The 230,686-nt window shown below is 49.6% G+C and carries 189 protein-coding genes (1 of these 189 only partly in view); 93 read left to right on the forward strand and 96 right to left on the reverse strand.

What is annotated here, in order from left to right; genetic code table 11:
* Window positions 1-3: 3 nt before the first annotated feature.
* From ACQUQM_RS11070 to ACQUQM_RS11080, 3 genes are all read right to left on the reverse strand, one after another.
* Window positions 4-534, reverse strand: a complete 531-nt coding sequence (locus tag ACQUQM_RS11070) for a DUF5943 domain-containing protein (protein ID WP_432474558.1) — start codon at window positions 532-534, stop codon at window positions 4-6.
* A gap of 86 nt (window positions 535-620) precedes the next feature.
* Window positions 621-1,598: a dipeptidase gene (locus tag ACQUQM_RS11075; protein WP_432474559.1), complete on the reverse strand. Its 978-nt coding sequence runs from the start codon at window positions 1,596-1,598 to the stop codon at window positions 621-623.
* 394 nt (window positions 1,599-1,992) lie between these two features.
* Window positions 1,993-2,322, reverse strand: coding sequence for a DUF4389 domain-containing protein (locus ACQUQM_RS11080; protein ID WP_432474560.1), 330 nt, complete (start codon window positions 2,320-2,322; stop codon window positions 1,993-1,995).
* Window positions 2,323-2,673: 351 nt separating this feature from the next.
* Here ACQUQM_RS11080 and ACQUQM_RS11085 point away from each other — a divergent pair, with 351 nt between their 5' ends.
* The 3 genes from ACQUQM_RS11085 to ACQUQM_RS11095 all read left to right on the forward strand — a co-directional run bounded on the left by ACQUQM_RS11085 (window position 2,674) and on the right by ACQUQM_RS11095 (window position 5,805).
* Window positions 2,674-3,633 carry a transferrin-binding protein-like solute binding protein gene (locus tag ACQUQM_RS11085; protein WP_432474561.1) on the forward strand — a complete coding sequence of 320 codons (960 nt, stop codon included), beginning with the start codon at window positions 2,674-2,676 and terminating at the stop codon, window positions 3,631-3,633.
* The gene (locus ACQUQM_RS11090; RefSeq protein WP_432474562.1) at window positions 3,608-4,984 is read left to right on the forward strand and encodes a surface lipoprotein assembly modifier; all 1,377 of its coding nucleotides are present in this window, start codon (window positions 3,608-3,610) and stop codon (window positions 4,982-4,984) included. Before ACQUQM_RS11085 ends, ACQUQM_RS11090 begins: the two co-directional genes overlap by 26 nt.
* 167 nt (window positions 4,985-5,151) lie before the next feature.
* Window positions 5,152-5,805: a protein-L-isoaspartate(D-aspartate) O-methyltransferase gene (locus ACQUQM_RS11095; protein ID WP_432474563.1), complete on the forward strand. Its 654-nt coding sequence runs from the start codon at window positions 5,152-5,154 to the stop codon at window positions 5,803-5,805.
* Window positions 5,806-5,835: 30 nt separating this feature from the next.
* On the opposite strand, the gene ACQUQM_RS11100 is transcribed toward ACQUQM_RS11095, so the two are convergent.
* Window positions 5,836-6,861, reverse strand: coding sequence for a helix-turn-helix domain-containing protein (locus ACQUQM_RS11100; RefSeq protein ID WP_432474564.1), 1,026 nt, complete (start codon window positions 6,859-6,861; stop codon window positions 5,836-5,838).
* Between the two features lie 145 nt (window positions 6,862-7,006).
* On the opposite strand from ACQUQM_RS11100, the gene ACQUQM_RS11105 reads away from it, so the two are divergent.
* Window positions 7,007-7,930 carry a DMT family transporter gene (locus ACQUQM_RS11105; RefSeq protein ID WP_432474565.1) on the forward strand — a complete coding sequence of 308 codons (924 nt, stop codon included), beginning with the start codon at window positions 7,007-7,009 and terminating at the stop codon, window positions 7,928-7,930.
* Between the two features lie 64 nt (window positions 7,931-7,994).
* On the opposite strand, the gene ACQUQM_RS11110 is transcribed toward ACQUQM_RS11105, so the two are convergent.
* The gene (locus ACQUQM_RS11110) at window positions 7,995-8,528 is read right to left on the reverse strand and encodes an NADPH-dependent FMN reductase (protein WP_432474566.1); all 534 of its coding nucleotides are present in this window, start codon (window positions 8,526-8,528) and stop codon (window positions 7,995-7,997) included.
* Window positions 8,529-8,713: 185 nt separating this feature from the next.
* Window positions 8,714-9,346: a LysE/ArgO family amino acid transporter gene (locus ACQUQM_RS11115; protein ID WP_432474567.1), complete on the reverse strand. Its 633-nt coding sequence runs from the start codon at window positions 9,344-9,346 to the stop codon at window positions 8,714-8,716.
* Between the two features lie 127 nt (window positions 9,347-9,473).
* On the opposite strand from ACQUQM_RS11115, the gene ACQUQM_RS11120 reads away from it, so the two are divergent.
* Window positions 9,474-10,385: a LysR family transcriptional regulator ArgP gene (locus ACQUQM_RS11120; RefSeq protein ID WP_432474568.1), complete on the forward strand. Its 912-nt coding sequence runs from the start codon at window positions 9,474-9,476 to the stop codon at window positions 10,383-10,385.
* Window positions 10,386-10,477: 92 nt separating this feature from the next.
* Here ACQUQM_RS11120 and ACQUQM_RS11125 read toward each other — a convergent pair whose 3' ends face one another.
* The gene (locus tag ACQUQM_RS11125) at window positions 10,478-11,164 is read right to left on the reverse strand and encodes a DUF3313 family protein (protein WP_432474569.1); all 687 of its coding nucleotides are present in this window, start codon (window positions 11,162-11,164) and stop codon (window positions 10,478-10,480) included.
* Between the two features lie 298 nt (window positions 11,165-11,462).
* Window positions 11,463-11,996: a YcnI family copper-binding membrane protein gene (locus tag ACQUQM_RS11130; protein ID WP_432474570.1), complete on the reverse strand. Its 534-nt coding sequence runs from the start codon at window positions 11,994-11,996 to the stop codon at window positions 11,463-11,465.
* A 282-nt stretch (window positions 11,997-12,278) separates the two neighbouring features.
* On the opposite strand from ACQUQM_RS11130, the gene ACQUQM_RS11135 reads away from it, so the two are divergent.
* Window positions 12,279-13,400: an alcohol dehydrogenase family protein gene (locus tag ACQUQM_RS11135; RefSeq protein ID WP_432474571.1), complete on the forward strand. Its 1,122-nt coding sequence runs from the start codon at window positions 12,279-12,281 to the stop codon at window positions 13,398-13,400.
* 231 nt (window positions 13,401-13,631) lie between these two features.
* On the opposite strand, the gene nhaA (ACQUQM_RS11140) is transcribed toward ACQUQM_RS11135, so the two are convergent.
* From nhaA (ACQUQM_RS11140) to glyA, 13 genes are all read right to left on the reverse strand, one after another.
* Window positions 13,632-14,999 carry a Na+/H+ antiporter NhaA gene (nhaA, locus tag ACQUQM_RS11140; RefSeq protein ID WP_432474572.1) on the reverse strand — a complete coding sequence of 456 codons (1,368 nt, stop codon included), beginning with the start codon at window positions 14,997-14,999 and terminating at the stop codon, window positions 13,632-13,634.
* Window positions 15,000-15,320: 321 nt separating this feature from the next.
* Window positions 15,321-15,626 (reverse strand): helix-turn-helix domain-containing protein, encoded by a 306-nt coding sequence (locus ACQUQM_RS11145; protein ID WP_432474573.1) that lies wholly within the window; start codon window positions 15,624-15,626, stop codon window positions 15,321-15,323.
* Window positions 15,627-15,753: 127 nt separating this feature from the next.
* Window positions 15,754-16,110, reverse strand: coding sequence for an SET domain-containing protein-lysine N-methyltransferase (locus ACQUQM_RS11150; RefSeq protein WP_432474574.1), 357 nt, complete (start codon window positions 16,108-16,110; stop codon window positions 15,754-15,756).
* A gap of 25 nt (window positions 16,111-16,135) precedes the next feature.
* Window positions 16,136-16,996 (reverse strand): ATP-grasp fold amidoligase family protein, encoded by an 861-nt coding sequence (locus ACQUQM_RS11155; protein ID WP_432474575.1) that lies wholly within the window; start codon window positions 16,994-16,996, stop codon window positions 16,136-16,138.
* Window positions 16,997-17,059: 63 nt separating this feature from the next.
* The gene (locus ACQUQM_RS11160; RefSeq protein WP_432474576.1) at window positions 17,060-17,923 is read right to left on the reverse strand and encodes an ATP-grasp fold amidoligase family protein; all 864 of its coding nucleotides are present in this window, start codon (window positions 17,921-17,923) and stop codon (window positions 17,060-17,062) included.
* A 294-nt stretch (window positions 17,924-18,217) separates the two neighbouring features.
* Window positions 18,218-19,366, reverse strand: coding sequence for a GlxA family transcriptional regulator (locus tag ACQUQM_RS11165; protein ID WP_432474577.1), 1,149 nt, complete (start codon window positions 19,364-19,366; stop codon window positions 18,218-18,220).
* 228 nt (window positions 19,367-19,594) lie between these two features.
* Window positions 19,595-20,974 (reverse strand): L-serine ammonia-lyase, encoded by a 1,380-nt coding sequence (locus ACQUQM_RS11170; protein ID WP_432474578.1) that lies wholly within the window; start codon window positions 20,972-20,974, stop codon window positions 19,595-19,597.
* 385 nt (window positions 20,975-21,359) lie between these two features.
* Window positions 21,360-22,232, reverse strand: a complete 873-nt coding sequence (gene purU, locus ACQUQM_RS11175) for a formyltetrahydrofolate deformylase (RefSeq protein ID WP_432474579.1) — start codon at window positions 22,230-22,232, stop codon at window positions 21,360-21,362.
* 113 nt (window positions 22,233-22,345) lie between these two features.
* Window positions 22,346-23,029, reverse strand: a complete 684-nt coding sequence (locus ACQUQM_RS11180; RefSeq protein WP_432474580.1) for a sarcosine oxidase subunit gamma — start codon at window positions 23,027-23,029, stop codon at window positions 22,346-22,348.
* Window positions 23,022-26,039 (reverse strand): sarcosine oxidase subunit alpha, encoded by a 3,018-nt coding sequence (locus tag ACQUQM_RS11185; protein ID WP_432474581.1) that lies wholly within the window; start codon window positions 26,037-26,039, stop codon window positions 23,022-23,024. Before ACQUQM_RS11185 ends, ACQUQM_RS11180 begins: the two co-directional genes overlap by 8 nt.
* Before the next feature lie 13 nt (window positions 26,040-26,052).
* Window positions 26,053-26,337: a sarcosine oxidase subunit delta gene (locus tag ACQUQM_RS11190; RefSeq protein WP_432474582.1), complete on the reverse strand. Its 285-nt coding sequence runs from the start codon at window positions 26,335-26,337 to the stop codon at window positions 26,053-26,055.
* Between the two features lie 15 nt (window positions 26,338-26,352).
* Window positions 26,353-27,606 (reverse strand): sarcosine oxidase subunit beta family protein, encoded by a 1,254-nt coding sequence (locus ACQUQM_RS11195; protein ID WP_432474583.1) that lies wholly within the window; start codon window positions 27,604-27,606, stop codon window positions 26,353-26,355.
* 82 nt (window positions 27,607-27,688) lie between these two features.
* Window positions 27,689-28,951 carry a serine hydroxymethyltransferase gene (gene glyA / locus ACQUQM_RS11200; protein WP_432474584.1) on the reverse strand — a complete coding sequence of 421 codons (1,263 nt, stop codon included), beginning with the start codon at window positions 28,949-28,951 and terminating at the stop codon, window positions 27,689-27,691.
* Between the two features lie 370 nt (window positions 28,952-29,321).
* Between glyA and ACQUQM_RS11205 the strand changes: the two genes are divergently transcribed.
* Window positions 29,322-30,362, forward strand: coding sequence for a GlxA family transcriptional regulator (locus ACQUQM_RS11205; protein ID WP_432474585.1), 1,041 nt, complete (start codon window positions 29,322-29,324; stop codon window positions 30,360-30,362).
* Window positions 30,363-30,566: 204 nt separating this feature from the next.
* Here the strand turns inward: ACQUQM_RS11205 and ACQUQM_RS11210 are convergent, their stop codons facing one another.
* The 4 genes from ACQUQM_RS11210 to ACQUQM_RS11225 all read right to left on the reverse strand — a co-directional run bounded on the left by ACQUQM_RS11210 (window position 30,567) and on the right by ACQUQM_RS11225 (window position 34,644).
* Entirely contained in the window at window positions 30,567-31,454 is an 888-nt protein-coding gene (locus tag ACQUQM_RS11210) for a hypothetical protein (RefSeq protein WP_432474586.1), read from the reverse strand.
* A gap of 996 nt (window positions 31,455-32,450) precedes the next feature.
* A complete protein-coding gene (locus ACQUQM_RS11215) occupies window positions 32,451-32,909 on the reverse strand; it encodes a DUF2846 domain-containing protein (RefSeq protein ID WP_432474587.1) in 459 nt (152 codons plus the stop codon).
* Window positions 32,910-33,080: 171 nt separating this feature from the next.
* The gene (locus ACQUQM_RS11220; RefSeq protein WP_432474588.1) at window positions 33,081-33,356 is read right to left on the reverse strand and encodes a hypothetical protein; all 276 of its coding nucleotides are present in this window, start codon (window positions 33,354-33,356) and stop codon (window positions 33,081-33,083) included.
* A gap of 382 nt (window positions 33,357-33,738) precedes the next feature.
* Window positions 33,739-34,644, reverse strand: coding sequence for a TIGR01212 family radical SAM protein (locus ACQUQM_RS11225; RefSeq protein ID WP_432474589.1), 906 nt, complete (start codon window positions 34,642-34,644; stop codon window positions 33,739-33,741).
* A 496-nt stretch (window positions 34,645-35,140) separates the two neighbouring features.
* Here ACQUQM_RS11225 and ACQUQM_RS11230 point away from each other — a divergent pair, with 496 nt between their 5' ends.
* The 3 genes from ACQUQM_RS11230 to speB all read left to right on the forward strand — a co-directional run bounded on the left by ACQUQM_RS11230 (window position 35,141) and on the right by speB (window position 38,363).
* A complete protein-coding gene (locus ACQUQM_RS11230) occupies window positions 35,141-36,151 on the forward strand; it encodes a TRAP transporter substrate-binding protein (protein WP_432474590.1) in 1,011 nt (336 codons plus the stop codon).
* A gap of 151 nt (window positions 36,152-36,302) precedes the next feature.
* Window positions 36,303-37,241 (forward strand): LysR family transcriptional regulator, encoded by a 939-nt coding sequence (locus ACQUQM_RS11235; protein WP_432474591.1) that lies wholly within the window; start codon window positions 36,303-36,305, stop codon window positions 37,239-37,241.
* 144 nt (window positions 37,242-37,385) lie between these two features.
* On the forward strand, window positions 37,386-38,363 hold the full coding sequence (speB, locus tag ACQUQM_RS11240) for an agmatinase (RefSeq protein WP_432474592.1): 978 nt from the start codon (window positions 37,386-37,388) through the stop codon (window positions 38,361-38,363).
* A 437-nt stretch (window positions 38,364-38,800) separates the two neighbouring features.
* On the opposite strand, the gene ACQUQM_RS11245 is transcribed toward speB, so the two are convergent.
* The 6 genes from ACQUQM_RS11245 to ACQUQM_RS11270 all read right to left on the reverse strand — a co-directional run bounded on the left by ACQUQM_RS11245 (window position 38,801) and on the right by ACQUQM_RS11270 (window position 49,602).
* Window positions 38,801-39,595, reverse strand: a complete 795-nt coding sequence (locus tag ACQUQM_RS11245; protein ID WP_432474593.1) for a glycosyltransferase — start codon at window positions 39,593-39,595, stop codon at window positions 38,801-38,803.
* Window positions 39,596-40,188: 593 nt separating this feature from the next.
* Window positions 40,189-41,250 (reverse strand): calcium-binding protein, encoded by a 1,062-nt coding sequence (locus ACQUQM_RS11250; RefSeq protein WP_432474594.1) that lies wholly within the window; start codon window positions 41,248-41,250, stop codon window positions 40,189-40,191.
* A 1,560-nt stretch (window positions 41,251-42,810) separates the two neighbouring features.
* Window positions 42,811-43,809, reverse strand: a complete 999-nt coding sequence (pta, locus tag ACQUQM_RS11255; RefSeq protein WP_432474595.1) for a phosphate acetyltransferase — start codon at window positions 43,807-43,809, stop codon at window positions 42,811-42,813.
* Between the two features lie 307 nt (window positions 43,810-44,116).
* Window positions 44,117-45,880, reverse strand: coding sequence for a sulfoacetaldehyde acetyltransferase (gene xsc, locus ACQUQM_RS11260; protein ID WP_432474596.1), 1,764 nt, complete (start codon window positions 45,878-45,880; stop codon window positions 44,117-44,119).
* Between the two features lie 412 nt (window positions 45,881-46,292).
* On the reverse strand, window positions 46,293-47,768 hold the full coding sequence (locus ACQUQM_RS11265; protein WP_432474597.1) for a PLP-dependent aminotransferase family protein: 1,476 nt from the start codon (window positions 47,766-47,768) through the stop codon (window positions 46,293-46,295).
* 442 nt (window positions 47,769-48,210) lie between these two features.
* Window positions 48,211-49,602, reverse strand: coding sequence for an aspartate aminotransferase family protein (locus ACQUQM_RS11270; RefSeq protein WP_432474598.1), 1,392 nt, complete (start codon window positions 49,600-49,602; stop codon window positions 48,211-48,213).
* 402 nt (window positions 49,603-50,004) lie between these two features.
* Here ACQUQM_RS11270 and thiS point away from each other — a divergent pair, with 402 nt between their 5' ends.
* The 3 genes from thiS (at window position 50,005) to ACQUQM_RS11285 (ending at window position 53,902) form a co-directional block, all read left to right on the forward strand.
* Window positions 50,005-50,211: a sulfur carrier protein ThiS gene (thiS, locus tag ACQUQM_RS11275; protein ID WP_432474599.1), complete on the forward strand. Its 207-nt coding sequence runs from the start codon at window positions 50,005-50,007 to the stop codon at window positions 50,209-50,211.
* Between the two features lie 103 nt (window positions 50,212-50,314).
* A complete protein-coding gene (locus ACQUQM_RS11280; RefSeq protein ID WP_432474600.1) occupies window positions 50,315-51,112 on the forward strand; it encodes a thiazole synthase in 798 nt (265 codons plus the stop codon).
* Between the two features lie 279 nt (window positions 51,113-51,391).
* Entirely contained in the window at window positions 51,392-53,902 is a 2,511-nt protein-coding gene (locus ACQUQM_RS11285) for an EAL domain-containing protein (protein ID WP_432474601.1), read from the forward strand.
* 53 nt (window positions 53,903-53,955) lie between these two features.
* Here ACQUQM_RS11285 and ACQUQM_RS11290 read toward each other — a convergent pair whose 3' ends face one another.
* A complete protein-coding gene (locus tag ACQUQM_RS11290) occupies window positions 53,956-54,417 on the reverse strand; it encodes an Lrp/AsnC family transcriptional regulator (RefSeq protein ID WP_432474602.1) in 462 nt (153 codons plus the stop codon).
* A gap of 156 nt (window positions 54,418-54,573) precedes the next feature.
* Between ACQUQM_RS11290 and ACQUQM_RS11295 the strand changes: the two genes are divergently transcribed.
* Window positions 54,574-55,518: a DMT family transporter gene (locus tag ACQUQM_RS11295; RefSeq protein WP_432474603.1), complete on the forward strand. Its 945-nt coding sequence runs from the start codon at window positions 54,574-54,576 to the stop codon at window positions 55,516-55,518.
* Here the strand turns inward: ACQUQM_RS11295 and rarD are convergent.
* Window positions 55,515-56,399 (reverse strand): EamA family transporter RarD, encoded by an 885-nt coding sequence (gene rarD / locus ACQUQM_RS11300; protein ID WP_432474604.1) that lies wholly within the window; start codon window positions 56,397-56,399, stop codon window positions 55,515-55,517. The genes ACQUQM_RS11295 and rarD overlap by 4 nt on opposite strands.
* A gap of 443 nt (window positions 56,400-56,842) precedes the next feature.
* On the opposite strand from rarD, the gene ACQUQM_RS11305 reads away from it, so the two are divergent.
* A complete protein-coding gene (locus ACQUQM_RS11305; protein ID WP_432474605.1) occupies window positions 56,843-57,328 on the forward strand; it encodes a group I truncated hemoglobin in 486 nt (161 codons plus the stop codon).
* A 189-nt stretch (window positions 57,329-57,517) separates the two neighbouring features.
* On the opposite strand, the gene ACQUQM_RS11310 is transcribed toward ACQUQM_RS11305, so the two are convergent.
* The 9 genes from ACQUQM_RS11310 to ACQUQM_RS11350 all read right to left on the reverse strand — a co-directional run bounded on the left by ACQUQM_RS11310 (window position 57,518) and on the right by ACQUQM_RS11350 (window position 65,973).
* Window positions 57,518-58,873, reverse strand: coding sequence for a uracil-xanthine permease family protein (locus ACQUQM_RS11310; RefSeq protein WP_432474606.1), 1,356 nt, complete (start codon window positions 58,871-58,873; stop codon window positions 57,518-57,520).
* 242 nt (window positions 58,874-59,115) lie between these two features.
* Window positions 59,116-59,589 (reverse strand): Lrp/AsnC family transcriptional regulator, encoded by a 474-nt coding sequence (locus ACQUQM_RS11315; protein ID WP_432474607.1) that lies wholly within the window; start codon window positions 59,587-59,589, stop codon window positions 59,116-59,118.
* 243 nt (window positions 59,590-59,832) lie between these two features.
* A complete protein-coding gene (locus ACQUQM_RS11320) occupies window positions 59,833-61,083 on the reverse strand; it encodes a cysteine desulfurase-like protein (RefSeq protein WP_432474608.1) in 1,251 nt (416 codons plus the stop codon).
* Window positions 61,084-61,099: 16 nt separating this feature from the next.
* Window positions 61,100-61,729, reverse strand: a complete 630-nt coding sequence (locus tag ACQUQM_RS11325; RefSeq protein ID WP_432474609.1) for a 2OG-Fe dioxygenase family protein — start codon at window positions 61,727-61,729, stop codon at window positions 61,100-61,102.
* Between the two features lie 333 nt (window positions 61,730-62,062).
* Entirely contained in the window at window positions 62,063-62,512 is a 450-nt protein-coding gene (locus tag ACQUQM_RS11330) for a GNAT family N-acetyltransferase (RefSeq protein WP_432474610.1), read from the reverse strand.
* Between the two features lie 10 nt (window positions 62,513-62,522).
* On the reverse strand, window positions 62,523-63,242 hold the full coding sequence (locus tag ACQUQM_RS11335) for a GNAT family N-acetyltransferase (RefSeq protein WP_432474611.1): 720 nt from the start codon (window positions 63,240-63,242) through the stop codon (window positions 62,523-62,525).
* Between the two features lie 380 nt (window positions 63,243-63,622).
* Window positions 63,623-64,339, reverse strand: coding sequence for an aspartate/glutamate racemase family protein (locus ACQUQM_RS11340; RefSeq protein ID WP_432474612.1), 717 nt, complete (start codon window positions 64,337-64,339; stop codon window positions 63,623-63,625).
* A 9-nt stretch (window positions 64,340-64,348) separates the two neighbouring features.
* On the reverse strand, window positions 64,349-65,590 hold the full coding sequence (locus ACQUQM_RS11345) for an NAD(P)/FAD-dependent oxidoreductase (RefSeq protein ID WP_432474613.1): 1,242 nt from the start codon (window positions 65,588-65,590) through the stop codon (window positions 64,349-64,351).
* Between the two features lie 35 nt (window positions 65,591-65,625).
* Window positions 65,626-65,973 (reverse strand): RidA family protein, encoded by a 348-nt coding sequence (locus tag ACQUQM_RS11350; protein ID WP_432474821.1) that lies wholly within the window; start codon window positions 65,971-65,973, stop codon window positions 65,626-65,628.
* A 991-nt stretch (window positions 65,974-66,964) separates the two neighbouring features.
* Between ACQUQM_RS11350 and ACQUQM_RS11355 the strand changes: the two genes are divergently transcribed.
* From ACQUQM_RS11355 to ACQUQM_RS11420, 14 genes are all read left to right on the forward strand, one after another.
* Window positions 66,965-67,429, forward strand: a complete 465-nt coding sequence (locus ACQUQM_RS11355; protein ID WP_432474614.1) for a tripartite tricarboxylate transporter TctB family protein — start codon at window positions 66,965-66,967, stop codon at window positions 67,427-67,429.
* Between the two features lie 14 nt (window positions 67,430-67,443).
* On the forward strand, window positions 67,444-68,964 hold the full coding sequence (locus tag ACQUQM_RS11360) for a tripartite tricarboxylate transporter permease (RefSeq protein ID WP_432474616.1): 1,521 nt from the start codon (window positions 67,444-67,446) through the stop codon (window positions 68,962-68,964).
* A gap of 108 nt (window positions 68,965-69,072) precedes the next feature.
* Window positions 69,073-70,023, forward strand: coding sequence for a Bug family tripartite tricarboxylate transporter substrate binding protein (locus tag ACQUQM_RS11365; protein ID WP_432474617.1), 951 nt, complete (start codon window positions 69,073-69,075; stop codon window positions 70,021-70,023).
* 283 nt (window positions 70,024-70,306) lie between these two features.
* The gene (locus ACQUQM_RS11370) at window positions 70,307-71,239 is read left to right on the forward strand and encodes a LysR family transcriptional regulator (protein WP_432474619.1); all 933 of its coding nucleotides are present in this window, start codon (window positions 70,307-70,309) and stop codon (window positions 71,237-71,239) included.
* Window positions 71,240-71,372: 133 nt separating this feature from the next.
* On the forward strand, window positions 71,373-72,836 hold the full coding sequence (locus tag ACQUQM_RS11375; protein ID WP_432474620.1) for a PLP-dependent aminotransferase family protein: 1,464 nt from the start codon (window positions 71,373-71,375) through the stop codon (window positions 72,834-72,836).
* 288 nt (window positions 72,837-73,124) lie between these two features.
* On the forward strand, window positions 73,125-73,301 hold the full coding sequence (locus ACQUQM_RS11380) for an LPD1 domain-containing protein (protein WP_432474622.1): 177 nt from the start codon (window positions 73,125-73,127) through the stop codon (window positions 73,299-73,301).
* 289 nt (window positions 73,302-73,590) lie between these two features.
* Window positions 73,591-74,286: a rhomboid family intramembrane serine protease gene (locus ACQUQM_RS11385; protein ID WP_432474623.1), complete on the forward strand. Its 696-nt coding sequence runs from the start codon at window positions 73,591-73,593 to the stop codon at window positions 74,284-74,286.
* A gap of 914 nt (window positions 74,287-75,200) precedes the next feature.
* Complete coding sequence (locus ACQUQM_RS11390; RefSeq protein ID WP_432474624.1) at window positions 75,201-75,563, forward strand: hypothetical protein; 363 nt, start codon at window positions 75,201-75,203, stop codon at window positions 75,561-75,563.
* Window positions 75,564-75,579: 16 nt separating this feature from the next.
* Complete coding sequence (locus ACQUQM_RS11395; RefSeq protein WP_432474625.1) at window positions 75,580-76,038, forward strand: PilZ domain-containing protein; 459 nt, start codon at window positions 75,580-75,582, stop codon at window positions 76,036-76,038.
* A 430-nt stretch (window positions 76,039-76,468) separates the two neighbouring features.
* The gene (gene dctP, locus ACQUQM_RS11400) at window positions 76,469-77,488 is read left to right on the forward strand and encodes a TRAP transporter substrate-binding protein DctP (protein ID WP_432474627.1); all 1,020 of its coding nucleotides are present in this window, start codon (window positions 76,469-76,471) and stop codon (window positions 77,486-77,488) included.
* Window positions 77,489-77,602: 114 nt separating this feature from the next.
* Window positions 77,603-78,271 (forward strand): TRAP transporter small permease, encoded by a 669-nt coding sequence (locus ACQUQM_RS11405; RefSeq protein ID WP_432474629.1) that lies wholly within the window; start codon window positions 77,603-77,605, stop codon window positions 78,269-78,271.
* A gap of 3 nt (window positions 78,272-78,274) precedes the next feature.
* Entirely contained in the window at window positions 78,275-79,576 is a 1,302-nt protein-coding gene (locus ACQUQM_RS11410) for a TRAP transporter large permease (RefSeq protein WP_432474631.1), read from the forward strand.
* A 232-nt stretch (window positions 79,577-79,808) separates the two neighbouring features.
* The gene (mmsA, locus tag ACQUQM_RS11415) at window positions 79,809-81,338 is read left to right on the forward strand and encodes a CoA-acylating methylmalonate-semialdehyde dehydrogenase (protein WP_432474632.1); all 1,530 of its coding nucleotides are present in this window, start codon (window positions 79,809-79,811) and stop codon (window positions 81,336-81,338) included.
* Window positions 81,339-81,545: 207 nt separating this feature from the next.
* The gene (locus tag ACQUQM_RS11420; protein WP_432474634.1) at window positions 81,546-82,049 is read left to right on the forward strand and encodes a hypothetical protein; all 504 of its coding nucleotides are present in this window, start codon (window positions 81,546-81,548) and stop codon (window positions 82,047-82,049) included.
* Between the two features lie 181 nt (window positions 82,050-82,230).
* On the opposite strand, the gene ACQUQM_RS11425 is transcribed toward ACQUQM_RS11420, so the two are convergent.
* On the reverse strand, window positions 82,231-82,572 hold the full coding sequence (locus ACQUQM_RS11425; protein WP_432474635.1) for a hypothetical protein: 342 nt from the start codon (window positions 82,570-82,572) through the stop codon (window positions 82,231-82,233).
* A 264-nt stretch (window positions 82,573-82,836) separates the two neighbouring features.
* Between ACQUQM_RS11425 and ACQUQM_RS11430 the strand changes: the two genes are divergently transcribed.
* Entirely contained in the window at window positions 82,837-83,673 is an 837-nt protein-coding gene (locus tag ACQUQM_RS11430) for a hypothetical protein (protein WP_432474637.1), read from the forward strand.
* Between the two features lie 377 nt (window positions 83,674-84,050).
* Here ACQUQM_RS11430 and ACQUQM_RS11435 read toward each other — a convergent pair whose 3' ends face one another.
* Window positions 84,051-84,551, reverse strand: a complete 501-nt coding sequence (locus tag ACQUQM_RS11435; protein ID WP_432474638.1) for a cyclic nucleotide-binding domain-containing protein — start codon at window positions 84,549-84,551, stop codon at window positions 84,051-84,053.
* Between the two features lie 60 nt (window positions 84,552-84,611).
* Entirely contained in the window at window positions 84,612-85,511 is a 900-nt protein-coding gene (gene panC / locus ACQUQM_RS11440) for a pantoate--beta-alanine ligase (RefSeq protein ID WP_432474639.1), read from the reverse strand.
* 1,073 nt (window positions 85,512-86,584) lie between these two features.
* Here panC and ACQUQM_RS11445 point away from each other — a divergent pair.
* From ACQUQM_RS11445 to ACQUQM_RS11465, 5 genes are all read left to right on the forward strand, one after another.
* Window positions 86,585-87,694, forward strand: a complete 1,110-nt coding sequence (locus ACQUQM_RS11445) for an ABC transporter ATP-binding protein (RefSeq protein ID WP_432474640.1) — start codon at window positions 86,585-86,587, stop codon at window positions 87,692-87,694.
* Window positions 87,695-87,764: 70 nt separating this feature from the next.
* Window positions 87,765-88,820, forward strand: coding sequence for an ABC transporter substrate-binding protein (locus ACQUQM_RS11450; RefSeq protein WP_432474641.1), 1,056 nt, complete (start codon window positions 87,765-87,767; stop codon window positions 88,818-88,820).
* A gap of 124 nt (window positions 88,821-88,944) precedes the next feature.
* A complete protein-coding gene (locus ACQUQM_RS11455) occupies window positions 88,945-90,252 on the forward strand; it encodes an ABC transporter permease (protein ID WP_432474643.1) in 1,308 nt (435 codons plus the stop codon).
* Between the two features lie 60 nt (window positions 90,253-90,312).
* A complete protein-coding gene (locus tag ACQUQM_RS11460; protein ID WP_432474644.1) occupies window positions 90,313-91,161 on the forward strand; it encodes an ABC transporter permease in 849 nt (282 codons plus the stop codon).
* A gap of 750 nt (window positions 91,162-91,911) precedes the next feature.
* Window positions 91,912-92,589 carry a hypothetical protein gene (locus ACQUQM_RS11465; RefSeq protein ID WP_432474645.1) on the forward strand — a complete coding sequence of 226 codons (678 nt, stop codon included), beginning with the start codon at window positions 91,912-91,914 and terminating at the stop codon, window positions 92,587-92,589.
* 496 nt (window positions 92,590-93,085) lie between these two features.
* Here the strand turns inward: ACQUQM_RS11465 and ACQUQM_RS11470 are convergent, their stop codons facing one another.
* The 5 genes from ACQUQM_RS11470 to ACQUQM_RS11490 form a co-directional block, all read right to left on the reverse strand.
* Window positions 93,086-93,754 carry a hypothetical protein gene (locus ACQUQM_RS11470; protein WP_432474647.1) on the reverse strand — a complete coding sequence of 223 codons (669 nt, stop codon included), beginning with the start codon at window positions 93,752-93,754 and terminating at the stop codon, window positions 93,086-93,088.
* Window positions 93,755-93,832: 78 nt separating this feature from the next.
* Entirely contained in the window at window positions 93,833-94,027 is a 195-nt protein-coding gene (locus ACQUQM_RS11475; RefSeq protein WP_432474648.1) for a hypothetical protein, read from the reverse strand.
* A gap of 716 nt (window positions 94,028-94,743) precedes the next feature.
* Window positions 94,744-96,021, reverse strand: coding sequence for an NAD(P)/FAD-dependent oxidoreductase (locus tag ACQUQM_RS11480; protein WP_432474649.1), 1,278 nt, complete (start codon window positions 96,019-96,021; stop codon window positions 94,744-94,746).
* The gene (nhaC, locus tag ACQUQM_RS11485) at window positions 96,021-97,511 is read right to left on the reverse strand and encodes a Na+/H+ antiporter NhaC (protein WP_432474822.1); all 1,491 of its coding nucleotides are present in this window, start codon (window positions 97,509-97,511) and stop codon (window positions 96,021-96,023) included. Before nhaC ends, ACQUQM_RS11480 begins: the two co-directional genes overlap by 1 nt.
* 101 nt (window positions 97,512-97,612) lie before the next feature.
* Entirely contained in the window at window positions 97,613-98,572 is a 960-nt protein-coding gene (locus tag ACQUQM_RS11490) for an ornithine cyclodeaminase family protein (RefSeq protein ID WP_432474651.1), read from the reverse strand.
* A 135-nt stretch (window positions 98,573-98,707) separates the two neighbouring features.
* Here ACQUQM_RS11490 and ACQUQM_RS11495 point away from each other — a divergent pair, with 135 nt between their 5' ends.
* Entirely contained in the window at window positions 98,708-99,502 is a 795-nt protein-coding gene (locus ACQUQM_RS11495; RefSeq protein ID WP_432474652.1) for an AraC family transcriptional regulator, read from the forward strand.
* Between the two features lie 164 nt (window positions 99,503-99,666).
* Here the strand turns inward: ACQUQM_RS11495 and ACQUQM_RS11500 are convergent, their stop codons facing one another.
* The 4 genes from ACQUQM_RS11500 to ACQUQM_RS11515 form a co-directional block, all read right to left on the reverse strand.
* Window positions 99,667-101,319: an electron transfer flavoprotein-ubiquinone oxidoreductase gene (locus tag ACQUQM_RS11500; protein WP_432474653.1), complete on the reverse strand. Its 1,653-nt coding sequence runs from the start codon at window positions 101,317-101,319 to the stop codon at window positions 99,667-99,669.
* Between the two features lie 185 nt (window positions 101,320-101,504).
* Window positions 101,505-103,262: an acyl-CoA dehydrogenase gene (locus ACQUQM_RS11505; RefSeq protein ID WP_432474654.1), complete on the reverse strand. Its 1,758-nt coding sequence runs from the start codon at window positions 103,260-103,262 to the stop codon at window positions 101,505-101,507.
* Between the two features lie 51 nt (window positions 103,263-103,313).
* The gene (locus ACQUQM_RS11510) at window positions 103,314-104,243 is read right to left on the reverse strand and encodes an electron transfer flavoprotein subunit alpha/FixB family protein (RefSeq protein WP_432474655.1); all 930 of its coding nucleotides are present in this window, start codon (window positions 104,241-104,243) and stop codon (window positions 103,314-103,316) included.
* A gap of 18 nt (window positions 104,244-104,261) precedes the next feature.
* A complete protein-coding gene (locus ACQUQM_RS11515; protein WP_432474656.1) occupies window positions 104,262-105,020 on the reverse strand; it encodes an electron transfer flavoprotein subunit beta/FixA family protein in 759 nt (252 codons plus the stop codon).
* Window positions 105,021-105,305: 285 nt separating this feature from the next.
* Here ACQUQM_RS11515 and ACQUQM_RS11520 point away from each other — a divergent pair, with 285 nt between their 5' ends.
* Window positions 105,306-106,316: an AraC family transcriptional regulator gene (locus tag ACQUQM_RS11520; protein WP_432474657.1), complete on the forward strand. Its 1,011-nt coding sequence runs from the start codon at window positions 105,306-105,308 to the stop codon at window positions 106,314-106,316.
* A 379-nt stretch (window positions 106,317-106,695) separates the two neighbouring features.
* Here ACQUQM_RS11520 and fadB read toward each other — a convergent pair whose 3' ends face one another.
* The 3 genes from fadB to ACQUQM_RS11535 all read right to left on the reverse strand — a co-directional run bounded on the left by fadB (window position 106,696) and on the right by ACQUQM_RS11535 (window position 110,864).
* Window positions 106,696-108,837, reverse strand: coding sequence for a fatty acid oxidation complex subunit alpha FadB (fadB, locus tag ACQUQM_RS11525; protein WP_432474658.1), 2,142 nt, complete (start codon window positions 108,835-108,837; stop codon window positions 106,696-106,698).
* A gap of 177 nt (window positions 108,838-109,014) precedes the next feature.
* Window positions 109,015-110,199: a beta-ketothiolase BktB gene (bktB, locus tag ACQUQM_RS11530; protein WP_432474660.1), complete on the reverse strand. Its 1,185-nt coding sequence runs from the start codon at window positions 110,197-110,199 to the stop codon at window positions 109,015-109,017.
* A 170-nt stretch (window positions 110,200-110,369) separates the two neighbouring features.
* The gene (locus ACQUQM_RS11535) at window positions 110,370-110,864 is read right to left on the reverse strand and encodes a Crp/Fnr family transcriptional regulator (RefSeq protein ID WP_432474662.1); all 495 of its coding nucleotides are present in this window, start codon (window positions 110,862-110,864) and stop codon (window positions 110,370-110,372) included.
* 504 nt (window positions 110,865-111,368) lie between these two features.
* Between ACQUQM_RS11535 and ACQUQM_RS11540 the strand changes: the two genes are divergently transcribed.
* A complete protein-coding gene (locus ACQUQM_RS11540; protein ID WP_432474663.1) occupies window positions 111,369-111,776 on the forward strand; it encodes a hypothetical protein in 408 nt (135 codons plus the stop codon).
* Between the two features lie 362 nt (window positions 111,777-112,138).
* Here the strand turns inward: ACQUQM_RS11540 and ACQUQM_RS11545 are convergent, their stop codons facing one another.
* The 5 genes from ACQUQM_RS11545 to ACQUQM_RS11565 all read right to left on the reverse strand — a co-directional run bounded on the left by ACQUQM_RS11545 (window position 112,139) and on the right by ACQUQM_RS11565 (window position 120,613).
* Window positions 112,139-113,779, reverse strand: a complete 1,641-nt coding sequence (locus tag ACQUQM_RS11545) for a fatty acid--CoA ligase (RefSeq protein ID WP_432474664.1) — start codon at window positions 113,777-113,779, stop codon at window positions 112,139-112,141.
* A gap of 167 nt (window positions 113,780-113,946) precedes the next feature.
* Window positions 113,947-116,337 carry an efflux RND transporter permease subunit gene (locus ACQUQM_RS11550; protein ID WP_432474665.1) on the reverse strand — a complete coding sequence of 797 codons (2,391 nt, stop codon included), beginning with the start codon at window positions 116,335-116,337 and terminating at the stop codon, window positions 113,947-113,949.
* Window positions 116,330-117,364 (reverse strand): WD40/YVTN/BNR-like repeat-containing protein, encoded by a 1,035-nt coding sequence (locus ACQUQM_RS11555; protein WP_432474666.1) that lies wholly within the window; start codon window positions 117,362-117,364, stop codon window positions 116,330-116,332. Before ACQUQM_RS11555 ends, ACQUQM_RS11550 begins: the two co-directional genes overlap by 8 nt.
* A gap of 131 nt (window positions 117,365-117,495) precedes the next feature.
* Window positions 117,496-118,866, reverse strand: coding sequence for a DUF1329 domain-containing protein (locus ACQUQM_RS11560; protein WP_432474667.1), 1,371 nt, complete (start codon window positions 118,864-118,866; stop codon window positions 117,496-117,498).
* A 160-nt stretch (window positions 118,867-119,026) separates the two neighbouring features.
* Window positions 119,027-120,613, reverse strand: a complete 1,587-nt coding sequence (locus tag ACQUQM_RS11565; protein ID WP_432474668.1) for a DUF1302 domain-containing protein — start codon at window positions 120,611-120,613, stop codon at window positions 119,027-119,029.
* A 543-nt stretch (window positions 120,614-121,156) separates the two neighbouring features.
* Here ACQUQM_RS11565 and ACQUQM_RS11570 point away from each other — a divergent pair.
* From ACQUQM_RS11570 to ACQUQM_RS11640, 15 genes are all read left to right on the forward strand, one after another.
* Window positions 121,157-122,545 carry a diaminopimelate decarboxylase family protein gene (locus ACQUQM_RS11570; RefSeq protein ID WP_432474670.1) on the forward strand — a complete coding sequence of 463 codons (1,389 nt, stop codon included), beginning with the start codon at window positions 121,157-121,159 and terminating at the stop codon, window positions 122,543-122,545.
* Between the two features lie 22 nt (window positions 122,546-122,567).
* The gene (locus ACQUQM_RS11575) at window positions 122,568-125,270 is read left to right on the forward strand and encodes a LuxR C-terminal-related transcriptional regulator (protein WP_432474671.1); all 2,703 of its coding nucleotides are present in this window, start codon (window positions 122,568-122,570) and stop codon (window positions 125,268-125,270) included.
* 235 nt (window positions 125,271-125,505) lie between these two features.
* Entirely contained in the window at window positions 125,506-126,660 is a 1,155-nt protein-coding gene (locus ACQUQM_RS11580) for an iron-containing alcohol dehydrogenase (protein WP_432474673.1), read from the forward strand.
* Window positions 126,661-126,716: 56 nt separating this feature from the next.
* On the forward strand, window positions 126,717-127,151 hold the full coding sequence (locus ACQUQM_RS11585; protein ID WP_432474674.1) for an acyl-CoA thioesterase: 435 nt from the start codon (window positions 126,717-126,719) through the stop codon (window positions 127,149-127,151).
* Window positions 127,152-127,219: 68 nt separating this feature from the next.
* Window positions 127,220-127,972 carry an ABC transporter ATP-binding protein gene (locus tag ACQUQM_RS11590; protein WP_432474675.1) on the forward strand — a complete coding sequence of 251 codons (753 nt, stop codon included), beginning with the start codon at window positions 127,220-127,222 and terminating at the stop codon, window positions 127,970-127,972.
* Window positions 127,969-128,691: an ABC transporter ATP-binding protein gene (locus ACQUQM_RS11595; protein ID WP_432474676.1), complete on the forward strand. Its 723-nt coding sequence runs from the start codon at window positions 127,969-127,971 to the stop codon at window positions 128,689-128,691. Before ACQUQM_RS11590 ends, ACQUQM_RS11595 begins: the two co-directional genes overlap by 4 nt.
* Window positions 128,692-128,750: 59 nt before the next feature.
* Window positions 128,751-129,980 (forward strand): ABC transporter substrate-binding protein, encoded by a 1,230-nt coding sequence (locus tag ACQUQM_RS11600; RefSeq protein WP_432474677.1) that lies wholly within the window; start codon window positions 128,751-128,753, stop codon window positions 129,978-129,980.
* A gap of 138 nt (window positions 129,981-130,118) precedes the next feature.
* Window positions 130,119-131,006 (forward strand): branched-chain amino acid ABC transporter permease, encoded by an 888-nt coding sequence (locus ACQUQM_RS11605; RefSeq protein WP_432474679.1) that lies wholly within the window; start codon window positions 130,119-130,121, stop codon window positions 131,004-131,006.
* Between the two features lie 2 nt (window positions 131,007-131,008).
* A complete protein-coding gene (locus ACQUQM_RS11610; RefSeq protein WP_432474681.1) occupies window positions 131,009-131,974 on the forward strand; it encodes a branched-chain amino acid ABC transporter permease in 966 nt (321 codons plus the stop codon).
* A 327-nt stretch (window positions 131,975-132,301) separates the two neighbouring features.
* A complete protein-coding gene (locus tag ACQUQM_RS11615; protein ID WP_432474682.1) occupies window positions 132,302-132,511 on the forward strand; it encodes a hypothetical protein in 210 nt (69 codons plus the stop codon).
* A 103-nt stretch (window positions 132,512-132,614) separates the two neighbouring features.
* Entirely contained in the window at window positions 132,615-134,396 is a 1,782-nt protein-coding gene (locus tag ACQUQM_RS11620) for a PHA/PHB synthase family protein (RefSeq protein WP_432474683.1), read from the forward strand.
* A gap of 300 nt (window positions 134,397-134,696) precedes the next feature.
* A complete protein-coding gene (locus ACQUQM_RS11625) occupies window positions 134,697-136,502 on the forward strand; it encodes an acyl-CoA dehydrogenase (protein WP_432474684.1) in 1,806 nt (601 codons plus the stop codon).
* Window positions 136,503-136,537: 35 nt separating this feature from the next.
* Window positions 136,538-138,673 (forward strand): 3-hydroxyacyl-CoA dehydrogenase NAD-binding domain-containing protein, encoded by a 2,136-nt coding sequence (locus ACQUQM_RS11630; protein ID WP_432474685.1) that lies wholly within the window; start codon window positions 136,538-136,540, stop codon window positions 138,671-138,673.
* Complete coding sequence (locus ACQUQM_RS11635) at window positions 138,673-139,446, forward strand: SDR family NAD(P)-dependent oxidoreductase (RefSeq protein ID WP_432474687.1); 774 nt, start codon at window positions 138,673-138,675, stop codon at window positions 139,444-139,446. Before ACQUQM_RS11630 ends, ACQUQM_RS11635 begins: the two co-directional genes overlap by 1 nt.
* A gap of 140 nt (window positions 139,447-139,586) precedes the next feature.
* Window positions 139,587-140,597, forward strand: a complete 1,011-nt coding sequence (locus ACQUQM_RS11640; RefSeq protein WP_432474689.1) for an AraC family transcriptional regulator — start codon at window positions 139,587-139,589, stop codon at window positions 140,595-140,597.
* Between the two features lie 185 nt (window positions 140,598-140,782).
* Here the strand turns inward: ACQUQM_RS11640 and ACQUQM_RS11645 are convergent, their stop codons facing one another.
* Window positions 140,783-141,190 carry a hypothetical protein gene (locus ACQUQM_RS11645; RefSeq protein WP_432474690.1) on the reverse strand — a complete coding sequence of 136 codons (408 nt, stop codon included), beginning with the start codon at window positions 141,188-141,190 and terminating at the stop codon, window positions 140,783-140,785.
* A 341-nt stretch (window positions 141,191-141,531) separates the two neighbouring features.
* On the opposite strand from ACQUQM_RS11645, the gene ACQUQM_RS11650 reads away from it, so the two are divergent.
* On the forward strand, window positions 141,532-143,034 hold the full coding sequence (locus tag ACQUQM_RS11650; protein ID WP_432474692.1) for an aldehyde dehydrogenase family protein: 1,503 nt from the start codon (window positions 141,532-141,534) through the stop codon (window positions 143,032-143,034).
* 29 nt (window positions 143,035-143,063) lie between these two features.
* Window positions 143,064-143,741 carry an AroM family protein gene (locus ACQUQM_RS11655; RefSeq protein ID WP_432474694.1) on the forward strand — a complete coding sequence of 226 codons (678 nt, stop codon included), beginning with the start codon at window positions 143,064-143,066 and terminating at the stop codon, window positions 143,739-143,741.
* 90 nt (window positions 143,742-143,831) lie between these two features.
* On the opposite strand, the gene ACQUQM_RS11660 is transcribed toward ACQUQM_RS11655, so the two are convergent.
* Complete coding sequence (locus tag ACQUQM_RS11660; protein WP_432474696.1) at window positions 143,832-144,932, reverse strand: zinc-dependent alcohol dehydrogenase; 1,101 nt, start codon at window positions 144,930-144,932, stop codon at window positions 143,832-143,834.
* 203 nt (window positions 144,933-145,135) lie between these two features.
* Between ACQUQM_RS11660 and ACQUQM_RS11665 the strand changes: the two genes are divergently transcribed.
* Window positions 145,136-146,113, forward strand: coding sequence for an AraC family transcriptional regulator ligand-binding domain-containing protein (locus ACQUQM_RS11665; RefSeq protein WP_432474697.1), 978 nt, complete (start codon window positions 145,136-145,138; stop codon window positions 146,111-146,113).
* A gap of 66 nt (window positions 146,114-146,179) precedes the next feature.
* Here ACQUQM_RS11665 and ACQUQM_RS11670 read toward each other — a convergent pair whose 3' ends face one another.
* The 8 genes from ACQUQM_RS11670 to ACQUQM_RS11705 all read right to left on the reverse strand — a co-directional run bounded on the left by ACQUQM_RS11670 (window position 146,180) and on the right by ACQUQM_RS11705 (window position 155,517).
* Window positions 146,180-147,541, reverse strand: a complete 1,362-nt coding sequence (locus ACQUQM_RS11670; protein WP_432474698.1) for a Na+/H+ antiporter NhaC family protein — start codon at window positions 147,539-147,541, stop codon at window positions 146,180-146,182.
* Between the two features lie 366 nt (window positions 147,542-147,907).
* Window positions 147,908-148,657 carry an SDR family NAD(P)-dependent oxidoreductase gene (locus ACQUQM_RS11675; protein ID WP_432474699.1) on the reverse strand — a complete coding sequence of 250 codons (750 nt, stop codon included), beginning with the start codon at window positions 148,655-148,657 and terminating at the stop codon, window positions 147,908-147,910.
* Between the two features lie 23 nt (window positions 148,658-148,680).
* Window positions 148,681-149,871 carry an MFS transporter gene (locus tag ACQUQM_RS11680; RefSeq protein WP_432474700.1) on the reverse strand — a complete coding sequence of 397 codons (1,191 nt, stop codon included), beginning with the start codon at window positions 149,869-149,871 and terminating at the stop codon, window positions 148,681-148,683.
* 124 nt (window positions 149,872-149,995) lie between these two features.
* Window positions 149,996-151,069, reverse strand: coding sequence for an arginase family protein (locus ACQUQM_RS11685; RefSeq protein ID WP_432474701.1), 1,074 nt, complete (start codon window positions 151,067-151,069; stop codon window positions 149,996-149,998).
* Between the two features lie 17 nt (window positions 151,070-151,086).
* A complete protein-coding gene (locus ACQUQM_RS11690) occupies window positions 151,087-151,854 on the reverse strand; it encodes an SDR family NAD(P)-dependent oxidoreductase (protein ID WP_432474702.1) in 768 nt (255 codons plus the stop codon).
* Window positions 151,855-151,882: 28 nt separating this feature from the next.
* On the reverse strand, window positions 151,883-152,683 hold the full coding sequence (locus ACQUQM_RS11695; protein ID WP_432474703.1) for an SDR family NAD(P)-dependent oxidoreductase: 801 nt from the start codon (window positions 152,681-152,683) through the stop codon (window positions 151,883-151,885).
* A gap of 45 nt (window positions 152,684-152,728) precedes the next feature.
* Entirely contained in the window at window positions 152,729-154,057 is a 1,329-nt protein-coding gene (locus ACQUQM_RS11700; RefSeq protein ID WP_432474704.1) for a pyridoxal phosphate-dependent decarboxylase family protein, read from the reverse strand.
* 65 nt (window positions 154,058-154,122) lie between these two features.
* Window positions 154,123-155,517, reverse strand: coding sequence for an aminotransferase (locus tag ACQUQM_RS11705; RefSeq protein ID WP_432474705.1), 1,395 nt, complete (start codon window positions 155,515-155,517; stop codon window positions 154,123-154,125).
* Window positions 155,518-155,706: 189 nt separating this feature from the next.
* Here ACQUQM_RS11705 and ACQUQM_RS11710 point away from each other — a divergent pair, with 189 nt between their 5' ends.
* A complete protein-coding gene (locus ACQUQM_RS11710; protein WP_432474707.1) occupies window positions 155,707-156,591 on the forward strand; it encodes a helix-turn-helix transcriptional regulator in 885 nt (294 codons plus the stop codon).
* Between the two features lie 54 nt (window positions 156,592-156,645).
* On the opposite strand, the gene ACQUQM_RS11715 is transcribed toward ACQUQM_RS11710, so the two are convergent.
* Window positions 156,646-157,803, reverse strand: coding sequence for an Ldh family oxidoreductase (locus tag ACQUQM_RS11715; RefSeq protein ID WP_432474708.1), 1,158 nt, complete (start codon window positions 157,801-157,803; stop codon window positions 156,646-156,648).
* 25 nt (window positions 157,804-157,828) lie between these two features.
* Window positions 157,829-159,067 (reverse strand): MFS transporter, encoded by a 1,239-nt coding sequence (locus tag ACQUQM_RS11720; RefSeq protein ID WP_432474709.1) that lies wholly within the window; start codon window positions 159,065-159,067, stop codon window positions 157,829-157,831.
* Between the two features lie 159 nt (window positions 159,068-159,226).
* Here ACQUQM_RS11720 and pdxH point away from each other — a divergent pair, with 159 nt between their 5' ends.
* Together pdxH and ACQUQM_RS11730 are read left to right on the forward strand one after the other, a co-directional pair.
* Complete coding sequence (pdxH, locus tag ACQUQM_RS11725) at window positions 159,227-159,862, forward strand: pyridoxamine 5'-phosphate oxidase (RefSeq protein WP_432474710.1); 636 nt, start codon at window positions 159,227-159,229, stop codon at window positions 159,860-159,862.
* Window positions 159,863-159,932: 70 nt separating this feature from the next.
* Entirely contained in the window at window positions 159,933-161,177 is a 1,245-nt protein-coding gene (locus ACQUQM_RS11730) for a M20 family metallo-hydrolase (protein ID WP_432474711.1), read from the forward strand.
* A gap of 96 nt (window positions 161,178-161,273) precedes the next feature.
* Here the strand turns inward: ACQUQM_RS11730 and ACQUQM_RS11735 are convergent, their stop codons facing one another.
* On the reverse strand, window positions 161,274-162,302 hold the full coding sequence (locus ACQUQM_RS11735; protein ID WP_432474712.1) for an MBL fold metallo-hydrolase: 1,029 nt from the start codon (window positions 162,300-162,302) through the stop codon (window positions 161,274-161,276).
* 529 nt (window positions 162,303-162,831) lie between these two features.
* Here ACQUQM_RS11735 and ilvC point away from each other — a divergent pair.
* Entirely contained in the window at window positions 162,832-164,307 is a 1,476-nt protein-coding gene (gene ilvC / locus ACQUQM_RS11740; protein ID WP_432474713.1) for a ketol-acid reductoisomerase, read from the forward strand.
* Between the two features lie 192 nt (window positions 164,308-164,499).
* The gene (modF, locus tag ACQUQM_RS11745; protein WP_432474714.1) at window positions 164,500-165,918 is read left to right on the forward strand and encodes a molybdate ABC transporter ATP-binding protein ModF; all 1,419 of its coding nucleotides are present in this window, start codon (window positions 164,500-164,502) and stop codon (window positions 165,916-165,918) included.
* A gap of 496 nt (window positions 165,919-166,414) precedes the next feature.
* Here modF and ACQUQM_RS11750 read toward each other — a convergent pair whose 3' ends face one another.
* The 4 genes from ACQUQM_RS11750 to ACQUQM_RS11765 form a co-directional block, all read right to left on the reverse strand.
* On the reverse strand, window positions 166,415-169,831 hold the full coding sequence (locus ACQUQM_RS11750; protein WP_432474716.1) for an EAL domain-containing protein: 3,417 nt from the start codon (window positions 169,829-169,831) through the stop codon (window positions 166,415-166,417).
* Window positions 169,828-170,865, reverse strand: coding sequence for an ABC transporter substrate-binding protein (locus ACQUQM_RS11755; RefSeq protein WP_432474718.1), 1,038 nt, complete (start codon window positions 170,863-170,865; stop codon window positions 169,828-169,830). The genes ACQUQM_RS11750 and ACQUQM_RS11755 overlap by 4 nt, the downstream gene beginning before the upstream one ends.
* Before the next feature lie 496 nt (window positions 170,866-171,361).
* On the reverse strand, window positions 171,362-172,417 hold the full coding sequence (locus ACQUQM_RS11760; RefSeq protein ID WP_432474720.1) for a TRAP transporter substrate-binding protein: 1,056 nt from the start codon (window positions 172,415-172,417) through the stop codon (window positions 171,362-171,364).
* A 120-nt stretch (window positions 172,418-172,537) separates the two neighbouring features.
* On the reverse strand, window positions 172,538-173,500 hold the full coding sequence (locus tag ACQUQM_RS11765) for an MBL fold metallo-hydrolase (protein WP_432474721.1): 963 nt from the start codon (window positions 173,498-173,500) through the stop codon (window positions 172,538-172,540).
* Window positions 173,501-173,651: 151 nt separating this feature from the next.
* Here ACQUQM_RS11765 and ACQUQM_RS11770 point away from each other — a divergent pair, with 151 nt between their 5' ends.
* Window positions 173,652-174,485, forward strand: a complete 834-nt coding sequence (locus ACQUQM_RS11770) for an IclR family transcriptional regulator domain-containing protein (RefSeq protein WP_432474823.1) — start codon at window positions 173,652-173,654, stop codon at window positions 174,483-174,485.
* 475 nt (window positions 174,486-174,960) lie between these two features.
* On the opposite strand, the gene ACQUQM_RS11775 is transcribed toward ACQUQM_RS11770, so the two are convergent.
* Both ACQUQM_RS11775 and ACQUQM_RS11780 read right to left on the reverse strand, forming a co-directional pair.
* Window positions 174,961-177,180, reverse strand: a complete 2,220-nt coding sequence (locus ACQUQM_RS11775) for an EAL domain-containing protein (RefSeq protein ID WP_432474723.1) — start codon at window positions 177,178-177,180, stop codon at window positions 174,961-174,963.
* A gap of 11 nt (window positions 177,181-177,191) precedes the next feature.
* On the reverse strand, window positions 177,192-178,124 hold the full coding sequence (locus ACQUQM_RS11780; protein WP_432474725.1) for a 6-bladed beta-propeller: 933 nt from the start codon (window positions 178,122-178,124) through the stop codon (window positions 177,192-177,194).
* A gap of 591 nt (window positions 178,125-178,715) precedes the next feature.
* Here ACQUQM_RS11780 and ACQUQM_RS11785 point away from each other — a divergent pair.
* Complete coding sequence (locus tag ACQUQM_RS11785) at window positions 178,716-179,231, forward strand: tyrosine-type recombinase/integrase (protein WP_432474727.1); 516 nt, start codon at window positions 178,716-178,718, stop codon at window positions 179,229-179,231.
* A 410-nt stretch (window positions 179,232-179,641) separates the two neighbouring features.
* The gene (locus ACQUQM_RS11790; RefSeq protein WP_432474729.1) at window positions 179,642-181,054 is read left to right on the forward strand and encodes an aldehyde dehydrogenase family protein; all 1,413 of its coding nucleotides are present in this window, start codon (window positions 179,642-179,644) and stop codon (window positions 181,052-181,054) included.
* A 56-nt stretch (window positions 181,055-181,110) separates the two neighbouring features.
* Here the strand turns inward: ACQUQM_RS11790 and ACQUQM_RS11795 are convergent, their stop codons facing one another.
* Complete coding sequence (locus ACQUQM_RS11795; protein WP_432474731.1) at window positions 181,111-181,734, reverse strand: TetR/AcrR family transcriptional regulator; 624 nt, start codon at window positions 181,732-181,734, stop codon at window positions 181,111-181,113.
* Window positions 181,735-181,906: 172 nt separating this feature from the next.
* On the opposite strand from ACQUQM_RS11795, the gene ACQUQM_RS11800 reads away from it, so the two are divergent.
* The 9 genes from ACQUQM_RS11800 to ACQUQM_RS11840 all read left to right on the forward strand — a co-directional run bounded on the left by ACQUQM_RS11800 (window position 181,907) and on the right by ACQUQM_RS11840 (window position 191,783).
* Window positions 181,907-183,421: a DUF1302 domain-containing protein gene (locus tag ACQUQM_RS11800; protein WP_432474733.1), complete on the forward strand. Its 1,515-nt coding sequence runs from the start codon at window positions 181,907-181,909 to the stop codon at window positions 183,419-183,421.
* Between the two features lie 10 nt (window positions 183,422-183,431).
* On the forward strand, window positions 183,432-184,802 hold the full coding sequence (locus ACQUQM_RS11805) for a DUF1329 domain-containing protein (protein WP_432474734.1): 1,371 nt from the start codon (window positions 183,432-183,434) through the stop codon (window positions 184,800-184,802).
* A gap of 73 nt (window positions 184,803-184,875) precedes the next feature.
* A complete protein-coding gene (locus ACQUQM_RS11810; RefSeq protein WP_432474735.1) occupies window positions 184,876-186,309 on the forward strand; it encodes an FAD-dependent oxidoreductase in 1,434 nt (477 codons plus the stop codon).
* Window positions 186,310-186,327: 18 nt separating this feature from the next.
* Entirely contained in the window at window positions 186,328-186,711 is a 384-nt protein-coding gene (locus ACQUQM_RS11815) for a c-type cytochrome (protein ID WP_432474737.1), read from the forward strand.
* The gene (locus ACQUQM_RS11820; protein ID WP_432474738.1) at window positions 186,708-187,163 is read left to right on the forward strand and encodes a hypothetical protein; all 456 of its coding nucleotides are present in this window, start codon (window positions 186,708-186,710) and stop codon (window positions 187,161-187,163) included. Before ACQUQM_RS11815 ends, ACQUQM_RS11820 begins: the two co-directional genes overlap by 4 nt.
* Before the next feature lie 14 nt (window positions 187,164-187,177).
* Window positions 187,178-188,158: a YCF48-related protein gene (locus tag ACQUQM_RS11825; protein ID WP_432474739.1), complete on the forward strand. Its 981-nt coding sequence runs from the start codon at window positions 187,178-187,180 to the stop codon at window positions 188,156-188,158.
* Window positions 188,155-190,509: an efflux RND transporter permease subunit gene (locus ACQUQM_RS11830; protein WP_432474741.1), complete on the forward strand. Its 2,355-nt coding sequence runs from the start codon at window positions 188,155-188,157 to the stop codon at window positions 190,507-190,509. Before ACQUQM_RS11825 ends, ACQUQM_RS11830 begins: the two co-directional genes overlap by 4 nt.
* 329 nt (window positions 190,510-190,838) lie before the next feature.
* The gene (locus ACQUQM_RS11835) at window positions 190,839-191,111 is read left to right on the forward strand and encodes a hypothetical protein (RefSeq protein ID WP_432474742.1); all 273 of its coding nucleotides are present in this window, start codon (window positions 190,839-190,841) and stop codon (window positions 191,109-191,111) included.
* A 414-nt stretch (window positions 191,112-191,525) separates the two neighbouring features.
* Entirely contained in the window at window positions 191,526-191,783 is a 258-nt protein-coding gene (locus ACQUQM_RS11840) for a DUF6868 family protein (protein WP_432474743.1), read from the forward strand.
* Between the two features lie 238 nt (window positions 191,784-192,021).
* Here the strand turns inward: ACQUQM_RS11840 and ACQUQM_RS11845 are convergent, their stop codons facing one another.
* Entirely contained in the window at window positions 192,022-192,951 is a 930-nt protein-coding gene (locus tag ACQUQM_RS11845) for a LysR family transcriptional regulator (RefSeq protein WP_432474744.1), read from the reverse strand.
* Window positions 192,952-193,088: 137 nt separating this feature from the next.
* On the opposite strand from ACQUQM_RS11845, the gene ACQUQM_RS11850 reads away from it, so the two are divergent.
* The 4 genes from ACQUQM_RS11850 (at window position 193,089) to nhaA (ACQUQM_RS11865) (ending at window position 196,274) form a co-directional block, all read left to right on the forward strand.
* Window positions 193,089-193,301: a hypothetical protein gene (locus tag ACQUQM_RS11850; RefSeq protein ID WP_432474745.1), complete on the forward strand. Its 213-nt coding sequence runs from the start codon at window positions 193,089-193,091 to the stop codon at window positions 193,299-193,301.
* On the forward strand, window positions 193,301-194,233 hold the full coding sequence (locus ACQUQM_RS11855) for a sodium-dependent bicarbonate transport family permease (protein WP_432474746.1): 933 nt from the start codon (window positions 193,301-193,303) through the stop codon (window positions 194,231-194,233). Before ACQUQM_RS11850 ends, ACQUQM_RS11855 begins: the two co-directional genes overlap by 1 nt.
* A 68-nt stretch (window positions 194,234-194,301) precedes the next feature.
* Window positions 194,302-194,706, forward strand: coding sequence for a hypothetical protein (locus tag ACQUQM_RS11860; RefSeq protein WP_432474747.1), 405 nt, complete (start codon window positions 194,302-194,304; stop codon window positions 194,704-194,706).
* A gap of 191 nt (window positions 194,707-194,897) precedes the next feature.
* Window positions 194,898-196,274: a Na+/H+ antiporter NhaA gene (nhaA, locus tag ACQUQM_RS11865; protein WP_432474748.1), complete on the forward strand. Its 1,377-nt coding sequence runs from the start codon at window positions 194,898-194,900 to the stop codon at window positions 196,272-196,274.
* Between the two features lie 144 nt (window positions 196,275-196,418).
* Here nhaA (ACQUQM_RS11865) and ACQUQM_RS11870 read toward each other — a convergent pair whose 3' ends face one another.
* Window positions 196,419-197,180, reverse strand: a complete 762-nt coding sequence (locus ACQUQM_RS11870) for an ABC transporter permease (protein WP_432474749.1) — start codon at window positions 197,178-197,180, stop codon at window positions 196,419-196,421.
* A 1-nt stretch (window position 197,181) separates the two neighbouring features.
* Complete coding sequence (locus tag ACQUQM_RS11875) at window positions 197,182-198,108, reverse strand: ABC transporter ATP-binding protein (RefSeq protein ID WP_432474750.1); 927 nt, start codon at window positions 198,106-198,108, stop codon at window positions 197,182-197,184.
* 629 nt (window positions 198,109-198,737) lie between these two features.
* Between ACQUQM_RS11875 and ACQUQM_RS11880 the strand changes: the two genes are divergently transcribed.
* Together ACQUQM_RS11880 and ACQUQM_RS11885 are read left to right on the forward strand one after the other, a co-directional pair.
* Window positions 198,738-199,385 (forward strand): TetR/AcrR family transcriptional regulator, encoded by a 648-nt coding sequence (locus ACQUQM_RS11880; RefSeq protein ID WP_432474751.1) that lies wholly within the window; start codon window positions 198,738-198,740, stop codon window positions 199,383-199,385.
* A gap of 496 nt (window positions 199,386-199,881) precedes the next feature.
* Entirely contained in the window at window positions 199,882-201,171 is a 1,290-nt protein-coding gene (locus tag ACQUQM_RS11885; protein WP_432474752.1) for a hypothetical protein, read from the forward strand.
* Window positions 201,172-201,361: 190 nt separating this feature from the next.
* Here ACQUQM_RS11885 and ACQUQM_RS11890 read toward each other — a convergent pair whose 3' ends face one another.
* Both ACQUQM_RS11890 and ACQUQM_RS11895 read right to left on the reverse strand, forming a co-directional pair.
* Window positions 201,362-202,012: a cupin domain-containing protein gene (locus tag ACQUQM_RS11890; RefSeq protein WP_432474753.1), complete on the reverse strand. Its 651-nt coding sequence runs from the start codon at window positions 202,010-202,012 to the stop codon at window positions 201,362-201,364.
* An 18-nt stretch (window positions 202,013-202,030) separates the two neighbouring features.
* The gene (locus ACQUQM_RS11895; RefSeq protein WP_432474754.1) at window positions 202,031-202,804 is read right to left on the reverse strand and encodes an SDR family NAD(P)-dependent oxidoreductase; all 774 of its coding nucleotides are present in this window, start codon (window positions 202,802-202,804) and stop codon (window positions 202,031-202,033) included.
* Between the two features lie 105 nt (window positions 202,805-202,909).
* On the opposite strand from ACQUQM_RS11895, the gene ACQUQM_RS11900 reads away from it, so the two are divergent.
* Entirely contained in the window at window positions 202,910-203,257 is a 348-nt protein-coding gene (locus tag ACQUQM_RS11900) for a winged helix-turn-helix transcriptional regulator (protein WP_432474755.1), read from the forward strand.
* A 42-nt stretch (window positions 203,258-203,299) separates the two neighbouring features.
* Here ACQUQM_RS11900 and glcF read toward each other — a convergent pair whose 3' ends face one another.
* Genes glcF through ACQUQM_RS11915 form a run of 3 tightly spaced genes read right to left on the reverse strand, consistent with a single transcriptional unit; the run spans window position 203,300 to window position 207,037 of the window.
* Complete coding sequence (gene glcF / locus ACQUQM_RS11905; protein ID WP_432474756.1) at window positions 203,300-204,523, reverse strand: glycolate oxidase subunit GlcF; 1,224 nt, start codon at window positions 204,521-204,523, stop codon at window positions 203,300-203,302.
* 11 nt (window positions 204,524-204,534) lie between these two features.
* Complete coding sequence (gene glcE, locus ACQUQM_RS11910; RefSeq protein WP_432474757.1) at window positions 204,535-205,593, reverse strand: glycolate oxidase subunit GlcE; 1,059 nt, start codon at window positions 205,591-205,593, stop codon at window positions 204,535-204,537.
* Window positions 205,586-207,037, reverse strand: a complete 1,452-nt coding sequence (locus tag ACQUQM_RS11915; protein WP_432474758.1) for an FAD-linked oxidase C-terminal domain-containing protein — start codon at window positions 207,035-207,037, stop codon at window positions 205,586-205,588. The genes glcE and ACQUQM_RS11915 overlap by 8 nt, the downstream gene beginning before the upstream one ends.
* Before the next feature lie 326 nt (window positions 207,038-207,363).
* Between ACQUQM_RS11915 and ACQUQM_RS11920 the strand changes: the two genes are divergently transcribed.
* Window positions 207,364-208,101, forward strand: a complete 738-nt coding sequence (locus ACQUQM_RS11920) for an FCD domain-containing protein (protein WP_432474759.1) — start codon at window positions 207,364-207,366, stop codon at window positions 208,099-208,101.
* Between the two features lie 104 nt (window positions 208,102-208,205).
* Window positions 208,206-208,394 carry a hypothetical protein gene (locus tag ACQUQM_RS11925; RefSeq protein ID WP_432474760.1) on the forward strand — a complete coding sequence of 63 codons (189 nt, stop codon included), beginning with the start codon at window positions 208,206-208,208 and terminating at the stop codon, window positions 208,392-208,394.
* Between the two features lie 431 nt (window positions 208,395-208,825).
* Here the strand turns inward: ACQUQM_RS11925 and ACQUQM_RS11930 are convergent, their stop codons facing one another.
* The 4 genes from ACQUQM_RS11930 to ACQUQM_RS11945 form a co-directional block, all read right to left on the reverse strand.
* Window positions 208,826-209,758 carry a porin gene (locus ACQUQM_RS11930; protein ID WP_432474761.1) on the reverse strand — a complete coding sequence of 311 codons (933 nt, stop codon included), beginning with the start codon at window positions 209,756-209,758 and terminating at the stop codon, window positions 208,826-208,828.
* A gap of 247 nt (window positions 209,759-210,005) precedes the next feature.
* A complete protein-coding gene (locus tag ACQUQM_RS11935; protein WP_432474762.1) occupies window positions 210,006-211,547 on the reverse strand; it encodes a tripartite tricarboxylate transporter permease in 1,542 nt (513 codons plus the stop codon).
* Between the two features lie 4 nt (window positions 211,548-211,551).
* Window positions 211,552-212,025, reverse strand: coding sequence for a tripartite tricarboxylate transporter TctB family protein (locus tag ACQUQM_RS11940; protein ID WP_432474763.1), 474 nt, complete (start codon window positions 212,023-212,025; stop codon window positions 211,552-211,554).
* A gap of 315 nt (window positions 212,026-212,340) precedes the next feature.
* Complete coding sequence (locus tag ACQUQM_RS11945; protein ID WP_432474764.1) at window positions 212,341-213,330, reverse strand: tripartite tricarboxylate transporter substrate binding protein; 990 nt, start codon at window positions 213,328-213,330, stop codon at window positions 212,341-212,343.
* 192 nt (window positions 213,331-213,522) lie between these two features.
* Here ACQUQM_RS11945 and ACQUQM_RS11950 point away from each other — a divergent pair, with 192 nt between their 5' ends.
* Complete coding sequence (locus ACQUQM_RS11950; protein WP_432474765.1) at window positions 213,523-215,124, forward strand: ATP-binding protein; 1,602 nt, start codon at window positions 213,523-213,525, stop codon at window positions 215,122-215,124.
* A gap of 91 nt (window positions 215,125-215,215) precedes the next feature.
* Complete coding sequence (locus ACQUQM_RS11955; RefSeq protein ID WP_432474766.1) at window positions 215,216-215,905, forward strand: response regulator; 690 nt, start codon at window positions 215,216-215,218, stop codon at window positions 215,903-215,905.
* A gap of 35 nt (window positions 215,906-215,940) precedes the next feature.
* Here ACQUQM_RS11955 and ACQUQM_RS11960 read toward each other — a convergent pair whose 3' ends face one another.
* Both ACQUQM_RS11960 and ACQUQM_RS11965 read right to left on the reverse strand, forming a co-directional pair.
* Window positions 215,941-218,685, reverse strand: coding sequence for a LuxR C-terminal-related transcriptional regulator (locus tag ACQUQM_RS11960; RefSeq protein ID WP_432474767.1), 2,745 nt, complete (start codon window positions 218,683-218,685; stop codon window positions 215,941-215,943).
* Window positions 218,686-218,924: 239 nt separating this feature from the next.
* Window positions 218,925-219,929: an AraC family transcriptional regulator gene (locus ACQUQM_RS11965; RefSeq protein WP_432474768.1), complete on the reverse strand. Its 1,005-nt coding sequence runs from the start codon at window positions 219,927-219,929 to the stop codon at window positions 218,925-218,927.
* 190 nt (window positions 219,930-220,119) lie between these two features.
* On the opposite strand from ACQUQM_RS11965, the gene ACQUQM_RS11970 reads away from it, so the two are divergent.
* From ACQUQM_RS11970 to ACQUQM_RS12010, 9 genes are all read left to right on the forward strand, one after another.
* A complete protein-coding gene (locus tag ACQUQM_RS11970) occupies window positions 220,120-220,893 on the forward strand; it encodes an enoyl-CoA hydratase (protein ID WP_432474769.1) in 774 nt (257 codons plus the stop codon).
* 88 nt (window positions 220,894-220,981) lie between these two features.
* Window positions 220,982-222,169 carry an acetyl-CoA C-acyltransferase gene (locus ACQUQM_RS11975; protein ID WP_432474770.1) on the forward strand — a complete coding sequence of 396 codons (1,188 nt, stop codon included), beginning with the start codon at window positions 220,982-220,984 and terminating at the stop codon, window positions 222,167-222,169.
* Between the two features lie 107 nt (window positions 222,170-222,276).
* Window positions 222,277-223,434 carry an acyl-CoA dehydrogenase family protein gene (locus ACQUQM_RS11980; protein ID WP_432474771.1) on the forward strand — a complete coding sequence of 386 codons (1,158 nt, stop codon included), beginning with the start codon at window positions 222,277-222,279 and terminating at the stop codon, window positions 223,432-223,434.
* A gap of 34 nt (window positions 223,435-223,468) precedes the next feature.
* Window positions 223,469-224,236 (forward strand): 3-hydroxyacyl-CoA dehydrogenase, encoded by a 768-nt coding sequence (locus tag ACQUQM_RS11985; RefSeq protein ID WP_432474772.1) that lies wholly within the window; start codon window positions 223,469-223,471, stop codon window positions 224,234-224,236.
* A 136-nt stretch (window positions 224,237-224,372) separates the two neighbouring features.
* Window positions 224,373-226,016 carry an AMP-binding protein gene (locus tag ACQUQM_RS11990; RefSeq protein WP_432474773.1) on the forward strand — a complete coding sequence of 548 codons (1,644 nt, stop codon included), beginning with the start codon at window positions 224,373-224,375 and terminating at the stop codon, window positions 226,014-226,016.
* A 151-nt stretch (window positions 226,017-226,167) separates the two neighbouring features.
* Complete coding sequence (locus tag ACQUQM_RS11995; RefSeq protein WP_432474774.1) at window positions 226,168-227,343, forward strand: CaiB/BaiF CoA transferase family protein; 1,176 nt, start codon at window positions 226,168-226,170, stop codon at window positions 227,341-227,343.
* Window positions 227,344-227,615: 272 nt separating this feature from the next.
* On the forward strand, window positions 227,616-228,470 hold the full coding sequence (locus ACQUQM_RS12000) for an SDR family oxidoreductase (protein WP_432474775.1): 855 nt from the start codon (window positions 227,616-227,618) through the stop codon (window positions 228,468-228,470).
* Window positions 228,471-228,615: 145 nt separating this feature from the next.
* Window positions 228,616-229,104 carry a cupin domain-containing protein gene (locus ACQUQM_RS12005; RefSeq protein ID WP_432474776.1) on the forward strand — a complete coding sequence of 163 codons (489 nt, stop codon included), beginning with the start codon at window positions 228,616-228,618 and terminating at the stop codon, window positions 229,102-229,104.
* Between the two features lie 311 nt (window positions 229,105-229,415).
* Window positions 229,416-230,686, forward strand: the 5' portion of a protein-coding gene (locus ACQUQM_RS12010; RefSeq protein ID WP_432474777.1) for an acyl-CoA dehydrogenase family protein. 1 nt of this gene lie beyond the right edge of the window; only the first 1,271 of its 1,272 coding nucleotides appear in the window; its start codon is at window positions 229,416-229,418; its stop codon straddles the right edge of the window (only 2 of its three bases are visible, at window positions 230,685-230,686).

Here is a 230,686-nt window from a genome sequence, read left to right on the forward strand (position 1 = left end):
TACTTACAATGGTGTTACTTCGAAGTAACCCACATCGCAGCCATCTTCAGCGCCACACTGGGTCTGCTCAGCCTTAGTCCGGACTTCGTAGCCCAGGCTTTCAGCGATCTGATCCATTGCGCCAGCGAACCAGCCGGTAAACATGTAGTCGACCTTACGATTCACTTTGCCGTACTGGTAAACGAAGGCAGAGTTTTCCAGGCGTACTTTGGCGGTACCCGCTTCCAGATCCAGTTCTTCAGTAACGAAGAAACCCCAGCCGCGCTGCGACAGACGCTTCATATAGTGGTGCCATACTTCAGCGCCGGAGAAACCGTGCTCGGCAGCTTCTTTTTCACACCAGTAATGAGCTGATTTATAACCCGCCTTGTACAGGATATCGGCATAACGCTCAGCACCGATCTCTTCCTCGATACCCATGTGGTTGTTTACAAAGAAGTGACGCGGCACGTACAACATTGGCAGTGCGTCGGTAGTCCATACTCCGGTTTCATCATTTACTTCGATTGGCATTTCTGGCGCATGTACACCCATAGTTCTCTACCTCAAAATCTTTTTATTTTTCAATTACTGCTAAATTCAAAATCAACCATTTTCCTAACGTTACGAGGGCTGTAGCTTTACTCGCCCCAAACGTCTTTCAATAGGTCTACCCAGTTATCACCCATAATCTTGCGCACCTGGCTCTCAGAGAACCCATCGCGCAGCAATGCTTCAGTCAGGTTCGGGAACTCACCTACAGTACGGATACCCAGTGGGTTAATGATCTCGCCGAAGCGGGTCAGGCGACGGGCATAGCCCTTATCGTGAGTCAGGTATTCGAAGAAATCGTGACCGTGGCCCTGAGTAAAGTCAGTGCCGATACCAATCGCGTCTTCGCCAACGATGTTGTAGACATAACGGATCGCTTCAACGTAATCGTCGACAGTCGCATTAACACCGGCACGCAGGAATGGAGTAAACATAGTTACGCCAACGAAGCCGCCGTTATCAGCGATATATTTAAGCTCTTCATCAGAGCGGTTACGTGGGTGCTCTTTCAGACCAGAAGGCAGGCAATGCGAGTAGGCTACCCGCTTGTTTGATTCGTCGATCACTTCCCTGGCAGTATTAGGGCCAACATGAGACAGGTCGCACAACATGCCATGCTTGTTCATCTCGGCAACGATTTCACGACCAAAACCGGACAGGCCGCCATCGCGCTCGTAGCAGCCGGTGCCAACCAGGTTCTGGGTGTTGTAGCACATTTGTACAATACCCACGCCCAGATCCTTGAATATTTTCACGTAGCCGATCTGATCTTCAAAGGCATTCGCATTCTGGAAGCCCATCATCACACCGGTCTTACCTTCATGCTTAGCACGGAAGATATCCTCGGTGGTACGCACCTTCATCAGCAAGTCACTGCTCTCTTCGATCAGCTCATTCATCTCAACGATGTTGCGCACAGTACCTTCAAAGTTTTCCCAGAAAGCGACCGTGCAGTTGGCTGCGGTCAGACCACCCTTAGCCATATCTTCAAATAGGGCGCGCTCCCACTTGGCGCAGATCAGACCATCAATAACGATGGAGTCGTTGTGCAGTTCAGCTGCGTTCATTCTTATTATCCTTCTGTATTAACTCTTATCAGGCCCGTTTAAAATCTCACGGCCGGGCAATAGGGAAAGCTCCAAGGGAGTTTCCCAGCGTTAAGTTCAGTGTAAGTTTTCGGTAAAACGGACAAGAGGCTGGAAACGACCCACTCGATACCAAAAGCGACGGAGTTGGCACCAGAGTCTGAATTTGTGGAGGTTGGCGTGGGATTTCAGGGGCTGGAATTTAGGGGATTATCGGGTAAAAGTGGCTAGAGCGCCGCTTCGCGGCTCGCTAGAACGCGGCTTTGCCGCTGCTAGTGGCTAGAAAAAGCGTAAAAGCCTTCTTAACCTTGTTCGGATGAGATTCTGATTTTCGGCTTCGTAAGATATGCCGGGGCTTTACTGAGTAACGACTATTTCAGTCGTTATCATCGTTCTGTTCCGGGGTTCCTTTTGGCCAGGGCGCGAACGGGTATGGGTGGGTTTCGCTATTGAAGGTCAGAAAGCTCAAAATTTGGTAAACATAGGTGCTCAGGCTCTGACCGAAGGTGAGCAGCCTATCGTTAGGTTTTTTGAAGACCAACAGCACAATAAACTGGAACACGACTACCGCCACCAGTACCACTTCGGCGACACTGTACAAGATTGTGAATAACACCATATACAGTAACCGCCACCAGATACTGCGTTCTTCAGGACTGTTTTTTTCAGCATCGTTTGTTACGGCGGTTTCGTTATTGTTTTCCATAATATTCCTAACCACGTCAATTCCCATTGCCTGAATACTAGAACAGTCCGGGGAAAAAGGAATTATTTCGTAAAACTATCAGCACTACAAAGCACCTTAGACTGTGTTTTTTTCTATTCAGGCCGTGGATTTTCTCTTAAAACGATCGGAAACTCCGCCTACAGTGACCCATACCTTGGCAAATGCCGCCCTTTCAATATCCGGATATCGTTACTAACCTTTTCTTAAGTGCTGATCGCATTACTCCCAGAACGTGAACGGAAGTTTGTTTCGTTGTAGTCACCCCGGGCAAACCAAGTGGTACGGTGAGCGAGTACAATAAACCTGGGACTTCCGGTAAGGACTGGAGTTATGAAGTATAGGAATTTCAGTGCGATTATATTCTCACTTGGCGCCAGCCTGCTACTGGCTGCCTGCGGTGGTGGCGGTAAAGGCTTTGTAAAACCTACGCTAAACTTCTCTTCATTTAGCGACATAAAGGCAAACCAGGAAGTTATTGCTGATGGGATTTCCCAAACAGCAACAGAGACTAAAGATGCATCAACTGGTGAAGTAACAAGTATCTCCCCGGCCACACAAGACACCGATAATACGAATTTAACATTTGATTATGACGCTTCACGGGCGCTAAGTGCATTAACCCTCGAATCAGCGGAAGCAAACCTGTCATGGAGTGAAGCCAGTGGCGACATTTTTTTTATCCCTGATGTAAGTTTGTTTCTCTCTAATAGCGCGTTGTTTGTATCTAATCCGGACAGTACACAAACCTTTGTAATCGCTAATCCGGATGACACATCGCTTAGCTGGAACTATCAAACCTTTGGCGTCTGGCAGGATATTTCGGTTTCAGATACTACTATTACGACCCAGAGGGGAGTTGTCTCTGTAGGCAGAGCATCGCCTGCTTTCGGTATACCGACAGAAGACGGTGCGACTTATGAAGGCCTGGCCTCAGGTTTCTATACAGACGCTGATGGAAAACTGCTCCTTTTTGATTCCGCTTTAACGGCCGAAGCAAACTTCGCCGCAAGAAGTATAAGTTTTACTACCTCTGGTACTACAGCGATCAATGATAATCCGGTTGGTATTACTTCAAGAGATGATCTGAATCTAACCGGTAATCTGTTTTATAACGCCGGCAGCAATCAATTCACAGGCACGTTAACAAACAATGGATCATTGAGCGGCACAGCCACAGGTCGCTTCTATGGTTCTAATGCTGAAGAGATCGGAGGAACTTTTGATCTTAATGGTAGTGGTTTAGAAAGCATGCTGGGTGGCTTCGGTGCCAAAGAAATACCATTACCCTGATCGACTTCTGCGCGATACCCACTACCCTGGAGTAACAACGCAGAGTACTCTCTCTGACAACGCCCTCGCTATGCTCACCGTTTTGTTCATATCCGTCATACTGACCTGCCCCACTATTGTAATAGCAAGTGGGCAAACTACTCGTGAACAGATAGGTATCGCCACTCAGCTGTTTGAGACCGGTCGTTTTTCAGAGGCCGCCACAATAATCCGGACACTCAGGGAAAAACCTGAGCCACCGAACCAGATTATTTTCTTATCCGGCGCTCTGTATTATCAGGAGGGCAACTATAACTCAGCTGCAGCAGAGTTCAGGCAGCTGCTGATTTCCGATCCTTCTTTATTACGGCCACGTCTTGAGTTGGCTCGGGCCTTATACAAAGCAAGAGACTATCAAGCTGCCAGCTATCATTTTGAACAGGCTCTCGCAGCTCCCTTGCCAGAAAAGGTAAGCTGGAATGTCCGGAATTTCCTGAGAGATATACGCGAACGCAGTATGAGGTTTAGCTTTTCCTTAGACCTGATATCCGATAGCAATCCCACTCACTCTACCTCCTCTGAGGTGATTAATATTGCCGGCTTTAAATATCGCTTAAATGAAAATGCCAAAGCCAGAAAATCATGGGGGGTAGCCTTCACCGGCGATGCTAAATGGCCGGTTCCATCTGATCCGACGATATATGGCCGAGCCAGATTAGAGGCAAGTAAGTTTCAGGACAACAGGCTGAACTGGTCCTATTTGCAACTGATGGGCGGTAAACATTTTCGATTTATAAACCACACCTTCACTGCCGAAGCAGGTGGTCACACGAGTAGCTACGGTGACAAATCTTTATACGATGGACTGGCTTTAGCTGTTTCTGATCATCATAAACTCAGCGCTAACACTGATTGGGTGATCCGATATGACCTCAAACAGCTGAACTACTCAGACTATACATATCTGACCAGCTTACATCACAGCATTGCTGTCCACTGGCTATATGCTGATACGCCTGTGAGCCGCTGGCAGCTGGGTCTTGGCATGATAAACCATGATGCGGATGAACAATCCTATTCATTCACATCGCCTGTATTATCAGGAAGATACCTTTATGAATGGCCAGGGGGGCTTATTACAGGGATCAGTCTGGAATACTCTGATCTTAGCTACGATGGTATTGATCCGTTTTTTGCTATCAAACGCCACGATAAAGAGAAACTGATTGAGTTAGAACTAGTCAATCGAAACTGGCAATGGCAGGGCCTTGCCATGCGCTTCATTGCCGGAGTTATTTCACATGATTCCAACCTGGATCTCTACCGGTTCCGACGAGAGTATATACGCCTTGGTCTGACAAAGGAGTTTTAGCCGCTCATTCAGGAAATGATGAACATTTCCCTCCCCATAACAACGATTGTCTTCCGCTCACTGAGCGGCCTTCATATATAGCTATTCTGTAACTTGCTTCTCTGGCCTATCATTAAAGATGCTGAAGCACTGCAATATACAATTGGAGATCCAATCGAGGCATACCGATGCGACAGATGATAGAAGATATCGAATTGGAGGTCCGCTACACGGCCGAAATGATCGGTCGCCACACGCTTTCAGATAGCGTTATTGATGCGATGCGGCGGGTTCCACGCCATGTTTTTGTTGATCCCGCCCTGCTGGATCAAGCCTATGACAACAACCCTTTGCCGATCGGTTATGGGCAAACCATTTCGCAACCTTATATGGTCGCGGTGATGACCGACCTGCTGGAACCGCAGTCCCATCAAAAAGTTCTGGAAGTCGGCTGCGGCAGTGGTTATCAGGCCGCAGTGCTGTCACTACTCGTAAAGCAGGTCATCAGTCTGGAGATTATCTCTCCCCTGGCCGACAGTGCTCGCCGACTACTGAAAGAACAGGGCTACCACAATGTGCAGGTGATCCAGGCCGATGGTCACTTTGGCTGGGCAGATCAGGCACCTTATGACGGCATCATCGTCACCGCCGCTCCGGAAGAGATCCCACAACCCCTGATCGACCAGCTGGCACCGGGGGGCCATCTGATCATCCCGGTTGGCTTTCACGGAATAGGCCAGCAACTGTTGGATATTTATAAAGCTAAAGATGGCTCGGTTAGTACCAAGAAACGATTACCCGTTCGCTTCGTGCCCCTGACCGGAGGCGATCAAGCCTACTGACGAACGATTGCAGAAAATTCATAAGCCAGGTTAACGTATAGCCTTACGGTACTGTGCCGGCGTCACACCGACATGTTGTTTAAAGATTCGTCCGAAATGACTCTGATTACTGAAACCACACTTTAGCCCGATACTTGCCAGCGAGAGGCGCTCTTCATTAGCTGAGGGCTCGTCATTAGCTGAGGGCTCTTCATTAGCAGAGGGCTCTTTATTAGCTAAGGGCTCTTTATTTGCTGAAGGTGCTGCCAACAACTGCTTCGCATGCGCGATCCGTAATTGTGTCAGGTACTGGTGCGGGGTACAGGCCATACTGATACGGAACATCCGGTTAAAGTGGAACGGACTCAATTGCGCCACCAGCGCCAGTTCCTCAAGCGAAATCGCATTCGCGATATTGCACCGCATGTATTCGATGATCCGATCACGTACCGCACGGGTCAGCCCTCCACGAAACAGCTCCGGAGCAGAGCCCAGGCGAACATAGTGCTTGAGCAGGTGTAACAACATCGCCTCACTGCTCTGTTGCAGCGCCAGACGATCACTGCTGTCCTGCCATTGTGATGCTAATACCTGACGGTGCAGCATCTGAACCAGCTGCGGATCACTGGCGTAGGTCAGGTCTGGCAACTCGATACAGCGAGGATCGAGATCAAGCGCGGTGAGTGCCAGCTGACGTAAAGCATCATCGCTAAAATAGAGATGCACGAACTCCAGATGGCTATCGATCTCCCACCGCGAGTCATGTCCCACCGGAAACAAACACACACTGCCCGGTTCACCCTTTAGCTGCGGCAGGTCACTGCGTCGAATCTGCGATCCACCGCCCTGCAGGTAAATACTGAGGGTATGATGATTGAGGTTCTGATAACTAACCCGATCCCAATCGTTAGCCCAATGGGCGAAACTCACCCCGCCGGGTAATTCACAAAGATTACGCCGCACCGCATTGGAGGCAGACAATGTATCGTCCACCCGGCTCGAAGGCAGCTGTATGCGTTGCTCTGCTGACAAGTCCGGATGCCGGGGAGCATGTTGTAAGGAGGTTTGACAATTCATTCGACTAGTCTAGCATCGCCGGGCTGCGCAGCGCCTGCATAAAAATTCATCTCCGGTTGAGTCAACCGCAAGATCAGAACAAAAACGCAAGATCGTGATATCTCCGCCACAGCGGCAACCGTAATATATGCCTCAGGAGAACATTATGAACGCATTTTTATATCTGAATACTGTACTGATCTGGGGCACCACCTGGATCGCTATCCACTGGCAACTGGGCGATGTTCCGGTATTGGCTTCGGTCTTTTACCGCTTTGCCATCGCCGCCTCGTTGCTATTACCACTGCTTTACCTGAGCAGGAAGGTACAAGCCACCAGCCGGAACGATCACGGCTTTATGATATTGCAGGGCATGTGCCTGTTTTCTATGAACTTTGTCTGCTTCTATACCGCAGGACTCACTATATCCAGTGGTTTGCTGTCGGTGATATTTTCCTCCGCTACACTGTTCAACGCCTTCAATAGCCGTCTTTTCTGGGGCGAGCGCCCTACTCCCGTGGTATTTATCGCAGGGGTTATCGGAGTCTTCGGGCTGGGCCTGATGTTCTGGCCGGAGCTTAGTCAGCCGGAACCGGGCCGCAACGACGCCGGACTGGCTGACCTCAAAGGCATTGGACTGGGCATGCTGGGCACTTATCTATTCTCACTCGGCAATATGATCTCTCTGCGCCACAGTAAAAATGGCCTGAAGCCTCTGACCAGTAACGCCTATGCAATGATTTACGGCACCCTGTTTCTTGCAGCATTACTGGCGATAACCGGCACCCCTCTGATGTGGGACAACAGCCCGCGCTATCTAGGTAGCCTGTTCTACCTGGCGATTGTCGGCACCATCATCGGCTTTACCGCCTACCTCTCTTTAGTAGGCCGCATCGGGGCTAACAAAGCGGCTTACGCCACGGTGATGTTCCCGGTGGTCGCGCTGAGTCTGTCTACGGTATTCGAAGGCTATCAATGGAGTCTGAGCAGTATTACCGGCCTGATATTAGTGCTATCAGGTAACGCACTGATTCTGGGAGTCCGCATGCCCGGCTGGCGCCTGCTGCAAACGGCAACCGGCAAGGGATAAAGAGCCCATTCTGCCGATTGATGAAATCTAAAAAACCGCCCTGGACTACCCGGAGGTGGCTTTTCTACTTCAAATGATTCAGATGACTGACAGCATCCTTGAGTTGCTCATTGAGTTCAGGATGCTTGAGCAACTGTTTGTCTGAATCAAAATTGTCATAGAAACTCGGGATAGACAGGCTGGCTTTAACAACACCATCAAAATATGGCGCTGAATTGACTGCGGCGGCTAACACAGTGGCGCCGCCCATAGAGCCTGGCGAGGTAGACAGAAGCACCATCGGCTTCTTTTGAAACACTTTAGGCTCGATCCGGGAACACCAGTCAAATATGTTTTTATAGGCAACGGAATAGGAACCGTTATGCTCGGCAAAAGAGATAATGATGCCGTCACTTTCGCCGATCTTGGCCAGGAAGTCTTTGGCCAACCGTGGGTGGCCTATCTCCTCTTCTTTATCCTGACTATACAGAGGCAGTTCATAGTCATTCAGATCCAGCACTTCAACATCGGCTTTATTTAACAAATCAGCTGCATATTCCACCAGCTGTTTATTAATCGATGCTTTGTGATTACTTCCGGCAAACGCAATAATCTTCATAATAATCCCCGGCAACGCTTATAGATCAACAAAAAATAATTCAACAGAAACAATTATAGTAGCCCATCAATACCAACTCTGATTCAGAGGGGGTTTATGCTTTTTCTAGCCACTAGCAGGAAGGCCAACCTTCCATTCTAGCAGCGGCGAAGCCGCGTTCTAGCGAGCCGAACTTGTTCGGCGGTCTAGCTTAAACCGTCCGCTATAAGCAACCCCGCCAGTGTCCACATCATCACACAAACTAAACCATCGAGAATCCGCCAGGCGATCGGCTTGCGAAACAATGGTGCCAACCAGCGGGCTCCGAGGCTCAGGCTGAAGAACCAGATAAACGAAAACAGTGCCGCCCCCGCGCCAAACCAGTAACGCCCCTCCTCCGGATAACGTCCACCGATACTGCCCAGCAGGATCACGGTATCGAGATACACATGGGGGTTAAGCAGACTCAGCGCCAGGGTCGTCAGTAACGCCGATCGCAGTGATTTCAAACCTCCCCTTTTGATATCAAGGGTTTCAGATTTCAACGCTGAACGTAGCGCGTTAGCACCGTACCATAGAAGAAACAGTGCCCCACCCCAGGTAACCAGCATTAATAACAGTGGCGATTCACTGATCAATACCCCCATACCGGCTATACCCAGAGTGATCAAAATCGCATCAAGCATTCCACACAGGCCCGCAATCGGCCAGTGATACTCACGACGCACGCCCTGACTAAGCACGAAAGCATTTTGTGAACCGATAGCGATGATCAGTCCGGCGCTGGTTGCTAACCCGGTAAAAAATGGTGCAGGTAACGAAAGCAGGCTGGAGATCATCGTTATTACTCATCAATTGGTTCAGGTGACCGAGCTTAAGCAATCGCTTTTAGTTAGTAAAACTAATAATATTTAACTTACATTAAAATAATTAATATCACTCAATAGCCAAGTAATTACAAAGCTGATGATCGATTACCGTCAACTACAGGCCTTCGCTACTGTTATCGAAGAGCAAAGTTTTGATAAAGCGGCGCGCCGGTTATACCTGACCCAGTCTGCAGTATCGCAACGGGTTAAACAGCTGGAAGAATCCGTCGGCCAGTTGCTGATCATTCGCAGCCAGCCACTGCATGCGACAGCAGCTGGACAGAAACTGTTGCGCCATTACCGCCAGATCAATCTGCTTCAAAATGAGCTGATCGCATCACTCGGCGAAGCCAAAGCAAAAGGCTTTAGTAAATTGGCGATCGGTCTCAATGCCGACACCCTGGCAACCTGGTTTCTCGATGCACTGGAGCCACTGCTCAGGGAGAATAATGTATTGCTGGAGCTGCGCGTAGATGATCAGGACCAGACTCACAACTTCTTGCGTCAGGGCGAGGTCATCGGCTGTATCAGCGCCAGCGATCAGCCGATGCAAGGCGGCAGATGTACGCCTCTGGGCTTTACCCACTACCGGGCACTGGCCAGCGCCGATTATATGCAGCAATACTTTTCTGCTGGCATCGATAAAGAAGCCCTGCTACGTGCGCCTGCTGTTGAATTTAATCAAAAAGACGAACTACAGGATCGCTATCTTCAGACCTTTTTCAGCTTCGATGACAACGACGATTACCCCTGCCATCGGGTTCCTTCCACCGAAAGCTTTATGGACCTGATCGCCCGTGGTTATGCCTGGGGCATGGTCCCGGATGAGCAAAGTAAGAGATTGAGAGACACCGGTAAGTTACAGGAAGTAGCGCCCGGTAAAGTCATTAAAGTGCCGCTGTACTGGCATTCCTGGAATCTGACAACGGATATAAGTCAGCAGTTAACTGATTGCCTGGTGAACTACTGCCGTCAACATCTTGAGGTTATACCGGACATAAATATTTAATTTTTTGCAGGGGGCATAAGCGGATGTTTTGTGGATTTTATCATTGCTTTCCGGTGCTACTGTTTCAATACCGGCAGAAAAACTTTCACAGACTAGCGATGCTTGCCAAGGCCTTTTCTGAACCTGGCGGACCAATTATCGAGCACAACCTTAATGGCTTCGAACGAACGCTGCTCAGCCGCCAGTCCAGGCTCCTGCTCACTCTGCTGATCGATAAGCGCAAACAGACGCTCACCACTTACCGCATCGTATATTTCTAACTCTAAAACCGCCGTTATAATGTGCACCGCCTTTGCTGCAGCCATTTCCGGTGTATCGTTAAGATCTGACAACAATACTTCAACAGGTATCTGCCCTCCTTCCAGCTGCATCTCATTACTCTGGCGGACGCCAGAAAGCGCAGCACGAATCACAGCCACACCTGCTGCCGGACTATCAACCAGCCGATACTCCGGAGCCAGTGAAGTTTCCAGGCTTACTCGAAAGTAGTCTGTTACTGTCTTGACCTTATCCGGTGAAATAGCGTTGTGCTGTTCATCCCGCGCATACAAAACCTGAATCGGCAGCAACAAGAAATTATTGTATGCCGCAATATCCTGAAAGCTGACGCCGGGTTTAAGCCAGTACTGCGCATTTTTGATCTCCGGATGGGGCACAAACTCATCATAACTCGTCAGAAAGCGCCTCTCATCGGCAACCACGCCATACGGTAGCAGCAACAGCCCCAGCAACAGATAAGGCAGACAACCTGAATACTTCAGCATCTGGCCGCTATTCATCGTAATCACCTCACATTACCTGGCTCATATATATGCTTAGTTTAGGCAATGGTTTAAATTTCACCCTTTCTTTCGCACCCTGAAGAATTGACAAGCCGAGTGTCTCGTTGGTGCATGGCGCAATGGCTAAATGAGCTGACCGATAAAAATTTTGTCGCAACGATACCGTTCAGGCTAAAAAGGCTCGAAGTCACGTGTTTTAACGCCACTTCGAGCCTTTATTAACGAGTCTATTTTAACAAGGCTAGCCTGAGTCTATTTTTCTGGACTCTATATCTTTGGCTCTGTTTAAGGCTCCTTAGTGATTGTGATGTTTCTCGGTCAGTTGCAGGACAGGAGCAGGAGACTTCAGGTCATGGCTGTCCTGGCCCTCTTCAGGAATCTCAGTCCATCTGTTCTCACCATCCGGACACTCCTGAATTGTATTTACATAGAGCGTCTGCCCAGGTTCACCGGCCAGTTTTGCACTGAACACAAATTCATCGAAGAAGTCATCCGATAAATTGCCACCGCTCCAGATGATTTCACGTACATCCTCGGTGACGGTTTTGCCATAGTAATCGAAAGGCTCATCCAGCGTTTTCTTAACCGTTTCCAATGTCCATCCGGCTTTGGGCATAGGCTTGGCTTTTCGTATCTCCAGCGGCAGAAGGATTCTGACGGTTTGCGTAGGGCTTCCTTTACAGCCATGGCCAATCTTCATCACACCTTTATAATGACTATCGACGGCGGCCGACTGTGTTTCCAGAGAGGCATGAGCGACAGCAGCGGTTGAAAATCCACAGCTGATAGCCGCAGCTGCCAGCAATACAACGGGGAGTAATGGTTTCATCAAGTTAATCCTTAAAAAATAATGCAATTGTGACGTATTACCAAATAGCCGAGATGAGCCAATCACCGCACTCTCTATCATTAGATGAGAGACGCGACTGATCACCCAGTATGAATATTTTAACGAATTGACTGACTATCGGCGTGAGACCAATTGTCGCACTATGAACGATGAGCAATCCGGCTTGCCTGAGTGCGCTAGAGACCTTAGGATGAAATCTCCCAGGCTTAACTTTCCAGGCATACGCAACGGGCATGTCACAGCCCCCAGGAATAAGGAAATATGGCTAGTAGTTTAATGAAAGCGATAGTCACAACCGGCAATGGCGGATACGAAAAGCTGGTCTATAAAGATATCGCTATTCCTGAAATCATGCCGGGTGAAGTGTTGATAAAAGTGCTGGCCGCAGGTGTTAATAACACTGAGATAAATACCCGCCTTGGCTGGTATTCCTCATCGGTCAGTCAATCTACCAATGAAACCTCTGATAACGCTTCTGATGAAACTTCAGATAAAACTCTAAATAACAGTTCAGCCCTTCAGAGCACCGATGGTGGCTGGAACAAACAGACGCCGTTCCCATTTATTCAAGGTACCGACTGCTGTGGACAGGTCGTTAGTACCGCCACAGATGTAGACAGTAATCTCATAGGTAAACGCGTACTGATCCGTCCTTGTATCCGTGAGCAGGGTTTTAACTCATTGGATAACATCTGGATAGGGTCTGATTTTGATGGGGCTTTCGCTCAATATGTGAAAGTCCGTGCAAGCGAAGTATTTCCCATTACCTGTGACTGGACTGATGCTGAGCTGGGTACGATTCCCTGCGCCTACGGAACGTCCGAAAATATGTTGCACAGAGCCAGACTGAAGGCGGGTGAAACGGTTCTTATCACTGGTGCTTCCGGTGGTGTAGGTTCTGCGACGGTACAGCTGGCCAAACGCAGAGGTGCGAGGGTTATTGCTATTGCTGGCGAAGAGAAGCATGCTGCTGTAGCTGAAATCGGTGCCGATAAGCTATTAGGCCGGTCCGCGGATCTGTTGGCAGAGCTGGGAGAGCAATCCGTCGATGTAGTAGTGGATAACGTCGCTGGAAGCCAGTTTCCGGCCATGCTCAAAGTATTGAAGCGCGGCGGCAGGTTCGTTTCATCAGGCGCTATTGCAGGGCCCATTGTCGATCTTGATATGCGTGATATGTACTTAAAAGATATAACACTGATCGGAACCACTGCGTGGGATGAGCCGGTATTCCCAAACCTCGTGAGATACATAGAACAGGGGGAGATCTGGCCGGTGCTGGCTAAGACCTTCCCTCTGGCTTCCATCGCGGAAGCACAAAAGGAATTTCTCGAGAAAAAACATGTGGGTAAGTTTGTGCTTATTCCTCCGCCAGTCAATTCCTGATTAATCACTTAAGTAACAGCAGAATAAAGAAACCACACAGGGCTTATCCCAGTGTCTGATGAATTATTACCACAACAAAACAGAGGAAATTTAAGGCCGAACGCTGGATTCAAGCAATAAGCGCCGTAGCAAACTCTGAGCGTTCCAGGGAGCTAAAGCACTGCCCCCGTTAAATCTGAGTTCCAATAACGGTAGCTCGTATGAATGATAAATTATGCACGGATAATATTATCAGGATTCCGATTTCCTACTGTTCTCAAAGGTAAAATACAGCCAGAGAAAACCCGAAAGCCCGGCTATGATTGATGCTAGCAGTACCCCGGTTTTAGCCATCAGCAGATCCTGAGCATGATGAGCAAAGCCAAGTTCCGCAATAAATATCGACATGGTAAAGCCGATCCCCCCCATCAATCCAACGCCGACAATGTGCCTGAAGTTCAATCCATTCGGGAGAGAGGTTAAACCAAGCCTGACGGCAACCCAGGAAAAACCAGCAATACCGATCAGTTTTCCGACAACCAAACCTGCTGCTATACCCATCGAGACCGGGTGAGTGACAGTATCACCAAAAGTTGACCAATCGATAGGAATACCTGCATTGGCCAGGGAAAAAATAGGGATGACAACATAGGCAGATGGTATGTGCATCTTGCGTTCCAGAATCTGAGCAGGCGCCTGTACCCGCTGTATACCCTCTCCTAAGGCTCGAACCAGAGATCGCAGTTCATCATTCTTAACGATGTTCTTTTCAAGTCGATAGGCCCGTTTAATCTGCCTAAGCATCACATTAACCTGCGATAAAAAGCGATCAGGATCATATTTCGGGCGCATGGGAATAGTGAAGGCCAGAAAGATCCCGGCGAGAGTTGCATGGACACCACTCTTCAACATTGCGACCCAGAGCACCACACCCAGCAGGATATAAGGTAAAGGACGGCGAACTCCCCCGAGATTCAATGATATCAATAGCAACAACAAGGTAGCTGCAATAGCCAAGGCATAGAAATTCAGTGTTTCGGTATAAAATAGCGCTATTACTAAGACTGCACCCAGATCATCTACAATCGCAAGGGCCACGAGGAATGTAAGCAGGTTTTTGGGTACCCGATTTCCCAGCAGTGCCAGGGTACCCAGAGCAAAGGCAATATCGGTTGCCATCGGCACACCCCAGCCATCAAAAGTGTGCCCCTGCGGGTTGATGCTTATGTAGATAAGAACAGGTACCAGCATGCCACCTGCGGCCGCGATTATCGGAAGTAGCGCCTGTTTAGGGTCGACAAGCTCCCCCACCAGAATTTCACGTTTAAGCTCCAATCCGATGACGAAGAAAAACACAGCCATCAAACCATCATTGATCCAGTGATGCAGCGATTTGGATAGCTGGAATCCTTCCATGCCTATCGTAAGCGGCTTCTCCAATAAGTGGTGATAAGCGTCACTCCATTCGCTGTTGGCAACATAGAGCGCCACAATTGCACACAGCATAAGCAGAATGCCACTGGTAGTCTGGCGGCGAATAAAGTCTTCAAGGGGCGTTAACACCCTCTCAAAAGCCTTTTCCCATGGCGCGACGTGCTCTTTTCCAATCCTTTTTTTCATCTTCAGACCCTAAAGAAGAACAGTAAAAGTCCTATCAGGTTCTCTGCCATCACATTGGCCAGGTCAGGCTTTAGTTAGAATATCAACGTGTACGCAAATCCTTTGCTAGCTTTCCAGTATATATTGAACCCGGCAATTTCACCTGACTGACGCAAGAAACTACCTCATCAGGAAGTCTTGCCGTTGAGGCTACGGGTGAATTTTCAAACAGACAGGTTGATGCCGAGGAGGTGAGACCTCACAGGATTAAGCTGCTTTAAACAGCGCCTTTAAATAGCCGCATCTATAAGTTAACACTCTAACAAAAGTGAGTGTCAGGTATCAGCCCTTATCCTTCAGATTAACCGAACCAAAGGTTGATTCCGTTTTAGCTTCACTGAAAGCACCGGCTGACAGCGATCCCTTAGGATTAACCACCGGTTTAAGTTTAGGTTTAGCCTTAACTGCAACCTTGGAGCCACCGCCATCCACAACCTGGTTTTTAGCGCCACGCTCTTCACTCGGTGGCAGCCCCATCTGTTCGCGATAACATTTACTGAAATGTGGCGTTGAGACGAAACCGCAGGCCGCAGCGATATCGATAATCGGCATGCTGCTCTGCTTAAGCAACTGACGGGGACTAAGCAATCTTAGCTTGAGGCAATACTTAGAGGGAGAGTACTATAGGTCTGAAAGTTTTAATTATGACAAACTATTCAACCAGATAGACCGATTTCCATCGGCCCCGGAGACCCTAACCTCCCTTATTATATTGCTATTTTTCAATGCGGACCTGGCATTTATCTGAAGCGCAGCTACAGTCAAAAGGCGCAACGATTTTCCGCTCAGTTTCCATATAGTTAAATGTCACTTCGTCATTCGGAGCAATAGTACCGCGCGCAAAAATTACTTTCCTATCCTGATCAACATAGCAGTTTGGATCGCAGCTATGATTTATATATCGACCAACCGGATGGTATATATGTATACCGCCTAGATCAATCGACATATAGTCTGGTTCTGCCTGTTCTTCAGATCCTGATAGATCAATAACAACATCTCCAGGAGAAAAGGCTTTTACTGTTCTGAGCCGTTTAAATGATTCAAAACTATCATCTATAAAAAAATCCATATCTCTATCCATAAATAAAATCAATTCATTGTGGAATACAATTAAGATCCATCAATTTTCCATATTCAAAATCTAATGATCGAGGTTTCCACTGAGTCATCCCGTTCTCCGGCGTGAAAGTAAGTTCACCAAAATAGACAACACCATCGACATTGTACAAATCAACACGAATGTGAGGGTAGTCTTTACTCAGTGCTTCAGACATAGCCACCATACTGTTAAAATTATCTGGCTTTTTGAAGCGATTTTCAGGGCGGGGAACATCATTAAAAAAATCAACTGGATGTTTTTCCCATTGCGTATTGTAATAGTCTCTTATATGTCGTCCTTCAAACTTTCCCTCTTCAACAGAGAGAAAAGCTACCAGCCCATTAAAGCAATAGAACTTGTAGTCTTTAATGGGTCCCTGATCTTCTTTTAGCAGTTGCTCAGCTATGATTTTCGTCGGCATTTTACTATAGTGAAACTCACCATTTCTATAACCGTACTTATCATTCATCCTTTCTTTTACTTCTGAAAGAAACCGTTCAATATTGAAAGTATTTTTATCATCCACGATCCAGCAGTACCGTGGACCTGATCCATTATTAATTTTAAAAACAAACTGATCAGGCAACATTTCCCAATCAATATCTTCAGGTCTATCCCAATCACCATATAGCTTTATCAAACAATCAGAAAACCCCGCCTCTTTAATATACTCTCGGACTAGATATTTATCTGCACGTTCAATAACACGCCGATCATTGACATTATGATTCAACTTGAGCCATTGTATTTTTTCACAATAGGTTTGAGGATCATTAAGATTAAGTGGATAGCCAAGCTCCCTTTTAAAGTTTCTCTTTATTCTACGACGCGCATTAAAAACATCAAAAATTTTCATCCCCCCCCCAAAAAAACATTTAATAGATAATCATCTCACATATGAAGCACGGCGGTTGCAACGTTAATGGGAGATATTATGAATATCCATAAGCTTTCCAAATTTCAAATCCAGTGATTGCGGCTTCCATTGGGTTAAACCGTCCGTAGATGTATAAGTAAGCTCGCCAAAATAGATCTTTCCATCGGCATTGTATAAATCCACACGAACATGGGGATAGCCCTTACTCAGGGTCTCCGCCATAATGACCATATTGTGCAAGGTATCGGGTCTTTCGAAGGGTTTCTCCGGACGGGAGACATCGCCATAAAACTCAACCGGGGATCTTTCCCATTCAGTGTTGTAATATTCCCTCACATGATCATCCAGAAACCGTCCCTGCTGGACAGAGATGAATCCAATCTGGCCATGAAAGCAGTAAAACTTATACTCAGTTACAGGTTTTTCTATATCACCAAGGTACGCTTCGGCAATAATCTTGACCGGCATTTGCCCATAGTGAAACTCACCTTTTTTATAGCCATATTTATGCTGCATTCTCTCTTTTACTTCAGTTAAAAAACCATCCTTATCAAACTCAGACTTCTTCTCTACAAGCCACATATAGCCTGTTCCAGAGCCATTATTTAACTTTAAAACAAGTTTATCGGGTAAATCGTCCCAATCTATATCCTCAGGCCTATCCCAACATCCGTATAGCGTTACCAGATATTCAGCAAACCCCTGTTCTTCAATAAACTTTCTGACTAAATACTTATCCGCCCGTTCAATAATACGTTGATCATTGGCATTGTGATTCAACTTAAGCCATTGTATTTTTTCGCAATAAGTTTGAGGGTTTTTAAGATTAGGGGAATAGCCAAGCTCTCTTTTAAAATTCCTTTTAATTCGTCGCCGTGCATTAAAAAAATCAAGAAAACCAACCATACTCCCTCCGAGAACAGAACCCTAACAAAAACCTGAATATGCAATACTCATAATTCATTAATGCTAGAAATTACTGAATTCTACAATAGATGCTCTTAACCTGTACACCGTCACCTCCCCCTCAGATGGGATATAGTTCTCCTAAAAAACTCTTAGAAATCAGGAAACCTGCAAATAACTCCTGACGGCACTTATCACCCCCGTTGGCGGCTGGCTTACAGGAAAGCTCACAATCAGGTAAGATCCTTGCAGCAGGAGCAACGGGCAGATCGGTACTCGGTCAGGGGACAGAAATCAGCCCTTATCCTTCAGATTAACCGAACCAAAGGTTGATTCCGTTTTAGCTTCACTGAAAGCACCGGCTGACAGCGATCCCTTAGGATTAACCACCGGTTTAAGTTTAGGTTTAGCCTTAACTGCAACCTTAGAGCCATCGCCATCCACAACCTGGTTTTTAGCGCCACGCTCTTCACTCGGTGGCAGCCCCATCTGTTCGCGATAACATTTACTGAAATGTGGCGTTGAGACGAAACCGCAGGCCGCAGCGATATCGATAATCGGCATGGTGCTCTGCTTCAGCAGCTGGCGGGCACGGAGCAGGCGTAACTTGAGGTAATACTTGGAGGGTGAGCATTCCAGGTATTTCTGGAACAGGCGTTCTAGTTGACGACGGGACAGGCCAACATAGTGGGCCAGCTCGTCCATCTCGATCACTTCTTCGATATTCGCTTCCATCAGTGCCACCACTTCCACCAGTTTCGGCTGAGTAGTGCCTAACACATGGCGCAGTGGCACTTTCTGCTGATCACTTTCATCACGGATACGCTCACAGATGAACATCTCTGAGATCGCCGCTGAAAGCTGGTAGCCATGCTCTTGTTTGATCATATTGAGCATCATATCCAGCGGCACAGTGCCTCCGGTACAGGTCATACGCGTGCGGTCGATACTAAACAGACGATTAGAACAGTTCACTTTAGGGAATGCTTCCTGCAATGATGCCAGATACTCCCAGTGGGTACTGCAATCATAACCGTTCATCAACCCGGCATCGGCCAGCAGATAAGCGCCTGTACAAACACCACCCAACTTACAACCTTTACGGTCCATCTCCTGCAGCCAGCTGATATGACGCTTGTTGTACGCCTTAATGACATTGACGCCACCCGCCACAATCACCGTATCCAGGTTCAGGTTGCCATACATACTGGCGTCCGGGGTGATCTTAATTCCATCGCTGGCACTGATCGGCTCGCCATCCTCGGTCAGGGTATACCAGGCATAGAGCTCTTCACCGCTGAGCTGATTTGCCATGCGCAGGGCCTCAACCGCTGATGCAAGGGAGATCATGGTGAAATTATTCAGCAACAGAAAGCCGATCGTCCGGGCTTTACCCCGATTTGAATCAGAAGAGGTGGTACGTTTGATGTTTGAATCAGTCATAAACAAACCTGTGCCCGAACCGCATCTCTGACGAAACCATACGAGCTTATTATTTTCTATGGCCGTTAAAAGACTAAGTAAACGCTACGTAAACACTACTGAATCAAACGGTTATCTTAGTAAAACAGCCATATTCTGAAAATGGACATTAACCGAATACACTATAGCTGAAAAGCAAAAATGCCATTGGCTTTACAACCAATGGCATTTTCTTGATCTTATCAGGAATTAACACTCAATTGCGTTAACCGCCAAACCTCCGCGAGAAGTTTCCTTGTACTTATCATGCATATCACGACCGGTATCCGACATGGTCTTGATTACCTTATCCAGTGAGATAAAGTGATCACCATCGCCACGCAAAGACATCTGTGTGGCATTGATCGCCTTCACTGCTGCAATCGCATTACGCTCAATACAAGGCACCTGAACCAGGCCGCCAACAGGGTCACAGGTCAGACCCAGATTATGTTCCAGACCGATCTCGGCTGCGTTTTCAACCTGCTCCGGGGTTCCACCCAGCACTTCACACAGTCCTGCAGCCGCCATGGCACAGGCCGAGCCGACCTCACCCTGACAGCCTACTTCAGCGCCAGAGATCGAAGCGTTTTTCTTACACAGAGCACCAATCGCAGCCGCTGCCAGCAGGAAATCAACCACGCACTCCTCAGTAGCCTTAGCAGTGAACTCCGTGTAGTACATCAGTACTGCCGGAATGATACCCGCCGCGCCGTTGGTCGGTGCCGTGACCATCCGCCCGCCACCGGCGTTTTCTTCATTCACCGCCAGCGCATAAAGGTTGATCCAGTCCATCGCGCCCATCGTTGAGCTGATGACATTCGGTTTAGTGGAGCGGATCAGGGATTTGTGCAGGCTCATCGCCCGACGTTTGACCTTCAAACCACCGGGTAAGATACCCTCTTTATGCAGGCCGGTGGCGATACACTCTTTCATCGCCGCCCAGATCCCCATCAGACCGTCGCGAATCTCCTGCTCGCTGCGCCAGACCTTTTCGTTTTCCATCATCAGCTGGCTGACGGTGAAGTTATTGGCTTCGCAGAGTTCCAGCAGTTCTACCGCATTATTGAAGTCATAAGGCAGTTCAACCTGAGGGACCAGATGAGCATCGGCTGTGGCTTCGCTTTCATCGATAACAAAACCGCCACCGATGGAGTAATAAGTATTTTCGTACAACAGTTTGTCATCTGCGCCAAAGGCTGCCAGACGCATCGCATTCGGATGGTATGAAAGGTTCTCTTCCAGCAGGTTCATATCCCGATCCCAGATAAACTCGATCGGATACTGGCCCAGCAGGTTCAGGCTGTTGCACTCTTTCAATGTTGCCACGGCGGGCAAAATCATCTCAGGATCAATACTGTGAGGGCGCTCCCCCATCAGGCCGACAACCACTGAATTGTCGGTGCCATGACCAATACCGGTGGCACTCAGAGAACCGTATAGGTCGACCTGTATCCGCACTACATCAGCCGCCATCGCTTGCTGATCTAACATTGCTGCGAATTCTGCAGCGGCGACCATCGGACCGACGGTATGGGAACTTGATGGGCCTACGCCTACCTTAAAAAGATCAAAAACACTGATAGACATAAAGCCTCCACCGCGCAATCTGAGCGCAGGTTATTATTGTAATTAAGAGTTCGATTATGGGTGTCGGGAAGCAGCACCGCGTGCCGGTTTACGACCTGTACTTTTCTTAAAGCGCGAGAACTTAAATAAGAGCATGTAAAGGAAAGGGTTGAGGCCGACCCGTGTGAGTTCGGCAGTTATGACTTTCTTGGGGAGAACCCATAACCGCCTGGCCGACCTCAAAAAAGGTAACTGAAAACCAGTTATTAAAACCTTAAGCATTAGCATTGAGCAGTAATAATGTTAAATCGCCGCGAGGTACCCGAAGGGGTATGCCTGCGCGCCCCCGCAACTGCTACTTTTCTTTGTGGGAGCGACACCCCGTCGCGATCTGTGCAATAGTGTATTAGCTGCTAAATACTACTGTGCGGGAACCATTCAAAAACACCCGCTTTTCGATGTGATAGCGAATCGCATTGAACAAGGTAACCCGCTCCACATCCTGGCCTTTAGAGACCAGATCTTCCGGGTAATATGCATGGTCAACAGTCTGGATACCCTGGCTGATAATCGGGCCTTCATCCAGATCATTGTTTACATAGTGAGCAGTCGCACCCACCATCTTCACGCCTTTTTCCCAGGCCTGGTGGTAAGGACGTGCGCCCTTGAAGCCTGGCAGCAGCGAGTGATGGATATTGATCGCTTTACCATTTAACTGTTCGCACAACCATGGCGACAGTACCTGCATGTAACGCGCCAGTACCACCAGCTCGATATCGTATTGCTCTAACAGCTTAACGATCTCAGCTTCCTGATATGGTTTCGTCTCAGCGCTGATCGGCAGGTGGTGATACGGAATACCGTGCCACTCAGCCAGATGCTCAAGGTCAGGGTGGTTAGAGATAATCACTGGTACTTCTATATTCAGCTGACCGGTACGATGACGGTACAACAGATCGTTCAGACAGTGATCGTATTTGGATACCAGAATCGCCACCCGCGGACGATGTTCAGGCTCGGTCAGCTGCCACTCCATATCGAATTCAGCAGCGCGAGGGCCAAAGTCAGCATCGAACTGTTCGGCACTGAAATTCTCATCTTGCGGTTGAAACTCGATACGGATAAAGAAACTTTTTGATTCGCTATCATCAAAAGAGTGAATCTCTTCCACATAGTTTCCAGCTTCCGCCATATAACGGGTTACCACATCAACAGTACCCAGAACACTCGGACAACTGGCGGTAAATATCCATGGCTTGGAATGGTTAGTAGAGTTCATAAGAGTTCTCCTGACAATAGGACGCCATAAACGGCCTGGTGAAAGGCAGTTAAAGGCAAATTTAGAGATAAAAACCGGTCTGCGGTTGCAGACCGGTTATTTGAGGGGCTAAATCAGGCTTCGATTACCAGACCGAATTCACGGCTGGCATCCTGCAGCCAGAGCCAGACGTAGTCAGAGAAGCTGCGACGAATCACTAATTCGAAGCGCTGCTCACCGGTACGACGGATAATCGCAGTGCTCTTAGCGAACACAGTGGATACCACCTTGCCGACCGGGAACTGCTTAGAATGCAGATCCACCGGAGTGCACTTCTTCAGCAGCTCAACAACATTAGCGCCGGACAGTTCCAGCACGGTGGAACCACCGCTGCTGTTAACCAGCGAGTAGTGACCGCCCATCTCGTCGCGGAACTTAGATTCCACGTCGAAGGCCTCAAGACCCGGTACCAGAATCAACCATTCATCAGGAGACATCCAGCGGATTGAATAGTCACCGTTCTCCGCAGAGGTCAGAGGCTGCAGTGGCAGTGCCACGCCCAGTACACGCTCAGCTGCAGCCAGCTGATCAACGCTTTCCGGATTACAGCGCAGAGTCAGATGACCCAGCAGCTTGTGCTCACGCAGGTGAATACCACCCTGCTTCGGGCCTACCTTTGCCAGGCTTTCCAGATCCGCATGGTGCAGCGGAGACTGGCCCTGAATCTCAGGATTGGTTTTCAGATCAGGTACCTGATCCATTACCGCAGCCTTAGTTGCTGCTATTTCTGCTGGTGTCATTACATTCAAATCAGACATTTTGACGCTCCCCTTTCGGATCCAGGAAGATCGGGCTGCAAATTTCAGCTTCAATCACAGTGCCATCGGCCAGTGGGTAGAAAACAGTTTCACCCATCTTATCCAGGCCACCTTTAATAAAGCCCATGGCGATAGAATGACCCAGGTTAGCACTCCAGTAGCTGGAGGTAACATGGCCTTCCATCGGCATCGGAATCGGTGCCTTAGGATCCAGTACCGCCTGAGCTCCCTCAGGAATCACAGCCTTAGGATCTTTAGTCTTCAGACCGACTAACTGCTTACGGTTTTCACGGACGCAGTCTGCACGGTTCATACCACGCTTACCGATGTAGCTGAACGGCTTCTGGTTAGAAACACACCAGCCCATACCCAGATCGTAAGGATGAACCGAACCATCGGTATCCTGACCTGCGATAATGAAACCTTTCTCAGCCCGCAGGATGTGCATGGTTTCAGTACCGTACGGTGTCAGGTTGTACTTAGCACCCGCCTCGAACAACTTCTCCCATACATGGGTACCGTAGTTAGCTTGTACGTTAATCTCGAAAGACAACTCACCGGTGAAAGAGATCCGGAAGACACGGGCTGGAACCCCGGCTACCTTCATCTGCTTCCAATCCATGAACTTGAAGTTATCGTTGCTCAGATCGTAATCGGTCAGTTCAGCCAACAGCTTACGGCTGTTAGGACCGGAGATAGTCAGGGTAGACCAGTGATCGGTAACCGTATTGAAGTAAACTTCCAGCTCAGGCCATTCGGTCTGATGATACAGTTCCAGCCATTCCAGAACCCGTGCTGCGCCGCCGGTAGTAGTGGTCATCACGAAGTGGTTATCGCCCAGGCAGGCAGATACACCATCGTCGAATACCATACCGTCTTCGCCACACATCAGGCCGTAACGACACTTACCAACCGGCAGTTTCGCCCATGCGTTGCTGTAAACACGACCGAGGAATTCACGGGCATCTTTACCCTGAACGTCGATCTTACCCAGGGTAGATGCATCCAGAATACCAACGCTGTCACGTACCGCCAGACACTCACGGTCCAGGGACTGCTGCATAGTCTCATTGCCTTGCGGGAAGTACCATGGACGCTTCCACTGGCCAACATCCTCAAACTTAGCACCGTGCTCAACGTGCCACATGTGCATCGCAGAGTAACGCTCAGGATCGAACAGCGCGCCGCAGTTACGGCCAGCGATCGCACCGAAAGAGATCGGCGTGTAGTTCGGACGGAAGATAGTAGTACCGGTCTCAGGAATAGTCTTGTTCAGCGCCTTCGCGGCAACCGCCATACCGTTGATGTTACCCAGCTTGCCCTGGTCAGTACCAAAGCCCATCGCAGTGTAACGCTTAACGTGCTCGATAGACTCGAAGCCTTCACGACACGCCAGCTCGATACCCGCGGCCGTTACGTCTGTCTGATAATCGACAAACTGCTTCGGCGCCTGGGAAGTCGGCTTCAGGTGCGGGATGTGGAACAGGGTCATCGGTGCGCCCTCTTTCACTTCCTCAGCTTTTGGCAGAGCCACTTCAGCAGCACTCAGACCTACTTCAGCGACAGCTTTCAGACCTGCATTCAGACCTTCAAACAGCGCGGTGCCGGTGTTGTAGCTACCGTTAATACCACCGGCAGTCAGCTGCTTCTGAACAGTCGGACCCGGTACGAAGCCAACAATCTCGTCATTCCAGATCGGACGGCTGCCAGTATGACTGGACAGGTGAATAACCGGGCTCCAGCCACCGGAAGTCGCAACTGTATCAGCGCTCAGCTTAGTTACAGAGCCGGTTACTTTACCGCCGTCTGCGCTGATCGGTGCAACAGATACACCGGAAACACGCTTCTTACCCTGAACATCGATTACCGCAGAACCGGTGATGACATTCAGACCACGGGAACGCGCCGCATCGACACGATCACCAGCAGGATTCGCACGGGTATCAACCACAGCAACTACTTTACGGCCGGCATCATGCCAGTCCAGTGCCGCCTGATAGCCGTAATCGTTAGTGGTAGTGACCACCAGCTCAGTACCCGGTACTACACCGTAACGGTTGATGTAAGTAGAAACTGCGTTGCTTACCATGCAGCCCGGTACATCGTTGTTGCCATAAACCAATGGACGCTCATGTGCACCAGTGGCCAGTACAACCCACTTAGCCCTAACCCGGTGCAAACGCTGACGAGCCTGATTAACCGGCGCGATATCGGCCAGGTGATCAGTACAACGCTCATGAATAGTAACGAAGTTATGATCGTGGTAACCGTTTACAGTAGAACGTGGCAGCAGCATGACATCGTCGTAGCCGCGCAGCTCTTCTGTAACAGTCTTGGCCCACTCAGAGGCAGGCTTGCCGTCCAGGGTCTCTTTAGAGCTCAGCAGGCTGCCACCGAATTCACTCTGCTCATCAGCAAGAATGACACGGGCGCCACTGCGCGCTGCAGTCAGTGCAGCAGCCAGACCGGCAGGACCGGCACCGACTACCAATACGTCACAGTGCTGGTTAATGTTGTCGTAAGTATCCGGATCATTTTCCAGAGGTGAACGACCCAGGCCTGCAGCCTTACGGATAATAGTCTCATAGGTATCCCACAGAGCCTTCGGGAACATGAAGGTCTTGTAGTAGAAACCAGGAGGCATCATCTGGCCACCGACCTTGCCCAGCACGGACATAACGTCGGTATCAACATTCGGCCAGCCGTTAGTCGCCTGGCTCACCAGACCGTTAAACAGTTCCTGTTGCGTAGCACGCACGTTAGGTACCTGAGTCGCCTCAGTTGCACCCAGCTGCAGTACCGCATTCGGCTCTTCAGCACCAGACGCGACGATACCGCGCGGACGGCTGTATTTGAAACTACGGCTAACGACATCGATGCCGTTTGCCAACATTGCAGATGCCAGAGTGTCACCCTGAAAACCAGTGAACTGCTTACCGTTATAGGTAAAGGTCAATGGCTTGGAACGGTCGATGCGACCTCCGCTCTGGAGGCGGTTTTGTTGTGTCATTGTTCCGCTCCTCTTACTCAGCGACTACAGATGGCTGCTCGCCGATCTTGTAGACTTCTTTAATTTCGTAGGTCTGGGTGTCGCGGGTAATGTTAAAAAACTTGCGACAGCCGGCTGCATGAACCCAAAGTTCGTGGTGAATGCCACGTGGGTTTTTACGGAAGAACATATACTCGCCCCACTCCTTATCGGAACAGGCTTCAGGGTCCAGTGGACGGGCGATGTGCGCCTGACCTGATGCGTGAAACTCTTCTTCTTCACGATATTCCGCACAATGCGGGCAATAGATATGAAACATTTTAATCAGCCCCTGTTAGTGTGCTACGCCAGCAGCGCCGTGCTCATCGATCAGCGCGCCGTCGTGGAATCGGAACATAGAGAATGGCTCGGCCAGCGGGTGCATTTCACCCTTCGCCAGAGAAGCCGCAAAGACATTACCAGCGCCCGGAGTGGCCTTGAAACCACCGGTACCCCAACCACAGTTGAAGAACAGGTTCTCAACCGGAGTCTTACTGATAATCGGACAAGCATCCGGACAAGTATCCACGATGCCGCCCCACTGACGGTTCATACGTACCCGGCTGAAGATCGGGAACAGCTCCACGATCGCCTGTACAGTATGTTCGATAGTCGGGTATGAGCCGCGCTGACCGTAACCGGTGTAACCGTCGATACCAGCACCGATTACCAGGTCGCCCTTATCGGACTGGCTGACGTAACCGTGTACGTGGTTAGACATAACAACCGTATCCAGGATCGGCTTGATCGGCTCAGATACCAGTGCCTGCAGCGGGTGAGATTCCAGCGGCAGTTCGAAACCGGCCTTCTTCGCCATCACACCGGAGTTACCAGCAACAACACAACCAACACGATCGGCTTTAATATCGCCGTAACGGTCAGTTTTAACGCCGATGATAGCGCCATCTTCGATGATCATGTCGGTCACTTCGGTCTGTTGAATCAGATCAACACCGAAAGAGTCCGCTCCGCGGGCAAAGCCCCAGGCTACCGCATCGTGACGGGCAACACCGCCGCGTGGCTGCCAGGAAGCACCCATAATCGGGAAACGGCTGTTTTCAGAGCAATCCATGTGCGGCACGATCTCTTTGATCGACTGCGGATCCAGTACTTCACCGTCGATACCGTTGAGGCGGTTCGCGTTAACACGACGCTCGATATCACGCATATCCTGCAGGGTGTGACCCAGGTTCAGTACGCCACGCTGGGAGAACATAACGTTGTAGTTCAGGTCCTGTGACAGGCCTTCCCACAACTTCATCGCATGCTCATACAGATGAGCAGACTCATCCCACAGATAGTTAGAACGTACGATCGTCGTGTTACGGGCAGTGTTACCGCCACCCAGGTAACCTTTTTCGATTACCGCTACGTTAGTTACACCGTGCTCTTTAGCCAGGTAGTAAGCCGTTGCCAGACCGTGACCGCCGCCACCGATAATGATGACATCGTATTTCTTCTTCGGCGTAGGGTTACGCCAGGTGCGCTGCCAGTTCTCATGATGCGTGAGACTGTGCTTGAGCAGTCCAAAACCTGAATAACGCTGCATAACATCAGCTCCTGTTTCAGTCGCGGCCAGCTCTGTTCTAAAGTCAGAGCAGACCGCTTATGTTCAATAGTTAACGGTTGGCTTACTTATAAACCGGATAGTCAGCGCACAGCGCCTTAACCTGTTCTTTCACTTCTGCGATCTTAACTTCCAGCGCTTCCGGCTGGTTCAGTACGTCCAGCAGGTCAGCGATCCAGCCTGCCAGCGTGCGGCAATGTGCTTCTTTGAAACCGCGGGTGGTAATAACCGGTGAACCGATACGCAGACCAGAAGTTACGAACGGAGATTGTGGATCGCCCGGTACAGCGTTCTTGTTCACAGTGATGTTGGCGCGACCCAGGGCAGCATCAGCATCTTTACCGGTCAGACCCTGCTTGATCAGGCTCAGCAGGAACAGGTGATTTTTAGTACCGCCGGAAACGATCTCAAAACCGCGCTCGATCAGTACTTCAGCCATCGCATTGGCGTTCTTAACAACCTGCGCCTGGTACTCTTTAAATTCAGGATCCAGCGCTTCTTTGAACGCTACCGCCTTAGCTGCGATTACGTGCATCAGAGGACCGCCCTGACCGCCTGGGAATACAGCAGAGTTCAGTTTCTTCTCCAGCTCGTTATCGCGGGAGATGATCAGACCGCCACGTGGACCACGCAGTGTCTTGTGCGTTGTAGTAGTAACAACATCAGCGAAAGGCACCGGGTTCGGATACAGGCCAGCAGCAACCAGACCGGCAACGTGTGCCATATCAACGAACAGGTAAGCACCCACTTTGTCAGCGATCTCGCGGAAACGCGCCCAGTCAACAATCTGGGAGTAAGCAGAGAAACCGGCAACGATCATCTTCGGCTTGTGTTCAACCGCCAGACGCTCAACTTCGTCGTAATCGATCTCGCCGGTCGCTTCATTCAGTCCGTACTGAACAGCGTTGTAGATCTTGCCGGAGAAGTTTACGTGGGAACCGTGAGTCAGGTGACCACCGTGCGCCAGGCTCATGCCCAGAACAGTATCGCCCGGTGCACACAATGCCATGTAAACAGCAGCGTTAGCCTGAGAACCAGAGTGTGGCTGCACGTTCGCGTAAGTCGCACCGAACAACTCTTTAGCACGGTCCAGAGCCAGCTGCTCAACCACGTCAACGTATTCACAACCACCGTAGTAACGCTTTTCAGGATAACCTTCAGCATACTTGTTGGTCAGGGCAGTACCCTGAGCTTCCATTACGCGCGGGCTGGTGTAGTTCTCAGAAGCGATCAGCTCGATATGCTCTTCCTGACGCACTTCTTCTTTACCGATAGCGGCCCACAATACGTCATCATATCCCTGAATCTGGTCATCTTTACTAAACATCTATACCTCCACACCCTGCCCACAAGGCGAGTAACAAAATTGGTTTCTAATTATTTTTCCCTGCCTCACTAACGCGGTAACAACTGCATCAGGAAGGCTGGTCGGGAGGTAATCGCGTTGCTGGGTTACCCAAGAGAAATGCTTAATAACTCCCATAACAGCGATATTAGCCCCTCTCGGGATTGGCGCTATGCTCGAACACGCCTCGGGAGTGTCCATTTACGACAGTCAGGTAAATGCAAAAAAATGTGTCGTAGTGATGCAATAAAGTGATGAATACTCATAGAATTGAGAGTATAAACAGTGCCCGCAAAGTCGAGCAGCCGCCTTGCCGCAGCCTAGCCATTAAAAACACAATGAGAATGAAGTGATGAGTGACTCTTCCAAAAAACGTGATTTCAGCTCAGTGATGCGCAGCACCAACAGCGCCTACCTGCCCGGCGATGAAGCGCCGGAAAAGCCGGTTAAGGTTGGCTTCGTGCTGCTGGAACACTTCTCGATGATGGCCTTCACCGCGGCGGTCGATGCACTGGTCACCGCAAATCTGGTAAGAACAGCGCCACTGTTTGAACACATCATTATGGGTGTCGATTCACGCATGGCGATGAGCGACCTTGGCATTGAGATCGCCACCAACACTACGCTGGAACACTTCACCATCGAGCACCGCGGTACAGTCGATATCCTGATCGTCTGCGGTGGTTTTCGCTGCTCGCTGGAAGAAAACCCAACTCTGACCACTATGCTCAAAGCCGCTGACAAGCAGGGGCTTATTGTCGGCGGACTGTGGAATGGCACCGTCGCACTGGCCTATGCCGGCCTGCTGGATAACCAGGAATGCTCAGTGCATCCCGACAATCACGCTTTCGTCCGGGAAAAATTCCCCCGGGTGCAGGTTTCCGACAACGCCCTTATTCTCAATCCACTGCGCGCCACCTGTGCTGGGCCTGTTAGCGCTTTGGAAATGATGCTAAAACTGATCGAGCAGAGCTATGGCCAGAACATTGTCCGGGCTATCCGCGAGATCCTCAGCTGCGATCAGGTCGCCGAAAGCGGCGGCACCATGAACCTGCAAACTGGCGACGACCCCACCTTCCCCGAAACCCTGCGCAACCTGCTCGCGCTGATGCGCAGTAATATAGAAGAACCACTGACACTGGAAGAACTCGCCTCGCACACCAGCATCTCCCGCCGCCAGATGGAACGCCTGTACCAGACCCATCTGGAAACCAGCCCGTCGCGCTATTACCTTGAGCTGCGTATCACCCACGCACGGCGGTTGTTGCTGCAGAGCAATGAGACCATTACCAACATTGCGCTGGCCAGCGGGTTTGTCAGTACCAGTCATTTCAGTAACTGTTTTAAGGACTATTTTGGGGTATCGCCGTCGACGGCAAGGGCTAAGAAGTAAGAACCGTAGCTCGTTGCTCGAACGCAGCAACCTGCTTGCTCGTGGCTCGAAAGGGCCTTCTTAATTGGGTGTGGATGTAGGGCTGAGGTTGGTGGCTTTGTAAGGATGATTTTAGGGGCCAGGAATTAACTTTACTCTGACCCCATTTATCTACCGACCCCATTTATCTACCATTTATCTGAAATAGCTATCCCATTCCAACCCTCATCCACCACTGTATTTAATATATATCTCGTCCACCTTCCCATCGATGTATCCTTGTGCAGGTTCTGAAGGACAAACAGAAAGATCTACAGCAGCCTGCACCCACATGGATGATTGAGGTGCATATCGCTCATTGTGAACACTCGAAATTGACACTTCTGCGCCATTGTAAGTAAATATAAAACTGGCGCTGGACTCATCCCATTCCATTGTAACGTCCACATACTCTTTTGCAGAAGCAAAAGGAAAAACGACGCCATCCGACCACTCTACAGTTTGACAATCAGGGTCACCGCATTCAAAAACCACAGCATCTACGCGCATCCCCTCCGCTGTAAAACTGGCTCTTTTTCTAAGACCGATCCAAGCCATGACCTCTCCAGTCAAATCACCTGGAACAGAACTCGAGTTAATATTGTAAAAACCAGTAATGATTCGCAGCCTGGCAGAATCTCTACCATAACAACTAACAACATCGACATCATTGAAGCCAATTCGACCACCAACCCCAACAACCTCGCTTCTATCCTGAAGCGCTAAACCTAATCTTGTACGTGTTGCACCTACCCCGTCACCAGACATAACACCATGAGTTCTATTAACCAAATCAAGAGTCCCATCAGCACTAAGACCTCGCGGTTTCTCTCCCCCTATGGGATTTGGTACTACCATACGTAACAATTCATAACTGCTCCAATCTTGATATTCACCAACTGGTGGATCAATCCAGTAATGGTTAAAAGACTGCTTTCCATCCCAGAATTCAGCATTAATGGTTCGATCGGAAAAGTCGTCATAAAGACTCCACCCATCTGGTGGCGCAGCTACAACCGTGCTACTGAGCAAAACGGCAGGTATAAACAACAGTAAATGTCTTAAGAATTGCATGATGTTCCTCCACTATAGCGCTACCCCTTCGGTCCAGAACAACATCACGGTCATGCTAAAATACTTAGCTCAGAGAACTATCGCTTTAACCATTTTCCGGACGACTTAGTAAGTAAGCCTTTTCAATTGTGTACACCCCCATCACAATAACCGTAGTTAGCCAATGGTTATTCGCCAGTATGATTAATGCCGAGCCCTAAAAAAACAGACTTCTCCTGACCCTAATCAATTTAATGGTGTCACTGCTATTTCACTTCCAGATATGGAACGAAGAGAGTAACGAGGGGACAGGCATACCTCAACAACACATAGCAATCACTCGCACAGGTACCAGCCCACTGCCAGGAACTAAAACTCTGAGAAAAGCTTTGAAAAAGCTACTTCATTCTCGTCCGCTGAAAATGAGTAAACTCATTTGATCAGTTGCACAGCATTTTGTTGCTTGTGGCTACGCATTTCCTTTGTCCTGATAGCGCCTTATCGTGGGGTGCTAGGCAATTGATCTGAAACGGGTATTGCTCATTTTGGTTTGTTGTTTTCTGATGAGAAACGCGGTTCCTACAGCCGACCCTTCTTACGTAGTAAGGAGTAGGCAAACTGGATCAGTAGAAAAGAAGGCTTTTAGGTTTTTTCTAGCTACCAGCAAGTGACGAAGTCACGTCTAGCGAGCTGAACTTATTCAGCGGTTTAGCCACTGAGCGAAGCGACCTGTAGGAGGGGCGCCCTCGCCGCGATTATCGCCGCGAGGCGCGCCTCCTACAAAACCAATCCCCTCTTACGTAGCAAATAACAGTCGAACCTGTACTACTCAATAAGAACGCTTTTAGGCTTTTTCTAGCTACTAGCAAGCAGCGTAGCTGCGTTCTAGCGAGTCGAACTTGTTCGACGGTTCTAGCCACTGAGCGAAGCGCGTTTTTCTAGCCACTAGCAGCAAAGCTGGCTTTGCGATCTAGCGAGCGACGCAGTCGCGTTCTAGCTACTGCGCGAAGCGCTATTTTATTTACTACAAATACCCTTCATCGCCAGGTCTAATTTTGCAACGGCTTGTTTGCCGGTGTTTTCATCGACAAGTTCGACATTTGCTCCACCGACAAAAGCACCCATCTTGATGTACTGGTTCACGAAATAATTTTTACCACTCTCTGTTTTAACCAGAAGGTCATTGGGTGAAAACTCAGATTCTGTTGATATCTGATGCTCTTCACCACCCGTCACTTCTTCGTAGAAGAATATTTTCGGTGCCGTTTCGCCAATGCATTTACCATCAACCCAGACATCCTTTTTTAACGCGGCCCCAAAAACACTGTCTCTATAGATATACAATCCAGAATGTCCTTCAGTTGGCGGGTTAAACTGCTTTGCCAAAGCGGCTTTTTCTGGGGTATCCATAGGAACAGAGGCGCAACCAGACAACAGTGACGCTGCCACGGCAGTAGCTATAAATATTTTTTTCATTACCTTCCCTCATCTGATTTATGAGCTTCACATGCTCTATTGGTTTTTCTTTGCACTACTGCTGATTGCGCCCTGCCATAGTTGACCATGCTTGCATGGCAGGCCTGCTTTGCGGGTTATCAATCAGCTGTCCGGTATAAAATTCAGAGAAAAGCTTAGGAAAAAGCTACTTCATTCTCGTCCGCTGAAAATGAGTAAACTCATTTGATCAGTTGCGCAGCCTTTTGTTGCTTGAGGCTGCGCGTATCCTTTGTCTTGATAGTGCCTTAAAGCGGGTTGGCAAACAATTGATCTGAAACGGGTATTGCTCATTTTGGTTTGTTGTTTTTCCTTGGCATTGATTTTTACCGAAGGTCCGGTTTCGCCTTGTTGGCGAGTCAAGGTCTTTGCGCGGGCAAAGACCTTAACAATCCAAAGCCGCCCCTGCTGTTTGGTTGGCTGCGCCAACTCCCCTGCGCGTTTCGCTTACAAATGGGTGCGAAGAGAACTCGGCCAAAAAGCAGCCTCAAACATTCTTCGCACTGATCCATTTGTAACCTGCAATACCCAAAGGGCACGATGTGCTCGGCTGCACAGAAGGGGAAGTATTTCCGTGCCAAGCGTACCTTACGCATTAATTTGTGAGGGCTAAGATGAAATATTCCTGTGGGAGGGGCGCCCTCGCCCCGATTATCGCCGCGAGGTGCGCCTCCTACAAAACCAGATCTTTCTTACGTAGCTGGAGGTAGTTGAACTGAATAATCCGATAAGAACGCTTTTTGTTTTTTCGAGCCACGAGCAAGCAGCTTGCTGCGTTCGAGCAACGAGCTACGCTCTCTTTTTCTAGCCACTAAGCGCTGCGCTTGCTGCCCTGCCCTCCACTTTCAACAAGCTTCTGAGCAATCTGGTTGAGCACCGGCCAGCGGTCATTACACCATTCCGGGGCCAGTAGTGTGGGTTTGCGGGCGGTGGCGGAGACCCGATGGAAGACCACGTCCCAGGGGGTCTGCTGAATCATCCTGGCGGCAACTTCAACGTAGTCATGCTGGGCAATGGCCTGTATCTCATTGTTCTTCCACTGCCGGGCCATCTGGCTGCCCCTGACGATATGCAGAGGATGCAGTTTAAGCCCTTCACAGCCCACATCTAGCACTCTTTCCAACGTAATCAGGCTGTCGGCAGGTGCTTCACCGGGCAAGCCGATAATCAGGTGGGTACAGATTTTCAGGCCGCGTAGATGCGCCCGCTTTACGGCATCGACATAAGCATCAAAGTGGTGCCCACGGTTGATCAGATCCAGGGTTTTATCAAATGAGGATTGCAGGCCCAGCTCCAGCCAGACTTCGTATCCCTGCTGCTGATAGTTCGCCAGTAGATCGAGGGTGGCATCGGGTACGCAATCTGGTCGTGTACCGACACAGATGCCAACAATATCAGTTGTCGTCAGGGCTTCTTCATAAAGCCGGCGCAGCTCTTCGACTTCTGCATAGGTATTGGTATAGGTCTGGAAATAGGCCAGGTAGCGTTTTGCCCGCATACCGGGTTTACTGTTTTCCAGCTGCTCACGGATGCTTAGCTGAGAACCGGTTTTACCATTGAATGAGGCATTATTGCAGAAGGTACAGCCTCCAAGACCCGATGTGCCATCACGGTTGGGACAGGTGAAAGATGCGTTGATCGTCAGCTTGTGGACCTTTTCGCCAAAGCGTGATTTCAGATCCCGTCCCAGACCATTGATATGTTCGTAAAGTTGCATGCTCTGTCTTCACCTTAAATCCGCGCTTCTTATCTACGCTAAAAAGTGAGACATCATATGCATCTGGCAATAATTCGCGTTGATATTAATCAGAAAGGCCAAATCTGGCTTAGGGAGGATTGCTGATAGGAGCGGAGCATTGGCTGAAATGTTGGGTTACGCTTCGCTAACCCAACCTACAGTTCTGCACAGAAGGGGAATAAATCCGTGCCAGACCCATCTTACTGAGTGTAAAGTTGTCTTTATCAAAGTGATTTTAAAAGAACGCTTTTGTTTTTTCGAGCTACGAGCAAGCAGCTCGCTGCGTTCGAGCCACGAGCTACGCTCTCTTTTCTAGCCACTGCTCCTTTATTGTTTCCCAAAGTTACAACTAAACAGCAGAAAGTTTGCATTTAATCACTCGAAAATTTGGCGCAGGATGATTTCAGACTTGTCATACAGGGCGGCTATTCCGCTACAGGTCTCTGGTGATAAACAAAATTACTCTGAGGTTGATATGAAGTATAAAAATAATAATGCCATAGCGTTATCCCTGACCACAGCACTACTGCTCGGCAGCAGCAGCGGTTTCGCTGCGACAACCTGGAAAATTGCCGGCGGTGATTCTGAAGGTAGCTCACAGCATGCATTTGGCCTGAAGTTTGTTGAGCAACTGGAAGCCAATACAAACGGCCAATTCAGTGGTCAGCTGTTCATGAGTAGTCAGTTGGGAAGCGAGCAGGATACTGTTGTTGAAGCTGGCCTTGGCACTCTGGACTTTTCGATTCTGGCGATTAATAACGTAACGCCATTCTCCCCTACCGTCGGCGTTTTTACCCTGCCTTATGTTATTCAAAGCCTCGAAGAAGCCGAGCTGCTGACCCAGGGCGAAGTCGGTGCCGAGCTGGTTGAAAATACAGTGAACGATGCCGGTGTGCGGATTGTTGGCTGGGCTTATACCGGATTCCGGGTACTGACAAACTCCAAGCAACCGATTGAAACCTTAGAAGATCTGCAGCAGGTCATTGTTCGGGTGCCGAAGAATGAGATTATGATCGATACCTATAAAGCCTGGGGAGGTAATCCGACCCCTATGGCCTGGTCGGAAACCTTCACAGCATTGCAACAGGGTGTCGTTGATGGCCAGGACAATCCCTATGTGACTGTCGACGCGATGAAATTCGATACGGTGCAGAAGTATGTGACAAATATTCGCTATATCTTCTCCATTGAGCCTCTGATCATGAGTGAAAGCGTTTATCAGGAACAAACACCTGAAACTCAGCAGGCAATTATTGAAGCGGGAAAAGTCGCCACCAAACATAGCGCAGAGTTCCTCACCGCTAATGAGGCACGGATCAAACAGCAACTCGTCGAGAAAGGCATGGTGATTAGCGATCCGGCAAACGGCGAGAAAGAATGGATAGAAAAAGCTACCACCGCAGTATGGCCGAAACACTATGACAGTATTGGTGGTAAGGACAAACTGAATCGCATCCTTCGCCTGCTCGGTCGTAACGAGGTTTGATCTGACTAATAGTTTAATCTGACTAAAAGCTTAACCGGTTAAAAAGGTTTAACCCGACTAAATAACCATTTCTGAGTTGCCTTGCAGGCTATGCCTGCAGGGCTTTTTTGGGTTAATCTGAGATGTATTCATTAACAATGATACCCAGCTTATGAAACGATCCAGCCTGTCAGGTCAAATTGCAGATGTCGACCTGAAACTACTGCGTATCTTTAAAACAGTCGTGGAATGCGGCGGTTTTTCAGCTGCTGAAGTCGAACTTAACATCGGCCGTTCAGCTATCAGCCGACAGATGTCCGATCTGGAAACCCGACTGGATATGCACCTGTGCCAACGGGGACGTTCCGGATTTCAGCTGACTGATCATGGCAAACTTGTCTATGAAGCCACCCAGGAGCTGTTAGTTGATCTGGAAAAATTCCGGGCTAACGTTAATGCCGTTCACAGCCGCCTGATTGGCGAACTGACACTGGGACTTACCGACAATATGCTCACCGATCCCAACTCGCCGGTGGTTGAGATATTGGGGGCATTCCACCAGCAGGAACCCGAGGTCAAAATTAATCTGCAGGTTGCCGCGCCGAATGAGGTCGAGCGGGCCATTATCGAAGGACGATTCAATATCGGCATAGTACCTCAGCATCATGATCTGCCGGGGTTGGAATACTATGACCTGTACTACGAAACATCACTGTTCTACTGTGGCCACAATCACCCCCTGTTCAGCGTTCCAACCGATCAGATCAACATCGATACTATCAGTCAGCATGATTTTATTGCCCCGGGTTACACCCATTCAGTCATGCTCAGAGAACAATTCCCACAGCTGAAGGCCAGCGCCACCTCATATCAGGTGGAAGGCATTGCCACCCTGATTCTCAGCGGCCAGTATGTCGGTTTTTTGCCTAAGCACTACGCAGCCCTTTGGAGTGACAAGCAGTTAATGCGGGCGCTGCTGCCCGATACCCTCAATTATAAAGTACCGTTTAAAGTCATTGTACGACGGGATTCCCGCCCCAACATGCTACGTCAGGCATTGCTCAAAGCCTTTAAAGAATTTGCTGCCGTCGGTACAAAAGACTCTCGTTAAAGGCGGGCCTATTGTTAAAGTCAGGCGGCCCGTAGTATTCATATTAGTTTCTAATTTGAGCAACTTTACCTGCGACATTTGCCATTTATTGCACAGACTTCAACTCATAAAGTAGACCTTTACTTAATGAGTTGAGGAACCAAAATGTCTGATCAACAAGAGCTTAGCTTCAGCCCTCTGGCTTCTGAAACCGTCCCCCGTTACGCCGGCATTGCAACCTTTATGCGCCTGCCCCATTACAGCATCGCTCAAGCTCCCCAGGCGGACATAGGTCTGTACGGTATTCCCTGGGACGGTGGTACAACCAACCGCGCCGGTGCTCGTCACGGTCCGCGACAGATCCGTGACGCTTCAGCCCTGATGCGCAAGGTACACCCGGTACTTAAGCTGAGTCCTTTTAAACTGGCTAACTGTGCCGACTTCGGTGACGCACCGGTCAACCCTTTACAGATAGAGCCCACCCTCGACATGATCGAACAGTTTGTCTCTGAGATGGTTGAACAGAATATTGTTCCGCTCGGGGCCGGTGGTGATCATCTGGTCAGCTTACCGGTACTGCGTGCGCTGGCAAAAAAGCACGGCCCTTTAGGCATGGTTCATTTCGATGCGCATACTGATACCTGGGATAAATATTTTGGTGATTGTAAGTATACCCATGGCACCCCATTTCGCCGCGCCATCGAAGAAGGGATCCTTGATCCAAAGCGGATTGTTCAGATCGGTATACGGGGCGGACTCTATAGCGAAAGCGACGATGACTGGGGCCTGGAACAGGGTATTCGGGTTATGCGTATGGAAGAGTTTACCGAACTGGGTGTAAACAAAGCGCTGCAAGTTGCCCGTGACGTGGTTGGGGATCAGGCTACCTATATCAGTTTTGATGTCGACTGCCTCGATCCGGTCTTCGCCCCGGGTACCGGCACCCCTGAAATAGGCGGTCTGACTACTGTAGAAGCGCAACAGATGGTGCGCGGCCTGCGCGGACTAAACCTTATTGGCGCAGACCTGGTAGAAGTCTCCCCGCCATTTGATCCAAGCGGTGCAACCGCTCTGGTGGGCGCAACCCTGATGTGGGAAATGTTGTGCCTTCTGGCCGAGAAAGTCGACCAGAAAAGGCTGTAAATAACGCCACAGTTAAATTTGCCTCTGCTATCAAACCAGCATCCTGCAGCGTTCAGGCAACGGCCTTTTCGCCTGCTCTGCCGTTTACAAAGCGTCCTGTGAGTGGGGCACTGGCATGCCCCTTAGAGTACCTCGCTACGAGACGCCCCCCCCCTTCTTACATAGTGGGGAGGAGCCGAACTGAATAACCCGATAAGAACGCTTTTAAGACTTTTTCTAGCGACTAGCTGGAGGGCTTGCCCTCCGTTCTAGCTAGCGGCGAAGCCGCGATCTAGCCACTGATCGAAACAGTTAATGGCTGGACAGGCATACTTTGATGCAAATTTATCAGGATATCAGGTCAGAGCACTGGCATGGAAAGGACATATATGTCCCTTAGTAAATTCAGCTACAACATGCTGTAAACCATGGTCTTTCTGGGCAGGCACAACGGTAAGTCACACCACATCATATCTTCGTTTCAGCTGCTCAATGAGCGAATTAAAGGAAAACGTATCATCCTTGCCTAACCCATCCCGACGCAGCATCTCGTTCCACAGATGAACTGCATATGTTCCAGAAAAGAGATCAGCCGAATCGGCAAAGGTATCATCAAAAATACTTTGCCAGCATGAACAGGTCACCGGATAAAACGCAATGAATGGCATCGCCTGATCCATCATCCCATGGTACTTTAGGGCATTGCTCAAACCACCCGGGCCGGTTTCCCCCCAAACCAGATCTCCCCTTTGATTGCCCTTGAGATACTTTCTGCGGCGCTTTCTCCAGACCGTCTTGCGGTTATCATAAGGCAATAGTTGGTTAGGATTACGGCATACAGCCTCCATATGCTTCATAAGCGAGTGGCCGGCTGGAAAACCGATCACTGCATTATTGACCCGCTGATTCTCCTCATAGCCGAAAACCACCGGCCGTTCAAAATCAAAGGGGCGTAAACACACTACATCCGTATCAATCCAATAACCACCACGCTCAAGTAGCAGCTTATAGCGAAACCAATTAGCAAAAGCAGCATATGACTTACGATTTTTATAAACAAAAATCTCACTCTCAGGGAGTATCTCACCCGCATCAGCCAGCACTACACCATCTGGTACATTATCTACCGGCCCATACGTATAAAGCGTCACATTATGGCCATTTACCACAAAAGATTTCAGGGAGAGGTGTTCCAGGATTGATAGTTTCTCACCTATCCATAAGGCTTGAAATTCAGACTTAACACTTAACATCTTTAATGCCCTTAAGCAGGTCTTGGCTCGACAAACGAAGTGGGAAAGGCGGCTAACAAAGTTGGACAAGCGTATCTTATATCACACATGCGATATCGCCTAAAAACCCATCAACTTTTTCTTGAAAATGAATTGTCTGAGGTCGAACTGACTATCTATCTGAAAGTAATTAAAAAAAATGGGGTCACTTCACAAAGGCGCGTTATTTTTCTACTTCACTCGCTTACATCATAAGCACACAGTTGACTACTCACCAAAACCTATAAAGAAGGCTTTTATGCTTTTTCTAGCTAGCAGGAAGGCTTACCCTCCGTTCTAGCTACTCGCAGAGCGATGATCTAGCATCTGCTTTTTAGCTTATTCTAGCCACTGAGCGAGGCGATCTGTAGGAGGGGTGCCCTCGCCGCGATTATCGCCGCGAGGGCGCGCCTCCTACAAAACCAATCCTCTCTTACGTAGCAAATAACAATCGACCCGGTAATACTCAAAAAGAACGCTTTTAAGGCTTTTTCTAGCTAGTAGCAAGCAGCGTAGCTGCGTTCTAGCGAGTCGAACTTGTTCTACGGTTCTAGCAACTAAGCGAAGCGCGTCAGCTATGTCCAGTAGCTTGTGGTTAATGTCGTTTCCCAGGTAGCTGAGTCAATCGCTGGATCCAGCGCAGAACCGACACCGGAGGGCACATCAAAACTTGCCATAGCAATGACCAGTGCATCGATATTGGCTTTATCGATGCTCAGGCCGCTATCCAGATTGATCGTTTCTACTTTAAACCTGTCGTCAACAAACCAGTCCAGGACTTTTACCTGATCGTCCGAATCGACAATGTTTATGACTAAGTGAGTGCCTTTTTTAGAAAACCAGAGCTGGCTGGCCTGGGACAGATCATCAAATATCAGAGTATCGGTATCTGTGTTCCCGGTCAGCCCGACATCGCGTACCAGATCCTGACCGCCCCCTGCTTTGAAATAGTATGTGTCTGAGCCTGTGGAACCTTTCAGGTGATCATTGCCAACATCGCCCCAGATCAGATCGTCACCAAAGCCGCCATCAACAAGATCGTCACCATTACCACCGTGGAGTTCATCATTGTCAAAGCCACCCCGGACGTTGTCGTTTCCATCCCCGGCATAGACTAAGTCATCACCATTACCTGCGATGATTCTGTCATCACCGGCACCCGCTTCAACATAATCGTTATCTTTGCCCGCGTTTATCCAGTCTTCGCCGTCACCACCATAAATAGTGTCATTTCCGCCTCCGGTCCAGATGGTGTCGTTGCCAACACCTGCGTCAACATAGTCATCGCCGGTGCCGCCGCCTATCCGATCGTTGCCGTCACCACCGCTGAGGGTGTCGTCACCGCTCGAACCAAAAACCCGATCATCACCTTCCCCTCCAACAACAGTGTCGTCTCCGGGGCCGCCGTTTAACAGATCATCTCCGGCATCACCATAGAGCTGATCGTTGTCATTACCGCCGTTTAAGTGGTCATTGCCATCACCACCATGGAGGGAATCGTCATTATCACCGGCATTGATCCGATCATTGCCGCCCTCGCCGTGTAGGCTGTCATCACCTTCGCCGCCTTGCAGCGTTTCAGGCTCTGCTGTACCGATAAGGGTATCATCCCCCGGCGTTCCTTTTATTTCAGTCATAGTTGCTCCCTGCATCTTTTCAAACAAGCGTTTATATTAGTGTGCCCTTATGTAAATGCAAGCACTATCGCTTTCCCAATATGGGACTGGAATATGGCGTAACCAGGGGGTGTAGAGATAGTTTTTTGGGACTTTCAAAAGGCTATGTAACGGGACATATATGGACGCCCCGGCACTGATCAGCATACCGGCACAACTACGATTAAAGACTCTTGCGTTGTAAGTCCGGTTAAAGACTCTTCTCATATCCAGCAATAACCACTAGTCAGTGGTTGTTGTCTGCGTTCTTAGTTTTTTCATAGGGAACTAAGAACATCCGCTTATTACCCCAATAGATAATCAGCCCTAAAACAAGATAACTGACAATTGCCGGAGCCAACCATCCCATATGCCCGAAGTAGAGTAGCAGTGTAAAAACTAAGGAGATGGTTGCTATGAATATACTAAGCGCTTGCCTCTTTTTTGTGTCTGTATCCGGTGTGAACAGACCCTCGCAATGGGGGCAAACTCGATAGTTAGCAAAGAACCCCGGATGGGGCAGCTTCCTCATACAAATCTCATGGCGACAATGGGGGCATGTGAGCACGGAATGAGACTCCTGACATTTTAATACAGAGATGCTGCGCATCGCTCAGCGCCAATCTGTAATTATTACCAATCATCGTATCAGGGGATGGGTGTTTATCAAGATTAGCTGGCAGGTGCTATATTCAGAAGGCTTTTTGCTTTTGATTTTTCTAGCCACTAGAAAGCGCGCAGAGGGTTCTAGTCACTGCAACATACCGCTTTGGAGTCTGCCTGACGGCTTGTTGGGCTTCGCTTCGCTCAAACCAACCTACAATTCTTACTAAGTGCAGAGTTTGCCCTGGCAGGCTCTATATTCAGAAGGCTTTTTGCTTTTGATTTTTCTAGCCACTAGCAAGCGCGCAGCGCGTTCTAGCCAGCCGCGAAGCGGCGATCCAGCCACTATTACTTACCGCTTTGGGGTCGGCCTGACGGCTTGTTGGGCTTCGCTTCGCTCAAACCAACCTACAATTCTTACTAAGTGCAGAGTTTGCCCTGGCAGGCTCTATATTCAGAAGGCTTTTTGCTTTTGATTTTTCTAGCCACTAGCAAGCGCGCAGCGCGTTCTAGCCAGCCGCGAAGCGGCGATCCAGCCACTATTACTTACCGCTTTGGGGTCGGCCTGACGGCTTGTTGGGCTTCGCTTCGCTCAAACCAACCTACAATTCTTACTAAGTGCAGAGTTTGCCCTGGCAGCTCTATATTCAGAAGGCTTTTTGCTTTTGATTTTTCTAGCCACTAGCAAGCGACGAAGTCGCATTCTAGTTAGTAAAGCACCGCAGCGCTCAGTTTACCATTCGTAGGAGGGACGCCCTCGTCCCGAGAATATACATAGTGCCAAATCAATCGCCACGAAGGCGTGGCTCCCACAAGTCTGAGTATTCACGCTTTTTCTAGCCACTAGCGAGTTGCGAAGCGACGTTCTAGCTAGCAAAGCTTGCTTTGCGATCTAGCGAGGGACGCATAGCGCCCCGGTCTGCTTTATCAGCGGTGCCGTTAAAGCGTTTGAGACTGTACTACGGTAATAGCGATTACATTCACCACATCGTTGGCACTGCAGCCGCGAGACAGGTCGTTGGCGGGTTTTTTCAGGCCTTGCAGAATCGGTCCAATAGCATCGGCCTTGCCGATCCGTTCGGCCAGCTTGTAGCCGATATTGCCCGCTTCAAGATTCGGGAACACCAGCACGTTAGCTTTACCCTGAGTGGCTGATTCTGCCACTTTACGTTCGGCAATTTCAGCTACGATAGCGGCATCAAGCTGGACGTCGCCATCGATCGCCAGATCCGGCATATGTTGCTTGACGATCTCGGTTGCTTCAACAACTTTATCCACCGCCGCATGGCTGGCACTACCGCTGGTAGAGAATGACAGCATAGCGACTCTTGGCTCTTCTTCAAGCAGAGTTCTGGCGCTGTTGGAAGCCGACATCGCAATCTGGGCCAGCTGCTCTTTATTCGGATCGATGACCAGACCGCAATCAGAGAAGATCACGCCACCTTTGAGTTCATGGAACGGTTCGCACAGCATCATCAGGAAGAAGCTGGAGATCATGCTGGCATTCTCTGCCATACCGATAATCTGGATAGCCGCGCGTACTGTATCGCCAGTGGTATACACCGCACCGCAGACTGAGCCATCAGCATCATCCAGATGCACCATCATCTGCGCATAATGCAGCGGATCCTGCATCAGCTCTACGGCCTTTTCCGGGGTCATGCCTTTGGCTTTGCGCAGCTCATAAAAGGCATCAGCGTAACGCTGTGCAGCATCGGAAGCGGTCGGATCTAATAGCGCGATAGCTTTAAGATCCAGCCCCAGCTCGACAGCTTTAGCTTCGATACTAGCAGCATTACCCAGCAAGGTAACATCGGCAATGCCCCGCGCAGTGGCAGTGACTGCGGCTTCAATAATACGGGGGTCTTCACCTTCAGCCAGAACGACTCGACGTGGATCTTCACTGGCGCGTTTGAAAATATTATTCAGGGCCTTCATGGTGATTCCTTTTTATTATTATCCGGGGCTGGATCTGGTGTGATTGGTATTGTTCAGTCAGCCTTTGAATAAGGCACTAAACAGTCGGATCAAACCGGATAAATGGGGTCCGGTAATAAAAGGCCTACCACTCGCTGGGAGAGTAGTATTGATCAGACTGTCAGTACCTTATTCAAAAGCCTCTGGTGCATAAAAACTGCTATTTCAGTGCTCTCTCACTACTATTTCGGGAAAAAAACCGAGAGCCGGATGGCCCTCGGTTTTCATATGCTCTTTATTCAGAGCATCTCTTTGTTACTAATGTCGCTTACTGGAAGTCTTTGTACTTATCCAGGTGACGAACTGGTCGGGACAGTGCGTCGCGGCGGAACGGATCGCCCAGCTCACGGGTACACATAATCTCAATTACAGTTGTCTTACGGTTTTCCATCTGATCGTTCAGCGCTGCTTTCAGAGCCGGACCAACATCTTCCAGCTTGTCTACAACTACGCCCTGCGCACCCATAGAACGTGCGATATCAGCAAAGCTAGGGTTTTCCAGCTCGCCGGCAACGAAACGACGGTTGTAGAAATCAACCTGGTTCTTCTTCTCAGCACCCCACTGACGGTTGTGGAATACGATCGAAGTCACAGGGATATCTTCACGTACGCAGGTCATGATCTCCATCATAGACATACCCCATGCGCCGTCACCAGCGTAAGAGATGCCCGGACGCTCTGGCGCAGCAACTTTAGCACCGATCATAGTAGGCAGTGCGTAACCACAGTTACCGAATGCCATCGCTGCGAAGAAAGAACGTGGACGTTCGAAACGCAGGTAGCTGTTAGAAACAGAGTTGATGTTACCGATATCAGTAGACACCATTACATCAGCAGGCATTGCTTTTTCAAGCTCACGCAGAACCTGACGTGGGTGCAGGTAGCTACCCTCTTCACCATTCTGCTGGTCGATCATCTCCATGGAGTAATCGTCGCGCTCGTGGATCCACTCGTCCAGTTCCTTCTCCCAAGACGCTTTCTCAGCTGCAACTTCAGCTTCACGCGCGGCACGGTTTTCCAGACACTTGGCAGGCTGGCCTTCCATCAGACCCATGATCGCTTTAGCTGCTGCTTTAGCATCGCCACAGATAGCAACGTCAACTTTCTTAACCAGACCCAGCATCTTAGGGTTGCAATCAACCTGGATGATCTTAGCGTTCTTCGGCCAGTAATCCAGACCGTGCTGTGGCAGTGTACCGAATGGTCCCAGACGGGTACCCAACGCCAGTACAACGTCAGCCTTAGCGATCAGTTTCATCGCTGCTTTAGAACCCTGGTAACCCAGAGGACCACACCAGTTAGGGTGAGATGCAGGGAATGAGTCGTTGTGCAGATAGCTGTTTACAACTGGCAGACCCAGCTGCTCAGAGATAGCAATTGCTTCGTCGAAAGCATCGCCGATTACAACACCACCACCGGAGATCATTACCGGGAATTCAGCGTTTGCCAGCAATTCAGCAGCCGCTTTCAGTGATTCTTCACCACCGGCAGCGCGCTCGATGCGGATCGGTGCAGGAATTTCACAATCGATATCGCCGTAGAACAAGTCACGTGGAATGTTCAGCTGAGTCGGGCCGTTTTCCAGCATAGCACGGTCAAAGCAGCGAGCCGTGTATTCAGCCATACGGGTGTTGTTGGTAACAGTTACCTGATACTTGGTAATTGTTTCGAAGAATGGCAGCTGTTGAGCTTCCTGGAAGCCACCCAGCCATTGTGTGTTAGTACCGGTCTCAGGCGTGATACATACAACCGGAGAGTGTGCCCAGTAAGCTGCAGCAATTGCAGTTACGAAGTTAGTGATACCAGGACCGTTCTGCGCAATACAAACACCGTGACGACCGGAAACACGAGAGTAACCGTCAGCCATGTGGCCGCCGCCTTGCTCGTGAACAACAGGGATCAGGCGGATGCCTGCAGGAGTGAAGATGTCCATCGCGTCCATAAACGCTGAACCCATGATACCGAAGCAGTCGGTTACACCGTTTGCAACGAGGGTTTCCACCATCGCTTCACTAGGAGTCATACGAGCCATATTTGAATTCCTTATTATTGTAATCGGGGTGGCAAAACCACCGCCAGAACCAGTTAATCGATTAAGCGCTGTAAGGCCTTAGGAACCTGCACCTTAAAGCAACGGTAACTTCCGTCCCGGTGGCATATGCAAAAAAAGCATTGCGTAAACGGATAACGTGCTTACAGATTAGGAGGGTGGCCCCAAACTCAGTAGAACCAGTTTTGAGGTATGCGTTGAGCCAGACAGAGAAAAGAGAGAAAATAGATATAAAACAAGTAGTTAGCATATGGAACCAGTTTCTGATCTGCGTCTAATCCAGATAATAAAAAGCGCTTCAGGATGTTGCAAATAATTGTGGGAGGCGCGCCTCGCGCCGATAAACTAACTCATCGCGGCGGGGCGCCGCTCCCACAAGCACTCAGCAGCTGATTCAGACCATCGAATGGATCAGTTCAGCCAGCCTTTTAATACCCGGCTCGATCCGATCGGTAGAGATAGAGGAGTAACCTAAGCGGAAATAGTTCTTCGGCGCAGGCTCTTCAAGGAAGTGCACGGTCCCCGACTCGATCAGGATGCTCTCCTCCTTCGCTAGCTTCTGCAGTTCATCTGCATCCAAACCTTCCGGACCTTTAACCCAATAACATGAACCACCAAAGGTTGGCAGGTTATGGGATTCAGGCAGGTACTTAGTCAGCGCCTCATCCATTGCCCGCCAGCGGGTCTGATAGTTGCGGGTAATATTCATAATCAGGGAATCGTGATAACCCCGCTCCAGAAACAGCGCTACTGAGCGCTGGTTGTTAGCCGCCGGATGGCGCACCATCAACCGTCGTAAAGCTCTTGCTTCGCGAATCAGCTCAGCCGGTCCGACCAGATACCCAAGTCGCAAACCCGGCGCCAGAGTCTTAGACAAGCTACCGATATAGATAACCCGGTCATTCTTATCCAGGCTTTTGAGCGCCGGAATCGGGTTTGACTTAAAGTTAGTTTCACTTTCATAGTCGTCTTCAATGATCAGGAAATCTTCCTCATCGGCACGGCGCAGCAGTTCATAGCGCCGCTCGATCGGCATCGTCACCGTGGTCGGGCACTGATGGCTCGGCGTGGTATATACCAGATCGCAACCTTTCAGCTGATCGTCCACCAGCATGCCGTCCTGGTCCACCGAAATAGGTTTAATCTGCGACGGATTAAGGCTGGCGATGTTGCGGATATCCACATAGCCTGGATTTTCCAGGCCGATAGTACTCTGATGATCCAGCAGTAACTTGGCGATCATATAGAGCGATTGCTGAGCTCCCACGGTAACCAGAATCTGATCTGCAGAAGCCCATACACCACGGCGCGGCAACAGTCGGGTGCGGATCTGCTCCACCAGCAAGGGGTCATCATTATCAACCCGGTCTGCTGCCCAGTCACTGATCGCGGGACCGCTCACCGCATCTCGGCAGCACTCGCGCCAGTTCACTGTTGGAAACAATGAGGCATCAAACTGACCGTAGATAAACGGATAAGTGTATTTCTGCCAGTCCCGTGGTTTAACTATATTGGTCTGGTCGCTGGGTCTGAGTTTGAAGCGTTTCTCCCAATCGGGAGGACAGGTTGCCTCAAACCCATCATCAGCACCCTGCGGCACTTCGGCCTTTACCTGGCCATTAAGAATATCCGGATTAACATAGTAACCACTGCGTTCTTTTGCGATCAGATAACCATCATCCAGCAAGTGCTCATAGGCAAGCACTACAGTATTACGGGCAACATTGAGTTGTTGAGAAAGCTTACGGCTGGAAGGTAACGGGCTATCTTGCGGTATATTCCCGTTGAGGATAGCCGAGGCTATCTGTTCCCGCAGCTGTTGCTGCAGGCTTCCGCCCTGCCCCGGGGTCAAATGAAAAAGCTGAAACATTGGCTCTGCCCTTAATCAGTAACGCATTGGTCTGAACCGGCAAACACAATTTAACCCTCATTGATCAGTTGATTCCCAGCAGCTGACAATGATTGATCGGGTTAAATACGGCGGTCATTGCGTTTTTAGTATAGTTAATCAGCGCTGTTTTTCAGCGAATAGATCTCTCTATGTTGTTGTTTTTATTTGAGAGACTCGTATATATATAGGAAAACAGGCTTTCCCTCCACCGAATACAACAGATATTTAATAACTGTTCTGACAAGAATAGTTATCAGCTCACTGCAACCCGGCCATATAACTCGTTTGTTGCAATGATTAATTTGAGGTAACAAAAATACCGGGATTACCACTGCCCGGTGGAGGCAGGCGGTAGTAATCCCGGTAGACGGACTTGCTAACAGACTGGCTGTTTATAAGTCAGACAATACCAATGGCAGTATTAAGCGTTTGGTGCCAGCTCAGCCAGCGCGTTATCAATCGCATCAACAATCTTGTCGATATCTGCCTGAGTAGCAATCAGTGCAGGAGCCAGACAGATAGTGTTGTTGAGCTCCTTAAACGAGCGGTTGGTACGTCCGATGATCACACCGTTTTGCATACAGTGAGCACCGATAGCCATACCCAGGCTCTCATCAACAGGCTCTTTAGTGGTACGGTCTTTAACCATTTCGAAGCCGGCAAACAGACCTTTACCACGTACATCACCGATTACATCGTACTTTTCCATCAGCCCGTTCAGACGACCCTTCAGGTATTCACCTTGTTGAGTAACGTTCTCCAGCAGATTCTCATCTTCGATGATCTGCATATTAACCAGAGCAGCAGCGGGACCCGCAGTACAACCACCGAAGGTGGAGATGTCACGGAAGTAATCCATGCGCGGATCTTCAGGCTCTTTGAACAGATCAAATACTGCTTCAGTAGTAACAGTACAAGAGATTGCCGCGTAGCCAGATGCAACACCTTTAGCCATAGTAACCATGTCTGGCTTGATGCCGTAGTGCTGGTAACCGAACCACTTACCGGTACGACCCAGACCACAGACTACTTCGTCGATGTGCAGCAGGATGTCATACTTCTTACAGATCTCCTGAACACGATCCCAGTAACCCTGAGGTGGCTCAATCACACCACCACCGGCTACGATAGGTTCAAGACACAGCGCACCGACTGTTTCAGGACCTTCTGCCAGAATTACCTTCTCAATCTGATCTGCTGCCCAGACACCATAGTTTTCAGCGTCAGAACCTTCCTGCGCACGGTATTCGCTGTTATGTGGCACTTCAACAAAACCAGGTGTGAAAGGTCCGTACTGGTTCTTACGCTCGAACTGACCCGTAGCACTCAGTGCAGTAATAGTCGTACCGTGGTAATCACGCTCGCGGAACAGAATCTTGTGCTTCACGCCGCCATACTTCTTCTCGGCGATCTGACGTACCATTTTGAACGCTTTCTCATTCGCTTCAGAACCGGAGTTAGAGTAGTAAACACGGCTCATACCCGGCATTTTTTCGATCAGTTTTTCAGCAAACTGCGCTGCTGGAACGTTACCGGCAGTTTGAGCAAAGTAGTTCATAGTGACCAGCTGATCACGTACCGCATCAGCGATTTCAGTACGACCATAGCCAACATTTACTGTCCATACTGCGCCGGATACTGCATCCAGGTATTCATTACCTTTGGCATCCCATACCCGCATGCCCTCACCCTTTACGATAACCATAGGATCACTTTCTTCATATGGTTTGTGCTGGGAAAGGTGATGCCAAACGTGTTTACGGTCGTTTCCAACAATCTCTTTAGCATCAAATTCGTTAGCGTTGTAAGTCATGCTTACCTCCTCTGAGGGTACTTTTATTTTTATGCAGAGGTGGGAGCTAAACTCCCTCTTCCGGCTTACTAAACTTTGTCCGATACCTTTACAGTCCAAAGGCATCGTTAACGTATGAAGGCAAAAACAGTTTTATCCTGCAGCCCGTCCATGACTCATAAGCTACTTGGCAACAGTAAAAACCAGTTAGAACCAGATACCAGCGATATATGATGCCAGCAACAACTGCGGGGCTTTCAGCCAGGTTAACAAATTCATATCGCCACCTTCACCGGATTGAAAAAGCTGGACTCACAAGCACCGGGAATCTGGTCCTTAAAGGCAGAGGCGATGTTTCCCAGTATGAGCAGAATCAAAATAATAAAGTGGCTGAACCCTTTTCGGCCCGATCTATGAGGTTCTATGATGATTCGACTAACCGTTAACGGCGAAAAGATGCAGCTAATCACTGCAGACAACCTGCAACAGCTTCTGGAAACATTGCGTATGAGCGAAAAACGCATCGCAGTAGAAGTAAACCAGGAGATCATTCCCCGCAGTCAGCATGCCGTGACCCGGCTACGTGAGGGTGATCGGGTCGAGATCGTACGTGCAGTCGGAGGCGGTTAGATCGACTGTCGGTCAGATCAGCTACAGCCAAATCGGCTGTCGGTTAATTGGGTGGCCACATTCCAAACAAAAACCAAATCTATCAAGAACTTAGGAGACAAGCATGACATCCGATATCGTTCTCAATGACCCTCTTATCGTAGGCGAGCGCAGCTTCAATTCCCGCCTGATGGTCGGCACCGGTAAATATAAGGACCTGAGCGAAACCGGCGCGGCAATCCGCGCCAGTGGTGCCGAAATTGTCACGGTTGCCCTGCGTCGGACCAATATCGGTCAGAATCCGGGCGAGCCGAATCTGTTGGATGTCGTGCCACCGGACGAGTTCTGCATCCTGCCGAATACAGCCTTCTGCTATACCGCAGAAGAAGCGGTACGCACCTGCCGCCTGGCACGGGAACTGCTCGATGGCCACAACCTGTGCAAACTTGAAGTACTGGGTGATGACAAGACTTTGTACCCCAATGTCACCGAAACCCTTGCGGCCGCAGAGACCCTGATAAACGATGGCTTTCAGGTGATGGTTTACACCAGTGATGATCCTTTGATTGCAAAGCGCCTTGAAGAGATGGGCTGCGTTGCAGTGATGCCTTTAGGGGCGCCAATCGGCTCGGGTCTTGGCCTGCAGAATACCCATAACATCCGCCTGATTCTGGAAAACGCTAATGTACCCATCATTGTCGATGCAGGCGTGGGGACTCCATCAGATGCAACCCTTGCGATGGAGCTGGGCTGCGAAGGCGTGCTGATGAACAGTGCCATCGCCCATGCCCAAAATCCGGTGCTGATGGCCCAGGCGATGCGTAAAGCGGTTGAGTGTGGTCGCGAAGGCTATCTAGCCGGCCGAATGCCGCGTAAAGCTTACGCCAGCGCGTCATCTCCGATGGAAGGGGTGATCGGTTAAGTCAGCTCCCTATATCCACAGATCTATCCGCCCTGCAAATCCAGACAGGGCAAACAATGTGTCAGATCATCTTCCTTACATGATCTGGCACAACTCTTAACGACATAGCTTGCTGTAGTATTCGAACAATTTATTCAGATCCAATTTCTAAATGATTTTGTTTTAATAATACTGAAACAATTCCACCATTTTGGGTATCGGGCCGCTTCTACCGTTTCAAAAGAACGTGCTAATATCCGCCAAATTTTCAAACTCACGCAACCTAATCAAGATCGGATAATGTCTCAGCTTCCCAACCTGAAAAATGATCTGCTTACACGCCATATAGCCCGGACAGATCTGATTACCTGTTCTCCTCAATCCAGCGCGGAACAAGCGATCCGCCTGATGGCTAAACACCGTATTGGCAGCATCATCGTCTGTGACAAAAACCTGCCGATCGGCATAGTGACACGAGCAGATGTAATTAGTCTGGTACAACAGGACAGAGACATCTCAACCACTGAGCTGCAGCATTTTATGTCCAGCCCGGTAACCACCATCGACTATGATGTACCGATCGACGAAGCCAGCGCCTTACTGGTTGAACAGCAGTTAAGGCATCTGGTCGTGGTTGATGAGTTCGGAATCCTGTTTGGAATCCTGTCTGAAAACGATGTCGTCAATAGTCAGGGCATGGAGTACGACCTTTTCCTGCGCACGGTCGCCGATGTTGCGAATAAAACACCGCTGAAATTATCGCTTGATCTGACCCTGAAAGATGCCATCAAAGCACTGCAGAACTCTAAACAATCAGCGCTTCTGGTCACCCGGCAGGAACAAGCTTTCGGTATTCTCACCGCTAAAGATGTCATCGCAATGCTGGCCCGGGGCCTGATTGATACCCGGCTGGGTGACTGTTGCAGCAACAGCCTTATAGCCGTCAGGCAAAATAGCAGCCTATACAGCGCACGAAAAATATTCCGCCAGCATGGTTTCCACCATCTGGCTGTGAAGGATGCCAGCGGCGCCATTACCGGCCTGCTTTCCTATAATGATATTCTGCGCAGCGCTGAATTGGATTATGTGCGGCAGCTACGGGAATTGCTCGAGGAACGGGATCAGGCACTGGAGCTATCACTGCATAATCTAAAACTGGCCCAGCAGGTGATCGATACTTCGATGGAAGCGATCGTCATAACCGATAAACATGCCCGGATCCAGCGGGTAAATCCGGCATTTACTGAGATTACCGGCTATAAGAGATCCGATGTCCTGGGCAGGAATCCTAATATACTTAGCTCCGGTCGGCATAACGCTGAATTCTATACAACTATGTGGCATAGCCTGATCCAGAACGATTTCTGGCAGGGCGAGATCTGGAATAAACGCAAAGACGGCACAATTTTCCCTGAATGGCTTAGCATCACAGCCATCAAAGATGATAACGGCGACATCAGCCAATACGCTTCAATCTTCTCCGACCTCACCGAGATAAAGAAATCAGAAGCCCGCATCAAACGCCTGGCTTACTTCGATGAGCTGACCCGCCTGCCCAATCGCAAACTGTTTAATGATCGGCTTCATCTTGCGCTTAGCTATGCCAAAGAACATGACCATCAGGTGGCTCTGGCCTACATCGACCTGGACTACTTTCAGCGCATCAACGACCTCTATGGTCACGATACAGGCGACCAGGTACTGCAGGAGATTGGCCGGCGTATAGAAGAGCAAATGGATGAAGGCGACACCGTCGCACGGTTTGGTGGCGATGAGTTCAACCTGATTCTTACCGATATCAATGGTAATCAGGCCATAAGCGCGCTCCTCAGCCGATTGCAAAACGCCGTTAATCAACCGATCCTGATTAAAGGGGTGCAGATTAAGGCCACTATCAGCATCGGGGTCAGCTTTTTCCCCGGTGATGCGGACAACGCAGAAGAGCTGCTGCAATGTGCCGATTCGGCAGTGCACCAGGCAAAAGACTTTGGCCGCGACAGCTTCCGGTTCTTCTCTTCGGAGCAGCACCGGCAGATCCAGTCTCGCTACCAGATGGGAAATGATCTGCAGCAAGCACTTGTGAATAATGAATTTGAGCTTTATTACCAGCCTAAAGTCTGTGCTCATACCCGTCTGACCCAGGGTGCCGAAGCACTGCTGCGCTGGAAACACCCCACGCTTGGCTTTGTTTCCCCTGCCGAATTTATTCCACTGGCTGAAGATATTGGCCTGATCGAGAAAATTGGCAACTTTGTGCTCTATGAAGCGACTCGCCAGGGGGCAGAATGGTTCCGGCAAGGCATAGAACTCCCTATCGCGATCAATGTATCAGCTAAGCAGATGCTGGACCGCAATATTGCCCATCGGATTATCAATCAGCTTAAAAATGAAGGCCTGCCGCTCCATCTGTTCTCGATTGAATTAACGGAAACCAGCTTTTTGCACTGCCTGGAAGAAACCCAGGCAACCATCAGCACATTGCGTGCGGCAGGTATCGAAGTGGCGATCGATGACTTTGGTACCGGCTATTCCAGTCTCAGTTATATACGCAACATGGCGTTGGATGTGCTCAAGATCGACCGTAGCTTCCTGATCAATATCGATAACAGCGACGTTGACCGCAAAATTGTGGCATCAATTATCCAGATGAGTCAGGTAATGGGCCTGAAGGTGGTTGCCGAAGGGATAGAGACAGAAGTCCAGTTCGAACTGTTGCGTGAGCTGAACTGCGATCTGATTCAGGGTTACCTGATGGCCCGGCCAATGCCTGCTGCCGAGTTCCATGACTGGCACCTAGGTCAGCAGGGCTAGCAACTCCTGATTGTTTTACCTCACATCCTACTGTGAGGGCGAATTGAAATTAGTCATAACTTCAGCGGTAGTGGTGCCCCTCTTTTCACCGAACGAAGGGCAAAATTACTTTCTATCTCCCGCACCATATCCAGACTTTGCAGCTGCCGAACCAGCAGATCGTAATCCTCAAGATCCCGGGTCACTACTTCCAGCAGATAATCAGCGGAACCGGAAACAGTACTGGCGCTAACCACCGCAGTCATCTCCTGAACCGCCTGTTCGAATCCGTTGACCGAGTCGGAACTGTGATCCTGCAGTTTGATCTGCACAAACACGGTCATCCCCATGCCAATATGCTGACGGTTGAGCAGCGGACGATAGCCTTCTATCACTTTTTCATCCTCCAGCCGGCGTAAACGACGCAAGCAAGGGGAAGGTGACAGGGCAACTTGCTCAGCGATCTCGGCATTGCTCAGTCGGCCATCCTGTTGTAGCAAAGAAAGGATTTTCAGATCGGTCTCATCAATTTTCATTTACTGGCACTTTATTCCAAAAACCTAACAGTAATTAAAACTATCAGCTAATTTCTTATTAAAATCAATATAACATAACAACTTTTCACTTTTACTTTTCTTCCATAATAAGCCCCTGCTAAACACCACAACCGGTTTCAACAGGAAGCTCTTCAAATGCACAACTATCGCGGCGAACCGACAATCAATCTGGCAGGCATTGCAGCCATGCTGGTTACTATTATTATCTGGGTCGGTTTCCTGCTCTCACTAAGGGCAGAAACACAATCTTCGCTAACGCCGACCGACCTGGGCCTGATGCGATTTGCCATACCTGCCCTGATCTTCCTGCCCTGGTTGATCACTGGATGGCAGCGCATCTGTCGGGTTCAGTTTCGCTACCTGCTGATGATAGCAATCGGTGGTCTGCCTTTTTTCTATCTGGTATCACTGGGCAGTCAGTTTGCCCCGGCAGCCCACGCCGGAGCCCTGGTTCCTGGTACCGCACCATTGTTTGTCACCGGTCTTGCAGTGCTGGTATTTAAAGAACCACTGCCGCGTAACAGACTGTTCGGGCTGGGCGCTATAGTACTGGGCATTATGGTGCTACTGGCTAACGGCCTGTTTAACCCTGACTCGGGTTACTGGCGGGGTCATCTGGCTTTTCTGGCTGCCAGCCTGGTCTGGGCAATCTACACCCTTGGTTTGCGGGTGGCAGGTATCAACGCTCTGCAGGCGACGGCCCTGCTCTGCTGTAGCGCCTGCGTTGGTCTGCTTATATCGCTACTGGCAGGATGGGGGAAAAGCACAATGGTGGACAGCAACTGGCAGGCACTATGGCCCTTCCTGCTGACTCAGGGCATCGGTGCGGGTGTCATCGGCGGGGTAACTTACGGCATCGCTATAGGTAAACTCGGTGCGGAAAAAACAGCGGCTCTGGGCTCCCTGACGCCTGCGTTTGCGACCGTTGCCGCAGTACCGTTACTCGGTGAAGCGTTCAGTGCCAGTACTTTAGCCGGTGTGAGTATTATAATGATTGGTGTAATCCTGGCCAGCGGCATCAAATGGCAACGCGCAGAAGCGAAACAAGGTTCCATCACTGACTTAAAAACTAATAGCTAAGATACTGTACGAGAACGTCTGAGACTATCTGCAGCAAACACAATAAAGCCGACCCAAACTAACGCAAAGGTAATTAGACGCTCGGCATCAATGGCTTCCTTAAACACGAAAACAGCCAGCAGAAAGTACAGCGTGGGTTCAATATATTGCATGACCGCTATCGTCGTCAGGCTCTTCATCCGGGCGACACCGAAGGCGAATAACCCCAGTGGCAGAATAGTCATCGGGGCGGTCAGCATCAGCAACATACGAACGTCCCCCTCATCCGCCGCATAGTGGGTATTGCCGCCCATACCGATCAGGTAAAACAAGGCAAACGGAATCATCAGAATAACCTCCGCACTCAGCCCATTCAGGGTATCGATCCTTACCTGCTTCTTAATCAGGCCATAGCAGCCAAACGACACCGCGATACCAATGGTCAACCAGGGAAAAGCATCAAGGTTCAGGCAAGCGTAGATAAAACCGCCAAGGCAAAACAGTAACGCTACCAACTGATAAGGCGTTAACTTCTCTTTCAGGTAAAACACCCCGATCAGGATGCTGATCAATGGCGTCAGAAAGAATGCAAGGCTGACCATCAGCACCTGCCCATGGGTCACACCCCAGGTGTTCAGATACCAGCTAATTGATATACAACCGGTCGACAGAAACAACCAGAAGAAGGTCTTTGGCTCCAGCAGCAGCTTAAACACCCGGCAAGGGGTAACAGTCACCCACAATAAAAGCGCCATCATCGGCACCGACCATAGCACCCGGTGGGCAAAGATCTCCAGCGCCTCAACGCCCCGCAGATGCTGATAAAAAAGAGGCATTAAGCCCCACACAAAATAGGCCGAAGTCGTCCAGAAAAGACCACCCTGGCTGTTGCTTTGTTGCATACAGAAAACCAGAAAACCCAATCGAAAGTAGAAGCAGGAAGCGGCATTATCCGGAGATTGACACAGGGATCAATTCAAGTTTTTTTAATTAACTATCAAAACGGCTTATATACCCTTATCGGGGGATGGGGCAGTAGCTAGACCGCCGCTTCGCGACTAGCTAGAACGGAAGGCAGGCATTCCTGCTAGTGGCTAGAAAAAGCGTTCTTAACAGGCACCGATCAGACGTTAAATACAGCCCTTCGTAGATGGTAGGTTGGTCTGAGCGGAGCGATGCCCAACAATTCATTCTAAACATTATTTCTGCTCTCTACTCGGATCTGAATGGGTAAATATAAGAACAAACCTGCCAGGTATAGCCAGGCTGCAGGCTGGCAGAAGTCCGGTGAATGACTACGATGTAGAAGCAAGTTGTCAAAGTACAATATGAAGAGGAGGTCAAAATGGCTATTCACAGCTTGAACCTCATTACTAAGATCGTTGTTACAGGAATCCTGATTTTCGGATTCAACACAACATTCGCACAAAGCAGTTCCGAAGCAGAGCAACCATCTCTGTACGATCGTTTAGGTGGTCTTGCCCCTATTACCGTCGTAGTCAGTGATTTTCTTGATGCCTTAGTGCCAGACGCGACCCTCAATGCAAACCCAGCCATTGATGCCGCACGCAAGCGTGTCCCTACACCTTATTTGAAATACCGGGTATCCGCTCTGGTTTGTCAGGTTTCTGGCGGACCATGCCAATACCAGGGCCGGGCCATGAAAGAGTCGCATACTCATCTCAACATTACAGAGACAGAGTGGGCGCGAATGGTGACCATTTTCAGGGAAGTTCTGGCAAAGAATAATGTTCCGGAAAAGGAAGGTCAGGAGCTTATTGATATCATTGCTTCAACGAAAGCCGATATTGTCGCTTCTGCTGCAGAATGAAGGGACTGGTAATAGAACAGGTTCAACTCATAGCTTTATCCTGCTTTAACGGCCACCTTACAAAGCACTGACCGTGATATTTATAAAGCAGGATGAAGTGCCTTGCGGGTATTGCAGAGCATAAAAAATTAGCTGCCAGGATCCGATTTCTACAAACCAGACCCCTTTCCCGGCATTCAGTGAAATCACTTATTCATCCAGCTCTTCAGGCAGAGCCAGATTGAGGATGATTGCAATTGCTGCTGCAGGGAGAAGACCGGATGTTAATAATATTTTCAGAGTTGCAGGAAGGTGCTGCAGGGCATCCGGGACCATTTGAAGGCCAAGACCTATGGACAGGGCCACCGCAAAGATCACCATGTTACGACGATTCCAGATAACGCTCGAAAGCATATTGATACCGGCAGCAGCCACCATACCAAACATGACAATTACCCCCCCGCCAAGAACTTCAATCGGAATAGTGGAAATAAAAGCTCCAACCTTAGGAACAAAGCCACAAATGATCAGGAAAATTGCTCCGATAGTCACTACGTGCCGGCTCATTACACCCGTCATGGAAATGAGCCCCACATTCTGACTGAAAGAGGTATTGGGTAAGCTGCCAAAAATTCCTGCAATGGCGGTTCCCAATCCGTCTGCAAATGTTGCCCCGCTGATTTCCTTATCGGTTGCTTCACGCCCGGCACCGCCTTTGGTAATACCAGAAACATCACCTACAGTTTCAATCGCAGAGATGACTGCCATAAAACAGAAACCGAGAATAGCCGCAGTATTTGCTTCAAAGCCCCATTTGAAGGGCACAGGCGCCATAAACAGATCGGCCTGGTGAATATTACTGAAATCGACTTCACCCATAATCAACGCAACGATATAGCCAACAAAAAGCCCGATAAGAATGGCCGCGACTGACACTATCCCTTTACAGAAAAATTTAACGCCAATCGTGACGAGGATTACGATTAATGCCATAGACCAGCTTTTCAGACTGCCAAACTCAGGTGTGCCTATAGCAGGTACCCCGCCGGCCGCATATTGAATACCCACCTTAACCAGCGCAAGGCCGATCATCAGTACGATAAGGCCGGTAACCAACGGTGGCAAAGCAAAGCGAATGCGGCCAATAAAGGTACCTATCAAGAAGTGAAAACACCCTCCTATAACAACCCCACCCATCAATGCACCAAGGGTCGTAATTCCCTGCCCTGCTACCAGCGGAATCATAATGGGAAGAAAGGCAAAGCTTGTGCCTTGTACAATAGGTAACCGAGCTCCCACAGGCCCCATGCCGATGGTCTGGAATAACGTTGATATGCCGGCAAAAAGAATCGACATCTGAATCATATAAATGAGATTAAAAAAATCGGGGGAGTTTGAACCAAAGCCAAAACCAGCTGCTCCGGCCACAATGATTGCAGGTGTCACATTACTGGTAAACATCGCCAGAACATGCTGAATCCCCAACGGGATTGCCTGAGCAAGCGGCGGGGTGTAATCAGGATTTTTAAGTTGTTCGACGCTTCCTAATGCTGAATTTCGCCTCATACCGCACCATAATATTTACACTTATTATCTGAAATCACGCTCTAAGTGGAACAACATGCTTCCCTATCGGCCGATTCTATTAATGTCTTTGATTATAGTCTCTGGAGAGACGAACGATTTGAACATGATATTCAGGCGCACTCCTTGCCCACCAGGAAGATGCAGAACGCTCTACCTGCCATCTGGTATCTCACAGTAGCGGGCCTGCTAACTGCAGATTACAGGAACGTTAAGGACCGGTATCAGAGATCATCCAGCGGTAACTGGGTGGTGTTTTTAACCTCGGTCATAGTGATATTGCTTTGTGCTTCCTGAATATGGGGGAGCTGCAGCAGTCGACGGCGCAGAAACTGCTCGTAGGACTCAATATCTTTAGTCACGACTCGCAAGGTGTAATCCATGCCACCGGATATAGTCCAGCACTCGAGCACTTCAGGAAAGCTGACAATGGCGGCTTCGAATTCATTAAGCATATTCCAGCCGTGGGCGGAGAGTTTGATATTCACAAACACCACGATACTCAGCCCCAGCTTCTGCCGGTCCAGTAGCGCTACCCGGTTTTTGATATAACCCTCTTCCTGCAAGCGGTTAATCCGTCGCCAACAGGGGGATTGTGACAAGCCAACCCGATCGGCCAGCTCAGTGGCAGACAAGTTAGCATCCCGTTGCAATAACTGCAGTATTTTACGATCGATATTATCCAATGATTGCGTCATATTAAAAATTGTTTGCTAAGAGTTAACGAAATATTAGCAGCTTTATGCGTTACAGATTAGGGAGCCGAGGTAATCGACAGGCAAAAAAACGGCCTGATAAACAGGCCGGTAAACAGGAGCGAACTACTTTCTTGGCTTTTACAAAGCCGTCTTAAAACTCGGTTCAGAGCATAAAGCCTTAAAACCAAGCCTTAAAACCAAGCCTTAAAACCAAGCCTTAAAACCAAGCCTTAAAGCCAAACCTTAAACCTGGGCCAGAAACTGATCCAGAACGGTAAAGAAACGGTCAATTTCAGATGCGCTGTTATAGTGCATACAGCCCACCCGAACCACGCCGCCGATATCCGTTAATCCCAACTGGTCGTACAGACCCTGAGCGTAAAAATTGCCATCCCAGATGCAGATATGCTGTTGCCCGAAAAACTCAGATACAGCCCGCGGTTCTATGTTATCGATACGAAAAGCAAAGGTTGGGGTGCGCTCTGCCAAACGAGAGGCATCCGCAATGCCAAACAATTTAATGTTGGTATAACTGTTAAGCCTGTCCAGAAACAGTTTACTCAGTTTCTGTTCGTGTAAAGTAATCTGCTGGTAGCTGGCTACCAACTGCTCGCGCCGATCAACAGTAACCTCTGACGATAATGAAGCCAGATAATCAATCGCGGCGATAAAACCCGCCAATGCTTCGTAGTTCTGAGTACCGGTTTCCCAGCGATTAGGATTAACATCTTTTGCCGGCGCTACTTTATAAGGCTGCAGCCGGGCCAGTACTTCCGCCTTGCCATACATCACCCCCAGGTGCGGGCCAAAGTACTTATACGCAGAACTGACCAGCAGATCGCAGCCCAGAGCCTGAACATCAATCAGCTGGTGTGGAGCGTAATGCACCGCATCGATATAGGTCAGCGCCTGACTGTGCTGTTTAACCAGCGCAATCACCTTCGGCATATCAACAACTGAACCAGTAGTGTTAGATGCATAGGTGCAGGCAACAAGACGGGTTTTATGGTTCAGCAGCGAGGCCAGATGATCATAATCAAGGCTGCAATCAGCTTCGTTTACCCGCACCTGATGGACGATAACGCCCTTCTCTTCTGCCGCCAGAACCCAGGGTGATACATTCGAATAGTGATCCAGTGCGGTGACAATAATCTCGTCTCCGGCTTGCCACTCTCTGGCGATAGCACGGCTCATAGTGAACGTCAGCGTGGTAGCGTTAGCACCAAACAGGATCTCGTTACTGTCTGCTGCATTGTAAAAGTCTGCCGCTGCCTGACGTGCATCCGCCATCAGCTCAACAGTTTTATGGCTGGAGAAGTATGCGCCACCCAGATTGGCGTTATAGCGGCCCAGATAAGCGACCATTGCATCAAGTACCGACTGGCTGACCTGTGCCCCACCCGGGCCATCGAAGAAGACAGGTGCAACCGCACCGATTTCCTGCTGCAAAGCCGGGAACTGGCTGCGAATCTGGTTAAGATCAAAATTGTTCATTTTCAGCTCTCTCAGCTCAGGCAGTCAGTACAAAAACGTCCATGTGGGCATTCGCATCGTTGGCCGCTTCCAGAGCGGCTGCGCTGTGCCAGAAACGCTGATCGTTCAGCACCACAAATTCACCTTTATCAAAGGTATGGCTGACAAACGGCGCGGCTTCTTTTTCTGTGTGAACTCGGATTTCACCACCCTTAATATTGCTACGCTCTATGACAAACACCGCCAGACTCTCAAAGCCATCCTGATGCACACCTTCAGGGGCTGCTTCAGTCAGCGCTTCGCTGTTAGCAAGAATGCGCATCTGATGTACTTCAATAGGCTTATCATCGCTGATACCGGCAATCTCTTTGAAGTTGATAAACATCTCTTTGAAGGCATCGCTATTGATCACCTGCTCTTCGATCTCCGGATACACCCGCTCCACATCACCCTGAAACAGGTTGATATCGCCACTTTGAACAAAAGCTTTTGTCGGCAGTTGAGACAGATCGCCCTGCTGAAAATTGAAGTGCGAGTATCGGCGCAAACGAAAAGCACCATCCAGATAGGGGCTGGGAGGTAACGCTTTAAAAGAGGCTGCCAGGTTAATTACGCTTTGTTCTGTCAGCTGTCCCAGCTCCAGTAGAAAATCCTGTGATTGAGTCATACCCGATACCTCTGCTCATTAATCTCGTAGTGGTGCGCTTAACGGCCCTGTCGATACACAGGGCCAGCGAACTTAATGAACATTATTCTAGCGAGGAAGCGCGGGTTAAATTTCGCTTTGTTAATCTTGATTTATATCAAAGTCGGAAAATTTATCTATTAATTGACAAATTAATAGTAAATTTATGCATACATCCATGTAATAACTCCTCGCATATTTCACATAAGTCATTACAGCCTGTAATCAGGAGCCTGAAGCACCACAGTCCTCAGGATTACAATCGGATCGAACATCGGCTGATACTCAATTAACTAATATTCAGTCGATTTATGTTCAATCGACATTCAGCTGGTAGGTCTGCCACTGGGTTTTCTCCGCCAACCGATCATAGACCGCCCGGCCACGGTAGTTATTCTCCGCTGTGATCCAGCGAACAAACGGCCAGTTCTGGTCCTGCGCTTCCTGTTTCAGCCGCTTAAACAACTGATCCACTACGCCATTACCCCGAAACTCCGGGCTGATATATAGATCATCAAGAAATCCAACCTGGGCACCTCGCAATGGTGATGGCATCTCGCGGTAATGCATCAGACCAACACCATTACCGTTCTCATTTTTAGCAATCAGGGCAAAAAATTGCTGGTTCGGATCGAAGATCCAGCCCCAGATCCGATCCAGAATCTGTCCATCCATCGGCATACCGTAAAAATCGGCATAGCCGTGATAAAGCTGCTGCCACTGCTCCCGGTCTTTCGGGTTAAGTGCAGAAACGGTGATAATCATATTGCTCTCCTTATTTAAAACAATCTTGCAGGCTGCGTTTCTGCTGTCCTTCTGCATCAAAGTTTTCCGGGTCCAACCAGCTTTGAAAAGCCCGTTTCTGCCGCGACCATTCACTATCAATAACAGAGAACCAGGCGGTGTCCCGATTTCGGCCTTTATAGATAGTGGCCTGCCGAAATACGCCTTCGAAGCTGAAGCCAAAGCGCAGGGCTGCCCGCTTCGAGGGTTCATTACAGTTATCACACTTCCATTCGTAACGGCGATACCCCAGTTCATCGAATACCCGTTGCATCATCAGGAACATCGCTTCGGTCGCCAGAGGCGTGCGTTGTAACAGGGGTGAAAAATGGATGTGGCCCACTTCGATTACACCTGCCACAGGTTCAATCCGCAGATAACTGGCCATACCAACCGCTTCACTAGTTCGACGCTCCACCACCGTATAGAACAGGGGATCATCACCACAGCTGCTCTCCTGTAACCAGTGCTTGAACTGCTCCTGTGAGTCAAACGGGCCATAAGGAAGATAGGTCCAGTTTCGCCCCTCCCTGTCTTCACTGAATGCCGCAAACAACTGTGCAGCATGAACCTCGGGTACCAACGGTTCCAAATTGCAAAAGCGTCCGGTCATAGTGGTTCGCATTGGCCGGGGACATGCAGTCCAGTTATCCAGGTCCTTGCCTACCGCCTGGCCCAGGTTATTTTTCGGTATAGTTTCTATCTGCGTCATAACCATCTCTCTTTACTCGCTTCCCAGACAACGGTTTCCTGTTCGATTTAGTTATAGAGTAATTCACTAAATGGGCCGCATGGAGACCCACTTTATGACATTAGATAGGACCCACTTTAATTCAGCTACGATTATTAAACAGGCGACGTGAAAACAGTCTGACAGATACTAAAGAGACAGTACGAGATTGAATTTTGGCGGTTTTACAAACAGGACAAATAGCAGATATCAAAAAAAAGCAGATACAGTCCTATCCGGGAACCGGTAAACAGGACCATATCTGCTAAAGAAGAGCGGAGAGGTTTTCCGTAATAAACCCCTGCTCAGGAGTCAGGCCGTGAAGCCCTGTGCATAAAAACAGTTGAGTTGTTGGGCAGCTCTTACGCGATCTTTCGATCTGCTGCGGCGGTAACCATCCGGGTAAGGCTTGATAGATCAAATACCGGCAGGCCAAACGTCTGTTGCAGTTGCGGTGCAAAATGAGACAGGTCTGTACATTCCAGAACAACAGCCCCGACTTCAGGGTTATTTTCCAGCATCGTAGCTATCACTCCTGTCAGTTCCTGTTCAAACAGATCCATATCCAGGTCATCGTGATTACCCTTCAGAATCACATCAAAGAACTGGGACTGATCCTGCATACCAGCAACCACCATAGGTTCATCAGCAATACCTACACCGGACAGATGATCCTGAGTCAGTGCTTCTGAGTTCGCGACCACTACGCCGACTTTCTGATCAGATTTCAGCATGCGAGATACTAAAGGCACCTGAATCAGGCTGGACATAAAGACCGGGATATCCACGGCATCAGCCAGCGCCTTCTGGTGCAGCGCCAGAAAACCACAGCTACCGGTGATCGCTTTTACGCCTTCACGCTCAAGTTCCTGAGCAGCTTCGATAAAAGGCTTCAGCAATTCAGGGTCCCGCTCACGGATCAAACGATCAATCGTTGCGCCCTGTACCGTTTTATACAGGATCGGGAAATCAAAGCTGGCCGGATGCTTAATATGGCCATCCGGTTTCGGAAAATAGGATTCCAGCGAGATAACACCCAGCGGAACCCCACAAATGTTGATACCACCTTTAATAATCATATTATTACCTTAACTAAATCGTTCCGGTGCAAACGGGGTCAGGTCAACCGACGTTTTCTCATCACTGATAGTTTCTTTAATTAACTGTCCGGTTACCGCGCCAAATGTCAGACCCAGATGACCATGGCCAAATGCCACACTGATCTGCGGATACTTGTTCAGGCTGCCAATTACCGGCAATGAATCCGGGGTTGATGGCCGGCTTCCTACCCAGGTAGATTTGATCTCAGGCTCCAGCCCCAGCATTACCTTAGCGTGTTGTAGCATAACGTTGGCCCGCTGCTGATTCAGTGGCGCATCGGCATCGGCAAATTCTGCAGTGCCCGCCAGCCTTACACCGTCAGACATCGGGGTCAGGAACACCGCTTTATCCAGCCACCCCACCGGGCGATTCAGTTGCTTACCATCGGTATCCAGAGTCAGGTGGTAACCCCGTTCACTGACCAGGGGGAAATTACAGCCCAGCGGTTTAAGTAACTGCTTGGAAGCAACACCGGCGCATAGCACCAGGTTATCAAAATGCATGGAAGTGTCGCTCAGACGCAGGGTTACCCCTTTACCACTGGCGATGATCTCCTGTACCTCATCCTGCACAATCATGCCGCCATTAGCAGCAAAGTGGCCGGCATAGCGTTGGCTGATGGCAACCGGGCTCACGGTAAACCGAGTATTCGGATAGAACACTCCGCCAGCATGAAAAGCCGCAAGCTCCGGCTCCAACTCGGTTACTTCACCGGCACTTAGAAACTCCAGGTTCACACCCTGCTGAATTCGCTCAGCCATATCACCAGTCTTTGCCTCTGCAATACTCTGTTCAGAATCAAACAGTGCCAGACAACCATTGGCTTTCACCAGATCCTCCGATCCGGCCAATTGCAACAGCTTATGATCGGCCGCTGGCGCTAACCGTTGCAGGGAAGTCAGGGCTCTACATCCCTTCTCATAGTTAGCCCGGAAGCAGGATTTAAAGAACCCCCAACCGTAAGGCACCAGATTCGGCAGATAACTACCCTGCATCGACAACGGGCTGGTTCTGTCCAATAACATCCCCGGCATCTTGCGCATCATGGCAAACTTGGTGAAAGGCAACCGTGCATAATCAGCAAATAGTCCTGCATTACCGAAAGAAGTGCCCATACCAGGATCATCCCGATCAATCAGGGTCACCCGGTAACCGGCCTGCTGCAGGTTAAGCGCAGTTGACAGGCCAACCACACCGGCACCGACGATTGCAATATGTTTGTTTTCCATAGTCGCTAAGTGGATAAGCTCCACACCTCAAAAAGTTAAGCTTTGGCTGCTACTATCTGAATCTCTACCAGCAGCTCAGGACGCGCCAGACGGGACTCTACACAGGCGCGTACCGGTGCATTTTCACTATCAACCCAGGCATCCCATACTTCGTTCATCCGGGCAAACTGACCGATATCTGAAACCCATATATTGGCACTCAGAAGATGACTCTTATCACTACCGGCATCAGCCAGCAGAGCGTCGATCTGGTTCAGAACCTGACGGGTCTGACCTGCCATATCATCAGTTGGATCTTTAGCCACCTGACCGGCAGTCCAGACCAGGCCGGCATAACTTACCAGCTGACTCATACGCTGATTGGAATGTTGGCGTTGGATCATTTCATACTCACTTATCATCAGTTTTTCTTCGGCAGGCTACCTGAATCGATCCAACGGGTCTGAATACCCTTATATGCATCTGATGCACATAGCGGCTTTCTATTCTCTTATTGCGAAAAGCCTTAAGAAGCCAACACTCAGCTAACCGAACAGCCGGGGTTAATTGGCAATATCCCGAGGCATACATCATTCCGACGTCGTCAATGGAGAACATAAAAGGAGGGATCAAAGTGCGGGGCAATAACTGTAGGTTGATATAACCAACTGTCAGAGACAATGCAGAGATCGAGGTTCACCTTTTATTTTTATATTCAGCCTGTTTCATTAAATGATTCAGATCAGAGCCTTGATGCAACTATTATTTGCTGCGAAAAATATAATCACAAATCGTATTTTTTTAAGATGTCATCAGTTTTTCTTATATACAGTTCTGATTCACAACACTGACCCATACAACAACGCAATCGCATCTGACATAAGTGAAAGCATCCAGACCCGGACGCCGACCGGATCGGTCTATCTGAATAACCTGTATTGTTACAAGCTCAGCAAAAGCTCTGTCGCGAAATCAGATCGGCAAGGAACCGCTTTTTCACATCTTTCCTGAAGCAGAGATCGGCTTGCAAAAACCTCTGCTCTGCAAGAATGACTATTAATCTCTGCTCCCTCCCCCGGAAATGAAATATGCGCAAGCTGAAGCTGGGTATTTTCAACAATACTTAAAGGATGGGTATCTGACTTAGCCGCTGCATTTTTCCCTGGCGTTTATTCCTGACACAGGAATGGTACGTACAATCAAATAACATAAGACAAACTTATATAATCAGAGATTTTTTCGAATTGTATCTATATTCAGTTTATTTACACTGAATAAATCAGCGGCCTATAGCGCTACTCGCTCAATTGCTTTCACAACACGGGCAACTCATTGAGCAACCGTACAAACGGTCAGCACAGGTCGAATAAAAATAAGAAACAATGTGGTAGTACTATGGACAGAAGAAAAATAGACGTCGTCTTGTCGACGTTCCTGATCATCATCTCGGTGATCATCCTAACCAATGACAATCTTGCAGAGGGTGGTGCAGAAAGCGATCTGGGCATTATGTTTCTGCCTCGTGTCGTAGCTGGCTTTATGATGATCTTCGCTGCGACTATCGCTTTCCAGTCGTTCAGCAAACTGTCTAAAGGTGCCGAGCTTGAAGGGCCGGAACTGGTCATCACTAACGGTTACTCCGGCATCTTCATCTATATCGGTATCTTTGTAGCCTACTGGCTCGCCGTACCGCATCTCGGTTTCATGGTAACCACACCATTTATTATGCTCGGCGTTGCTGTGCTGCTGGGTGGCCGTAACTGGATACCGCTCATTGCTATGTCTGTTATCACCCCGGTGCTGATCTATTACGGATCCCGGGAGTTCTTGCGGGTTTACCTGCCAACCTGGACTCTATAAGGGGAGATATTCAGATGTTTGACAATATTCTTAGCGGTTTCTCGGCAATCCTGGCAGTAGGCCCAATTCTGGGCATTATTGCTGGCGTATTCATCGGTATTACCTTCGGTGCCATCCCTGGTATTTCCTGCATCATGGCGATCGCGATTATACTGCCGATGACCTTTTATGTTGATCCGATCATCGGTATCACCATGCTGCTGGCCGTATATAAAGCCGGTATCTACGGTGGCTCGATCTCTGCGATCCTGATTAACACACCGGGGGCGGCGGCATCGTTCCTGACTGCTCAGGACGGCCATGCGCTGACCAAGGCGGGTAAAGCAGGTAAAGCCCTCGATATCTCTCTGTTCTCCTCTGTATCCGGTGAGATGCTGGCAACTATGGTACTGATCCTGGTGGCAGCGCCGATCTCTGCGATCTCACTGCAGGCGGGTCCGATCGAGAAGGTATTCCTGCTGCTGTTCGCCTTTACTGTTATCGGCTCTATGGCGGGTGAATCCATTCCTCGCGGTCTGCTGTCCTGCTGTCTGGGTATGCTGTTTGCGATGGTAGGAATGGACTCCATTACCGGTTCCTCCCGTTTCACTTTTGGTATCACCGAACTGATGGGCGGCTTTACCTTCACACCGATGCTGATCGGTATCCTGGTAATGCCGGAGGTAATCAATGTGATCCGGCGCCGCAGGGTACCGCACCATGAACTGGCGATCACGCACTCACCGAATCCGGCTGATAACCGCATCAGCTTTAAAGAGTTCAAACAAGTATTCCGCACCATCCTGAAATCCAGCGGTATCGGTACCTTTGTCGGTGCTCTGCCAGGCCTGGGTTCCAGTACTGCAGCGTTTATCGCCTACGGTGAAGCAAAACGTACCGCCAGGAAACCTGACGAGTACGGCAAAGGCTCTGTAGAAGGCATCGCCGCCGCGGAATCCGCTAACAACGCGGTATGTGGCTCCAGCATGATCCCGATGCTGACTCTGAGTATTCCGGGTGACGACGTTGCTGCGCTACTAATGGGTGCATTCCTGATCCATGGTCTGACGCCGGGCCCGATGATCTTTTTCGAGCACACTGAAACCATCTACGCGATATTTGCAGGCTTCCTGATCACCGATCTGTTTCTGCTGGTAATAGCCCGCGCAGGCTTCAAGTTCTTCGTAAAGATGGCTTCCCTGCGTCGTTATTACATTTTCCCATGTGTGACTGTGTTTGCGTTCACCGGCGCCTTCACTGCAGGTCAGAACATGGACGACATCCTGGTGCTGATCGCCTTCACTGTTATGGGCTACAGCATGCGAATGGTTGGATTGAACCCGGCGGTATTCATCATCGGCTTCATTCTGACGCCGTTCCTGGAGCAGAACCTGGATCAGGCATTTGCCATCGTTGGCACTGAGTATCACCTGTTCTTTGCTTCTCCGTTCTCATGGGTGTTTATAGCTCTATCCGCATTCTTTGTCTTCTCAAGCATGCGTATGAAACGAAAAGCTTCAAAAGTCCCAGCTCCGGTACAAGAGAAAGCCGCCTGAGCAGAAAACATAAATCCCTTCACGGGATGTGACGTATTCCTCTGAGAAAGGTCATATGTCCTGTGAAGACTGCTAAACGTAAATAAAAATAAGTCGAAGGAAGTAAGTATGAAAAGCCCTAAAAAAACCCTGCTATCTATCGCTACCGCAGTCACCATGACATTCGCAGCTGGAGCTGCACTGGCAGAATATCCGGAGAAACCGATCCAGGTGATCGTACCTTGGGGCGCTGGCGGTGACTCTGATCTGACCACCCGTATCTGGGCCGATGCAGTCGAGAAAGAGCTGGGTGTGCCAGTGGTTGTCATCAACAAGACCGGTGGCGGCGGCGTCGTTGGTACCTCATTTGTAGCTCGCGCTAAAAACGACGGTTACACGCTGATCAACGCGGGTGTAAGTAACATGCTGGTGACTCCGAACTTCAGCAACACTCCATACAACTTTGAAACCTTCACCCCGGTTGTAAAATACACCTCTGTTCCGCTGGCTATAGTCGTAGCCAAAGACAGCCCTTATAAAACATTTGAAGACTTTATCGCTGGTGCGAAGAGTAACAGAGTGACCCAGGGCTCTTGGGGGGCATCTTCTTCCGGCACCATCATGGCGAACATTATTGCCAACCAGGCCGGTTACACACCGAAATACGTACACGCTAAAGGTGCTGCGGCTTCCATGGTTTCCGTGGTAGGTGGTCACATCGATTCTGCAGTATCCTTCCCACCTGCGTTTGGTCCTCACGTAAAGGCTGATCGTGCACGAGCTCTGGTTATCAACCAGAAAATGGATGCCTTCCCTGGCGTTCCAACCTTTGCCGATCACGGCATCAAAGGTAGCTTTGGCGGTTGGTCTGGTGTCTTCGCACCAAAAGGTGTGCCTCAGGACGTCGTAGACAAACTAACTGCAGTTACCGCTAAGGTAATGAAGGATCCTAAGGTACTGGAAGCATACGATAACATTGGCGCCCTTGTGGACTTCCGCCATGGTCCTGAGTGGGTTGCAGACCTGAAAGGAACCTACAAAATCTACACAGACGAAGCAGCGCGCGTTAGCAAGAAGTAACAGCGCTTCATGCTCCTCAACGGCGCCCGGCTCTACTATCGCATCCGGGTTGTCGTTGAGCCTTTGGTTATACTCCCCCTCGCCACTTCACTTCCCCTGATCCGTCGTTTATTGTTGCTTCAATTCAGACCTTCTCGCGTGCATTGATCGATGCGCTCTGACGCGACGAATGCGCTATGTTCCAGACGGTCGTTGCTATATGCGGTGTTTCCACATATAACATAAGCTATCGCTTAACTCTCCAAGCCATTCATCAGAAAAATTAATATTCACAGGCAGAGTAATGAACCTCAAACAGATGGAAGCCTTTCGTGCGGTAATGCTCACTGGTTCGGTTTCCCAGGCCGCCAAACAGTTATTCAGAACCCAGCCTGCGGTAAGTATGATGATCAGCTCGCTGGAAGAGGAAATTGGTTTTCAGCTTTTTGAACGGCATAAGAAACGCCTCTACCCGACGCCGGAAGCGGACTACCTGTACAAAGAGATCGAAGGGATCTTTAACCGCATCCAGGACGTTAGCCAGACAATCCAGGATATCCAGAATAAACAGTACGGTTTCCTGCGCATTGGCTGCATGCCAGGCCCTTCCTCCTTTTTTATGCCCGAGCTATTAGCCGATTTCCTGGAAGAACATCCTAAGGTGCAGGCCTCGTTACAGACCCGTACCTCGGACCTGGTAGCGGAGTGGGTGGCATCTAAACAGTATGACCTGGGTCTGGCAGAGGTTACCCAGCACCAGTCCCAGCTGGCCGAAGAAGACCGCTTCACACTGCCCTGTTTTGTTGCGATACCGGCTGATAATCCACTGGCACAGCATGAAGTCCTGAACACTGAGCTACTTGATGATGAGCCGATGATCACGCTGCATCCGGACCATATGATCTTCCATGATCTGTTAAAGCAGTTTGAAGCTTCCGGTCACCGGATGAATGTTCGCTTGCAGACCCGCTTCTATCTTCCCGCGCTGACCTTTGTCGAGCGAGGGCTGGGGGTATGCATAATGGATCCGATCTCAATTACCAGCTATCAAAGCTATGCCAGCACGGGCAAAGTCGTATTCCGCCGTTTCGACCCGGAAGTTTTTCTACGAATCGGTATTTTTTATCCTGACAATTCACCCCGTTCGATGATCACTAATGCATTCAGCGAACAGCTGCGTAACCGTCTTATCGAAATCCGGGATAATCCCGATGCCTTTCTGGGCTGGGGTTTATAATCCCAGAGCTGGCACCAGCTAGTACCAGATGCTGGAACTAACCTTGTTTCGCTGGTACCAGTACTCTCAGGGTAATAAAAAATAGAATGCCTGAAGTCTGTACTTATGCAGTTACGGACCGGAAGGAGAAAAAATGCTCCACCACCTGTTTCACCTATCACCGAATAGCGATTGCAGCCTGCAACAGCAAATTCGGGAGCAGATCAGCAAGGCGATTATCGATGGCCATATCCCACCAGAGATCCCTCTACCATCAACACGAAAGTTGGCGGATATGCTGAGCGTGTCCCGAAATACAGTAATACTGGCTTACGAACACCTGATGGACGATGGCTACCTGGTATCCCGGGAACGGGCCGGTTTCTATGTTAACGATGAGATTCTGAAAAGCAGCGTTAAAGAGCAGACTCAGGTTGAAATTAAAGCGGGTAACAAGCCAGACTGGGACAACTGTCTGAAAATGCACCCGGCCAAACATAAACTGAACAAGCTTAATCGCTGGCAGGATTATCCCTACCCATTTATCTATGGTCAGCTCGATCCGAAGATGTTCCCCACCAACCACTGGCGCGAATGCTGTAAAGAATCGGTATCCGTACAGGCGATCAGCGAATGGGCCGGCGACCGATACGATGATGATGACTCACTGCTGATCGAACAGATCCATTCCCGGGTCCTGCCACGACGCGGCGTCTGGGCTGATCCTGAAGAGATTCTTATTACTGTAGGCGCCCAGCATGCCCTGTATATGATCCTGCGCCTGCTGCTGAATAAAGATTCGACCTTCGGTCTGGAAGACCCAGGCTACCCGGACCTGATTCAGATGGCCCACTATACCGGAGCGCAGATCAGTCCCTTAAAGGTTGATAACGAAGGGCTTCAGGTCGGTGACCAACTACGAGACTGCAACCTGATTTTTACCACCCCCAGCCATCAGTTCCCGACCACGGTCACTATGCCAATGGAACGTCGGCAAGCACTTCTGGAACAGGCTTCAAACGATGATTTCCTGATTATCGAAGATGATTATGAATGTGAAACCACTTTCGCTAAGAACCCTACACCGGCGCTGAAGAGCCTGGATAAAAACGACCGGGTTATCTACCTTGGCAGTCTGTCAAAAACTCTGTCACCGGGATTACGTCTCGGTTACATGGTGGGGCCAAAAGAACTGATCCGGGAGATCCGCGAGTTTCGCCGGATGATGATGCGCCATCCACCAATGAACAACCAGCGGGCGGTCGGACTGTTCCTCGCCCGCGGCTATCATGATTCGTTGATACGTAACCTGGTTCAGGCCTACGAAGAGCGCTGGAAAGAGGTCGGCGATGCCCTGCAGGAATACCTGCCAGAATCGGCAGAACCTCCAGTATTTGGCGGTTCATCCTACTGGGTAAAAGGCCCTGACAACCTCGATGCCAGAGAGTTAAAGCGACTCGCACTGGAAAAAGGTGTAGTCATTGAGTCCGGCGATATCTACTTCAATAGCGAAAATCCACCGTTGAACTACTTCCGGCTGGGCTATTCTTCGATCGCTACAGAACGAATCCGACCCGGGATCGAAAGACTCGCTGAATTAATCCGACAATTAACATAGTTAATTGCGGATTATTCAGCTCAAGTGGCTAGATCGCGGCTTCGCCGCTAGCTGGAACGGAAGGCAAGCCTTCCTGCTAGTGGCTAGAAAAGTCAAAACCTAAAACCAACCAATCGTCCTTCCCTGTGATTGCTAACTTGAGAAACAATAAAGACTGATAAATTTAACGAGTGTGTTGCAACGACCCACTGAACCCACAGCCAAATCCGGACTTTTAGGGGGCGCTAATATAGCATTGCTCCTGCCAACCCTCAGTTCCAATAGCGTACGCTGAATGTTTACCTATCCGTGCAAGTCGATAAAACACTGGGCCGTGTTTACTACAGCCAACCGGAAGAAATTTGTGCACGGGCATTTGAAGCATTTATTCAAAACGCGGGCATCAGTAACAACTTTTTAGTGTCCGGGACGATGGCAACAGCAGAAGCGCTAAAAGGGCTGTATCCGATGGGGGAAGCCACGTGAGCGTATTAATGTCGCTTTTACGGATTACTTTTCCTGTTTAGGTATCCCATTAATAAAGGGAAGTAGACAGCCTGAATAGGCTAGCGACTAGAGGGTTGGTTTAGCAAGGCGGCAGTTACTGCATCGCTTCGTGGCTGTAGAGGCGTGTCTCTCTGGTATCTCAACTGCCCGCATAAGCACGCCGCTGATTTTGAAATAACGGCTTGTTAAGATATCCTGAAAGGCCACCACTGAAACGATACAGGGCACCTTCATGCAAACCGATTAGCCGCATCAGGATATGGCAGATATGAGCAATAACACCTCGCTCCAACGCAGTATTATTATTGCCGGCACCTTTGTCGTCTTAATCTGGTGGATCAAGCTGTGTGAGGTGCTGTTTGGTTGGAGCCTATCTCAGTTGGGCGTTTACCCTCAGGCACCCAGCGGACTCATCGGTATTGTCACTGGGCCGCTTATCCATAGTTCATGGCCACATTTGATAGCCAATACCCTCCCCATCCTGCTGCTGGGTAGCATCCTTATTTACGGTTACCCCAAGTCGCGTTGGTGGGCCCTATCTATTATTTGGCTATTATCGGGTGTAGGAGTGTGGCTGTTTGGTCGCGAGAATTACCACTTAGGTGCCAGTGGCTTAGCCCACGGCATGTTTTTTTTCCTGTTTATCAGCGGCATTTTACGGCGAGACAAACGCTCCATTGCGCTATTGATGATTGCCTTTTTTATGTATGGCAGTATGTTGCTGACCATCCTTCCCCGAGAGCCGGGAATCTCCTATGAATACCATCTGTTTGGAGCCCTCGGAGGCGTACTCAGTGCCATAGGCTTTCGCCACTGGGACCCCAAGCCGCCACGTAAAATTTATTCTTGGGAGCGTCAACCTGATGAAGGCGACGCGTTATCCGATGAGGAAGATCCCATCATAGGTGATCAATGGAAAACCGGGGGTGACAGGGCTTCTGAAGATCAGCAACATAACGACTAGAACTCCACTCTACTGAATCCCTTTTAGTCGTTGACCGGATGACACTTCAATATCGGTAAATACCCCTAAACCCATTTGATGGTAGCCGTTAACTCACAGAGCTTCGTCATCTTGTGCTGACTCGCCTCCAGCCTACGCTTCATATGATGTTCTTGTTCATCAGCTCGCAGTTTTGCGTTCCGGTTTCCTCCAGACCAAACCTCGCGGTCAAACCCTTGCCGTTCGCTAGTAGTTAACATCTAATGACGATACAAATCGCTATGGATGGTGACCTTACTACAGAGGACTTTCACCTCATTAGTTCATGCCCATGCTGGGCGTACACCAGGCCAGTCAGCAGGACCGCCAACTCGCCGCTTCGCCCTGTTTCGTAGGCCTCTGCTGGCGGCGTTATGCTGATTCGTGAGTGTCTGCTTTGTATTGTGATCTCAATGGGTCGTCGCAACACATGCATTAAATCTATCAGCCGGGGTCTCATAAGCCAAAGCCACTTTCTTGATAACTACCTTACGAAGCTAAAATATTTCAACTACATTCTGTAGTGATCTACGAATACCGAACATTAAAAATTTACCTGTTCGGCTACCTTAAGACGGCTCCTGTTATTGTGTAGGGGAAATATTCCTGCTGCCGCATCATCACACGCTAAATTACTCCCTATCCTCATTTTGGGGAGCATCAGAAGGTGGAATTAACTAAAGCTTACTACTGTTGATTATGAGGCTGATACTAAGTAGATATTTATTACCGTACTTAGGTTTGCCTTCAGGATATCTAGTCGAAGAATGACAGCTTCAGCTCTGATGCTATTCCGGGACAATTCCAGGTTAGAAGCAACAGAAGAGAATATTCACATCACTCTTAGCGCCAACGATAGTCATTGGATTTTTCGGCAGATGATATGGAGTAATTCTATGAAAGACAGGCGTAAGCTTCCTCGTAAGTTAGTCAAACTCTGTATCGTGATCCGTCATCCAACGCTTGGCCAAATTGTTGGCCATGCCAGAAACATGTCTGAGAGTGGTGTTTTCCTTGATGTATACCAACCGGGTGTTTTTGAATGTGGCCAGATTGTGGGCGCTAACATTATCGATTGCGGTGGTATAGATATCGACCCATTGCTTTCTATGGAAGTTGTACGGGTTGAGCTAAGCGGTATCGCATTGAAATTTGTCGAAGTCAGTGAGGAAATTGTACAGCTGAAAGCATTATCCGCTTGTTGCATTGAATCACGACGCCAATTAAACGAATTATCGCCAGCAGATGGTGACACATAATAAAGGACTAGAGACTATGGCATCCGACAGAGACACTTTCGATTCACACTCAGAAATTATAGAGACGCCAGCGAGTCAATTTGTTGAGTCCACTACTCTGATCGACCTTCGGAGAAAACCCAGGTATGACACCCATCTACCGGCAGAAGCCGTTGCGATAAGTGGTGAAAAAGTGCTTGGCATCATAACCAACATTTCCCAATCCGGACTGCGGCTGGAGGGGATCCGCCAGATGGTGAAGACTTTAATCCCCTACTTCAATTACTGGGATAAACATTTACCTGTCACATTCGGGGTCAATTTCACAATTCCCATATCTTCCTGTCACTCCAAGGAAGTACGGATTAAGTGCCGCGCCGTCTATACCAAGCAGACAACAGAGGACATATATCAAATAGGCGTTCAATTTGTCGCGTTCGATGAAGGTAGCTGTGCATTAGATGATTATTTAACAGACAGAGCCACACATGGCTGATACCTCAAGGTTGAATCAACAGCTCTGCTAAAGTCCCTTACTTGATTACCACCTTACGCAGCATAAATATTTCCGACACGCTCATAGTTTAAAAAGAAGGTTCCTTCTAGCCACTAGCAGGAAGGCTTGCCTTCCGTTCTAACGAGCCGCGAAGCGGCGGTCTAGCCACTTGTCTACAACTACTTCATAAACAAAATTTTGTAATCACCTCCCCAAAGCCCCTGTTCTACGGCCCCTACAGCCTGGTTCTATATTTCAGATTGGCGTTGGGTCTATCTGATATTCAACAACCAAATTTATATTAAAAGCGTCCTACAAAACGATGCAGAGACTTTCGGATCGCCTCTGCTGAGTTCGGGGGTTTCAGGAGTTAACTCCAGCATCCCGTACCGGACCTGTACAAAAAAAATAACAATTAACCGAGGTTACGATGAATTTAACAACCCGCGCCAAAACCATTCTCTCCACCTGTGTGCTGTCCGCTACACTGGCACTGCCTACCATTCAAACAGCACAGGCTGCTGAAGAACTGATGCTGGCACACGCATATCCCTCAGACCATATTTTCCACCTGACTTCCACCACATTTATGGATGAGCTGAAGAAGAGTGGCGCTGATATCGAGGTCGATTACCATCCCGGTGGCTCGCTGGGTGACTGGGCTTCCCTGTTTGAGCAGAGCATGGAAGGTGTAGTGCCGATGACGATGAGCTTTGGCGCTTCAGAATACGATCCGCGCCTGGATCTGTCCTGGTTGAGCTACGTGGTAGACGACTGGAAGCAAGCTCGCGAGGTTTATGGCCCCAACGGCAAAATGACCGGTGTCTATAACGAGATCCTGAATGATCTTGACCTGGCGGTTCTGGGCGTCATTCCAACAGGTTTTGGCTCCATCGCCATGCGTAAAGGGATCGAAGAAGTACCGACCAGCTTCCCGCAGGATGGCCAGGGTATCAAAATGCGCGTACCGGCAATTCCGATCGGTATCGAACGCTATAAGAGTTTTGGTTTCACCCCGGTACCTATGCCATTCTCCGAGCTCTATACCGCACTTCAGTTAGGCACCATCGATGCCCGTGGCACAGCGCCTTCGGTTGAAATCTGGCAGATGCGCGATGTTATCGAAAGCTACATCCTGACCAAGGACTATTTCGAGCACGCTTTCTGGGTAGTCAACAAGTCCTGGCTAGAAGACCTGCCAGAGCAGGAGCGTACTAAACTGCTCGCTGCAGCAGATACCACCATGGCTAAAATCTGGGATGAGGCACAGGCGATTGATGAAGGCTTCCTGAACAAAGTACGCGGCGCTGGTGTCAAGGTAGTCGAGCTGAGCCCTGAAGACATGGCCAAAGCGAAGGAGATCCTGTACTCCAAAGAATGGCCATATATGGAAGGCATCGTAGGGCCTGAAATCATGACCATGATGCGCAATATCGCAGGCATCAACTGATCCTGACCGGTCTTAACCTTCCGGTATCTCCCGCTCTCTGCGCAATATGATCTAGCTCATAAGCCAGAGAGCATGGGTGATACCTCCCCGGCCACTCTTTTCAGGATCAGAATCATGCAACAAGAAAAAATCTCTGAACCCTTAAAATCCGTGGGTGAGGCCAAGATCTACGACTACGATCCTGATCTCAGTGCACACCCAATTCCAGCCCATCTGCACGCGATTCCAGAGCAGCCCGAAACCCGGACAGACAATCTTCTGATCCGCTTTGAGCGCCTGCTGAACTGGGTGTTCCGCATAATGATGGTGCTTGCAGGCATGGGCCTGGCGTTACTGACGTTCTCTCAGGTGATTATGCGTTATGTCCTGGAATCACCTTTCACCGGTATCGAAGAAGCATCCATACTACTTGCCGTATGGGTCTATTTCCTGGGCATGGGTTACGCCACTCGTGAACGTGAACACATCCACGGCGGCATCGTCAGCCTGGTGGTGAAAGATCCCTACAAGGTAGGTGTGATCCGCTTTATCGGCTCCATCACCTGCATGTTTGCGGCTATTCTGTTCGGCTACTTCGCCTGCAAATATGCACTGAAAGAGATCGACAAAGGTCGTGTCAGCGTCAACCTGCGCTGGCCCAGAGGTATCTGGAGCGCCAGCATGATCGTCGGCTTTGCCATGATGGTGGGCTACTTCCTGCTAGAAACAATCAATGAATTCCGCGATTTGCGCAGCCAATCCCGTAGTTACAAGTCTCGCAAACGTGATACTCAGGAGGTGTAAACGATGACGTTATTTCTTATTTCGATGCTTATTATCATCGCCCTGATTCTGATAGAAATACCTGTGGCGTTTGCCTTTGGCATCGGTGCCGTGCTGTTTGCGTTCACCACCGGTAACAATATCTCGTTCCTGATTCCGCACGGTTTTAAAACTGCCAGTGGTTTCGCCCTGCTTGCACTACCGTTGTTTATATTCGCAGGCTTGTTGATGGCCGAAGGTGGCATTTCTGAGCGCCTGTTAAATTTCGTTAACTCCATCGTGGGCCGAATCAAAGGCGGCCTGGGTGCGGTAACCGTACTGACCTGCGCTTTATTTGGAGCGATCTCCGGCAGCTCCTCTGCAGCTATCGCAGCAGTTGGTCAGATTATGATTCCACGCATGGTGCGTGAGGGTTATCCGGAAGGTCATGCTACCGCATTGGTCGCGTGTTCCTCGGTACTGGCACTGCTGATTCCGCCGAGCATACCGATGATTGTGTTTTCCATCACCGGTGGTTTATCAGTTGGCGCAGCTTTCCTGTCCACTATCGTTCCGGGCATCATGCTGACCATATTGTACTGCGCGCTGAACATCTGGTTCCTGCGTAACGATAACAACATTAAGGTAGAAAAATCGCTGCCATTTAAACAGGCTGCTAAGGGAGTAGTAAAAAGTGGTTACAATGCGGCCTTCGCCCTGCTTATGCCACTGATCATTCTAGGTGCTATCTACAGCGGTATCGCTACCCCAACGGAAGCCGCGGCAATTGCCGTAATCTATGCGATTCCGGTGGGTATGTTTATCTACAAGGGTATGTCCCTGCAGAGCCTGAGCGCGGTGACCGTACGTGCAGTCACAATGACCGGATCCATCATGGCAGTGCTGTTCTTCCTGTTCATCATGAGTCGCGCGATGATCCTGGAGCAGGTTCCACGTGATCTTGCACTGGCCCTGTTAGAGATCTCAGATAACAAGTACGTCCTGCTACTGCTGATCAACCTGCTGTTGCTATTGATTGGCATGATCGTCGATGACATCTCCGGCAGCGTGCTGGCAGCGATTATCTTCCTGCCTATCATCAACGAACTGGGCATCGATCCGATCCACTTTGCCGCAGTTGTGGGTGTTAACTTAGGCTTAGGTAACGTTTCACCACCCTGTGCGCCGATGCTCTATATGGCCGGCGGAGTGGGCAAGTTGTCATTGGACCGCTACATCACCCCTACGTTGAAATTTCTCTGCCTCGGCCACCTGCCGATGGTATTCCTGGTGACGTTTGTACCGGAACTGTCACTTTTTCTGCCGAAACTGTTGATGGGCTATTAGAGGCAAGACGTCGCGAGCACTTTACATCTGCGACCTTTCAGCCCCTTGAAAACAGGGGCTTTTTTTAATCTTTTATAAGCACCGATCATCTGCTGGTTCGCTGTTCTATTCAGTAAGCTGCGTTGGAACTACAAAATGACAACCCGTGGATCTACGGCTGTTGTTAGCAGCAGATTTATATTGATCCTATGCGAAAGCAATCTCAATCAACCCGATAAACTGGACCTTACAAATGACCTCATATATCAAAATAAAAAACCATATCAACGGTCAGTGGCTGGACGAAAGCAACGGCCAGTACGAACCATTGAAAAACCCTTCCACCGGTTCAGTTATTGGTGAAGTGCCAATATCTTCTGAAGAAACCTCACGTCAGGCAACAGCGGCTGCTGCCGAAGCCTTCCCGGCCTGGAGTGCTACACCGCTGCCGAAGCGGATGAACTACATCTTCGATATGCAGCAGGCGATGAAAGATAACCTGGAGATGCTGGCGGAAGCGATCGCTATCGACCAGGCTAAGCATATCGCTGAAGCCCGCGGTGAAGTGGGCCGGGTTATCGAGATCCTGCAGATGGCCTGCTCTATTCCGGCCACCATTCAGGGTGAAACGGTGCAAGGCATCGCTAACAACATCAACGGCCGCCTGATCAAGGCACCACTGGGCGTATTCTGCGGTGTTGCTCCGTTCAACTTCCCGGCACTGGTATTCGGCTGGTTTATCCCGTTCGCTATCGGTACCGGCAACACCTTCGTCTACAAGCCATCTACCGAATCACCACTGTTTATGCAGAAGATGATGCAACTGCTTGTCGACATCGGCCTGCCGGACGGCGTCGTTAACATCGTCCACGGTGACCGTGAAACCGTAGAAGCCTGGTACGAAGATGACAATGTTGCCGGTGTTTGTCTGGTCGGTTCTACCCCAACAGCCAAGGCTATCGCTGAAGGTTGTGGCCGCGGCGGTAAGAAGACCATGTTACTTGGCGGCGCCAAGAACTTCCTGGTAGCGATGGAAGATGCGCCGATGGACCTGATGATCGAGAACATTCTGATGTCCGGCTACGGTTCTGCTGGCCAGCGTTGTCTTGCGGTATCCAACATCGCTGTAGTGTCTGAGATCTACGATGAGTTTGTTGAGCGCCTGCTGGAAGCGTCTAAAAATATCACCGTCGGTGATGCTATGAACCCTGATGTATTTATGGGCCCGGTAATCTCTGCCAAAGCCAAAGAGCGTATCCAAAACTATATCGAAATTGGCCAGAACGAGGGTGCTACCCTGGCACTCGATGGTCGAAATCCAGATGTTGCCGATGCAAACAAAGACGGTTACTTCGTTGGCCCTACCGTATTCACCGACGTCACGCCATGTATGCAGATCGCCCGCGAGGAGATCTTCGGCCCGGTACTGAGCGTCATGAAAGTCGGCTGCATCAACGGTGCCCTGCGCATGATCAAGAATCATGAGATGGGTAACGGTGCGGTAATCTTTACCCAGAACAGCTACTACACCGAGAAGTTCATCAACGAAGCGGACGTAGGTATGGTAGGTGTAAACGTCGGTATCTGTGCGCCACACCCTTACCTGCCGTTCGGTGGTATCAAAGGCTCGCTGGTTGGTAACAACAAGGTACAGGGTAAAGACGCAGTCGACTTCTTCACCCAGAGCAAAGTTGCGACCGTCAGAGTTGTTGATCCTAAAGCGGGGAATGCGACTCCAGCAGCGACGGCTGACTCCAGTGTACGTAGCTGTGTAGCAAGCTAAAGCCAAATCGCGAATTAAAGCGGTAGATGGAAAATAAAAGGCTGATGTGTGTGCATCAGCCTTTTTTATTTCTGAGAGATACTTGGCACACAACGGACTTTCTAGCGAGCCTGTTTGAACTTCCGCTAACGACACAGAGCAGTCATTAAAGAATTGAGCTAAGCTTGACTGGCTCATACCCAAGGCGGTTACTCAGGTCTTTATGAAATGAAATATTTTCTCATTATTTTAGCTCTCCTCTCGAATAGCTCATTTGCAGGAGATATTTGCGATTTTGATTGCAAGTATCAGCGTTCAAGTCCAAAGACGATTGTTGATGATGGCAATATTTGTAGTCCAATTGAAAGAAATAAGTTTAAAGAATTTACTCGAAACTTAAAGGAAATCTACGGCACAACCCTTAAGGATTCATATTTCGAGATCGAGTGTAATGGTAAGGATTTACTGGGAATGATAGTGGATTCGCCAGCTGGATCGTACATGGCTTCATTGCACATGCAAAAGTATTTTGAAAAAGATGAAAAAATTCCAGAAATGTTCAGTCATATACTGCTGAATAAAGTAAATACCCGCAATATACTTGATCGGATTGAAATTGAGCTTGATACTGCAAGAAGAAATGACGATCTGAGAGGCTCAATTGTTGAAAAACGTCTTCTGAAAATGAAAACCAAATACACTGCCTACCTCAAAAAGTACCCTGTAGATTAGACCCGTTAGCCTTTCTCTATATGGTGTTGTTCATTTCCAGGGTAAGAAGAACAATGTCAGCTCTTGGCACAAAGCCGCCCCAGTCGATTGATCCAGCTCGACTCAGGGCGAGTTAGGTCGCTTATCGACACTAAGCGGACACTCTGGGATCAGTGACAACAGCCGCTTGTTAAAACTCACACTACTTGCTAACAATAAGTTTAACCTCTTCGGAACCTAATCTCTCAACAGACACTTTGAAACCCTTACCCCAGGTTGAGATCATAAATGCGAACATCGCAAAGAGCGTCTCATCTTCATGCATATTATGCTTTGATAGCAACGCTGCCACTATTTTCTCTGTAAGCTTTACATCGCTTTTATAGTTTTCTTTAAGGTCATCATAGGCAATCTTCAATTGCCTATATGTTTCTCGTTTGAGTAAAAATACAACCCTCCCAAACTTACGAATATACCCAAGATATACATGTGGCTGAACTTCAACGTCTGATTCTGGAACAATATATACATGTGATCTATCCATGAATGCCTCAGAATTTTTAACATTTTAATAGTGAGACCGTGCGAGCTTGGCTACCTTGCAAGCTAAGCATCACACTGTGATGCAGGATAGACTGCATAATGGCTGATTACCAAAACAGGAGTCCGCTGTTGGCACAAAGCGGACGAGCAGGTTAGTGTTACTATGGATGAATATAGGGCATTTCAAATTAATTCTAAACTTTCGGTCAAGGATATGTGCGGCCTCTTGGTTTAGCATCAATATCATCTTTTAAGGGGATCCATAATGAAAAGAGTATTACTTGGCACATTTTGTTCGATTTTAGCCGTTGGGGTTGAGGCCTCCGAACCGACTTTTGATGCAGATCTTAGTTTGTGGGGCGGATATTTTGACTATGAAGAAGATCATGTTGATGTAAGCCAAAAGCACGATAGCGTATACGGGATTGGTGCAGACCTGAGTACAGATCGCAGTAAAAAACTGTATGGGACGTTGAGCTTTGATTATGAGCATACGACATCTAAAACAGATGACAATGATCAGACCATTAGCTATACGCAACTGGCTTATATCCAACACATAGGATTAGCGGATCATAGCTGGGCAATCAATCCGTACCTTGGTTACGGTGTTAGCAAGGATAATGGTGATAACGATGATGATACTATGCCCTATCGGTTTGCTGGGCTCGGTATTACTAAAACGATTGATAAGTTTGAGATTAACGGACAATTGGGGATGGTCGATTCTGATGACAATTATGGCGAAGCCATTGAAAATGGAGTTTATGGCGGCTTAAGTGTTAATTATCAGCTGAATGATCAAGTTGCGCTGACAGGGCGTATGTTTGGCCTGAAAGGGGATCGTGATGATGACCCTACAGCTGCTGAAGCATTTGATGTGGCGGCCGGTGTAGAATATTCCCCATCGGTTCATCCCGTCACGTTCTGGGCAAATTATGATTACAGTAGCTATAACCCAGATGAATCCGATACGCCTAATATTAGTGAGGTACGCATTGGCTTGACCTACCACTTTGGGAATAAAGAAGGTATAACAAGTCGTCGCTACCTTCCTAATATAGGTCGATGGATGTCTCTATATATGAACGAAATAGAGTAGTAAGTTTCTATCCATTAAAAGCCCTGCTTGCGACACTGGTGGGGCTTTTTAAATTATACCCTGTCACCCCTAACTAGTATGTGAAAATACTATCAACAGACATGTCTGGTTCTGGCACATAGCAGCCCATTACAGACATCGTAAGTTATGCCTGCTTTCGGGAGTGTGAGTGGATGCTGAAGTCACCTTCGGGTCGATAAGAGTCTAACTGTGTTATTCAAATGAGCCTCCATTTGGAGGAATCAGATGGCTGAGAGTTATCCCTGAAAAATCGAGCCCAATGCCTCTTCTATAATTCCCCTATTAGCCCGGCCATCTTACAAGGCTCCTCCGGATCACCCGCTAATGATCCGGTAATGAATACTAACCTATGCAGTCTAGCCACCGCTTTCATTCACCCGGGTTCGCAGGTCGGCGCAGAGGGAGTCAAGATCGATAATCTCCCGACTCATCTCCCGGGTCATATTGATCATGAAAATAACAAAGTCTTCGGAGAAATTCTGACATACCTGATGAAACAGGTCGGCAGTGATACATAACACGTAGCCCTGGATTTCAGTCACCGCATCGCCACGCCTTTCATGCAGTCCGATCATACTGGCAAAGCCAAGTTGCTCACCCTCGGAATAGCTTCGCAGATAAACCCGCTCAACACCATTAAAGCGGTAGTAGCTTAATCGCCCTTCAAGCACGATATAAAAATCACCCGAGCTCTGACCCTGTTGAAATAGTTTTTCGCCCGGCAGGCTGTACCCCAGCTCTCCATTATCCAGAAGGAAGCTGATGCAATCGTTACTCAGTGCGCCAAACAGTGACAGCGAACGACATCTGCTGAGGGGAAAGCGCTCCGATACCTGTCGTGCAGTCAGTATATCCATCTCAGAGTTTCCTTTCTGCGCTGTCTTCAGCTTCTGTTATCCGACTTAGAGCCAGCGGCTTCACACAAGGTCCGCCTGCTGATTAAAGGGCTGAAAATCAGAATACAGGTCGCACAGATCAAAAGCGATATTGTCGATCAAACGCGTGCCATTCAGATTGGCTGCTGCCAAAATAGTGATATTCTGATCATCCGGCTGCACCGGCAACAGGCTCTGCTGCTGACAGATATGAAAATAATCCGGTACAAAGCCCAGCGTTGCCAGCTTCTGACTGGCCTCTGATTCCAATCTTAGATAGTCCTGAGAACCGCTCTGTAGCTGCCTGCAAACATCAAGTAACACCTGATACAGGGATGCTGCAATCTGTAGTTCTTCCTCACTCAGATAGTTATTCCTTGAACTCAGCGCCAACCCGGAAGCTGCTCTTTTAGTAGCAACGCCGGTAATGCGGACCGGAATAGAGAGATCATTAATCACCTGTCTGACGATGGTCAGCTGCTGCCGGTCCTTTTCACCGAAGTACGCTATATCCGGTTGCACCATACAGAGCAGTTTCACAATAACTGTCGCCACCCCTTTGAAAAACTGAGGACGGCTGATACCACAATGTAACTGAGACAGCTCTGGCATATCTACAATAGTGGCAATACCTTTACCATCCGGATACATCTCTCTCACGGAGGGAGAGAACAGTATGTCGCAGCCGTGGCTGGCTAACAGAGCCTTATCATCTTCCAGTGTCCGGGGGTAGGTATCCAGATCCTCATTAATGCCAAACTGTAGAGGGTTCACGAAAATACTGACGACCACCACATCACACTCTTTACGTGCAGCTTCAACCAGGCTGATATGGCCATCATGAAGATTGCCCATGGTCGGTACAAAACCGATCTTTAACCCGCCAGCCCGGGCTTTATTTAAGCGACTACGGAGATCATCTGTTAAATTGAGCGCTTGCATCTGAATACACCTGACAAAATCATCAAAAGGTAAGCATATAGCTAAGCCGTTTTAATCAAAGTACCAACGTTATTACACTTAAAATACCAGCTATGCCGGCTGGCCTATGAAATGCAAAAAGAGATAAAAGGCAGGTCATACAGGGCCAGCCAAGGGCTACCAGCCTTCAGGCTGTGGAAAGATATTCAGAACAAAACCACTTTTAACCGGAGAAAGTACTGCCCCCCCCCTGCCAGGCACAATAACCATTGCTGGAATGCCACTGCGCGGCGGCGTTAGAACGTCACGAAAGCGTGGCTGCCAGGGCTAGAAAAATCTAAAGTCAAAAACTTGAAAACCATCAAAATGGTGGTTTTCATTGTTTCTCTATGGCCAGATACTCAGTTTACTTACACCATTAACTGATAGCCTTCAGTTAAGTCTTTGCTTAAGTATTCCGCCCGTCGTACTTAAATCCAGCTCCTTATATCAAGGAGTTACACCGGGTAATCCGGACTAAAATAGCTGAACGATCAACTTATCTAACTTTTTTTTAGACCTTTCCATTATCAATAATTGAATTCTTATAGCTTTATTTTGAGGCATCCATCGAAGCCCTTTTTACTGCATCTGCAGTGTTGCAATAAAAAGATAAAAAACCACATAAAACAATGTAGTACATGAAACGCACCAAGTTAGTAATTGTCTTCAAAGTTGTCGCAAAGGCCCACGACAAGAGCATTTCAGGCTGGATCTAAAAAATGGGTCAGAGTTGGGTCTATAGCTTTTTTCCAGCCCGGCTCTATATTCGATCACACGCCTTTTGCAAATAAACCCTGCACAGGCCGCAGCGAAAAAACAGTGACTACAATAAAAAAGAGAGAGCTCACTATGACAAATACACCCCTTGTTACACATCCCCCCACACCTGCCCTAGTACAATCAGACCTCTTCGGTTATTGACAAAAATTCACATATAACGCTTCAATAGACTTCTTCTGCTTCGGTTAAACCTGATCCTAAGTCTCTGAAAAATTGGCTTTTACCGGGAAATATCGACGCACAGAACAGATCCAGTGTGAGGTTACGATTCAATGTTAGCAGGCAGTGAAAGTAATACCGATGATCAGTACGTCCAATTCGTTAACGTAAAGAAAAGCTATGACCAGAAAAATCTGGTGGTCAAAAACTTCAATCTTGACGCTAAAAAAGGCGAATTTGTTACGCTCTTAGGCCCCTCCGGCTCAGGTAAAACAACCTGTCTGATGATGCTGGCCGGATTCGAGGATGTCACCAGCGGCAGCATTTTGATTGACGGGCAACCGGTCACCAATATCGCCCCTTACCACCGCAATATCGGTATGGTATTTCAGCACTACGCACTGTTCCCCCACATGACCATCGGCGAAAACCTCGCTTACCCACTGAAAGTGCGCAAGATACCCGCCGACGAGGTGAAACGCCGGGTCAAAGAATCCCTGGCACTGGTCGAGCTTGCCGATTTCTCTAAACGCTATCCCGGCCAGCTCTCCGGCGGTCAGAAACAGCGTGTTGCCCTGGCCCGCTCACTGATCTTCGAGCCAAGTATCGTATTAATGGACGAACCTCTGGGCGCACTGGATAAGAACCTGCGGGAACAGATGCAGTTTGAGATAAAACGTTTGCACGAAGACCTTGGCTTTACCGCTATCTACGTTACCCACGATCAGACCGAAGCGCTGACGATGTCCGACCGCATCGCAGTCTTTAACGATGGCATCGTCGAACAGTGCGCGGCTCCAGAAATGCTTTACGAACAGCCGACAAATTCTTTTGTTGCTAACTTTATCGGTGAAAACAACTGTATTCCGGGTACGGTCACTAAGGTCGAGAATGGCCGGGCTGAGATCCTTCTGGCCGACGGAACACGTGCAACAACGGGTAATCCCAATTGTCCTCCATCAGGTGACCCCTGCATGCTGACAATTCGACCAGAAAATCTGTTTATCGCTAACGGTCAGCCTCTGGCCAACAGTATCGATGCCGAATTCACTACCCGGCTCTATGTCGGTGACTCTATCCGCTACTTCTTCAAACTGGACGGCGGAACAGAACTGATGGTGAAAACACTGAATGATAATCAGGCCCCCGTGATAGAGCACGGCGCTCGTACCCAGTTGACCTGGGACGTAACAGGCGGACTCGCCCTCGATCGTCAGGCCTGAGCCAGTAAACAATAAGGAACACAAAAAACCGTAACACCGCAGTAATAAAAAACGTAAGAGGAAAATAATAATGAAAGCACTCAAGCGATTCGGCGCGGCTCTCGCGCTTTGTACGGCGGCTTCGCCGGTCATGGCCGATCAGTTCACCGCCGTATCCTTCGGTGGCGCCTATGGAGCGGCACAACAGAAGCACATGCTCGATCCCTATATGGAGAAAACCGGGCATAAGATTTTATTCGAAAACTATTCCGGTGGTATCGCTGAAATTAAAGCCCAGGTCGAGAGTGGCAACATCCTCTGGGACGTTGTCGATATTGAAGTAATCGATCTGGAGCGGGCCTGTTCAGAAGGCCTGTTGGAAGTATTCCCGCATGATACTTTGCCACCCGGTGATGATGGCGTTGCAGCCAGTGAAGACTTTTCTCCACAAGCGTTATCAAACGAGTGTGGCGTAGGAAACATCGTCTGGACCGTTCTTTACGCATACAACAACGAAACAGTTAAGGGCGGCCAGCCAGGCACCATTAATGACTTCTTCGATACCACAAAATTCCCTGGCAAGCGGGCTCTGCGTAAACGCCCTCAGGTAAATATGGAATGGGCGCTGATCGCCGACGGCGTACCAAAGGCTGAAATTTACGATGTACTGTCAACCGATGCCGGCCAGAAACGTGCTTTCGCCAAGCTGGAAAGCATCAAAGGCGATCTGGTCTGGTTCGATAGCTGGTCTCAGGCGCCACAACTGCTGAACGATGGTGGTGCGGTGATGGTGCAGTCGGCTAATGGTCGTATCTTTGATGCGATTCAAAGCGACAAAAAACCGTTCGAAATGGTCTGGGATGGGCACATCTATGACCTGGATGTCTGGGCGATTGTTAAAGGCTCAAAAAACAAGGCGCTGGCGGAAGACTTTATCCGCTTCGCGACCAGTTCAAAGCCTGAAAGTGGCATGCAGGAAGTGGCATACGGTCCGACCCGTAACTCTTCTTACGCTTATGTAGATAAAGCCGTTATTCCTAAACTGCCTTCTGCTCACCTCGACGAAGGTCTGCAGGCCTCCGGCGAGTTCTGGGCTGACTACGGTGAGTCTCTGGGTGAGAAATTCAACGAATGGCTACTTAAATAAGCAGCCTGAGTTAACAGCTTTGATCTAATCTGATCCTCTGTCGGCTTATCCGTCGGCAGAGGTATCAGCCCCGACCTTTTCTCCGGCTTCACGCCACGGAATAATCAAAATAAGGGCTGTACTTATGCCTCAAGCCGAGCTGAACGCAGACCAGACCACGACCTCCACTAGTGGCAGGTTCGATGAGCAGGACTCAAGATCAGGTCTCACGTCTGAAGAGATGTCGCAGAGCCGAAAGATGCAGCGACGGCGTAAATTCATCGCCTTTGCCTTTGTCACTCCACTGATACTATTTGTGCTGATCGCCTTTATTGCGCCGATCGGAACAATGCTCTACCGCAGTGTTTATCACCCGACGGTCGCGCAACTGATTCCGGATACCCTGGCTGCACTGTCCGGCTGGGACGAAACAGGAGACAAACTTCCCGACGACGATGTACTGAATACTTTTACCGTTGAGCTTCGGCAACTGGCCGTAGATCGCCGCTCTGGGAAGCTCGCTGAAGAGATTAACCGGGCACTACCGGGCAGTTCCAGCGTCATTAAATCGAGCGCGCGTAAACTGAAAAAGCTCGATACCGAATTCCTTGCCAGCGAAGGCGCAGCCAAACTGCTGAGCCTCAAGCCACAATGGCAGGATGTTAAGATCTGGCGCGAGATGAAAAAATCCGGCGCAGTGTTCACCGACGGTTTCTACCTGACCGCACTGGACCTGATGCGCAGCCCCGAGGGCGCTATCGTTCCCCGGGATACCCAGATCTATATCAAGCTATACCTGAAAAGTCTGAAGATCGCCCTGATCATCACCCTGCTAACGGCGATAATCAGCTTTCCGCTATCCTATTACCTGGCCACCGCACCGGCAAAAACTGCAAACACGCTAATGGTTTTTGTACTACTGCCGTTCTGGACTTCTCTATTGGTCAGAACCACCTCATGGATCGCCCTGCTACAAACCAATGGCGTGGTAAACAGTTTCCTGAAATCTATTTATGTCATAACCGAACCCATCGAGATGCTCTATACCCAGTTCTCTACGGTGATTGCGATGACCCATATCCTGTTGCCATTCATGATTCTGCCACTGTATAGCGTGATGAAAGGCATAGATCCCAGTTACCTTCGCGCAGCAATGTCACTGGGCGCAAAACCGATTCCCGCCTTTATCCGCATCTATATGCCGATGACAATACCGGGGCTTAGCGCAGGTGCCTTGCTGGTGTTCATCATCTCTATCGGTTACTACATTACACCGGCGCTGGTAGGTGGCACCGAGGGTCAGATGGTCAGTAACATCATCGCCTTCCATATGCAGTCTTCCAATAACTGGGAACTGGCAGCGGCGCTTGGTTCCCTGCTGCTGGGACTGATTCTTGCTCTTTACTGGATCTACGACCGTCTGGTCGGGGTCAGCAACATCAAGCTGGGGTGACACTATGACATTCAATGCATATTTCACACAGAATTCGCAGCTTAGAGATGGAGCTGAATTATGAAATTTCCTAAGTACTACACTTTTTGGCAAAAAGTAGGGATGCACGGGCTGCGCCTGACCGCCTGGGGAGTACTGGCATTTCTGATGATTCCGATACTGGTAATCATACCTCTGTCATTCAATGCCGAGCCCTACTTTACCTTTACACCGGGTATGCTGGCCTTCGACGCCGATGCCTACTCGCTGAAATGGTATGAAGAGATAATCAACGACGATAAATGGATGCTGGCGATCAAGAACAGCTTCTTTATCGGCTTCTTTGCCACGGTGATCGCTACCGTGCTCGGCACCCTGGCTGCCATCGGCCTGTCCAACCCGGTAATGCCGTTCCAGCGCGCGATTATGGCAATGCTGCTGTCGCCAATGATTGTGCCGCTGATTATCACCGCTGCCGGTATGTATTTCTTCTATACCCAACTGGGCCTGTCAGGCAGTTACCTCGGCGTAATACTCGCCCATGCGGCATTGGGCACCCCCTTCGTAATCATTACCGTCAATGCGGCCCTGTCCGGGTTTGATTTTTCATTGATGCGGGCCTCTCTGGGACTGGGCGCAACCCCCAGCTACACATTCTTCAACGTGATCATGCCGCTGATCCGCCCCGGGGTAATATCCGGCGCCCTGTTCGCCTTCGTCACCTCGTTTGATGAAGTGGTAGTAATACTGTTCCTGGCAGGCCCTGAGCAGCGCACTATTCCTCGGCAGATGTTCTCGGGACTGCGCGAGCAGATCAACCCGACCATCCTCGCCGTTGCTGTACTGCTGGTCATCATATCGATGCTGCTGTTGCTGACTATCGAGTACCTGCGGGCGCGGGGGGAAAAGATTAGGACAGGCGAAGTATAAAAGCAGCGGCTAGAACGCCGCTGCGCGGCTCGCTAGAACATCACGCAAGCGTGACTGCTAGTGGCTAGAAAAATCTAAAATCAAAATCAAAATCAAAATCAAAATCAAAAATATGAAAACCGCCGGAAGGCGGTTTTTTATTTTGCTCTGGTCCTATTTATACAGCCCCTATTTATAAGCGGGTATCTGGAGCGAAGGGTGTACTGTGCAGGGGAAGGTGATCGAGTTCATAATTTTTGAAGATTATCTGCTTTTCAGCGGCCTTATAACCTGGATAGGAAAAAGATCATCAGTTACACATCACTATCCAAGAATAAGAAATTAGCTGTATTAAATATACTCAATAGATGTCGCGCCTAAGGTACAAAATATCAATAGTTGTAAGGCATTGTTTACAGTGCTGATTATATTAATAAACCCTGCATTGCAAAATAGTGCTATTAGTTTGCAAATAAATCCTAATTGTAAACTTGAGTTAACACTAACTTGTAGCTACGTGTAATCGCTATACGTAATTGACTTTTTGGTTAATGAGTTTCGACGCCGTGCTTCCAGTACTTGGGTTGATAGAAGAACACATACTTTATCTGAGACGGGGTGTAACGGGGGGGCTTTAAAATTGGGGGGGTGGGGATTGTATCTACAAGCAAGATGCTTGTTGTTCATTTTGCTAATGCATCCTCAGTATGTAGTTGGATGAATATAACCTATTGGTCGTTTTTCTATATATTCAAATAATAGGTATACAAAATGAAAGGGTTTAAACAAAGCGTTGTATCCATGGCCGTCGCAGGCTTACTATGCTCACCGGCAATCTACGCTGACAATAGCGCTTCAGCATTCACTGAGGACGGAACAGCTGTAATTGGGGCTGCAGCGGCAGTAGCAGGTCTGGTCGATGCCGATGGCTATACTAAAGTGCTGTCAACAACTCTGAAAAATTCAGGGACTCCAAAGGATCTGGTAATCGGTCTTTCTTTCGAAACCCAGCTATTTACCATGACCATGGTTCAGAGCAAGGGTGGCAATAAGAGCACCTCTACTGCAGACGCCATGATCGAGATGTATGTGACAGTAGACGGTGTAGAAGCTGCGCCTGGCAATGTTGTCTTTGACAAGCGCTACCAGGAGCTCTGGGCCAAACTGGGCGGCGTTATGGATTGCGCAGACTCAAATGATGACGGCATCATATCCTTCGATGAATGTACTCTGACCGAAGAAGAGATCGGCCTGATTCTCGATACTACCGCAGCTCACACCTTCAATTTCCTTTCATACGATATAGGATCAGGCTCTCATACCATTGAAGCCTGGGCTAGGTTGAGCAAAGGAGGCAGTGTTGTAGGCTCTGGTGATACAGGAGCCAGTGCGTCACTCGGCAAGGGAACTCTGAGTGTCTGGGAGGTCCATGGCTCTATAGCTAATTAGGCACACAGGTAAATACGGTTTTGGTCAAAACGCAAACGCTTAGACAAAACCAAAAGGGGCGGAGCTATCTTGTATCAATATGACTTAGTCTCTTTACTGTATTCGCCAATGCTTGCTCTGTATTAAAAGAGTTCAATAAAAAAAACCGCCAACAGGCGGTTTTTTTTGCACCGCGGGAATGCTTTTTCAGCCACGATCAGGAAAGTTTGTTTCAGCTCTGGTGAGCTGCAAAGCTGCTATCTATCTCTCCTGACTGAGTTTTAAATATATCCCCAGACCAATCAGCAGGCCTACTGCTGCCATCAACATCCAAACGGCATTGAGTACCTGGCCACCGTTATTGGCTAATAGCGACTTAAACATAAGCAGTAGTGATTCGATAGACACCGCGATGATGATGGCGGACATGAACCGGGTAATGGTGCGCCGCGAAGTATCGTGGTGATGAATATCCTTATTGGCCAGTACTTCCTCTTCCAGAATAGTCTTTCCCAGATCAAAAATCTGCCAAGCCTAAGGTAACAAGGATAACGATACTAAAGGCACCGGTGGTTATATCTTTTTTAAAATCGAATACCTGTATAAACGACTCTGCACCAGCGTAAAGCAGGAGCATCGAAACGACGATGAGCAAGCCACCGATCACGCCATAAACAGCCTGAAATATGGGATGGATTCTGGCTCGGGCCTGATCGCCTTTGAGGTAGGAAATAAGCCGCTGCAGGTTGTAGTTCAGTACCAGGTAGCCTTGTTCTCCGCCTTTATCATCAGTAATAACCTGCACACTGGATATCGCTAGCTGGAAGGTAGCACTTGATAGGTATGGATCGGTAACACTTACCTTGTTTTCACTCTGACGCGCGGCAACCATATAAGGGCGATGGTTTCTATCCTGCCCCTTACCAGGCTCGCGGCGCTTGCGGTAACTGACATCAGGGCTGCAAACAGTGTCCATCAACTGTACACCGTTGCAATCAAGGCTATATATCAGCTCTACAAACGGATAATGCTTGCAGAGCCTTTGAATCGCATCCACCTGATCATCCCGATTATGCATAAGCTTAAAATCGGCAATGCTGGTCATCATTGATTCCATAAGACTCTTAATCGCTTTTTCGTACTGGTGATAATGCTCAATCAGCCGCAAGTGATTATGTACGTTCATTACTACATCCCAAACAATGTATTTAAGGGTATGGCCTATAAAGCAGCATTTAAAACGCTGTTTTAAGCGGAGCAAAAGCTAGTTTGAAGAAAGCACAAAGCAGAACCTTTCAAGATCATCCAGATCATCCAGATCATCCAGTTTTGATGCAGGAACTCTGGATTTTCGATGCTGATAAAGGCTTTTTTCTTTAAGTTTTGTTTGGGAGGTGTTCTGTTCTTTTACTTCTACTACGGATTCAAGTGCCCTCTGGACGGAAGGGATCAGTTTCATTTCGATAACTCCAAATGTGAAATTTATTTTTATATTGGAGGTAAAACAATACCGCACACCCTATAGGCTTTTTCCCCTCAAAATAAGAATATATGGACAAATTGGATATTTTTCACAGATTAAAAAAGCGATCAAACACCAATAATCATAAATTAACAGGAAATTAGACCACGCCCGCATCGTTATATTTGAACAGGTCTGAAAGGATTGAGGTTTGCATAGAGAGAGCGTGCTATTTGATAGCTACGGCGGATTTTCACAACGCTAAGCAGTGCTATGCACTGCTCATGGGAAAGTATTTAAACGTAGCATCTGGAGAATGAGGTGATTATGACTCCCATCCAACGTCAACTTTTTAAAGAAGTACGCATGAGCGAGCAGAGGTTTAAATTTGGACTATACCCCTGCTATTCAGCATGCAGGAGAAGCTCATGCCCTACGACCTTATCTATCATTTGGTAAGGCACTTTATACTTAGATCCTTCGAATTTAATTACTGCATAGTCGAAACATAATTGTATTACCGTGCAATTAACAATTTTATCGCCATCAAGCACCCGTACAATATTGTAGTTACGTAAGATAACAGCCATTAGCCCCCTCCTCTATTCTACAAGTTTCTCACACCTACTTGTTTTATCAGCCATTTTGACTACTTATTGCCTCACGTATGAAAGCGCTCTTTCTTCAAAGAGGCACTGTATTGCTACAGTTGACTAGAACCTATCCACTCGAAATGGCTCACAATCGGAGGCATGCGAACTCCCCGTCATCAGACTAACCACAAGTTCTGCGCTGATTGCCGCCTGAGTCAGCCCCAGATGTTGATTACCAAAAGCAAATAACAGCTGGGAATGACATGGATGCCTGTCAATCACGGGAAGTGAGTCAGGCAGAGTGGGTCGATACCCCATCCACTCGCTAACCGGTATTGTCGGATCATTCAATCGTGATAGCAGTTTTCGACTGTGGTGATAGAGCGAATCAAAGCGCCGTTTAACAGGCTTAAGTTTTAAACCACCCAGCTCAGTCATGCCAACCACTCGCAGCCCAGAATCAAGGGGGCTCATCACAAAGCGGCGTTCTGCAGATCCTATTGGGTGATTCAGCCTGATATCCTTTGCATCAATGGTAAGATGGTATCCCCGCTCCGCTTCCAGTGGCACTTTTAAACCAACGCCCTTTAATAGCTGCTTACTCCATGCACCGGCACAAATAATAGCGCGATCGAACTCAAGTAACTCCGTCTCAGTTTGAATTGATATGCCCTTATCTTCAGGTATTAAGTTATTAACACCTTGCTGAATAAACACTCCTCCACGCGCCAGAAAGGCTGACAAAAGAATCTTACACAGCTGATAAGGCTCTCTCACACGGAAGGCTTCAGGAAAGAACAGGGCGTGGCTAAGATTTTCTGCCAGCTCGGGCTCCAGCTGCTCTAATCTCTTGCCTTGTACCAGCTCGGTTTTAACTCCCCATTGCGCCATATAAGCGGCATGCGTCTTGGCATCCTCAAGCTTATCAGCCGATTCCCAAACAAGCAGGTAACCCGAATTCACCAACTGCTCTGTAGCACCGATATCTGTCAGGCAGCGTTTCCAGGCAGGAACCGACGCCTGATTCAGCTGATGTAGTGCTTTACGGCCATAATCAACTGTATCCGGACGGGCAGCCCATACAAAACGAACCAGCCAGGGCAGGATACGATGCATATAAGAGAGAGGCAGCGACAGCGGTCCATGCGGATTAATCCACATAGAAAGAGCTGCTCGTAACGTTTTGGGGGTGGATAATGGATCAACCAGTTCGGTTGCCAAATACCCCGCATTACCAAAAGATGCGCCTAGCCCAGGCTCATCCCGGTCTATCAGTGTTACCTGAAAACCACTTCGCTGTGCTTCAAGAGCGGTACAAAGACCAACAACCCCGGCGCCAACGACAGCAACCGTTTTTGGTAAAGAGTCAGTTGTGTTATCAGAACCGGGGGGTTGCATCAGGCGACTCCTTCAGCTTTTTGCTCTACACCAACACCTTCGCTTCGTGGACCTGATTCCATTGCGGACTCTGATACCTCAGCACGCCTGGAGAACCATCCGGTTTGCGCGTAAAAGATGCCTATTACAGGAGATAACCAGCAGGCAAATGCCAGTGGAATGTACAGTAATGCACTATAGTCACCGGAAGTTACGGTTAAGCCCAGGGTGCCCATTACGAAAGCACCACCAGCATTCCAGGGGATTAAGGGTGATACTAATGTACCGCCCTCTTCGATCGCACGAGACAGGTTCAGGCGACTATAACCTAGCTTGTCATATTCCGGACCATACATACGACCAGGCAGTGCTATGGAAAGATATACATCACCAGACACAGCATTGGTTGCTACAGATGTAAGGATAGCGCTAGTCTGTAGACCCCGGAAGCCTTTAGTCATGCTAAGTATCGCCCTCACAACCGCTTCCAGACAACGAGTACGCTCCAGGGCACCACCAAATGCCAGGGCAAACATCATCAGGGTAACAACCCAGGTCATTGAGGAAACTCCGCCCCGGTTCAATAAGCTATCCAAAGATGCAGTACCAGTACTGATTTTGAAACCACTGTGTGCAAAGGTAAGTACTTCATTCAAGTTATAACCATAATTAAATACCGCAACCACCGCGCCAAGAATAAAGCCGATAAATAGCGCCGGAATAGGTGATATTTTGAAAAATGCCAACGCCATCACAACCAATAGAGGTATCAGAGGTAAGAACCCCAGATCAAAATGAGTATTCAGCCCCTCTTTGAATAGTGCGATCTGTTCTAATTGCGAAGCGTCTGTCGTAGTCTGGCCACCAACAAACAGATAGATGATAAAAGCGATAATCATCGCCGGAATAGTCGTGGGCATCATATTGCGAATATGGTCGAACACATTAGATTCAGTAACTGCCGCAGCCAGGTTGGTCGTATCGGATAACGGGGATATCTTATCGCCAAAGAATGCACCGGAGACCACTGCGCCAGCCGTCCAATAAACGGGAATGCCGAACGCAGCACCGATCCCTATCAGAGCCAAACCAACGGTACCGACTGTCGTCCAACTTGTACCGATAGAGAGTGAGACCACTGAGCACAACAACATTGATGCCGCCAGGAACCAGGCAGGATCGATTAACTCCAGTCCATAATAGATCAGTAACGGCACAGTACCGCTGGCGATCCAGGTACTCACCAACATCCCCACTACAATCAATGTAGCGATCGAAGGCATTGCTACATGCAGTACATGAAATGCACCCGATTCAATATCTTTCCACCGATAGCCCTGTGACCAGCCAACCAGCGCTGTAATGGCAAAACCAATTGCCAATGCGATATGCGGCGTGAAATCGTCATAGTAAAAAATCTGAATGCCCAGTAATCCAATAGTGAGGACAATGGGAATCAACGCTACTCCAAGACTGGGAATAGCGTTGTTAGCTGAGCTGCTTTGTTTCATCATAAAACTCCGGAAGACGCAATACGCCTCATAGTTATTGTTATTTTCTGGGATAAAAAAAGGGGCTTCACTGATGGTAAAGCCCCAAAGGAGGGCCTAGCCTAGACCCGGTTTAATCGTTGATAAGCCAGAATTGCTGCTGCCAGGTCTTCTCTGGAATCGCCAACAGATTTAAAAATAGTCACAGCGCTGCGGGCATCCTTCAGGGCCGAGCGGCCAGCATGTTTACCACTACACAGTTCGGAAAACTCAGCAACAAGACTGTCTTCAGTGATAGCGCCTTCCCTGATAGGGATGATCAGATCTCCGGTTTCACTCAATGCTCCGGCACGGACATCCACAAACACAGCACCACGTTGCATAGCTGCGTTATCAGTTTCTCGCATGGCTGGTGTAAAGCTCCCCACCAGATCCAGATGTGCTCCGGGCTTTAACCAGTCCCCCAGAATCAAGGGGGCCGTTGCCATCGTTGCGCAGCTGATGATATCTGCCTGTCGGGCCGCCTCTTCAAGTTTATCCGGAGCGCAGGCTTCGGCATTGATATCTTCAGCCTGAAGCTCTGCAACCAGTACCTTCGCGGCCTCTTCGTTACGATCCCATACCCGGACAGTTTTGATCTGCCGGACACTCATATGCGCGGGTATCAACCGACGCCCCATACGGCCAGCACCAACCATCAGCAATTCGCTGGCATCACCACGGGATAAAAAATTGGAAGCCAGTGCTGAAGCGGCGGCAGTACGACGAGCAGTTAGTTCATTACCATCCAGCTGCGCCAACGGCTGACCCGTTTTACCACAGCTCAACATATAGTGGCTGCTCAGCCCGGGAATATTGCGGGCATTGTTGCCCGGGAATACATTAACCTGCTTCACGCCAATATATTCACCTTCTAACCAGGCAGGCATCAGTAACAAGGTTGCCTCAGGATCCTTCGGTACATTGATGCTGTGATGATGGCGAACAGGTGAACAGACATCGCGGGTGAAGATCTCATTCAGGGCCGCGATCAGAGCATCCCAGGGTAAGGCTTCCTGGACTTGAATGGCATTCAGTTGCATAACAGATTCTCTTATTGTTAGTCTTGCTAGCAATGGTAACGATAAGCAAAAACGTATATTTGACTGAACCTATGAAGTTATTGACTGAGACTACTAAAGTGATCGAAACGCCCTATTCAGGAGACATTTTTCTCTATGCATAGCAGTCAGGCACGGCGTAACCTGATCGCACGTCAGAGCGGTGAGCATTGCCACAAATATTCCCAGATACTTATTGGTTGGCAGGGGGAGATGGAGTGTGAATTTCGCAAAGGGGGAAGCCAGTTAAAGAAGGGTACCGTTGCCATAGTTCCTGATAAGGCAGAGCATCTTTTTAGCGGTTTGAGTGATAACAGTGAGCTGCTGGTGATCGATGTCGCCCCCGTAGACCCATACATTCAGGCACTGGAGCAGGCGTGCAACACCTCTTTCAGAGAAACACTGTTTCAACAAGCGGAATTTATTTCCCTGAATCCTGAGATGTTGCCGCTATTAGACTTTGCAGCAGGGCAACTGCTTAATGGTAAAGAGCAAACTGATCCACAGGTGAATTGCCAGCTGATATCCCTTTTTCTGACCCAGATATGTCAAGTCTATTCACCAGATTTAACCAGGCAGGTGGTGAATAAACGACTGGATGCTGCACGACTGAACGACATTATTGACCGGCGCCTGGCAGAGCCGCCAGATAACTCAGAACTGGCAAATAGATTGCATCTCAGTGAGAGTCACTTTTACTGTCTGTGTCAGCGCCAGTTTGGTATGACTCCGCAGCAATATGTGATGAATCGCCGGATGCAGCGAGCACAATTTCTGCTGCTTAACAGCAAAATGCCTTTAGCTGTCTTAGCCGCAGAATTAGGCTTCGCGGATGCATCCAGCTTTTCACGTGCTTACAAAAATCATTACCAGGAAACACCAGGCAGAGCCCGCCGGGCAATAAGAGCCTAACCAACTTGAGCGTGTTTCGGTAATAAAAAACCGCCTGCAGGCGGTTTTTATGTTTTTGACTTTAGCTTTTTCTAGCCACTAGCAGGAAAGCTTGCTTTCCGTTCTAGCGAGCCGCGAAGCGGCGTTCTAGCCACTGATTACCCGAACATAATCGACTGCGTCGATTACATGTTCGGGTAATTCGGCCCACCGCCACCTTCCGGGGTTACCCAGGTGATGTTCTGTGCAGGGTCTTTGATATCACAGGTCTTACAGTGCACGCAGTTCTGCGAGTTGATCTGGAACTGTTTATCACCGTTTTCATCTTCGATCACTTCATACACCCCGGCCGGGCAGTAACGCTGTGCCGGTTCGTCGAACTTTGGCAGGTTCTGCGCCAGAGGTATTGAGCTGTCGGTCAGTTTGAGATGACAGAGCTGGTTTTCTTCATGATTGGTATTCGACAGGAATACGGAAGAAGGCTTATCGAAGCTCAGCACTCCATCCGGTTTCGGGTAGCTGATCGCGGTGCATTCGCTGGCCGCTTTCATCTGCGCGTAATCCGGCTGATTGTCATGGATAGTGAATGGCAGGCTGAACAGGTTCTGATCGATAAAGTTCAGCGCGCCGCCAACTACCGTACCGTACTTATGCAGTGCCGGACCGAAGTTACGGCTGCTGTACAGCTCATCATAAACCCATGAACTCTTGAAGTTCTCAGCGTAAGCGGTGAGATCGTTACCACCTTCATCACCACCTTGTTGAATTGCGGTGAACAGGGTTTCAGCGGCGATCATGCCTGACTTCATCGCAGTGTGGGTGCCCTTGATCTTGGAGAAGTTCAGGGTACCGGCATCACAGCCAAGCAGCAGTGCGCCGGGCATAGTCATCTTCGGCAGAGCATTAAAGCCGCCTTTAGTGATGGCACGAGCACCGTAAGAGACCCGCTTGCCACCTTCCAGATACTCTGCCAGTAACGGATGATGCTTCATGCGCTGGAACTCGTCGAACGGGCTCAGGTGTGGGTTATCGTAATTAAGATCGGTGATCAGACCGACCACGACCTGATTATCTTCCGCGTGGTAGAGGAAGAAACCACCGCTGGCACCGCCTTCGGTGAGCGGCCAGCCAGCACCGTGCAGCACCAGACCCGGCTGATGTTTAGCAGGGTCGATGTCCCACAGCTCTTTAATACCGATGCCGTAATGCTGGGCATCTTTGCCTGCATCCAGCTGGTATTTAGCGATCAGCTCTTTACCCAGATGACCTCGGCAGCCTTCGGTAAAGAGGGTGTACTTGGCCAGCAGGTCCATGCCCGGCATGTAGGTATCTTTCTGGTTGCCTTCTTCATCCAGGCCCATATCGCCGGTGCCGATACCGGCCACCTGACCGTCGTCACCGTAGATGATGTGGGAGGCCGGGAAGCCCGGGAATACTTCAACGCCAAGCTGCTCGGCCTGCTCTGCCAGCCAGCGGCACAGGTTGCCGACACTGGCGATATAGTTGCCATGGTTGTGCATGGTCTTCGGCACCAGGAAGTTCGGGATCTTGCTGCCCTTCTGGTCGTTCTTAAGCAGGAAGATCTGATCTTCGGTGACCTCTGTTTTCAGCGGCGCGCCTTGCTCTTTCCAGTCCGGGAACAGCTCATTCAGGGCGCGGGGTTCAACCACCGCACCGGAGAGGATATGGGCACCGACTTCGGAGCCTTTTTCCACCACGCAGACGGTCAGCTCTGTGCCTGCCTCATTGGCTTGTTGCATCAGCCTGCACGCTGTCGAAAGTCCGGCCGGACCTGCACCTACGATTACAACATCAAATTCCATCGATTCACGCTGCATCAAATCTCTCCTTATCGCTGAGCATTTATAACTATTTTCTTATAACTCAGTTCTTATACTTATGCTCTTAAACCGGCTCTTAAACCAGCTCTTAAAATCGGCTCTTATAATCCGCCACTTACAATAAGAGCCCGATAACGGGCTCTTATAATCAGACGCTTATCAAAGAACCTGCCTTCAGGTTTTTACAGCTGTTCTTCATCCAGCAGCATAATACTATCGCTACCGGCCTGAATTGATGCCAGTAAGGATTGCGTACGGGGTACCTGATGTTCGCAGAAGAACTGCGCAGTTGCCAGCTTAGTGTTAAGGAAATCTGTATCAGTATCACCGGCATCCAGCTTAGCTTTAGCCTGTAATGCACTCTTCGCCATCAGCCAGCCACCACAGAGATAACCAAACAGCATCATAAAGCTGACGCTGGCACTGCCAGGCGCAGCCGGATCCTGTTTGTTATCCAGCAACCACTGACGTGCTGCAATGCCGTTATCCAGTGCGGTACGACACTGCTGTGCTGCTAGCGCAAACTGACCACCCAGCGCTTCAAAACGGCCGATATCTTCAGCGATCTCTTCCAGTAACAGCGCCAGTGATTCCCCCTGGTTAGCCAGGGTTTTACGCCCTACCAGGTCAAGCCCCTGAATACCGGTAGTACCTTCATAGATAGTCAGGATACGCGCGTCGCGATAGAACTGAGCTGCTCCGGTCTCTTCGATAAAGCCCATACCACCATGGATCTGAACACCCAGGTAGGTCAGTTCCTGGGCCAGTTCAGTCACCCAACCTTTTACGATCGGAGTCAGCAGTTCAACCCGGGCACTGTTACCGCGATCAATCTCGGCTGATGCCACCAGGCAAAGCGCACGCATCGCTTCGGTTGATGACTTCATCTGCATAAGCATCCGACGTACGTCCGGGAACTTAATGATGGAGAAACGACTGCCATCTTTATTGGACCCCTGAATCCGGTCCTTAGCATACTGCAGAGCATGCTGATAAGACGCCTCAGATACTGCCAGTCCCTGCAGACCAACGCCCTGGCGGGCATGGTTCATCATAGTGAACATGTAAGCCAGACCTTTGTTGGCCTCACCAACCAGATAACCAACAGCGCCACCATTATCACCAAAGCTCATGACACAGGTCGGGCTGCCGTGGATACCCAACTTATGCTCCAGAGACACAGAATAGGCATCGTTGCGCTGCGCCGGCTCACCGTTTTCATCAAGCAGGAACTTAGGCACAACAAACAGGGAGATACCTTTTACACCCGCCGGAGCATCCGGCAGACGCGCCAGTACCAGATGAACGATATTATCGGTCATCTGATGGTCACCCCAGGTGATAAAGATCTTCTGACCGGTAATCAGGTAATGATCATCCTGGGGAATCGCTTTAGTCTTAACCGCCGCCAGATCGGTACCCGCATCCGGCTCGGTGAGGTTCATAGTTCCGGTCCACTCACCGCTGACCATTTTCGGCAAATAAGCCTGCTTCAGCTGGTCGCTGCCGTGATGGGCGATCGATTCGATTGCGCCCTGCCCCAGCAATGGACACAGCGCGAACGCCAGGTTAGCGGACTGCCAGATCTCATTCACCGCAGTACCCAGAACATTCGGCAGGTTCTGGCCACCAAACTCTTCGGCACCGGTCAGGGATGACCAGCCACCTTCCATATATTCACGGTAGGCATCAGCAAAACCTTCGGTTTCCTTTACGCCGGGTTCACCGCCGATATCAGCCAGAGATGGATGGTTCAGATCGCCCACTTTATTCAGGGGGGCGAGTACGCCGCTGCCCAGTTTTCCAGCTTCAGTCAGAATAACTGAAGCCAGCTCAGCATTAACCTCATCCTGGCCAGTGGCTTCGCACAGCTGGTCAAACTGCACCAGCTCATTCAGGACAAACTCAGCGTCGCGCTGCGGGTGAATATATTCGCTCATAATAAAACTCTTCCGTTATTCTCAGACCTGTTTTCTCAGACCTTTTATTTTTCAGATCTGACCTGTCAGTTCAGGCACAGCATCAAACAGATCAGCAACTAAACCATAGTCTGCAACCTGGAAAATTGGCGCTTCTTCATCTTTGTTGATAGCCACGATCACTTTGGAGTCTTTCATACCCGCAAGGTGCTGGATTGCACCGGAGATGCCGACAGCAATATATAGATCCGGAGCTACAACCTTACCGGTCTGTCCAACCTGCATATCGTTAGGAACAAACCCGGCATCAACCGCGGCACGGGATGCGCCTACTGCAGCACCCAGCTTATCGGCCATCGAATACAGCAGCTCAAAGTTGTCGCCGTTACCCATACCGCGGCCACCGGAAACGATAACCGAAGCGGCGGTCAGCTCAGGACGGTCAGATATAGCCAGCTCTTCACCGACAAAACGTGAGCTACCGGCGTCGCAGGCTTCACTGATCACTTCTACAGGGGCGGAGCCACCTTCATTCGCAACACCGTCAAACGCAGTACCGCGGATCGTTAACAGCTTGATAGAATCGTCGGTCTTAACCGTCGCAATAGCGTTACCGGCATAGATCGGACGCTGGAAAGTATCGGCAGATTCAACCGCGATCACATCAGACAGCTGGTTCACATTTAACAGTGCAGCGACGCGGGGCAGATAGTTCTTACCGCTGGTCGTCGCCGGTGCCAGAATATGGCTGTGACCACTAACCAGGGCTGTAATCAGCTTGGCTATATTCTCCGCCAGCTGATGTTCATAAGCAGCGTTATCCGCATACAGTACTTTTGTCACGGCAGGGATATTCGCCGCAGCGTCTGCAACAGCCTGACAGTTGTGCCCCGCTACCAACAGTTCAATATCACCACCGACCTGCTGTGCAGCAGCCAGGGTATTCAGGGTTACCGGCTTCAGCGCCTGGTTATCGTGTTCTGCAATTACTAAAATTGTCATTTTAAAACTCCCCTTAAATTACCCGTTTGCCAGAACTTTTGCTTCGTTCTTCAGTTTATCTACCAGTTGTGCGACCGACTCAACCTTAATACCAGCCTGACGTTCGGCCGGTGGATTAACGCTAATCAGTGTAATGTTGTTGCTCACAGCTACACCCAGATCGTCCGGTGTTTTCACATCCAGCGGCTTACGCTTGGCCTTCATGATGTTAGGCAGTGAAGCATAGCGTGGCTCATTCAGGCGCAGATCGGTGGTAATCACCGCCGGCATATCCAGTTCCAGGGTCTGCAGGCCACCGTCGATCTCACGGGTCACCTGGACCTTGTCACCGTTCACTTTTACTTCAGAGGCAAAGGTTGCCTGTGGCTGATCCAGCAGTGCCGCCAGCATCTGGCCGGTCTGATTGTTATCGGAATCGATCGACTGCTTACCCATGATGACCAGCTGTGGTTGTTCTTCCAGTACGACAGCCTTGAGCAACTTTGCGGCAGACAGCGCATCAGGAGATGTGTCAGTTTCGATCTGGATACCACGATCTGCACCCAGCGCCAGTGCGGTACGGATCTGCTCCTGACAGGCTTTATCGCCGATAGAGACCACCACAACCTCAGTAGCAACTCCAGCCTCTTTCAGGCGTACCGCTTCTTCAACAGCTATCTCGCAGAATGGGTTCATCGCCATCTTTACATTGGCCAGATCAACATCACTATTGTCGGCCTTGACCCGAACTTTTACGTTGTAATCAATAACACGTTTTACCGGAACTAATATTTTCATCTCTGTCTCACTCTGCTTTAGCGCTGGCTACTTATTATTTACCGGCCCGGCGTACAACATTGTTGCGGGCCTTGATGATTTTAAGAGGCGGATCTAAAAAAACCGTAAAACCATACCTCTAAAATATGCTTCACAGTCTGGCCTGCATTGGCCACAGCATCAATACCAAAAAAAGCCTAACAATTGACATAAAAGGTCATAAATACTAGTTTAATCAGTACGCAGTCCATTCCAACCGGGATCTACACTGCATTAAAGGACAAAAACCTACTTACAGATGCCACTATGAGCCATAACCATCATTCAATTTCTATCCATTTTGCCCAGGCTGTTATCGACGCGGCATTACTGCAGGGCTTAAGCGAGCAAACCTTGCTTGATGACTGCGGCATATCTAAAGGTTTACTGAGTAATCCCGATGTCCGGATTACTCCGATGCAGCTGAGCAAGCTGATGCAATCGGTATGGATTAATGCGGATGATGAGTATCTCTGTTTGGGCAGTCATCCATCCCGCCATGGGGTATTCAGCCTGATGGCCAAGCAGGTTCTGCCCAGTGGTAACCTGCGGCAGGTCTATCGACGCGGGGTGAAGTTCTACAACTTAGTTGCTGAGGCAACCGAGTTAAGGTTTGAAGAAGACAGTGAGCATGCCCGTTTCTACCTGAAGCTAACCGAGCCTGGGCTGGACCCCGATCATGTACTGAGTGACTTCCTGTTACTGCTCTGGCACCGTTTTCCCAGCTGGCTGATCGGTCAGAAGATCCCCCTGACAAAAATATGTTTTACCCATTCAAAGCCTGCGCACTTTGAAGAGTACCGCCTGATGTTTCCCTGCGAAGCGTTTTACAACCAGCCGGAAAGCTATTTCGAGTTTGATCGCAGCATTCTCAATGTACCGGTGGTGCAGACCCAACAAAACCTGAGTGCCTACCTGCGTCGCTGTCCATTGGATTGGTTCAAACGCCAGTCTTACTACCCGGTCTATACCCGCAAAGTCATGGATTACCTGGAAGTAACAGAGAATATGGCTGAAACCAGTATGGAGGGGATAGCCAACCAGATTCATACCACTACCCGCACCCTGCGTCGCAAGCTGTTAGAAGAAGGCACCAGCTTTCAGGAGCTGAAAGACAGCGTGCGTCGTGATGAAGCGATCCATTTCCTCAGCCAGCCGGATATTCCCATCTCACAGATAGCCCGTATGCTTGGCTTTACCGAAGCAGCAGCATTTACCCGGGCGTTTAAGCACTGGACCGGCATCTCCCCCAGTATGTATCGAAAATCGAAAGAATAGCCTGACAGTTTTCAATTAATAGTCTTGTCCCATTTTGTTCAAAGTATGACTTCATGCGTTATGGCCTTTCTCCTGAACAAGGCCCACAATAGAACCATCTTGAACAACCTTTTCGGTTGCTTCCTGATCGCTTTGTTGTATACGTCCTGAGGCGCTTGGCATTTATCCCTTGCCAGCTGCAGTCGCACTATCTGCATAGCCTCTTCTTGCTTATGCCGGCCTATAGTATGACTTTAAGTCTTACTAAAGCCGGCTTTTTTTTGCCCATAATTTCCCCCCTGGCGCTTACAAAACTTTAAGCAAGACAACAAAAAGGTAGCCGAAGCTACCTTTATTTTTCGGGCTATTCTGCCCGGTCAACCATTACATCTCTGTCCGATTATGCAAAATATCTGATCCCGGAATTTTGACGAGAAACGAAATCTTCAGGTAACTGGTACAGTCCTCCATGCTGCTGGTGCTGCTGCACTCTCTGCGCAAACTCATCCAGCCCAACAGTATCGATATAACGAAGCGGACCACCCCGGAATCGAGGGAAACCAAGTCCAAGAATCAGGCCCATATCCACTTCAGCAGCCGTTCCGACAATACCATCTTCCAGGCAACGCGCCGCTTCAAGACAGAGTGGAATCATCATCCGGTCGATGATCTCCTGATCAGTCACCTCAACGGATTGATTCACCCGCGTAGCAATCAGCTCATTGGCCAGGCCAGATGCCTCTTTAAAGCGTCGACCAGTTTCATCGACACCGTATTGATAGAACCCCTTACCGTTCTTCTGACCCAGGCAGTCTGCCGCCAGCAACGCCTCAACAATGGTTTCACCATCGTGGCCCATGCGCTCAGGGAATCCCTGCTGCATCACCTCATCGGCATGCACCATGGTATCGATTCCAACCACATCCGCCAGGTAAGCTGGCCCCATTGGCCAGCCAAACTGCTCCATCACCCGGTCAATACGCTGGAAGTCAACGCCATCGAGTAACAGGCGATTAAAGCCGTTAAAGTAAGGAAACAGAATCCGGTTAACCAGAAAGCCCGGGCAATCATTAACCACGATAGGGGTTTTACCCATCGCAGCCGCATAGGCAACCGTTGTGGCGATTGTCTCATCGCTGGTCTTACTGCCCCTGATAACCTCAACCAGGGGCATCAGATGAACCGGATTGAAAAAGTGCATACCGCAGAACTGCTCTGGTCGCTGCACGCTTTCTGCCAGCAGATCGATCGAGATAGTCGACGTGTTGGAGGCCAGTACTGCTTGCTCCGAAACCTGCTGTTCCACATCCGCCAGAACCGCCGCTTTAACCTTCGGGTTTTCAACAACGGCTTCGACCACCAGGTCGACAGTAGCGAAGTCGTTATAATTCAAGGTTGGCTTGATTGAGTCGAGAATCCGGGTTTTACCGGCCTCATCCAGACGACCTTTTTCAATCTGTTTATCCAGCAATTTAGTCGCCGTCTTGCTGCCCAGTTGTAACGCATCATCATTGATATCTTTCATGATAATGGCAGTACCGGTAGAGGCTGACTGATAGGCAACACCACCACCCATAATACCGGCACCCAGTACTGCGCTTTGCTGCACTGGCCGGGCTTGTTTCAACCAGGATTTGGCTTGTTTCTTCAGCATCTGATCATTGAGGAACAGACCGATCAGACTCATTGCCGCATCGCTCTTAGCCAGCTTAACGAAGCTTGCGGTCTCTACCGCCAATGCCGCCTCGAACGGCAAAGAGATATGCTTGCTGACCGTCTCAAGGATGGTTGTCGCGGCAGGATAATCAGGGTTCAGTTTTCGGGCATAGCTTTGCTGCAGTTGTTGCAGTTCTTCAGCCAGCGCATCTGAGTCTCTGCGCTGTTGCTGCTTACGGGCACTATTTTCGGTGTAACAGATATCACCGTTCACAGCCTGCTTTAATAGCTCTAGCGATTCCTCACGTAGCGTATCGGCACTGGCAACCCGATCCACCGCGCCTGAAGCCTGCGCTACTGACGCTTTCTGCGGTCGTCCGGCAAGGGTCCAGGCCACCGCATCTTTGATACCGATCAGGCGACTCAGGCGAACCGTTCCGCCCCAGCCAGGACACAATCCCAGGTTAACTTCAGGTAATCCAACTTTTGCATTATCTGCCAACACCCGGAAATCAGCTGCCAGGGCCAGCTCAAAGCCGCCCCCCAGCGCCATCCCATTGATTGCAGCCACACTAGGGTAAGGTAGATTTTCCAGCTCACAGAACAGATCGTTAGTCTTGCTAACCCAACCTGTCAGCTGCTCATCCGACATACTGAAGCTTTCAACAAACTCGGTAATATCCGCACCAACCACAAATGCTGACTTGGGGCTGCTGATCAGTAACCCTTTAACCTCGGGGCTATCTTTTAAAACCGCGACCGATTCACTCAACTCAGTAAGGGTCTGATCATTTAACTTATTGACCGATGAACCTTTAAGATCAAGTTGTAGTTCAACTAAACCCGAATCGAGTTTTACAAGGCTAATAGCCTGACCTTGATACATATGAATACCTTTCTTCCTTTAGCCATTGCAACAGGCATAAGCAAGCCACAGCTTTATCATAGACAAAGCAGGCTAAATATCAGTTACAACAGAAAATAGTGGGGGATCACCCGCAACCGGAACTAGTGGAGATAACTACCCTTAGGGAAGGGATATCCGGTTGCAGGTGATATTTTATTAAGCGCGTTCAAACAGTGCCGCGATACCCTGGCCACCGCCAATACAAAGACTGACAACAGCATAACGACCGTTCACCCGGGCCAGCTCATGCAACGCTTTAACGGTTATAACAGCGCCGGTTGCTCCGATAGGATGGCCCAGGGAGATACCACTGCCGTTTGGATTGAGTCGGTCGCGGGGCAGATCCAGCTCCTGAGCAACAGCAGCAGCCTGTGCCGCAAAGGCTTCGTTTACTTCATAGACATCGATATCATTTACTGAAAGATTATTACGTTCCAGAATCTGTTTAATCGCCGGTACCGGACCGATACCCATAATCTTCGGATCAACACCTACGACTGAGTAGTCCACCAGACGGGCCATCACCTGCAGACCTTCCGCTTCGGCTTTTTCCCGGTCCATCATAACGATTGCAGCAGCAGCATCATTCAAACCAGAGGCGTTGCCTGCGGTTACCGTACCGCCCTTCTTAAATACCGGCCGCAGGGCTGCCATCTCTTCAACGGTGCAGTCCATACGAACATGCTCATCGGTATCAAACAGTTTCACCCCTTTGCGGCTTTTCAGCTCGACCGGCATGATCTGCTCTTTGAAATAACCCTGCTCTATCGCATTCTGAGCCCGGTTATGGCTCAGCGCCGCCAGCTCATCCTGCTGCTCACGGCTGATGCCGTATTTCTCAGCAACATTTTCTGCAGTGATACCCATATGGATATGATTAAACGGACAATGCAGTGCAGCAACCATCGGATCAACCATCTGACCATCGCCCATACGCTGGCCAAATCGTGCGGTTGGCAGATGATAAGGCGCGCGACTCATCGATTCAGCACCACCAGCAACAACCGTGTCACAGACACCCAGCTCGATCTGCTGAGCAGCAGTGATCACCGCCTGCAGGCCACTGCCACAAAGACGGTTCAGTGTCAGTGCAGGGGTTTCTTCCGGCAAACCGCCATTAATTGCAGCGACGCGGCCCAGATACATATCGGCAGGCTCGGAATGGATAACGTTACCAAAAACGCTGTTACCCACAGTTTCCGGTGCGATACCCGCACGCTTTACCGCTTCGGCTACCAGAGCGCCCGCCAGCTCAGTCGGCTTATGACCTTTCAGACTTCCACCGTAACCACCGATTGCGGTACGTACACCACTAACAACTACAACTTCGCGCTTTTGCATAAAATTCTCTCTGAGTAAGGCAGCTACTATCAGCCTGGCAACTTCACTTTCATGGCAACCGATCGGGCAACACCATGACCTATGCCATTAAGTTTCTACACAAAGAGGCTAATCGACAATGATAAAAGGAGCTTAACTATTAACATAAAAGGACATACTTCAGATATAAACTAACCTTTAGGTGACCACCCGGTACTTTTCCCAATGACCTCCTCCAGCTGGGCAATTTCTCTTGAGAGCTCACGCGCCAGATTAATCATAAACAGACCAAAGTCATCAGAAAATTCGATATGCATATCAAAGAACTGAGCGCTGCTTATTTTAACTACCAACGTTCTGACATGCGCCACTTCAGTGCCTGAATACGGGATCATTGCCAGCATCGCATCAAAACCTATCTGCTCGCCATTAATAAAATGTCTGGTCAGAATATCCTGCCCTGAAAAGTGCTTATAAAAAGCAATATCCCCTTTCAGGACAACCGTAAATCCTGTCACTTCCATACCGTACTGGCAAAGCACTTCGCCCTGTTCTAACTGTAAAATCTGGCCATTTTCCAACAGGCTTATTATTGCTTTATCGGACAATGCGCCAAACGTTGAAAGGTTGTGAAACCAGCTCATACCCAGCGACTCGATCAACTCCTCTGCATCGACCTCTACCATAGCGAAAACCTTCCCGGAGCAATAGCAACGCTCCTGTTATGACAACCTATCAACACTATAGATAAGTATCTGGATAACAGCTCAGCATGTTAAGCGAGTTAAATTACTCCAAAGTAAAAAGGGAGCCGATGGCAAGCTATTACGCTTTCGTGTTGCGCTGACTCATTGAATCCACAAACCAAAGCAGACATATCACCATGGCGGCTTAGACTTCAGCTAACGGCACAAAGCGACCTGATCGTTGAGCAACTACTTCTGGGTCTGTTTGGCCGCTACTGACACACAACAGCCAATGATAATCAGCTAGCTTCAGCCTCACCTTCAATCCATATTTATCCATAGCAGATATCCGGGCCAGGACTATCTGAGCTTCAGCTATCGACAGGATACGGCCAGAAACTGTCTTGGGGTTATTTGTCTGCTGATAAAATACTGTGAAAAGTTATTTTCTTTTCTTCAGGACTTTTCCTACTCTTATCTGTACAGAGGGAGTAGGTATAAAGCATGATTAAACTGTTGTTTCTATTAATGTTACCAATGTTGACGTTTGCATCAATAAGCGAGCAGGCCTACGAATTTAATGCTGCCAAACAATTAGCAGTTGAGCATGAGAGTAGCGAGATCTCGGGTTGCTACTTTGCTTGTGAGTTTGATCCTCACTTTGGGGTAAACTTTGAAAGCGTCATGGCGGAATGCTTCGATACCACAGCAGTACCTCAAGTAAAGTCATTTGAGGTCATAGTAGTAATTGGTAAAAACGGTGTTATTGGCTCATCATGGCTTGAGCCGAATACAAACATTGGGCAATGCTTATCGAGCGCACTGGAAGGCTCCCAGTTTCCTAACCCTCCTTTTTCTCCTTTTTATGCAAGTATTGTCATGCATATTTCAGGTTCATTAACAGGAAATTAAGCGCTGCTTTACAGCTAAGATGACCACAATTGCAGTGGCAGCGTGGTGAAGATAACGACCAAACAGCAATTCAGAGAGACTGAGCCACTGCATAGGTCGCTTTTTGTCGACAGGAGCCGCAAGCTGAAGCTGGGATAGGTAAATATTCAGCGTCCGCTATTGGAACTGAGGGGTGGCAGGAGTAATGCTATATTAGCGCTATCTAAAAGTCCGGATTTGGCGCAAGCAGATATTTCTCAACCGCAAAAAAAAGAGCCGCAGGTTAAAAATCTACGGCTCTTTTTATTTGCAACTTAAAGCGACACCAAAGCGTAATAGCTTGAGCCGATAGCTCCCTTTCCTTATACCTGAATAACTTTGCCCTAACTCAGCTGCGTGCGGATCACTTTCTTGTTGATCTTACCGACGCTGGTTTTCGGTATCTCTGTCACGACACTGATCTGCTGCGGAATTGCCCACTTGTTTATCTGGCCACTCTCAACAAACTGCAACAGGTGAGTTTGAATCACTGTCGCTTCGATCTCCTCGCCAGCGATCGGAACAATCAGGGCAAATGGACGCTCGCCCCACTTCTCATCAGGAATACCAACGACCGCTACTTCAGCCACCAGCTCATGCTGGCTGATCAGGTTTTCCAGCTCCAGTGAAGATATCCACTCGCCACCAGTCTTAATCACATCCTTAATCCGGTCCTTGATTTCTAATACGCCATCGTTATCGATCGACGCAACATCACCGGTATGCAACCAGCCGTTTTCCCACAGTTCAGCACCTTTCTCCGGCTCTTTGTAATAGCCCTGGGTTAACCATGGCGTACGTACCACAATCTCACCCATAGCTTCGCCATCATGCACTACATCATTACCATTGGGATCAACAATACGAAGGTCCACCAGACCGATAGGCACTCCGGTTTTTATCCGCTGCGACATCTGCTCACTCATATCCAGCTCGCGCTCGGATTGCTGCAGGAAGGTTGTACTCAGTAGTGGGCAGGTTTCTGACATGCCGTACCCGGTGTGGAACAGGATTCCCTTATCAGCCATCTGCTGAGCCAGCGCAAGGGTCGGCGCGCTACCACCGGTCAGTAGCTTCCACCCGGTCATGTCGGTGTTATCCGCTTCCTCGCAGTTGAGGATCATCTGCAACACTGTCGGTACACCGTGGGAGAAGGTAACTCCCTCTTCCCGGTACAGCTTAACTAACTTGTTCGGTTCATAGCGGCCCGGATAGACCTGTTTCACACCCAGCATAGTGGCTATATAAGGCACGCCCCAGGCATGAACGTGGAACATCGGCGTCATCGGCATATACACATCATCTGAGCGCAGCAGTGGCTGGCCCTCATATAAGCCCAGCGTCGCAGCTCCGTTCAACGTATGCAGTACCAATTGCCGGTGGGTAAAGTACACCCCTTTCGGGTTGCCGGTAGTACCGGTGGTATAGAACGTCGTCGCGACGGAGTTCTCGTCGAAGTCCGGAAAGTCGTATTCAGAGTCAGCGGCCTGTACTAGTGCTTCATACTCGCCCAGGGTATTCAGCGAGGTCGGCACAGGCTGCGCATCATCGGTCAGCTGAATATAGCCACGCACTGTAGGTAGTTGTTCAGCCAGCTGCTCGGCAATAACCACAAAATCATCGTGCACCAGCACCAGATCGTCTTCGGCATGGTCCATGGTATAACCGATCTGGTCGGTACTGAGACGAATATTTACGTGGTGCAGAACGGCACCGATCATCGGTACCGCGAAATACGCTTCAAGATAACGATGACTGTCCCAGTCCATCACCGCCACGGTATCCCCGGCTTTCACACCGGCATTGCTCAGCACGTTAGCCAGTTTACAGATCCGCTGATAGAGCGTGCGGTAGTCATATCGAATCACATCACCGTACACAATCTCCTGATTAGGCTCATAACGTTTACCCGAAAGCAGCAGGCTTTTGATCAGCAACTGGTATTTGTAGGCATTTTCAGCCGGTTCAATTATTTTTGTTTGCATTGTTATTACCTTTTTACAGCGCAGCAAGCCACCAGCTTCCCCCCGGTATGGTATGGGATAGCAAAATTCTATGGGAGAAAGCAGCTGGCGGATTAATTATCTGATTCTGTTTCAGGTCTGCTAATCAGCAGACCTGAAACTTTCATTACATAGTTTGGGAGCGGGATTCAGGTTGTCGATATTGTCTGAGGAGTACTTGCCTCAGACCTAGATTCAAGCTCGGACTTCACCTGTTTACCCAGTAAGAAGTGAGTCAGCGCTGGCAACAGGGTTAAGGCACCCACCATGTTCAGCAGGAACATAAAGGTCAGCAGGATTCCCATATCCGCCTGAAACTTAATCGGCGACAGAATCCAGGTTGCAACACCGATAGCCAGAGTCACACCGGTGAAAGACACCGCCTTGCCGGTCGTTTTCAGTGCTTCCAGATAGGCCAGTCGCAACGGGTGCCCCATTTCCAGATAGGAGTGCAGTCGACTGTAAATATAGATACCGTAATCGACACCGATACCAACTCCCAACGCAATAACCGGCAGTGTTGCCACTTTGACTCCGATACCAAGTACCGCCATCAGTCCCTGACAAAGCAATGAAGTCAGTGCCAAAGGCAACAGGATACAGATCACGGCTTTAATGGAACGGAATGTCATCAGACACATCAGCGCCACAATTCCGTACACGTAGGCCAGGATTTCGTACTGCGCACTATCGATAACCTCATTGGTCGCCGCCTCATATGCAGCATTACCATCACCCAGACGGAAGCGGATATCAGCGTCGTCATTTGCAGCAGCAAAAGCCCGCACAACTGCGACCACATTACTCAGGGTCTCCTGCCGGTGATCGGTCAGTTCCAGATTCAGCTGCTGCTGGTTACAACTGGTACTGACACCCGTTGAGGTAAATCCAGAGTAAGCAATTGCCCGGCTGAGTACCTTTTCATCCCGTGGCAGGGACATCATTTTCAGGTTGCCCTCATTACCCAGGTAGCGGTTCAGTTTGGCCCGTGTCGCCGGGGACGAAACCGACTTCACCCCTGGTGTATTTTCCAGTTGCCAGCCCAGACTGTCGGTCAGGTCGATCGCTTTAAAGGTTTCGCACAACCCTTCAGGGGTGCCGACAAAGACCGTCATAAGGTCGGTACTGGTAGTGAAATTCCCAGTGATATAGTTGTTGTCCAGGTTATAGCGGGAATCAGCACGCAGCTCCGGCGCACCTTTATCCAGATCACCGATTTTAAGCCCCTGGCTGTACCATGCACCAACACCTGCCAGCAGCAAGGCTACAACGACAGCAATGCGGGCCAGACGCGGTTCAGCAAAATGAGAAAGGCTGTCCCAGAGTACAGTCTTATGCTCCAGTTTATGCTGTGCATGATCGACACAGCTCTGTGTAACACCCACGTAGGACATCAGCACCGGCAACAGCAGCAGATTGGTAAGGATAACCAAAGCGACACCGACACTGGCAACCAGCGCCAGGTCTTTAATGCCACCTATATCAATAACAAACAAAGTGGCAAAGCCGATACCATCACTGATCAGTGCGACCAAACCGGCTTTATGCAGATGATGGAAAGTGACCCGGGCAGCGTTCAGCCTCGGCTCACCTTTCGCCGTTTCATGGGCTATGCCATTGATCACCTGCACGCCATGGCTTACCGCGATAGCAAATACAAGAAATGGCACCAGTACCGAAAACACACCCAGACCGTAGCCCATCATGTTTAAGATACCCAACTGCCAGATCACCGCCACGACGGAACACAGCAGCGGTATTAAAGTGGACTTGATACAGCGCGAATAGTTAAACAGTAATACCGCTGTAATGACAAAAGCAGCCAGGAAGAACAATACGATCTTGCCGAAGCCATCGACCAGATCCGCAACCTTCTTTACATCACCTATCACATGCAGACTAAGGTCTTCGTTCTGATACTTCTGACGCACCTGCTCTAATCGTTCAGAAAACTCATTGAAATCAATTGGCTGCCGGGTTGACGGACTAATAGGCAAGACTTCAAAATCGATCATGCTGGCTTTGAAGTCATTGGCAACATAACTACCCACCAGACCGGCACGGTAGACATTAGTCCTGATCAGGTCCATCGACTCAGGCGAGTCATTAAAGGTAGCATTATCAATTACCGGTCCACTGCCGTATCCCTCAGGAGTGATAGCAAACCACAGCATACCCGGCGCCCACAGGGAATTAACACTGCCGGTATCTACGCCATCCAGCAGAGACAGCTCATCGCTGATCTTCTGCAGAGTGACCAGGTGTTCGTAGTCGAAAATAGTGCCCTCTTTACGGGCCACTGCGACACGAATAACACTACCGCCCCCAGCAGTTTCAGAACCCAGGAACTGCCTGGCATTAACAACAAACTCATGGCTACCCGGGATCAATCGTTCAAGACGGGTATCGGGCCGTACAAATGATGCCTGCCAACCCAGATAAACCGTTGCCAGCAGACTAAATAAAATAATGATAAAACGGTAACGGAAAATCGCATTCGTTAACGCTGAAAACTTAAGCGTGCCGTTGTTATTAATCATGTTGAGTTACCTCCTCAACTGTCAGGAGCTGTATTCCACCCAAACCAACCAGCACCAGTCTCTCATCACCAACCAGCGCCACACTGCTCAGGGGCAGGCCGTTATCACGCTGGAGCTTTCTTACGGTCGACAAATCCGGTGATATATTAATCATCACACCATCTGCACCAACAACCAGAATTGATCCATCCGGCAGCAGTGTGCCAGTAGATAATCCAGCCTCTGTATGGCTATCAAGCTCCTTCCAGCTTTCGCCGCTATCAGCACTGACAAAAAGTTTACCGCCAACACCGGTCAGTACTATACGGTCCTCCCCTTGTTCGTCCCGCGCGACTAACACGCCATGGAAAGAACCATCGTGATCAGTCTGCATCGGCAAAAACCTTTCGCCGCCATCGACAGAACGGAACAATAAGCCGGCCTCAGAAGCCACATAGATCACCCCGGGTACCGGCGAACTCATCGCTAGCAGATGCCATTCATCCAGGTTATCTGCATGCTCCTGCCAGTTTTCCCAGGTCTGGCCTCCATTTTCGGTGTGATAGAGCTTATTAAAGACACCGATAGCAAAGCCCTGGTTGGGATTTTTAAAATAAACATCCAGTAACGGGCCCCGCATATCAGCATCACGGGCATCGAACTGTTTCTGCCAGCTTTTACCACCATCATCCGTGTGCAGGATCACAGCATCTTCACCAACCGCCCAGCCCTGCTGATCATCAATAAAACTCACGGCGTTAAGCTGTGAACGAACCGGTACTGCCGCCTGAGTCCAGTTAGCACCCAGATCATCGGAATACAGGATATGGCCGCGCTCTCCGACAGCAACCAAGCGCTTACCCGCATGCACGACATCAAGTAACAGTGATTGCGCGGCAGAAGCCATTGGCACAGCAGCACTATCCAGAGGATCTTTATAGTCAGCATATGCGCTGTTATAACTGGCGAAGGTAGTAAAAGTAGCCGCAAATATCATTACTACAAAACCGTTAAACCATTGACTGCGGACTCTGTGTATTGTCTTCATAGAAAAACCTTCACGCATTGAATAGCCTGAATCAGCATGCATCCGTGCAAAAAAAGTGATAGCAAAAAGTAGAACAGAGGGCAGGCCCGGGAAGGGGGCCGGGCCTGCCCCTTAACAAACGTCAGCTGAACTTAACGACCGCGGCGACGTAGCGCACTGGCAGTATAGTAAGATGACTTAGGTGGCTGACCGGAAAAGTCAGTGCCTTTACGGCCTTTACCCAATGACGTAAACGCGAGGTAATAGCCGTTTTTCTTCAGATCCACATGGACATAACTACCACCACCGGTCAGCGGCATCTCTGAAGCAACCACAGGATAACCAAAGCCGACACGCCACAGGTTGCCGTTACCGTCATACTTGTCAGTCACCATTACATTCCAGGTATCTTCATCGATATAGAAGCGACGCTTGGCATAGATATGACGCTGACCCTGCTTAACCGTCGCTTCAACTACCCAGACACGGTGCAGCTCGTAACGCAGCAGATCGGCATTGATGAAGCCCGGCGTCAGTGCTGACTTCAGATCATGGCGCGGTGAGTTAACTTCGTTGTTGTTGTAAGGGATATACATCTCCTGCTTACCGATCAACTTAAAGTCGTAACGTTCCGGGGAACCACTGAACAGCTCATAGTCATCAAACACGTTCAGTGCGCGGTCCGGTGTATCAAAGCCCAGGTTAGGTGCCCGACGCACACGTCGCTCACCCGGATCATAGGTCCATGCTTTACGTGGGTTATCTGCAAAGTTGATATTATCCATCGCCAGGATACCTTCACCGGCATCCCGCGAAGGGCTGGACATGGTAGAGGAATACTTCCACAGCACCCCTTCATTACGATCCGCATCTGACACTTTCGGATCATGGAAGGTATGGTGAATATCGATCTTGAAATCGTAATCCAGACGAGAACCGTTGGTATAGACAAGGTTTTCACCGGCTGAGGCTTCACGGTAGACACCGTTATAACGCAGCAGATGATTCCAGATCACCTCATAGCCATTTTGCGGAATTGGAAACGGAATAGCCGCCCATACGCCTTCAACCGCATCGCCACCACGGGTCAGTTTAGCCGTGGTCGCATCCTTCGCGACATTATCGTAAAACGACTGAGGATAAGCCGCTGTCCGACGTGTCGGATAGACATTCATTTTGAATTCTTGCGGATAAGCCTTCAGCATCGCCTTTGCAGCTTCCGGAAGCTTGTCCTTATATTGATCCATATTAGCGGCAGTAATAGTGAACTGTGCCTTATCTTCAGCATATGGATTCGGGCGATGATTATCCTTATTCGGCCAGCCCGGCAGTACTTCAGACAGACCACCGGTCCACTCAGGAATAGAACCATCAGCATTACCGGCACGCTCGGCGCCGACCGGTGTCAGGTCAGCCTGCAAGCGTTTTACCTGGTCTGCGCTAATCTCTGCAAGTGCAGATCCTGCACTCATCGTAAGTGCGACAGACAGAGCGGCGCTTAAATATGTTTTTTTATACAACATCGAGAAAATCCTCTTATTATTTTAAGAATAGCTGACGCTGCCACATACCCCTGCTGTAACTGCCGGAAGGGTTTCAGCAGACAAAGGGGGAGTGTCAGCTGAGGGATAGCCCTCAGCTAAAACAGCAATTTATTCAGTAATTCTTTTGCTTAAGCTCGACTTAGAACTTGTAGTTGACGGACATGTTGAAAACATCCTGTGTATCGTAGTGGGAGTTATCCTGACTAACCCATGAATATCCGGCGCTCGCTTCCCACTCATTGCCAATTGCGGCGGTCAGAGTAGTAGAGCCCAGCAGGCGATCCTCGGCAAAGTTGCCCCAGAAGTGAGAGTTACCATCAATGTCATACTGCAGGAAAACCGCCAGTGAAAGATCAACACCCGGGCGTACAGCCTGCCAGGTTCCGGTCCATTCTGCGGCAACGCCGTAAGCAAGGTCATCCGGCGTAAGCAGCTCTTTAGTGATAGAGCTGTTTGCTTGTAAGTTAGAAAGGTCACCATCAATGTAGTCTGCACCAAACTGAACCAGGGCTACCTGAGAATCAATACCCAGTGCTAAAGGCCCGCCGAGCCAGATACCATGAACAGAAGCGCTCCAGGTGTCGTGTTCCTCGGTGTTAGTCACAGTCGCATTTGTAAATGCGGCAGGTGAAGTCATATCCTGGAACAGTGGACGGTTTGGACGATAAGCCAATTCACCATTCACTGACCAGCTACCCAGGGTTGTTGCAATACTGGCACCGAACATATCCAGATCATTCATCCAGGTCTGGGAAAGGCCGGTAGCAGAAGTAACAAAAGGGGTACCTGTAAACTTCACAACAGGGAAAGTATCGTTGTAGCGTGAGTAATAAAGACCAACCTCGGCATCATCCCCCAACATAGTACGACCGGAGATACCCCACTGACCAGAATCATCGGCTTCCAGATCAGGTTCACGAATAGGTAAGGTAATAATCGGATCTACTTCATTACCACCGCGAAAAAAGGCATCATCGCCATAGAAAGTACCACGTGGTGGAAACTCTGTACGTTCCCAATCGGTTTGCACATAAGCCTCAATTGAAGATGAGTCACCTACCCCCATCTGCGCATAAATACTGTTAACCCCGATATAAGCCTCTTTCAGCTCAGAACCTGGTGTCACTAACTTATTAATATTTAAAGGCACCTGGGTTGCGACGCCATCAAGGAAGAACAGACCTTCGCCCCAGTTGATTACCTGCTTACCGACCCGAACTTCCAGAGGGTTTTCTCCGACATCGAAGGAGCCATAGGCATAAGCATCCAGTACATCGAGGCTGCTGCCTGCGTAATCCTTAGCGCTTTCACTCCAGGGCGCCGAATTACCATCCAGGTCAACCGAATCATCATCCATAATCTCAGTGTCATACTGATAAGACGCAGACCCAACAAAACCATAATTGCGCCAGCCCAGGTCCAACTCGGCAGTACCTTTAAAAACATTGGAGATCAAATCACCTGCGTCAGGTACTCGGGCATCGGACAGGTAGTTAGGTGTTGTGTAAGCTCCTGCCAGGTTATTAGCTGTATCTAACGCACCAGCATCCGCATCAGTAGCCCTGATGGAAGCAGCATAACCCAGCGTCATATCCAGATTACCGGACAGCTCACTGTCCTCCCCAAAATCCAGCTCAATCGCATGAACATTGGCTGCTACCATCAATGGCAGAATAGCCAGAGCAAACCGGGATAAATTAGTCTGCCTTTCGTTATTTTTTCTCATCGTTTTTACCGTGCCTTAATTTATTTTTATTAGATAAGCTGAATACAGAAAAACTTCCGCCTATTGAATCAAACCAGACCAAAACATTTAAATGGTTTAATTATTCGCTGCTAACTTATCTATAAAGCGTAGCTGCAAAGCTGCCCGAAACAACAATCACAAACTGACATCTTCAACGACAACTTGTGTGCAACAGGACAAAACACATTTATTTGCCATGCATTCCGAACACTCTTTAAAACTAGACAAAAACATTGAATCCTAGAATACCCCCTATAGGTTAACGGCTACCTGTAATGGCCTCTGAACATAAGACTGACCTCTCAACAGGCAGAGACTGTGCAGGAAATTCTCATTAAATTTATGGCCTTACGACATCCAATACCCTTTGTGGGTATTCAACAGCCTGCCTCCTTAGGGTAAAACTTTTCTTATCCTGTATTCCTTTCGATGACCAGCAAAGTTAGTCCGGGAATCTTTTCAGGAAGCCAATTCATTTCAAACTGGTGCATCAACACAAAGCACTGCGCCGAGAGAGATCAGATGACAATTAAAAATAACAATAATATGAATAGCACCCTCAGCATTCGTAACAACCATCTCTATATCGAGGGCTGCGATACTGTCGAGCTGGCAGCCCGATTTGGTACACCATTGTTTGTCCTGTCTGAGACCCATCTGCGAAATAATCTGCGCGAGTACAAAAGAGCGTTTCAGGCTCACTGGCCCGAAGGCGAGGTTCGGGTAATGCCCGCCATTAAAGCGAATCCCACCATCGCAGTACGTAGAATCCTCACCGAAGAAGGTGCTGGTTGCGATGTCTTCGGACCCGGCGAACTGGAATGCGCACTACGCGGTGGTGTGCCCCCGGAGATGATCTCTGTTAACGGTTCGATCAAAGACCGCTCGATTATCAGAAAAGCGATCAGCATAGGTGCACGCATTGTGCTCGACAGCCCGCAGGAGCTGGAGATCTGTAACCAGGTCGGCGAGGAACTCAACAAAACTGCGCGGGTTATGTTGCGCCTCAAACCCTACCTTGGCGATCTTGAAGAGAAGTCAGACTTCCTGCCTCAGCAAGAGATCAGAGAACTCACCCAGACCATTAAATATGGTATTCCCACCTCGGAAGTATTACCAATGGGCCCCCGTGCAATGGCGCTGCCCTTTGTTGAACCTGTCGGTGTGCATATACATATGGGACGACACAGCAAAAAGCTGAGCGTATGGGGACAGCTTATCGACAGCTATGTCGGGCTGATTAAACAACTCAGTGAATTAATGAATGGCTGGATTCCGCAGGAGGTCGACTTCGGCGGTGGTTTTGCTTCACCACAGGACAAAGAAACCCGGGTTGCGGTTACGGATTATCCAACGCCAACACTGGATCAATACGCCGAACTTATCACCAGCCGCTTTCGCAGTGCCATGCAACGCCACGGCATGACCACTGAAGGCATCATGATCGAGGTAGAGCCCGGCCGGGGACTGCACAATGAGACGATGCTTCACCTGACCCAGGTACATAACATCAAACGGGAAAGCATCAACATTGAGCATCAGTGGGCGGAGGTCGACACCTCTGAAGTGTTCCTCGGCATTATGGGGGTCAACCCCACCCCGCCGTTCGATTACGTGGTAGCCAACAAAGCCGACCAGCCGGATGACTCCTGTTTCGATATTGTTGGCGTCACCTGTAATGCCGAATGGCTGTACCAACAAGTTCCAGTGCCCGAACTGGAAGCAGGCGATATTGTCGCCATGCTTAATACTGGCGCCTATATTGAACCTATGGCTACCAATTTTAATGCGTTGCCCCGTCCAGGCATGATCGTGGTCTGCGCTGATCAGGCCGATCTGATTAAGCGCCACGAAACGCTTGACGATGTCTTCGCCCGCCACCTGGTGCCAGAACGACTTAAGAACTCATGAAGATTAATCGGAACACGCTGCAATGATGCATCAAATACCGGTGATTCTAAGCAAACTGACTGCACCCGAAATTTCACCTGATCCGGTGGCGCGTCCCCGACTTATTGAGCTGCTCACACAGGCAGTCCAAGCAAGCCTGACGTTGGTAACAGCCCCCGCCGGCTATGGCAAAACCAGCCTGCTGGAACAGTTCTCCCACCAGGCAGAATACCCTATTGCCTGGTACCGGCTAGACTCAAAGGACAACAATCCTGAGCGATTCCTGGCTCATTTAGCAACCGCTTTTCGGCAGGCAGAAGTGATTAGTGATGCGTCCCTGAACTGCTGCCTTGATGCTATGACTTCAGATTTCGATCAGGCATGGGCTCTGCTGCTCAATCAGCTACAACAAAAAAAATCACCATTCGGTCTGGTTCTGGATAATGGTGGCAACATAAAGTCAGATAAATTGCGACAACTAACGCAACAACTGGTGCAGCTTGCCCCCTCGCAATGCCATATCTTCATCGCCGGACGCCGCAAACCCGGCCTGGCCCTCACCCGCTATCTAGCCGCGGGAAAACTACTGGAAATTGAAACCAGTGACCTGACCTTTACGGCTGGCGAAACCCAAATACTGTTAACACAACACGAGATCAAAGCCAGCGCCAGTGAAATATACCGGCTTAACTCTCGCACCGAAGGCTGGATAACCGGCATTCAGCTGTGGCTGACAGCCTGGCGAAAAATTTCAGCTAAAGATCAAGCCACCCTTGAAGCTCCTGGTGTGACATCGCTGGCCTACAGGTATATTGCAGATTACTTCAAGGAAGAAGTACTTCACCCCCTCAGCCGCCCGGTTCAGCACTTCCTGCAGAATACCTGCATAGTCAATTCGATTATCGAACCCCTGGCCATGGAACTTAGCGGTCAACCCAAAACCCACCAGTTAATCCAGCGCTTATTGAAAGATAACCTCTTCATTCAGGCAAAAGAACGACCTGAGGGATGTTATCGTTACCACCCCTTGTTTCAGCAAACGCTGTATCACCAGAGTAAAACCAGCCGCCCCGAACAAACCACCGAGCTGCACCGCAAAGCAGCCGAATGGCTGCTACGCCAGGGACACTATGCCGAAGGAATTCAGCAGTATGGACTCTGCCATGATCTGTCAAGCTTGCTGGCCGTCATTGAAAAGCATACTTTCGATCTGTTACGCGAAGGCGAAGTCAACGAAATCGTCAGCTTTCTGGCAAACGTACCAGACGCACTGAGTGCCGACCATCTGACACTGGCGGTAACAGAAGCATCAGTGGTCATTGTCAGTAATGATGTTATCCGCGCTAAAACCTGTATTAATCATCTGCAAAAGATAATCACCCAACTCCCACCCCGAACTGACAGCACACGGATCAGGCAAACCATTAACTTTATCCGCAGCCGACTAGCTTATCTGGGCGGTAATCTGGCCCATGGTATCAGGATCTGTAACCAGGCTTTTAAACCACAATCGAAAACCAATGCAGCCCTGTCAGTAATCAGGTTCAACCGGGCCAGCTGCTACTTTTCACTGGGGCAGCTGCATAACGCTGAACGAGATGCACAACAGGCGCATAGAGAATTACAAAAGTTTGGCCTGACCGGATTCACCAACAGCCTCAGTTTTTTACTCGGCCAGATCGAACTCGCCCAAGGCCATATCTCACAAGCTGAGCAACGCTATCGACAACTTCAGCCGCACAACAATAACGAGACGGCGCCGCATAATTTTTATGACATATTCAGCAACCTGGGGCTCGGCATCGTACATATCGAAAAGAATCAACTGACAACCGCCGGACACTATCTCAATCAGGCAGCAGATATTGCCCTGAAATTTCAACCCTCAGCCGCACTACCCTGGGTATTTTTTTATATCGGTATGCTGCATTGCGCTGAAGATGACCTTGATCACGCTGCAGACGTCTGGGATGAAGCATTACGCATCGCTTCCAGTCATAAGCTCTATAACATCTATCGTTTATGCAATGCCTACAGGACCCGCCTTGCAATACGGCGCAATGAACCTGAAATCTGCCGACAATGGTTAAACCAGTCAGATCGCTGGCTAAGCTTAGATGACGAATCAACTCTCCCCGAAGAAAGACTGACTTATGGCTGGCTGCAACGTCAGCAAGGAAACTGGGATGAAGCCTCACACTGCTGCGACAGGCTGATTGACGAACTGCAGCAGCAAAATAATACTCTGTTGTTGATTGATACCTTACTGTTGCAGGCCAGCCTGCACCATGACGAGGGACACACTGAGCTGGCTATTGAAGCCCTTAACAAAGGGCTCGAATTGTCGATCGGTAGTGGTTCTGCACGCCTGTTTCTGTTCGAAGGCCAGGCACTGAACGACCTGTTCCGACTCGGTTTATCCGGGAAGGCACTGCTGGAACAAGGTCTTACTACGACACTTATCCATCCCGATTTTGTGGAACAGCAGTTACTGTCTTTAAGCAAAAAACAAAGCGGCAGCAACCTGCCCCGCAGCATTCAACTCCCCTTTGAGCAGATCACAAAACGGGAGATGGAAGTGTTGCTGTTAATCACCCAGGGTCAAAGCAATCAGGAAATTGCCGACTCTCTGTTTGTAGGTATCAGCACAGTGAAAACCCACATCAATAATATTTTCAAGAAACTCGATGTTAGTAGCCGCAAACATGCCATTGAAAAAACACAGGCCTTACAACTGCTGAACTAGAAAAAACAGATCCAGCAGGCAGACAGGCCAGCAGGCACTAACTCCGATATTAATCAGGTACAAACAGCCAAACCTCCATCCTGCAACGGTTTACCGACACCCTCCCCCCCTCCTGATAAATTTACCCACCCTAAATTCCACCCCGGGGTGGATGCCTTACACCACCCCTCTTGCTTAGAGTAATTCCGGTCAGCTGCGCAAAAATTATTACCTCAGCAAACCAGGAATAGAGCCCATGACTAAGTTTGTTTTTCATACCTGCAAAAGCCTCATCCATGGTGCAGGCTCCATTCGCCAGGCTGCGGATTACCTACTCGAACAAAATGTAACAAGAGTCCTGATTGTTACTGACCCGGGTATTATCCGGCTGAACCTCATCGCCCCTTTGCTTGAGAGTCTGAAAACTGCAGATATCACCTATTCTGTATTCAATGATGTACAGGCCGATCCCAATGAAAGCATCGTTATGTCAGCAGTGATGCTTGCTAAAACCCAGTCGGTCGAGGCCGTTATCGGCTTTGGCGGCGGCAGTTCCATGGATGTAGCTAAACTAGCAGCCCTGCTGACACATTCCGACCAATCGCTGCAACAGATTTACGGCGTTGATAATGCGCAAGGCCAACGCCTTCCGTTGATTCAGATACCCACGACCGCGGGCACCGGTTCCGAGGTGACACCTATCGCAATTGTGACAACCATCAACAACGAGAAAAAAGGCGTCGTTTCTCCGATTCTGATAGCCGATCAGGTACTACTCGACCCGGAACTGACCTTAGGCCTGCCACCTGAAATAACCGCGGCCACCGGCATCGATGCCATGGTACATGCCATCGAAGCCTTCACCAGTAAGCTGAAGAAAAACCCCATCTCCGACTTTATGGCCAGGGAAGCCTTGCGTTTACTCGCGGCCAATATCCGGACCGCCGTTCAACACGGGAATGATGTTGAAGCCAGAGAAAAAATGCTGCTCGGTTCGATGCTGGCCGGGCAGGCCTTTGCCAATGCTCCTGTCGCTGCCGTACACGCCCTGGCCTACCCGCTGGGTGGACATTTTCACATCCCCCATGGATTAAGTAATTCACTGATATTACCCCATGTAATGCGCTTTAACGCAGCAGTAAGCAGCTCCGAATATGCCGAGTTGGCCCCCTTCATTACTCCATCCCTTGCCGGTGATAACGAGAGGGTAATTACCAGCCAGCTGATCGATTCGCTGCAAGCATTGATCCGGGACCTGGGCTTACCCACAAGGTTGCGGGATGTGGGAATTGCCGGGGATCAACTGCAATTCCTGGCTCAGGACGCAATGAAGCAACAACGATTGCTGATGAACAATCCACGAGAGATAGCCTTCGAGGATGCCCTGACTATCTATCAGGCCGCGTATTGAGTGCCTGATAAGGCGCCCCTCCCGACTAGAAGCAAAGAAAAGGAAAGGAAAGATACATGGACACAAAACACAACGAGCGACGGGAAAACTATCGCTATTTTCATGCAATAGCTACCCGCTGGATGGATAACGATGTCTACGGCCACGTAAACAATGTCACCTATTACTCCTACTTCGATACCGCAACCAACGCCTATCTGATTGAAGAAGGCGGACTGGATATCAGCAACAGTCCGGTAATCGGCGTGATTGTTAACTCAGGCTGCAACTACAAAAGTTCGATCGCTTTTCCCCAGCCACTGGAAGCAGGGCTGCGGGTAGATCGCCTGGGTAACAGCTCGGTTCAGTACGGGGTCGCCATCTTTGCCGAGGGACAGGACCAGGCAAGTGCTTTCGGCCACTTTGTACACGTCTTTGTTGATCGCACCACCAACAAGCCGGTACCGATACCCGAGAAGATCAGAACAGCCCTTGCCCGGCTCACTGATTAATTCAGCAAACTCCCTTTTCACCATATTCAGTGACTTCATTAACAACAATAACAACACGAGCACCAACCATGGAAAGAGACTATATTCTCGAAACACAAAACCTCAGTAAGGATTTCAAAGGATTCAGCGCCGTCAACGATGTCAATCTACGCGTTGAGAGAGGCACTATCCACGCGCTGATTGGTCCGAACGGGGCAGGTAAAACCACCTGTTTTAATCTTCTTACCAAGTTCCTCCCCCCTACGCGAGGCAGCATTCAATACAACGGCCAGGACATCACCACACTCAGCGCCACCCAGATCGCCAATCACGGCATGGTGCGGTCCTTCCAGATATCCGCTGTCTTCCCCCATTTAACTGTGTTGGAAAACGTACGAATTGCGTTACAGCAAAAGCTTGGCACCTCCTTTCATTTCTGGAAATCCGACCAGAGCCTGAACAGATTAAATAACCGCGCGATGGAGTTACTGGACTCAGTCGGCCTTGCGCCATGGGCAGATAACATCACCGTAGAGATGCCTTATGGCCGCAAACGGGCACTTGAACTGGCCACCACTCTGGCACTGGAACCGGAACTACTGCTGCTGGATGAACCAACCCAGGGTATGGGGCATGAGGACGTCAGCAAAGTTACAGCACTCATCAAGCAGGTTTCGATTGGACGTACCGTGCTGATGGTCGAGCACAATCTCAATGTTGTATCCGACCTGTCCGATCAGATCACCGTCCTTGCACAGGGTTCTGTTCTGGCAGAGGGCAGCTACCAGGAGATATCCAACGATCCTGAAGTGATGACAGCCTATATGGGGAAAGCCGCATGACCAGCGCTCATAAACCTGACCACGAATTACTGCGGATGTCAGATCTGCACGCTTTCTATGGTGAATCTCACATCCTTCACGGAATTGACCTGAAAGTGAATAAAGGCGAATTGATTACACTGCTTGGCCGCAACGGTTCCGGTCGTACCACTACCCTGCGCGCCATCATGAACATGGTAGGTAAACGCAGTGGCTCAATCATGATTAACGGCCATGAAACCATCGAACATGCAACGCATCAGATTTCCCACCTGGGTTTAGGTTATTGCCCGGAAGAGAGAGGGATTTTCGCCAGTCTGAACGTAGAAGAGAACCTCTTGTTACCACCCACCGTCAGAAGCGGCGGCATGACAGTAGAGGCTATCTACCAGATGTTTCCCAATCTGGAGCTGCGTAAGCATAGCCAGGGCAGCCAGCTATCCGGAGGAGAGCAACAGATGCTGGCCCTTGCCAGAATCCTGCGTACCGGTGCCAATTTGTTACTGCTTGATGAGATCACCGAAGGCCTGGCACCGGTAATTGTGCAAAAGCTGGGCGAAGTCGTCACTGAACTCAAGCAACAGGGTCTCACCATCATTCTGGTAGAACAGAATTTTCACTTTGCCGCTCCACTAGCAGATCGCCACTACATCATGGAACACGGAAAAATCGTAACTGAAATAGATCGGGATGAGATTGAAGACAAGCGTGAAATTCTGAACACCTACCTGGGTGTTTAGTGAAGTATCTGGCTTCACAGTCAACCAAGAATAATAAGAACCAATACAAGGAACACAGAATGAAACTAATAAAGAACATTATCAGCTGTACTTTGATGACTGCATTAGCAGCAACCACACAAGCGGGACAAATCTCAGATGATGCTATCAAGGTTGGCTTCCTGTCGGATATGAGCGGCCCTTACAGCGCTTCCAGCGGCCCGGGGGCATTGGAAGCTGCCAAGATGGCCATCGACGATATGGGCGGTATGATTCATGGAAAGCCTATTACCCTGGTGCATGCCGATGACCAGAATAAACCAGACATCGGCTCGAGCAAGGCGCGTGAGTGGATTGATACTGATAATGTTGATGTTATTTCCGGATCAGTCGCCTCTTCTGTGACACTGGCCGTCACCAAAGTGGTAGAAGCCAATAACAAAATCATTCTGGTATCCAGTTCCGCCTCTTCAAGTATTACTAATGAGTTCTGCTCGCCTAACAGCGTTCATTGGGTCTACGATACTTACGCATTAGCGCACGGTACCGGCAAGGCGGTGGTGGAAGAAGGTCTGGACAGCTGGTATTTCCTGACTGCCGACTACGCTTTCGGGCATTCCCTTGAGCAAGACGTAGCCTCAGTAGTGGAGGAGAATGGTGGTCAGGTACTCGGCGCTATCCGCCATCCATTTCCTACCAGTGACTTTTCTTCCTTTATCTTACAGGCACAAGCCTCAGGAGCCCGGGTAATTGGTTTAGCCAACGCTGGCACAGATACCATCAACGCTTTGAAAGCCGCGCATGAATTTGGCGTAGTGCAAAATGGCCAGCAGCTGGCAGGCCTTCTGATTACGCTAACAGATATTCACGCACTGGGTATGGAGGTCTCCCAGGGCCTGAACCTGACAACCGGTTTCTATTGGAACCGTACTCCGGAAACCCGCGCCTGGTCAGAACGCTTTTTTGAACGTACAGGCAAGATGCCAACTCAGCAGCAAGCTGGTGTTTACTCCAGCCTGATGCATTACTTTAAAGCCGTTGAAGCAGTTGCTACAGATGATACTGAAGCAGTTATGTCTCAAATGAAAAACACACCAGTCAATGACTTCCTAGCCACAAATGGCAAGATTCGCAAGGACGGACGCATGGTACACGATATGTACCTGGCTCAGGTAAAGAAGCCCGCCGAATCCAGCAGTGAGTGGGACCTATACAAGATCCTGCGCACCATCCCCGCAGACCAGGCTTTTCGCCCGCTTTCAGAGAGTAAGTGCCGACTGATCAAGGGCCAGAACTTATCAGCCAACTGATAATACTCAGGATTGCCGGGCTATCCGGCAATCCTCATGTCTTTCATTCCAGATACAACACGATAAATCACGGGGAGGAACTCTCTCCCCTACAACTACGATTATCGAAACAGATTTTCATAACAAAGGACATTAAGGATGACGGAATTGTTAGGTATTCCTGTCCAGGCTCTATTTGGCCAATTACTGCTTGGTTTAATCAACGGCTCATTCTACGCTTTACTAAGTTTAGGGCTGGCGATCATTTTTGGACTGTTAAACATCATCAACTTCACCCATGGCGCGCAATACATGCTTGGCGCCTTTGTCGCGTGGTTCGCACTTCAGTGGCTTGGATTAAATTACTGGGTAGCCCTGGTGATCGCCCCTCTGGTGGTAGGATTGGTGGGAATATTGCTCGAATACACCATGCTAAGGCGTCTCTATAAAGAGGACCATCTGTACGGATTATTATTGACCTTCGGCCTGGCCATGATGTTTGAAGGGAGCTTTGTACACTGGTTTGGCGTATCCGGTCAGCCCTATGCCACACCTGAACTTCTGCAGGGAGGTTTAAATCTGGGCTTTATGTACCTGCCCATTTACCGCGCCTGGATCATTATCGCCTCTCTGGCTCTCTGTTTCGGTACCTGGTACCTGATCGAGCGCACCAAACTGGGTTCTTATCTTCGGGCCGGGACTGAAAACCCTCAGCTTATGCAAGCCTTTGGCATTAACGTACCGGTGCTCGTAACACTTACTTACGGCTACGGTGTAGCCCTGGCAGCTTTTGCCGGAGTACTTGCTGCCCCCATCTATCAGGTCAGCCCGGTCATGGGATCAAACCTGCTGATTATCGTTTTCGCGATTGTCGTCATCGGTGGCATGGGATCAATCATGGGCGCCATCCTGACAAGCCTGGCAATGGGATTGATTGAAGGCCTCACCAAGGTCTTCTATCCCGAAGCATCGAGTACCGTAATTTTCCTCATAATGATTATTGTTCTGCTGGCCCGTCCAGCCGGACTCTTTGGCAAGGAGACTTAATTATGTCTGCCATACAAAGCGTCAGCAAAGTAAAAACCTGGAGCAGAGTTTACAAGCCTGGCTACGGCCTGCTCTTGGTGCTAGCACTTATAGCACCTCTGGCTATCTATCCTGTATTCCTGATGAAAGTATTGTGCTTTGCCCTGTTTGCCTGCGCCTTCAATCTGATTCTGGGCTATGTAGGATTATTATCATTTGGCCACGCCGCGTTTCTCGCCACGGGCGGTTATGTCACCGGTTATTTACTCTCAACCTACTCACTAACACCAGAAATCGGCATCCTTGCCGGGACTGCTGCAGCAACTGCAATAGGAGCCATTTTTGGTATTCTGGCGATCAGACGACAGGGTATCTATTTTGCGATGATTACTCTGGCACTGTCACAGATGCTGTTTTTTCTCTTCCTGCAAGCCCCATTCACCGGCGGCGAGGACGGGCTTCAGGGCGTACCCCGTGGCTATCTGTTTGGATTGTTTGACTTAGATAATAATCTATCAATGTACTACTTTGTACTGGCAGTGTTCGTGGCAGGATTTACCCTTATCCATCGCACTATCCACTCCCCTTTCGGCCAGATTTTAAAGGCAATACGTGAAAATGAGCCAAGAGCTATCTCGCTGGGATATGACGTTAAGAAATACAAACTGCTAGCCTTTGTCATATCTGCTGGAGTGGCTGGACTGGCTGGCGCCACCAAAACATTGGTATTCCAGCTTGCCTCCCTGACTGATGCACATTGGCATATGTCCGGCGAGGTTGTGCTGATGACCCTGCTGGGGGGCATGGGAACTATCTTCGGACCGGTCGTAGGCGCCGCTACAGTTGTGACATTGCAAAACCATCTGGCTTCAGGTCCCTTGGGGACATGGGTACCGGTTATCCTGGGATTAATTTTTGTTATATGCGTTCTGGTATTTCGTAGCGGGATCGTAGGTCAGTTGCAAAAATTGATTAAGGAGAATTTTTAACATCAGGTATTAATACCTGCTTTCTGCCGGAACCAGTTTATCCATGATAGCTTCAGGGCTGTAATTAAACCTGGCGAGGAGTTATCTCCTCGCCTCTCAGGAAGCTCTCTCAAGATATGAACCAAGACATCCAGAGGGGGTTAGGTTGCAACTGCGCACCACAAGCCTCCACCCACCCCCTTAAATATCCACCTGACAATCCACCCCAGGGTTGAATTATCAGCGCCCCAGGCTTGCTAAAAATAAGGCATTGAAACAGCACCGTAAATGGATACCAACCTCCCGGCCTGACAATCAGGGAGCTCAACACCTTATGGGAGATTAGCTATGACCGATTTCGATCGTCACCCACAGTTGGAAAGCATGCTAGATGAAGCAGTTCAAAGCAAAGACTCAAAGCAAAACATCTTGCTTATATCTCAGGTTCTGAGCTACATCCAGAAGAACAATCTCACATTGATTGAGACAAATATGAGCCTGGCTACTGCCAGCGCAGTACTGAATCAGATAGGCAACACCGAAAAAAGTATGAGTTAAAACAGCAGAACCGGACATCTTCAGGCTCACCTTCAAACTCTTAACTACTCCCTAACCCTGAACGCCATGCAAACATTCATTTCGAATGAAGGAAGAATTAGTCATGCTTACCGGCAACGATCTGTTCGATTTTTATCCTGCTATCAATGATGAGAGTCAAACGTCCGAGCAAACCAACAACACCCTGAACGGAACTGATAATAATGACGCTATTATCCGTATTATGTTGCAGAAGATGTTTGGTGGTGTGCCACCTGAGCATATTATGAAGTCGTTTAGTGAGTGGCTTCATTGCTTAAGTGCTGATACAGATAAGCTTAAGGCACTGGAAACAAAGTTTCGTACTGACATGACAGAATTCATGATATACGCCCAGGATACCTCCAGCCCCGATCCACTGCGTCAACGGCGCCAGTTTTCAGGCAAAGAATGGCAGCAATGGCCTTATAACATCTCCTCACAGTGGTATTTGATGCTGGATGAATGGCGGCAAACGCTATTCACAGATATTAAAGATCTGAGCGATGAAAGTGAGAGCCTGGTTAATTTCATGTCATCTCAGCTCTATACCAGCCTGTCACCCTATAACTACCCCCATACCAATCCAGAAACCCTGGCCCGCACAATGGCGGAAAAGGGCGAAAACTTGCACCGCGGAATGAAGATTGCTCAGGAAGACAGGCAGAACGAGCGGGAAAACAAACCTCAGATTTCAAAGCAGCACCGCCCGGGTAAAGAGGTCGCGGTTACCCCGGGAAAAGTCATCTACCGCAATCGACTGATAGAACTGATCCAGTATGAGCCCCAGACCCGGGATGTTTCTAAAAACCCTGTACTTATCGTACCGGCCTGGATCATGAAATATTACATCCTCGATCTTTCGCCACACAACTCGATGATCAAATATCTGGTTGATCAGGGCCATACTGTATTCGCCATAAGCTGGCTTAATCCTACTAAAGAGGATCGGGACATCGGTATGGATGACTATCTGGATCTTGGCTTGATGAAAGCGCTGGATGCCGTAACCACCATAGTACCTGATAACAAAGTTCAAGCGGTTGGCTATTGCATTGGGGGAACCCTTTTATCAATCGGTGCAGCAGCAATGGCCAGGGATGGCGATGACCGTCTGCAAAGCATCACGCTACTTGCAGCCCAGACCGATTTTACCGAAGCCGGCGAAATGCGTCTGTTTATCAACGACAAGCTGCTTCAGGCATTAGACGAAACGATGGCAAACACCGGTTATCTTGACAGCAAGCAGATGGGTGCCTCTTTCATGGCACTGCGCGCAGAAGATCTTATCTGGAGCCCAATGGTGCAAAAGTATCTGCATGGTGAGCGTCCGTCAATGAATGACCTGATGTCGTGGAACTCAGACGGTACACGTATGCCCTACCGTATGCACTCCGAATACCTGCGACGGTTGTATCTAAACAACGATCTCGCAATGGGCCGCCTCCAGGTACAGGATGCTCCGATTGATCTCGCCGATATCCAGGTTCCGATGTTTGTTGTCGGGACAGTAACGGATCACGTTGCGCCATGGCAGTCCGTATTTAAAATCGATCAATCAGCCAGCAATACAGAGGTGACCTTTCTCCTGACCACAGGCGGTCACAACGCCGGGATCGTCAGTGGCCCAAGTCATCCACGACGCAGTTACCAAATGCTGACCCGCCACAACGGTCAGGAACCATTAAACCCCGATACCTGGATTGAGCAAGCCCCAGACTTCGAAGGCTCCTGGTGGCCAGCCTGGGAGCATTGGCTAATGGCGCATAGCGAAGAGAAAAAAACAGCAACCAAAAACCTTGGCGCACCAGGCAAAGGCTATGAGGCACTCTGCGATGCACCTGGTACCTATGTACTCCAGTACTAAGGCTGCCCTGGATATATTCATCAATGATCGGCTCTTACGAAGCCACTGCAATAGCCATTAAGGCGCGCCGGCCTCTGATCAACAGGGGCTTGTCGCACTCTTCTAACGCCGCCAGTTAACCGGCAACAACAATCAACAATCCTGGGGAGGTATGAGATACAGCATCATTTATCTCAACCCCTAACGCAGATTCCACCCATAAATCCACCTATGGATGGACGCTCTTGACCAGCCATTTTAATACAACATATGTAACGGAATCTGGTGCGGATACCAGCCCCCAATTTTGAGGAACAAGCCATGTCAGAACAATTATTAAACGAACAGGATATCGAGTTTCAACTGTACGAAGTACTGGATACCGAAGCCCTGCTCCAACGACCTCAGTATCAAGAACATAACCGCGAAGTATTCGATGCCACCCTGGACACAGCACGTAAGGTGGCAGAGAAGTACTTTGCACCCATGAATCAAAAGGGGGATACCCATGAGCCCACCTTTGATGGTGAGAAAGTAGAGCTGATCCCGGAAACCAAGGCTGCCTGGGACGCATTCGCCGAGGCCGGTTTTCTGGCCGCCCAGCACAGCTTTGAAGATGGCGGCATGCAATTACCGGAAGTTGTGTTGCGCAGCAGTATGGCTTATTTCAACGCGGCTAATATCGCCACAACAGGCTATCCGTTCCTCAGTATCGGCACGGCTAACCTGATCAAATCCTTTGCCAGTCAGTCACTGCAAGACCAGTTCCTCCCACCGATGATGGAAGGACGCTTCAGTGGCACCATGGCCCTGACTGAGCCGGGCCAGGGGTCAGCCCTGGCCGATATAAAGACAGTCGCCGAACCTACCGATGCAGGCCACTACCTGATTAAAGGCAGCAAGATGTTTATCTCCGGCGGCGACCATGAACTGACCGACAACATCGTGCATATGGTACTCGCCAAGATCAAGGGCGCACCGACTGGGGTAAAGGGTATATCCCTGTTTGTCTGCCCCAAATTCCTGCTTAACGAGGATGGATCCATCGGTGAACGAAACGATGTTTCACTGGCCGGTCTCCTACACAAGATGGGCTACAGAAACACCACCTCCACAGCACTCAATTTCGGTGAAAAAGGCGGTGCGATTGGCTATCTGGTCGGCGAGCCGCACAAGGGGCTGCAGTACATGTTCCAGATGATGAACGAGGCACGTATCGGTGTCGGCCTGGGCGCAGCAGCGCTGGGCTACCAGGGCTTCAACCTCTCACTTAGCTATGCACGGGAACGCCCGCAAGGTCGCCTGGCCACAAACAAAGATCCGCAAAGCAAGCAGGTCAATATCGTCGAGCATGCAGATGTTCGCCGCATGCTACTGGCCCAGAAGGCCTATTCAGAAGGTGCACTATCACTCTGCCTATTCGCCAGCAGCCTGTTTGAAGATCAGCATACGGCTGAAACTGAAGCAGAACGACTACGCGCAGCAACCTTGCTGGACCTGCTCACTCCCATGGTTAAGTCCTGGCCCTCAAAATACGCTTTAAAAGCGAACGAATTAGCCATTCAGGTACTGGGAGGCTCTGGTTATACGCGGGAGTACCCGGTAGAGCAGTACTACCGCGACAACCGTCTCAACCCTATCCACGAGGGAACTGAAGCGATTCACGGTCTGGACCTGTTGGGTCGCAAAGTCTTCATGAAGCAGATGGCCGGTTACAACCTGTTCCGCGACGAGGTAATGGCAACCCTGAATGAAGCCAAAGATCTGGAGCAAACCCGCAGCCTGGTAAAGGGATTGGCAGACGCTATTACGACCCTGAACGAGGTCACCACCTCTCTGCGCGAACAGTTGAATGAAAATCTGGACCGGGGACTGGCCAACGCCACGGTCTATCTGGACCTGTTCGGTCGGATTGTAGCCAGCTGGATCTGGCTACGTCAGGCAATCGCTGCAGCCACAGGCCTGCAATCGGAGCACATCAGCGAACAAAAACGCAACTTTTATCACGGCAAACTGCAAGCAGCCCGTTACTACATCGAGTGGGAACTGCCCGCTATCGAGCCACAGGCAGAGTTACTCAAAGGGGGCAATTCTGTCTGCTTCGACATGCAGGACAACTGGTTCTGAGAAACTGCCCAATTAGCACAAACGGAAAACATACAATGACCGAACAAGTACGATACGAACTACGCGGCAATATCGCGATCATTACGCTGAACAACCCACCGGTGAACTCTCTGGGCCTGACACTGCGTAGCTCTATTCAAGCGGAATATCAGCAGGCGCTGGCAGATGAAAAAGTAGAAGCGATTATACTGACCTCCCCCGCATTATTCAGCGCCGGAGCAGATATCACAGAATTCGGTACAGACCTGCCCTGGCAGGAGCCGAGCCTACCCCAGCTTTGCAACATGATAGATGAATCAGCAAAGCTGACCGTTGCGGCAATCAACAAGATAGCCCTCGGTGGCGGCCTGGAGCTGGCTCTGGCGTGCGATTACCGTATTGCATCCCCCAGCACTAAGCTGGGTCTGCCCGAAGTTAATCTGGGCTTGTTGCCAGGCGCCGGCGGCACCCAACGCTTACCGCGACTAACAACGCCTGAAATCGCCTTGCAGATGATTACCAGCGGTAAACCTATTACCGCCCAGCAAGCCGGTCAATCAGGACTGGTCGATCAGGTTGTCGAAGCCAAGGGGGATTTATTAGGCGCTGCTATCCGTTATACCCGATCGCTTATCGCTGACCAAGAACAACTTCGTCCTTGTGCCGGAATGACTGTAGACACCACTGATCTGTCGGAAAATTTCTTTACTGAGTTCAGAGCTTCCATTGCGCGTAAAAGCCGTGGTTATTTCGCCCCGGAACAGTGTATTCAGGCGGTGGAAAGTGCTTGTTCACTACCTCTGGCAGAAGGTCTGGAAAAAGAACATGAGCTGTTCAATGCCTGTATGGATACGCCCCAGGCGCGTGCCCAGCAACACCTGTTCTTTGCTGAACGTGAAGCCACCAGAATTCCCGGCGTAGACCCTGATACCGTGCCACGTTCAATCAACAAAGTCGCGGTGATTGGAGCTGGCACCATGGGTGGCGGTATCGCCATGAACTTCGTCAATGCGGGCATCCCGGTAACACTGCTTGAAGTGAGGGAAGAGTCCCTGCAACGGGGTCTGGATCTGGTACGCAAAAATTATGAGATCTCCGCGCAAAAAGGTCGGATCTCCTCCGAGCAGGTCGAACAACGGATGGAATTGTTGCAGGGGACCCTCAATTATGACGACCTTGCGGACGTAGACCTGGTGATTGAAGCGGTGTTTGAAAGCATGGAGATCAAACATCAGGTATTCAAAAAGCTGGATGAGGTCTGCAAGCCGGGCGCCATTCTCGCTACCAACACCTCCACCCTGGATATAAATGAGATCGCCAGCATCACCCAACGCCCGCAGGACGTAATCGGCCTGCATTTTTTCAGTCCTGCTAATGTGATGCGCTTGCTTGAGATTGTTCGCGGCGACAGCACCGCAGCGGACGTCATTGTCACCACCCTGAAGATGGCAAGGACCATAGGCAAAGTTCCCGTTGTCGTGGGAGTCTGCTTCGGCTTTGTTGGAAACCGCATGCTGGAACCCTATGCCCGGGAAGCACATCGTCTGGTTCTGGAAGGCGCAAGCCCGGCACAGATCGACGGCGTCATGAACCAGTTTGGCCTGGCCATGGGCGTTCTATCCATGTACGACCTGGCAGGTATCGATGTCGGTTACCTGATACGCAATACCCGCCGTGACGCCATAGCCCACGATCCTTCTTATAATAAAATCGCCGACAAACTCTATGAGCTTGGGCGTTACGGCCAGAAAACCGGACGCGGCTTCTACATCTATCAGGGGCGTGATAAGCAGGAAGATGACGAAGTAGTGCAACTCGCCGCACAATTGGCCAGTGAGCTGGGTATTGAACGCAGAGATATTTCCGATCAAGAGATCTTCGAGCGCTGCATCTACAGTCTGGTTAACGAAGGTGCGGAGATTCTGAGTGAAGGCATTGCTTACCGCTCCGGCGACTGCGATATCGTCTGGGTCAACGGCTACGGCTTCCCGGCCTGGCGCGGTGGTCCAATGCAGTTCGCCGACGAAACCGGGCTCGACAAAGTACTTGCCGGTATCCAGAAGTACCAAAAACAGCTGGGTAGCTATGGCGAGATGTGGTTCAAACCCTCTCCACTCCTGGTCGATCTTGTTTCCCGGGGTAATACCTTTGCAACCTGCCAGCTAAAACCCTCTCAACCGGAGCACTCATAATGAATACAGAACTTTTTTCGCTTAAAGGTAAAACCGCTCTGATCACTGGCGCGTCCAGTGGACTGGGCCAGCATTTTGCCCGGCTAATGGCCGGAGCCGGAGCCACTGTTATCATCAGCGCCCGGCGTGCCGATCGGTTGCAAACCCTTGCTGCTGAGATTGAGTCTGCCGGGGGCAAAGCCTTACCCGTCGTAATGGATGTGACTGACAGCACCAGTATTAAAGCGGCTTTTGATACAGCGGAAGCCCAGTTGGGCGGCATCGATATTCTGGTTAATAATGCCGGCATCGGCGATCCCCGCGACTTTCTGGATATGAGCGAAGAAGCCTGGGATTTTATGATGGATACGAATCTGAAATCGGTCTGGCGCCTGACACAAGAGGCATCTCAGCGGCTGATTAAAGCGGGAAAAGGCGGCAGTATTATTAATATTGCTTCCATCCTGGGTTTACGCGTCGCCCCCAAACTCAGCCATTACGCCACGGCTAAAGCCGGCGTCATCCAGCTGACCAAAGCGCTTGGACTTGAGCTCGCACGCCACAACATAAGAGTTAATGCTATTGCGCCGGGCTATATCCAGACCGAAATGAATGATCAGTTCTTCACCAGCGAACAGGGAAAAAGCTACATCAAACAAAAAATGCCAATGCGCCGACTGGGCCAGCTGGAGGAACTGGAAGGCCCCCTGCTATTACTTGCAAGCGAGGCAGGATCCTTTATGACCGGTTCGGTTATAACAGTGGATGGCGGGCAGGTAGTTAACCCGCTCTAAGGCGACACTCGCCCTCCGCTCAAAATGGTTTGCTGGGAACTCCCTGCAAACCGTTCTGTTAAGGCAACCAGACTCAGTCAGAGTAAACAACCTCAATCTGAGCAAATGGCTGCCATACCAAAAGATCTGCTGGTTTCCTTATGAGCAAAGAATGTAATTCCATCACTGCCCGTTCAGTTCAGGCACTCATCAAAGGCTGCCTGAACAGAGGCGTGGATTATCGACTTATCCTGCAAGCCCTGGATATTGACGAAGCACTGCTGATAACACCGCAGGCCAGAGTCACCCCGATACAGTTTGCACAACTAATCAAAGCCGTTATTACTGCGAGTAACGACGAGTTTCTGAACATGGCCAGCCATCCCTCGAAATCGGGTGTCTTTTCGCTGATGGCCAACCATGTCATTGACAGTCCTGATCTGCGTACAGCGCTGGATCAGAGTTGCCATTTTTACAGTCTGGTCAGTAAAGCGATCAACCTGCGGCTAACTGAAAAAGATAACACCGCCCGGTTTAGCCTTGAATTGGCCACAACTGAATCAGATGCTGATTTTCTGCTCAGAGAGTACCTGTTATTCGTATGGCTGCGTTTTACCAACTGGTTGATAGGTAAGCCGATACCTATTGACTGTATTGGCCTCGATTACCCGCAACAAGCCGGCCCGGGTGAAAGCTATTTACCTTTTCCCGGTCCCGTTAAATTCAATCAGGCAACGAATCATCTGGAATTCCCGGCAGCATTTCTGGATCAGCCCATCGTACAAACGCCCGAGACATTAAGGCCTTTTATCAAACGCGCACCACTGATCTGGTTTGATAAAGAAAGCTTTCATCTTACATACAGCAGAAAAGTGGTCGATCTGCTGAGAGCGAATAGTAATTTCAATAAAACACAAATGAATCTGATCGCCAGCCAGCTGCATATGACCAGTCGCACATTAAGGCGAAAGCTGGCAGAGGAAGGTACCAGTTTCCAAACTATTAAACATCAGATACGCTATGAAGCCGCTATCCAGCTTTTAAATCAGAACACTCAGCCTCTGGTTCATATCTCAACCCAACTGGGGTTCAGTGAACCTTCCTCATTCACCCGCGCGTTCATTAACTGGACCGGAGTTGCACCCGGCATATATCGCAATCAGGCCTGCTAAACTCACTTATTACCCGTTTTTATCGAACATGTAGGGTGGTGAAGCAAGAGCCTCACCTAGCTTTACAGAACCAAAAATTGGGAATATTTAATCGATGCCCAGTAGTTCACAAACTTCCCTCTGCATATCTCAACAGCTGAGATATTATGCTTTACCGCCAGAGGCTGTGTTGTACCTAGGTACAATTATCTGACTACCTTGTTGGTTGAATGACAGTAATCCAATGCCGAAATCTCGTTAATCCTTACTGTGACAGTGCAGTTCAACTGCCCTATCGAATAGCTAAACTCTGCTTCCAACAGTGCCATAACTTTATCGCCAAGCTCGACTTTCAGGCGCTTATCCAGGGTCGAAGTTGAGGTGATAGTCAGTTGAATAAATGCATTTTCTTCATCTCCATCGCCGATATAATAGCGGTCATAAATAACCGCCCGGCTCTGAATCTCTTCGATTAAAAACCGGTTATTCTCAGCCAGAAGCAGATGCAGGGAGTTAAACAAAACCCTATTATCAAAAGCCTCGCTGACATTATGTGAATATTCCAGAAGACAGTCGAGCCTTTGAGTCCCAGCTTGCTTACTCGCGGATAACATCACCTGTTTCCTGCTTATCAATAAACATAAAAAATCATCATCCAATCTATGCCTAAATAGTAGTCTATGGATATCCCCCTACTTCTCCATAACAGTACCAAGCCGGCTTGCCCCACTCATGTTTCAAGACACACAACAGTCTTACGAACAAAGATGAATATCACGTTCCCGTACCCTGTACGTGGTAACTCAATCCTCAGGGCTCCATGCTTAAATAGTTATTCGTCACTGTCTGGTTTTGCCCAGTATTCATGCATACCAGCAACAGCAATTCCGCAGACCAGATAAGTAGCTACACAACTATCAACGTCGTTTGACCCAAAATAAAAAGGCAGATAATTATGGATGCGAATGTTCGCGCTCTGATTGATCAGTTCGGTGTTACCAACGAAACACTGCGCTTCCTTGAGCAACCAAAACGTATGTTTATCGATGGTCAGTTCATCGATGGCAATCATCAGATGGCCCGGGTAGAAGATCCGTCGACCGGCGGTCAGCTGGCAGAGATCCCTTTAGGCACTGCTGATGACGTCGATGTCGCTGTCGCGGCAGCAAAACATGCGATGAAGCGCGGCGAATGGTCTAAGTTCACACCCCGTGATCGTGAGCAGGTACTGCGCCGTATCGCCGAGCTGATCCGCAAGAACGCCCAGACTCTGGCCGAGATCGAAAGTCTGGACAGCGGTAAAGCGATCACCGGCTGCAAAAACGTCGATATCAATGTCGGCGCTAACACCTTTGAATACTTCGCAGGCTGGGCCACCAAGATTCAGGGTGCCACCCGCGAAACCTCTTTTCCGATTGAGTGCGTAACTTATACCCGTAAAGAACCGGTTGGCGTGGTCGGTGCTATCGTGCCCTGGAACTGGCCATTTGCCATGGCGGTCTGGAAGCTGGCTGCACCCTTAGCGGTGGGCTGTTCAGTGGTACTTAAGCCTGCAGAGCTGACATCCCTGTCGATGCTCTACCTGATGGAGCTTTGCGTTGAAGCAGGCCTGCCAAGGGGCGCGATCAATATCGTCACTGGTAAAGGGTCTGTGGTGGGTAATCACATGGTCGCCCATCCGGATGTGGCGAAGGTATCCTTCACCGGTTCCACCCCGGTAGGCAAAATGGTCGGCGCTGCGGCGGTGAATAATGTCGCTCACATGACGCTGGAGCTTGGCGGAAAATCGCCAATGGTCGCGTTCGAAGATGCTGATATCGACGCCGTAGCACGAGCGACTTTAAACAGCGTTTATTTCAATGCGGGTCAGGTCTGTTCTGCAGGTTCCCGTCTTTATGTGCACCGCTCCCGCTATGATGAGGCAGTAGAAAAAGTTAAAGCGATTGCTGAAAGCATTAAGCTTGCGCCAAGCCTTGATCCAACCGGCGTTATGGGGCCTGTGATCTCTGCCGGTCAACGCAATAGCATCATGGGTTATATTGACCAGGGTATTACGCAGGGTGCTAAGCTGATAACAGGCGGCAGCCCACTGGACGGTGCTGGCCACTTTATTCAGCCAACGCTGTTCGCCGATTGCACTAACGATATGACTATCGTACAGGAAGAGATTTTCGGTCCGGTGCTGGTGATGGCGCCATTCGACACTGAAGAGGAAGCGATGACTCTGGCCAACGACAGCATTTTCGGCCTGGCGGCAAGCATATGGACTCAGGATCTGTCCCGCGCACACCGCCTGATACCGCAGATGGATGCGGGCAGTGTATGGGTAAACATCCACGATCCGGGTGATCCGGCTATGCCTTTCGGCGGTTTCAAGCAGTCCGGTATTGGCAATGACCTGGGCCCTGAACAGCTGGAGCACTTCCTGGAAACCAAGGGCGTCTGGATCAAGGTCTGAACGGAACAACGTGACAGGAGAGACTCTGTATGAATAAAGTAGAAGTCGTTCTGTACTCCCGTTATTCCGGGGAGATTGCAGAGTTTGTACGTCAGCATCTTGAAACAGATGCCGAGTACAACATTTCTGGCGCACTCGATGGCCTGAGTGACACCCAGCTGCGCGAAATGGCAGCAGATCCTATCGCAACAGGTGTACCGGTAGAGCTCAGTGATGGCGAATGGTTATATATCGATCATAAGCAGATCGATCAGCGCGCCAGGAGCGTGATTGAAACCCTCAAAGCTGATGGCACAGATACGGTTATGATGTGCTGTACCTTGCCCTGGCACTCCCTCGAAACGCTACCCGGTGTGATATGCCCCAACCGGGTAATGGAAGCAAACGCTGTCGCGTTGCTTCCCAGGGGAGCGGCCCTCGGTGTTGTACTGCCTGACAGTAACACTGCCGTAGAGGAGATAAAGCACTGGCAGGCACTGGATGTTCCAGTGCTCAACACGACTATCTCGCCGCATGAAAACAGCCTTGATGAACTCACTGCAGCCTGTGTGAAATTGGTTGAACAAGGGGCGGAACTGATCGTTCTGGACTGCCTTGCCTTCACCCGCGATCATTGGCAACAGGTAAGAAAGGCCACCGGTAAGCCGATACTGCTGCCGATGTCTGTGATGGGAAAATTACTGGATGAGGCCTACGGACAGGTTTAAGCACCATAATCCATCTTACTGGCGAGCTCCCCAAACCGGGTTGCTCGCCATCTTTTTATGGGTGATCACTCTCCCGGAATAAAATGCAGCCTATTCCCCCGGTATAAAATGCACTTTTCCGATAAACTCCTCTGAACTTCCCCGGTTATTGAGCAACTCAAATGCCTCTGCAGCTTTCGACATCGGGAAGGTATGGGTCACCAGCTGATCCACTTTTGACTGCATCCAGGGATCACACAAAGTACGCAGAATATCCTCACGATGATTAAAGTTCACATCAAAGTGCGCGGTGATATGTTTATGCCCCCAGCACAGACCGGATTCAGTATTCAGATCCCACTTCAGCTCGGGCCCTTCATGAGCCGCATAGCCCAACAGAATCAGCGTGCCATAGTGGCGCAGACCATCCAGGCATTTCTGCTGGTAATAGGGATAACCGGAGCACTCAAAGGCAAAATCCACACCTCGACCATGGGGCGTAAGGGCTTGTACCTGCTCCAGCCAGTCCGGATCTTCAGGATTAACAAAATGGTCTGCTTCGGCGATCTCCATTGCGGCTTGCATCCGTTTCTCGTCACGCCCCAGCACGATCACTTTCGCACCACGGTATTTGAGGTTAACGATGGTCGCCAGGCCGATAAAACCAACACCGCCGACTAAGCAGACATGCTCTTTGGTAATGTTATATTCCCGCACCGGCGAATAGGTACAGCCGATCAGGCAATTAGCTGCCGAAGCATATTTGTCGTCCAGCTCATCGGGAATAGGCGTAAGCATGTTTACCGGTACCAGGCGGTACTCACAGAAACCGTTGCCGCCTGATGCCGCCTGGTTAAACTCTTCAACTTCAGGTGGCAGTTTCAGATTAATACAGTGCGTGGCGCCCAGGCCATTTTCACAGACCCAGCACTTGCCACAGGCCCACCCCTGAAACACCACAACCCGGTCACCCACCTGCCAGTCGGTTACACCCGGCCCCAGTTCATGGATCACCCCAACACCTTCATGACCAGCATGGGTTGGCGACTCATGAAACTCGTAGAAGCCGGTTTTATGAATGCGATGCTCAATACAGTTTGGCGCAACTGTCTGCCGTACCACTACAAAGCCCGCTTCAGGGTGCGGCATCGGCAGCTCAACAACTTCCGCTTTGCCCTGTTCAATCTTCAGCACCCGGTTCTTTTCACACATAAGCTTTCTCCTGAAAGTTAGTAATTACTTATTGTTAAGAGAAATATTAATCGACAGATGGCGGTCCATAAATTACATTTAAGACATGCCAATTTATATTTAAGACATACGAATCATTACTTATGAATGCCTCAGATCCACCTCTCTTCACAGGGGAAACAAACACTGTTGTTCACCGCTTTTTAAACAGAATTCAGCAAACTGTGGATGCAATTAAGCCAGTACTTTTTAATCAGGCACTGGCGTCTCTGGAGTTATCGCGGGACGATCTGGAACAGAAGCAGCTGCACTTCAGAGATTTAGATAAATTGCTGCTGCGATTAAGACAACTTGGTATGCCTGACATCACCCTTCGCTATTACAGGCAGATACAGTTATCAGACTTTGGCCTGGCCGGTTATGCAGTCGCATCCAGTCGGAATCTGAAGGATGCGGTGGAGCGTTCAATCCGATTCCAGCAGCTGACCACTGACCGTTTTTTAATTCATCAGCAACTGGAACAACAGGGGCAGCGATTAGTTCTGACGCCCGTCGTGGCACAGGATCACCTGCATGAGCGTATCGATATCGGTGAAGAGTTCATCTCAGGTTACTGGCGTATGCTTGAGCTGCTTCTTGGTGATTCAGTCAACCTGGCGCATGTAAGTTTAGAGCTGGATTTTGCCAAACCCGACTACTGGCCCAGAGGTAGTGCTAACTTTCCATGTCAGCTGGAATTTAAACGGAACCGATGCGCCGTTTCTTTCCCGACTGAATGGTTGCACTTTCCCCTGCGAACAGCCGCCGGAGAGGTTGCTGAACTGTGTGAGAGGCAATGCGAGAAACTGCTGAAGGCTCATCAACCGGATAACATAGTAGCGAGGGTACAGCGTGCATTGATATACGGATTGAAAGTCAGTGCTTCACTGGAAGAAGTCTCCGACTGGCTACATATACCGGCCCGCACCCTGCGTGCCCGAATCTATCGGGAAAATACCAGTTTCAGGCAGATCGCCTTAGATCTGAGGATGCGACTAGCCCACCAATACCTGACATCGACGTCAATGCAGGTGAAAGAGATCGCCTATCTACTGGGATACTCACAACCTGCTACATTTCATACCGCTTTTTGCCGTTACTACGGACAAAGCCCTGGCAATTATCGGAGTACAATCATATCCAGCCTCAGCAAGCAGGTTTAAATTAAGCAGAAATAAAAAAGCCCGTAGCTATACGCTACGGGCTCTTCGATGATTCAGGAGTCTCAATCACGCAGCAAAGAAGAACATCACACTGGCAACTGCCGCTGCCAGCATAGCGTATGGCAATTGCGTCAATGCATGCTGCATCGGCGTACAACCACTGCCCTGAGCGGATAGTACGGTGGAGTCGCCATAGAAGCAGGCGTGGCTACCAAAGGCCGCAGCTGACATCAAAGCACCGATAACCAGTGGCAGATGGGCATCCATAGCGATCGCCAAAGGCATTACGATAGGTAATGCAACAGCCAGCATGCCCCAGAATGAACCCGTTGCAAAAGCGATCAGTGCCATCACCAGAAAGACCACCATCGGCAATAATTCGGGTGTCATCATCGGTTTAACCGTGTCGATCACATACATGGTCAGACCCAGAGAATCGTTTACATCCTTAAGCATAAAGCCCGCGACAACGGTTCCCAGCGGTACCATCATCGACTTAAAGCCTTCCATTCCGGTATCGAAGATCTCGTTAAAGCTCATCAGACGCTGTGACATGTAAAGTACGACCGTAATCGCCAACGCAACAACCACACCGCGCAGGATATCGACATCGAAATACCAGGTGAAAAAGATCAGAGCCATGATAGGTACAAAGAAATTGTACAGTGCTGGCTTAGTACGGGCCGAACTCAGACTTTCGCCAGGCGCAACAGTCAGATCAAGTTCCACAACGCCGGGAGGAACCACCTCACCACCTCGAGCTCGCATTTCAGCCGCTTTCATAGACCCCATCAGCGGGAACTTTCCGAATGCCACCAGTGGGACAATTATCGCCGCCACCCAGGCATAGAACATATAAGGAATAGCATCGATATAAACACTCAGGCCCTCGCCTTTCCCTGCCACGCCGTTATCTTCCAGCAGGCCTGCAAAAAAGATAGCCCAGGTGGAAAATGGAACCAACACGCAGATCGGTGCCGCAGTTGAATCGACAATGTAGGCCAGCATCTCACGAGATACTTTAAATTTGTCTGTGACTTTCTTCATTGATGAACTGATCGCCAGAGCATTCAGGTAATCATCAATAAAAATAATCAGGCCAAGGATCCAGGTGACCACCAGGCTGCTACGACGTGACTTAACAAAGTGCGCCATATAGTCACTGAAAGAGACCGCACTACCGGTTTTGATCAGTAACGCAATCAGACTACCAAAGAAACCACAGACCAGGATGATCCAGCCAATAGTGTCATCACGCATTGTCGCCAGAGCGACATTGGCAAAACCCGATACCAGCTCAGCAGGAGAGATCATCAGTAGCCCGACCACTACACCGGCGAGCAGGGATTCGATCGTGCGTTTAGTTACGAGGGCAACAATCAAAACCACCAGGGTGGGAAAAATTGCATAAGCGCCATAAGCTTCCATATCAATATCTCCCGTTATTTACTGTTTAAATCAGATTTATTAACCGTTACCAAAGACGGTTCTGAAAACAGCAAAGGAGTACTGTTTAAAAAACAACTCACGCACCTTAAAACTTCATTTATTTTATCAATCACTATCTCGTCCTTATTATTATCTATTAGCAATAATAAAAGACTAAACAAACAAACAACCAATAAGAATAACCACTAAGGGTTAACAAAAAACTTCACTAGCAATAAATAAAAACACAGACACCAGAAAAACACAGCAATAACAATATTGCCGTGCATTTTATTTCCCAGACAAAACACCAAACAAACTCAATATAAATTTATATTAAAATAAAAATAACAATAACAATAACAATTAACTTAGTACTTTATCCATTGTTTTATAGGTCATACCCGCAACCCATCCACCATCGACCCGGATCTCACTTCCGGTGATATAACGGCTCTCGTCTGCAGCCAGAAAATGATAAACCCCGACAATGTCATCAGTATTGGCTGGGCGCTCTAATGCTGTTGCCTGCACGCTGATGCGAGCTTCCGGTCCATCTACCGACTCCATCGGCGTCAGCACTGTACCCGGACTCACCGCATTGACCCTGATACCCCGGCTGCCTAACTGCAGCGAAGCGGTTCGGGTCATCGCCAGCACGCCACTCTTGGAAACTGAATAAGAGGTATATTCCGGCATCGTAATATGTGCGGCTGCCGATCCAGTGTTGATAATACTACCGCCATCATTCATATAACGTGGCGCGTATTTAAGACCCAGGTAAACACCTTTTACATTTACATTAAATACTTTCTCGAGTATCGAAAGGTCAGCGTCTTCAAAGCGCCCTTCGGGTAACGCGATGCCGGCATTATTAATCACCACATCCAGCTTACCGCCGCTTTCAGCTGCTCTCTCCAGCGCCACGCTCAACTCAGTTTCATCAGATACATCCGCCGTAAACAGTTCGGCGTCAGTTTCAGTAAGCGCATCACTGCCATGCAGATCTACCGCAATCACACAGGCACCTTCGGCAAGAAAGTGCTTCACCAAAGCCAGGCCAATTCCACTAGCGCCGCCGGTAATCAAAACCCGCTTTCCTTTCACCTCAAACATAAGCAACGACTCCTTTACCAAACTTAAGCGTTACGCAGCGCAACGGAAGTTATTTTGCTTCCGAATTTAACCAGCAACATCATGAAACCAAGCAACCCCATGACAATTGCGGCAATGGTAAAGATGAACAACTGGCCATAGCCCTGACCATTGATGAGCATACCGGCCAGAGCCGGGCCGATAATGGCACCCAGTGACAGGAAAGATGAAATAAGAACCGACAGGTTACCTTTCAGATCAAGGCTGACCACGATCCCCATCTGATAGGCAAGGCCATAGTTCCAGACCGCAGAAAGAACAAAGGTCGAGATCGCGAACAGCAATGCATCAAAGCTCGTGCTGTATATAAATATCACCGCGGTCAGCAACAGCGTTGAAAATACCAGCGGCAGTAATCTGCCAAAACGATCACCCAGCAGTGCTGCAGCAAATGCGCCAATACCGCCGCCAATCAAACCGAAAGAGAGCGCCTTTCCGATATTAATAGCATCGATACCATTACTGCTGGCGATACGCTCGACGAAAGCCCAGAGCCCTGACAGGCCGGCAAAATAGATCATCAGTGCCAGTAGCGCTATCCACACCGGCCAGACCTTTACCTTTTCACTCGAACTGCCCCTAGTCGACTCAGGCGTACGCCGACCTCGGCTTGGTAGCCAGAAAGAAGCGATCCCCAGCAGCGCCATAACGCCTGCAACAGTCAGCATTAAACCTTGAAAGCCCCAACGCTCGGTGATGTACATAGGTAACATAAACAGCAGTGCGGCACCTATCGCCTGTTCGGCAAACAATTTAACTCCGAAATAACGATCCGGGTCACGGCTGTCAGACAGAATACATACCGCCAGCCCAAACAGGGTTCCGGCACCGATACCAGAAAGCGCCATCATCGCCAGCAGCAGTTCGTATTCAGTGATAAAAGCTGAGGCAGCAAGGCCTCCGGAAAGGAACACAAAGCCCATCAGACTAATATGCTGCCAATTAAAGCGTCGTATCCAGAATACGGCACTCAGACATACCAATAGAAAACCAACAAAATAACTGGAGGCGATCAGACCCGCCTGTTCTTCGTTCAGTTGCAGATACTCTGCAGCACCGCCAAGTAAAATTGGCAATATAAGAAAGATGGCCGCGCCGGCGGCAGAAATTATCGATACCGCAGCGATGCTGCCGGGAGCATTAATATCCTGCGACGCGTGAGAAGAGACCGTCATAAGATCAACCTGTGTAATTATTATTGTCGGGCTGTTTTGAATAGCTTTTAATGATTTTTAAAATTCAGCGGGGCTCTAAAACACCCCGCTTTCTTTCAGTTGTTCAAACGTTATGTCAGTACAATTACAGCCAATTGGTCGGACGGGTACGTCCGGTTTGTGCTTCCCGGCTATCGGCCAGCAGACAAAGCAATTCAAAATAGATCGCTGCCGCCAGGTGACCTGACTTACCATCGGGATCGCGGTTTGGATTGTATTCCACCAGATCGGCGCCGATGATATTCAGACCGCGGGCACCCTGGATGATATCCCGCGCCTGACGCGGCGTCAGACCAAAAGGTTCCGGCCCGGTTGTACCCATCATGTAGTTACTGTCCAGGCCATCGACGTCGAATGAGAAATAGGTTTTCTCCTGACCGACAATTTCCCTCGCCTTATCGATGACATATTGCGTGCCCTTTTCAAACACCTCGTCTGCGCTGATTACGGTCATCCCGCTGTCGTGGGCGAACTCCCACAGGAAGTTTGCTCGCCCCCGTACACCGATCTGTACGGTACGTTCCGGATCAACATAGCCATTGAGTACCGCCTGTCGGAAGATAGAGCCATCGTTTACCGCATCGCCGCCCCAGGCAGCCATCGTGTCGGAGTGGGCATCGATATGGATCACCCCGAAAGCTTCATCACCATGGGCCTCAGATAGTCCTTTCAAAGCGCCAAACGCAGTGGTGTGCTCACCTCCACAGTTCAGAGTGTAGAGGCCCGCATCACCCAGTTCCCGGAACACTTTATAGATATCATCAACACGGGCTTGCAGATCGGTTGAAGACCAGTCCACATCACCGTAATCAATCACCGAACACTGCTGAAAAGGGATCTTGCCGGTAACGTCATTAATAGGGCCATAGTTACGGCTCCATTCCCGTATCGCTTTTGGTCCATGACGGGTACCTGCAAGACCGATCGCCCCCAGATCCAGCGGCGAACCGACCATCGCGATATCCACCTGATCCAGGTTATCGCGGCGATGCGGCGCCTGAAAGAACCCCGGATGGGCGAGAAAGCCTGTGGTATCAAGGCTATAGCCCTGGGCTGCAGCATGCTCAAAGAAGCTTGCTACACTGCTGTTCTTAAATTCGAAGGCGGCACGATCCAGTTCATGGTATTTAGCCAGCCTTTCTTTACTCATCTTAGCCATCGTATCTTGTCTCCGGATTAGCTGCCCAGTTTGTCCCATACACGCTGATTCAGACCTGCTGACCAGCCACCACACAGGTTTAAAGCCTGCCCATTAATAAAGCCGCAATCGTCTGCCGCCAGAAAATGGATCATTGCTGCTACCTCTTCCGGCTCACAGATCCGCTCCAGTGGCACCAGAACCTTTTCCATCTGTAGCAGAGCGTCTCCGCCATCCTCATGGGCCATCGGCGTGTTAACCGACGTTGGACAGACACAATTGACCCGGATCTTACGTTCAGACAACTCCAGTGCAGCAGTCTGGGTCATGCCCACAACAGAAAACTTAGACGCACCGTAGGAACCGAGATCGATAAATCCGGTTTTCCCTGCATAAGATGCTGTATTAATCAGGCTGCCACCTTCATTCATCAGGCTGGCAGCATGCTTAATACCGTAAAAAGCGCCCAGGGTATTAACATCAAAGCAGCGCTGAAAGTCTTCAGCCGTTGCATCTTTCAGTTGTCGATAGTTGGCGAAGATACCGGCGTTATTCACCAGGATATCAAGTCGGCCAAATCGCTCTACCGTAGTCTCCAATAGGTGTTTAACCTGCTGTTCGTCAGTAACATCGGTAGGCACCGAAATACCTCCGACCTCTGCTGCCAGCTCAGGGCAATCTCTCAGGTCACCAATGACTACTCTTGCGCCAGCCCGTGCAAAACGCTGTGCAACTGCTTTACCTATTCCCGAGCCACCACCGGTGACTACGGCAACCTTGCCCCGCAAGGAAAAAAAAGAATCCATAACCGGCTTCCTCTAAAAATTATTTCTATCAGATACCCGGCGACATGCCGCCCGCTACCGGCATTGTGACACCGGTCATATAACTTGCAGCAGGGCTTGCCAGGTAAGCAACGGCATCACCGACAACAGAAGGTTCAGCCGAATACCCCATCGGGATACTGGCATCTTCATGCTGCTGCGCTTCTTCAACACTGATGCCATGTTCAGCGGCAATAAATTCCAGTGTTTGCTTATGCATCTGAGTCACAATAGAACCCGGACACACCGCATTGCAGCGAATGTTCTGTTTGGCATAGTTCACAGCAAGCTGCTTGGTCAGGCCGATAGCCGCAAATTTACTGGCGGTATAACAGGCAGGGATCGCTTCTATAGCGCCCAGGCCAGCCAGTGATGCAATATTGATAATGCTGCCGCCGCCCTGTGCTTGCATAGCCGGGATTACGGCCTGACAAAAATCGGCCATACCCTTAACATTCACCTGTAGGCTCAGGTTCCAGTCCTGGTCAGTCAGCTCAGTGAAATCAGGCGATCCCACGCCAACGCCAGCGTTGTTCACCAGAATATCGATCCGGCCATAATGATCCAGCACCCGCTGAACGCAGTTTTCAATCTGGGTCTTATCCATCACATCGACAGCCACAGCCATCGCATCGACACCCAGACCTGAAAGCTGGGTGACTGCGCTATCCATATCTGCCGCTGCCTGCTGCAGGTCGGTAACAACAACATTAGCGCCCTGTTCGGCCAGTTTCACAGCGATCGCCCGACCAATGCCTTTGGCATGACCGGCACCGGTTACGATGGCAACTTTGTGAGCAAGTGGTTTCATAATAATCTCTTCAACAGTTTGCTGGAGTGCAGATCAGAGGCGCCCTCAGGCGTCCTCTTGCTGCTCCATATATTCAACACAGTCGAGCAACCACTTTGGCGCTGTACCGGTATCGCCAACGCCACCGTAACTCAGCAGGCCTTCAGTATTCAGTTCTCCCGAACGGATCGCCGCAACCACCTCGTCAAGATCCTGCAGGAACTTGTTCAGCAGATCCTCTTCCATCGGGTCAATCGTCAGATGAATCGCCGGTGGCTCATTAACACCGAGCAATACCCAGTTACGTTCGGTCATACCGCCAACCACGAGTTCAATACTGAGATCACCCTCCGCCTGAATCATCAGCAACGGTCCATGGGTTTTCCAACAGCTCAGCCCTTCGATCGCTTCAACTTTCGCCATAATCGAGTTCTTCACATGCAGGATCTTGCGGGCATTTTCCATATACCCTTCTTCCCCCATGTAATTCATGATTGCCCAGGCCGCTGCGGTTGCTGCCAGGGGACGACTGCCAACGAAGGACTGTGAGACATACAGTCCACAAGGCCAGTCAGTAATTGGTACATAGTGGTATTGCTGCTCTTCCTTGGAACGCCACAGCACAGTGGAACAGGGCTTGGCCGCATAACCGTATTTGTGCAGATCGGCAGAAATAGTGGAGACACCCGGCACCCGGAAATCATAAAGTGGAATATCACAGCCAACTTTACGCAGGAACGGCAGAACGTAACCTCCGACACAGGCATCCACGTGGAACCACAGATCATGCTCCAGTGCCAACTGACCAAGTTCTTCCACCGGATCAACCAGACCGTAAGGCCAGCTCGGAGCTGACGCCGCGATACCGATAGTGTTTGGACCGATAGCCGCTTTCATCGCTGCAACATCGGCCAGCAGATCTTCACCCACCGGCACCCGAACTACTTTGATATCCAGAAAGTGCGCACCCTTGGAAAAGGTGGAATGAATAGAATATGGCGCGACTATTTCCGGTTGTGTGATATGCGGCTTGGTAAGCTTGGCTTTCTCACGCATCGCGTGCAGCGCACAGAAGATACTTTCTGTACCGCCGGAGGTGATGTTACAGCGTGACTCTTCGCCACCGTGCATAATCTCAACACACATATCCATGACATCATTTTCCAACCTGGCCGCACCGGCCTGCTGGAAACTGAAGAGCGCATTCTGGGAGAAGAATTTCAGGTAAGCCTGCTCGACTACGTTCTGAATATCCTGTCCGCCCTTAAGCGAGTTACTGCTCAACTTTCCTTCGGAATCAGGCGTCATATCCTGTTTCAACTGATCCAGCTGCGCCAGAACCTGCTCAGAGCTGGTACGTTGTTTAGGAAATACGGAGGGTTTTATTTTTTTCATTGTCTGTTTCCTGAGAGAAATTCATACCACCAGCTTCGAGCTATCGAGGCCGGTGGCAAAAAACATTACACAAGGCCTGCTACACGGAACTCAGCGGCGACTTCTTCAATACTCTCGTACAGAGCAGTAATAATTTCATCGCACTGCTCTTTAGTCAGTGTCAGCGGTGGTGAGATAACAATCAGGTTACCGATCGGACGTACTACCACGCCACGATTCATACAACGCTTGAATACCCGCATTGCCGATTCAGCATCCGGGGCGAAACCCTCTTTGCTGTTGCGGTCAGCAACCAGCTCAATACCGATCATGAAATGACTGCCCCGAACATCACCGACTATCGGAAGATCTTGTAATGTCTGCGCTTTCTCATAAAAGTATGGACCAAGTTCCTGCACATGCTCGCAGATAGCTTCACGCTCCATAATTTCGATGTTTTTCAGTGCCGCAGCACAGGCAACCGGGTGGCCGGAATAGGTATAACCCAGAGACAGTACGCCACCTTCACACTGCGGCTTGCTGATAACGTCATAGATCTTGTCGCTCAGCAATGTCGCACCCAGCGGCTGATAGCCGGATGTCAGGCCTTTTGCGATACAGATAATATCCGGCACCACATCAAACACCGCTTCTGAAGCAAACATATGGCCCAGGCGACCAAACGCTGTGACCACCTCATCGGCGATATACAGCATGTCGTACTTCTTACAAATATCGTACATGCGCTTGTGATAACCCTGTGGTGCTACCAGCACACCACCGGCGCCCATAATCGGCTCGGCAATAAAGGCCGCTACATTGTCTGCACCCAATTGCAGAATCCGGTTTTCAAATTCAGCGACCAGGAAATCACAGAACTGCTCTTCGTCCATGCCCACAGGACGACGGTACATATTGGCGGCCGATACATGATGGATCATGTTATCGATGCCATCGAAGCTGTTCTTGGTCGCGTGTATTCCGGTCAGGCTGGCAGCCAGATACGTTGATCCGTGATAACCATCAACCCGGGAGATGATCTTCTTCTTGTTATGCTGGCCCAGCATATTGAAGTAGTAGTGAACCAGGCGAATAGCCGTATCGTTCGCAACCGAGCCACCACAACCGTAAAACACATGGTTCAGGTCACCGGGCGCCAGCGCCGCCAGTTTCGCAGCCAGCTCAGATGCCGGAGCGTTAGTGGTGTGGCCAAACGGATTGTAATAATCCATCTGCATCACCTGCTGGGAAATTGCTTCTGCCATCTCACGACGGCCGTGGCCGATATTTACACACCACAGGCCGGCGATACCGTCCAGCATACGGTTGCCTTCGGTATCAGAAACATAGGCGCCTTCAGCATTAACGATGATCTGGCTGCCTTCCTGTTTGAAGGTAGAAAAATCGGTATAAGGATGGATAAAGTGATCTTTGTCCATCTGCCAAAGTTGCTTTGCATCGAGTTCTACTTGCATTGACATTGGATACTCCTAACATGTTCATATAAGCACAGACAAAAACCTGACTAGCTTGTAGGTTCATATAATCATGTTCACAGAAGGCTGAGTAGTTACCCTAAGTGGGTAACGTTAATTCCGGAGAACCCTGTAAAATTCATCAACGTGCAGTAAATGGGCGCAAACTGAATTGTTGAGCACGAGGTAAAACCGATGACAAATACGCTACTGACCACTCAGGCCTGGTATGATCTGCTGGCTAAACTTGTCGCTCAGATCGATGACAGTAAGTTCCCTCACCTGCTGGCAAAGGCATGTCAGGAGGTATCTCATTACAACAGCACACTGATCACCGCATACCCGAAAGGTCGGCGACCGGTACACATCTATAACAACCTGCCGCCGGAACAGATCAACCTGACACTGACACCTTATTTCGCCGGTGCCTATCTGCTGGATCCGTTTTATGCCCTGTGTCAGAACCAGAGCCCTAATGGTATCTATCGCCTGAAAGACCTGGCCCCGGATCACTTTTACCAGAGTGAATATTTCCGCAGTTACTATGCAGGCACACAGTTAAGCGACGAGGCTGGATTACTGATCGGAGTTAATCCGGATCTATATATTCTGGTCTCTTTAGGCCAGCGGGAAAGCGAAGAGCAACAGGAAAAAGTACAGTTCAACAGCCTGCAGACAATTAATGCCCTGCTGGTATCCCTGTGTAAGAAATTCTGGCGCGACGGCGGCACCGGAATGGAGATGATCTATGGTGAAGCCGATGAGGATCAACCGCTGTACGGCGCATCACTGGATAAAACATTTATAAATTTTGGTCGGGAATTTCTCAGCGAACGCGAGTGTGAAGTGGTGCGTCTGATTCTAAAGGGCCACTCCAGCAAATCGATCGCGCGGGTACTGGATATCAGCCCGGATACCGTGAAAGTGCACCGCAAGCGGTTCCACGCAAAACTGGAAGTCACATCCCAGGCGGAGCTTTTCTCGCTGTTTCTTCAGGCGATGGCGCTGGCCCCCATCGGTAGCGATGAGGACCCTTTGAGCTTCTATTTTGCAGAAAATCCGCGCCAGACTATTTATTAGCTACAAGGCTGTTTATTAGCTACAAGGCTTTCTTTTTAGCTACATGGCTGTCTTTTAACTGACAGAAGGATCTGCCGCTTCAAACTCAGCCCGCAACTGAGCCTCTGACAGGCCATAACGGCTGGCTATGGTATCAAAGAACGGCTCCCAGTGGTTGGTCAGAACCTCAATCTGATCATCCCCCTGCTGCAGGCTCTTATAACCTGATTCACCCGGTACACGGACACTGTGTCCAGGCCGCGGTTTACACCCTTTTATCTGATCAACATACGCATCGGAGCGCTGCTTCATCGCATCTATCGAGCCAAATACAGCCGGATTAATACACATAAAGTAGCTGCCGCCCACACTGGTACCCACCTCTTTCTCACCGGCAGCCGCCTGTTCAAAATCATCGATAGTCGGTAACTGCGTCGAGGGTACGCCCAGCGGATTAACAATGGCGGTCATCATCTCATTCCACATATTCAAAGCGTACACACGTGGCGTCTCAATCTGCCCGGCACAGGTATAGTCCCAGAGCCGCCCATAGCCTTCGATCGGCTTGGCATAGGGGCGGGCATCATCGGTCGTCTCTCCGGTTTCCGGGTCAATACACCACTTACCTTTCATCGGCTTTTGCTGCAGCACCGATTCAGCTATATCAGCATCATAGAACTCGCCAAACTTGATCGATGTCCACACCGGTGGCTGCTCTCCGCTGGGGGCGATCGAATCAAATGGCGGACAGGATAGCTGGTTTTCCATGCCGCCAAACGGCGCTGCCAGCGGTACCGTATTATTAGAAGCCATCGCCATCATGTTCTGCTCATAAGCCTTATAGACATAGGCTGAAAAGCTGCCAGCATCGTAGTGATTGCCGCCATAGACAATAGCGATACCACTGGTACGGGCCTTTTCGATCGCCAGATCCGCCATCACATTCAGAGCGTAATAACCTGAAGAGCGCTTACCATCAACGACCGCCCAGGCAGGGCCTTCACTGACTACTTCCGGTACGGCCTTGATATCAAGCCCACCACCGATCAGGCAAAGGTCGATACACTCATAGACCCCCAACCCCTGATTCAGTTTACCCTGACGATGCCCGAAGCCTATCGCAGTCGCGACATAATCCGCATGTGTTTCACTGGCACCCGCAGCCATCCATACTCGTTTAATCGCGTATTCCAGGAAGTGAATACTTTCTGTACGTGTTTCAGTTGCACTCATTATCTATTTCCTCAGATGCCTTTTTTCAAACACTCTGTTTTGTAGTGCCAGAACGATTGTCAGACTGGCTGTCAGACAGTTGACTATCATGCTTTTCATCGTCCGAAACATAACCAAGTTCCAGGCGCTTTAAACGCACCTCCACCCACAGGCAAAGTATTGCACCGACACTCAGTGACAGCACAATAAACAGATAGCCCGTTTCCGCCCCGTAGGATTCCAGAATAAAACCGAATACGCCGGGACCGATGGCAGCGCCCAGCGCCAGGGCCGATGAAATTAACGAAGATAAACGGCCACTGATATCAGCATCACTGATCAGGCCAAAAATGTAAGCCAGTGAAAAATAGTAAGCTGCAGGCAATACCGCCATCAGCAACGCAAATTTCAATACTGAAAGTTGCCCCAGCAACAGAACAAGGGATGCAATGGTAATAATGGCACCCACCAGGATAGGCACTATCCGCCCACCTCGATCACCAAGCCAGGCAGCTATAGCCGGGCCTACCGCTGAAGATACCAGCCCCAGGGCAAGCAAGCCTCCGACGGCAACCGGATCAATCGCATCATGGGCCAGCCGCTCCATAAAGGCCCAGAGCCCGGCAAATCCTGCAAAATAGATCAACAGGGCCAGCAGGCCGATGAAGATCCAGCCCCTTCCTGGCGCCGCTGAACGGTCGGTTTGCTGAGTAATCCGGCCTTTTGCCGGCACCCTGCTACCGGGTACAGCAAGCAGAGCGATTATCGCGGCCAGGGAAATAAGAAACCCCTGCAGACCAAAATACTGAACCACCAGTATCGGCAGGGAAAACATAAGCAACGCGGGTATCAGTTGTTCCGGAATCAGCTTGATAGCAAAACGTCGATCTTTATCCGTCATATCACCGATTAATGTCACGCTCAGAGCATAAACAACGGCGGCGCCCAGGCCCGATATCGATATCCCGATCAGAACCCCCTGATAAGAATCACTCAGGAAAGCACTGAGCAGGAGACCTGCAACAACAAGAATCGAACCAACCGTTGCCAGCTGTTGCCAGCTAAACCTGCGGATCCAGATAACCGAGGTAAGCGTAACAAGAAAGTAAGCGCCAAAATAAGAGCTGGCTACCAGTCCGGTTGCCGCTTCATCCAGGCTAAGGTGCTCAGCGATAATTCCCAGTAGTAATGGCAGTATGGCGAAAATCTTCACCCCGATAGTGCCAAGCGCACAAGCCCCCAGCAAACTGGTATGGCTATCGATTTTTTTCTGATGCTGTTTCATTATTATTTTCTCTCTGCAGTGCATCTTTCAGTATGGGATAGCCCATCTGAATTGTCTTTCAATCCTACCCAGCGTCCCTCCACACCCCAATACCCTCTAATGGTTAATAACCACTAGGTGGTATTTCCAGCACCGCGCTTAAAAGCGATAACAGTAACCATGAAATTGAATCACTTACGGCAAAACTATCAGGGCTGTCTGCAGCGGTCAGAACTCTGCAGCGATCCTTACCAGCAGTTTGAAGCCTGGTTCGGGGACGCAAGCACAGCCAACCTTCAAGAACCCAACGCGATGAGCCTGGCGACAGTCGATAGCGACGGTCGCCCCTCCTTGCGCAACGTGCTGCTGAAACACTTTGATGATCAGGGCTTTGTATTCTTTACCAATCTGAAAAGTAACAAAGCCCGGCAGATCGAAGAGAACCCCAATGTTTCCCTGCTGTTTTCATGGCTTGGGTTGGAGCGCCAGGTAATCGTGTCCGGCAAAGCGGTGCTACTGCCCAGGGCTGACACCCTGCGGTATTTCCTGCAACGCCCCCGCAACAGTCAGCTGGGTGCATGGGTCTCACATCAAAGCAAAGTGATCGGCTCACGCGAACTGCTGGAGCAGAAATTCACTCAACTAAAACAGGCCTTCGCCAGCGGCGAAATACCCGCACCAAAATTCTGGGGCGGGTTTCGCGTAGAACCAGGCCACGTCGAATTCTGGCAAGGCGGCGCGAACCGTCTGCATGACCGTTTTCAGTACCAACTGGACAGTAATCAACAGTGGCAGATCGAACGGCTTTCACCCTGATCACTGCCATAGATGGACCCACTGGCATACCCAGTGCTTCAAGATAAGATTCAAAACAGGACAATTAAACATGATAAAAACAGATGCGATGCCGGCAATAAACAGCAAACGTCTATGGCAGCGTTTACAACAGATGGGTGAACTCGGTGGCACAGTAAATGGCGGTTGTAACCGGCAAGCCCTGACCGATGAAGACAAAGCCGGTCGCGACCTCTTTGTTTCCTGGTGTGAACAAGCCGGATGTACGATTACGGTAGATAGTATGGGCAATATTTTTGCGCGGCGAGCGGGGCGTAACAATGAGCTACCACCGGTTATCACCGGCAGTCATCTGGATACTCAGCCAACTGGCGGTAAGTTTGACGGTGTCTACGGGGTACTGGCAGGCGTTGAGGTACTGGAAACGCTGCAGGAAAATAGCATAGAAACCGAGCACCCGATCGAGGTCGTCGTCTGGACCAACGAAGAAGGTGCACGCTTCTCCCCTGCGATGATCGGCTCAGGCGTCTGGGCAGGTGTATTCTCCGAGGAATATGGCCATAGCCGCTGCGACAAAGAGGGTAAAACCATCGGTGATGAACTGAACCGCATTGGTTACAAAGGCGCAGCACCTGCTACGGCAAAACCGGTTAAAGCCGCATTTGAACTGCATATCGAGCAAGGCCCGATTCTGGAACAGGAAGATAAACAGATCGGTATCGTATCCGGCGTACAGGGAATGCGCTGGTATGACCTGACCATTGAAGGCCAGCCCTGCCATGCAGGTCCGTCACCGATGACTGTTCGCAGAGACCCCTTCATGGCGCTGGCGCCTATTCTGGAACGCCTGTACCAACTTGCTGAGCAGAATGGCCCCTGGGCCCGGGTAACTTTCGGCGATATAACTGCCCAGCCTGGTGCACGCAACACCGTACCGGAGCGTGTCATCATGGCAGTCGACCTGCGCCATCCCAACCAGCAGGTGCTGCAGGAGATGGATCTGGAATTTCGCCGTATCGTCGAAGAGGAATCCGCTAAGAAAAAAGTTAACAGCACCGTCCGTGATGAGTGGGACTCGCCAGCGGTCAGCTTTAATGAGGACTGTATTACTGCGGTCAGAGATGCGGTTAATGAACTTGGCTATTCCAATATGGAACTGTTCAGCGGTGCTGGCCATGATGCGGTTTATGTCAGCCAGGTGGCACCCACCAGCATGATATTTATCCCTTGTGAAAAGGGTATCTCGCATAACGAAGCGGAAAACGCTGATCCGGCAGATATCGGAGCCGGTTGCAATGTCCTGTTGCGGGCTATGCTGGCGTCTGCGAACAGTTAAAAGCGGATCTTCAAAACATCAGGCTACTGCTTTAAATAGCAGGAATGTCTCAGATGGGGGGTCTTCAGAGTTGGCCCCCCTTCAGCTCAGAACCGTTTACCGAGTGAAACGAAGACAACCATCACTACCCTCTTCGCGCCGGATACGCTGTTCGGCCAGCAGGTAATGCAGATGCGCCAGGCATTCTCCGCCAGCCAGCAACTGATCAAACAACGACAGTTTACGGCGATAGATCACTGCAACCAGTTGCATCACTGTCTGAGGCTCGGTGCAGGCCTGCTCAATTCTGGTCAACATATCCCGGTGTTCCAGGTCCAGTTCAGACAGGCGCTGCCTGAGCCCGTGAAAAGGGTATTCATGAGCGGGTAAGACAAGGGTTTGTTCAGGTAACTCTTTCATACGTTCAAGTGAGTGCAGCCAGCTTAATAGCGGATTACCTTCAGGATTATCCACCCGCACGCTGACATTAGAGCTTATTCGGGGCAGCACCTGATCTCCTGAAATCAGTACTCCTAACGCCTCGCAATAGAGGGAGGCATGGGCCACAGAATGCCCTTCCGATACGATCACCCGCCACTGCCGGTTACCGATCTCCAGCTTCATTCCATCCTGAATCTCATACTGATCGACGGGCAGAGGCTGCACCAGTGTTGCAATGCTGCTACTGAGATCTACCACCCCGGCAGACTGCTCGCTACTCATCCCCATCCGGTGCAGAAAACGGCTCTTTTCAGCACGCAGCTGCGCAACGGAATCCTCACTCGCATGAAAATACTCCTGCCCGGTTTGTAATTCGCCGGCGGTAATCCAGAGCGGCACATTCCAGCGTCGGCATAACCAGCCTGCAGCGCCGATATGATCTATATGGGCATGGGTCACTATGACTTTCTTGATCGGCTTGCCATTTAAAAACTCAGTGGCCACCCGCTCCCACACGTCCTGACTATCGGTGTTGCCAAGACCGCAATCAACCACCACCCAGCCATCTATATCATCAAGCAGATAGAGGTTCATATGGTCCAGATCGAAAGGCAACGGCATACGCAGCCATAACACCCCCGGAGCAACTTCAGTCACATCACCATTAGCAGGAATACTATAATCCGCAGCCACGACAGAGTTCATGGGTAATACCTCGGTTAATGCGATTCAATTAAACGTCCGATCAACCAGTTTGAATCCTGCAACCCGGTCGGGCAATATCGGTTACAGTCAATTTTTTGCTCTATTCGGACATTAGTAAAGGAATATAAACGGCATATCCTCCCATGCACTCAGCAATCAATTGCTGGAAACGACTCGACACAACCAGGCAACAGCTCCTCCATCTATTATCGCCATTACCAGAGTGACGAGCTTGTGCATCTCACGCTGCACCTTTCATTGCATCTTGCGTTGCGTAAAACGCAATACAGTAATGAATATATATCAATATACGCAAGACAACATTTTCTATAGAGTAGCGCTATTAAATTTCAGCGGCCAGTCAGTATAACTATCTGTATAATGCTGCCCAGCTCTGAACTATAGCCATGCAAACCTGCAGTGACAGCTCGCTCAAACAGGGGTCTCAAACAGGTTGGCGTTGGCAACAACCCTAAATTTTTAGTCACTGCCGGTTTGGCAGTAACTCATTTAAACGGAACTATCAGATATGCCTAATAATTACTTCAATACCCTGCCGCTGCGTGAGCAGCTTGAGCAACTGGCTAAATGCCGTTTCATGGACATTTCTGAGTTTCCAGACGGCGTAGAAGCGCTGAAAGGTAAGAAGATCGTTGTTATCGGTTGTGGCGCACAGGGCCTGGCACAGGGTATGAACCTGCGTGACAGCGGTTGTGATGTTTCCTACACACTGCGTGCTGCTGCCATTGAAGAGAAGCGTCAGTCCTGGAAGAGCGCTACCGAAAACGGTTTCGTTGTTGGTACTTACGAAGAGCTGATCCCTACTGCTGACGTAGTTCTGAACCTGACACCTGATAAGCAGCACACGCCTGTTGTTAACGCTGTTATGCCACTGATGAAGCAAGGCGCTTGCCTGTCTTACTCTCACGGTTTCAACATCGTTGAAGAAGGTATGAAGATCCGTGAAGACCTGACTGTAATCATGGTTGCACCTAAGTGCCCTGGTTCAGAAGTTCGTAACGAATACGTGCGTGGTTTCGGTGTTCCTACCCTGATCGCTGTTCACGAAGACAACGATCCTAAGGGCGAAGGTCTGGCACTGGCTAAGGCATACGCTGTTGGTACCGGCGGTCACAAAGCGGGCGTTCTGATGTCCTCTTTCATCGCTGAAGTTAAGTCCGACCTGATGGGCGAGCAGACTATCCTGTGCGGTATGCTGCAGACTGGTTCTCTGCTGTGCTTCGACAAGATGGTTGAAGAAGGTATCGACGCTGGTTACGCATCTAAGCTGATTCAGTTCGGTTGGGAAACTGTAACTGAAGCTCTGAAATACGGCGGCGTAACCAACATGCTGGATCGCCTGTCTAACCCGGCTAAGATCAAGGCATACGATCTGTCTGAAGAGCTGAAAGTTATCATGCGTCCGCTGTACAACAAGCACCAGGACGACATCATCGATGGCACCTTCTCCCGCACTATGATGGAAGACTGGGCTAACGACGACGTTAACCTGCTGGGCTGGCGTGCAGAAACTGCTGAAACAGCATTCGAAAAGACTCCGGCTGGCGATGTTGAGATCTCCGAGCAGGAATACTTCGATAACGGTATCCTGATGGTTGCTATGGTTAAAGCGGGTGTTGAACTGGCATTCGAAACTATGACTGCTGCTGGCATCATCGCTGATTCTGCATACTACGAGTCTCTGCACGAAACTCCGCTGATCGCTAACACTATCGCACGTAAGAAGCTGTACGAGATGAACGCGACTATCTCTGATACTGCTGAATACGGTTGCTACCTGTACAACCACGCTTGTCTGCCTCTGCTGGCTGACTTCATGAAGGACATCAAGACCGACGTTATCGGTAAGGGTCTGGACCTGGAAGACACTGGCGTAGACAACGCTCGCCTGATCGAAGTGAACGCAGCACTGCGCGCACACCCGGTTGAAGCGATCGGTACTACCCTGCGTGGCCACATGGCTGACATGAAGAAGATCGTTTGATAACGATTCTTACTTCTTGAAAAGAGGCCGGGCTTAATCGCCTGGCCTTTTTTTTAAGGCTCATTTTAAGAGCTTATTTATCAGGCCTGTTTTATAAGCACTTATATTAGTACTTTGATATTTACTTATAAAACACGCTTAGCCGCACCCCCTTATTACACGCTGACACCGGATACCGGACACCTGACGCCTATGAATATTCGCCTGGACAATCTGACCGTAAACTTTGACGATCGCTTTCAACTGGATGAGATCAACTGGCAGCTGGACGACAGCCAGCACTGGGTTGTCACCGGTGCCAACGGTTCGGGTAAGTCCGCTCTGGCTGCAGTGCTGGCGGGAGCCGGCGAACAGATCTCAGGCAGCATCGACGGTGTGCCTGCGAAAGTAGGTCTGGTCTCTTTTGAAGCCCAGGCAGAACTGATTGAAGCTGAGCTGAAAAAAGATGACGCCGACATTATGGACGTTATCGCCGAAGGCACCCCGGTACACGAAATTCTCAACCCCGGTGACAGCAACCAACAGCTGATCGATGAGCTGGTCGAAAAGTTTCAGCTGCAACCGCTGGTCGACCGGGCTTTTCGTAAGCTATCCACCGGCGAATCCCGCAAGGTAATGCTGATCCGCGCACTGGCCAGCGAGCCTGACCTGCTGGTGCTGGACGAGCCGTTTGACGGTCTGGATGCCCACACCCTGGAGATGCTGCAGCAGTATCTGGCTACATTAGTAGAGACCGTACCTATGGTGATGGTACTGAACCGCTTTGATGAGTTCCCGGACTTCATCACCCACATAGCCTACGTTGACAATGGCCGACTGCAACACCAGATCGATCGCAGTGATGAAACCGCATACAACGAGCTGTATAAACTACTACACCTGAAAACCACCGATCTTGCGGTACCCGCCGCCGATCCTGAGAATGACATTCCGCGTCTGGATTCAAGCCAACCGCTGGTGCGACTCAACGCTATCAACATCACCTACGATGGCCACAAGATCATCGACTCGCTGGACTGGACCATCGAGCGCAACCAGCACTGGCAGCTGAGCGGCCCCAACGGCAGCGGTAAAACCGGCCTGCTCTCGCTGATCACCGGTGACCATCCCCAGTGTTATGTTAACGATATCTTCGTATTCGGTTTCCAGCGCGGCAGCGGCGAAAGCATCTGGCAGATCAAGCAGTTTATCGGTTATGTCTCCACCGCCCTGCAGTGGGAATACAAAGTCGGTACCGGCCTGCGCAATGTCATTATCTCCGGTTTCTACGACAGCATCGGCCTGTACACCAAAGCCACCGATAAGCAGAAGCAGATCGCCGACGAGTGGCTGGCTCTGTTAGGCATGAGCGACCGTGCCGATACCCCGTTCAATAAACTCTCCTACGGTGACCAGCGCCTGCTGCTGATCGCCCGCGCGATGGTTAAACATCCTCCCCTGTTGATTCTGGATGAGCCATGTCTGGGTCTGGATGATATGAACCGCCAGTTGGTCCTGGCCCTGATCGAAAAGATCTGTGCCGGTAGTGAGACGTCGGTGCTTTATGTAAACCACCATCCCGAAGATCAAATTAAAGGGATTGAAAATTATTTAGCTTTGGAAAAGCGCTAAATAATAGAACGCATCGCGCGCGATGCTGCCAGACCGCCGAACAAGTTCGGCTAGCTAGAACGTCACTTCGTGACTCGCTAGTGGCTAGAAAAAGCCTTAAAAGCAGACCGTATCGCTGCGCGATACTCGCTAGTCCAGGAGGCTCTGCCTCCTTAGCTAGTTGCTAGACGTGACTGCGTCACTTGCTAGAAAAAGCGAAAAAACCCTCTTTTCACTATATGTTACCCCCCCCCCCCCCCTAATAAGTACTCCGTAAGCTTGGATTGACACGGAGTCGACATTTACGTTTAAGCCACGGGGTGCTTCCGCATCCATCCAATCACCGAAAGCGGTCATAGCCCTCAGCTTCAGAGTTGGGTCACTTTGTGCCAAAAGCGACCAAACGACCTTATTGATACAGTGAGTAATCCAGCATGCTAGCTTTACGGATAAAACAGACCCTTTCCATCACAACTGGTAACTTTCAGATAATACCGCGGCTACTACAATTGATTGGCTAACCTTCAATGAGATCAGGGGATAAACCGTTGAATTCGCGTTTTTTTAATTCCCAATGACGATTCTGTTTAAACATGCACTCAATTTCTGTTGCCGGCACAGGCCTTGAGAAATAATATCCCTGACCATAGTTACACCCCAGATTCTTTAGAAAGCGATACTGCTCAACCGTTTCAATGCCCTCAGCCAGGGAGTATAGCTTCAGATTCCGTGCCATTTGCACCGTTGCGGTTACGATGGCTATATCGTCCTCATCATCAGGAATACCGTCAACAAACGATTTGTCGATTTTAAGCTTATTGAAAGGCAGATGCTTCAGACGATCAAGTGATGAATAACCGGTACCAAAATCATCCAGCGAGATCTTGATTTCGTTTTCGTCGAAATGCTCTAGTGTTTCCGCCATTCGCTCAGGCTCGATAATCATCGCGCTTTCGGTCACTTCGATCTCAAGCATATTCCTCGATATACCCGTCTCATTTATAATGTTCAGTATCTGATGAGCAATGTCTCCGTGCCACATTTGTCGCGCTGACAGATTAATCGCTACCGTCAATGAAATCCCCTTGTCAGCCCATTCGCGAAGCTGGCGACAGGCTTCCCGTACCACCCAGTCACCGATAGGCAGGATCAATCCGGTATCTTCTGCCACCGGCAAGAAATCTGCAGGAGATACTAAATGGCCTTCTTCCTGCTCCCAGCGGATCAGGGCTTCCACTCCAACCAATCGGCCGTTATCCAAGTCAATGAGAGGCTGATAATGGAGCCGGAACTCCTGCTGCTCAATTGCCTTGTGCAACTTCGTTGCCAGCGACATTTTCTTTTGCTGGCGTTCCGATAGTTCTTTGCAGAAGTATTGATAGTTATTACGACCCAGCTCCTTTGCCCGGTACATTGCATGGTCTGCATACTGAATCAACTGTGCTGCATCATCCGTGTCTCCTGGAAGCAGGCTGATGCCAATACTCGCCGAAACATAGGCCTCCTGCCCCTGCACTCGGAAGGGTTCTTGCAGCCCATCCAGAATTCGTTGTGCAACGGTAGCCGCAAGCTGTTCAAAATCGGTCTTAACTATCTGTTCGCCGTATTTTGCCAGCAGCACAATAAACTCGTCTCCCCCCTGTCGCGCTATTATGTCGGCATCTCGTGTGGCACTTTTCATCCGCTCTGCCGCTTGACGGAGCAATTCATCACCTGCGGCATGACCGAGCGTGTCGTTAACAAGTTTGAACTCATCCAGGTCGATGAACAGGACAGCCACCGCGCCCCCCTGGTGGCGAAGTTGGTTGATGGTCTGGCTCAGCGACTGCATAATCGTTGAACGGTTAGGCAGATCGGTCAGTGCATCATGAGAGGCCTGATAGGCAATCAGTTGCTCAGCCTGCTGATGTTTTTGTCGTGTCCGCAGCGCCGTAACCCCATAAGCGAGGTCATCGGCTAGCTCCTGCAGCAATTCCACTTCATCCGGCTGAAAGGTATTTGCCTGCGTACTATAGATTGCCAGCGCACCAAACGCCTCTTCCTCCCGCATAAGAGGGAACACGATCACAGATTTGTAGCCACGTTCGGCAGCCTGTTTACGCCAGTGAAGGCTGCCTGGCGCGCTGCTTATGTCCATTTCAATACACGCTGCGCCGGTCCGGATCGCCGTAGCCTCCGGGCAGCTTATCATTTCATCAACTCGCAGACATCGCTGCAGTGAATCGATGTAACCTTGCTCCTTACCCGCCCAGGCTACCGGGAGTATGACGCCTGCATCATCTGGCCGCCGCAGTCCCACCCAGGCAAACCGATAACCGGTCTGTTCTACTATGTTGTGACACACCCCTTCAAGCAGTCGTTGCTCATCATCAGACCGTACCAGAAGAATATTACTGGCATGGATGGCACCTAAAGCCCGGCTGGTCCGACGCAATTTTTCTTCATGCTCCTTGCGCTGACTGATATCTATGGCTACGGAGACAATACTATGCTTTTTTCCCTCGGAATCGCACATTATCGTACCGGAAAATAGAACCGGTATTTTGCGACCATCCTTACTAGAATAAAATTTCTCAACGTTGCTGACATAGCCGTTCCTGGAAAGGAGACCCGTTGGACTTTTTTCCAGTAAAGCAGCTTCTTCTTCCGCTAGAATGAAGTGAATGGATTGGCCGATCAGCTCTTTTTCTTCATAGCCCAACAGGTCGAGGGCAGCCTGATTCACAGATTCAATGACTGTATCAGGGGTCATGATGATCAGGGTGCCGGGCATTGTCTTCAGGATATTGTCAACGTAATCCCTCGAAACCGTCGTCCTCTGCAGTGCCTCGGTCATCCTGTTGAATGAAGAAGCCAGCTCCCCGACCTCATCTTTTGTGGTTACATCGGCCTGTACTGTCAGTTTGCCACCCGAAACTTCCTCTACCGTTTCAGTCAGCCTTTCCACCGGTCGGGCAAGCAGTCTGCCGAGGTAATAGAGGACACTTATCATAACCATCATTACAACCACTGCGACGGCGGCGACATGTCTTGCCATCCGGTTAACGGGCGCCAGCGCCTTTTCAAGGGGGACCTCCAGCAGCAGACTCCAGTCGCTCCCCTTATAGCCGAAATAGCCGTTCTGCAAGGAAGATACTGCGAGCACAGCCCCGCGCCCGTCATGCGAGCCGCTCTCAAAAGATGTACTCCCGGAAACGCCACTTTCAGACGCTTTTTGTGCCAGCTTAAGTCCGGCGCGATTGAGTTTAAAGATATCATCTGTATGGGCTTTTGGAGCGGCTATGGTCATGCCCTCGCTGTTAATGAGCCGCGCAACGACCGGCGGGGCTATATCATCCAGTGCCTGAAGGACCACGGGCCAGGCAAAGTGGCCGAGAACCACACCGTTAATAGAACTCTTGCCCCACTCACTTCTAATCGGCGCAGCAAACATGACAGTGGGTCTGTCGATTATACTGGACAACACAAGGTCAGAATAATCTGTCCGGCCCTTAAGTGCATTATGATAGGTGGTGCTGCTCGCCGGATATTCATCTATATGTTTTCCAACGCTCTCTTTATCTGTCGAGGTGATGATTGTGCCTTCAGTGTCAATCATCATTAACAGGTCCCAGGGCCCGCTAAGTCGGGCATGTTCTTCCAACTCGCTGAAGGACCTGTTTGAGATTTCCTGTTTTTCCTCTTTTACCTCTGCCTGAGGCTCCAGAAGCAGTTGCAACACATCGTCTTCGGCGATTATCTGGATATCCCGGTAAGCGGTATAGAGGGCCCGGTCAATTGCCTGCATCTGATGCTTAGCAATTTCCAGATGGTTTTTGGCAATGTTTTTCTGAAGTACAGTTCTGGCGAAATAAAAAGTGCTGAAAACCAGCGCAGGCACGGCAATAAGTGACACCACCGCAACCGATAGCGTGATCTTTGTTGCAAATTTCATAGCGCGTTCTGCTGCAACGAATTCGTGAGAGCCCGTATGAAGGTAGCATCAATAAATGCCGTGCTGTCCAGCTGTTTATTTATCGTACCTTGCTCCATAAGAAAGTTATTTGCCTGTCGGGCTGCACCGTGCAGCGATTCAAACCCTGCGCCGTAAGAGAAGGAGGTAAGGTTTTCCCGGAGATCCAGAGTTCGGTCTAACCTAGCAAACGCCTGAACCTCAGCCGGAGAGACATCGTAGATCCCGGCGATAATACCGAACGCCTCGTCCGGATTTTCTTTGATAAATTGCGTCGTCTTGTGCCATACGTTGACATAGGCCTGGACATCACCGGGCCTCTCGTCAATAAAGCTGCGATGGAAAACATTAACAGCGGGGGACAGACCTGGAATTTCAGAGGTATCAAAGAGCTTTCGGCCATTCCGCTGTTCTATCGCTTCAGACACAATAGGCTCCCATGTAACAATAGCATCCAGCTTCCCGTTGCCGAATTCCTCTGCCGCTTTCTCGCCAGCGACTTTTACTTTAGTCACATCACCAGGCGTTAATCCATGCCGTCTTATTACAATATCCAGTATGTATTCCAGATAAGTTCCCCTATCAACACCGATGGTTTTCCCTTTCAAGTCCTCTATTGTTGCAATAGCTGGCCTTGCTACAATGGCATCTATGCCGGCAGAGTAGTCGCTGTTAGTGACCACAACCAGATCTGATCCTGCGGCGTTAAACTGCATAAGGTCAAACAGGATGAATGTATTTGAGTCTATTTTTCCATCAACTGTATCCTGCAGGGAGCTCCAATAGTCGGGGTTAGAATCGACAAGCTCAACGTTCAGGCCGGCCGCTTCAAACCAGCCTTTTTTATCGGCGATCTCTATCCAAAACTCCCCCGGCCAGTAATAGCGTGCGACCGACATTGGAAGGCCGGTTGTCTTCGGCCCATCCTCCACCTCCGATGCGGACTGCCACCATAAAAGGCCGACGAAAATTAATGAGAGCAAAATAACAGGGACGACAATAAGCTTTTTAAACATTTCGCTATATTCCTTTTTTGCTCGCGATAACCAGGCCTTAAAATGACACCCCGCCTCAAACAAACACTTCCGCTATATGTTCATGATCTCGGTTTAAGGCTACGACGGTTCCTTTGAGCTGTTTGTGAGGGGGGGGGCGTAGTTCAAGGCCCCGCACTTATTATCTGAATTCCCGACTGCATAGCCTCCTACTGTATCGAAAGCACTTATCCAGCGAGACGACTTATGTTTCATGTTAGGAATTTAAGCGTGATCCAACGGTGTAATCTATTCTCGTTCAGCAGCAGGGCTTGCGAGAGGCATGTGAAAGAGTATAAGAGCGCTACCTGTGATACCTGATGAAGGAGTAATCTCTGCATAATCCAGCCCATCCATAGCTATTTTTCTAAAGGCTACGTAGCTATCAGATATTAAGCAAACAGGCGCTCACCAATTTGAGTAATAACTGTAATTTAGATTAGTTTGAGTCTATACCCTTAGGTCTAATCTTATTAGATTATTGTCGATAAGAGCGAGTCAACTTTCTTAACTCTTCCAGGGCTCTTTGAGCATCTACCCCCCGGTCATTAACTGACTCGATCCAGGCTTGATCCATTCCTTGAGTAATACGGGTAAACTCGCGGGAAATGAGGTCGCTGTCTTTCACGTCTATAATCTTTGCACCCGCTTCCCGGGCTGCCGTATATCCTTCTATATCAGCGATCTCCCATGCATTACCCGCTAATGCTGATAGCTTTTCTCCGGAAATATTCAAAATAGCATCGCGATCTATTTGGCTCAGCGAATTAAGAAAGCCGGGGCTGATAAACATGCTAAAACTGCCAAGATACATGCCACCCTCCAGCTTGATAATATGTTTAGCCAGGTCATGCAGGCGCAGGCTTTTCTGTACCGAAAACGGAATGAATACTCCGTCAATCAAACCTTGTTCCATCATTTCATACACTTTGTTTGCGGGCGCGGTAACTGGAGTCACCTCCAATCGTTTAGCGAGTTCACTTTGTATTCCCCCTCCAATTCGAATTTTCTTACCTTTAAGGTCCGCCAACGAGTCGATAGCTTTCACCGTATGTATTTGCGCGGGGCCATGTGTAAAGAGCGCAACCAGCACCAAACCATCGTGTTCATCGGCTTTGGTAAGATACTGCTGATGAATACGCCAATGGGCGACCGATGCGGCTTCCGCATCGACACCATACATTGGAAGTTCAACAATCGAAGTGAGTTTAAAGCGTCCCGGCACATATCCGTGAAAGCTCCAGCTAGCATCGGCGACACCGTCTTCGACCAGTTCAAACATTGATTTCGGGTGACCCAAGCCATATTCCAGCCTGATCTTCACCCTCCCCTCGGTCGCTTCCTCTATCCATTTACCATAAGTTGGCCAGACAACACTGTTTTGAAGATGAGCAGGGGGTAGCCAGGTCGCAACATGCATAATTGTCTCAGCCGACACCATGAATGAAAGGGAAAGGGAAATGGCTGCTATGATGCCTGCAACCTTCCGAGCTGAAAATCGTAAAGGGCGTCTACTGAAAACTGTTCGATTCATAGGAGCATTGCTGCAGGACCATAGGGGTTACCGACATTATTTACGGTTAATACCTTCATCAAAGCCGGTAACCCTTTCCATTTCAAGGAGGATGTCAGATTAAGACTGGATTTGTTCGGGTTATTTAACTTCTAACAAGTCTTCACCAACCACTATCTCGCCCTGGTAATGCTTTCTGACACCCTCAATCCATAATTCGGGTTTATCAAATGCAGGCAGCCCAGTAGGGACGAAATGACTCAGCACCAGTTTTTTAACACCCGCTTCAGCGGCCACCTGGCCAACTTCTTCAGTCGGTGTATGGGCCTCTATAATATGTCGGGTAAGTGCTTTGTTACCGGGATCAATACGGTTAACGATCGCATCCACGCCATGAACGCTTACCACCTCATGAACCAAGACATCTGCACCTTTTGCGGCCCTGATCAGGTTATCGCTACGCGCTGTGTCTCCGGAAAAAACAATTGAGCGGTTGGCTGTATCAAATCGAAAACCATATGACGGTTTTGCTGCACCATGAGGTACTTCAAAAGCGGTGACAGTTACATTTTCATCCTTGTATATAACACCGTCTTTCTGGATATTATGCGCGCGAATCAGGTCACTCAGTGGCACCCTGTTCTCGTCACTAATTCTCAGATTAATCTCCCACGCCATGTACTTCATGTAATCACTTGTCATCTGCTTAAGTGGTGGAGGTCCGAAGGTATCAACCGGTTTCTTAAGGCCGCTTAACCAGGAGCGAAGTAACAACGTACCGTAATCCGCATTATGATCCGTATGATTATGTGTGATGAATACTGCACGCAGCTTTTTAGCCGAGACGCCAGCCAAAGCCATTTGCCGGGCCACTCCATTGCCTGCATCGATAATGTATACGCTGCCATTTACGATCAGGGCGTTGGCGGGTTGCGCCCTGGCTTTCTTAATTGAAGGCCCTCCTGCGGTACCCAGCAATATCAGTCGGGTTTCAGAGTCTGCTGTGGTCGCTGCATTGATGTGGTTACTTAGCACCCCGAAAGACAGCAAAGCCATCAGGCTCATCCAAACATACCGTTGTTTAAAGCTATAAATCATTTTCATCTACCCGATTCTTATTTTTAAAGTTTATGTTTCAAATAGGAGTAACAACGATATTGAAAATGGATTTAGTGAAACAGCCCCTTGTTTCACCAGGTGAAACGATACAAACTACCTGACACACGCAATATGTTGGGAGGCTACCTTGGCAGAAGTGAAGACGATACGTGCGCTTTCCCGTGGGCTTGAAGTGCTTGAGTGTCTCGGAAAGAACAACAGTACTTCCCTCAACGAGCTGCATCTGACAACAAAACTTTCTAAAGCAACCCTGCTCAGAATTTTGCTGACCCTTGAAAATAAAGGTTGGGTGTATCGAAGCTTAGGCGACAGCAATTACCGTATCAGCGTAAACAGTCCAATGTTTGGGTCGATTACCGGCGGGGAAAACGAACTAATAGAACTCGCGGCCCCAATTCTGCGTGAGTTGAGCAACCTGGTAGGCTGGCCCTCAGATTTAGCGATAAGGGATGATGTGAACATGAAAATCATCGACTCAACTCGTCGCCAAAGCCCCTTGTCAATTAATAAAGATGTTGTCGGGTTTTGCCCGCATATGCTTTGGTCTGCGTTAGGCCGCGCTTACCTGGCTTTCTGTCCGGATGATGAGCGTATGAGCATTTTAACTGCCCTAAAAGATTCTAAGGAAAGTTTCGATCAGGTATCCGGGGACGATAATTGGGTGATTCATCAACTGAATGACACCCGTACACGTGGCTATGCCGTACGTGAAACTGGCTACTGGGGCCATATCGTTGACTATCCATCGAATGTCGATGCAATCGCATTACCGGTTATATCCGGAGCTAAGGTGCGATGTTGTATCAGTGTTGCATGGGTAGCTGGTGCAATAACGGAACAGCAGGTTGAAACAACCCTCTTTCCTGCATTACAGTCAGCCGCAGAGGAAATAGCTAATGTTTTAAAAGCAGACCGCGTCGCGCGGGATGCTGCCAGACCGGCTGGCTCCGCCTGCCTAGCTCGTCGCTAGAACGTCACTGCGTCACTTGCTAGAAAAAGCGAAAATGCCTTCTTTTCACTATATGTCAGACCTCCAAATAGCACTCCGTAGGGCTCGATTCACGTTCGAGTCACTCGCCGCTTTCGCACCCATCTCAACCCCTAAATCGGGCATATACCTCAGCTTCAGAGTTGGGTAGCTATGTGCCAAATCCGAACTTTCAGGGGCCGCTAATATAACATTTACCTGCCAACCCTCAGCTCAAATAGCGGACGTTGAATGTTTACCTATCCGACTTCATCTTACGGTTCCAGTTAACAAGCAGCAGACGGTGTTGATTTGTTAACGTCAGTCTCACCTTCAAGCCACATTTATCCATATTTAAACATCAGGGTCGAGGCTATCTGACCTCCAGCTCTCGGTAGGACACAGCCAATAACATAGATAGCCATAGAGAATTATTGCAGCCACTCCATTTTGTTTCTCGTCGATTGAGCAAAAGCGATCACCCAGTCTCAAGCTCAGCAATGTTATAGGAAAGTACTAAGTCCTCAAACTGATCAACAGGTAAAGGACGGCTATAGTAATACCCTTGTATCTGATCACAACCATTCTCAAGTAGGAAATCATTCTGCCCTGAGGTTTCAACACCCTCTGCCACAACGGACATATCGAGACTATGCGCCATAGTTATAATGGCTTTAACGATAGAGGCGTCACGTTCATTTTCAGTTATATTATCAATAAACGATTTATCAATCTTTAATGTGCCGACAGGGTAACTTTTGAGATAGCCTAACGAGCAGTAGCCCGTGCCAAAGTCATCAATTGATATACCTATATCCATATCCCTGATAACCTCAAAATCCAAACTTCCTTTTTCACGGCTTTCTATCAATGTATTTTCCGTAATTTCAAGATTCAACAATTTCTGATCTACATCATATTTCATTAATAGTTCTGTTAAATGTTTCACTATTTCGCCCTTCATGAACTCTTTTCCAGAGACGTTAACCGAAATATTAAGAAGAGGAAAACTGTTTTCTTTCCAGATGACTAACTGGCGACACACCTGTTCTCGCACCCATTTTCCTATACATATAATCAAGTTACTTTGCTCAGCAACAGGAATAAACTCAGCAGGAGATATAACGCCTCTTTCTGGACAAACCCAACGGATCAATACTTCCGCACCTATAATCTCCTTAGTGGCAGGATTCACCTTCGGCTGGTAGTAAAGTGTAAACTCATTATCTTTAAGTGCTTTTCTTATACTATTTTCAATATCCAGTTGAGCGATTAACTTTTCACTCATCTGTGTTGAATAATACCTGTAGCAACTACGACCTTCGTCTTTAGCTTTATACATCGCCACGTCAGCATTTTGTATAAGCTCTCCCGGTGTTTTTCCGCCGTCAGGATAGATAGCGATACCAATACTACAGCTTACATAAAACGTTTGTTCACCTACATAAAAAGCCGATTCAAACATTTTAATAATTCTGCCGGCGAGAGCTGTTAAAGTTGACAAACTATCTACTTCAGATTGGGCCAGGAGAACAAATTCATCTCCCCCCATACGAGCAAGGATATCACTCTCACGAATTAGACCTCCTAGTCGCTCAGAGACCTTCACTAGTAACTGATCACCCATCCCATGACCATAGATATCATTTATTTTTTTAAAATCATCAAGATCAAAATAAAATAAACCAAAGCAATAACAATTACGTTCCGCGAGTGCTATAGCGTGCTGAATATGCTCAGTCAGCATCCGGCGATTGTAAAGATTAGTGAGTGGATCATAAGTTGCCAGCAATTCCAGTTGTTTATTGGCATTTTCTGCAGTCTCTTTTGCTTTTAAAACCTCTGCGTTTCGAGACTCGATGGTTTCAAGCATACCTGCAAAGTGTTGCGTTAATACTCCAATTTCATCACGGGAATCAGTTTTCTTCAGATAAGAAGATACTTTAGTATAAGAACCTTCTCCTTCTCCTTCTCCTTCTCCTTCTCCTTTTAATAAATAGCTGTTAACTATCGCATCGCTTGAATCTTTTAAATCATTTATAGGATTTATTATTTGCTTTGCAATTTTTCGATGAAGTAGAAACATAATCAATAGAGAAACCAAAAACTCAAAGACAAATATTACAGCAAATTGAATTTTACGTTTGCTATTTTTTAACAAAAGCTCATTTACAAACTCTGACTTCCCATAAAAGGCCTCATTCACAAATTTTCTGGACCGCTTTACATCGTTCAAATAGTATCCATTAAATAACTCAACTGCCTCAACCATTTTATCATTCAACGTCAAGCTTAATATTCTATTGATATCAATTCTTAACTTATCAAAAACCGGCTCGACCTCATCTGCCAAATAAACATCACTAATAAATTCATTCTTGCGTGCGATTTCTCTAAACTCTGTCAATAAGGATTGAAAGTCCTCCGCCAGGGACAAAACTACCGAGTCATTCTCGTAATTTTTAAAATAAATAATCTGTATGAGCTCTTCATTGGTATAAGCCAGGCTAGCTTCCAGCCTCGAGAGAATGTTTTTTTGTAATGTCAGATCAATAACAACCTTATTACGATTATTTAAATCGGCAAAGAAGACTGCAAAAGTAAGAGAGATAAATGTCAGACTGATCACAAAAAACGTAAGAGGTAGCGAAAACTTCTTAGCAATAGTAAGTTTTTCCATCGATGAGGAGATTTTCATTTATGCCCCCTTCATCTAACCGAAAAAACCTGCACTCTATTATTAGCAGTGTCAGCCACAAATAGATGTCCGTCAGGACCTATTGCCAATCCATGTATATTTCCAAACTCTCCAGTTTCTCTACCGGTAGAGCCAAACATATACTGAAACTCTCCTTTACTATTAAACTTCTGAATTCGATTGTTGCCGATTTCTGCGACATAAATATTGTCCCGACTATCGATAGCAACACCTGAAGGCTTTTTAAATTCTCCAGCCCCACGCCCTTCCTGGCCCCAGGATGAAATAAACTTTCCATATTCATCAAATACCTGAATCCTGTGATTACCCAAGTCAGATACAACCAAATTCCCATTGCTCATATGTTTTACTGCCTCAGGGCGATTAAACTGCCCATTCTCAACACCCGCCTCCCCAAAACTAAACTTAAACTTCCCATCGGAATCAAAAACACTAACCCGGTTGTTGCCAGCTTCTGGCACATACAGCAAACCGTTTTTGTGAAATGTCATAAATTCAGTCTCTTGCGTTTTCCCCTCCTCTGTTCCATAGCCACTATAAGTCAGAATATGTTGGTATGCAGGTGTGTACTTTTTTATAAACCCAGACAAATAATCAGCAACATGAATATTACCGTCACTATCTATCGCTATTCCTTCCGGTTTTTTGAGATTGCTTTCTTTTTCGCCTTTACCACCAAACATTATGATGTAGGTACCATCAGGCTTAAAAACCTGAACATTGGCATTCAGTGCATCCGTAATCATGACATTACCGAACTGATCAAAGGCAAAGTCTTCTACATAGCTAAATTCTCCTTTGCCAGAGCCTTCGGAGCCGAAAGTAGTTATGAACTCTGCATTATTGTCTTTCTGGGAGCAGCCTATGCACGAAGCAATAAGCAGAAAAGATAATAAAAACCGGCTAACACCCGAAGTTAACATGAATATATCCTTATAAAGCAGTGCCTTAATACTCGTATCAAACTGACAGACTCACTTATCCCGCAGTTCTTGTCCCTATTACCCCTTCCAGTTACCTATCGGAATTCGCCTGAAGAAGGACTTTGGCTGCCGTGTAAAATCGTGTTTACTTCGACTGTTACCCGATTAAATATAGTTCTGAATATACTCACGACTAAGCTTAATATACTCAAAATGGTACATTGCTCAGAGTTAATTTATCTGGTTCTTCTAGTTCAAAACTAGCTGAAGGAGGCTTACCCCAAGCGCAAATCACCAGAGCTATCATGACTCCTTTGTGGCGAAAATGGCCTACCCCTGCCCCCCACTGCGGTGTCCGCTTTGAATATTCCGGCTATCTGATTGATCTCATTAAAAGCCGCCCCGAACCTCCTCCGTGTCACTAAGCGATTGTTAGACCCAATCCAGTCTAACTACCTCTATAACCACTGACGGAGGTATATCATGTCTTGAGTAATAGGCCTTTCCGCTCGGCAACCATGGAACAAAGGTAAACTGGTTGGCCAAAAGAAGCCGCTAAAACTCAGAGAAATCTGGGCATTCCGGATCAGATTGCAGATCAACCTGCAACACCGTGAATTGGCGATATTTAACCTGGCAATCGATAGCAAACTACGGGCTTGTGATTTAGTAAATCTGCGGGTACGCGATATTGCTAAAGGCTCAGCAATTCAATCGCGAGCTATGGTATTGCAGCAGAAAACTCAAACGCCTGTTCGCTTTAAACTGATGGAGCAGACCCGAGAAGCACTGTCAAAGTGGCTACAGGTACCTGGTGCCAACAACAGCGATTACCTTTTCCCTAACCGCACAGACAGATCCAATCATATTACAACGCGGCAATATACCCGTATCGTTAAACGTTGGGTAACAAGTATTGGGCTTGAGGCTTCCGCATACGGTACGCATTCGATACGGCGAACGAAGCCTGCGCTAATCTACAAGCGCACTAAAAATTTGCAAGCTGTTCAATTACTACTTGGACATACCAAGCTTGAGAGCACAGTACGCTACTTAGGTATCGATGTTGATAATCCTCTGGTAATAGCAGAGCAGACAGAGGTGTAACAGCCTAGCCAGAGCGACATGGAAAGTCGCTTTATGCCAGAAAACGGCGTCCGGATTAACCTGGCAGCTCACCTTAGGGGCATAAATCCTAATGATAGGATCTGACTCTTCTCGGCAACAAGCAGGCCTTTCCCAAGATCAGTATCAATATTCATCAGATTTTCCAGAAATATTAACTGTCGTACTTAACGCTGTATTTTCAGAACGTTACCCATGACTCTCAATAAAAATAATTCTCTTTTCGTTTAAATCCTGAAATTTTTATCATTTTATTGCTTTACTATCGGTCATACGACCTATAACATAATTATTCAATATTTACTCTTCGGGCTGCCAGTCGACAAGAATGTTGACCTTCATCTACCACTCCTGGTTTCCGGCAGCCTGCTTTTTCCCTGAGGAGAATTTCCATGCCCCGTACCTACAAAATAACAATCAACGGACAAGAAACAACGGGTGAAAATGGCACCTTGAATGTTGTAAACCCAGCAACCGAAGAGGTCTTCGCCTATGCCTCGCAAGCTTCCGATAATCAGTTAGAGCAAACTGTTCAGGCTGCGCAAAAGGCGTTTACAAGCTGGAAAGAAACTACCCTCGATCAACGTAAATCGCATCTCAAAGCCATCGCAATCAAACTGGAAGAACATCAGGAAGAGCTGGCAAAACTTATCACCCTGGAACAGGGTAAACCGCATAACCTGGCAATGATGGAGGTTAGCGCTGCAATTGGCTGGCTACAGGCAACCATTGCCCTGGATCTACCGGTCAAGGTCATTGAGGATAGCGCAGCAAAACGCATTGAACTGCACCGTAAGCCGCTAGGTGTAGTGGCATCCATCACTCCGTGGAACTGGCCGGTAATGATTGCCGCCTGGCATATCTTTCCTGCCCTGCTTGCCGGAAATACGGTCATTTCAAAACCTTCAGAACTGACTCCGATAGCGACACTCAGAATGATTGAACTGATTGCCGAACTGCTGCCTAAAGGTGTCATTAACTCTGTGTGCGGGGGTGGCGAAATAGGTGCTGCGATATCGCAACATCCTGGAATTAATAAAATAGTCTTTACCGGCTCGACTCCGACCGGGCAGGCCATCATGCGCAGTGCTGCCGGTAATCTAAAACGCCTGACCCTCGAGCTGGGCGGTAATGATGCTGGCATTGTTCTCCCTGATGCTGATCCGGAAAAAGTTGCACCCGCTATATTCCAGAGCGCCTTTCTCAATATGGGGCAAACTTGTGCAGCCTTAAAGCGGCTATATGTACACGATTCAATCCATGATTCTCTGTGCAGTAAATTAACAGACATTGCTAATCAGCAAATCGTTGGTGATGGCATGGCTCCGGAGACTAGCTTTGGGCCGGTACAAAACCCGAAACAATTACAGATAGTTAAAAAGCTGGTAGAAGACGCTGTCGATAATGGTGCGACTGTTCTCTGCGGCGGTGAACCGCTGCAACAGAAAGGCTACTTCTACCCACCAACTCTGATTACCAATGTTGATAATGGCTGCAGGCTGGTTGATGAGGAGCAGTTCGGCCCTGTTTTACCTATCATCCGTTATAGCGACGTTAACGCTGTAATTAAAAAAGCAAACGACTGTGAGAATGGCCTTGGCGGCTCTGTCTGGTCATCCGATCTGGAGCAAGCTGTTGAATTGGCTAAAAAACTGGAGACAGGTACTACCTGGGTAAACAACCATGCAGAAGTACTTCCTCACGCCCCCTTTGGTGGCGCCAAGATGTCCGGTATTGGTGTTGAATTCGGAGCAGAGGGTCTGGAAGAATACACCCAGATTCAGGTTCTGAGCATAACTAAATAAAGTAAAGTACAAGCAAGGTAAGCCATATTACTCTGGCTTACCTTGCACAACAGAACTTATTTCAACGGTTCTAAAGCGATAGCCATGATCTGTGCGTGCATGCGTTCACGCAGCCCTTCAAATTCAGGTTTACGAGGCAGGCCATAGCCCATATGGATCAGTGAACCCTCAATCATTGAAGAGATCATGGTTGCTCGCTTTAAGCATTCCAGTTTACTCAGAGCGGGCATTATTGCCTGAATCAACATTGCCAGATCTTCCCGGTGCGTTTCATACATATAGGCCAGCTGCCCACGACTTACGTCGTTCTGAAAACCCATCGCCCAAAGCTGGGTAAAGAAACCGCAGGTCTCCTTCTCATCAGCAACACTAAGCAGATACAAAATATAGTTAGACAGCAGTTGCTCAGAATTCCCCTCCGCATCTTCTTTAAAGCGAGCCAAACTAGTTCTGTAGCTATCTATCCGGGCCCTTAGTAGAGAATCCAAAAGCTCGTCTTTAGACTCGAAATAGTATTGCACTGTGCTCAGCCGGATTCCCACATCTTTTGCAACACGACGCAGGGTCAATTCTGAATAGCCTTCATTGATGAAGATAGCCGTTGCGGCTGCAAGAATTTCAGCTATCCGATCCTCACGGTTCTTCCTGACCCGAGTTTTTTTTACCGCCTGATTATCCATACTTTTCCTGCAGTTAACGCTATTCAAAACAGCATTATCGGTCATATAACCGGTAAAGTACAATTGCACCCTTGACTTTATCGGTCATCTGACCGATATTTGATATAAGTCAAGTGACCCATAGTTGCTTGATGGCCCATTTACATAAAAAAAACAAACCATGGGGGCAAATATGCTTTCTCGAGTTTCAAGGGGATACCAGATTCCAGTCAGTGCAAAAAGCGTACTGGCTATTGCAATTGCGGTATCCCTGCCATTACTTCCTTCCACTGCGCATGCAACCAGTTTCGAGTTAAAAAACGGCCTGAATGTTGAGTGGGATTCCAGCATTTCTTACGGCACCATGTGGCGTCTTGAAGACCAAAGCGCAAAGCTGCTCACCGATCCGGTAAGGGACGACGGCGACCGCAATTTCGATCAGGGGCTGGTTTCAAATCGTATTAGCTTTATCACTGAAGCCGACATCAGCGGCGAAAACAGCGGCGTGTTTGCTCGTGCTTCTGGTTTTTATGATGATGAAGTGAAAGATAAAAACCTTTCCGATGGGGCTGATGAGCTACATGGTTCTAATATCAAGCTGCTGGATGCTTTTTATTACACCAGCCAGGATTGGGGCTCTGTTCGTGTAGGTAATCAGGTTGTTAGCTGGGGTGAAAGCTTCTTCCTGCCAGGACTCTCTGCCTTGCAAAGCCCGATAGACCTGACCAAGTTCAATGTTCCCGGCGTCGAACTCAAAGAGATATTCCTCCCGGAAGAACAGATCTATGGCCAGTTCAACCTGACTGAAGAACTGACTCTGGAAGCCTATTACCAGTGGGACTGGAACAAGCACGATTTTGATGGTGTCGGTAGCTATTTCAGTAGCTTCGATTACTTCGGCCCAGGTACGCAAGACTTTCCTGCTGATTACTTCGGGCCTGGCGCTCCGGTAGTGCCTTTTACGGGCTATCAGGATGCCAGTGCCTCCGGCCAGTATGGTGCAGCGCTTCGCTATATAGCGACCAACCTGAACGATACCGAATTCGGCCTCTACTTCCTGAATTTCCATGACCGGGTTGGAATTCAGGTGTTCGATGCGGATGGTTTTCACTACGAGTATAAAGAAGATAACAAGGCATTCGGCGCTAGCGTCAGCACAACGCTGGGCAACACCAACGTAAGTGGTGAAGTTTTCTATCGCCCTGATGCACCGGTATATCCAGTCGATTTTGCTTCTGTTGGTGAAGCTGACATCTGGCAGGCTCAGGTTTCCTGGATCCATAACTTTGGTCCTAGTGCCATTGCCGACGATATGGATTTTGTGGGTGAGGTCGCTTACCAGTACGTTGACGACGCAGAGTTCGGCACCGAACTGGGCTACGGCTCACAAGAAGCTACTGCAGTTGCCGCCGAACTGGACCTGTACTACAAGAACGTTCTGCCATCGGTCAACCTGATCATCCCGATCGGCTTTGTTGCCAATGTAGACGGCACAGCAGCAGACCAGATGGTTACTTATGATGAAAAAACCTACTCCTGGTACACCGGTGTCACTGGTACCTATGGTGACAACTGGAACTTCTCAGCCAAGTACACCAATTTCTTTGGTGACGGTAACGATGAGTTAACCGGCTCCCATAAACAGGGACCCACCGCATCACTGGGTGACCGTGACTTTATCTCCCTGAACGTCAGCTACAGCTTCTGAGGGCAAAATCATGACTATTAAACACACTCTTTTTTCATTAGCTGTAGCAGGAAGCATTGCCGTTTCAGGCGCAGCACTTGCAGGCAGTAAAGCCGATGCCGACCGCTTAGGTAAAGGCCTGACGCCAACCGGTGCAGAGATGGCAGGTAATGCCGACGGTACCATTCCAGCCTGGACAGGTGGCCTGACAACTCCACCCGCCAACCTGGGATACAAAGGGCCCGGCGATCATCACCCGGATCCTTTTGCCGATGAGAAACCGCTATTCACCATTACAGCGGACAATTACCAACAGCATTCTGACAAGCTTACTGAAGGACAAAAAGCATTATTTATTAAATATCCAGACAGTTACAAGATGTCGGTATATCCAACTCACAGGACCCACGCAGCACCGCAGTGGATCTATGACAACATTAAGAAAAATGCGGTTAATGCGTCCCTGAGCCAAAGCGAGCTGGGCGTTGAAAACGCCTATGGCGGCACGCCGTTTCCTGTTCCTCAGACCGGCTCCCAAGTAATGTGGAACCATCTGCTTCGCTGGCAAGGTCAGGCGACTGAGTATGTCAATGACACTGTTCTGGTACAGGCTAACGGTTCAATCACCACCGGTGGTGAAGAGAACTACGAGAAACATAGCTACTATCAGAAAGATAAGAAAGATCAGTTTACCGGCGAATACTACACCCTGGTTAATGAAATACTCGCACCAACCAGCCGCAAGGGTGAAACCCTGCTTTTCATTGATCCTGTAAATCTGGACCAGGATGATCGGAAAGCATGGATATATATCCCCGGCGCACGCCGCGTCAGGCGAGCACCGAATGTTGGCTACGATGGCCCTGACGGAGCATCCAGCGGCACCCGCACGTATAACGACAACTTCATTTTCAACGGCGCAATGGACCGTTTCGATTGGAAACTGGTCGGTAAGAAAGAGATCTATATTCCATACAACGCTTACAAAATGGATGATCCAAGCCTTAAATACACAGACCTGGCTACCCCAAACCATCTAAACCCTGAACATATTCGTTACGAACTGCACCGGGTATGGGTTGTGGATGCAACCCTGGCTGAAGGTAAGCGCCATGTATATGGCAAACGAACGTTCTACTTCGATGAGGACAGTTGGGTAGCCGTATTGCAGGACTCTTACGATAACCGCGGTGAACTGTGGCGTGTTCATGAAGCACAGCTGAAAGCGGCTTACGAACTACCTGGCGTTGTGCAACGTGGATTTACTACCTACGACCTGAACTCCGGGGTCTACCATGCTTCTATGCTGATGAATGAACAAACGCATCTTCCCATCTACACGATCCCACGTGATGACAAATTCTACAGCGTAGCCGGGCTTCGCAAACGTAGTAAGCGCTAGTCTTTCCCCCTCCGGGCGGCCCTCCCCCTTCGGGCAGCCCGGCCCTAATTATCTATTTAGTACGAGGTGATTTATGTCTTCTAATAAATCCAACAAATCAACATCCCCATCCCGTCGCAGTTTTATCAAAGGCCTGGGCGCTGCCGGTGCAATGGTCAGCATTGCTACAGTACCGATGGTAAACGCGACAACAACCAAACAACAAACAGGTTATGACGTCATTGTTCTAGGCGGTGGCTTTGCCGGTGTCACGGCAGCAAGGGATCTGAGTCAGGCAGGCAAGAAAGTACTTCTGCTGGAAGCTCGTAACCGCCTTGGTGGTCGTACTTTCACATCCGAATTTGCCGGTAAACAGATCGAGCTGGGCGGCACCTGGATTCACTGGACACAACCGCATATCTGGGCCGAAGTAACTCGCTATGATATGGCGTTAACAGAATCCGAAGGTGCTATTCCGGAAAAAGCGGTCTGGTCACAAAATGGCAAGCTGGCAGAAGGCTCGCCGGAAAAGCAGTGGGAAGTCTTTCTTAGTTCATCGCAGAAATTCAGCGGTGAATACGCCCGCAATCTCTATCCACGACCATGGGACCCCTATCATGTTCCGGAGCTAATGAAACTGGATCATATGTCAGCGGCTGACCGCATCGATGAGATTCGCAATCAATTGAGCGATGATGAATATCAGATGTTAAATGCCTTTATGACACTGAACTGCCATAACGATCCTTCCACCAGCGCTTTCGTCGAGATGCTCCGTTGGGATTCACTGGGTGGTTACGATATGGGACGTCTGATGGATGCCGCCGCTCACTATAAGCTGAAGGACGGCACCATCGGCCTGATCAATAAAATGCTTGAAGACAGTAATGTTGATGTACGAACCAACACTCCGGTTTACCGTGTCGAACAGAGCGATAAGGGGGTCCGTGTATTCACCGAAGATGACGAAATTTTCACGGCAAAAGCCTGTATTTCTGCCCTGCCTATAAACGTACTTGATGACATTGAGTTTGAACCTTCACTCAATAATGCGAAGCAACAGCTGAGCAAAGATGAGCATACCGGCAAGGGGGTAAAGCTCTATATCCACGTCAAAGGTGAAAGCAAAAAGTTTGGTGCCTTTGCCACAAAAGACCATCCCATCCAGTTCATCTTTACCGAGAAGCTCCTGAAGCAAGACGAGCAGATCATGATCGCCTTCGGTACCGGTAAAGGCATGGATGCAAACAATAACGACTCTATCGAAAAAGTTGTTCAGGAGTTCCTGCCTGATGCAAAAGTAGTTGAAGCATTCGGTTATGACTGGACTCTGGACCCCTTCTCCCGTGGCACCTGGGCCACCCTACGCCCCGGGCATATCAGTAACTATCTGCAAGATGCACAAAAGCCCGAAGGCCGCTGTTACTTCGCAGGTGGAGATATTGCCAACGGCTGGCGCGGGTTTATTGATGGAGCCATCGAAAGTGGCGCACATGCTGCACAACAACTGATCGACGACCTCGGCTAAAGAGGTAGGTGACGAACCATGAAAAAAATTATTTTAGTTACTCTGCTAAGCACTCTGAGCTTACCAACATTTGCCGATGATACCTGCAGCATTGAACGGGGCAGCGAAGTCTTTAACAAATGCACAGCCTGCCACCGTATCGATAAGGAACAGAGCCATTTTGTTGGCCCTAATCTGCATGATCTGGCAGGCCGAATCGTTGGCAGCGCAGAAGGTTTTAAATACTCCCGCCAGTTGCGCAAAGACAGTCGAACCTGGAACGCTGAATTGTTTGACCAGTTCATCACCGCTCCGGCTGAAATGTTCCCCCGCACCCGTATGGCATTTGCCGGCCTGAAAAAATCCCAGGAACGTGCCGATCTGTACTGCTTTATTAAGAATTTGAAAGAGGCTTCAAAATGAAACGTTTTATTACTAATGCAGTTTTCACCACCGGCATTATGCTGGCGCCATTCTCTGCCATAGCTGCGGATATCACCGACACGCTTGCCGCAAAGTACAAACTTTCTGAGCAAGCTTTTGCCGACAATAACACACAGGTACTTCTGAACGAGTTTTACGCCTCGGATGTTTATGTTGTCGGCGAAGGCAGCGCTCCTCTCAGCGGACATGAACAACTGGCCCCGGTATTAAAAGAGCTAGTTGAGGGCGCAACAAAAATAGAACTTACACCTGAACGAACTAACCATAAGGGTAAGGATACAGTCTACGATTTTGTCAATTACCGCGTCTTTCCGTCTGATGGCTCTGAAGACTTCAATGTCCGATCTCTACTGGTATGGCAAAAGATCAAAGGTGACTGGCGGGTAATCGCAGACATGTACACCTTTGGTGAGTACAAAGAATCGAAATAACCGCAGTGGCAATCATGAAAACAACAATAAACTACATAGTTGCAAGCTTGTGCCTGCTGTTCAGTAGCTGGGCGTTAGCCGCCCAGCCTGCACAAATCACACCGCTTGCTTTTCAAAGTCTGATGACAGATATCACCAGTACCGAAGGACAGGTCATCGCTGTGGGTGAGCAGGGACATATTCTCTTTAGCCGGGACAACGGCCGTAGCTGGTCGCAAGGCAACGTTCCGGTTGATAATCTGCTGACTGCAATCACCATGCTGAATAAAAAAACCGCCTGGGCTGTAGGACATGACGGTGTGGTAATAAAGACTGAAGATGGCGGCGCAAACTGGAAGTTGATCTACAGTTTTCTGGAAAACAGCAGTGCTGAATTCGTCGATCCATTACTGGATGTTACTTTCTGGAATAACCGTAACGGAATTGCCGTGGGTGCTTTTGGACAGTACTACCGGACTCTTGATGGAGGTGCCAGCTGGTTAAATCTGAGTAACGACCTGCCAAATGAAGACGAACTTCATCTCAACTCTATCTTGCGCACTTCGGATCAGGAGCTTTGGATCGCATCGGAATACGGTACCGTTTTCCGTTCATCAGACAACGGCCAGAACTGGAAAACAGTTACATTTCCGGCAGACGGCAGTTTTTTCAGCCTCGCTTACAAACCCGATAGCCGGGATGTAATAGTAACCGGCATTGCTGGAAGTACCTTCAGTTTTGACCTGGATAACGGTGAAATTTCTCAGCGTCCATTGCGAACCAGTCAAAGCATATATGATGTTCAACTGGTTAATAACAAACTCCATTTTGTAGGGGCCAACGGAATCTGGCAACAAGGAGAAAGCTTAAAGATAGATGACAATCGATTCAGTCGTCATGCCATTACCCCGTCCGGTGACGGCATGTTCTGCATCGCTACAGCACAAGGTATTCAGGTCGTTAACGATGATGGTCCGATCATCGCACTGCAACTTAACGCTGAGGAGGATAAATGATGAATACCAATACTGCTCATTACACACGCCCGCTTGTAGTAAAAGCCATCTTCAATATTCGTCGTATCTGGCTTCTACTATTCACGCTGATTACCCTATTGCTGGGTTGGCAGGCTAGTAAAATTCAGCTTGCCGCCAGCTTTGAAAGCATGATTCCCCACCAGCACCCGTTTATCCAAAAGTACTTTGAGCACAAAGCTGATCTGGAATCAGGTAACGTTATCAGAATTGTGGTGGAGCAAGCTGAAGGCGATATTTTTGATGCTAACTACCTTAAGGTAGTCCAGCAGGTTAACGACAGCGTTTTTTTCCTTCCAGGGGTTGATCGCTCTTCCCTGCTGTCGGTATGGAGTCCAGCTGCTCGCTGGAACGAAGTGACCGCAGAAGGTTTTGACGGCGGACAACTGATACCTTCTACTTATAACGGCAGTTCCGCCAGCCTGGATCAGCTGCGTAAAAATATTGAACGTTCTTCCTATGTTGGTAGCCTGATTGCAAATGACTTCCGCTCAACCATGGTATACGTACCATTGATCGAACGGAATCCGCAAACAGGTGAAACTCTGGACTATCAGGCGTTCTCAGATCAGCTTGAAGTGGAGATTCGTGATAAATTCCAAACCGCTAAGGTGCGAATCCATATCAGCGGCTTTGCCAAGAAAGTGGGCGATCTTTTAGACGGTATAGTGCAGATTCTGTTCTTCTCCCTGGGCACTCTGACAATTACCGCCGTACTGCTGTTTATCTACTCACGCTGCTTGCGCAGCACCCTGGCACCGCTGCTGTGCTCAGTGGTTGCTGTTATCTGGCAGCTGGGCTTACTCAGTACCCTGGGCTTTAAGCTCGATGCATACTCAGTGCTGGTACCATTTCTGGTGTTTGCCATTGCCGTTAGCCACGGCGTACAGATTATCAATGGGGTCGCCCACGAATCGGCCTATGGTAAAAACAAACTGCGATGTGCGGAGGAAACATTCCTGCATATTTACAAGCCGGGCATGATCGCTCTGCTATCTGATGGTATCGGTTTCGCTACCCTGATGATCATACAGATCACGGTTATCCAGGAACTGGCCATCGCTGCCAGTATGGGTATCGCTGTTATTATCCTGACCAACCTCATCCTGCTGCCGATTCTCATGTCCTATCTGGGTGTCAGTAAAGACTGCATCGAACATGCCCAGTATAAAAAAACAGCCAATTCTGCACTATGGAATAGTCTTGCCCGATTCAGCCAGGCAACACCGGCTAAGTCAGCCCTGCTGATCACTTGCGGATTAGTTTTACTGGGCGTCTGGGGAAGCCAGGGGTTACATATCGGTGATATCGAAAAAGGCGCACCGGAGCTGAGGCCAGATTCCCGTTATAATCAGGACGTGGGTTACCTTAACAATCACTATTCTGCCAGTTCTGACCTGCTGACGGTCATGGTGGAAACCGCAGATAACCAGTGCAACACCTATCCGGTGATGACCGCAATGGAACGCTTCCAGCTCCATATGCGCAATGTACCCGGAGTACAGAGTGTTGAATCCATGGTGGACACCGCTAAATTAGCAATTACAGGCGTTAATGAAGGTAATCCCAAGTGGTTCTCGCTGCAGCGAAATAAAGATGCTTTGAATAATGCCGTTGCAGAAGTACCACCGGGCTGGATGAATGCCAAGTGTAATCTGGTGTCGATCTTTATCTCACTTGAGGACCATAAGGCAGAAACCCTGAAACAGGTGATCCATAGCATCCGGCAATGGTCTGAGAGTAATCCAGGTGACAACTTTAATCTGCAACTGGCAGCTGGTAATGCGGGGATTGAAGCTGCAACTAACGAAGTAATAGAGGTCGCACAGTATGAAATGCTGGCCTATGTTTACGGCGTCGTCTGTTTGCTCTGCCTGATTATGTTCCGTTCATTAAAAGCCGTTCTCTGCGTAGTTCTTCCACTAACTTTAACCACATTACTTTGCCAGGCATTAATGGCATGGCTTGGTATAGGTGTAAAAGTGGCAACCCTACCGGTTATTGCGCTGGGCGTCGGTATCGGTGTGGATTACGGGATCTATATCTATAGTCGCCTGCAGTCCTATCTGGATCTGGGCCATAGCCTGTCAGATTCGTTCCGTGAAACACTGTTAACCACAGGCAAAGCGGTCAGCTTTACCGGCATCACGCTGGCACTGGGTGTGGCTACCTGGATTCTTTCACCCATTCAGTTCCAGGCCGATATGGGCATTCTGCTCACCTTTATGTTCCTCTGGAATATGCTTGGTGCACTGATCCTGATTCCGGCACTGACCTGGTTACTCCATAAAAACAGCCAGCAAGCATCCCTCGCTAGCCAATTTTCCAGTTAGCTTTGATCCTGAATCCCCTGCTGCCATTGCGGCAGGGGTCAGCAAGTAGCTCCTCCGATGTCCGTAGAGTAACGAAAGCGAAAGTACGGCAAGCCTGACCAGAAAGTACGGTGTTTGCCAAGAGCGGGCATTGGGACTGACCTGGTGAATCAACACCCTGTGTTACTGCTTTACATTAAAGAGGCATAGCCCAGCGCTTTAGCGTTTCGCTAACAGGCAATATGTCACGAAACGTTACTCACATTTCAAGCCGTAACGGTGAATGATAGAACATCAGTCAATACTGTGCTTAAATGTTCGGACAAACCGACCTTAATAAGTGAGAAATCATGACTCAATTCTTACGTAGCGATCTACGCCGTCTGTGGTTGATACTGGGAGCAGTTGATGCCCTGGAGCGGCCGACACTGACCACCATCGTTCAGGCTCTAGGAATGCCTAAGCCCACCGTGAATGATGCCCTTAAAAAGCTAATGTCGGATCAGGTGCCTGATCTGAAAATAGTCAAAAATGGCCCCGTATATGAGATACACGAGTGGGGTGGGTTCATTACTAAAGCGGGTGTACGAAAATTCTACAACAACACCTTAAAGGACGACTGAGTCGCCCCTTCAGTAATAATAATCAGGGTCGAATAATTAGGGTCAGTGTGAATTATATTTTCTTCGACTGATCCCCCCTCAGCAACAGAGAAAAGGCCCGAAATCATCTTACGAAGCCAACAATTCCAATCTCATATTTCAGCTAAGTTCAGCCAGATAACACCCTTCTTAATCATGGCATAGAGCGACTCTAAGCGCCCTGCAGATAATCATCTGTAGTATCCCAACCCACACTACAGACTGGGCAAACCCCGTGTCAGATCAATTGCCTGACATCTTGCGATAAGGAACTATCATTACACATGGAATCACATAGTCAGTTTTGAAAATGTACTCTATGAAATACCTCGCATGAAACTCAACCATGCAAGGGCTTGATAATAGATTGTTAGATGCCAATTGGACGATTAAGTAATGACAATTGAAAAACTCCGTGGCTTTTTTGGGTGGTGCGCACTTATTAACATGGCATTACTTACATTTTGGATTTTATGGCTCTTGGTTGCCCATGACTTTGTCTATCACGTCCATGGGAAATGGCTCAATATATCGGTGGAGCAATTCGATGCGATTCACTACACCGGAATGCTCTATTTCAAAATGGCTATTTTCTTGCTGAATATCGTGCCGTATTTCGCACTGCGAATCATTGAAAAGGACAGCAGCACATAACAAGCGCGATCAAGCGAATAAATGGACCAGAGGAGAGTATATTTTCTCCTGCTGATGCCCCTTTCAGTAGCAGAGAAAATGTCCCGAATCCCTTCATTGTGTGAACAAGGTCTTTAGCATCTACAACTAGCGAGGGAAGCTCCGTTTCCCGTATTGCAGACGCGAAGCAACATTTTGCCGCGTCTGCCTGGCAAGGCATCTTCGCCTCAGATTATATCGACCGGCTTGTGCCGACCTCTTAAGTGTTCATCTCATCAAGGCTATCTATACCGCTGTTCCTGGCGACATATTCCATGAAGGTTCGCGCAACAATAGATAACTTTTTGCCCTTCAGATTAGCCAGATACCACCTGGTAACAATTGGCAGTTGCTCTACGTTAAGCTGGGCAAGGCCACTGCTGCCGCCGAAAGCGAGGGTGTGACTGGAAAGGATCGAAACCCCAAGGCCGGACATTACAGCGTGCTTAATCGCCTCATTACTTTCAACGACCATCCGTACATTTGGCTGGATGCCAAGTTCGTCAAATTGTCTTTCAATGGCATGTCGGGTGCCGGAGCCCTCTTCACGCATCAGGAAAGGCTGTTCTGCAAATCGTTGCAACGGCACCTGGTCGAGTTCTGCGAGGGGATGATTTTGTGGTGCAATCGCAACCAGCGGATTAGGCAAAAACTCCTGCAGCTCTAATGTGCGATTTTTGGGAGGATGACTGAATACGTAGAAGTCATCTTCACCGTGCGCCATCCAGTCGATGATCTGCTGCCGGTTGCCCACCTTAAACTCAACATCAATATCGGGATAATGCTGGAGAAAGTCGCCCAGCAAATGGGGAATGAAATACTTGGCTGTAGTTACTACCGCAAGTCTCAGGGTCCCGGCCTTAAGGCCTTTAAGATCTGCAAGTTTCATATCCAGTTGTTCAAAACAGCTCATAACCTCCCGTGCACTTTTCACAACCTCCTCGCCGGCCTGGGTAAACACCAGCTTGCGACCGACCTGATCATACAGCGGCGCACCGACAGCATCTGCCAGCTTTTTCAGCTGCATCGAGACGGTAGGCTGAGTTAGGAAAAGCTGTTTTGAAGCGGCGGTAACTGAACCGTTTTTATGTACGGCCAGAAGGATCTCCAACTGGCGCAGGGTACCAATCCGGGCATGAAGGCGGGACATATAACTCCAATAGCCGATCAATATATAGATAAATATCTATGCATATTATAGTTAATATCGATTTTTATCTATCTCAAAAAGAACTGATAATCCTCTGTACTCAGACTATGGCAGCCTGCAACTAAAGGAGAATTACTATGCAAGATCGCTCACTCTTTTTTGAACTCTTATCCGTCGCATTGCTGCTGTCAGCTGGCTGTGCCCTGGTTATGCTGGACCTGCCGGGATGGGGACTGGTCGTTATCGCTGCGATACTGGCAATCCTGTCGCTGATGCTGCGCACATTGAAACCAGAAGAACCAGAGCCTGTACCGGTAAAGATCACTGCTCATAACAGGCCTTATCGCTAATGCAGCTGGATGTGGTCGCAGCATTCTTCCTGTTGGGTGCTATGGCGCAAATATTGAAAGCTCCGGTAAAAATGCCCCGGGGGCTGTATCAGAGCCTGACCCTGTTTCTGCTGATTGCGATCGGGCTTAAAGGCGGCATTGCACTAAGCCAATATGGCAGTATCGATCTGCTGTGGCAGTCTTTGGCTATTATCGCCTTTGGCGCTTTGCTGCCCCTGATAGCGTTCCCACTCTTGTTGAATGTGGGTGGTCTGTCCCGGATTGATTCCGCCTCTGTCGCGGCCCATTATGGCTCAGTCAGCATTGCTACCTTTGCCGTTTCACTGGCGATTCTGGAAGGCCAGAATATCAGCTATGAGCCTTATTTTCCGTTGTTTGTTGCCCTGCTGGAGGTTCCGGCAATCGCCATTGGAATCTGGCTGGCCCGCGAACGCAACCAGCGTATAGAGCTCAAAAAAGTCCTGCACGAGATATTTCTGAATCAGGGGGTTTTGCTACTGGTCGGTGCCCTGCTGATTGGTTGGTGGGCAGGCGAACGTAGCGAAAAGTTATTGCCCTTTTTCGGCAGCCTGTTCCATGGCGTACTGGCGCTATTCCTGTTGGAGATGGGCCGGGTAGCTACCTCCAGAATCAGCCAGTTACGGCAGACCGGCTCATTTATCGCCAGCTTTGGTGTCATTATGCCGCTGCTGGGCGCAGCACTGGGGACAGTCCTGGCAATTGCTCTGGGATTATCTACAGGTGGCACCATTCTGCTGGCAACTCTGGGTGGTAGCGCCTCTTACATAGCAGTACCTGCAGCCATGTCTGTCGCTCTGCCCTCTGCCAACCAGAGCCTGTCAATCACGGCATCGCTGTCGATCACCTTTCCCTTTAATGTGTTGGTGGGAATCCCGTTATACAGCACCCTGATTATCGAATTAACCGCCTGACAGACTACCAGAGCGTACAAATAAGCATTGAAGCTAAGTACTGAAGCTACAACAACAGGAGATTTACCTTGAAAAAAATTAGCTGTGTTTTATCCCTTCTTGCCTGCATGGCCATGACCCCGGCACTGGCTGTGGAAAACGAATCCAGGCAAATAAGTAAGGACTATATAGCGGGTTTCCTTGCCGGTGCACGCCTTACCGACGGTGAGATCATTAAACATATCAAAAATACAGATGAAAGCAGCTCCGCATCCGGCTTTCTGGAGAGGGCATTCAAAACCCGGCTAGGAACACCGCCAGCCTCAGTTCCGGCAACCTACTATGCCGGCTTCTGTATACCGGAAGATGAACCCCGTACATCAGTCATCAGGAACATTGCCGAGCAATTTAAGCTAGTTAAGTATGAGCAGGGCACTTCACCTGACTCCCTGGTCTACCAGGCGGTTAAGATGCGTTATCCATGCAAGTTCTGAGAATGATTAACCTGGTAGCCCCCGTAAGGGGCTGCAAAAAGATTAACTGGATTATTTCAGTGGTGCCAGTCACCCTGGATTCCAAGTCAGAAGCGGCTGATATATTCTACAGGCATCAGCCTGGATGCAGAGGCTGATTTATTGCCGCTACAACTGCTTGAACAACCGAACGCCTTAGTAGGAAGCAAATAATGAGATCAAGACGCAGGATTGCAGGGAAGGAATATATCGCGCCCTGGGAAAAAGCATTCGATACGGTCCTGACACCGCTGGAAGAGTTTATTCACCGACAAACCACCAGTGGTATTCTGCTGATGTTGTTTGCGGTTCTGGCACTGGTTATTGCCAATACTCAACTCAATGAACCTTACCATCATTTTCTACAGTCCTACCTGACCATCGGTCTGGATGGGTTTCAACTGTCTAAATCCCTGCACCACTGGATTAACGACGGCCTTATGGCCCTGTTCTTTCTGGTGGTTGGTCTGGAACTGAAGCGCGAACTGTTAGTAGGCGAGCTCGCTAACGTCAAACAGGCACTTCTACCGATCATAGCAGCAGTCGGCGGCATGCTGGTCCCGGCACTCATTTACGTCATTTTCAATCCAAGCGGACACACCCTCAATGGCTGGGGTATACCGATGGCAACCGATATCGCTTTTGCTTTGGGTGCGCTGGCATTGCTGGGCAACCGAATACCTAAGAGTCTGCTGATGTTTCTGGTGGCCCTGGCAATAGTTGATGACCTGGGTGCGGTCATCGTTATCGCCCTGTTCTATACCGAAACCATCAATATCACTGCGCTGGTGCTGGCCGGTTTCTTTATCTTTACCCTGATCGGTCTCAACCTGGGTGGCGTCAGACGGATGACGCCCTACCTGCTGATCGGCTCCCTGCTCTGGATCGCCATGCTTAAAAGCGGTGTCCATGCGACGCTAGCCGGTGTACTGCTGGCCTTTACGATACCGATGAAACCCAAGTATGACCCTCAACGGTTGCTCTCCCTGATCCATGACAGTGCCGAACAGATCAAAAGCGCGTTTAAACAGAACGAAAATATTATCGTCAATGATGCCCTGAGATCCCGGGTCCGGGCACTGGGTGAAGGGATCTTCAAGGTACAGGCACCGGCCCAGACCCTGGAGCACAAACTACACCTGCCATCCGCGTATCTGATAATACCGATTTTTGCCCTTGCCAATGCAGGCGTACCTATCGAATGGTCTGACATCGGCAATGTCATTACCCACCCGGTCGCCCTGGGTATAGGCGCAGGCCTTGTCCTTGGCAAATTGATCGGTATCGCCGGGTTTACCTGGCTGGCAGTTAAAATGGGCGTTAGTGAATTACCGGCCGGGCTGAACTTCAACCATATCGTCGGCGTCGCCTTTATGGGCGGCATCGGCTTCACCATGTCAATCTTTATCGCCGAGCTGGGCTTCGCCCAACACCCTGAAGACCTGCTGATGGCAAAAACCGGCATCCTGTTCGCCTCGCTGATTGCCGGTCTGATTGGCTTCGTCTGGCTCTACCTGAAAACTAAAAAGGAAGATAACCCGACTGAATAATCCAGCTTATTGGTAAGTTCAAAGAGCGCCAATGGCGCTCTTTTACTTTTCCTGGCAGGAAAGCAACGCTTTCCGTTCTAGTCACTAAGCGAAGTGCATCGCTTGCCGCGTCTGACAGAATCCGCACCTGAAAAAGCCCCTTTTTCAGGTGCGGATTCTGTAACCCGTCCGAAAGATCCACCATACCGCAGCCATACATACCAGCAGGAACACCATTGTCATCCCCAGGCTGACGCCGATATTAACGTCTGCCACGCCATAGAAAGCCCAGCGGAAGCCGCTGATCAGGTAGACCACCGGGTTGAACAGGGTCAGGGTCTGCCAGGGTTCCGGCAGCATACTGATAGAATAGAATGCACCACCGAGGAAGGTCAGCGGGGTGATCACCATCAGCGGAATAACCTGCAACTTTTGAAAATCATCGGCCCAGATGCCGATAATAAAGCCGAACAGGCTGAAAGTGATAGAGGTAAGAATCAGGAACGCCAGCATCCACACCGGATGCAGAATACTGTAATCAACAAAGAGCCGGGCCGTCAGCAGAATCAGCAGCCCGAGCACCACCGATTTAGTTGCCGCTGCCCCGACATAGCCCATCACTATTTCGAATGGCGATACCGGGGCCGACAAGACCTCATAGATAGTGCCTGAGAATTTCGGGAAGAATATGCCGAACGAGGCGTTGGAGATACTCTGGCTCAGCAGTGCCAGCATCACCAGACCGGGAATAATAAAGGCGCCATAACCTACCCCATCGATATTACCCATACGTGAACCGATCGCCGTACCAAACACGATAAAGTAGAGCGAGGTAGACATCACCGGTGACACAATACTCTGCATCAGGGTACGCATAGTACGGGCCATTTCAAAATGATAGATCGCCCGGATACCATAGATATTCATGTTACTGCTCCTTATGTACCAGGCTGACGAAGATGTCTTCCAGCGAGCTTTCACTCGAATTCAGATCCCTGATCTCGATGCCCTGTTCACTCAGGCTGCGAAGCAAGCGGGCGACACCGTCGCCATTCTGACGGCTGTCATAGTTGTAACTTAGGAAGCTACCCTCTTGCAGCAGTTGCAGATTAAACTCTGCCAGGGTTTCAGGAATCCCTGGCAGCGGTGCTGTCAGATGCAGGTTAAGTTGCTTACTGCCTAGTTTCTCCATCAACGCCTGTTTCTCTTCCACCAGCAGGATCTTGCCCTGACGGATTACACCGATACGGTCGGCCATCTCTTCCGCTTCTTCGATATAGTGAGTGGTCAGGATAATAGTCACACCACGATGACGCAGCTCACGCACCATATCCCACATATCCCTGCGCAGCTCGACATCGACGCCAGCGGTGGGCTCATCGAGGAACAGGATTTCCGGTTCATGGGACAGTGCCTTGGCGATCATCACCCGCCGCTTCATGCCGCCGGACAGTTCGCGCAACTGGGCATCTTTCTTATCCCAAAGGGAGAGCTGGCGCAGCAGTTTTTCGATATATTCAGGGTTAGGCGCTTTGCCAAACAGCCCCCGGCTGAATGTTACCGTCGCCCAGACACTCTCAAAGGCATCGGTACTCAGCTCCTGGGGCACCAGACCGATCTTGCTACGAGCCGGGCGGTAGTCTTTGATAATATCGAAGCCGTCCGCAATTACTGTGCCGCCAGAGGGACTGCTGATACCGCAGATAATACTGATCAGGGTGGTTTTACCCGCACCATTAGGCCCGAGCAGAGCGAAGATCTCCCCCCGGTTGATATCAAGGTTAATGTCCCGCAGCGCTGTGAAGCCAGATTTGTAAGTCTTACTCAGCCCGCTGACATTGATAATATGCGGCATTTAGATTCCTTTTTAGAACAGCCCGATAGCACCCTGTTAGCCAGATAAGTGGCCAACACTTGTTGGCAGCTGCGACTACCGTTTAAACAATTTTTTCGGTGGATTTTTTCAGCAGGTCAGGAGCGGCAGGCTCAACTTATATTCAGCTGATGGTGATTATAACTATCATTCAGGAGGGCTGTATACGAGCCGCCGCTGGAAAGCTCGAGGTTGCACTACCTTCAGTCAGCTCCCTGAAGTACCGGGCTAAAACCACCGGGCTGTCAGCGCCCATAATACACCCAGTCTTCAGTCCTGCTTTGATACCGCTCTACTCGCCCTTCCATCGAAAAACCAGCTCAAGGGATCGACAATTACCCGGGGCTATACGCATATACTCACAATAATATCTACGTTAGATCAGTGTAATGTATACAATAATGCAATATTACGTAGACATTATCATGCTGCCTATTTATTATTCTCACACTTCCTCTATCTAACAATAGAGATCAGGACAGATTGCTAAGAGCCTGCCGCCCACTCCCGACGAGGGCTTCAGGACTTAATTTCAGAACATAATGACTCAGGAACCCAATCTCTCAGATATCACACGATGCTGACTTAACATTTCAAGGAAAACAGATTCGATGGCCAGAATAAGAGAACACAACCGGGAGTTAATCATTCAGGTGGCCAGCGAGCTTTTTGCAGATAAAGGATTTGCCGCAACTAAAATTATCGATATTGCAAACCGGGCAGGAATACCAAAAGCCAATATTTTTTACTACTTCAAAAACAAGAAAAGCCTCTATCTGAGCGTGCTTGAAACCGTCATCGAACTGCTATTGCAAGCATCTTCCCCTTTTCAGGAAAATAATGATCCGGTCATCGCCCTGAAAGAGTATATCCAGGCCAAAATTGCTATCTCCCAAAGCCACCCACATGCATCTAAAGTATTCGCAGTCGAGATGATCCTTGGCGCACCCCATCTGCCGAAAGAGATTGCTGACAAGATGACAGAACAAACCCAGCAAAGCAGCCGGCATATCCAATCCTGGATTGATCGGGGACTCATCAAACAGATAAACCCGCACCATCTGCTATTTACCATCTGGGCTTCGACTCAGACATATGCTGACTTTAACTGGCAGATATTAAAAGTAACCGGTAAGAAAAAGATGGATAAAAAAGACTACGAGCAAGCAGCTGACTTTATTGTCGAGCTTGTGCTCAAAGGATGTGATGTCCGTTCATCGATGGCCGAAGCAAACTATCCCCACTGGAAGTGGATATAACAATTTTAAGATACTGATCAGCTATCGTACAGAGCCTGGTCTGATTACGATTTTTTTTACTATCCATCGCAGAACAGAACAGAACAGAACAGAACAGAACAGAACAAAAGTATCGATAACGTCCTGGCACTGGAAAAGCGCGGGGGCGTTGAGTAATAACCAGAATACCCCAGCAAGAAAAGCCCGTTCAGAGCACAGTCTATTAACCCAAACGGGGGGAATTCTTTGTGCCTAAAGTCGACCTTCAGGGCTTTCTCACGCATGATTCCGGCCAGCACTTCGAAATCAAAAAACGGACGATGAGGGCTTGTTTATTCAGGCCTCTGTTAGCCGCTCCGGATGCACAAGAAACGAGTATTACCACTAACCAAACGTTTTTTTGAAGCATTGGCTTATGATACCTGGCTCATTTTCGTTTTTTGTAAACCAGTACTAGACTCAAACTCAATGTCGATTAGTTCCTTTTTTGGTTTAAATCATCTCAGGAGTTTATGTTATGTGCACATTCTCGCTTTCACGCCGCTATCGTTCGATACTGGTGTACAGAGAAAATTATCTGACCCTGGCGTTCTACATGCTGCTAGCTCTCGCCATCTCCCTGTCTTCTGTATTTGTCCATGCCGATACACTTTCCGGGAGCACCAGCATTGTCTCTCTGCCGGCGAGCCCGGTGAAGCTGGAGGTTGGTAACGATCTGACGCTTACCTCAACCACCATAGCTCCGGAACATAGTCCTTCGCCTCCGACAACACAATCACTGATATCGGAAGGCAAGGTGACCTTCCTGTTGGCGACCGATGGCAGCGGTAATCCTGTCCCTGCAAACGCTGTTGTCGACTGGGTGGATTTGATGCCGAAAAAGCTGGCCCCCGATGGTAGCGGGCAAACCTCAATCGACGTCGATCTTGATGCGCTTGGCTTCGTTGCGGGGACAACGGGTGGCTTTCGCGCGCATTACGTAACCGGGGGTGGGCGCGACAAAGTTGGGACACACTTCAGTGATCCCATCGATATCACTGCTACCAACGGCAACATTGACCCTCTGCCTGACAACGCCTTCACATACTCTCAAGGCTTCTACGGTTCCGCGCCCCTGGGCGAGGCTGCTGTGTCACTGCTGATCGATGAAGCGACCTGCGCAGATATTCTGGACGCACTGAGCGGAGTCTCGCTGCCGGGCTCGATCTACGATTGTTCAGACATCAATGTCCGCCATGACCTTGCAGATTTCCTCGTTGGTGAAGTCGGTAATGTCGGCGGTAATAAGGATGGCGGTTTCCTGCCGTCAGGCTTCAGCAAGAACAATCTCGCAGCCCAGACGATAACCTTGCTGCTCAACCTGAATCTGGACATGGTGCTGACCGGGGATGCTGAAGCGATCCACGACACCTACTTCATTAATATTGATAAAGTGCAGGATATTGTCGGCGGTGTGCCAGACGGAATCATCGATCCTGTGGCCACGACTAAGCCTGAACTCGGTGACTGCACGATCGTCAACACGACCGACTGCGATGCCGATCGAGCGCTTAATGACTTGGGTGAACGGGTCGAGGCGTTGGACGAGAGCGTTGTTGGAAGCCAGCCTGATGGCTCGACTGTCGGTGAGATTTTGGATGCCGCACTCGCATTACTGATGACTGGAACAAGCCCGCAAAACGTGAACAATGTAGAACTCAGCTCTGGTGACCTAACCGGGATTATCGGACTGATCAACGAGTCCTTCGACCCCGATCCAACAGGCTTCGTTACAGCATGTGATTACGATGCTCTGGTGTGTAATTAACCTGATCTGAGGAAACCTGAGCTGAAGAAATCAGCGCCGGCAGACCTCCGGGGGGAGGCAATAGTACTAACTAATGCTCAACCCCAGCGAGTCTGGCCCTGATTCCTTTTCAATAACTCAGGGAGGTTAGGTTAATGGCCCGCTCAGAAAGCGGGCTTTTTACTACCCCTGAGCAGGCATCCCCTCCGCTTCATTCTTGCAGGTGACCGACCTTTACCCAGATAACGGTTTCCTCCTCTACATATGGAAAGTGCGTGCTCATATGCGGGCTGCGTAACCAGCTGCCCGCAGGATACCGGCCATGTTCATCAATAAAGGTGCCCGATAACACCAGAATCTCTTCTCCACCAAAATGCTGATGCGGCACGAACCTTTCATTTTTCGGCCATCTGACCAATGCCGTGTGCTCACCTTCGAAGTCATGCAGAGGCATAACCTGCAGCCCTCCCTGACCTGGCAGCCAGGACGTTGTATCGGTATTGATCCTAACCTGGTTATCATCCCCGGCCGTAAACTGATCAAGCTTCACAAACAGCACACATCCTTCCTTGCTAAAGGGGGAATGTGAACTTCCGGGAGGGTTTCGGATATAGGTTCCTGCAGGGTAGTCTCCGGTTTCATCGGAGAAGACTCCTTCCAGCACCATAATCTCTTCACCGCCAGGGTGACTATGGGCAGCAAATGAAGAGCCTGGTTCATAGCGTACAATGCTGGTTACCTGCCCTGACTCTTTATCCTGTCGGGCCAGTGGCTTTCGCACGACCCCTTGTGCAGGACTTGGCAACCATGCCATCTGATTGCTATCGATCACCACCCGCACAGACAGATCCATATTCAACATCTCTAGCTCCTGCATAATTTAATTTCGACCGGCCATCACACCGCCATCCACATCCCAGATCGCACCTGTCACCCAGCTGGCACTATCACTCAGGAGAAAATCTATCGTATTGGCCACATCGGTGGCTGCACCTATTCTGCCGATTGGATGGAAAGCATCAAAGCTACTCAGTGTTTCATCAATATCATCCGGGTCTATAAAGTTTTCATAGATCGGCGTTTTCACTACGGCAGGCGCCACCGCGTTGACCCGGATATTATGTTCAGCCAGTTCCATCGCCATATGCTGAGTCAGCGAATGCAGCCCCGCTTTGGCCATAGAGTAAGCACTGGACGGTGTTGCTTTGATCGCCTGATGAGCCCACATAGAACCAATATTAACAATCGATCCGCCGCCCTGAGCTATCATGTTTTCTGCCACCGCCTGAGTAATAAAGAAAGTGGCGCGATTGAGAGCCATATACAGATCATAGTCAGCCATCTGATGCTCGGTGAACGGCTTAGGATTAAAATATCCTGCGGCGTTTACAAGGTACTGAATATGCTCATCCGTCTGTCGGATCGTTTCGATCAAAGCATCGATGTCAGCATCGCGATACAGATCAGCCTGCAAAATTTCTATCCGGCCGCTGCCATAATCTTTTAGCTTGCGCTGGGCCTGCTGCAACTTTGCCTGTGATCGACCGACAATCAATGTATTAACGCCCCGTTCGACCAGAGCCTGCGCTGTGGCCAGCCCCATACCGCTTGAACCACCAATAATTACCGCTTTGCTCGTGTTCTGAATAGCCATAGAATAAACTCCATCTGTTAATTTATAGAGCCAATCTATCTGCATACGGGCTGATCAGAAAAGTAAGTACAAACTGGTAAGCTAGGTACTTTTTGGTGCATCTTAATGAAAAATAAAGAGAAAATATTTACAAGAAAGTCTTCGTCTGAGCAGGCATCGAGGATGGTTGAGACCATTATCGGCTGCAAGTGGTCTCTGACGGTTTACCAATTGCTGGAAAACGGCATCAACCGGCCCGGTGAAATGGTGCGCTCGGTCGAAGGATTGAGTACCAAGGTGCTGAATGAGTGCCTGCGCCGTAATATTGATTTTGGCATTATTGACCGAACTACCTTTAACGAAGTACCACCACGGGTTGAATACTCTGTCACAGGCTTTGGCCAGAAATTTATTCGGGTTCTCGACGAAATAGAGAAGCTACAGAAAGATATAGAAGACGACTGCCATAATTAAAAAAGCAGGGACATCGCTGCCCCCGCTTTGCCCCTTCATTGCTCAGTTATCCAGCAACTCTATCCAATGCTCTACCGGTACTTTCGCCTTGGTTTCCAGATGCAGCTGGCAGCCGACGTTTGAAGTCACGATGCGGTCTGGGTTATCCCCGGTCAAAGCTTCCAGCTTATTGCTCAACAACTTCTGACTCATCTCTGGCTGCAAGATAGAATAGGTGCCCGCCGAGCCACAACAGAGATGCTTATCTTTAGTTTTGGTCAGCTCAAAACCGACACGCTGCAGAACCTCATCCACAGCACCACCTTGTTGCATCGCATGTTGCAGAGTGCATGGGCAATGTACTGCAACTTTGCCCTGTGGCTTGTCGGATGACGTGTTTACAGAAAGCTTAGTAAGATCTTCAGCGATCAGAATTTCGCTGATGTCTTTGGTGATTTCACTGATTTTCTGCGCTTTTTCAGCGTATGCAGCATCGTAGCGCAACGCATGGCCATAATCCTGAACCATTGCACCACAGCCGGATGCAGTCATTACGATAGCTTCTGCACCGGCTTCTACCGCAGGCCACCAGGCATCGATATTGCGCCGCATAAAGTCCAGACCTTCATCATGGGCAGCCAGGTGATAGCTTACCGCGCCACAACAGCCCGCTTTAGATTCTTCCACCAGCGTAATGCCCAGCTTATCCAGCACTCTCGCGGTGGAAATATTGGTATTCGGTGTTGCACTGGGCTGTGCACAACCGGCCAGCGCCAGCATCACCCGGTCGTGACGTTTGGCTGGCCAAAGACTGGTCGCCGCTCTTTTCGGCGGCATCTTAACCTTAATCGCTTGCGGCAAAATCGGCCGGAAGACCTGCCCCACTTTCAACAAAGGGCCAAAGCGCTTGGGATATGGCAGCACCATTCTCAGCCCCCACCGCATCAGTTTCTCGTTGAGCGGCCGGTCGAGTTTTTTCTCAATTTCGGCACGGCCAAAATCGATCAGCCGGCCATACTTAACACCGGACGGACAGGTCGTTTCACAACTACGACAGGTCAGGCACCGGTCCAGATGGGTACGGGTTTTTTCGGTAACTTCACCACCCTCGAGCAGCTGCTTAATGAGGTATATGCGGCCTCGTGGGCCGTCTCGTTCATCGTTAAGTTCCTGATACGTAGGACAGGTCGCAGTACAAAAACCACAATGAACACAGCTGCGCAATATCGCTTCAGCGTCCCGCCCTTCAGGTGAATCTTTATAGTAAGAAATCAGATCAGTTTTCATAGGCTACCCGCTTACATCCAGCTATACAGTCGACCTGGATTAAAAATACCGTCCGGATCAAAGGACTCTTTGATCCGCTTCTGGATGGTCTGAAGCGCAACTGGAGCGTTGTGCATCACTTCGGAGCTACGATCTCCACCAGCAAACAAACTGACCTGCCCACCAGCCTCCGTCGCCAACGCTTCCATCCGAGCTTTTTCTTCTGAACCAGAATACCAACGCTGTGCGCCACCCCAATCGATCAGGGACTGGCTATCTAACGATGAGATATCGGCTGCGGAATTGACAGAAAATCGCCATAAGGGAGCTTCTTTGCTGAAAAATGCCAGTTGCTGATGCCGCAGGTTCTCCCAGAACAGTTCTGCATCGGCAAGGTCATTGCCCTGCCACTCCTGCACCGTCGCATCAACCGCCGAGTGGGCACCTGACAGCCGCGCATACACTCGCCCTTCCAGCCAGCATGCTGCGGACAGCGGCTTCGGCTGCGTTGCCAGCGTGTTCATAAAATGGATCGCCTCTTTGGCCTCCATATCCCACACCAGGGTTCGGGTCGCGGCTGGCTTTGGCAGCACTTTCAGGCTGATCTCAGTGATCACACCCAGTGAGCCCATGGCACCAGCCTGCAACCTCGAAACGTCATAACCGGCAACGTTCTTCATCACCTGGCCACCAAATTTGAGGTGTTCACCGATGCCATTGATCAGACGGATACCCAACACATGGTCGCGAACTGAACCCGACCAGGGCCGCGCTGGCCCCGACTGATTGCAGGCCAGCGTACCGCCGATAGTGGCACTATCTAAAAAACTCGGCGGTTCAAACGCCAGCATCTGATTATTTTCCGCCAATGCCGCTTCGATCTCAGTCAGCGGCGTCCCCGCACGGGCCGTCAGTACCAGCTCTACCGGCTGGTAACTGACAATACCGGTGTGCCCGGACAAGTTAAGCGTATCGCCAATAGCCTCCCGCCCCATAAACGACTTACTGCCGCCACCCACAATGTTCAGCGGCTGTTTTGCCTGCCGGGCCATCAGAACCTGCTCTTGTAACTGCTTCGAAAGATCAGTCATTGGTAACCTCCTTAGGCTCGATCGAGCGATACTCCTGACAGCGGCGCAAGGTCGGTACGCCCTTACCCGGATTCAATGTTCGCGCAGGATCAAAGGCATCTTTAATCGCATTGAACTGCAGTAACTCCTGCTCACTGAATTGCACCGACATCTGGCGTATTTTTTCGATACCAACGCCATGCTCACCGGTAATACAACCACCGACCTCGACACAGAGTTCGAGGATCTTGCCACCAAACTCCTCGGTCTTTTCGAACTCACCCGGAATGTTTGCATCAAACAGGATCAACGGGTGCAGGTTACCGTCACCGGCATGAAAGACATTGGCCACACGTAGCTGATAATGCTCTGACATGCGCTGCATCTCGGTCAGCACATGGGCCAGTTGGCCACGGGGAATAGTGCCGTCCATACAGTAGTAATCAGGGGAGATTCTGCCGACCGCCGGGAAAGCTGATTTTCTACCTTTCCACAGCAACGCACGTTCGGCTTCGGTCTGTGAAGTCCTTACCGACGTTGCACCGAAGGAATGGAACAGTTTTTCAACCTGTTCGATATGCTCCTGTACTTCTTCAGCCGTACCATCGACTTCACACAGCAACAGCGCTTTGGCATCTTTCGGATAGCCCGCTTTAGCGAAATCTTCCGCAGCAGAAATGGCATAGGAATCCATCATCTCAAGGCCGCCGGGGATAATACCGTTGGCGATAATGCCACCCACAGCATCGCCGGCCTGCTGTACGTTTTCAAACCCGGCCATTACTACGCGCGCCTTTTCAGGCACAGGTAGCAGCTTGACCTGAATTTCAGTGATTACGCCCAGTAAGCCTTCCGAGCCATTAATCAGAGCCAGCAGATCCAGGCCGCAGTTGTCCAGGCCATCAGACCCCAGCGTGACCTTTTCACCCTCGACGGTAAGCATCTCAACACTCAGTACGTTATGCACGGTCAGGCCATATTTAAGGCAGTGCACACCACCGGAGTTCTCTGCGACGTTACCGCCGATAGTGCAAGCGATCTGGGAAGACGGATCGGGCCCGTAATACAAGCCATGCTCTGCCGCCGCTTCACTGATAGCCAGGTTACGTACACCCGGCTGTAATCTGGCGGTGCGGGTCAGTGGATTAATCTCGAGAATGTTACTGAATTTAGCCAGCGACAGAACGACACCCTCGGCATCTGGCATCGCGCCAGCACAGAGGCCCGTGCCGGCACCACGAGCGACCACAGGAATTGCGAAGCGGTGACAAATTCTCAGAACTTCCTGAACCTGTTCAACCGTTTCCGGCAGCACAACGATTAAAGGCATTTCGCAGTACATTGAAAGGCCGTCACACTCGTATGGCTTGAGTGTTTCGGAATCAGAAATTACGTATTCCGGAGCAATAAAGCGCCGAAACAGCTGACACAGTCCATCTTTATCAGGTTTATTAACCGTACTCATCAATATGCTCCATCAACCGGATCCGGATCTAAGCCCTGTAGAATAATGCTATCAACGATACTTAACTGACCGCTAACGAGTCCACGGACTTGCTAACTGGTCCTACCAGTTTTTAGAATAGGATAGTAAACATCTCTCAGCGACGGATCACATCGGTAGGATTGAAGGTCAGACTGGTTAACTGTTCAGGAACAGGTATAAACTGGTCCTACCAGTGTCTGACAGTCATGAACCAGGACAGCAGTCATGAACCCAGAGCTAAGAGTCATGAACCCAGGATCAACAGTCATCAATCCAGTAATCATAAACCTGGCAATCAGAACCCTATGAAAGAGAACAAACCGGTACCCATCGCCCATTCCATAGCCCATCACCTTGAACAACTGATTCTTGATGGCAGCCTGGCACCGGAACAGAAGATGCCTTCCGAGCGCCAGCTGTCCGCCAGGCTCGGCGTCTCGCGTTCGATAGTCAGGGAAGCGCTACATGAGCTCCAGGGCAAAGGAATCATCGAAACCCGTCACGGTAAAGGCTCTTTTGTGGCTAAGATCATCGCAGAGCCGGCAGATAACAGTCCGTTACTACAGTTGTTCTTTGGCCATTCCCGTACTCTGTACGACCTGCTTGAAGTACGCGCGCAGCTTGAAGGCCAGGCTGCCAACCTTGCGGCACAACGGGCCAATGAGAAAGATCATTACGTAATCACAAAGGCCTTCAACGCCATGGAGGTCGCTGATCCGTTAACTAATGCCTCCCTTGATTACGCCTTTCATAAGGCCATCGCTGAAGCATCACATAACCCGGTACTGGTCCACGTGCTCAGCAGCCTGAAAGAGTTGATGCTGCACTCGGTACAAGCCTCGGTTCTCAACCTTAGCCACCGTAAATCGTTCAAACAACAGATCGATAAGCATCACCGTCAGATCTACCATGCGGTTATCAGTGGTCAGGCGGAGTGGGCTCAAAAAGCCGCAATGGCCCATGTGCAGCATGTCAGCGATTCACTACGGCAGATTGAAAAAGAGGAACAAAGTATTATTCGTTCAGCAATTGAAGATGCCTGAATAACACACTGGTACGGTAAATGGACAAACGCTCTGACTTTCAGCGTTGTTTCACTAAACGTAGCTATGCTTAAACTGGACTCAAGAAGTACGAGGTACCAATCATGAACACTTATAGCATTATAGGTATTGCTCTTGCCTTTTTATTACTGACATCTCCCAATGTTATGGCACATAAAATTGCAGAACAGGAAAGCAGTGTTTCAAAGAGTCAAGTAACCACAGAACAAGCAATGCAATCTCAGAAAGAATTTTTTGACGCTTTCTGGGAGGAAGCTGATGATTATGAATAATCATCTATAGGTTAATTAATAATAGATAAACTGTGACCACTACAAATATCCGGGACTTCAGTGTCTGACAGATCCATATCGATCATATTACTCTCCTCTGGCAGTCCCGGTTTACCATCAATTGGCCATATCAGAACAGTTATAAATAACTGACCTTTAATAAAATCAAAAACAAAGAAACCAAATTGGAAGGAAAAACCGAGACAAAAAACTGGCCATAGGTCAGGGGCTGAGTAGAAGTAATTAGCTCAACGGAAACTAATTTCAGACAAAAAAAAGCCGGCAAAAGCCGGCGGCAAGACAAAGAAAGCGTCTAAAGAATGACAAGCTAGTACATTAAATAGGTCCCGCACACCGAAGGGGTTGGTGCACGGGACCTGAACCTGATTGACCTGAGTAAAAGCTGAATTTATCTCAGGTTGAAATCAGGTTTAGAAGGTAATGCGCATACCTGCCAGGTAACCCATATCAGCATCCTGCTCGTCAGAGTCAGCGATCTCAGCAAACAGGCTTACACCTTTCTGCTCAGGGAACTTATAAGTTACGTTAGCGTACCAACCGGTTACGTCGTCAGCACCGTCCTCTTCGAGGTTCTGAATACCCACTGCAACAGCAGTAGTAGCAGCAACCGGGAAAGCAGCAACCAGGTTGTAAACATCAGCGCTATCAGTTGAACCGTAATCGGCACCGAACTTAGCAAAACCAGCGTCGAAAGTTGCGCCAACACCCCAGGCATCAACGGAATCTTCGCCCTGCTCCTGATAGTCCTGATAAGCAGCCATCAGGCCAACGTTACCGATTGAAGTGGATACGAACAGGTCGGTAGACTGAGTGCCGTCGCTGTCGCCGTTACCTTCAGCTTCCAGGTCGGTGGAAACAGACACGAAGAAGTTATCAAATTCAGCATCGATACGAACTACGTCGTCGCCAGCATCACCGTTCAGATCGAAGATATCGTCTTCAACTACAGTCTCGTAAGCCTTCTCAACGCTGAACTCATCGCTTGAGTAGTTCTGCTTACCCAGGCGCAGATCGATATTGCCGCCAAAGGTCAGGCCCAGGTAAGCTTCTTCCAGCTTGCCGCCATCGATATCACCTTCATTGGCTTTTTTATCGAAGCTGTAATCCAGCTGACCGAAAGCAGACAGGTCATCGTTCAGGGCATAAGTGATACGGTTTTTCAGTTCCAGATCATCGAATTCCAGATCCAGATCCTGATCATCACCCACCTTCTGGCGCAGCTGAACCTGCAGATCGCCTTTCAGTTCATATTTCAGGCCATTACCTTCATAGATAGTGGCAGCGCTAACAGAACTTACACCTACAACACTGGCGATAGCAGCAGCTAGGACCATTTTTTTCATTTTCTTTCTCCAACTTATCGACAAAATAATATTTTTATTACGCTGTTTTTTTCGTCTGTAAAACAGGCGGGGAAAACACCAGACCCCTTTGAAAATTGATAATTGCAGGCGTTTTCAGCCTTTTCAGACCAAGCGAGCCCTACCCTCTATGAACACACAGAGGTAACAATCAGATTGATCAGTAATTAAGCAGCGGAGCGCTTAAATCGGCCCCGCTTTGTTTAGCTGAAAATGTACCTGCTGAGCTTTATCCTTCACCCTCGTTCACTGCGACTTCCGGCCCTTTAACAGCTCGGCGGCCGCGCAGGTACTCCAGAACAGGAGGCATACAAAGAACGATAATTGCGGTCAGAATGATGCCCAGTGTCAGTGGTCGCTCCCACAGGAAAGCAAAGTTACCATCGGAAATTACCAGCGCCCGGCTCAGGTTAGTCTCCATCAGACCACCGAGGATAAAACCAAGCAGCATCGGCGCCATCGGAAATTCAAGCAGCTTCAGGAATATCGCAATCACCGTAATAATGGCCATCATATGGATATCGAAACTATTAAAGCTGACCAGATACACCCCGGTAATTGAGAAGAACAGAATCAGCGGAATCAGGATCGGACGCGGAATTACCAGCAACTTCGAGATGTACGGGATCAGCGGCAGATTCAGGATCAACAGCACCAGGTTACCGAAGTACATGGAGATGATGACTGACCAGAAAACATCCGGGTTATCGATGAACAGACGTGGACCCGGCTGAATACCATAGGCAATCAAAGCACCAAGCATAATCGCGGTGGTACCGGAACCCGGAATACCCAGCGTCAGTAGTGGCACGAAAGAGCCGGTAGAAGCTGCATTGTTGGCAGACTCGGGAGCCGCCAGACCGCGCAGGGAACCCTTACCAAATTTCAGTTTCTCTTTAGCTGAGGCAATATTTCGCTCTAATCCATAGGCCAGGAAAGATGCGATAGTGGCACCCGCACCCGGCAGAACACCGACAATAAAGCCAAACACAGATGAACGGGCAACTGTCGGTGCAACTTGCTTAATTTCCTCGGTACTCAGCTTCATGCTGCCAAGCTTGCTCATATCAACCTGTTCTTCTTCCTCCTTGTGCTGCCCCTTAAGAACAGTCATCACCACTTCGGTCAGGGCAAAGGTAGCCATTGCCAGTAGCAGGAAGCTGACGCCATCGATCAGGTCGATATTGCCAAAGGTAAAGCGGGTAGCTCCGGAAGTTGTATCGGTACCGACAGTCGCAATCATCAGACCAAATACGGTCATCATCAGCGCTTTAATCACCTGACCTTTACCCGAGAACGCGGCAACCGCAGTCAGGCCGAGAATCATCAGGGCAAAGTAGTCAGTGGACTGGAAACTCAACGAAACCGTCGCCAGTGCCGGAGCCGCAAACAGCAACGCTATCGCCGCAACAGTACCACCGGTAAAAGATGAATATGCTGCCAGAGCCAGTGCCTTACCGGCCTGGTTCTTCTGTGCCAGCGGGTAACCGTCAAATGCTGTTACTACTGTACTGGCGCAGCCTGGCGCATTGATCAGGATAGATGAGGTGGAGCCACCAAATACCGCGCCATAATAGACGCCGGCCATCAGGATAATACCGGATGAAGGATCCAGGCCATAGGTGATAGGGATCATCAGCGCCACAGCAGAGATAGGTCCCAGACCCGGTAGCATGCCAATGAAGGTGCCGGCGAAACAGCCGACCACAACCATCATCAGGTTAAAGGGCATCACAGCGGTTGATAGCCCGGTAAAGATTCCGTCTAACATACGCTTATCCTCCGAACAGTTGAGTTAACAGCTTTCCTGGTGCCAGATAGATATCCAGCAACTGAGTCAGGACAAACCAGATGCCTGCGGCAAAAGGCACCGAAGCTAGCAGCAGCATTTTTGGCCGACGCTCTCCGAGCAGCCAGTAACCGGATATCAGGAAGAACACGGTCGCCAGCATAAATCCGACCCAGTCCAGCGCCAGGGCAAACAGCACCACCAGCAGCAATAGTTTGGCCACCAGCGGGAAGTCATAGCCCTTCAGACTGAGCTTATGTTCAACGCCTTTGTCAGCGGTAAACAACAAGCCAAGGGACAAGATTCCACCGAGAGTCGCCAGCGCAATAGGTAGAGTCTGCGCATGGAATGGTTCAAACTCGTCGCCAGGTAACAGCGCGATATCGCCCGCGTAGTAACCGTAAACAACAGACAGGCAAAGAAACACCAGCCCACCTATATGGTCTTTAGTAATAATCATGGACACTCCCGGACGGTGGAATAATCCGTCCTTACGATCTAAAAAGCTCCGGGCCTGCTGCCACTAAATAAGGACAATGGCAAAAGCAAACGCTCATTGACTGACATGTGCTTGGACTCAAGTTATTACACAACAGTCAGAAAACCAGACTCGGAGAAAAGCTAAGAAAACTATTTACAAAAGAACTATGAACAGACCCTCTGCGCCTCAGCATGCCTTTTCGGGTGCCAGCTTACAGTGAACGCATTGGGCCTGTTCGCAGAACTCTTGGTAGTTAAAAGTCAGGTTGAAAAAAGTTTGGTCGTTAAATGCGGCTTACTTCAAAAAGCCAAGCTCGCGCATCAGGTCACCAACCTCTTTTTCCTGTTGTTCCAGGAAGCTGATGAACTGTGCATCTGGCTTGAAGATTTCAACCCAACCGTTACGCGCACGAACGGTTTCCCACTCATCGGTCTGGTACATTTTATCCAGCGTGCTGACAAACTCAGCCTTCTGACTGTCAGAGGTACCGGGAGCTGCAAAGAAACCACGCCAGTTAACGAATGTTGCGTCGTAACCCAGCTCTTTCAGAGTAGGTACTTCAGGCGCAGCAGCGTTACGCTCGTCGCCTGTCATCACCAGAATACGAACTTCACCCGCTTCAGCCAGGGCCAGGGCTTCACTAAAACCGGTTGAGAGCAACTGAGTTTCGCCAGACAGCAAGCCTGCCATCGCTTTACCACCAGCATCATAGGCAACGTAACGAACCTGACGGGCATCGCCACCGGTTGCTTTAAATGCCATCGCTGCTACTAAATGATCCATACTGCCGCGGGCTGAACCACCGGCAATTTTTATCGCACGCGGGTCCGCTTTAAAGTCGGCAGCAACCTGCTCAAAGCTAGTGTATTTGGAATCTTTCTTTACTACGAAAGCACCGAAATCACCGATAGTCGCGGCAATTGGTGTCAGGTCGCGGAAAGACTGCGGGAATACTTTAGACAGGGAACGGATCACGATCGGCGTGGAATTAACCATCAGCGTGTCAGTTTTCTGACCTGCGGTTTCGATCAGGTGAGCGATCGCTTTACCGCCGCCACCACCGGACATATTCTCGTAGGAGATACTGTCAACCAGACCAGCCTTGGACAGCGCTTCACCGGTACCACGAGCGGTAGAATCCCAACCGCCGCCAGCGCCGCCAGGAATCAGAAAGTGGATACTCTCTGCTGCAGTGGCCTGAAATGACATACCGGCAGTCAGACAGGTCGCCAGTACTGCAGCGGCCAGACCTGAACGTTTACGGGAACTAAATTTTGCGATCATGAAAAACTCCTCACAACTGTTGTCTTTGTTTTTTGCGATAGCCCTAACTTAGTTTGTGAGAGGCTTTGGTAAAAGATTGCGGTCTTAATGGCTTTTTAAACCTTAAAATTTATTTTGTGCATAATGTTCACGGGTGTTTCAGATCGTGATTGGCTAATATCTAAACAAACCTGAAAGGACAGATACCAACATATGAAGCTGCTGCGTCGCCTGAAGTTAAAGCAAAGGATGATCCTGATTCTGGGACTGATGGCTTTGTTGCAGACTGGAGTTCTCGGGCTGTTTGCAGTGCACTATCTGCAACACTCTCTGGACGAACAAATTGGCCAGCGCGCCCTCCATGTAGCCAAAACTATTGCTGCGATGCCCCAATTTGTCAGCGCTGTAAAAGAGAGAGACAGCCAATACCTGCAACCACTTACCTTAAGGTTGGCGGTGAAAACCGAAGCAAAATTTGTTGTCGTGGGTGACCGTGATGGCATCCGCCTGGCCCACCCGAACCCGGACAAAGTCGGCCGCCCTATGTCAGACGATGAAGGCGATGACAATGCCGAAGCCCTGGTTCGGGGCAAAGGCTACATATCCAAAGCGTTAGGTCACCTGGGCTGGACTATGCGGGGTAAAGCGCCGGTTTATGCTGAACATACCGATGAAGTTATCGGGCTGGTTTCAGTGGGCTACGATCTGACACAAGTCGAAGAGGTCATCGATCGCTACCGGCTGACACTTATTATTGTTATCGCCGGATGCTTCCTGCTGAGTGCCTGTATCGCAATCTGGTTTGCCAATCATTTTAAGAGGGCAATATTTGGCCTCGAGCCGGAACAGATCGCCCATCTGTTTGATGAACAGAACGCTACCCTGGAAGCAGTACGCGAAGGCATTATAGCGATCAACAGCCTCGGCATAATCACCACTATAAACAAGACCGCTATTGTAACCCTGGGCCTGCCGGAAGATACCCGGCTGACCGGGCGGCCAATCGCGCAGGTACTGCCGGACAGCGGCCTGCTGGAAGTATTAAGAACCGGCGAGCCACAGTTCGATCTCGAGGTATGGCGCGAAGGCTACAACCTGATCGTCAACCGCCTGCCGTTAAAACAAGGTGACAAGATTACCGGTGTCGTATCCAGCTTCCGCCGTAAAGACGAGCTGGATATGGTGAGTAAAAAACTGACCCGGATTCAGCAATACGCCGACAGCCTGCGCAGCCAGGCCCATGAATACTCTAACAAGCTGCATACCATCGCGGGCCTGATCCAGATCGATGCCAAACATGAGGCGCTGGCCCTGATTGGCCAGGAGTCACAAAGCCATCAGGATCTGATCCATCTGCTTTTAGCAGCTACCCCTGATCCGATTCTGGCTGGCTGCCTGCTCGGCAAGTACAACCGCGCCCGGGAGATGGGACTTGAACTGATCATCGATCCGGAAAGCCACATGACAGAATTGCCTGACAATCTGCCCCGGGAGCAACTGGTCAGCATTCTCGGCAACCTGATCGATAACGCGCTGGAAGCAACACTTTTACAGCAAGGTTCAGGCGGTAAGGTTAAGCTTTCAATGACCGATCTGGGTAACGACCTGATATTCGAAGTGGAAGATCAGGGCGCAGGTATTTCAAAATCGGAAGAGCAGCGGATTTTTGAAAAAGGCGTCACCAGTAAAACCGAAAACGGCCACGGTATCGGCCTGCACCTGGTGAAAAGTTTACTGAAAAACCTCGGTGGGCATATCAGCCTCGAATCCGGTGACGGACAAGGCAGCCGGTTTATAGTGTATATACCTAAATAAAGACCTAAATAAAGACCTAAATAAAGACCTAAATAACGACCTAAATAACGACCTGAGCAGTGCCTCAGAAAGTGAGAGAAAAATAAAAATAATGGAAAAAATACAGGTCGTCATCGCCGAAGATGACACGAAAATAGCAGAGATTCAAAAACGCTTTCTGGAACGTATAGAGGGCTTTGAGCTGGTCGGCGTTGCCCACAGCCTGGAAGACACTGAAGACCTGGTGGAGATCCTGCAACCGGAACTGCTATTACTCGATATTCAATTCCCTACCGGCACCGGCCTGGAACTGTTGCGTAAGCTGCGCGCCCGAAATAACAACGTTGATGTAATTCTGGTTACCGCAGCAAAAGAAGTTAATACCCTGCGCGAAGCGATGCACGGCGGGGTCTTCGACTATATCCTCAAGCCGCTGGTATTCGAGCGTTTGCAGGAAACACTGGAGAATTACTCAAAGCATCTGGAAAAACTTCGCGAAATGGAGTCTCTCTTGCAAAGCGATGTCGACAATCTGCTGCCCCGAACCTCATCTCAGGCAAGTACTGAAACAAAAGATACCCGCCTGCCCAAAGGTATCGACGCCCTCACCTTAGACAAAGTCAGAGCGGTATTTGAAGCCCAGTCTACTCTGTTAAACGCAGAAGAGGTTGGTGTACAGATTGGCGCCAGCCGTACCACTGCCCGCCGCTATCTTGAGTATCTGGTAAGCAATGAAGAGCTCAGCGCAGAAGTGCAATACGGTACTGTCGGAAGGCCGGAAAGGAAGTATAAAAGAGGTTGAAGTAAATACTTCAACCATGATTGCTAAACAATTCCCTACTCAATCAATTTAAGATCACGCCCCAGATTGACGGCCTGAGTCCGGCGTGCAACTGACATCTTTGAGAAGATCGATTTAAGGTGGGTTTTAATCGTATCGATAGACAGGAACAGCTGTTCAGCAATATCTCGGTTCGATAAACCCTCAGCAACCAGTTTCAATACCTCCAGCTCCCGCTTACTCAGCGGGTCAGTCAGCCCCCCGGTCTTAGCCCCCTGAATATTGCCTTTGAGGGATGCTTCATCCGTGACCGGTACAGTAAGGCTGATCGCTTCCAGCCGTTCAATAACCTTGTTACAACGGTTCAGCACCGAACGGTTATCGGTTTCAGAAACAAGTGCCCGATAGAGAGTTTCCAGGTTACGGCCTTCGTCGACAAACGGCTGAATCAGTTGTTCATCCAACGGTAACAAAAACGCGGTTTCCAGCGCCGTCAATGCCGCTTTTTTATCGCCCTGAGCGGATGCCAGCTGAGCCTGCAGCAGGTAGATTTCAAGCAACCTTAAGCTACGCCCCTGAGATAAAAAACGAGTCTCGAGCTGCTGCAACATCTGCTCTGTTGTTAACCCCGGGCCGGAATCGATCTGCAGGCGGACTTCAGCCAGGCGAGTCCATTCCCATGCCTGGGCTTCGACACCCGATACATCCACATCGGCAAGTTCCTTCAGCTGCTCAGCCTGCTCAAATCGCTGCGCTGCAATTACAGCGTTGTTTTCCAGCAACAGCGCCCTTACCTGTTCATGCAGAACACAGGATTGCAAGCGAATCAAACCGCGCTGACTAGCGATAAAGGCGATTTGATTCAGCAGATTCTGCGCTTTTTGATACTCATTTTTCTGTAGATACGTTCGCACTATCGCGGGAAATACTTTGATCAGAATTTCAGAGACAGCATAGTTTTTCAGCGTCTCGATGTTCGCTTCAAAGTGGGCTAATGCCTTGTCGGGTTCACCGGCATAATAATGCCCCACCCCTTTCAACAACAGCGTTAACTTACGAAAAACCGCTCCGCTGCCAACCCCTTTACCGGCTTTACATATATCCAGCGTTCCCTGCCCTTCAGCGATCATTTCGCTCACCCGGGTTTGTTCAAGCCGGGCTATCATTGAAAACAGCCGCCCGTATACTTTAGTTCCGGGGTTTTCCAACTGATCGTACAAGCGTTCCGATTTCTGCAACCAGCGGTACACGTCATCGAACTGATAATTTATCAGGCAGGCATATTCCCGCGTATTATCCATCGTTACTTCAGTGAAAGGACTTTCAACAACCGGCTGCACGGGCCATCGGGCGATCGTCGCCTGACAACCGGTAAAGTCATCGAGATAGGCCTGCAAAGCCGCACGAAGAACAGATATTTCAAGTTCGATAAACTGACGCTGCCCAGCGTCCGTATGCTCTATCAGCGACTCCATCTGATCTAACAGTTGCTGCAGTTCATACTTGTTATGGCTCAGCAACTGGGCCCAGGCAAGAGGCACCAGAATCTTTTCACAACCGGCAATCTGCCCCTGGGGTAGCTTGCGCACCAGGCTGATCAGCAGTGCCAGCTGGCCCTGCTCAATAATATCAAAGGCATATTTTTCTATCAGAGCCAGGGCAGACTCCTGTTTGCCGGCGCTAAGCATGTGCTCAACCCCTTCGGCTATCAGGCCACGCTGTTCAAACCAGAGTGCGGCCTTTTCGTGGAGCGCCCGCACAGCCTTACCTTCACGTTCGTCCAGTCGTTTACGCAGGAAACCTCTGATCAGTGGATGAAACCGATACCAGCTGTCTTCGTCATCAAAACGTTGTAACAGAAAATAATCACTCTGCGGATTTTCCAGTATCGCCTGAACATCGTCCTGCCCGGTCAAAACTCTGCATAAAGAGACTGTGAACCGATCGACAACTGATAATTCAAGCAATAACCGCAATACCCGTTCCGGTAAGCGGTTAAGAACCTCTTCTGCCAGAAAATCGGTAATGGAACGGTGGTCACCACTAAAGCTTTCGATGAAAGCCTCGCGCTCATCAAGCTGAGCAAGAGAGGGGGAAGCCAGTTGCAGCGCAGCAGGCCAGCCTTCCGTACGCTCCAACAGCGCTTTTAACTCATCAGGCTCAAGCGCCACATTTGTTCTATCAAGTAAAAACTGCTCGGCTTCCGGTTGATCAAACCGTAGCGACTCACTACCCAGCAAGTGAACCTGACCCGACACTTTCAAACGGGACAAGGAGAGTGGCGGAACGCTTCTGGTGCCTATATAAAGGTTGAGATTGAGCGGTAGGTTGCTAATCAGATATTGCAGGATCGCGTGGATATTTTCGTTATCGATGCAATGATAATCATCCAGAAACAGGGCGTAATTTTTTTCCTGATCTGCCAGTGTATTGACCAGTTCGGCGATCACAGCCTGGGGCACCCTGGCACTGCCAAGATCTTGAAATTCCTCTATCTGCACGGACATTGAGGGTTCTAGCTTCTTAAAAGCGCTGCACAGATAGGAGAGGAACTGGTCCGGGATATTGTCACCGTCATCCAGTGTCAACCAGGCGGTTTTGGTACCTGCAGATATGAGTATATCCTGCCACTGTGTCATCAGCGTTGTTTTACCATACCCCGCCGGCCCCATCAGCAGGGTCAAAGGTTGATTTTTATGCTTTTCAAACAAATTGAGTAGCCGCGGGCGGGTAAGAACAGGATGGCCAAGCCGTGGCGGTTTTAACTTGGTATTTATGATTGGAATGAATTGATTACGCATTCTTATCATTGATCCTTAGTACTTGGGAAAGTGAGAACAAGTCGCTTTTCAGGTAGTAACACAGCCCGGATGACTCACAATATGTTAAACAGACAATTAACGGATAGCCAGAGCCCTGTCGAACTGTCGCTAAATCGACACCGCAATTTTTCACATTAAAAGGGGCCTGGCAGGTCTTATATTCAGCGAATAACTCGCTAATCATATAAACCCGCCATCTTCCCCTTTGATATTAAATTTTACCGTTTCAATTGTAGATAACCGCTCGGTGTTAACCCGGTCCACTGTTTGAATGCCCGGGTAAAAGAGCGCGATTCGCTATAGCCCAACGCGTGTGCAATCTCTGATACCGAGAGTTTTTGAGAGAACAGTTTTTCAACCGCCAGGTCCCGTCTGATCTCATCTTTAATCTGTGGATAGGAGCTCCCTTCACTCTTGAGTTTACGCCGCAGAGTCTGGGAACTGATATTAAACCCCTCTGCCAACGCCTCAAAAGAGGGGCATTGCAGAACATCGCTATCCTGTTGTAGCAATAACGCACGGATACGAGCCCGATAACCCTCTTCCTCGCCGGGAATTGTGATCAGGTCTGCCGGTGAGTGCCTGAGGAATTGCGACAGGTCTCGCTGAGTTCGAACCGGAGGTTGCGCTAAAAAATCGGCACTGAAGCTGAATTTCAGACGCGGCTGGTTAAAGTGATGCCGACAGGGAAAGAGGTGTTTCAGCTCACGCCTGTGGGCAGGCTTAGGATAGGTGAAACAGACCTCACTAAGAGGGATTTTTTTACCAACAATCCAGCTGGCGTACCGGTGCCAGATAATCATCCAGAACTCTTGATAAAAGTAATCGGGATCAAGTTCAGGCCGGGCAAACTCTATTTCAAATTCAACCCTGTTGCCCTGTTGCTGCAGCTCCATCTGAATATCATCAGTAAACAGGTTATAAAACAGAATACCCTGGCGTAGCACCGCTTCAAGGGAGTCATAGTGCAATGAATTGCGGGTCATAAAAGCAAAGACTCCTGGTTTACAGGGCCGTGCTGTACAGCCCATAAACTCATCCCCCAGCTCCGCCCAGACCGCTTGCACCAGCCGGGTCATCTGATCACCATGAGCCCTGCCACCGGTTTGCTGCAGCTGCTTTTGGCTGACACCGATCTGATCTAGCAGTGCATCCGCCGCTGCGCCCTTTCGTACAGCACAGTTCAGCGCCGCCCGAATATAGTGAATATCAACTGTGGCCATATAACCAACCCGTCATGCTTAAACCCTACTTATCGCAATGGAGACCCGGTGTATCGTTAGCCGGTGCCCTGGCAACAGACAGTATGTAATATTTTGTGATCTAAGTCGTCATATTAGGACATTTTATGACAAAGCATTTTCCGCCATAGTGATCATTGGTTTATTTCAAAACAGATCACAGGTATCGCATATGTCTGACAAGTTATTAGTTGAGTTGGTTGAGCACACCGCTGTCGTCACGATTAACAACCCGCCGGCGAACACCTGGGACCTGGAAAGCCTGAGCGTTCTGAAAGATCGGATTGAAGAACTCAATGCTAACCCTGAAGTGTATAGCCTGGTACTGACCGGTTCCGGTGATAAATTCTTCTCCGCTGGCGCCGACCTGAATATGTTTGCCGATGGTGACAAAGGCAACGCCCGCGAGATCTCCAGTTTGTTTGGTCAGGCCTTCGAGGCGCTCAGCTGCTTTCGTGGCGTCTCCATCGCGGCGATGAATGGCTACGCAATGGGCGGTGGTCTGGAATGCGCCCTGGCCTGTGATATCCGCATTGCTGAAGCACAGATTTCGATAGCGCTGCCCGAAGCCAAAGTCGGCTTGCTGCCCTGCGCTGGCGGCACCCAGCGTTTATTGAGTCTGGCCGGGGAAGGCTGGGTTAAACGCATGATCCTGTGCGGTGAAAGGCTTACAGCAGAGCAAGCACACAAGATAGGCATTATCGAAGAAGTGGTCGGCCGGGGCGAAGCGAAAGCCGCTGCAATGGCGATGGCGCAAAAAGCTGCACAGCAGAGCCCTTCCAGCGTCGCCGCATGTAAGTCACTGATTCAGGAATCACGCACACTACTGGAGAAGGGCTTACTGCGGGAACGGGAGCTGTTTATCGATCTGTTCGACACCGCAGACCAGAGCGAAGGGGTCAGCGCGTTTCTGGAAAAGCGCTCTCCAGAGTGGAAAAACGCCTGATTCAACCGTCACCCATAAAAAACGCCGCAATACAGTTTTGCGACCGAATTAATAAGATGAATGGGCTGGCCCCATCGAGAGAAGAGCAATGTCACAGAATCAAGAATCTATCGTCATCGTCGCCGCTACCCGCACCCCAATGGGAGGGCTGATGGGCGCTCTGAGCGAAGTACCTTCACCACAACTGGGCGCAACCGCGATTAAAGCCGCAGTAGAACGCTCCGGGCTTAATGCCAGCGATGTCGATCAGGTCATCATGGGTTGCGTATTACCCGGCGGCCTGGGACAAGCACCTGCCCGCCAGGCAGCACTGGGCGCTGATCTGCCGCTGTCTGCCGGCTGCGTCACCATCAACAAGATGTGTGGCTCCGGAATGAAAGCAGTGATGGATGCCCATGACCAGATAAAGGCAGGCACCAGTTCAGTGATGGTCGCTGGCGGCATGGAAAATATGAGTCTGTCCCCTTACCTGCTGCCGAAAGGTCGTGGCGGTATGCGCATGGGCCATAGCCAGGTACTGGATTCAATGTTTTTTGATGGCCTGGAAGATGCGTACGAAGGTGGCCTGATGGGTACCTTCGCCCAGGCAACGGCCGATAGTTTTGGTGTCACACGGGAGGCGATGGATGACTTCGCGATTGAATCCCTCAGCCGTGCTAACCAGGCGATCAATGAAGGCTGGTTCGAGAACGAAATTGCGCCGGTAACTCTTAAGAGCCGCAAAGGCGAGACCCTGATAACCATGGACGAGCAACCGGGCAAAGCCAATCCGGACAAAATTCCACAGTTGCGTCCGGCCTTCAAAAAGGACGGCACGGTCACTGCGGCTAACTCCAGCTCTATCTCCGATGGCGCTGCCGCGCTGGTACTGATGAGCGAAAGCGATGCCAAAGCCCGCGGTCTGACACCACTGGCCCGCATCGCCGGTCATATGACCCATGCCCAAAGACCCGCTGACTTTTCAATTGCACCTATCTCTGCAGTCCAGAAACTATTAGACAAGGTGAACTGGACCAGCGATGAGGTTGACCTGTATGAGATCAACGAAGCCTTTGCCGTGGTCACCATGCTGGCAACGCAAAAGCTGGAACTGGATCCGGCAAAGGTCAATGTTCACGGTGGCGCATGTGCGCTGGGCCACCCGATCGGTTGTTCCGGTGCCCGCGTTCTGGTCACCCTGATCCACGCCCTTAAGCGGCTGGGCAAACAGCGCGGCGTAGCATCGCTGTGCATCGGCGGCGGTGAAGCTACCGCGGTCGCAATCGAAATGATCTGAACGGCTGCTAAGAACTTTATTCAATCACATTCAGGGGCTGCTGATTCAGCCCCCTTACCTTACTAATAAGTACTTACTAAAGAGTACTTTAAAGAGAGAGTCACCTGATGGATATGACCCTAACCGAAGACCAGGCCATGATTCAGGATATGGCACGCAAGTTCGCCCAGACCGAACTGGCTCCTGTAGCAGAAAAACTGGACCATGAAGGCGATCGTGCTCTGTTCCTTAGCAACCTGAAAAGCCTGGCTGAGCTGGGTTTCATGGGCCTGAATGTCGATGGCGAATACGGCGGCGCCGAAGCAGGTACCGTTGTATTCAGCCTGGCTATTACCGAAATTGCCAGGGCTTGCGCTTCAACTGCCGTTACTATGTCGGTCACTAACATGGTCGCCGAAGTCATCCAGGCGGTTGCCTCTGAAGATCAGAAAAACCAATATTTGCCAAAGCTGTGCAGTGGCGAATACCCTGCCGGCGGCTTCTGCCTGACGGAAACTACTGCCGGCTCTGATCCATCAAACATGAAAACCACCGCGGTGCTGGATGGCGACGAATGGGTTCTTAACGGTGCCAAGCAGTTCATCACCAGTGCAGAGTACGCAGGTGTATTTGTAGTATGGGCTGTTACCGATAAAAACCAGCCCCGCGGTAAAGGCATCTCCTGCTTCCTGGTCGAAAACAACATTCCAGGCTTATCAGTCTCTAAAGCTGAAAAGAAAATGGGCCAGCACGCCTCTGCCACTAACGAAGTGTTGTTTGAGGATTGCCGCATCCCTAAAGACGCGCTGATGGGTGAACTCAATCAGGGCTTCAAAGTCGCCGTCGGCGAACTGGCCGGTGGCCGCATCGGTGTCGGTTCCCTGGCGTTGGGTATCGGCCAGGCGGCGATGGATTATGCGCGCAGCTATATCACCGAACGCCAACAGTTCGGCAAGCCGATCGCGAACTTCCAGGGCCTGCAATGGATGCTGGCTGACGCCTTCACGGATCTGGAAGCGGCCCGCCTGTTACTGATGAATGCGGCGGATAAAAAAGCCAAAGGCCAGCCGTTCTCCAAAGAGGCCTCAATGGCCAAACTGTTTGCGTCTGAAAAAGCCAACAAAGCCTGCTACACCGCCCTGCAACTGATGGGTGGCTATGGCTACATCAAAGAGTTTCCACTGGAACGCTACGCCCGCGACGTACGAATCACCTCGATCTACGAGGGCACCAGTGAAATTCAACGGGTCATCATCGCCCGCGAACTACTGCGCGAAATCGCTTAAAACAATTAAAAGAATACTTTCGAAGGAATAAAACATGGATCTTAATAACAAAGTCGTCATCGTTACCGGCGGTGCATCAGGCCTGGGTTTAGTAACTTGTAAGCAACTGGCTAAGCAAGGTGCGAAGATTGCAGCCTTTGACCTGAATGAAGAAGCCGGCCTGGCACTGGTCGATGAACTCAAAGGCCAGGCGATCTTCGCCAAAGTCGATGTCACCGACGCCGCCTCTGTTGAAGCGGGTATCGCCCAGGCGGTAGAAGCTTTCGGTACCATCCATGTTTGTATTAACTGTGCCGGTATCGCACCAGGCGGAAAAACCGTTGGCCGCAACGGTGCACTGCCGCTGGAAAAATTTGCTCAGGTTATCAACATCAACCTGATCGGCACCTTCAATGTGCTGCGTCTGGCTGCCGAGCAGATGGCGAAAAACGAGCCGGGCGAAGACGGCGAACGCGGCGTAATTATCAACACCGCTTCAGTCGCCGCCTTTGATGGCCAGATGGGTCAGTCTGCCTACGCTGCCAGTAAAGCCGGTGTGGTAGGCATGACACTGCCGATCGCCCGCGATCTGGCCAAACTGGGCATTCGTATCATGACCATCGCACCGGGTATTTTCGATACCCCAATGATGAAAGGCATGACCGATGAAGTGCGCGACCCGCTGATCGAAATGGTACAGAACCCGAAACGTTTCGGTGATCCTGAAGAGTACGCCTCCCTCGCGGCTCACATAATCAGCAACAACTACCTCAATGGCGATGTGATTCGTCTGGATGGTGCTATTCGGATGGAGCCTCGCTAAAGGCCCAACCAACGCTTATCGGAGATAACGCTTGGCTCAGGAAAGAGACTGCGGGATACAGCCTCTTCTTAACCCGGGCCAGCGCCATACCCGATGCAAAGATATAACAATAAAAACTGATTATGGGACCTGCAACATGCAAAGAGTTAAATACCAAGATCTGATTAAAGAGTTCTCACCGACGATGGTTGATGAGCAGTTTACCGGTAGCCTTGAAAGCGGAATAAATGTTTGCGTAGAGATCTGCGACCGCTATGCCGATACCGATAAAATAGCGCTTCGCTACGAGCGGGCCGACGGCTCACGTGGCGAAATGAGTTTCAGCGAGTTAAAAAGCCGCTCGGCACAGTTTGCCAACTACCTTCAGTCTCAGGGTATCGGCAAAGGCGACCGGGTTGCCTGCCTGCTACCCCGCACGCCAGAGCTGATGGTTACTGTATTGGGAACTCTCAGAGCCGGTGCGGTTTACCAACCGTTATTTACCGCGTTTGGCTCAGGAGCCATCGAGTATCGTCTGAATCAGGCACAAACGAAGTTGATTGTTACCAACTCTGATCAGTGGCCGAAGCTGGCAGACGTTAACGGCTTGCCAAAGACACTTCTGGTAGCCGACGCCGAAGGTCAATATGCTGCGGAGGCTGACGCGCTGTTCGATCAGGCTCAGAGTGGACTGTCAGACATGTTTGAACCGGTTCTGATCGGTAAAGATGATCCTTTCCTGCAGATGTTTACCTCTGGTACTACAGGAAAATCCAAAGGCGTCACAGTACCGGCGAAAGGACTGGTCTCTTTCTGGATGTATATGACCTACGCTATCGAACTGCTGCCGGAAGATCGTTACTGGAACGTCGCTGATCCAGGTTGGGCCTACGGTCTTTACTACGCGGTGGTCGGTCCATTGTTGCTGGGCTGTACTACGCATTTCAATGAAAGTGGATTCACTGCGGACAACACCTTCAAATTCCTGCAGGATTATCGCATCACGAACCTGGCTGCGGCCCCTACCGCATACCGGCTGTTGATGGCGCATGAAGAGCAACGTTCAGATTATGATATCAATCTCCGAGCAGCCAGCAGTGCCGGTGAGCCGCTGAATCCTGAAGTCATTACCTGGGTCAAACGCATCTTCGATTGCCCGGTAAAGGATCAGTATGGACAGACCGAAACCGGTATGACATCGGCTAATTTCCACGCCTTAGAACATCAAGAGCGCACCGCTTGCATGGGCTATCCGTTACCTGGCTATCGTCTGGTCACACTGGATTCCGAGTTGAACGAAGTCGGGCCGGGTGAGACCGGAGAGCTGGCAATCGACATCGAAGCATCTCCGCAATTCTTCTTCCAGGGTTATACATGGGGAGAGAAAAACCCCTTCAAAGGAAAATACTACCTGACGGGTGATATCGTAATCAGCAACGGCGATGGTTCGCATTCCTACACCGGTCGTGATGACGATATTATCGCCTCTGCCGGATACCGGATCGGACCCGCGGATGTCGAAAGTACGCTGCTTGAGCATGCCTCAGTCAATGAGAGCGCGGTGGTTGGTAAGCCCGACGAAAAAAGAGGCAGCATCGTCAAAGCCTATGTCGTGATCAAGCCCGAGTTTGAGGCCGGGCCAGCGCTGGTTGATGAACTGCAGCAGTTTGTCCGCAAACGTCTATCGACCCATTCGTTCCCAAGACAGATCGAATTTGTAGATGAGCTGCCTAAGACACCTAGTGGCAAGCTTCAACGCTTCCTGCTGCGCCAACGCGCGGTCGACGAAGCAACTCAATAGTGGCTGCATGGGAGCCAACTCACCCGGTGCGCTGGCTCCCTTTCTCCGAGGCTTTCTAGGCTTTCTAGGCTTAAGCATCTTCAGTGCCCCTGGCAGCTGAGCCAGCTATTTCGTATTCACTATTCCCCCCTATGATTCGAAGGACCTACCCATGAGTATGCTAAGCGATATCAAAGTACTAGACCTCTCCACACTACTGCCCGGCCCCTATGCTTCAATGATGCTGGCGGATATGGGGGCGCAGGTGTTACGGGTCGAATCCCCTGACCGGGTAGACCTGGTGCGGCAACTGGAACCGATGATCGGCGATTCATCAGCCGCGCATCAATATCTGAACCGTTCAAAACGCTCAATCGCCCTCGATCTGAAGCAAGCGGAAGCGATCGCGATCGTGCATCAGCTGGTTCAAGAGTACGACATCGTGCTGGAACAGTTTCGCCCCGGCGTAATGGATCGCCTTGGCATCGGTTACGAAGCACTGAAAGCGATAAACCCGCGACTGATCTTTTGCTCTATCACGGGTTATGGCCAGACCGGCCCCCATAAAGACCGTGCCGGACACGATCTCAACTACCTCGCGCTGTCAGGTGTCAGCAGCTATTCTCACCGCGCCGATCAGCCGCCAGTTCCCCTGGGTATTCAGGTTGCAGATGTCGCCGGAGGATCCCTGCATAGCGTTATCGGTATTCTGACTGCGATCCACCACCGGGAAAAAACCGGTGAAGGGCAGATGATCGATATCAGCATGACCGATGCCGCCTTTGCCCTGAATGGGATGAGTGGTGCCGGTTCGCTGGCCGGTCAGAAGCAACCTCAGGCGGAAGCTGAACTCCTCAACGGCGGCTCGTTTTACGATTACTACGAAACACTGGACGGTCGTTATTTCTCAGTCGGCAGCCTCGAGCCTAAGTTCTTCAGCGGCCTTTTCGATCTTATCGAACGGCCGGAACTTAAGTCACTGGTAACTCAACCTGCACCACAGCAACAGTTAAAAGACAGCCTGAAAAACATCTTCAAAGAGAAAACCTTCGGCCAGTGGCAAGCAATTTTTTCCGACTATGATCTCTGCGTTGAACCGGTACTCAACCTGACCGAAGCCGCTAAACACCCGCAGTTACAAGCGCGCGACATGGTTGTCGATGTGCCCCACCCGGATAGTGGCACTCAAAAACAGATAGGCTGTCCGATTAAGTTTTCTGGTTATACCGCAACGTACCGGGAAGCAGGCGGAAAAGTTGGCTCTCACGGACGTCAGGTACTGGAAGAGCTGGGCTTGCAGGCAAGCGAAATTGAATCACTTGTCAGTCAAAAAGCAGTCAAGTTATAAACCACTCCAGCGCCCTGTTTAGCTTTTAATCAAGCCCCCGATTCAAGCCCTGAATCAACCTGCTGACACAGGGAGACAGGTACGCATTTACGCGACTGGCCTCCCTTTATTTCTGCGATTTTTTACAGCTCAAACTACTCATTCAAACCACCCTTTCAAGTGATGAACGTCGCGTCTGACCCATCTACTCTGTGACATATACGGCGAATAGCTAAAACCTAAAATAGAAAGCCGCGACAGAGTAACCGATTAAAATAAAAAGTGAGTTGAGCATGAAGCGTTTCCCCGAAAAAAGAGTATTTATCACTGGCGCAGCTAGTGGTCTGGGCCGAGCCCTGGCGCTGGCGTTCGCCAATGAGGGCTGGCGCATTGCCGCCACTGATATAAACCAGCAGCGTTTAAACGAAACCTGTCAGCTGATCGAAGAGCAAGGTGGCACCTCCCTCAACCTGCTATGCGATGTCACCTCATATAGCGCGATAGAAGATACAGCCCTGATACTGGAAGAGCGCTGGGGCGGCGTCGATATCGTCATCAATAACGCCGGCATTGCTGATGCAGGCCCCATGGAAGAGTTGTCGCTGGAGAGCTGGCAGCGAATGCTGGATATCGACCTTTGGAGTGTTATTTTCGGCTGCAAAGCCTTTATCCCGATGCTCAAACGCCAGGGTGGCGGGCATATAGTCAATACAGCATCCAGTGCAGGTATCGCCTGCGCTCCGGAAATGGCGCACTACAACGTCGCTAAAGCGGGGGTAATCGCACTTTCCGAAACCCTCAAGGCTGAACTGGCAAGCCATAATATTGGAGTCACGGTCATCGCACCAACTGTATTCAAAACCAATCTGGGGGAAACCCTGGTCGATGGCCATGACACAGGAATGGGTCGTTCACTACTTAAAGAGCTGGAAAGGTCGACGGTAACCTCAGAACAAATTACCGAACAAACGCTGCACGCGATCCAAAAAAACAAGCTCTATGTGCTGCCGCAAAAAGACGCTAAGCGTGCCTGGCGCATGAAGCGCTTTTTCCCTGAACTGTATTTCAATCTTCTGTCAGTGCTGTACCGCAAGCGACTATGGGTGTTCTCCGATATGGATAAACCCGTTGCTCCCGGCACTGAATAACCAGCGCCGATTAACAGTTACCTCTGCCTGATATCGAGAACCTGTAACGTTTTCAGGCCAGAGCGAGTACAAATTAATGTTTTCCCCCTGCAATGGGGCTGCTTATTCCAACCTCTCTAACAACAAAAACAGATGGAGTAATACGATGAAAAAAACCAGGCAACCGATCAGCCTGCTGCTTAGCTCACTATTTCTGGTGCTAAGCATACCTGCAGTACATGCCGACTCATTTGTCGATTCACAGGACAGAAGCAAACCTGAACCTGTCACTTACGTTGAGATATTTGCCGATACCGAGGGTGAAACGCACTTCAGAGAAAGCAGCATTAGCCTTACCACTAAAAGTTACGCACCGCCGGCGATCCCTCTGGCGGTATCCAGCCCACAAAAGGCCCGGGCGGTAGCATTTTTATCCGTTCCTCCCGGCTGGATTGGCGACTGGCATCCGGCTCCTGCTGAACAGTTTATCTTCATCCTCTCCGGGAACACCGAGGTAGAGGTCAGCGACGGTGAGATCAGACAGTTCGCCGAGGGGGATATCGTTCTTGCTGCCGACACTACGGGTAAAGGGCATATAACCCGAACCGTAGGTACTAAAAAAGCAGTACTGGCCGCTGTTCCGTTAGCAAAATAACCCTACAAATATCTGCCTCTTACGGCTCTGGCGATCCACCCGGGCCACTTCACATTAAGACCTCAACAAAATATCACCCAACTCTGCGCGCCTCTGAGTCGATCACCAGAATAACCATTAATCCCTGCCTTCATCGTAATCATTCCGGCATAAACCACCCTTTAGGGTGAACCTCAGTACCACCCTTTCAAGCGACGTTTAGCCCTGCGCAGTTGAGTACCCTGAGATTAAGAAATTTTGTTCCAGCGTCTGGATTACGCCGGGATATACGTATTTAACCTGCCAATAAATAAAATATCAGGGGTCGTTACATGTTTCATTTCGATAAATTATCTGCACCAGTGCTTGGTTTAACCGGACTGGATGCAGCATTGTCTGAAGAAGAGCGTTCAATCCAGGATGTCTGCAACCGTTTTGCCAGAGAGGTGATGCGTCCTATCGGCGAAAAGCTGGACAAGATGAGTGCGGAAGAAGTTATAGCCCCGGAATCGCCGTTATGGGATTACCTGAAGCAGATGGAAGAGACAGGCATCCTCGATCTTGAAGCACTGGGCGCGATGAGCGATGAAGAAAAGTCACGCATCATCCCGATCATCTTCGAAGAGCTGGCCTGGGGCGATGTCGGTCTTGCGATGACGATGATGGTGCTTAAATTCCCGGCCTTCGCAGCTTACAACAGCGGCAACCCGGAACTGATCGAGCGCTTTGGCAAGCTGCGCGGCTGCTGGGCGGCAACGCAACCCGACCGTGGCAGCGATATGGTTGACCTTGATGCCAGTGAAGTTTTTCCAGGCTCAAACCAGGGCCGGGGCAATATTGTTGCCCGCCTTGAAGGCGATGAACTGGTCATCAATGGCCAGACTTCAGCCTGGGTCTCTGCTACACCGATAGCCGAATGTGCCCTGCTTTATTGCCAGTGTGATTATGGCGATGGAGTTCATCACAAAGATGGCGGTCTTAATTACACCGCCGTGCTGGTGCCATTCGATCTCGAGGGTGTATCCAAAGGCAAGCCGCTGGAAAAACTCGGTATGCGCTCATTGTGCCAGGGTGAAGTCTACTTTGATGAGGTCCGGGTGCCTAAGAGCTACGTTCTGGAAGGACAGGACTCGGCCTACGGCAGTTTCTTCGGTGCACTGACCTTTGGCAACATGGAGATGGGTATCAGCTTTACCGGTGTCGCCCGTGCTGCCTACGAACATGCGCTGGAATACGTCCATGAGCGTAAACAAGGCGGCGCCACTCTGATCGAACATCAGGGCGTTCGGACCCGTATTTTTGATCTGTTCCGTAAAGTCGAATCCTGTCGGGCTATGGCGCAGCGCGTATTCGCCTATAACTACGGTCCCAACGGCGCCAATCTGGCCGCCTCTATCGCCAGTAAAACCTTCGTTACTCAGACCGCTTATGAAGTCACCAGTGATGCCCTGCAACTGTTTGGTGGTAACGGCCTCACCACAGAATATCCACTGGAAAAACTACTGCGCGATGCCCGTGCGGCACTGATTGCCGACGGTGAAAATAACGTTCTGACGCTCAAAGGCGGCACCCTGATAAGCAATGCTTATCAGCAAAACAACTG

The organism is Amphritea sp. HPY (assembly GCF_050870985.1).
In the GTDB taxonomy this organism is placed as follows: domain Bacteria; phylum Pseudomonadota; class Gammaproteobacteria; order Pseudomonadales; family Balneatricaceae; genus Amphritea.

What these genes read in the sequence shown, in the direction of transcription:
- ACQUQM_RS11715 (WP_432474708.1), bottom strand. Translation starts at nt 157,803, where the DNA reads ATGAGTGCAACTGAAACACGTACAGAAAGTATTCACTTCCTGGAATAC.
- glcF (WP_432474756.1), bottom strand. Translation starts at nt 204,523, where the DNA reads ATGAAAACTGATCTGATTTCTTACTATAAAGATTCACCTGAAGGGCGG.
- ACQUQM_RS11465 (WP_432474645.1), top strand. Translation starts at nt 91,912, where the DNA reads ATGAAAGGGTTTAAACAAAGCGTTGTATCCATGGCCGTCGCAGGCTTA.
- ACQUQM_RS11940 (WP_432474763.1), bottom strand. Translation starts at nt 212,025, where the DNA reads ATGATTATTACTAAAGACCATATAGGTGGGCTGGTGTTTCTTTGCCTG.
- ACQUQM_RS11455 (WP_432474643.1), top strand. Translation starts at nt 88,945, where the DNA reads ATGCCTCAAGCCGAGCTGAACGCAGACCAGACCACGACCTCCACTAGT.
- ACQUQM_RS11660 (WP_432474696.1), bottom strand. Translation starts at nt 144,932, where the DNA reads ATGTGTGAAAAGAACCGGGTGCTGAAGATTGAACAGGGCAAAGCGGAA.
- ACQUQM_RS11985 (WP_432474772.1), top strand. Translation starts at nt 223,469, where the DNA reads ATGGATCTTAATAACAAAGTCGTCATCGTTACCGGCGGTGCATCAGGC.
- ACQUQM_RS11595 (WP_432474676.1), top strand. Translation starts at nt 127,969, where the DNA reads ATGACCAGCGCTCATAAACCTGACCACGAATTACTGCGGATGTCAGAT.
- ACQUQM_RS11880 (WP_432474751.1), top strand. Translation starts at nt 198,738, where the DNA reads ATGGCCAGAATAAGAGAACACAACCGGGAGTTAATCATTCAGGTGGCC.
- ACQUQM_RS11705 (WP_432474705.1), bottom strand. Translation starts at nt 155,517, where the DNA reads ATGTCAATGCAAGTAGAACTCGATGCAAAGCAACTTTGGCAGATGGAC.
- ACQUQM_RS11805 (WP_432474734.1), top strand. Translation starts at nt 183,432, where the DNA reads ATGACTATTAAACACACTCTTTTTTCATTAGCTGTAGCAGGAAGCATT.
- ACQUQM_RS11185 (WP_432474581.1), bottom strand. Translation starts at nt 26,039, where the DNA reads ATGACACAACAAAACCGCCTCCAGAGCGGAGGTCGCATCGACCGTTCC.
- ACQUQM_RS11105 (WP_432474565.1), top strand. Translation starts at nt 7,007, where the DNA reads ATGAACGCATTTTTATATCTGAATACTGTACTGATCTGGGGCACCACC.
- ACQUQM_RS11510 (WP_432474655.1), bottom strand. Translation starts at nt 104,243, where the DNA reads ATGACAATTTTAGTAATTGCAGAACACGATAACCAGGCGCTGAAGCCG.
- ACQUQM_RS11795 (WP_432474731.1), bottom strand. Translation starts at nt 181,734, where the DNA reads ATGGATAATCAGGCGGTAAAAAAAACTCGGGTCAGGAAGAACCGTGAG.
- speB (WP_432474592.1), top strand. Translation starts at nt 37,386, where the DNA reads ATGTCTGATCAACAAGAGCTTAGCTTCAGCCCTCTGGCTTCTGAAACC.
- ACQUQM_RS11330 (WP_432474610.1), bottom strand. Translation starts at nt 62,512, where the DNA reads ATGATTATCACCGTTTCTGCACTTAACCCGAAAGACCGGGAGCAGTGG.
- ACQUQM_RS11385 (WP_432474623.1), top strand. Translation starts at nt 73,591, where the DNA reads ATGAGCAATAACACCTCGCTCCAACGCAGTATTATTATTGCCGGCACC.
- ACQUQM_RS11560 (WP_432474667.1), bottom strand. Translation starts at nt 118,866, where the DNA reads ATGTTGTATAAAAAAACATATTTAAGCGCCGCTCTGTCTGTCGCACTT.
- ACQUQM_RS11570 (WP_432474670.1), top strand. Translation starts at nt 121,157, where the DNA reads ATGACAATTAAAAATAACAATAATATGAATAGCACCCTCAGCATTCGT.
- ACQUQM_RS11925 (WP_432474760.1), top strand. Translation starts at nt 208,206, where the DNA reads ATGAACACTTATAGCATTATAGGTATTGCTCTTGCCTTTTTATTACTG.
- ACQUQM_RS11445 (WP_432474640.1), top strand. Translation starts at nt 86,585, where the DNA reads ATGTTAGCAGGCAGTGAAAGTAATACCGATGATCAGTACGTCCAATTC.
- ACQUQM_RS11305 (WP_432474605.1), top strand. Translation starts at nt 56,843, where the DNA reads ATGGCTATTCACAGCTTGAACCTCATTACTAAGATCGTTGTTACAGGA.
- thiS (WP_432474599.1), top strand. Translation starts at nt 50,005, where the DNA reads ATGATGATTCGACTAACCGTTAACGGCGAAAAGATGCAGCTAATCACT.
- ACQUQM_RS11130 (WP_432474570.1), bottom strand. Translation starts at nt 11,996, where the DNA reads ATGAAACCATTACTCCCCGTTGTATTGCTGGCAGCTGCGGCTATCAGC.
- ACQUQM_RS11980 (WP_432474771.1), top strand. Translation starts at nt 222,277, where the DNA reads ATGGATATGACCCTAACCGAAGACCAGGCCATGATTCAGGATATGGCA.
- mmsA (WP_432474632.1), top strand. Translation starts at nt 79,809, where the DNA reads ATGACCTCATATATCAAAATAAAAAACCATATCAACGGTCAGTGGCTG.
- ACQUQM_RS11410 (WP_432474631.1), top strand. Translation starts at nt 78,275, where the DNA reads ATGACGTTATTTCTTATTTCGATGCTTATTATCATCGCCCTGATTCTG.
- ACQUQM_RS11895 (WP_432474754.1), bottom strand. Translation starts at nt 202,804, where the DNA reads ATGGCTATTCAGAACACGAGCAAAGCGGTAATTATTGGTGGTTCAAGC.
- ACQUQM_RS11920 (WP_432474759.1), top strand. Translation starts at nt 207,364, where the DNA reads ATGAAAGAGAACAAACCGGTACCCATCGCCCATTCCATAGCCCATCAC.
- ACQUQM_RS11710 (WP_432474707.1), top strand. Translation starts at nt 155,707, where the DNA reads ATGACAAATACGCTACTGACCACTCAGGCCTGGTATGATCTGCTGGCT.
- ACQUQM_RS11960 (WP_432474767.1), bottom strand. Translation starts at nt 218,685, where the DNA reads ATGCGTAATCAATTCATTCCAATCATAAATACCAAGTTAAAACCGCCA.
- ACQUQM_RS11520 (WP_432474657.1), top strand. Translation starts at nt 105,306, where the DNA reads ATGAGCCATAACCATCATTCAATTTCTATCCATTTTGCCCAGGCTGTT.
- ACQUQM_RS11100 (WP_432474564.1), bottom strand. Translation starts at nt 6,861, where the DNA reads ATGAATTGTCAAACCTCCTTACAACATGCTCCCCGGCATCCGGACTTG.
- ACQUQM_RS11930 (WP_432474761.1), bottom strand. Translation starts at nt 209,758, where the DNA reads ATGAAAAAAATGGTCCTAGCTGCTGCTATCGCCAGTGTTGTAGGTGTA.
- ACQUQM_RS11420 (WP_432474634.1), top strand. Translation starts at nt 81,546, where the DNA reads ATGAAATATTTTCTCATTATTTTAGCTCTCCTCTCGAATAGCTCATTT.
- ACQUQM_RS11310 (WP_432474606.1), bottom strand. Translation starts at nt 58,873, where the DNA reads ATGAGGCGAAATTCAGCATTAGGAAGCGTCGAACAACTTAAAAATCCT.
- ACQUQM_RS11955 (WP_432474766.1), top strand. Translation starts at nt 215,216, where the DNA reads ATGGAAAAAATACAGGTCGTCATCGCCGAAGATGACACGAAAATAGCA.
- ACQUQM_RS11875 (WP_432474750.1), bottom strand. Translation starts at nt 198,108, where the DNA reads ATGCCGCATATTATCAATGTCAGCGGGCTGAGTAAGACTTACAAATCT.
- ACQUQM_RS11120 (WP_432474568.1), top strand. Translation starts at nt 9,474, where the DNA reads ATGATCGATTACCGTCAACTACAGGCCTTCGCTACTGTTATCGAAGAG.
- ACQUQM_RS11135 (WP_432474571.1), top strand. Translation starts at nt 12,279, where the DNA reads ATGGCTAGTAGTTTAATGAAAGCGATAGTCACAACCGGCAATGGCGGA.
- modF (WP_432474714.1), top strand. Translation starts at nt 164,500, where the DNA reads ATGAATATTCGCCTGGACAATCTGACCGTAAACTTTGACGATCGCTTT.
- ACQUQM_RS11230 (WP_432474590.1), top strand. Translation starts at nt 35,141, where the DNA reads ATGAAGTATAAAAATAATAATGCCATAGCGTTATCCCTGACCACAGCA.
- ACQUQM_RS11975 (WP_432474770.1), top strand. Translation starts at nt 220,982, where the DNA reads ATGTCACAGAATCAAGAATCTATCGTCATCGTCGCCGCTACCCGCACC.
- ACQUQM_RS11430 (WP_432474637.1), top strand. Translation starts at nt 82,837, where the DNA reads ATGAAAAGAGTATTACTTGGCACATTTTGTTCGATTTTAGCCGTTGGG.
- ACQUQM_RS11370 (WP_432474619.1), top strand. Translation starts at nt 70,307, where the DNA reads ATGAACCTCAAACAGATGGAAGCCTTTCGTGCGGTAATGCTCACTGGT.
- ACQUQM_RS11125 (WP_432474569.1), bottom strand. Translation starts at nt 11,164, where the DNA reads ATGAATAGCGGCCAGATGCTGAAGTATTCAGGTTGTCTGCCTTATCTG.
- ACQUQM_RS11070 (WP_432474558.1), bottom strand. Translation starts at nt 534, where the DNA reads ATGGGTGTACATGCGCCAGAAATGCCAATCGAAGTAAATGATGAAACC.
- ACQUQM_RS11245 (WP_432474593.1), bottom strand. Translation starts at nt 39,595, where the DNA reads ATGTTAAGTGTTAAGTCTGAATTTCAAGCCTTATGGATAGGTGAGAAA.
- ACQUQM_RS11885 (WP_432474752.1), top strand. Translation starts at nt 199,882, where the DNA reads ATGTGCACATTCTCGCTTTCACGCCGCTATCGTTCGATACTGGTGTAC.
- ACQUQM_RS11735 (WP_432474712.1), bottom strand. Translation starts at nt 162,302, where the DNA reads ATGAACTCTGTCGTGGCTGCGGATTATAGTATTCCTGCTAATGGTGAT.
- ACQUQM_RS11215 (WP_432474587.1), bottom strand. Translation starts at nt 32,909, where the DNA reads ATGAAAAAAATATTTATAGCTACTGCCGTGGCAGCGTCACTGTTGTCT.
- ACQUQM_RS11335 (WP_432474611.1), bottom strand. Translation starts at nt 63,242, where the DNA reads ATGACGCAGATAGAAACTATACCGAAAAATAACCTGGGCCAGGCGGTA.
- purU (WP_432474579.1), bottom strand. Translation starts at nt 22,232, where the DNA reads ATGAACTCTACTAACCATTCCAAGCCATGGATATTTACCGCCAGTTGT.
- ACQUQM_RS11170 (WP_432474578.1), bottom strand. Translation starts at nt 20,974, where the DNA reads ATGTCTATCAGTGTTTTTGATCTTTTTAAGGTAGGCGTAGGCCCATCA.
- ACQUQM_RS11780 (WP_432474725.1), bottom strand. Translation starts at nt 178,124, where the DNA reads ATGTTAACTTCGGGTGTTAGCCGGTTTTTATTATCTTTTCTGCTTATT.
- nhaC (WP_432474822.1), bottom strand. Translation starts at nt 97,511, where the DNA reads ATGAAACAAAGCAGCTCAGCTAACAACGCTATTCCCAGTCTTGGAGTA.
- ACQUQM_RS11235 (WP_432474591.1), top strand. Translation starts at nt 36,303, where the DNA reads ATGAAACGATCCAGCCTGTCAGGTCAAATTGCAGATGTCGACCTGAAA.
- ACQUQM_RS12005 (WP_432474776.1), top strand. Translation starts at nt 228,616, where the DNA reads ATGAAAAAAACCAGGCAACCGATCAGCCTGCTGCTTAGCTCACTATTT.
- ACQUQM_RS11205 (WP_432474585.1), top strand. Translation starts at nt 29,322, where the DNA reads ATGAGTGACTCTTCCAAAAAACGTGATTTCAGCTCAGTGATGCGCAGC.
- ACQUQM_RS11435 (WP_432474638.1), bottom strand. Translation starts at nt 84,551, where the DNA reads ATGGATATACTGACTGCACGACAGGTATCGGAGCGCTTTCCCCTCAGC.
- ACQUQM_RS11935 (WP_432474762.1), bottom strand. Translation starts at nt 211,547, where the DNA reads ATGTTAGACGGAATCTTTACCGGGCTATCAACCGCTGTGATGCCCTTT.
- ACQUQM_RS11355 (WP_432474614.1), top strand. Translation starts at nt 66,965, where the DNA reads ATGGACAGAAGAAAAATAGACGTCGTCTTGTCGACGTTCCTGATCATC.
- ACQUQM_RS11890 (WP_432474753.1), bottom strand. Translation starts at nt 202,012, where the DNA reads ATGTTGAATATGGATCTGTCTGTGCGGGTGGTGATCGATAGCAATCAG.
- ACQUQM_RS11870 (WP_432474749.1), bottom strand. Translation starts at nt 197,180, where the DNA reads ATGAATATCTATGGTATCCGGGCGATCTATCATTTTGAAATGGCCCGT.
- ilvC (WP_432474713.1), top strand. Translation starts at nt 162,832, where the DNA reads ATGCCTAATAATTACTTCAATACCCTGCCGCTGCGTGAGCAGCTTGAG.
- ACQUQM_RS11995 (WP_432474774.1), top strand. Translation starts at nt 226,168, where the DNA reads ATGAGTATGCTAAGCGATATCAAAGTACTAGACCTCTCCACACTACTG.
- ACQUQM_RS11115 (WP_432474567.1), bottom strand. Translation starts at nt 9,346, where the DNA reads ATGATCTCCAGCCTGCTTTCGTTACCTGCACCATTTTTTACCGGGTTA.
- ACQUQM_RS11565 (WP_432474668.1), bottom strand. Translation starts at nt 120,613, where the DNA reads ATGAGAAAAAATAACGAAAGGCAGACTAATTTATCCCGGTTTGCTCTG.
- ACQUQM_RS11830 (WP_432474741.1), top strand. Translation starts at nt 188,155, where the DNA reads ATGATGAATACCAATACTGCTCATTACACACGCCCGCTTGTAGTAAAA.
- ACQUQM_RS11345 (WP_432474613.1), bottom strand. Translation starts at nt 65,590, where the DNA reads ATGGAAAACAAACATATTGCAATCGTCGGTGCCGGTGTGGTTGGCCTG.
- ACQUQM_RS11765 (WP_432474721.1), bottom strand. Translation starts at nt 173,500, where the DNA reads ATGAAAATGATTTATAGCTTTAAACAACGGTATGTTTGGATGAGCCTG.
- ACQUQM_RS11855 (WP_432474746.1), top strand. Translation starts at nt 193,301, where the DNA reads ATGCAGCTGGATGTGGTCGCAGCATTCTTCCTGTTGGGTGCTATGGCG.
- ACQUQM_RS11590 (WP_432474675.1), top strand. Translation starts at nt 127,220, where the DNA reads ATGGAAAGAGACTATATTCTCGAAACACAAAACCTCAGTAAGGATTTC.
- ACQUQM_RS11375 (WP_432474620.1), top strand. Translation starts at nt 71,373, where the DNA reads ATGCTCCACCACCTGTTTCACCTATCACCGAATAGCGATTGCAGCCTG.
- ACQUQM_RS11505 (WP_432474654.1), bottom strand. Translation starts at nt 103,262, where the DNA reads ATGAGCGAATATATTCACCCGCAGCGCGACGCTGAGTTTGTCCTGAAT.
- ACQUQM_RS11635 (WP_432474687.1), top strand. Translation starts at nt 138,673, where the DNA reads ATGAATACAGAACTTTTTTCGCTTAAAGGTAAAACCGCTCTGATCACT.
- ACQUQM_RS11490 (WP_432474651.1), bottom strand. Translation starts at nt 98,572, where the DNA reads ATGCAACTGAATGCCATTCAAGTCCAGGAAGCCTTACCCTGGGATGCT.
- ACQUQM_RS11110 (WP_432474566.1), bottom strand. Translation starts at nt 8,528, where the DNA reads ATGAAGATTATTGCGTTTGCCGGAAGTAATCACAAAGCATCGATTAAT.
- ACQUQM_RS11650 (WP_432474692.1), top strand. Translation starts at nt 141,532, where the DNA reads ATGGATGCGAATGTTCGCGCTCTGATTGATCAGTTCGGTGTTACCAAC.
- ACQUQM_RS11295 (WP_432474603.1), top strand. Translation starts at nt 54,574, where the DNA reads ATGCACAACTATCGCGGCGAACCGACAATCAATCTGGCAGGCATTGCA.
- ACQUQM_RS11835 (WP_432474742.1), top strand. Translation starts at nt 190,839, where the DNA reads ATGACTCAATTCTTACGTAGCGATCTACGCCGTCTGTGGTTGATACTG.
- ACQUQM_RS11180 (WP_432474580.1), bottom strand. Translation starts at nt 23,029, where the DNA reads ATGTCTGATTTGAATGTAATGACACCAGCAGAAATAGCAGCAACTAAG.
- nhaA (WP_432474572.1), bottom strand. Translation starts at nt 14,999, where the DNA reads ATGAAAAAAAGGATTGGAAAAGAGCACGTCGCGCCATGGGAAAAGGCT.
- ACQUQM_RS11280 (WP_432474600.1), top strand. Translation starts at nt 50,315, where the DNA reads ATGACATCCGATATCGTTCTCAATGACCCTCTTATCGTAGGCGAGCGC.
- ACQUQM_RS11390 (WP_432474624.1), top strand. Translation starts at nt 75,201, where the DNA reads ATGAAAGACAGGCGTAAGCTTCCTCGTAAGTTAGTCAAACTCTGTATC.
- ACQUQM_RS11340 (WP_432474612.1), bottom strand. Translation starts at nt 64,339, where the DNA reads ATGATTATTAAAGGTGGTATCAACATTTGTGGGGTTCCGCTGGGTGTT.
- ACQUQM_RS11225 (WP_432474589.1), bottom strand. Translation starts at nt 34,644, where the DNA reads ATGCAACTTTACGAACATATCAATGGTCTGGGACGGGATCTGAAATCA.
- ACQUQM_RS11950 (WP_432474765.1), top strand. Translation starts at nt 213,523, where the DNA reads ATGAAGCTGCTGCGTCGCCTGAAGTTAAAGCAAAGGATGATCCTGATT.
- ACQUQM_RS11470 (WP_432474647.1), bottom strand. Translation starts at nt 93,754, where the DNA reads ATGAACGTACATAATCACTTGCGGCTGATTGAGCATTATCACCAGTAC.
- ACQUQM_RS11720 (WP_432474709.1), bottom strand. Translation starts at nt 159,067, where the DNA reads ATGAAACAGCATCAGAAAAAAATCGATAGCCATACCAGTTTGCTGGGG.
- panC (WP_432474639.1), bottom strand. Translation starts at nt 85,511, where the DNA reads ATGCAAGCGCTCAATTTAACAGATGATCTCCGTAGTCGCTTAAATAAA.
- ACQUQM_RS11350 (WP_432474821.1), bottom strand. Translation starts at nt 65,973, where the DNA reads ATGATCCAACGCCAACATTCCAATCAGCGTATGAGTCAGCTGGTAAGT.
- ACQUQM_RS11285 (WP_432474601.1), top strand. Translation starts at nt 51,392, where the DNA reads ATGTCTCAGCTTCCCAACCTGAAAAATGATCTGCTTACACGCCATATA.
- ACQUQM_RS11535 (WP_432474662.1), bottom strand. Translation starts at nt 110,864, where the DNA reads ATGGTAGAGGTCGATGCAGAGGAGTTGATCGAGTCGCTGGGTATGAGC.
- ACQUQM_RS11500 (WP_432474653.1), bottom strand. Translation starts at nt 101,319, where the DNA reads ATGCAGCGTGAATCGATGGAATTTGATGTTGTAATCGTAGGTGCAGGT.
- ACQUQM_RS11690 (WP_432474702.1), bottom strand. Translation starts at nt 151,854, where the DNA reads ATGGATTCTTTTTTTTCCTTGCGGGGCAAGGTTGCCGTAGTCACCGGT.
- pta (WP_432474595.1), bottom strand. Translation starts at nt 43,809, where the DNA reads ATGAAGGCCCTGAATAATATTTTCAAACGCGCCAGTGAAGATCCACGT.
- ACQUQM_RS11585 (WP_432474674.1), top strand. Translation starts at nt 126,717, where the DNA reads ATGGACACAAAACACAACGAGCGACGGGAAAACTATCGCTATTTTCAT.
- ACQUQM_RS11160 (WP_432474576.1), bottom strand. Translation starts at nt 17,923, where the DNA reads ATGGTTGGTTTTCTTGATTTTTTTAATGCACGGCGACGAATTAAAAGG.
- ACQUQM_RS11450 (WP_432474641.1), top strand. Translation starts at nt 87,765, where the DNA reads ATGAAAGCACTCAAGCGATTCGGCGCGGCTCTCGCGCTTTGTACGGCG.
- ACQUQM_RS11655 (WP_432474694.1), top strand. Translation starts at nt 143,064, where the DNA reads ATGAATAAAGTAGAAGTCGTTCTGTACTCCCGTTATTCCGGGGAGATT.
- ACQUQM_RS11645 (WP_432474690.1), bottom strand. Translation starts at nt 141,190, where the DNA reads ATGTTATCCGCGAGTAAGCAAGCTGGGACTCAAAGGCTCGACTGTCTT.
- ACQUQM_RS11730 (WP_432474711.1), top strand. Translation starts at nt 159,933, where the DNA reads ATGATAAAAACAGATGCGATGCCGGCAATAAACAGCAAACGTCTATGG.
- ACQUQM_RS11320 (WP_432474608.1), bottom strand. Translation starts at nt 61,083, where the DNA reads ATGAACAATTTTGATCTTAACCAGATTCGCAGCCAGTTCCCGGCTTTG.
- ACQUQM_RS11360 (WP_432474616.1), top strand. Translation starts at nt 67,444, where the DNA reads ATGTTTGACAATATTCTTAGCGGTTTCTCGGCAATCCTGGCAGTAGGC.
- ACQUQM_RS11515 (WP_432474656.1), bottom strand. Translation starts at nt 105,020, where the DNA reads ATGAAAATATTAGTTCCGGTAAAACGTGTTATTGATTACAACGTAAAA.
- ACQUQM_RS11915 (WP_432474758.1), bottom strand. Translation starts at nt 207,037, where the DNA reads ATGAGTACGGTTAATAAACCTGATAAAGATGGACTGTGTCAGCTGTTT.
- ACQUQM_RS11325 (WP_432474609.1), bottom strand. Translation starts at nt 61,729, where the DNA reads ATGACTCAATCACAGGATTTTCTACTGGAGCTGGGACAGCTGACAGAA.
- glyA (WP_432474584.1), bottom strand. Translation starts at nt 28,951, where the DNA reads ATGTTTAGTAAAGATGACCAGATTCAGGGATATGATGACGTATTGTGG.
- ACQUQM_RS11210 (WP_432474586.1), bottom strand. Translation starts at nt 31,454, where the DNA reads ATGCAATTCTTAAGACATTTACTGTTGTTTATACCTGCCGTTTTGCTC.
- rarD (WP_432474604.1), bottom strand. Translation starts at nt 56,399, where the DNA reads ATGCAACAAAGCAACAGCCAGGGTGGTCTTTTCTGGACGACTTCGGCC.
- ACQUQM_RS11625 (WP_432474684.1), top strand. Translation starts at nt 134,697, where the DNA reads ATGTCAGAACAATTATTAAACGAACAGGATATCGAGTTTCAACTGTAC.
- ACQUQM_RS11800 (WP_432474733.1), top strand. Translation starts at nt 181,907, where the DNA reads ATGCTTTCTCGAGTTTCAAGGGGATACCAGATTCCAGTCAGTGCAAAA.
- ACQUQM_RS11395 (WP_432474625.1), top strand. Translation starts at nt 75,580, where the DNA reads ATGGCATCCGACAGAGACACTTTCGATTCACACTCAGAAATTATAGAG.
- ACQUQM_RS11545 (WP_432474664.1), bottom strand. Translation starts at nt 113,779, where the DNA reads ATGCAAACAAAAATAATTGAACCGGCTGAAAATGCCTACAAATACCAG.
- ACQUQM_RS11290 (WP_432474602.1), bottom strand. Translation starts at nt 54,417, where the DNA reads ATGAAAATTGATGAGACCGATCTGAAAATCCTTTCTTTGCTACAACAG.
- glcE (WP_432474757.1), bottom strand. Translation starts at nt 205,593, where the DNA reads ATGACTGATCTTTCGAAGCAGTTACAAGAGCAGGTTCTGATGGCCCGG.
- ACQUQM_RS11555 (WP_432474666.1), bottom strand. Translation starts at nt 117,364, where the DNA reads ATGAAGACAATACACAGAGTCCGCAGTCAATGGTTTAACGGTTTTGTA.
- ACQUQM_RS11600 (WP_432474677.1), top strand. Translation starts at nt 128,751, where the DNA reads ATGAAACTAATAAAGAACATTATCAGCTGTACTTTGATGACTGCATTA.
- pdxH (WP_432474710.1), top strand. Translation starts at nt 159,227, where the DNA reads ATGAAATTGAATCACTTACGGCAAAACTATCAGGGCTGTCTGCAGCGG.
- ACQUQM_RS11080 (WP_432474560.1), bottom strand. Translation starts at nt 2,322, where the DNA reads ATGGAAAACAATAACGAAACCGCCGTAACAAACGATGCTGAAAAAAAC.
- bktB (WP_432474660.1), bottom strand. Translation starts at nt 110,199, where the DNA reads ATGCAAAAGCGCGAAGTTGTAGTTGTTAGTGGTGTACGTACCGCAATC.
- ACQUQM_RS11670 (WP_432474698.1), bottom strand. Translation starts at nt 147,541, where the DNA reads ATGGAAGCTTATGGCGCTTATGCAATTTTTCCCACCCTGGTGGTTTTG.
- ACQUQM_RS11095 (WP_432474563.1), top strand. Translation starts at nt 5,152, where the DNA reads ATGCGACAGATGATAGAAGATATCGAATTGGAGGTCCGCTACACGGCC.
- nhaA (WP_432474748.1), top strand. Translation starts at nt 194,898, where the DNA reads ATGAGATCAAGACGCAGGATTGCAGGGAAGGAATATATCGCGCCCTGG.
- ACQUQM_RS11165 (WP_432474577.1), bottom strand. Translation starts at nt 19,366, where the DNA reads ATGACTGATTCAAACATCAAACGTACCACCTCTTCTGATTCAAATCGG.
- ACQUQM_RS11845 (WP_432474744.1), bottom strand. Translation starts at nt 192,951, where the DNA reads ATGTCCCGCCTTCATGCCCGGATTGGTACCCTGCGCCAGTTGGAGATC.
- ACQUQM_RS12000 (WP_432474775.1), top strand. Translation starts at nt 227,616, where the DNA reads ATGAAGCGTTTCCCCGAAAAAAGAGTATTTATCACTGGCGCAGCTAGT.
- ACQUQM_RS11480 (WP_432474649.1), bottom strand. Translation starts at nt 96,021, where the DNA reads ATGCAACCCCCCGGTTCTGATAACACAACTGACTCTTTACCAAAAACG.
- ACQUQM_RS11270 (WP_432474598.1), bottom strand. Translation starts at nt 49,602, where the DNA reads ATGACTTACAACGCTAACGAATTTGATGCTAAAGAGATTGTTGGAAAC.
- ACQUQM_RS11680 (WP_432474700.1), bottom strand. Translation starts at nt 149,871, where the DNA reads ATGACGGTCTCTTCTCACGCGTCGCAGGATATTAATGCTCCCGGCAGC.
- ACQUQM_RS11190 (WP_432474582.1), bottom strand. Translation starts at nt 26,337, where the DNA reads ATGTTTCATATCTATTGCCCGCATTGTGCGGAATATCGTGAAGAAGAA.
- ACQUQM_RS11970 (WP_432474769.1), top strand. Translation starts at nt 220,120, where the DNA reads ATGTCTGACAAGTTATTAGTTGAGTTGGTTGAGCACACCGCTGTCGTC.
- ACQUQM_RS11315 (WP_432474607.1), bottom strand. Translation starts at nt 59,589, where the DNA reads ATGACGCAATCATTGGATAATATCGATCGTAAAATACTGCAGTTATTG.
- ACQUQM_RS11540 (WP_432474663.1), top strand. Translation starts at nt 111,369, where the DNA reads ATGATTAAACTGTTGTTTCTATTAATGTTACCAATGTTGACGTTTGCA.
- ACQUQM_RS11695 (WP_432474703.1), bottom strand. Translation starts at nt 152,683, where the DNA reads ATGAAACCACTTGCTCACAAAGTTGCCATCGTAACCGGTGCCGGTCAT.
- ACQUQM_RS11605 (WP_432474679.1), top strand. Translation starts at nt 130,119, where the DNA reads ATGACGGAATTGTTAGGTATTCCTGTCCAGGCTCTATTTGGCCAATTA.
- ACQUQM_RS11810 (WP_432474735.1), top strand. Translation starts at nt 184,876, where the DNA reads ATGTCTTCTAATAAATCCAACAAATCAACATCCCCATCCCGTCGCAGT.
- fadB (WP_432474658.1), bottom strand. Translation starts at nt 108,837, where the DNA reads ATGTATCAAGGTCAGGCTATTAGCCTTGTAAAACTCGATTCGGGTTTA.
- ACQUQM_RS11365 (WP_432474617.1), top strand. Translation starts at nt 69,073, where the DNA reads ATGAAAAGCCCTAAAAAAACCCTGCTATCTATCGCTACCGCAGTCACC.
- dctP (WP_432474627.1), top strand. Translation starts at nt 76,469, where the DNA reads ATGAATTTAACAACCCGCGCCAAAACCATTCTCTCCACCTGTGTGCTG.
- ACQUQM_RS11820 (WP_432474738.1), top strand. Translation starts at nt 186,708, where the DNA reads ATGAAACGTTTTATTACTAATGCAGTTTTCACCACCGGCATTATGCTG.
- ACQUQM_RS11475 (WP_432474648.1), bottom strand. Translation starts at nt 94,027, where the DNA reads ATGAAACTGATCCCTTCCGTCCAGAGGGCACTTGAATCCGTAGTAGAA.
- ACQUQM_RS11195 (WP_432474583.1), bottom strand. Translation starts at nt 27,606, where the DNA reads ATGCAGCGTTATTCAGGTTTTGGACTGCTCAAGCACAGTCTCACGCAT.
- ACQUQM_RS11580 (WP_432474673.1), top strand. Translation starts at nt 125,506, where the DNA reads ATGACTAAGTTTGTTTTTCATACCTGCAAAAGCCTCATCCATGGTGCA.
- ACQUQM_RS11840 (WP_432474743.1), top strand. Translation starts at nt 191,526, where the DNA reads ATGACAATTGAAAAACTCCGTGGCTTTTTTGGGTGGTGCGCACTTATT.
- ACQUQM_RS11990 (WP_432474773.1), top strand. Translation starts at nt 224,373, where the DNA reads ATGCAAAGAGTTAAATACCAAGATCTGATTAAAGAGTTCTCACCGACG.
- ACQUQM_RS11685 (WP_432474701.1), bottom strand. Translation starts at nt 151,069, where the DNA reads ATGGCTAAGATGAGTAAAGAAAGGCTGGCTAAATACCATGAACTGGAT.
- ACQUQM_RS11750 (WP_432474716.1), bottom strand. Translation starts at nt 169,831, where the DNA reads ATGAAATTTGCAACAAAGATCACGCTATCGGTTGCGGTGGTGTCACTT.
- ACQUQM_RS11405 (WP_432474629.1), top strand. Translation starts at nt 77,603, where the DNA reads ATGCAACAAGAAAAAATCTCTGAACCCTTAAAATCCGTGGGTGAGGCC.
- ACQUQM_RS11965 (WP_432474768.1), bottom strand. Translation starts at nt 219,929, where the DNA reads ATGGCCACAGTTGATATTCACTATATTCGGGCGGCGCTGAACTGTGCT.
- ACQUQM_RS11550 (WP_432474665.1), bottom strand. Translation starts at nt 116,337, where the DNA reads ATGATTAATAACAACGGCACGCTTAAGTTTTCAGCGTTAACGAATGCG.
- ACQUQM_RS11850 (WP_432474745.1), top strand. Translation starts at nt 193,089, where the DNA reads ATGCAAGATCGCTCACTCTTTTTTGAACTCTTATCCGTCGCATTGCTG.
- ACQUQM_RS11085 (WP_432474561.1), top strand. Translation starts at nt 2,674, where the DNA reads ATGAAGTATAGGAATTTCAGTGCGATTATATTCTCACTTGGCGCCAGC.
- ACQUQM_RS11460 (WP_432474644.1), top strand. Translation starts at nt 90,313, where the DNA reads ATGAAATTTCCTAAGTACTACACTTTTTGGCAAAAAGTAGGGATGCAC.
- ACQUQM_RS11620 (WP_432474683.1), top strand. Translation starts at nt 132,615, where the DNA reads ATGCTTACCGGCAACGATCTGTTCGATTTTTATCCTGCTATCAATGAT.
- ACQUQM_RS11575 (WP_432474671.1), top strand. Translation starts at nt 122,568, where the DNA reads ATGATGCATCAAATACCGGTGATTCTAAGCAAACTGACTGCACCCGAA.
- ACQUQM_RS11495 (WP_432474652.1), top strand. Translation starts at nt 98,708, where the DNA reads ATGCATAGCAGTCAGGCACGGCGTAACCTGATCGCACGTCAGAGCGGT.
- ACQUQM_RS11615 (WP_432474682.1), top strand. Translation starts at nt 132,302, where the DNA reads ATGACCGATTTCGATCGTCACCCACAGTTGGAAAGCATGCTAGATGAA.
- ACQUQM_RS11700 (WP_432474704.1), bottom strand. Translation starts at nt 154,057, where the DNA reads ATGAAAAAAATAAAACCCTCCGTATTTCCTAAACAACGTACCAGCTCT.
- ACQUQM_RS11775 (WP_432474723.1), bottom strand. Translation starts at nt 177,180, where the DNA reads ATGAAAATCTCCTCATCGATGGAAAAACTTACTATTGCTAAGAAGTTT.
- ACQUQM_RS11075 (WP_432474559.1), bottom strand. Translation starts at nt 1,598, where the DNA reads ATGAACGCAGCTGAACTGCACAACGACTCCATCGTTATTGATGGTCTG.
- ACQUQM_RS11760 (WP_432474720.1), bottom strand. Translation starts at nt 172,417, where the DNA reads ATGAATCGAACAGTTTTCAGTAGACGCCCTTTACGATTTTCAGCTCGG.
- ACQUQM_RS11610 (WP_432474681.1), top strand. Translation starts at nt 131,009, where the DNA reads ATGTCTGCCATACAAAGCGTCAGCAAAGTAAAAACCTGGAGCAGAGTT.
- ACQUQM_RS11900 (WP_432474755.1), top strand. Translation starts at nt 202,910, where the DNA reads ATGAAAAATAAAGAGAAAATATTTACAAGAAAGTCTTCGTCTGAGCAG.
- ACQUQM_RS11155 (WP_432474575.1), bottom strand. Translation starts at nt 16,996, where the DNA reads ATGAAAATTTTTGATGTTTTTAATGCGCGTCGTAGAATAAAGAGAAAC.
- ACQUQM_RS11640 (WP_432474689.1), top strand. Translation starts at nt 139,587, where the DNA reads ATGAGCAAAGAATGTAATTCCATCACTGCCCGTTCAGTTCAGGCACTC.
- ACQUQM_RS11265 (WP_432474597.1), bottom strand. Translation starts at nt 47,768, where the DNA reads ATGTTTCAGCTTTTTCATTTGACCCCGGGGCAGGGCGGAAGCCTGCAG.
- ACQUQM_RS11755 (WP_432474718.1), bottom strand. Translation starts at nt 170,865, where the DNA reads ATGTTTAAAAAGCTTATTGTCGTCCCTGTTATTTTGCTCTCATTAATT.
- ACQUQM_RS11425 (WP_432474635.1), bottom strand. Translation starts at nt 82,572, where the DNA reads ATGGATAGATCACATGTATATATTGTTCCAGAATCAGACGTTGAAGTT.
- ACQUQM_RS11630 (WP_432474685.1), top strand. Translation starts at nt 136,538, where the DNA reads ATGACCGAACAAGTACGATACGAACTACGCGGCAATATCGCGATCATT.
- xsc (WP_432474596.1), bottom strand. Translation starts at nt 45,880, where the DNA reads ATGGCTCGTATGACTCCTAGTGAAGCGATGGTGGAAACCCTCGTTGCA.
- ACQUQM_RS11150 (WP_432474574.1), bottom strand. Translation starts at nt 16,110, where the DNA reads ATGGATTTTTTTATAGATGATAGTTTTGAATCATTTAAACGGCTCAGA.
- ACQUQM_RS11250 (WP_432474594.1), bottom strand. Translation starts at nt 41,250, where the DNA reads ATGACTGAAATAAAAGGAACGCCGGGGGATGATACCCTTATCGGTACA.
- ACQUQM_RS11815 (WP_432474737.1), top strand. Translation starts at nt 186,328, where the DNA reads ATGAAAAAAATTATTTTAGTTACTCTGCTAAGCACTCTGAGCTTACCA.
- ACQUQM_RS11675 (WP_432474699.1), bottom strand. Translation starts at nt 148,657, where the DNA reads ATGTTTGAGGTGAAAGGAAAGCGGGTTTTGATTACCGGCGGCGCTAGT.
- ACQUQM_RS11790 (WP_432474729.1), top strand. Translation starts at nt 179,642, where the DNA reads ATGCCCCGTACCTACAAAATAACAATCAACGGACAAGAAACAACGGGT.
- ACQUQM_RS11945 (WP_432474764.1), bottom strand. Translation starts at nt 213,330, where the DNA reads ATGATCGCAAAATTTAGTTCCCGTAAACGTTCAGGTCTGGCCGCTGCA.
- ACQUQM_RS11825 (WP_432474739.1), top strand. Translation starts at nt 187,178, where the DNA reads ATGAAAACAACAATAAACTACATAGTTGCAAGCTTGTGCCTGCTGTTC.